General features: G+C 72.1%; 213 protein-coding genes, 4 tRNA genes and 8 pseudogenes (1 of these 225 running past the window's edge). 139 read left to right on the top strand and 86 right to left on the bottom strand.

Features of this window, described 5'->3' with window-relative positions; translation table 11 throughout:
• Nucleotides 1-1248: the 5' portion of a hypothetical protein gene (locus GA0070617_RS01695; RefSeq protein ID WP_229688536.1), read on the bottom strand. The gene continues 561 nt to the left of window position 1, outside the view; 1248 of the gene's 1809 nt are visible here — the first part of the coding sequence; it begins with the start codon at nt 1246-1248; its stop codon lies off the left edge, out of view.
• A gap of 198 nt (nt 1249-1446) precedes the next feature.
• Between GA0070617_RS01695 and GA0070617_RS01700 the strand changes: the two genes are divergently transcribed.
• The 5 genes from GA0070617_RS01700 (at nt 1447) to purB (ending at nt 5232) form a co-directional block, all read left to right on the top strand.
• Nucleotides 1447-2313 (top strand): TNT domain-containing protein, encoded by an 867-nt coding sequence (locus GA0070617_RS01700; RefSeq protein WP_091433020.1) that lies wholly within the window; start codon nt 1447-1449, stop codon nt 2311-2313.
• A 31-nt stretch (nt 2314-2344) separates the two neighbouring features.
• On the top strand, nt 2345-2584 hold the full coding sequence (locus GA0070617_RS01705; protein ID WP_091433024.1) for a hypothetical protein: 240 nt from the start codon (nt 2345-2347) through the stop codon (nt 2582-2584).
• 24 nt (nt 2585-2608) lie between these two features.
• Nucleotides 2609-3322 (top strand): DUF433 domain-containing protein, encoded by a 714-nt coding sequence (locus GA0070617_RS01710; RefSeq protein WP_091433027.1) that lies wholly within the window; start codon nt 2609-2611, stop codon nt 3320-3322.
• Complete coding sequence (locus GA0070617_RS01715; RefSeq protein WP_091433030.1) at nt 3312-3740, top strand: DUF5615 family PIN-like protein; 429 nt, start codon at nt 3312-3314, stop codon at nt 3738-3740. Before GA0070617_RS01710 ends, GA0070617_RS01715 begins: the two co-directional genes overlap by 11 nt.
• 67 nt (nt 3741-3807) lie before the next feature.
• Nucleotides 3808-5232 (top strand): adenylosuccinate lyase, encoded by a 1425-nt coding sequence (purB, locus tag GA0070617_RS01720; RefSeq protein WP_091433032.1) that lies wholly within the window; start codon nt 3808-3810, stop codon nt 5230-5232.
• A gap of 92 nt (nt 5233-5324) precedes the next feature.
• On the opposite strand, the gene GA0070617_RS01725 is transcribed toward purB, so the two are convergent.
• On the bottom strand, nt 5325-5888 hold the full coding sequence (locus GA0070617_RS01725) for a YbjQ family protein (RefSeq protein WP_175440716.1): 564 nt from the start codon (nt 5886-5888) through the stop codon (nt 5325-5327).
• 528 nt (nt 5889-6416) lie between these two features.
• Here GA0070617_RS01725 and purS point away from each other — a divergent pair.
• From purS to GA0070617_RS01745, 4 genes and pseudogenes are all read left to right on the top strand, one after another.
• Nucleotides 6417-6680 (top strand): phosphoribosylformylglycinamidine synthase subunit PurS, encoded by a 264-nt coding sequence (gene purS / locus GA0070617_RS01730; protein ID WP_091433035.1) that lies wholly within the window; start codon nt 6417-6419, stop codon nt 6678-6680.
• Nucleotides 6677-7360, top strand: coding sequence for a phosphoribosylformylglycinamidine synthase subunit PurQ (purQ, locus tag GA0070617_RS01735; RefSeq protein WP_091433038.1), 684 nt, complete (start codon nt 6677-6679; stop codon nt 7358-7360). Before purS ends, purQ begins: the two co-directional genes overlap by 4 nt.
• A gap of 70 nt (nt 7361-7430) precedes the next feature.
• Nucleotides 7431-10337 (top strand): annotated as a pseudogene (gene purL, locus GA0070617_RS01740) (phosphoribosylformylglycinamidine synthase subunit PurL); the annotation flags it as partial.
• A gap of 328 nt (nt 10338-10665) precedes the next feature.
• The gene (locus GA0070617_RS01745; protein WP_091433040.1) at nt 10666-11421 is read left to right on the top strand and encodes a 2-phosphosulfolactate phosphatase; all 756 of its coding nucleotides are present in this window, start codon (nt 10666-10668) and stop codon (nt 11419-11421) included.
• A gap of 131 nt (nt 11422-11552) precedes the next feature.
• On the opposite strand, the gene GA0070617_RS01750 is transcribed toward GA0070617_RS01745, so the two are convergent.
• Nucleotides 11553-13784, bottom strand: coding sequence for a carboxypeptidase-like regulatory domain-containing protein (locus GA0070617_RS01750; protein WP_175440408.1), 2232 nt, complete (start codon nt 13782-13784; stop codon nt 11553-11555).
• Nucleotides 13785-13943: 159 nt separating this feature from the next.
• Between GA0070617_RS01750 and GA0070617_RS30320 the strand changes: the two genes are divergently transcribed.
• From GA0070617_RS30320 to amcA, 5 genes are all read left to right on the top strand, one after another.
• Nucleotides 13944-14297, top strand: coding sequence for a sterol carrier family protein (locus GA0070617_RS30320; protein WP_175440409.1), 354 nt, complete (start codon nt 13944-13946; stop codon nt 14295-14297).
• A 177-nt stretch (nt 14298-14474) separates the two neighbouring features.
• Nucleotides 14475-16016, top strand: a complete 1542-nt coding sequence (purF, locus tag GA0070617_RS01755; RefSeq protein ID WP_091445741.1) for an amidophosphoribosyltransferase — start codon at nt 14475-14477, stop codon at nt 16014-16016.
• Between the two features lie 98 nt (nt 16017-16114).
• On the top strand, nt 16115-17266 hold the full coding sequence (gene purM / locus GA0070617_RS01760; RefSeq protein WP_091433046.1) for a phosphoribosylformylglycinamidine cyclo-ligase: 1152 nt from the start codon (nt 16115-16117) through the stop codon (nt 17264-17266).
• A 129-nt stretch (nt 17267-17395) separates the two neighbouring features.
• Nucleotides 17396-18556 (top strand): cyclophane-forming radical SAM peptide maturase AmcB, encoded by a 1161-nt coding sequence (amcB, locus tag GA0070617_RS01765; protein ID WP_305778285.1) that lies wholly within the window; start codon nt 17396-17398, stop codon nt 18554-18556.
• Nucleotides 18468-18704, top strand: a complete 237-nt coding sequence (gene amcA / locus GA0070617_RS01770) for a multiple cyclophane-containing RiPP AmcA (protein ID WP_091433049.1) — start codon at nt 18468-18470, stop codon at nt 18702-18704. Before amcB ends, amcA begins: the two co-directional genes overlap by 89 nt.
• Before the next feature lie 120 nt (nt 18705-18824).
• Here amcA and GA0070617_RS01775 read toward each other — a convergent pair whose 3' ends face one another.
• Together GA0070617_RS01775 and GA0070617_RS01780 are read right to left on the bottom strand one after the other, a co-directional pair.
• A complete protein-coding gene (locus GA0070617_RS01775) occupies nt 18825-19040 on the bottom strand; it encodes a DUF3073 domain-containing protein (protein ID WP_091433054.1) in 216 nt (71 codons plus the stop codon).
• 299 nt (nt 19041-19339) lie between these two features.
• A complete protein-coding gene (locus tag GA0070617_RS01780) occupies nt 19340-20422 on the bottom strand; it encodes a Glu/Leu/Phe/Val family dehydrogenase (RefSeq protein WP_091433058.1) in 1083 nt (360 codons plus the stop codon).
• 174 nt (nt 20423-20596) lie between these two features.
• On the opposite strand from GA0070617_RS01780, the gene GA0070617_RS01785 reads away from it, so the two are divergent.
• On the top strand, nt 20597-21436 hold the full coding sequence (locus tag GA0070617_RS01785) for a DUF8083 family protein (RefSeq protein WP_091433061.1): 840 nt from the start codon (nt 20597-20599) through the stop codon (nt 21434-21436).
• Nucleotides 21437-21687: 251 nt separating this feature from the next.
• On the top strand, nt 21688-21897 hold the full coding sequence (locus tag GA0070617_RS01790; RefSeq protein WP_007073996.1) for a BldC family transcriptional regulator: 210 nt from the start codon (nt 21688-21690) through the stop codon (nt 21895-21897).
• A gap of 130 nt (nt 21898-22027) precedes the next feature.
• On the opposite strand, the gene GA0070617_RS01795 is transcribed toward GA0070617_RS01790, so the two are convergent.
• Complete coding sequence (locus GA0070617_RS01795) at nt 22028-22408, bottom strand: PPOX class F420-dependent oxidoreductase (protein WP_091433064.1); 381 nt, start codon at nt 22406-22408, stop codon at nt 22028-22030.
• A gap of 69 nt (nt 22409-22477) precedes the next feature.
• On the opposite strand from GA0070617_RS01795, the gene GA0070617_RS01800 reads away from it, so the two are divergent.
• Nucleotides 22478-23257, top strand: coding sequence for a class I SAM-dependent methyltransferase (locus GA0070617_RS01800; protein WP_091445746.1), 780 nt, complete (start codon nt 22478-22480; stop codon nt 23255-23257).
• A gap of 272 nt (nt 23258-23529) precedes the next feature.
• On the opposite strand, the gene GA0070617_RS01805 is transcribed toward GA0070617_RS01800, so the two are convergent.
• Nucleotides 23530-23853: a hypothetical protein gene (locus tag GA0070617_RS01805; RefSeq protein WP_308472687.1), complete on the bottom strand. Its 324-nt coding sequence runs from the start codon at nt 23851-23853 to the stop codon at nt 23530-23532.
• A gap of 200 nt (nt 23854-24053) precedes the next feature.
• On the opposite strand from GA0070617_RS01805, the gene GA0070617_RS01810 reads away from it, so the two are divergent.
• Together GA0070617_RS01810 and GA0070617_RS01815 are read left to right on the top strand one after the other, a co-directional pair.
• The gene (locus tag GA0070617_RS01810) at nt 24054-24986 is read left to right on the top strand and encodes a 3-hydroxyacyl-CoA dehydrogenase family protein (RefSeq protein WP_091433067.1); all 933 of its coding nucleotides are present in this window, start codon (nt 24054-24056) and stop codon (nt 24984-24986) included.
• Nucleotides 24983-25741, top strand: coding sequence for an enoyl-CoA hydratase/isomerase family protein (locus GA0070617_RS01815; RefSeq protein ID WP_091433069.1), 759 nt, complete (start codon nt 24983-24985; stop codon nt 25739-25741). Before GA0070617_RS01810 ends, GA0070617_RS01815 begins: the two co-directional genes overlap by 4 nt.
• A gap of 53 nt (nt 25742-25794) precedes the next feature.
• On the opposite strand, the gene GA0070617_RS01820 is transcribed toward GA0070617_RS01815, so the two are convergent.
• Nucleotides 25795-27141 carry an ABC transporter substrate-binding protein gene (locus GA0070617_RS01820; RefSeq protein ID WP_091433072.1) on the bottom strand — a complete coding sequence of 449 codons (1347 nt, stop codon included), beginning with the start codon at nt 27139-27141 and terminating at the stop codon, nt 25795-25797.
• Between the two features lie 166 nt (nt 27142-27307).
• Between GA0070617_RS01820 and GA0070617_RS01825 the strand changes: the two genes are divergently transcribed.
• Nucleotides 27308-27697, top strand: coding sequence for a hypothetical protein (locus GA0070617_RS01825; protein ID WP_091433075.1), 390 nt, complete (start codon nt 27308-27310; stop codon nt 27695-27697).
• Here the strand turns inward: GA0070617_RS01825 and GA0070617_RS01830 are convergent.
• Nucleotides 27691-28152 carry a hypothetical protein gene (locus GA0070617_RS01830; RefSeq protein ID WP_091433078.1) on the bottom strand — a complete coding sequence of 154 codons (462 nt, stop codon included), beginning with the start codon at nt 28150-28152 and terminating at the stop codon, nt 27691-27693. The genes GA0070617_RS01825 and GA0070617_RS01830 overlap by 7 nt on opposite strands.
• A gap of 74 nt (nt 28153-28226) precedes the next feature.
• Here GA0070617_RS01830 and GA0070617_RS01835 point away from each other — a divergent pair, with 74 nt between their 5' ends.
• Entirely contained in the window at nt 28227-28934 is a 708-nt protein-coding gene (locus tag GA0070617_RS01835; RefSeq protein WP_091433080.1) for a DUF2786 domain-containing protein, read from the top strand.
• Nucleotides 28935-28960: 26 nt separating this feature from the next.
• Here GA0070617_RS01835 and GA0070617_RS01840 read toward each other — a convergent pair whose 3' ends face one another.
• From GA0070617_RS01840 to GA0070617_RS01880, 9 genes are all read right to left on the bottom strand, one after another.
• Nucleotides 28961-29455, bottom strand: a complete 495-nt coding sequence (locus GA0070617_RS01840) for an SRPBCC family protein (protein WP_091433083.1) — start codon at nt 29453-29455, stop codon at nt 28961-28963.
• A 309-nt stretch (nt 29456-29764) separates the two neighbouring features.
• Nucleotides 29765-29838, bottom strand: a tRNA-Phe gene (locus GA0070617_RS01845).
• Between the two features lie 82 nt (nt 29839-29920).
• Nucleotides 29921-29994: transfer RNA gene (locus tag GA0070617_RS01850), tRNA-Asp, on the bottom strand.
• A 31-nt stretch (nt 29995-30025) separates the two neighbouring features.
• Nucleotides 30026-30098 (bottom strand) — tRNA-Glu (locus tag GA0070617_RS01855).
• A gap of 143 nt (nt 30099-30241) precedes the next feature.
• Nucleotides 30242-31060: a polysaccharide deacetylase family protein gene (locus GA0070617_RS01860; RefSeq protein ID WP_091433087.1), complete on the bottom strand. Its 819-nt coding sequence runs from the start codon at nt 31058-31060 to the stop codon at nt 30242-30244.
• A 123-nt stretch (nt 31061-31183) separates the two neighbouring features.
• Nucleotides 31184-32122, bottom strand: coding sequence for a MerR family transcriptional regulator (locus GA0070617_RS01865; RefSeq protein ID WP_091433090.1), 939 nt, complete (start codon nt 32120-32122; stop codon nt 31184-31186).
• Nucleotides 32112-32666 carry an isopentenyl-diphosphate Delta-isomerase gene (gene idi / locus GA0070617_RS01870; protein ID WP_091433093.1) on the bottom strand — a complete coding sequence of 185 codons (555 nt, stop codon included), beginning with the start codon at nt 32664-32666 and terminating at the stop codon, nt 32112-32114. The genes GA0070617_RS01865 and idi overlap by 11 nt, the downstream gene beginning before the upstream one ends.
• A complete protein-coding gene (gene crtI / locus GA0070617_RS01875) occupies nt 32663-34144 on the bottom strand; it encodes a phytoene desaturase family protein (protein WP_091445749.1) in 1482 nt (493 codons plus the stop codon). Before crtI ends, idi begins: the two co-directional genes overlap by 4 nt.
• Nucleotides 34145-34172: 28 nt before the next feature.
• The gene (locus GA0070617_RS01880) at nt 34173-35327 is read right to left on the bottom strand and encodes a polyprenyl synthetase family protein (protein ID WP_091433097.1); all 1155 of its coding nucleotides are present in this window, start codon (nt 35325-35327) and stop codon (nt 34173-34175) included.
• Between the two features lie 67 nt (nt 35328-35394).
• Here GA0070617_RS01880 and GA0070617_RS01885 point away from each other — a divergent pair, with 67 nt between their 5' ends.
• The 6 genes from GA0070617_RS01885 (at nt 35395) to GA0070617_RS01905 (ending at nt 41503) form a co-directional block, all read left to right on the top strand.
• Nucleotides 35395-36357 (top strand): phytoene/squalene synthase family protein, encoded by a 963-nt coding sequence (locus GA0070617_RS01885; RefSeq protein ID WP_091433102.1) that lies wholly within the window; start codon nt 35395-35397, stop codon nt 36355-36357.
• Between the two features lie 5 nt (nt 36358-36362).
• Nucleotides 36363-37679: a cryptochrome/photolyase family protein gene (locus tag GA0070617_RS01890; RefSeq protein ID WP_091433106.1), complete on the top strand. Its 1317-nt coding sequence runs from the start codon at nt 36363-36365 to the stop codon at nt 37677-37679.
• A 135-nt stretch (nt 37680-37814) separates the two neighbouring features.
• The gene (locus tag GA0070617_RS29545; RefSeq protein ID WP_139135551.1) at nt 37815-38327 is read left to right on the top strand and encodes a hypothetical protein; all 513 of its coding nucleotides are present in this window, start codon (nt 37815-37817) and stop codon (nt 38325-38327) included.
• Between the two features lie 30 nt (nt 38328-38357).
• The gene (locus tag GA0070617_RS01895; RefSeq protein ID WP_091433110.1) at nt 38358-38915 is read left to right on the top strand and encodes a Uma2 family endonuclease; all 558 of its coding nucleotides are present in this window, start codon (nt 38358-38360) and stop codon (nt 38913-38915) included.
• 88 nt (nt 38916-39003) lie between these two features.
• Nucleotides 39004-40569, top strand: coding sequence for a dihydrolipoyl dehydrogenase family protein (locus tag GA0070617_RS01900; RefSeq protein ID WP_091433112.1), 1566 nt, complete (start codon nt 39004-39006; stop codon nt 40567-40569).
• Between the two features lie 82 nt (nt 40570-40651).
• Complete coding sequence (locus GA0070617_RS01905) at nt 40652-41503, top strand: Rieske (2Fe-2S) protein (RefSeq protein WP_091445751.1); 852 nt, start codon at nt 40652-40654, stop codon at nt 41501-41503.
• A 260-nt stretch (nt 41504-41763) separates the two neighbouring features.
• Here GA0070617_RS01905 and GA0070617_RS01910 read toward each other — a convergent pair whose 3' ends face one another.
• Genes GA0070617_RS01910 through GA0070617_RS01965 form a run of 12 tightly spaced genes read right to left on the bottom strand, consistent with a single transcriptional unit; the run spans nt 41764 to nt 50852 of the window.
• Nucleotides 41764-42900 carry a LysM peptidoglycan-binding domain-containing protein gene (locus GA0070617_RS01910; RefSeq protein WP_091433116.1) on the bottom strand — a complete coding sequence of 379 codons (1137 nt, stop codon included), beginning with the start codon at nt 42898-42900 and terminating at the stop codon, nt 41764-41766.
• A gap of 11 nt (nt 42901-42911) precedes the next feature.
• Nucleotides 42912-43364: a pilus assembly protein TadG-related protein gene (locus tag GA0070617_RS01915; RefSeq protein WP_091433119.1), complete on the bottom strand. Its 453-nt coding sequence runs from the start codon at nt 43362-43364 to the stop codon at nt 42912-42914.
• Complete coding sequence (locus GA0070617_RS01920) at nt 43361-43828, bottom strand: TadE/TadG family type IV pilus assembly protein (protein WP_091433122.1); 468 nt, start codon at nt 43826-43828, stop codon at nt 43361-43363. Before GA0070617_RS01920 ends, GA0070617_RS01915 begins: the two co-directional genes overlap by 4 nt.
• On the bottom strand, nt 43825-44352 hold the full coding sequence (locus GA0070617_RS01925) for a TadE family protein (RefSeq protein WP_091433125.1): 528 nt from the start codon (nt 44350-44352) through the stop codon (nt 43825-43827). Before GA0070617_RS01925 ends, GA0070617_RS01920 begins: the two co-directional genes overlap by 4 nt.
• A gap of 5 nt (nt 44353-44357) precedes the next feature.
• Nucleotides 44358-44558 (bottom strand): hypothetical protein, encoded by a 201-nt coding sequence (locus GA0070617_RS01930; protein ID WP_091433128.1) that lies wholly within the window; start codon nt 44556-44558, stop codon nt 44358-44360.
• Between the two features lie 27 nt (nt 44559-44585).
• Nucleotides 44586-45449, bottom strand: a complete 864-nt coding sequence (locus GA0070617_RS01935; protein ID WP_091445753.1) for a type II secretion system F family protein — start codon at nt 45447-45449, stop codon at nt 44586-44588.
• On the bottom strand, nt 45449-46345 hold the full coding sequence (locus tag GA0070617_RS01940) for a type II secretion system F family protein (RefSeq protein WP_091433131.1): 897 nt from the start codon (nt 46343-46345) through the stop codon (nt 45449-45451). Before GA0070617_RS01940 ends, GA0070617_RS01935 begins: the two co-directional genes overlap by 1 nt.
• Before the next feature lie 3 nt (nt 46346-46348).
• Nucleotides 46349-47887, bottom strand: a complete 1539-nt coding sequence (locus GA0070617_RS01945) for a TadA family conjugal transfer-associated ATPase (protein ID WP_091433134.1) — start codon at nt 47885-47887, stop codon at nt 46349-46351.
• The gene (locus tag GA0070617_RS01950; RefSeq protein WP_091433138.1) at nt 47877-48677 is read right to left on the bottom strand and encodes a CpaE/TadZ family protein; all 801 of its coding nucleotides are present in this window, start codon (nt 48675-48677) and stop codon (nt 47877-47879) included. Before GA0070617_RS01950 ends, GA0070617_RS01945 begins: the two co-directional genes overlap by 11 nt.
• A 2-nt stretch (nt 48678-48679) precedes the next feature.
• Complete coding sequence (locus GA0070617_RS01955; RefSeq protein WP_091433143.1) at nt 48680-49333, bottom strand: SAF domain-containing protein; 654 nt, start codon at nt 49331-49333, stop codon at nt 48680-48682.
• Nucleotides 49330-50265, bottom strand: coding sequence for a hypothetical protein (locus GA0070617_RS01960; protein ID WP_373868393.1), 936 nt, complete (start codon nt 50263-50265; stop codon nt 49330-49332). Before GA0070617_RS01960 ends, GA0070617_RS01955 begins: the two co-directional genes overlap by 4 nt.
• On the bottom strand, nt 50259-50852 hold the full coding sequence (locus GA0070617_RS01965) for a hypothetical protein (protein ID WP_091433146.1): 594 nt from the start codon (nt 50850-50852) through the stop codon (nt 50259-50261). Before GA0070617_RS01965 ends, GA0070617_RS01960 begins: the two co-directional genes overlap by 7 nt.
• Nucleotides 50853-51591: 739 nt before the next feature.
• Here GA0070617_RS01965 and GA0070617_RS01970 point away from each other — a divergent pair.
• Complete coding sequence (locus GA0070617_RS01970; protein ID WP_229688538.1) at nt 51592-52341, top strand: prepilin peptidase; 750 nt, start codon at nt 51592-51594, stop codon at nt 52339-52341.
• A gap of 224 nt (nt 52342-52565) precedes the next feature.
• Here the strand turns inward: GA0070617_RS01970 and GA0070617_RS01975 are convergent, their stop codons facing one another.
• Entirely contained in the window at nt 52566-53222 is a 657-nt protein-coding gene (locus tag GA0070617_RS01975; RefSeq protein ID WP_091433149.1) for a phosphatase PAP2 family protein, read from the bottom strand.
• Nucleotides 53223-53408: 186 nt separating this feature from the next.
• On the opposite strand from GA0070617_RS01975, the gene GA0070617_RS01980 reads away from it, so the two are divergent.
• Nucleotides 53409-55805, top strand: coding sequence for a glycoside hydrolase family 65 protein (locus tag GA0070617_RS01980; protein WP_091433152.1), 2397 nt, complete (start codon nt 53409-53411; stop codon nt 55803-55805).
• A gap of 116 nt (nt 55806-55921) precedes the next feature.
• Here GA0070617_RS01980 and GA0070617_RS01985 read toward each other — a convergent pair whose 3' ends face one another.
• A complete protein-coding gene (locus GA0070617_RS01985) occupies nt 55922-56392 on the bottom strand; it encodes a hypothetical protein (protein WP_091433155.1) in 471 nt (156 codons plus the stop codon).
• A gap of 198 nt (nt 56393-56590) precedes the next feature.
• On the opposite strand from GA0070617_RS01985, the gene GA0070617_RS01990 reads away from it, so the two are divergent.
• Together GA0070617_RS01990 and GA0070617_RS01995 are read left to right on the top strand one after the other, a co-directional pair.
• Nucleotides 56591-57394 carry an SAM-dependent methyltransferase gene (locus tag GA0070617_RS01990; RefSeq protein WP_268239731.1) on the top strand — a complete coding sequence of 268 codons (804 nt, stop codon included), beginning with the start codon at nt 56591-56593 and terminating at the stop codon, nt 57392-57394.
• Nucleotides 57395-57513: 119 nt separating this feature from the next.
• On the top strand, nt 57514-59526 hold the full coding sequence (locus GA0070617_RS01995; RefSeq protein ID WP_091433162.1) for a hypothetical protein: 2013 nt from the start codon (nt 57514-57516) through the stop codon (nt 59524-59526).
• Nucleotides 59527-59562: 36 nt separating this feature from the next.
• Here the strand turns inward: GA0070617_RS01995 and GA0070617_RS02000 are convergent, their stop codons facing one another.
• The gene (locus tag GA0070617_RS02000) at nt 59563-59946 is read right to left on the bottom strand and encodes a helix-turn-helix domain-containing protein (protein ID WP_175440410.1); all 384 of its coding nucleotides are present in this window, start codon (nt 59944-59946) and stop codon (nt 59563-59565) included.
• Between the two features lie 149 nt (nt 59947-60095).
• Between GA0070617_RS02000 and GA0070617_RS02005 the strand changes: the two genes are divergently transcribed.
• Nucleotides 60096-60305, top strand: coding sequence for a helix-turn-helix domain-containing protein (locus GA0070617_RS02005; RefSeq protein WP_139135552.1), 210 nt, complete (start codon nt 60096-60098; stop codon nt 60303-60305).
• A gap of 690 nt (nt 60306-60995) precedes the next feature.
• Here the strand turns inward: GA0070617_RS02005 and rox are convergent.
• The gene (gene rox, locus GA0070617_RS02010; protein ID WP_091433173.1) at nt 60996-62429 is read right to left on the bottom strand and encodes a rifampin monooxygenase; all 1434 of its coding nucleotides are present in this window, start codon (nt 62427-62429) and stop codon (nt 60996-60998) included.
• A 240-nt stretch (nt 62430-62669) separates the two neighbouring features.
• On the opposite strand from rox, the gene GA0070617_RS02015 reads away from it, so the two are divergent.
• Both GA0070617_RS02015 and GA0070617_RS02020 read left to right on the top strand, forming a co-directional pair.
• Complete coding sequence (locus tag GA0070617_RS02015; protein ID WP_091433176.1) at nt 62670-62927, top strand: type II toxin-antitoxin system Phd/YefM family antitoxin; 258 nt, start codon at nt 62670-62672, stop codon at nt 62925-62927.
• Nucleotides 62912-63310, top strand: a complete 399-nt coding sequence (locus GA0070617_RS02020; RefSeq protein ID WP_091433180.1) for a type II toxin-antitoxin system VapC family toxin — start codon at nt 62912-62914, stop codon at nt 63308-63310. Before GA0070617_RS02015 ends, GA0070617_RS02020 begins: the two co-directional genes overlap by 16 nt.
• A 28-nt stretch (nt 63311-63338) precedes the next feature.
• On the opposite strand, the gene GA0070617_RS02025 is transcribed toward GA0070617_RS02020, so the two are convergent.
• A tRNA-Lys gene (locus GA0070617_RS02025) sits at nt 63339-63411 on the bottom strand.
• A gap of 120 nt (nt 63412-63531) precedes the next feature.
• Here GA0070617_RS02025 and GA0070617_RS29550 point away from each other — a divergent pair.
• A pseudogene (locus tag GA0070617_RS29550) lies at nt 63532-63669 on the top strand (NAD-dependent epimerase/dehydratase family protein); the annotation flags it as partial.
• Nucleotides 63670-63691: 22 nt separating this feature from the next.
• Here GA0070617_RS29550 and GA0070617_RS02030 read toward each other — a convergent pair.
• From GA0070617_RS02030 to GA0070617_RS02045, 4 genes are all read right to left on the bottom strand, one after another.
• Nucleotides 63692-64441, bottom strand: coding sequence for a ZIP family metal transporter (locus GA0070617_RS02030; protein WP_091433183.1), 750 nt, complete (start codon nt 64439-64441; stop codon nt 63692-63694).
• Nucleotides 64442-64464: 23 nt separating this feature from the next.
• Nucleotides 64465-65661, bottom strand: coding sequence for a GNAT family N-acetyltransferase (locus GA0070617_RS02035; RefSeq protein ID WP_091433186.1), 1197 nt, complete (start codon nt 65659-65661; stop codon nt 64465-64467).
• Between the two features lie 54 nt (nt 65662-65715).
• The gene (locus tag GA0070617_RS02040) at nt 65716-66435 is read right to left on the bottom strand and encodes a PP2C family protein-serine/threonine phosphatase (RefSeq protein ID WP_091433188.1); all 720 of its coding nucleotides are present in this window, start codon (nt 66433-66435) and stop codon (nt 65716-65718) included.
• A 61-nt stretch (nt 66436-66496) separates the two neighbouring features.
• Nucleotides 66497-67063, bottom strand: a complete 567-nt coding sequence (locus tag GA0070617_RS02045; RefSeq protein ID WP_091433191.1) for a helix-turn-helix domain-containing protein — start codon at nt 67061-67063, stop codon at nt 66497-66499.
• Nucleotides 67064-67123: 60 nt separating this feature from the next.
• On the opposite strand from GA0070617_RS02045, the gene GA0070617_RS02050 reads away from it, so the two are divergent.
• The gene (locus GA0070617_RS02050) at nt 67124-68290 is read left to right on the top strand and encodes a benzoate/H(+) symporter BenE family transporter (protein ID WP_091445759.1); all 1167 of its coding nucleotides are present in this window, start codon (nt 67124-67126) and stop codon (nt 68288-68290) included.
• Nucleotides 68291-68380: 90 nt separating this feature from the next.
• Here GA0070617_RS02050 and GA0070617_RS02055 read toward each other — a convergent pair whose 3' ends face one another.
• From GA0070617_RS02055 to GA0070617_RS02070, 4 genes are all read right to left on the bottom strand, one after another.
• Nucleotides 68381-68758: a hypothetical protein gene (locus GA0070617_RS02055; protein WP_091433195.1), complete on the bottom strand. Its 378-nt coding sequence runs from the start codon at nt 68756-68758 to the stop codon at nt 68381-68383.
• A 101-nt stretch (nt 68759-68859) separates the two neighbouring features.
• A complete protein-coding gene (locus GA0070617_RS02060) occupies nt 68860-69105 on the bottom strand; it encodes an RNA-binding protein (RefSeq protein WP_091433198.1) in 246 nt (81 codons plus the stop codon).
• An 81-nt stretch (nt 69106-69186) separates the two neighbouring features.
• On the bottom strand, nt 69187-69660 hold the full coding sequence (gene mscL, locus GA0070617_RS02065) for a large conductance mechanosensitive channel protein MscL (RefSeq protein WP_091433201.1): 474 nt from the start codon (nt 69658-69660) through the stop codon (nt 69187-69189).
• 41 nt (nt 69661-69701) lie between these two features.
• Nucleotides 69702-70385 (bottom strand): FadR/GntR family transcriptional regulator, encoded by a 684-nt coding sequence (locus GA0070617_RS02070; RefSeq protein WP_091433205.1) that lies wholly within the window; start codon nt 70383-70385, stop codon nt 69702-69704.
• 50 nt (nt 70386-70435) lie between these two features.
• On the opposite strand from GA0070617_RS02070, the gene GA0070617_RS02075 reads away from it, so the two are divergent.
• A complete protein-coding gene (locus tag GA0070617_RS02075) occupies nt 70436-71779 on the top strand; it encodes an MFS transporter (RefSeq protein WP_091433208.1) in 1344 nt (447 codons plus the stop codon).
• Nucleotides 71780-71794: 15 nt separating this feature from the next.
• Here GA0070617_RS02075 and GA0070617_RS02080 read toward each other — a convergent pair whose 3' ends face one another.
• Entirely contained in the window at nt 71795-72151 is a 357-nt protein-coding gene (locus GA0070617_RS02080) for an STAS domain-containing protein (RefSeq protein WP_091433213.1), read from the bottom strand.
• A 158-nt stretch (nt 72152-72309) separates the two neighbouring features.
• On the opposite strand from GA0070617_RS02080, the gene GA0070617_RS02085 reads away from it, so the two are divergent.
• From GA0070617_RS02085 to GA0070617_RS02140, 12 genes are all read left to right on the top strand, one after another.
• Complete coding sequence (locus GA0070617_RS02085) at nt 72310-73176, top strand: STAS domain-containing protein (RefSeq protein ID WP_091433217.1); 867 nt, start codon at nt 72310-72312, stop codon at nt 73174-73176.
• A complete protein-coding gene (locus GA0070617_RS02090; protein ID WP_091433220.1) occupies nt 73176-73586 on the top strand; it encodes an STAS domain-containing protein in 411 nt (136 codons plus the stop codon). The genes GA0070617_RS02085 and GA0070617_RS02090 overlap by 1 nt, the downstream gene beginning before the upstream one ends.
• Nucleotides 73583-74002 (top strand): ATP-binding protein, encoded by a 420-nt coding sequence (locus GA0070617_RS02095; protein WP_091433225.1) that lies wholly within the window; start codon nt 73583-73585, stop codon nt 74000-74002. Before GA0070617_RS02090 ends, GA0070617_RS02095 begins: the two co-directional genes overlap by 4 nt.
• Nucleotides 73990-75012 carry a SpoIIE family protein phosphatase gene (locus GA0070617_RS02100; RefSeq protein ID WP_175440411.1) on the top strand — a complete coding sequence of 341 codons (1023 nt, stop codon included), beginning with the start codon at nt 73990-73992 and terminating at the stop codon, nt 75010-75012. The genes GA0070617_RS02095 and GA0070617_RS02100 overlap by 13 nt, the downstream gene beginning before the upstream one ends.
• An 8-nt stretch (nt 75013-75020) precedes the next feature.
• Complete coding sequence (locus GA0070617_RS02105) at nt 75021-76367, top strand: sensor histidine kinase (protein ID WP_091445762.1); 1347 nt, start codon at nt 75021-75023, stop codon at nt 76365-76367.
• Nucleotides 76368-76369: 2 nt separating this feature from the next.
• Nucleotides 76370-77908, top strand: a complete 1539-nt coding sequence (locus tag GA0070617_RS02110) for a SpoIIE family protein phosphatase (protein ID WP_091433228.1) — start codon at nt 76370-76372, stop codon at nt 77906-77908.
• A 173-nt stretch (nt 77909-78081) separates the two neighbouring features.
• Nucleotides 78082-78648, top strand: coding sequence for a TIGR03086 family metal-binding protein (locus GA0070617_RS02115; protein WP_091433231.1), 567 nt, complete (start codon nt 78082-78084; stop codon nt 78646-78648).
• Between the two features lie 128 nt (nt 78649-78776).
• The gene (locus tag GA0070617_RS02120; RefSeq protein ID WP_091433234.1) at nt 78777-79943 is read left to right on the top strand and encodes a hypothetical protein; all 1167 of its coding nucleotides are present in this window, start codon (nt 78777-78779) and stop codon (nt 79941-79943) included.
• Between the two features lie 55 nt (nt 79944-79998).
• Nucleotides 79999-80535 (top strand): PadR family transcriptional regulator, encoded by a 537-nt coding sequence (locus GA0070617_RS02125; protein WP_091445763.1) that lies wholly within the window; start codon nt 79999-80001, stop codon nt 80533-80535.
• Nucleotides 80532-81233: an ABC transporter ATP-binding protein gene (locus GA0070617_RS02130; RefSeq protein ID WP_091433236.1), complete on the top strand. Its 702-nt coding sequence runs from the start codon at nt 80532-80534 to the stop codon at nt 81231-81233. The genes GA0070617_RS02125 and GA0070617_RS02130 overlap by 4 nt, the downstream gene beginning before the upstream one ends.
• Nucleotides 81230-82765 (top strand): FtsX-like permease family protein, encoded by a 1536-nt coding sequence (locus tag GA0070617_RS02135; protein ID WP_091433240.1) that lies wholly within the window; start codon nt 81230-81232, stop codon nt 82763-82765. Before GA0070617_RS02130 ends, GA0070617_RS02135 begins: the two co-directional genes overlap by 4 nt.
• A gap of 149 nt (nt 82766-82914) precedes the next feature.
• Entirely contained in the window at nt 82915-83859 is a 945-nt protein-coding gene (locus tag GA0070617_RS02140) for a threonine ammonia-lyase (RefSeq protein ID WP_091433242.1), read from the top strand.
• A 155-nt stretch (nt 83860-84014) separates the two neighbouring features.
• Here the strand turns inward: GA0070617_RS02140 and GA0070617_RS02145 are convergent, their stop codons facing one another.
• Nucleotides 84015-86108: a S9 family peptidase gene (locus GA0070617_RS02145; RefSeq protein ID WP_091433245.1), complete on the bottom strand. Its 2094-nt coding sequence runs from the start codon at nt 86106-86108 to the stop codon at nt 84015-84017.
• 127 nt (nt 86109-86235) lie between these two features.
• On the opposite strand from GA0070617_RS02145, the gene GA0070617_RS02150 reads away from it, so the two are divergent.
• Nucleotides 86236-87792: an FAD-binding oxidoreductase gene (locus GA0070617_RS02150; RefSeq protein ID WP_091445765.1), complete on the top strand. Its 1557-nt coding sequence runs from the start codon at nt 86236-86238 to the stop codon at nt 87790-87792.
• A gap of 153 nt (nt 87793-87945) precedes the next feature.
• Here the strand turns inward: GA0070617_RS02150 and GA0070617_RS02155 are convergent, their stop codons facing one another.
• Complete coding sequence (locus tag GA0070617_RS02155) at nt 87946-90024, bottom strand: SpoIIE family protein phosphatase (protein WP_091433247.1); 2079 nt, start codon at nt 90022-90024, stop codon at nt 87946-87948.
• Nucleotides 90025-90224: 200 nt separating this feature from the next.
• On the opposite strand from GA0070617_RS02155, the gene GA0070617_RS02160 reads away from it, so the two are divergent.
• Both GA0070617_RS02160 and GA0070617_RS02165 read left to right on the top strand, forming a co-directional pair.
• On the top strand, nt 90225-94592 hold the full coding sequence (locus GA0070617_RS02160; RefSeq protein ID WP_091433251.1) for a hybrid sensor histidine kinase/response regulator: 4368 nt from the start codon (nt 90225-90227) through the stop codon (nt 94590-94592).
• The gene (locus GA0070617_RS02165) at nt 94589-95143 is read left to right on the top strand and encodes a response regulator (RefSeq protein WP_091433254.1); all 555 of its coding nucleotides are present in this window, start codon (nt 94589-94591) and stop codon (nt 95141-95143) included. Before GA0070617_RS02160 ends, GA0070617_RS02165 begins: the two co-directional genes overlap by 4 nt.
• A gap of 15 nt (nt 95144-95158) precedes the next feature.
• Here GA0070617_RS02165 and GA0070617_RS02170 read toward each other — a convergent pair whose 3' ends face one another.
• Nucleotides 95159-95494, bottom strand: coding sequence for an STAS domain-containing protein (locus tag GA0070617_RS02170; RefSeq protein WP_091433257.1), 336 nt, complete (start codon nt 95492-95494; stop codon nt 95159-95161).
• 247 nt (nt 95495-95741) lie between these two features.
• Between GA0070617_RS02170 and hemL the strand changes: the two genes are divergently transcribed.
• The 10 genes and pseudogenes from hemL (at nt 95742) to GA0070617_RS29565 (ending at nt 104656) form a co-directional block, all read left to right on the top strand.
• A complete protein-coding gene (gene hemL, locus GA0070617_RS02175; protein WP_091433260.1) occupies nt 95742-97082 on the top strand; it encodes a glutamate-1-semialdehyde 2,1-aminomutase in 1341 nt (446 codons plus the stop codon).
• A gap of 125 nt (nt 97083-97207) precedes the next feature.
• The gene (locus GA0070617_RS02180) at nt 97208-97855 is read left to right on the top strand and encodes a histidine phosphatase family protein (protein WP_091433263.1); all 648 of its coding nucleotides are present in this window, start codon (nt 97208-97210) and stop codon (nt 97853-97855) included.
• Complete coding sequence (locus GA0070617_RS02185; RefSeq protein ID WP_091433266.1) at nt 97855-98433, top strand: TlpA family protein disulfide reductase; 579 nt, start codon at nt 97855-97857, stop codon at nt 98431-98433. Before GA0070617_RS02180 ends, GA0070617_RS02185 begins: the two co-directional genes overlap by 1 nt.
• The gene (locus GA0070617_RS02190; RefSeq protein ID WP_091433269.1) at nt 98433-99428 is read left to right on the top strand and encodes a cytochrome c biogenesis CcdA family protein; all 996 of its coding nucleotides are present in this window, start codon (nt 98433-98435) and stop codon (nt 99426-99428) included. The genes GA0070617_RS02185 and GA0070617_RS02190 overlap by 1 nt, the downstream gene beginning before the upstream one ends.
• Entirely contained in the window at nt 99428-101128 is a 1701-nt protein-coding gene (gene resB, locus GA0070617_RS02195; RefSeq protein WP_091433271.1) for a cytochrome c biogenesis protein ResB, read from the top strand. The genes GA0070617_RS02190 and resB overlap by 1 nt, the downstream gene beginning before the upstream one ends.
• A pseudogene (locus GA0070617_RS32290) lies at nt 101128-101296 on the top strand (c-type cytochrome biogenesis protein CcsB); the annotation flags it as partial. The gene resB and the pseudogene GA0070617_RS32290, both read left to right, overlap by 1 nt.
• Nucleotides 101297-101361: 65 nt before the next feature.
• A pseudogene (gene ccsB / locus GA0070617_RS02200) lies at nt 101362-102117 on the top strand (c-type cytochrome biogenesis protein CcsB); the annotation flags it as partial.
• A gap of 770 nt (nt 102118-102887) precedes the next feature.
• The gene (locus GA0070617_RS29555) at nt 102888-103283 is read left to right on the top strand and encodes a hypothetical protein (RefSeq protein ID WP_139135553.1); all 396 of its coding nucleotides are present in this window, start codon (nt 102888-102890) and stop codon (nt 103281-103283) included.
• A gap of 93 nt (nt 103284-103376) precedes the next feature.
• Nucleotides 103377-104114 (top strand): helix-turn-helix transcriptional regulator, encoded by a 738-nt coding sequence (locus GA0070617_RS29560; protein WP_139135554.1) that lies wholly within the window; start codon nt 103377-103379, stop codon nt 104112-104114.
• Nucleotides 104111-104656 carry a hypothetical protein gene (locus tag GA0070617_RS29565; protein ID WP_139135555.1) on the top strand — a complete coding sequence of 182 codons (546 nt, stop codon included), beginning with the start codon at nt 104111-104113 and terminating at the stop codon, nt 104654-104656. Before GA0070617_RS29560 ends, GA0070617_RS29565 begins: the two co-directional genes overlap by 4 nt.
• Before the next feature lie 10 nt (nt 104657-104666).
• Here the strand turns inward: GA0070617_RS29565 and GA0070617_RS02215 are convergent, their stop codons facing one another.
• The 3 genes from GA0070617_RS02215 to GA0070617_RS02230 all read right to left on the bottom strand — a co-directional run bounded on the left by GA0070617_RS02215 (nt 104667) and on the right by GA0070617_RS02230 (nt 107078).
• The gene (locus tag GA0070617_RS02215) at nt 104667-106025 is read right to left on the bottom strand and encodes a CBM96 family carbohydrate-binding protein (RefSeq protein WP_217628759.1); all 1359 of its coding nucleotides are present in this window, start codon (nt 106023-106025) and stop codon (nt 104667-104669) included.
• A 516-nt stretch (nt 106026-106541) separates the two neighbouring features.
• Nucleotides 106542-106730: a hypothetical protein gene (locus GA0070617_RS02225; RefSeq protein ID WP_091433288.1), complete on the bottom strand. Its 189-nt coding sequence runs from the start codon at nt 106728-106730 to the stop codon at nt 106542-106544.
• Nucleotides 106731-106856: 126 nt separating this feature from the next.
• A complete protein-coding gene (locus tag GA0070617_RS02230; RefSeq protein ID WP_091433291.1) occupies nt 106857-107078 on the bottom strand; it encodes a helix-turn-helix transcriptional regulator in 222 nt (73 codons plus the stop codon).
• A 388-nt stretch (nt 107079-107466) separates the two neighbouring features.
• Between GA0070617_RS02230 and GA0070617_RS02235 the strand changes: the two genes are divergently transcribed.
• Nucleotides 107467-107799 carry a hypothetical protein gene (locus GA0070617_RS02235; protein WP_229688541.1) on the top strand — a complete coding sequence of 111 codons (333 nt, stop codon included), beginning with the start codon at nt 107467-107469 and terminating at the stop codon, nt 107797-107799.
• 23 nt (nt 107800-107822) lie between these two features.
• Here the strand turns inward: GA0070617_RS02235 and GA0070617_RS02240 are convergent, their stop codons facing one another.
• Nucleotides 107823-108695, bottom strand: a complete 873-nt coding sequence (locus GA0070617_RS02240) for an alpha/beta fold hydrolase (RefSeq protein WP_091433294.1) — start codon at nt 108693-108695, stop codon at nt 107823-107825.
• A 331-nt stretch (nt 108696-109026) separates the two neighbouring features.
• On the opposite strand from GA0070617_RS02240, the gene GA0070617_RS02245 reads away from it, so the two are divergent.
• Together GA0070617_RS02245 and mqnP are read left to right on the top strand one after the other, a co-directional pair.
• On the top strand, nt 109027-110487 hold the full coding sequence (locus tag GA0070617_RS02245) for a menaquinone biosynthesis decarboxylase (RefSeq protein WP_091433297.1): 1461 nt from the start codon (nt 109027-109029) through the stop codon (nt 110485-110487).
• A complete protein-coding gene (gene mqnP / locus GA0070617_RS02250) occupies nt 110487-111389 on the top strand; it encodes a menaquinone biosynthesis prenyltransferase MqnP (protein WP_091433300.1) in 903 nt (300 codons plus the stop codon). The genes GA0070617_RS02245 and mqnP overlap by 1 nt, the downstream gene beginning before the upstream one ends.
• An 82-nt stretch (nt 111390-111471) precedes the next feature.
• Here the strand turns inward: mqnP and GA0070617_RS02255 are convergent, their stop codons facing one another.
• Nucleotides 111472-112425, bottom strand: coding sequence for a terpene synthase family protein (locus GA0070617_RS02255; RefSeq protein WP_091433303.1), 954 nt, complete (start codon nt 112423-112425; stop codon nt 111472-111474).
• Nucleotides 112426-112582: 157 nt separating this feature from the next.
• On the opposite strand from GA0070617_RS02255, the gene GA0070617_RS02260 reads away from it, so the two are divergent.
• Nucleotides 112583-113248: a UbiX family flavin prenyltransferase gene (locus tag GA0070617_RS02260; protein WP_091433306.1), complete on the top strand. Its 666-nt coding sequence runs from the start codon at nt 112583-112585 to the stop codon at nt 113246-113248.
• An 87-nt stretch (nt 113249-113335) separates the two neighbouring features.
• Here GA0070617_RS02260 and GA0070617_RS02265 read toward each other — a convergent pair whose 3' ends face one another.
• The gene (locus tag GA0070617_RS02265) at nt 113336-113602 is read right to left on the bottom strand and encodes a BldC family transcriptional regulator (RefSeq protein WP_091433310.1); all 267 of its coding nucleotides are present in this window, start codon (nt 113600-113602) and stop codon (nt 113336-113338) included.
• 202 nt (nt 113603-113804) lie between these two features.
• Between GA0070617_RS02265 and GA0070617_RS02270 the strand changes: the two genes are divergently transcribed.
• On the top strand, nt 113805-114266 hold the full coding sequence (locus GA0070617_RS02270) for an Lrp/AsnC family transcriptional regulator (RefSeq protein ID WP_091433313.1): 462 nt from the start codon (nt 113805-113807) through the stop codon (nt 114264-114266).
• A gap of 29 nt (nt 114267-114295) precedes the next feature.
• The gene (gene cds1 / locus GA0070617_RS02275) at nt 114296-115387 is read left to right on the top strand and encodes an L-cysteine desulfhydrase Cds1 (RefSeq protein ID WP_091433316.1); all 1092 of its coding nucleotides are present in this window, start codon (nt 114296-114298) and stop codon (nt 115385-115387) included.
• 216 nt (nt 115388-115603) lie between these two features.
• Here cds1 and GA0070617_RS02280 read toward each other — a convergent pair whose 3' ends face one another.
• The 3 genes from GA0070617_RS02280 to GA0070617_RS31210 form a co-directional block, all read right to left on the bottom strand.
• The gene (locus GA0070617_RS02280) at nt 115604-116227 is read right to left on the bottom strand and encodes a putative glycolipid-binding domain-containing protein (RefSeq protein ID WP_091445769.1); all 624 of its coding nucleotides are present in this window, start codon (nt 116225-116227) and stop codon (nt 115604-115606) included.
• Between the two features lie 116 nt (nt 116228-116343).
• A complete protein-coding gene (locus GA0070617_RS02285; protein WP_229688553.1) occupies nt 116344-118179 on the bottom strand; it encodes a DEAD/DEAH box helicase in 1836 nt (611 codons plus the stop codon).
• A gap of 328 nt (nt 118180-118507) precedes the next feature.
• The gene (locus GA0070617_RS31210; protein WP_091433324.1) at nt 118508-119854 is read right to left on the bottom strand and encodes a hypothetical protein; all 1347 of its coding nucleotides are present in this window, start codon (nt 119852-119854) and stop codon (nt 118508-118510) included.
• 250 nt (nt 119855-120104) lie between these two features.
• On the opposite strand from GA0070617_RS31210, the gene GA0070617_RS02295 reads away from it, so the two are divergent.
• The gene (locus tag GA0070617_RS02295; protein ID WP_091433327.1) at nt 120105-120296 is read left to right on the top strand and encodes a helix-turn-helix transcriptional regulator; all 192 of its coding nucleotides are present in this window, start codon (nt 120105-120107) and stop codon (nt 120294-120296) included.
• Entirely contained in the window at nt 120286-120735 is a 450-nt protein-coding gene (locus tag GA0070617_RS02300) for a hypothetical protein (protein WP_217628760.1), read from the top strand. The genes GA0070617_RS02295 and GA0070617_RS02300 overlap by 11 nt, the downstream gene beginning before the upstream one ends.
• A 53-nt stretch (nt 120736-120788) precedes the next feature.
• Here GA0070617_RS02300 and GA0070617_RS02305 read toward each other — a convergent pair whose 3' ends face one another.
• On the bottom strand, nt 120789-122357 hold the full coding sequence (locus GA0070617_RS02305; protein ID WP_091433330.1) for a C40 family peptidase: 1569 nt from the start codon (nt 122355-122357) through the stop codon (nt 120789-120791).
• 252 nt (nt 122358-122609) lie between these two features.
• Here GA0070617_RS02305 and mqnE point away from each other — a divergent pair, with 252 nt between their 5' ends.
• The 7 genes and pseudogenes from mqnE (at nt 122610) to GA0070617_RS02340 (ending at nt 129681) form a co-directional block, all read left to right on the top strand.
• Nucleotides 122610-123779 carry an aminofutalosine synthase MqnE gene (gene mqnE, locus GA0070617_RS02310; protein ID WP_091433333.1) on the top strand — a complete coding sequence of 390 codons (1170 nt, stop codon included), beginning with the start codon at nt 122610-122612 and terminating at the stop codon, nt 123777-123779.
• Nucleotides 123780-123803: 24 nt separating this feature from the next.
• A complete protein-coding gene (locus tag GA0070617_RS02315) occupies nt 123804-124223 on the top strand; it encodes a hypothetical protein (protein WP_091433337.1) in 420 nt (139 codons plus the stop codon).
• Between the two features lie 106 nt (nt 124224-124329).
• Complete coding sequence (locus tag GA0070617_RS02320) at nt 124330-124704, top strand: DUF4229 domain-containing protein (RefSeq protein ID WP_091433341.1); 375 nt, start codon at nt 124330-124332, stop codon at nt 124702-124704.
• 149 nt (nt 124705-124853) lie between these two features.
• Nucleotides 124854-126176, top strand: a pseudogene (locus GA0070617_RS02325) (M14 family metallopeptidase); the annotation flags it as partial.
• Nucleotides 126177-126618: 442 nt separating this feature from the next.
• Nucleotides 126619-127554 carry an ABC transporter substrate-binding protein gene (locus tag GA0070617_RS02330; protein ID WP_091433348.1) on the top strand — a complete coding sequence of 312 codons (936 nt, stop codon included), beginning with the start codon at nt 126619-126621 and terminating at the stop codon, nt 127552-127554.
• Nucleotides 127555-127741: 187 nt separating this feature from the next.
• A complete protein-coding gene (locus tag GA0070617_RS02335; protein WP_091445773.1) occupies nt 127742-128827 on the top strand; it encodes a FecCD family ABC transporter permease in 1086 nt (361 codons plus the stop codon).
• Nucleotides 128828-128922: 95 nt separating this feature from the next.
• The gene (locus tag GA0070617_RS02340) at nt 128923-129681 is read left to right on the top strand and encodes an ABC transporter ATP-binding protein (protein ID WP_091445775.1); all 759 of its coding nucleotides are present in this window, start codon (nt 128923-128925) and stop codon (nt 129679-129681) included.
• An 83-nt stretch (nt 129682-129764) separates the two neighbouring features.
• Here the strand turns inward: GA0070617_RS02340 and GA0070617_RS02345 are convergent, their stop codons facing one another.
• From GA0070617_RS02345 to GA0070617_RS02370, 6 genes are all read right to left on the bottom strand, one after another.
• Entirely contained in the window at nt 129765-130574 is an 810-nt protein-coding gene (locus tag GA0070617_RS02345) for a VOC family protein (protein WP_175440412.1), read from the bottom strand.
• 227 nt (nt 130575-130801) lie between these two features.
• On the bottom strand, nt 130802-131539 hold the full coding sequence (locus GA0070617_RS02350; protein ID WP_091433354.1) for an ABC transporter permease: 738 nt from the start codon (nt 131537-131539) through the stop codon (nt 130802-130804).
• Between the two features lie 2 nt (nt 131540-131541).
• Nucleotides 131542-132426 carry an ABC transporter ATP-binding protein gene (locus tag GA0070617_RS02355; protein ID WP_091433357.1) on the bottom strand — a complete coding sequence of 295 codons (885 nt, stop codon included), beginning with the start codon at nt 132424-132426 and terminating at the stop codon, nt 131542-131544.
• Nucleotides 132423-132887, bottom strand: a complete 465-nt coding sequence (locus GA0070617_RS31960; RefSeq protein ID WP_091433360.1) for a transcriptional regulator — start codon at nt 132885-132887, stop codon at nt 132423-132425. The genes GA0070617_RS02355 and GA0070617_RS31960 overlap by 4 nt, the downstream gene beginning before the upstream one ends.
• The gene (locus GA0070617_RS02365; protein ID WP_091433363.1) at nt 132884-133522 is read right to left on the bottom strand and encodes a transporter; all 639 of its coding nucleotides are present in this window, start codon (nt 133520-133522) and stop codon (nt 132884-132886) included. Before GA0070617_RS02365 ends, GA0070617_RS31960 begins: the two co-directional genes overlap by 4 nt.
• A 77-nt stretch (nt 133523-133599) precedes the next feature.
• Nucleotides 133600-135669 carry a HelD family protein gene (locus tag GA0070617_RS02370; protein WP_091445777.1) on the bottom strand — a complete coding sequence of 690 codons (2070 nt, stop codon included), beginning with the start codon at nt 135667-135669 and terminating at the stop codon, nt 133600-133602.
• Nucleotides 135670-136079: 410 nt separating this feature from the next.
• Here GA0070617_RS02370 and GA0070617_RS02375 point away from each other — a divergent pair, with 410 nt between their 5' ends.
• Nucleotides 136080-136931 carry a menaquinone biosynthetic enzyme MqnA/MqnD family protein gene (locus GA0070617_RS02375; RefSeq protein WP_091433366.1) on the top strand — a complete coding sequence of 284 codons (852 nt, stop codon included), beginning with the start codon at nt 136080-136082 and terminating at the stop codon, nt 136929-136931.
• A gap of 118 nt (nt 136932-137049) precedes the next feature.
• Here the strand turns inward: GA0070617_RS02375 and GA0070617_RS02380 are convergent, their stop codons facing one another.
• Both GA0070617_RS02380 and GA0070617_RS02385 read right to left on the bottom strand, forming a co-directional pair.
• Nucleotides 137050-137997, bottom strand: a complete 948-nt coding sequence (locus GA0070617_RS02380; protein ID WP_091433369.1) for a serine hydrolase — start codon at nt 137995-137997, stop codon at nt 137050-137052.
• Nucleotides 137997-138956 (bottom strand): hypothetical protein, encoded by a 960-nt coding sequence (locus tag GA0070617_RS02385; protein ID WP_091433372.1) that lies wholly within the window; start codon nt 138954-138956, stop codon nt 137997-137999. Before GA0070617_RS02385 ends, GA0070617_RS02380 begins: the two co-directional genes overlap by 1 nt.
• Nucleotides 138957-139320: 364 nt before the next feature.
• On the opposite strand from GA0070617_RS02385, the gene paaA reads away from it, so the two are divergent.
• From paaA to GA0070617_RS02415, 7 genes and pseudogenes are all read left to right on the top strand, one after another.
• Complete coding sequence (paaA, locus tag GA0070617_RS02390) at nt 139321-140391, top strand: 1,2-phenylacetyl-CoA epoxidase subunit PaaA (protein ID WP_091433376.1); 1071 nt, start codon at nt 139321-139323, stop codon at nt 140389-140391.
• Nucleotides 140388-140672, top strand: coding sequence for a 1,2-phenylacetyl-CoA epoxidase subunit PaaB (gene paaB, locus GA0070617_RS02395; protein ID WP_091433379.1), 285 nt, complete (start codon nt 140388-140390; stop codon nt 140670-140672). Before paaA ends, paaB begins: the two co-directional genes overlap by 4 nt.
• Nucleotides 140669-141421: a 1,2-phenylacetyl-CoA epoxidase subunit PaaC gene (paaC, locus tag GA0070617_RS02400; RefSeq protein WP_091433382.1), complete on the top strand. Its 753-nt coding sequence runs from the start codon at nt 140669-140671 to the stop codon at nt 141419-141421. Before paaB ends, paaC begins: the two co-directional genes overlap by 4 nt.
• Nucleotides 141422-141455: 34 nt before the next feature.
• Nucleotides 141456-142022, top strand: coding sequence for a 1,2-phenylacetyl-CoA epoxidase subunit PaaD (gene paaD, locus GA0070617_RS02405; protein ID WP_091433386.1), 567 nt, complete (start codon nt 141456-141458; stop codon nt 142020-142022).
• Nucleotides 142019-142189 (top strand): annotated as a pseudogene (locus GA0070617_RS32295) (phenylacetic acid degradation protein); the annotation flags it as partial. The gene paaD and the pseudogene GA0070617_RS32295, both read left to right, overlap by 4 nt.
• Nucleotides 142190-142336: 147 nt before the next feature.
• Nucleotides 142337-143263 (top strand): annotated as a pseudogene (locus GA0070617_RS30975) (2Fe-2S iron-sulfur cluster-binding protein); the annotation flags it as partial.
• 134 nt (nt 143264-143397) lie between these two features.
• Complete coding sequence (locus GA0070617_RS02415; protein WP_091433389.1) at nt 143398-144198, top strand: SGNH/GDSL hydrolase family protein; 801 nt, start codon at nt 143398-143400, stop codon at nt 144196-144198.
• Between the two features lie 114 nt (nt 144199-144312).
• Here GA0070617_RS02415 and GA0070617_RS02420 read toward each other — a convergent pair whose 3' ends face one another.
• Complete coding sequence (locus GA0070617_RS02420; RefSeq protein WP_091433392.1) at nt 144313-144690, bottom strand: hypothetical protein; 378 nt, start codon at nt 144688-144690, stop codon at nt 144313-144315.
• A gap of 136 nt (nt 144691-144826) precedes the next feature.
• Here GA0070617_RS02420 and GA0070617_RS02425 point away from each other — a divergent pair, with 136 nt between their 5' ends.
• The 3 genes from GA0070617_RS02425 to GA0070617_RS02435 are packed head-to-tail and all read left to right on the top strand — an operon-like array spanning nt 144827 to nt 146092.
• A complete protein-coding gene (locus tag GA0070617_RS02425) occupies nt 144827-145675 on the top strand; it encodes a helix-turn-helix domain-containing protein (RefSeq protein ID WP_091433397.1) in 849 nt (282 codons plus the stop codon).
• Nucleotides 145676-145682: 7 nt separating this feature from the next.
• Complete coding sequence (locus GA0070617_RS02430; RefSeq protein WP_091433400.1) at nt 145683-145886, top strand: DUF397 domain-containing protein; 204 nt, start codon at nt 145683-145685, stop codon at nt 145884-145886.
• Between the two features lie 5 nt (nt 145887-145891).
• On the top strand, nt 145892-146092 hold the full coding sequence (locus GA0070617_RS02435) for a DUF397 domain-containing protein (protein WP_091433403.1): 201 nt from the start codon (nt 145892-145894) through the stop codon (nt 146090-146092).
• Nucleotides 146093-147147: 1055 nt separating this feature from the next.
• Here the strand turns inward: GA0070617_RS02435 and GA0070617_RS02440 are convergent.
• Nucleotides 147148-147861 (bottom strand): TetR/AcrR family transcriptional regulator, encoded by a 714-nt coding sequence (locus tag GA0070617_RS02440; RefSeq protein WP_091433406.1) that lies wholly within the window; start codon nt 147859-147861, stop codon nt 147148-147150.
• A gap of 113 nt (nt 147862-147974) precedes the next feature.
• Here GA0070617_RS02440 and GA0070617_RS02445 point away from each other — a divergent pair, with 113 nt between their 5' ends.
• Nucleotides 147975-148898: an NAD-dependent epimerase/dehydratase family protein gene (locus GA0070617_RS02445; protein WP_091433409.1), complete on the top strand. Its 924-nt coding sequence runs from the start codon at nt 147975-147977 to the stop codon at nt 148896-148898.
• Here the strand turns inward: GA0070617_RS02445 and GA0070617_RS02450 are convergent, their stop codons facing one another.
• Nucleotides 148899-150152 carry a hypothetical protein gene (locus tag GA0070617_RS02450; RefSeq protein ID WP_091433413.1) on the bottom strand — a complete coding sequence of 418 codons (1254 nt, stop codon included), beginning with the start codon at nt 150150-150152 and terminating at the stop codon, nt 148899-148901.
• Complete coding sequence (locus tag GA0070617_RS02455) at nt 150149-150490, bottom strand: PadR family transcriptional regulator (RefSeq protein WP_091433415.1); 342 nt, start codon at nt 150488-150490, stop codon at nt 150149-150151. Before GA0070617_RS02455 ends, GA0070617_RS02450 begins: the two co-directional genes overlap by 4 nt.
• 133 nt (nt 150491-150623) lie before the next feature.
• Here GA0070617_RS02455 and mqnC point away from each other — a divergent pair, with 133 nt between their 5' ends.
• From mqnC to GA0070617_RS02470, 3 genes are all read left to right on the top strand, one after another.
• The gene (gene mqnC / locus GA0070617_RS02460) at nt 150624-151814 is read left to right on the top strand and encodes a cyclic dehypoxanthinyl futalosine synthase (RefSeq protein ID WP_091433418.1); all 1191 of its coding nucleotides are present in this window, start codon (nt 150624-150626) and stop codon (nt 151812-151814) included.
• Nucleotides 151815-152094: 280 nt separating this feature from the next.
• Entirely contained in the window at nt 152095-153315 is a 1221-nt protein-coding gene (locus GA0070617_RS02465) for an LPXTG cell wall anchor domain-containing protein (protein ID WP_091433420.1), read from the top strand.
• A gap of 350 nt (nt 153316-153665) precedes the next feature.
• Nucleotides 153666-154367, top strand: coding sequence for a demethylmenaquinone methyltransferase (locus GA0070617_RS02470; protein ID WP_091433422.1), 702 nt, complete (start codon nt 153666-153668; stop codon nt 154365-154367).
• Nucleotides 154368-154450: 83 nt separating this feature from the next.
• On the opposite strand, the gene GA0070617_RS02475 is transcribed toward GA0070617_RS02470, so the two are convergent.
• Nucleotides 154451-155518, bottom strand: coding sequence for a LacI family DNA-binding transcriptional regulator (locus tag GA0070617_RS02475; protein ID WP_091433424.1), 1068 nt, complete (start codon nt 155516-155518; stop codon nt 154451-154453).
• A gap of 220 nt (nt 155519-155738) precedes the next feature.
• Between GA0070617_RS02475 and GA0070617_RS02480 the strand changes: the two genes are divergently transcribed.
• From GA0070617_RS02480 to GA0070617_RS02580, 21 genes and pseudogenes are all read left to right on the top strand, one after another.
• Complete coding sequence (locus GA0070617_RS02480; protein ID WP_091433426.1) at nt 155739-156668, top strand: carbohydrate ABC transporter permease; 930 nt, start codon at nt 155739-155741, stop codon at nt 156666-156668.
• On the top strand, nt 156661-157584 hold the full coding sequence (locus tag GA0070617_RS02485; RefSeq protein WP_091433428.1) for a carbohydrate ABC transporter permease: 924 nt from the start codon (nt 156661-156663) through the stop codon (nt 157582-157584). Before GA0070617_RS02480 ends, GA0070617_RS02485 begins: the two co-directional genes overlap by 8 nt.
• Nucleotides 157585-157622: 38 nt before the next feature.
• On the top strand, nt 157623-158939 hold the full coding sequence (locus GA0070617_RS02490) for an ABC transporter substrate-binding protein (protein WP_091433431.1): 1317 nt from the start codon (nt 157623-157625) through the stop codon (nt 158937-158939).
• A 4-nt stretch (nt 158940-158943) separates the two neighbouring features.
• On the top strand, nt 158944-160494 hold the full coding sequence (locus GA0070617_RS02495) for an FAD-dependent oxidoreductase (protein ID WP_091433433.1): 1551 nt from the start codon (nt 158944-158946) through the stop codon (nt 160492-160494).
• Nucleotides 160495-160692: 198 nt separating this feature from the next.
• Nucleotides 160693-160923: a DUF2267 domain-containing protein gene (locus GA0070617_RS02500; protein ID WP_091433436.1), complete on the top strand. Its 231-nt coding sequence runs from the start codon at nt 160693-160695 to the stop codon at nt 160921-160923.
• A gap of 258 nt (nt 160924-161181) precedes the next feature.
• Complete coding sequence (locus tag GA0070617_RS02505; RefSeq protein WP_091445781.1) at nt 161182-162456, top strand: geranylgeranyl reductase family protein; 1275 nt, start codon at nt 161182-161184, stop codon at nt 162454-162456.
• Nucleotides 162457-162585: 129 nt separating this feature from the next.
• Nucleotides 162586-162951, top strand: a complete 366-nt coding sequence (locus GA0070617_RS02510) for an NADH-quinone oxidoreductase subunit A (protein ID WP_091433438.1) — start codon at nt 162586-162588, stop codon at nt 162949-162951.
• 14 nt (nt 162952-162965) lie between these two features.
• Nucleotides 162966-163643 carry a NuoB/complex I 20 kDa subunit family protein gene (locus GA0070617_RS02515; RefSeq protein ID WP_091433440.1) on the top strand — a complete coding sequence of 226 codons (678 nt, stop codon included), beginning with the start codon at nt 162966-162968 and terminating at the stop codon, nt 163641-163643.
• Entirely contained in the window at nt 163644-164381 is a 738-nt protein-coding gene (locus GA0070617_RS02520; RefSeq protein ID WP_091433442.1) for an NADH-quinone oxidoreductase subunit C, read from the top strand.
• A gap of 37 nt (nt 164382-164418) precedes the next feature.
• A complete protein-coding gene (locus tag GA0070617_RS02525; RefSeq protein WP_091433444.1) occupies nt 164419-165744 on the top strand; it encodes an NADH-quinone oxidoreductase subunit D in 1326 nt (441 codons plus the stop codon).
• Nucleotides 165741-166467 (top strand): annotated as a pseudogene (gene nuoE / locus GA0070617_RS02530) (NADH-quinone oxidoreductase subunit NuoE); the annotation flags it as partial. The gene GA0070617_RS02525 and the pseudogene nuoE, both read left to right, overlap by 4 nt.
• Before the next feature lie 487 nt (nt 166468-166954).
• A complete protein-coding gene (gene nuoF, locus GA0070617_RS02535) occupies nt 166955-168271 on the top strand; it encodes an NADH-quinone oxidoreductase subunit NuoF (RefSeq protein WP_091433449.1) in 1317 nt (438 codons plus the stop codon).
• Nucleotides 168272-168311: 40 nt separating this feature from the next.
• Nucleotides 168312-170852, top strand: a complete 2541-nt coding sequence (locus GA0070617_RS02540) for an NADH-quinone oxidoreductase subunit G (protein ID WP_091433451.1) — start codon at nt 168312-168314, stop codon at nt 170850-170852.
• Nucleotides 170849-172201 carry an NADH-quinone oxidoreductase subunit NuoH gene (gene nuoH, locus GA0070617_RS02545; RefSeq protein WP_091433453.1) on the top strand — a complete coding sequence of 451 codons (1353 nt, stop codon included), beginning with the start codon at nt 170849-170851 and terminating at the stop codon, nt 172199-172201. The genes GA0070617_RS02540 and nuoH overlap by 4 nt, the downstream gene beginning before the upstream one ends.
• 1 nt (nt 172202) lies before the next feature.
• Nucleotides 172203-172844 carry an NADH-quinone oxidoreductase subunit NuoI gene (nuoI, locus tag GA0070617_RS02550; RefSeq protein WP_091433455.1) on the top strand — a complete coding sequence of 214 codons (642 nt, stop codon included), beginning with the start codon at nt 172203-172205 and terminating at the stop codon, nt 172842-172844.
• On the top strand, nt 172841-173605 hold the full coding sequence (locus GA0070617_RS02555) for an NADH-quinone oxidoreductase subunit J (RefSeq protein WP_091433457.1): 765 nt from the start codon (nt 172841-172843) through the stop codon (nt 173603-173605). The genes nuoI and GA0070617_RS02555 overlap by 4 nt, the downstream gene beginning before the upstream one ends.
• Before the next feature lie 40 nt (nt 173606-173645).
• Nucleotides 173646-173963: an NADH-quinone oxidoreductase subunit NuoK gene (gene nuoK, locus GA0070617_RS02560; RefSeq protein ID WP_091433459.1), complete on the top strand. Its 318-nt coding sequence runs from the start codon at nt 173646-173648 to the stop codon at nt 173961-173963.
• Between the two features lie 12 nt (nt 173964-173975).
• Nucleotides 173976-175937, top strand: a complete 1962-nt coding sequence (gene nuoL, locus GA0070617_RS02565) for an NADH-quinone oxidoreductase subunit L (protein ID WP_091433461.1) — start codon at nt 173976-173978, stop codon at nt 175935-175937.
• Nucleotides 175938-176001: 64 nt separating this feature from the next.
• Nucleotides 176002-177534, top strand: a complete 1533-nt coding sequence (locus tag GA0070617_RS02570) for an NADH-quinone oxidoreductase subunit M (protein WP_091433463.1) — start codon at nt 176002-176004, stop codon at nt 177532-177534.
• 52 nt (nt 177535-177586) lie between these two features.
• Nucleotides 177587-179164 (top strand): NADH-quinone oxidoreductase subunit NuoN, encoded by a 1578-nt coding sequence (gene nuoN, locus GA0070617_RS02575; protein ID WP_091433465.1) that lies wholly within the window; start codon nt 177587-177589, stop codon nt 179162-179164.
• 189 nt (nt 179165-179353) lie between these two features.
• The gene (locus GA0070617_RS02580) at nt 179354-180439 is read left to right on the top strand and encodes a polyprenyl synthetase family protein (RefSeq protein WP_091433467.1); all 1086 of its coding nucleotides are present in this window, start codon (nt 179354-179356) and stop codon (nt 180437-180439) included.
• A gap of 28 nt (nt 180440-180467) precedes the next feature.
• On the opposite strand, the gene GA0070617_RS02585 is transcribed toward GA0070617_RS02580, so the two are convergent.
• Nucleotides 180468-181661 carry an MFS transporter gene (locus tag GA0070617_RS02585; protein ID WP_091433469.1) on the bottom strand — a complete coding sequence of 398 codons (1194 nt, stop codon included), beginning with the start codon at nt 181659-181661 and terminating at the stop codon, nt 180468-180470.
• A 154-nt stretch (nt 181662-181815) separates the two neighbouring features.
• Here GA0070617_RS02585 and GA0070617_RS02590 point away from each other — a divergent pair, with 154 nt between their 5' ends.
• Nucleotides 181816-182598, top strand: a complete 783-nt coding sequence (locus GA0070617_RS02590; RefSeq protein ID WP_091433471.1) for an IclR family transcriptional regulator — start codon at nt 181816-181818, stop codon at nt 182596-182598.
• A 59-nt stretch (nt 182599-182657) separates the two neighbouring features.
• Here GA0070617_RS02590 and GA0070617_RS02595 read toward each other — a convergent pair whose 3' ends face one another.
• The gene (locus GA0070617_RS02595) at nt 182658-184793 is read right to left on the bottom strand and encodes a PhoX family protein (RefSeq protein WP_091433473.1); all 2136 of its coding nucleotides are present in this window, start codon (nt 184791-184793) and stop codon (nt 182658-182660) included.
• A 223-nt stretch (nt 184794-185016) separates the two neighbouring features.
• Between GA0070617_RS02595 and GA0070617_RS02600 the strand changes: the two genes are divergently transcribed.
• Together GA0070617_RS02600 and GA0070617_RS02605 are read left to right on the top strand one after the other, a co-directional pair.
• Entirely contained in the window at nt 185017-185532 is a 516-nt protein-coding gene (locus GA0070617_RS02600; protein WP_175440720.1) for a sigma-70 family RNA polymerase sigma factor, read from the top strand.
• A complete protein-coding gene (locus tag GA0070617_RS02605) occupies nt 185529-186215 on the top strand; it encodes an anti-sigma factor family protein (RefSeq protein WP_091433478.1) in 687 nt (228 codons plus the stop codon). The genes GA0070617_RS02600 and GA0070617_RS02605 overlap by 4 nt, the downstream gene beginning before the upstream one ends.
• Here the strand turns inward: GA0070617_RS02605 and rarD are convergent.
• The 4 genes from rarD to eccE form a co-directional block, all read right to left on the bottom strand.
• Nucleotides 186200-187180, bottom strand: coding sequence for an EamA family transporter RarD (gene rarD / locus GA0070617_RS02610; protein ID WP_091433480.1), 981 nt, complete (start codon nt 187178-187180; stop codon nt 186200-186202). The genes GA0070617_RS02605 and rarD overlap by 16 nt on opposite strands.
• 17 nt (nt 187181-187197) lie before the next feature.
• Nucleotides 187198-187665 carry a GNAT family N-acetyltransferase gene (locus tag GA0070617_RS02615; protein WP_091433483.1) on the bottom strand — a complete coding sequence of 156 codons (468 nt, stop codon included), beginning with the start codon at nt 187663-187665 and terminating at the stop codon, nt 187198-187200.
• A 126-nt stretch (nt 187666-187791) separates the two neighbouring features.
• The gene (locus GA0070617_RS02620) at nt 187792-188178 is read right to left on the bottom strand and encodes a phage holin family protein (RefSeq protein WP_091445782.1); all 387 of its coding nucleotides are present in this window, start codon (nt 188176-188178) and stop codon (nt 187792-187794) included.
• A gap of 68 nt (nt 188179-188246) precedes the next feature.
• Complete coding sequence (gene eccE, locus GA0070617_RS02625) at nt 188247-190124, bottom strand: type VII secretion protein EccE (protein ID WP_229688543.1); 1878 nt, start codon at nt 190122-190124, stop codon at nt 188247-188249.
• Nucleotides 190125-190366: 242 nt separating this feature from the next.
• Between eccE and GA0070617_RS02630 the strand changes: the two genes are divergently transcribed.
• Complete coding sequence (locus GA0070617_RS02630; RefSeq protein ID WP_091433487.1) at nt 190367-190687, top strand: WXG100 family type VII secretion target; 321 nt, start codon at nt 190367-190369, stop codon at nt 190685-190687.
• Nucleotides 190688-190711: 24 nt separating this feature from the next.
• Nucleotides 190712-191005, top strand: coding sequence for a WXG100 family type VII secretion target (locus GA0070617_RS02635; RefSeq protein ID WP_091433490.1), 294 nt, complete (start codon nt 190712-190714; stop codon nt 191003-191005).
• A gap of 187 nt (nt 191006-191192) precedes the next feature.
• On the opposite strand, the gene mycP is transcribed toward GA0070617_RS02635, so the two are convergent.
• Complete coding sequence (gene mycP / locus GA0070617_RS02640; protein WP_091433493.1) at nt 191193-192413, bottom strand: type VII secretion-associated serine protease mycosin; 1221 nt, start codon at nt 192411-192413, stop codon at nt 191193-191195.
• Between the two features lie 153 nt (nt 192414-192566).
• Here mycP and GA0070617_RS31965 point away from each other — a divergent pair, with 153 nt between their 5' ends.
• The 3 genes from GA0070617_RS31965 to GA0070617_RS02655 are packed head-to-tail and all read left to right on the top strand — an operon-like array spanning nt 192567 to nt 196715.
• Nucleotides 192567-195371, top strand: a complete 2805-nt coding sequence (locus GA0070617_RS31965; RefSeq protein ID WP_280519199.1) for an SseB family protein — start codon at nt 192567-192569, stop codon at nt 195369-195371.
• The gene (locus tag GA0070617_RS02650) at nt 195274-196353 is read left to right on the top strand and encodes an SseB family protein (RefSeq protein WP_425312146.1); all 1080 of its coding nucleotides are present in this window, start codon (nt 195274-195276) and stop codon (nt 196351-196353) included. Before GA0070617_RS31965 ends, GA0070617_RS02650 begins: the two co-directional genes overlap by 98 nt.
• Nucleotides 196350-196715: a hypothetical protein gene (locus tag GA0070617_RS02655; RefSeq protein ID WP_091433500.1), complete on the top strand. Its 366-nt coding sequence runs from the start codon at nt 196350-196352 to the stop codon at nt 196713-196715. The genes GA0070617_RS02650 and GA0070617_RS02655 overlap by 4 nt, the downstream gene beginning before the upstream one ends.
• Nucleotides 196716-196838: 123 nt before the next feature.
• On the opposite strand, the gene GA0070617_RS02660 is transcribed toward GA0070617_RS02655, so the two are convergent.
• The 3 genes from GA0070617_RS02660 to acs form a co-directional block, all read right to left on the bottom strand.
• Nucleotides 196839-197771, bottom strand: coding sequence for an alpha/beta fold hydrolase (locus GA0070617_RS02660; protein ID WP_091433503.1), 933 nt, complete (start codon nt 197769-197771; stop codon nt 196839-196841).
• Between the two features lie 173 nt (nt 197772-197944).
• Complete coding sequence (locus tag GA0070617_RS02665; protein WP_091433506.1) at nt 197945-200365, bottom strand: immune inhibitor A domain-containing protein; 2421 nt, start codon at nt 200363-200365, stop codon at nt 197945-197947.
• Between the two features lie 258 nt (nt 200366-200623).
• On the bottom strand, nt 200624-202615 hold the full coding sequence (acs, locus tag GA0070617_RS02670; RefSeq protein WP_091445787.1) for an acetate--CoA ligase: 1992 nt from the start codon (nt 202613-202615) through the stop codon (nt 200624-200626).
• A 311-nt stretch (nt 202616-202926) separates the two neighbouring features.
• On the opposite strand from acs, the gene GA0070617_RS02680 reads away from it, so the two are divergent.
• Nucleotides 202927-203673, top strand: a complete 747-nt coding sequence (locus tag GA0070617_RS02680) for a Fic family protein (RefSeq protein WP_091433515.1) — start codon at nt 202927-202929, stop codon at nt 203671-203673.
• Nucleotides 203674-203728: 55 nt separating this feature from the next.
• Here the strand turns inward: GA0070617_RS02680 and GA0070617_RS29575 are convergent, their stop codons facing one another.
• Together GA0070617_RS29575 and GA0070617_RS02685 are read right to left on the bottom strand one after the other, a co-directional pair.
• Nucleotides 203729-203938, bottom strand: coding sequence for a hypothetical protein (locus GA0070617_RS29575; protein ID WP_139135556.1), 210 nt, complete (start codon nt 203936-203938; stop codon nt 203729-203731).
• 112 nt (nt 203939-204050) lie between these two features.
• Nucleotides 204051-204851: an HAD family hydrolase gene (locus GA0070617_RS02685; RefSeq protein ID WP_091433518.1), complete on the bottom strand. Its 801-nt coding sequence runs from the start codon at nt 204849-204851 to the stop codon at nt 204051-204053.
• An 821-nt stretch (nt 204852-205672) separates the two neighbouring features.
• Between GA0070617_RS02685 and GA0070617_RS02695 the strand changes: the two genes are divergently transcribed.
• The 5 genes from GA0070617_RS02695 to GA0070617_RS02710 all read left to right on the top strand — a co-directional run bounded on the left by GA0070617_RS02695 (nt 205673) and on the right by GA0070617_RS02710 (nt 209584).
• A complete protein-coding gene (locus GA0070617_RS02695) occupies nt 205673-206437 on the top strand; it encodes a GNAT family N-acetyltransferase (RefSeq protein ID WP_091445790.1) in 765 nt (254 codons plus the stop codon).
• Nucleotides 206438-206680: 243 nt separating this feature from the next.
• Nucleotides 206681-207847, top strand: a complete 1167-nt coding sequence (locus GA0070617_RS02700; protein ID WP_091433522.1) for a helix-turn-helix domain-containing protein — start codon at nt 206681-206683, stop codon at nt 207845-207847.
• 186 nt (nt 207848-208033) lie between these two features.
• Entirely contained in the window at nt 208034-208198 is a 165-nt protein-coding gene (locus GA0070617_RS31225; RefSeq protein WP_229688545.1) for a hypothetical protein, read from the top strand.
• Nucleotides 208191-209378: a helix-turn-helix domain-containing protein gene (locus GA0070617_RS02705; RefSeq protein WP_229688546.1), complete on the top strand. Its 1188-nt coding sequence runs from the start codon at nt 208191-208193 to the stop codon at nt 209376-209378. The genes GA0070617_RS31225 and GA0070617_RS02705 overlap by 8 nt, the downstream gene beginning before the upstream one ends.
• The gene (locus tag GA0070617_RS02710) at nt 209378-209584 is read left to right on the top strand and encodes a hypothetical protein (protein ID WP_091433527.1); all 207 of its coding nucleotides are present in this window, start codon (nt 209378-209380) and stop codon (nt 209582-209584) included. The genes GA0070617_RS02705 and GA0070617_RS02710 overlap by 1 nt, the downstream gene beginning before the upstream one ends.
• 3 nt (nt 209585-209587) lie before the next feature.
• On the opposite strand, the gene GA0070617_RS30980 is transcribed toward GA0070617_RS02710, so the two are convergent.
• Complete coding sequence (locus GA0070617_RS30980; protein ID WP_229688547.1) at nt 209588-210316, bottom strand: VHL beta domain-containing protein; 729 nt, start codon at nt 210314-210316, stop codon at nt 209588-209590.
• 356 nt (nt 210317-210672) lie between these two features.
• Here GA0070617_RS30980 and ssd point away from each other — a divergent pair, with 356 nt between their 5' ends.
• The 7 genes from ssd to GA0070617_RS02750 are packed head-to-tail and all read left to right on the top strand — an operon-like array spanning nt 210673 to nt 215845.
• Entirely contained in the window at nt 210673-211773 is a 1101-nt protein-coding gene (gene ssd, locus GA0070617_RS02720; protein WP_091433531.1) for a septum site-determining protein Ssd, read from the top strand.
• Complete coding sequence (locus GA0070617_RS02725; protein ID WP_091433534.1) at nt 211770-212969, top strand: TadA family conjugal transfer-associated ATPase; 1200 nt, start codon at nt 211770-211772, stop codon at nt 212967-212969. The genes ssd and GA0070617_RS02725 overlap by 4 nt, the downstream gene beginning before the upstream one ends.
• On the top strand, nt 212966-214123 hold the full coding sequence (locus tag GA0070617_RS32120; RefSeq protein WP_308472688.1) for a hypothetical protein: 1158 nt from the start codon (nt 212966-212968) through the stop codon (nt 214121-214123). Before GA0070617_RS02725 ends, GA0070617_RS32120 begins: the two co-directional genes overlap by 4 nt.
• Nucleotides 214123-214911, top strand: coding sequence for a type II secretion system F family protein (locus GA0070617_RS02735; protein ID WP_091433538.1), 789 nt, complete (start codon nt 214123-214125; stop codon nt 214909-214911). The genes GA0070617_RS32120 and GA0070617_RS02735 overlap by 1 nt, the downstream gene beginning before the upstream one ends.
• A gap of 24 nt (nt 214912-214935) precedes the next feature.
• Nucleotides 214936-215127 carry a DUF4244 domain-containing protein gene (locus GA0070617_RS02740; RefSeq protein WP_091433542.1) on the top strand — a complete coding sequence of 64 codons (192 nt, stop codon included), beginning with the start codon at nt 214936-214938 and terminating at the stop codon, nt 215125-215127.
• The gene (locus tag GA0070617_RS02745; protein WP_091433544.1) at nt 215124-215492 is read left to right on the top strand and encodes a TadE family type IV pilus minor pilin; all 369 of its coding nucleotides are present in this window, start codon (nt 215124-215126) and stop codon (nt 215490-215492) included. Before GA0070617_RS02740 ends, GA0070617_RS02745 begins: the two co-directional genes overlap by 4 nt.
• On the top strand, nt 215489-215845 hold the full coding sequence (locus tag GA0070617_RS02750; protein ID WP_091433549.1) for an Rv3654c family TadE-like protein: 357 nt from the start codon (nt 215489-215491) through the stop codon (nt 215843-215845). The genes GA0070617_RS02745 and GA0070617_RS02750 overlap by 4 nt, the downstream gene beginning before the upstream one ends.
• A 92-nt stretch (nt 215846-215937) precedes the next feature.
• On the opposite strand, the gene GA0070617_RS02755 is transcribed toward GA0070617_RS02750, so the two are convergent.
• The 3 genes from GA0070617_RS02755 to GA0070617_RS02765 all read right to left on the bottom strand — a co-directional run bounded on the left by GA0070617_RS02755 (nt 215938) and on the right by GA0070617_RS02765 (nt 219477).
• A complete protein-coding gene (locus GA0070617_RS02755; protein WP_091433552.1) occupies nt 215938-216516 on the bottom strand; it encodes an LURP-one-related family protein in 579 nt (192 codons plus the stop codon).
• Between the two features lie 104 nt (nt 216517-216620).
• Nucleotides 216621-216827, bottom strand: a complete 207-nt coding sequence (locus GA0070617_RS02760; protein WP_091433555.1) for a hypothetical protein — start codon at nt 216825-216827, stop codon at nt 216621-216623.
• A 94-nt stretch (nt 216828-216921) separates the two neighbouring features.
• On the bottom strand, nt 216922-219477 hold the full coding sequence (locus GA0070617_RS02765) for a DEAD/DEAH box helicase (RefSeq protein ID WP_425312147.1): 2556 nt from the start codon (nt 219475-219477) through the stop codon (nt 216922-216924).
• Between the two features lie 133 nt (nt 219478-219610).
• On the opposite strand from GA0070617_RS02765, the gene GA0070617_RS02770 reads away from it, so the two are divergent.
• The 5 genes from GA0070617_RS02770 (at nt 219611) to GA0070617_RS02790 (ending at nt 224347) form a co-directional block, all read left to right on the top strand.
• Entirely contained in the window at nt 219611-219967 is a 357-nt protein-coding gene (locus GA0070617_RS02770; protein WP_091433558.1) for an STAS domain-containing protein, read from the top strand.
• Nucleotides 219964-220401 (top strand): ATP-binding protein, encoded by a 438-nt coding sequence (locus tag GA0070617_RS02775; protein WP_091433561.1) that lies wholly within the window; start codon nt 219964-219966, stop codon nt 220399-220401. Before GA0070617_RS02770 ends, GA0070617_RS02775 begins: the two co-directional genes overlap by 4 nt.
• A 296-nt stretch (nt 220402-220697) precedes the next feature.
• Complete coding sequence (locus GA0070617_RS02780) at nt 220698-223076, top strand: sodium-translocating pyrophosphatase (protein ID WP_091433564.1); 2379 nt, start codon at nt 220698-220700, stop codon at nt 223074-223076.
• Nucleotides 223077-223190: 114 nt separating this feature from the next.
• Nucleotides 223191-223730: a hypothetical protein gene (locus GA0070617_RS02785; RefSeq protein WP_091433566.1), complete on the top strand. Its 540-nt coding sequence runs from the start codon at nt 223191-223193 to the stop codon at nt 223728-223730.
• Nucleotides 223721-224347: a hypothetical protein gene (locus GA0070617_RS02790; RefSeq protein ID WP_229688408.1), complete on the top strand. Its 627-nt coding sequence runs from the start codon at nt 223721-223723 to the stop codon at nt 224345-224347. The genes GA0070617_RS02785 and GA0070617_RS02790 overlap by 10 nt, the downstream gene beginning before the upstream one ends.
• The last annotated feature ends 19 nt before the right edge of the window (nt 224348-224366 follow it).

Consider the following 224366-nt stretch of genomic DNA (forward strand, 5'->3'; position numbering starts at 1 on the left):
GTTGCTGACGCTGCCGCGCACAGTTACACCGAGGTCGACCAGGCTCCACAGGGCGTTCTTGCTCAACGCCGTACTGGGGTGGAAGGCCAGGTGCCGGTGCCGCCGGTGGGCGGCGGCGGTGGTGGCGAAGAAGCCTGTCGAGTCGTAGAGCGCCTGGCTCGGGTGGTCCAGGAAGAGCCACTGCGCGTCGGTACGGCGGGCGGCGTACCCGGCGGTGTCGGCGAACCAGTCGGCCAGGCTGGGAAAGAGTTCCTTGTTGGTGCCGAGCGCGTCGGAGACGGCGTGGTTGAAGACCGCGACGACCGGTCTGGCCGGGTCGAAGCCGAAGCGGGCGGCGACGTGGCTGCGCAGCCGGGCCCGTTCGGTCGGGTTGCTCAGGTCGACGGCGGCGGTGACCCCGCCCCGCCACCAGCTCGGCCGGCCCAGGTTGACCTTGGCCCGCCAGGCGATCAGTTCGGCGGCGGAGTGCAGCTCGGCGCGGCGGGGCCAGATCCGTTCGGCGAACACCTCGCCGATCTGCCGGGTCAGCTCGGCCCGGAAGGTGCCGGTGCCGCTGTCGTGCTCGGGGAAGAGCCCGTACGCCTTCAGGCAGCCGGTCTGCTGGGTGTGGATGACCGGTACCCGGGCGCGGCGGGCCGACTCCACCGCCAGGCCCCACTGGTCGTAGTCGACGTGACTGGTGACCAGCGCGGCCACCGGGCCGGCGTGGAACAGCGTCTCGTAGACCGTGGAGAGGCCGACACCGAGTTCCCGTCGACGTCGGTGGTCGGCGCGGGTGGCGTGGTCGGCGGGGAGCCGGGGCAGCTTGGCCAACCGGCAGTACGTCGCGTCCGCGTACCCGGTCAGGGTCGTCTCGTCCAACGGCGCGGCCATCGGCAGTCGCCGGCCGGCCACGGTCGGCGCGGTGGCGGGGTCCTTGCGGTGGCGTTCGACGAGGTCGTACACGTCGAGCACGTCACCGGCCCCGAAGGCCAGCGCGACCCGGCTGACCAGGTCGACGTCGAAGCCGCTCCAGAGCGTACGCCGCCAGTCCGGCTCGACCCCGGTGAGCACCACCAGGTGCGCCGGTCGGATCCGGCGGATCGCGTTGGCGAAGACCAGGTTACGCAGGGTGACCCGGATGTCCTGGTGGAAGGCCTCGACCACGATCGTCTCGTGGTGCTCCTGGGGTGGCAGGTGCTTCTCCCAGTACGTCGTCGCCGCATCGAGGAACCACTGCAACTCCGTGGGTTGGGCCTTCAGCCACACGCTGGCGCCGCCTTTCCGTCGAGGTGGTGACGGTAGCCACCCCAGGTGACCGGTCAGGAGCCGAAAGGTGACCGGTGCGGGAACGGGACGCAGCCCGCAGGTGAGGACCTCTTTCAGGTAGCAAAGCGGACAAATCTCTCATTTCTTCAGCGGCTCTCTCGATGATGAGGGCGGTTTGTCGACTTTGGGAGGTTTGTTATGAGAACTGGTCGAACGGTGTTGACCGTCCTGGCCGGTGCCACGCTGGTGCTGATCTCCACGGCCCCGGCGGCGTCATCGACCCCCGCCGACGCGGCCACCGCCGGCCGGTCGGCGACCGTCACCGCAGCCGACGGCCCGCAGGGGATCACCGCAGCCGGCCCGCGGATGGTCGCGGCGGCCGACGCGGGCCCGTCGGTGGGCCGGGCGGCCGACGCGGGGCCGCAACCCGCACCCGGCGGGAGCCTGTGCCGACCGGGCCGCCCGCCGAACGCCCCGCCCACCACCGAGTACTACGACGGCAACCCCCTGTTCGGCCCGGCCGAACTGCCCACCGCCGTCCCGGTCGGCCCGCTGCTCACCGGTTACCGGCGGTTCGGCGGGCTGACCGAGAACGAGTGGGCGGCGGCCTACCTGACCGACGACCGCACCGCGCTGCGGTACCCGCCGTCGAACGGCTTCGCCCTGGGCCCGGACGGGGTGCCGATCAAGGCCCGGCAGACCCTGCTGCCCGGCTACCGGCTCGACCGGTTCGGCTCGCCCGGCGGTGCCTTCCTCTCCCCGCTCGGCACCCCGTACAGCTCCCGGGCGCTGCCCCCGCTCAACCTGAACACGCCGGCCGCCGCACCGCTTGCCAACTACCACACGTACTGCGTGGTCAAGCCGTTCCCGGTCGACTCCGGCCCGATCGCACCGTGGTTCGCCCAGCCCGGGATGGGCACCCAGTTCCAGCTCAACCCGGCGTACCTGCCCCAGGCCGGGGCGACCCTGAACGTCACCTGGCTGCTCACCAACGGTTACCTCGTCGAGGAGAACCTCACCCCGTGCGTCCCGGCCGCCGCACCGAAGCAGCAGGCCGTCTGCTGAAATTCCCCGGGTACGCCGAGAGGAGGCCCCGGTGGACCGGTACGAGGTGCGCGACGCACTGTTGGCGGCCGGGCTCTCCCCGGACGCCTTCGAGATCGAGGGGGTGCACCGGCCGGACCCGCTCCCGCCCGACTACTGGTTCCTGCGCCGGGCCGGCTCGGAGGGCTGGGCGGTCGGCGTGTACGAACGCGGCGTGGACGACGTACGCCTGCGCACGCCGAGCGAGTCGACCGCCTGCGCCTTCCTCCACCGCGCCCTGACCGGCACCTGACCAACACGGACGAGAGGTGCGACCATGGCGGAGTTCGGCGGTTACTGTGGCAGCGTGACGCAAGCAGGGGTGACGGCTGACGAGCGCTTCACTGTGCCGTTGCTCACCGCTCATGCGGCCGGAGTTCATCTCGGGATTCCGCCCAGCACGGTCAAGCAGTGGATGAGGGACGGCGACGGTGGTCAGCCCGCTATGCACTCGGTGCCTTCCCCGTCGCCGCACGGTCCTCGCCTGCCCTTCGTTGCGTTGGCTGAGGCGCAGATCCTCCGCGAGTTGCGTAACACCGGTTTGTCGATGCATCACATCCGCGCCGGTGTGGCACGACTCAAACAGGAGACCGGCGAGGAGTATGTCTTGGCGACCAACACCATCGCCACTGACGGCGAAGCATTGCTTTACAACGCGGCGACAAAGGTCGCACCTGAATGGGTGCGTGCCCACGACGGTCAGATGACCTTCCGGCAGGTCGTCGAGGCCGCCATCAAGTATGTCTCGTACGCTCCGGACGGCTTCGCTGACCGCATCATTCTTCGGCCGTATGGTGCGGCTCAGGTCATCATCGATCCACGCTTCGGGTTCGGGCAGCCTGTCTTCAGTGGCAACAAAGTTCGGGTCGAGACGATCGCTGATCTTTTCTACGGTGGCAACGAGTCCGTCGAGGACATTGCCGACGAGTACGACCTGAGTACCGACGATGTCGAAGCCGTGCTCCGGGTGATGGCGCGGCGTGCGGCCTGAGTTTCTCGCTGATCGGAATCTCGGGAAACGGGTGGTGCAGGTGCTCCGTGCCGCAGGAGAGTCCGTGCACACACTGGCAGACGTGTTCGGTGAAGGGAACGCCCAGGGGGTCGAGGACGAGTCCTGGATCTCCTATGCCGGATCTCGAAACTGGGTGGCGCTGACCAAGGATCGACGTATTCGGCATGTCACCCGCGAACGCGAAGCGGTGCGAGAGCACGACGTGATGCTGTTTGCGCTCGCGAATGCCAATCTTGGTTTCGCTGACATGGCGGGAGCCTTTCTGCTGGCGATGCCACACATACACGGCATCTGCGCCGCGAAACCCGGCGGGTCGATCTGGGTGGTGCAGCGAAACGGCGCCGTGGAGAGGATCTGGCCCCAGCCCCGGGAGTGGGACCTTCGGGCGTGGCCGTGAGAATGTCCAGCCGTCCCGATCCCGGGGTGCTCGCGGACGCCTGGTCAGGGTGCCGGAGAATGTCGGCGTGACGACGATCCCGAACGTGCTCGCCAACCGGTACGCCTCACCCGAACTGGTCGCCCTCTGGTCCCCGCAGGAGAAGGTACGGATGGAGCGGCGGCTCTGGCTCGCCGTACTCCGGGCGCAGCGGGACCTCGGCGTGGCCGTGCCGGACGGCGTGGTCGAGGCGTACGAGCGGGTCCTCGATGATGTTGATCTTGCCTCGATCGCGGAGCGGGAGCGGGTCACCCGGCACGACGTGAAGGCGCGGATCGAGGAGTTCAGCGCGCTCGCCGGGCACGAGCACGTGCACAAGGGGATGACCTCGCGGGACCTCACCGAGAACGTCGAGCAGCTCCAGATCCGGGCGTCGCTGGAGCTGATCCGGGACCGGGTGGTGGCCACCCTCGCCCGGCTCGCCCGGCTCGCCGTGGAGCACTCCGAGCTGGTGCTGACCGGCCGCTCACACAACGTGGCCGCGCAGGCGACCACGCTCGGCAAGCGGTTCGCCTCCGCCGCCGAGGAGCTGCTGATCGCGTACGAGCGGCTCGACGACCTGATCAACTGGTACCCGCTGCGGGGGATCAAGGGTCCGGTCGGTACCGCCGCCGACCAGCTCGACCTCTTCGACGGTGACCCGGACAAGGTCGCCGAGCTGGAACGGCGGGTCGCCGAACACCTGGGCTTCTCCCGGGTGCTGGACAGCGTCGGCCAGGTCTACCCGCGCTCGATCGACCTGGCGGTGCTCGCTGCGCTGGCCCAGATCGCCGCCGCGCCCTCGTCGCTGGCCACCACCATCCGGCTGATGGTCGGCCAGGAGTTGGCCACCGAGGGCTTCAAGCCGGGGCAGGTCGGCTCCAGCGCGATGCCGCACAAGATGAACACCCGCTCCAGCGAGCGGGTCAACGGCTTCGCCGTGATCATCCGGGGGTACCTGTCGATGGTCGGCGAGCTGGCCGGCGACCAGTGGAACGAGGGGGACGTCTCCTGCTCGGTGGTCCGCCGGGTGGCCCTGCCGGACGCCTTCTTCGCCGCCGACGGGCTGTTCCAGACCTTCCTCACCGTGCTTGACGAGTTCGGCGCGTACCCGGCGGTGATCAACCGGGAGCTGGAGCGCTTCCTGCCCTTCCTGGCCACCACGAAGATCCTGGTGGCGGCGGTACGACGCGGGGTCGGCCGGGAGGTCGCCCACGAGACGATCAAGGAGCACGCGGTCTCGGTGGCGCTGGCCATGCGGGAGAAGGGCGCACCGGAGAACGACCTCTTCGACCGGCTCGCCGCCGACAGCCGGCTGGGCCTGACCCGGGCCGAGATCGACACCCTGGTCGCCGACCGCCGGGCCTTCACCGGCGCCGCCCCCGCCCAGGTCCAGGCGGTCGCCACCCGCATCGCCGCGGTGGTCGACGCCCACCCTGGCGCCGCCGCCTACACCCCACCCCCCATCCTCTAACCCCCTCCCGGGCGAAGGAAGGGCCCCTTGTTAACGCATTCGGTAGAGAGGGGAACCCCTCTCACGCCACCCCGTTAACAAGGGGCCCTTCCTTACCCTCGGGTGGGGGTGTCGGGGGCGGAGGTGAGGTTGGGGGCGCTGGCCGGCTCGGCGATGCCGCCGGGGGCCTCGGCGATCTCCGGGTCCTGGGCGGTCTCCGCCGCGATCAGCGGTTGGTCCGGCGGCATGACCTCGGGTGCCTTGTTGGCCACGATCACCGCCGTGCCGTAGGCGCAGATCTCCATCCAGAGTTCGCCACAGTCCCGGCTGTCGAAGCGCATCCCCACCACGGCGTTCGCGCCGATCCGCCGGGCCTCCTCGGCGAGGCGGGCCACCGAGTCGGTACGCCACCGGGTGAGGTTGTCCGGCGCCATCGGGTCGTACGCGCCGCCGCGCAGGTTCTTGACCCCCTCGCGGTACGGGTTACGGGTCCGGGCCATCGAGGACACCACTTCGCCGAGGATCTGGCGGATCTCGTAGCCGGGCAGTTGATCCGTCGTCACGACCAGCACGTCTCTGATGCTGGCAGAGCCGGAGCGGGGGGATCGTCGGCCGTGCCCGCCTGGCCGGATGCTGCAAAACGGCGCGGCGCGGACGACCGGCGATCGGTTGGCCAACCGCACCGCCACGGTGTGAACCGGCAGCGCACCGGTCGCAACCTCCCGACCGGCCCGACACCGCCCACCGGTGCCGACACCCCGACCGGCTCGCCCCGCCCCGGGCGCCGACATCCTCACCGGCTCGACAACCTCCGACCTGCCCCGCGACCGGGGCGTCAACCGCCGAACCACCCGGGTCGGGAAGGTGCTCCAGGTCGGTCGTACGACGAGCGCCGCCGGGTGGGCGAAGCCGCTTCCGATAGACGCACGTCGACTGGCTCCGGACGCTGCTGACGGCGTTGACGAGGGGTGGATCGAGGTCGGCGTATGTAACGATTCGGCGTACCGAATCGCCGGTAAAAGCCCTGCTCCGTCTGCGTGTCGTAGCTGTTGCGGTGAATCACCCGCACCCCGGACGTCGGTAATGTGGATCACTGTCCCGGCTGCCGCCGGCCAGTGCGTCCGAGGCCGTATCTGCCAGGTAGGCTAGCTCCGCTCGCCCGTAGTGGGCCGGCACCCAACTGCGTACACAGTCAGGAGTGCCCAGTGCCTCGCGTCGTCGTCGACGTCATGCTCAAGCCCGAGATCCTCGATCCGCAGGGCCAGGCCGTCGCAAACGCGCTGCCCCGGCTCGGCGTCAACGATGTCGCCTCGGTTCGGATCGGTAGGCGGATCGAGATCGAGTTCACCGGTGAGCCGGACCTGGACCGGGCCCGGGAGATCGCCGACAAGCTGCTCGCCAACCCGGTCATCGAGGACTTCACCATCCACGCGGTCGAGGCCGACGAGTCCGTGGACGCGCACCCGTGACCGCCCGTGTCGGTGTGGTGACGTTCCCTGGCTCGCTCGACGACGGGGACGCGGCCCGGGCCGTCCGGATCGCCGGCGCCGAGCCGGTCCGCCTCTGGCACGGCGAGGCGGACCTGCGCGGGGTCGACGCCGTCGTGCTGCCCGGTGGCTTCTCCTACGGCGACTACCTGCGCTGCGGGGCCATCGCCCGGTTCGCCCCGGTGATGGAGACGATCGTCGACGCCGCCCGGGGTGGCCTGCCGGTGCTCGGCATCTGCAACGGCTTCCAGATCCTCTGCGAGGCCCACCTGCTGCCCGGCGCGCTCACCCGCAACCAGCACCTGCACTTCCGCAACCGGGACCAGGTCCTGCGGATCGAGGCGACCGGCACGGCCTGGACGAACGCCTTCCAGCCCGGCCAGGAGGTGCTGATCCCGGTCAAGAACGGTGAGGGCTGCTTCGTCGCCGACACCGCGACCCTGGACCAGCTCGAAGCCGAGGGCCGGGTCGTCGCCCGGTACGTCGGGGGCAACCCGAACGGTTCGCAGCGGGACATCGCCGCGATCACCAACCAGGCCGGCAACGTCGTCGGCATCATGCCGCATCCCGAGCACGCGGTGGAGGCCCTCACCGGTCCGTCCCTGGACGGTCTGGGCTTCTTCACCTCGGCCCTCAAGCACCTGGTGGGAGCACCGGCGTGACCGGTCGTGTCGGGATCAACGGTCGGCTCTACCGCCCGCTGGGTGACCGCGGGCGTAGCGAGGAGATGTCATGACCACCCACCCGGACCCGGCGGTACGCCACAACCCGGGCGGATTCCCGGCGGAGCCGCCGACCGGCCCCGTCGCGCCCCAGGGCGGCCCGGCGTACCCGGCCGGCCCACCCGCCTCCGCCACGCCGGCACCTCAGGGCTCACCCGCTTTCGGTACCTCCGCGCCGGCCCCGCAGCCCGACGGCCAGGACGCCCCGGTCCCGCCGGCCCGCCCGGTCGGCTCCCCGGTCCCGCCGGCCGCTCCGGTCGGCTCCCCGGTCCCGCCGGCCGCTCCGGTCGGCTCCCCGGTCCCGCCGGCCGCTCCGGTCGCCGCGCCCGTGCCGTCGGCTGCCGGGCAGCCTGGTGACGTACCGTCCGGTTCCGCCGGCCAGCCGCCGGCGCCGCGTGGCCCGCAGGGCTCGACCACCCCGGGGCCGGCCGCCGGCCCCGTCGCGGCCGGGGACTGGTCCGACGGCGTGGACACCGTGCCGCGCGCCACCGACACCCCCGAAGAGCTGCAGCCGTACGCCGAACTCGGGCTCCGGGACGACGAGTACGACCGGATCCGGCAGATCCTCGGCCGGCGGCCCACCCAGGCCGAGCTGGCGATGTACTCGATCATGTGGAGCGAGCACTGCTCCTACAAGTCGAGCAAGGTGCACCTGCGCCAGTTCGGCGAGAAAGCCCCGCCCAGCGACCGGATGCTCGCCGGCATCGGTGAGAACGCCGGTGTGGTGCAGGTCTCCGAGAAGCTCGCGGTGACCTTCAAGGTCGAGTCGCACAACCACCCGAGCTTCGTCGAGCCGTACCAGGGTGCGGCGACCGGTGTCGGCGGCATCGTCCGGGACATCCTCGCGATGGGCGCCCGCCCGGTCGCGGTGATGGACCCGCTGCGCTTCGGTGCGGCCGACCACCCCGACACCGCCCGGGTGCTGCCCGGCGTGGTGGCCGGTGTCGGCGGCTACGGCAACTGCCTCGGCCTGCCCAACATCGGCGGAGAGGTCGTCTTCGACCCCTGCTACCAGGGCAACCCGCTGGTCAACGCGCTCTGCCTCGGTGTGCTGCCGGTCGACCGGCTGCAGAAGAAGGAGGCCGCCGGCCCCGGCAACGTCGTGGTGCTGATGGGCGCCCGGACCGGCCGGGACGGCATCGGCGGAGTCTCCGTGCTGGCCAGTGCCACCTTCGACGAGGGCAGCGAGCAGCGCCGCCCCTCCGTGCAGGTCGGCGACCCGTTCATGGAGAAGCTGCTCATCGAGGCCTGCCTGGAGCTGTACGACGCCGAGCTGGTCGTCGGCATCCAGGACCTCGGCGGCGCCGGGCTGACCTGCGCGCTCACCGAGACGGCCGCTTCCGCCGGCACCGGCATGCGGGTGTGGTTGGAGCGGGTGCCGCTGCGCGAGGCCTCGATGGAGCCGCAGGAGATCCTGGCCAGCGAGTCCCAGGAGCGGATGCTGCTGGTCGTGGCCCCGGACAAGCTGGAGGCGGTGCTCAAGACCGCCGAGAAGTGGGGCGTCTGGGCCACCGCCATCGGTGAGGTCACCGCACCGGCCGCCGACGGACAGCCGGGCCGGCTGCTGATCACCTGGCGGGACCACCTGGTCGTGGACGTGCCGCCGGGCTCGCTGGTCGACGACGGTCCGGTCTACGCCCGTCCGATGCGGGAGCCGGCCGACCTGATCCTGCTCCAGGCCGACCGCGCCGAGACGCTGCCGCGTCCGGCCGACCCGGACGCCCTGCGCGAGACCGTGCTGCGCATGATCGCCGCACCGAACCTGGCCGACAAGACCTGGATCACCGAGCAGTACGACCGGTACGTGCTGGGCAATACCGTGCTCGCCCAGCCGGAGGACTCCGGCGTGATCCGGATCGACGAGCAGAGCGGGCTGGGCGTCGCCCTGTCGCTGGACGGCAACGGCCGGTACGCCCGGCTCGATCCGTACCACGGCACCAGGCTGGCGCTCGCCGAGGCGTACCGGAACGTGGCGGTGACCGGCGCGAAGCCGATCGCCGTGACGAACTGCCTGAACTTCGGCTCGCCGGAGGACCCGGGCGTGATGTGGCAGTTCGCCGAGGCCGTCCGCGGCCTGGCGGACGGCTGCCTGGAGCTGGGCATCCCGGTGACCGGCGGCAACGTCAGCTTCTACAACCAGACCGGCGCGGCGGCGATCCACCCGACCCCGGTGGTCGGGGTGCTCGGCGTGCTGGACGACGTGGCCAACCGGGTGCCGATGGGCTTCGTGTCCCGGCCGGGCGGCGAGCACGACCAGATCTACCTGCTCGGTGAGACGCACGTGGAGCTCTCCGGTTCGGAGTGGGCCTGGGTGACCCACCAGCACCTGGGTGGCGTACCGCCGCAGGTCGACCTGGGCCGGGAGCGGGCGCTGGCCGAGCTGCTGGCCGAGGCGGCCCGGGTCGGTCACCTCAGCTCCGCGCACGACCTCTCCGACGGCGGGCTCGCCCAGAGCCTGGTGGAGTCCTGCCTGCGCAACGGCGTCGGTGCCCGGGTCGGGGTGCCGGAGCGGTTCGCCGGTGGCTCGATGCCGTTCGTCTTCCTGTTCAGCGAGTCCGCCGGTCGGGCCATGGTCTCGGTTCCGCGCGGACACGAGAAGGCCTTCACCGCGCTCTGCTCCGAGCGGGGAGTGCCGTGGGAGCTGATCGGGGTCACCGACGCGGGCTTCGGCGGCCTGGACGTGCACGGCCAGTTCCAGATCGGCCTGGATGAGCTGCACCGGGCGCACACCTCGACGTTGCCCCGGCTCTTCGGCGGCCCGGCGGCCGTCGAGGCCGCGCAGGCGGTCACCCCGGCCGGCCTGGCGACCGCACCGGTCGGCGCGGTCGCCGCGGCCCCGCCAGCGGGTGCTGGCTCTGCGGCTTCGCCGGCGGGTGCCCCGGCTTCGCCGGCCGACACCCGGGGTGAGTCGGGGTCGTCGGCTGGGACCGAGGCGGCCGGCGAAGCCGACGGAGGGGATGAGTCGGGTGCGCCGGCCGCCGGGGCGAGCGCTCCGGCGGGGCCCTTGGTAACCGGGGCGACCGCCCCGACCGCCGCGGCCACCCCGGACGAGGCTGCCGCGACCGGGCCCACCGAGGGCACGCCGGTACCGCCGGCAGCCCCGACGGCGCAGCCTGGCCCGGCGCAGCCTGGTCAGACGGTGCAGCCTGACCCGACGCAGTCCGGCCCGGCGCAGCCTGGCCCGACGACGCAGCCGGGGTCCGGAACGCAGTCTGGCCCGGCGGCCACCGACGAGCGCTGAGGCGGTGGACCCGGCCTTTCACGGCCAACCCGGATCCGGGGCCCGGTTCGACTGGGGACTGGCCGGGGCGGCCGAGCTGGGCCGGGTCTGCGCCGTGCTCGTGGTGGTGGACGTGCTCTCCTTCACCACCTCGGTGGAGATCGCGGTCGGTCGGGGCATGCGGGTGCACCCGTTCCCCTGGGGTGCCCAGGCTGCCGACTACGCCCGCCGGGTCGGCGCGGTGGCGGCGGTGGGCCGTAGCCGGACCACCCCGGACCACCCCTGGTCGCTCTCCCCAGCGGCGCTGAGCAGTGCGCCGGTCGTGGCCGACCTGGTGCTGCCGTCGGAGAACGGCTCGGCGATCAGCGCCGCCGCGAGCGCCACCGGCCGTCCGGTGGTCGCCGCCTGTCTCCGTAACGCAGCCGCCGTCGGACGCTGGCTGCACACCCAGGGGTACGGCTCCACGGATGCCCCGATCGGAGTCGTCGCCGCTGGTGAGCGGTGGCCGGACGGGTCACTGCGCCCCTCGGTGGAGGACCAGCTCGGGGCGGCCAGAGTGCTGGACGCCCTCTCCGACGTGCCGGGCGGGCTCTCCGTCGAGGCGGCCATGGCGCTGGCCGGTCTGGCGAGCACCCCGGACGTGCCGGCGGCCGTACGGGGCGGCGTCTCCGGCCGGGAACTCGCCGACCTCGGCTTCGCCGCCGACGTGACGGCCGCGGTGCAGCTCGACGTCTCGGAGGTGGTGCCGGTGCTGCGCCACGGGGTCTTCGTCCGCGTCTGAGCCGTCCCGCTCCGGTGCCTGGCGCCGTTCGCGCCTGGGTCGTCGCCCGCCGTACCGCGGTCGGTGCCGGAAAGCAGCGGGGGCTGCCCCGGCAACGCGGGACAGCCCCTGCTCAGATCACCTGCCGTCGGTCAGTCGTCCAGCCAGTCGAGCCGGCGACCACCACGCTCCGGCGGCGGTCCGTCCGGCCGCCCCCGGCCGGGCTGGTTCTGGTCACCGTAGTGGCCGCCGCCCTGCTGCTGGTCGTAGCTCTGCTGGTCGTACCCACCGTCGCGGGGCCGAGGCGGCTCCTGACCGTATCCGCCCTGCTGCTGGTACCCGCCACTCTGGTCGTACCCGCCCTGCTGGTAGCCACCGGACTGGTCGTAGCCGCCCTGTTGCTGGTACCCGCCGGACTGGCCGTAGCCGCCCTGTTGACCGTAGCCCCCGCCCTGCTGGTAGCCGCCGGACTGGTCGTAGCCGCCCTGTTGCTGGTACCCGCCGGGCTGGCCGTAGCCGCCCTGTTGGCCGTAGCCACCGGTGGCATCGCCCTGGTCGCCGTAGCCGCCGGGAGCCTCACCGCGCTGGTCGTAGCCGCCGCCTGCGTAACCGCCGGATGCCGGCGGCCCGCCGTGCTGCTGGTCGTACCCGCCGCGTCGGTCGTCGTAGCCCTCGTAGCCCGGCTGACCGCCGTAGCCGCCGCTGGCCGGCTGGCCGCCGGTCGACTCCGGGGACCGCCCGTACGGCGAGGCCCCCGACTGACCGTAGCCCGGATCAGGGTCGGTGGCGGGCTGGTAGAGGCCGGTGGCGTACGGGTCGGCCGGCGGCGGGTAGGACGTGGTGCCCTCACCCTGGTAGCGGCCGGTCGGCTCGTCGTACCGCTCGCCGTAGCCGGCTCCACCGGCCTGCGTCGGCGGGTACTCGGCGCCGCCGGGCGCCCCCGGATAGTCCCGACTCCCGTAACCCCCACCGGAGGCCGGCGCGTTGCCGTAACCGGCGCCGGAAGCGGGCGCGTTGCCGTAACCGGCGCCCGAGCCTGACGCGTTGCCGTAGCCGGCGCCGGAGGCCGGTGCGTTGCCGTAGCCGGCTCCGGAGGCCGGCGCGTTGCCGTAGCCGCCCTGACCCGGCGACTCGTCGCCGTAACCGCCGGCACCGGACCAACCCTGCTGGCCGGCGGTGTTGAAGGGCTGCGGCGGTGCGCCGTACGGGTCCGGCGGGACGTCGTCGACCACCGGCTGGTGCATCATCGTCGGAGCGTCACTGAGGGCAGCGCCGCCGACCATGGTCGGGTCGGGGCCGGCGTCGATCCGGTTCACCACCCGGGTCTGGTCGTCCGCGCCCCGGAACGTGCCCCGGGCGTTGGGGGTGGCACCGGCGGCGGCCGGCGCGTCCTCGTCGACCTCGGGCTCGTCGGCGTTCTCCCGACGCTTCATCCAGAGCAGCACGATGGTGCCCACCCCGATCGCGACGAACAGACCCCCCAGCAGGATCAGCAACCAGGAGCCCATGCCACCGGAGTCGTCCGCGGAGGACGCCGCCGGCTCCTGCTCGACCCCCTCGGCGCCCTCGGTGGGCTCCTCGTCGGGCTCCTCGGCCTCCACGGTCGGGGCCGGCTCCGCGGTTGGTGACGGGGTGGGGCTGGGGCTCTCCTCGACCCTGATCGGCAGGCTGATCCGCTGACCGGTGAGGCTCTGCCCGGCCCGGGCGCTGATCGTCTTGCGGGCGATCGCGGTCTCCCGGCTGGCGCCGAGCTGGAGCTGGCCGGGGGCGATCGGGTTCTGGGTGGAGCCGCTGAACCGGAAGTTGCCGTTGCCGTCGCTGGTGGTCTCGTGCCGCCGCCCGTTCGAGTCGAGCAGCAGGACGTTGGCGTTCGCCACCGCGTCGCCGTTGGCCTCCACGGTGACCTTGCCGGAGACCGCCCGGACGGTCTGTACCTCTTCCTGCGTGGGCTCCGGCTCCGGCGGTGGCGGCGTCTCCGTCTCCGGTCGGCCCTGCACCCGGACCTGGACGCGACCCTGACCACCACCGGTTTCGCTGCCCTGCGCGGCGACGGTCGCGTTGGCGTTGCCGTTCGGCGCGTTGCCAGCGGCCCGGAGCACCACCTGCTGGGTGGCCGCACCGCCGCCGAGGGTCACCTCGCCGCAGCCGTTGGCGCAGCTCACGCCGTTGGGTAGCCCGTTGACACTGATCGTGGCGGTCTCGCCGTCGTCACCACTGAGCTGCACGGTCAGGGTGGCCTGGCCGCCGGCCTGGAGGTTGACCGAGCCGGGTGACACGCTGACGTCGACCGCCATCGCCGGTGTGGCGGGGACGGCGACAAGGGCGCCGGTCACCAGCGCTACGACCACACCGGCCCGCTTCCAGGCACGTCGGTGTGTGGACACGTCCACCGCCTTCCGGTCTGACCTCCCCGGCCAGGGTGCCGGGGGCCGAGGATCATCACGGTACGAAATACGCCGTCGGCAACTATGCCTTGTCTGACCGGATCGGCGCGACCCAGGGCCAGCGTCGGGCCTTGGGTCGGGAGGCCGTATCGTCCCGTCGTGTCCTCTCCGAACCGTGGGTCTGACGCGCTGAGCAGCGCACTTGCCGCGCTCGATGCCGGTCGTACGCCCGAACGGCCGGTGTACCGTGAGGCGGTCCGTACCTTGTTGACCGCATTGGCGGATCGGGTGCCTGGCCGATCGGTGGAGGTGCGGGTCCCACCTTACGGTGCAGTTCAGTGCGTTTCCGGCCCACGACACACTCGTGGTGCGCCGCCGAACGTGGTGGAAATGGATCCGGCGACCTGGCTCGCGGTGGCCACCGGGCGACTGCCGTGGGCGGAGGCGGTGGCGCAGGGGCGGGTACGGATGAGCGGGGCGCGGGCGGACCTGTCCGGACATCTCCCGCTCTGACCAGGGGGCGCCACCCGAAAAGGGTGACTCCCCGCATCGGAATCATGACTTTCTGTATCGACTGTTGCTCGCGTACACTGTCAGGCGACGACAGTGGTCCCGGCCTCGGCGTGCGGAGTGCGGCAGGCCCGCAACCGCCTCGCCAGGCCAGTCCAGACCAGCATGAGGGAGCGGCAGGTGCCCCGAGGCGACGGCCGGCTGAGCCACGACCTTGACCCCCAGCGACCCGGCCCCCAGGACGCCTGTGGCGTCTTCGGAGTCTGGGCGCCCGGGGAAGAGGTGGCCAATCTCACCTATTTCGGGCTTTACGCATTGCAGCACCGTGGTCAGGAGGCCGCCGGCATAGCGGTCAGTGACGGCTCCGGTGTGGTGGTCTACAAGGATCTCGGTCTGGTCGCCCAGGTCTTCGACGAGCCCACCCTGGCCAGTCTGCGCGGACACGTGGCGATCGGGCACGCCCGCTACTCGACCACCGGCGCCTCCACCTGGGAGAACGCCCAACCGACGCTTCGGTCGACCAAGGCCGGCACCACCATCGCACTGGCCCACAACGGCAACCTGGTCAACACCGCCGAGCTGCAGCGCGACGTGCTGGAGCGGGGGATCGACTCGGACGGTGCCACCAACGACACCTCGTTGGTGACCATGCTGTTGGCCGGCCGTCCCGACCTCTCCGTCGAGGCCGCCGCGCTGGAGGTGCTGCCGCAGCTACGCGGCGCGTTCAGTTTCGTCTTCATGGACGAGTCGACCCTCTACGCCGCCCGCGACCCGCACGGGGTGCGCCCCCTGGTGCTCGGCCGGCTGGAGCGCGGCTGGGTGGTGGCGAGCGAGACCGCCGCCCTGGACATCGTCGGCGCGAGCGTGGTCCGGGAGGTGGAGCCGGGTGAGCTGATCGCGATCGACGCCGACGGCCTGCGCTCCGCGCGGTTCGCCGCCCCCGAGCCCAAGGGCTGTCTCTTCGAGTACGTCTACATCGCCCGCCCGGACGCCCACATCGCCGGGCGCAACGTGCACGCGGCCCGGGTGCAGATCGGTCGGCAGCTGGCCAAGGAGCACCCGGTCGAGGCCGACCTGGTCATCCCGGTGCCGGAGTCGGGCACCCCCGCGGCCATCGGGTACGCCGAGGCCTCCGGCATCACCTACGGTGCCGGCCTGGTGAAGAACCCGTACGTGGGGCGGACCTTCATCCAACCGTCGCAGACCCTGCGCCAGCTCGGCATCCGGCTCAAGCTCAACCCGCTGCGGGAGAACGTCCGCGGCAAGCGCCTGGTCGTGGTGGACGACTCGATCGTGCGCGGCAACACCCAGCGGGCGATCGTGCGGATGCTGCGCGAGGCCGGTGCGCTGGAGGTGCACGTCCGGATCTCCTCGCCGCCGGTCTCCTGGCCCTGCTTCTACGGCATCGACTTCGCCACCCGCGCCGAGTTGCTGGCCAACGGGCTGGACAACGACGGCATCCGGCGCTCCATCGGCGCCGACACGCTGGGTTACGTATCGCTACCCGGTCTGATCGCGGCGACCGAGCAGCCGAAGACCCGGCTCTGCCGGGCGTGTTTCGATGGTGAGTACCCGATCGAGCTGCCGGCAGGGAACCAGATCGGCAAGCACCTGCTCGAAGGCATTGGGCGGCGGGTCGCGACCGCGCCACCGGACGCCCCGCACCACGCCACCGAAGAACTCGTCGCCACTCCCGGCGGCGCGACCGTACACCGCCCATAGCACCACCCGGCGCGACGCCGCGACGGCGACGGTGACCTCGGCCCGACCCGGCCGGACCGCCACCAGCCCGGCACGCGAGAACCAAAAAGGGGAGAACCGTGACGCACGTGTCCGAGCGCAGCGGCGCAGGAAGCAGCCCGACCGGCGCTGGCGGCGACCGGCCCTGGACGGCAGGAAACGGCCGGTCCGGCCGCAAACGCACGGTCTCCTACGCGGATGCCGGGGTGTCCATCGAGGCGGGCGACCGGGCGGTCGAGTTGCTCAAGTCGAAGGTGCGCCAGACCCGGCGGCCCGAGGTGATGGGTGACCTGGGTGGCTTCGCCGGCCTGTTCCGGCTGGACACGTCGAAGTACCGGAACCCGATCCTGGCCTCCTCCACCGACGGGGTGGGCACCAAGCTGGTGATCGCCCAGCAGCTCGACATCCACGACACCGTCGGCATCGACCTGGTGGCGATGGTCGTGGACGACCTGGTGGCCTGCGGGGCCGAGCCGCTGTTCCTGCTCGACTACATCGCCACCGGTGAGGTGGTCCCGGACCGGGTCGCCGAGATCGGGGCCGGTATCGCCGACGGTTGCCGGTACGCCGGTTGTGCGCTGCTCGGTGGCGAGACCGCCGAGCACCCGGGTGTGCTGCGCCCGGACGAGTACGACATCTCCGCCACCGGCGTCGGGGTGGTGGAGGAGAGCGACATCCTCAGCCCGGAGCGGGTCGAGGTGGGCGACGTGGTGATCGCCATGCGCTCCTCGGGCCTGCACTCCAACGGGTACTCCCTGGTCCGGCACGTGCTGCTCGGCGCCGGCCGGATGCGGCTGGACGTGGTGATCGAGGACTTCGGTCGGCAGCGCACCCTCGGCGAGGAGCTGCTCACCCCGACCAAGATCTACGCCCAGGACTGCCTCAAGCTCATCGCCGAGGCCGAGGTGCGGGCCCTGGCCCACGTCACCGGCGGCGGCATCCCGGGCAACCTGGTCCGGGTCCTGCCGGAGCACGTGGACGCGGTCGTGCACCGCCCCACCTGGAAGCCCCAGCCCATCTTCGACCTGATCCAGACCAAGGGGCGGATCGAGGACCCGGAGATGGAGGCCACCTTCAACATGGGTGTCGGCATGTTCGCGATCGTCTCGGCCGAGGACGCGGACCGCGCGTTGGCCACCCTGACCGGTCGGGGCGTCGACGCCTGGCAGGCCGGCGAGATCATCGAGGGCACCGGCGCCGTGCAGATGGTCGGCCATCACACCCGGGGATGATCCGCTCGCGGTGATCGTACGAGCACCTGATCGGGGGTTCACCCGAGTGGCCATCGCCGCCTAGCCTGAAGGGCACCCTCAGGTGCTCCGGAGGTGACGATGGCTGCTCGGGGACGCTCGTTCGACGGCATGCGTGGGCTGGCCACGGTGCCGTCCTACGTCGTGATGCAGCCCACCACGCTCTGCAACCTCGACTGCGCCTACTGCTACCTTCCGTTGCGGGCGGCGGAGCGGCGGATGCCGGTGTCGGTGGCCGAGGCGGTGGCCGGGTCGGTCAACCCGTGGGCGGCGGACGGGCGCTTCTCCGTGGTGTGGCACGGTGGCGAGCCGCTGGCCGCCGGCCGGGAGCAGCTCGCCGCGCTGATCGCACCCTTCGGCGCGGCCGTCGAGCACCACGTGCAGACCAACGCCACGCTGATCGACGACGCCTGGTGCGAGTTCTTCGCCGAGCGGCAGATCCGGGTGAGCGTGAGCGTGGACGGGCCCCGGGAGCACAACGGGGAGCGGACGACCAGGGGCGGGCGGCCCGCGTACGACCGGATCCTGCGGGGGGTGGCGGCACTGCGCCGGCACGGGCTGCCGTTCTCGGCCCTGGCGGTGGTCAGCCGCCCCGCGCCCGGCCTCGCCACCGAGCTGTACGAGTACTTCCTCTCCCTCGGCTGTGACGTGCTCGGCATCAACATCGAGGAGACGGAGGGGGTCAACACCCGGACCAACGCCCACGATCCGGCGACGGTGACGTCGTTCTGGGCCGAGCTGGTCGCGGCCTGGCGGCGTGACCCCCGGATCCACCTGCGGGAGGTCGAGTGGTCGCTGCGGTACGTCGCGGCGACGCTGGACGGCGAGGCCGACGCGGTGCTGCCCCGCCGGCTCGACCCGATCCCCACGGTCGGCTACGACGGCTCGGTGACGGTGCTCTCGCCGGAGCTGGCCGGGTTCACCGACGCGAGGTACGGCGACTTCAGCAGCGGCAACGTGTTGCGTACCCCGTTGGTGGAGATCCTGGCGGCGGCCGAGCGGACGTCCTGGGTGGGTGAGTTCCTCACCGGGGTCGAGGCCTGCCGTTCGTCCTGCGCCTACTTCGGGTTCTGCGGTGGTGGCCACGCGGCCAACCGCTACTTCGAGCACGGGCGGTTCGACGGTACGGAGACCGAACACTGCCGCAACAGCAAGATCCGCCTACTGGATGGAGTGTTGGAGCATGCCCGAGACCACCAGGGACCGGCAGCCGGAACGCACCGGAGTCGAGCTGACGGGTCCGATCGCCGAGCGGGTCAGGGACGCCGCTGACGGCCTCACCGCACTGCTGCACGAGGCCGAGGCCGCGCGTCGACGCCGAGCGGAGGTGGCGGGTGACGACGGTGCCAGCGCGGTCTGTGCCTGGAACCACTTCGAGAACATCCCGACGTTCTACAACTGGAACAACCGCCCTCGCTGAGCGGTGCCGCCCCGGTGCCGGGGCCTGCTGGTCGAGCAGGCCCCCGCATCGGCGTCGGGTGTCTCACCGGCACATGCGTGAGCACGCGGGGCTCACCGCGTGCTCAGATGCGACCGGAGGTCAGCGGGGCGAACGGGCCCAAGGATCGGGGTCCTCGCCCGTGTGGTCTTCGTCATCGTCGTCGACATACTCTTTGTAGTCGTCGTCGAAGGTGTGATCCGACTTACCAGCACCCGCCAGTTCGCGCTGCAAGGCGGTGAGGTCGGTGTTCGGGGAGTGGTACTTCAACTCCCGGGCCACCTTCGTCTGCTTGGCCTTAGCACGGCCGCGCCCCATGGCTCGACCCCCTCGCACAGAATTCGGGGCAGCCCGAAGGCGGGCCCCGATGACGTTAGGCATCTCTCGTGGCTCTTACGGTACATGGGGATGCCAGTGTTCGGCACCTCGGGTCACCGGCGGCCGGATCAGCGCGTCGTAGTCGCCCGGCCGTCACCAACTGTACCCGGTAAGGAGCCCTCTCCTGGCCTGGCCGTGACACCGGGCGATCAGCACGATAAGGGTCGTACAGGCACGAAACGCCACGGCGCGGTTCGCCCGGGGAGCAGCCACGGTTCTTCCGAGGGCCGACCCCTGTCTCAGCGCAGGTGGATGCTGCGCAGTCGCCCCACCTCGGCCATCCGGCGCTCGGCGAGCCGGTCGGCCGCCACCGCCGGCGGCACACCCTCGGCGTCGGCGAGCCGCAGGATCTCCCGGGTGGTGTCGTAGATGCGGGTGGCGCGGAGCTTGGCCCGGTCGAAGTTGAAGCCCTCGATCTCGTCCGCCACCTGGATCACCCCGCCGGCGTTGACCACGTAGTCGGGCGCGTAGAGGATGCCCCGCTCGGCGAGGAGCTTCTCGATCCCCGGGTGGGCGAGCTGGTTGTTCGCCGCACCGGCGATCACCTTCGCCCGCAGCGCCGGGACGGTGTCGTCGTCCAGGGCGCCGCCCAGCGCGCAGGGGGCGTACACGTCGATGTCGGCGGCGACCAGCGCGGCGGCGTCGTCGACCAGCGTCACCTGCGGATGGGTGCGACGCGCCCAGTCGAGGGCACGCGGGCTGACGTCGGTGGCCACCACCTCGGCCCCGTCGTCGAGCAGGTGGCCGGTGAGGTGCCGGCCGACCTTGCCCAGCCCGGCCACCCCGACCCGCCGCCCGCGCAGCGTCGGATCGCCCCAGACGTGCTCGGCGGCGGCCCGCATGCCCTGGAACACCCCCCAGGCGGTGAGGACCGAGGAGTCGCCGGCGCCGCCGTGCTCCACGCTGCGGCCGGTGACGTACCGGGTCTCCCGGGCGACCACGTCCATGTCGGCGACGTACGTGCCGACGTCGCAGGCGGTGTAGTAGCGCCCGGCCAACGACTCGACGAACCGACCGTAGGCGCGCAGCAGCGCCTCGCTCTTGACCCGATCCGGATCACCCCAGATAACCGCTTTGCCGCCGCCCAGGTCCAGGCCGGCAAGAGCGTTCTTGTACGCCATGCCGCGCGAGAGGTCGAGCACGTCGGCCAGCGCGGCCTGCTCGCTGGCGTACGGGTAGAAGCGGGTGCCGCCCAGCGCGGGACCCAGCGCGGTGGAGTAGATCCCGATGATCGCCCGCAGTCCGCTCTGCGTGTCCTGGCAGAACACGACCTGCTCGTGACCGGTGGATCCGGGGTCGTCGGTGCTCGCGAATACGCCCATGGCTTGCTCCTGGTGTCACTGTTGCGTCCTCGTGGGACGCGGACCTGGTGGACACCGGCGGGGGTGCTGCCGGTGCTGACGAGCCTAATATCGGCCGACGACGTCGTGCCGTCCGTGTCACCGGTGATCCGGGCGCTGACGTCGGCCAGAACCGTTTCGTGGGAGGATCGCGCCGTGCCGTCGCTCTTCGCTTCGTACCTGCGGGTGTACGAGCCGCTGACCGCCTTCGACCGGGACCGTCAGTCGTTCTGGCGGCGTTACGTCTCCGAGGGGCGGGCGGTCGCCCCGCTGGACGGACCGGTCCGGCAGCGGACGGCGGTGATCGAGGCGCTCGGCGCGGGCTGGACCCGGCTGCCCGACCTGCCGGACGAGGCGTACGTGCTGGAGACCGACGAGACGCTGTTGGTCTGTCCCTGGAACCTGCGGATCCGGGTCGCTGAGGCGGCCCTGAGCGCCCGGGACGGCGTGCCCCCGGTGCTCGCCGACGCCTTCGTGCCGCCGGTGCTGGCCGGTCAGGCCAAGGCGGTGGTCGAGGACTGGCGCAGCGGCGCCCGGGTGCTGGAGCACGGGGTGCCCCGGGTGCACGAGCAGATCGCCACCTGGGGGGTGCCACTTCGGTGGTTCGTCCTCTTCGACGCGGCGGAGCGCAGGCAGGTGACGGCGCCGGACCGGCGGGCCCTGCGGTACCGGACCGACATCGCCAAGTCCCGCCGCCGGGCGTCCCGGGCGCTGGCGGTGCTGCGCAAGACGGTGGGGGACGTGCCGATCACCGAGGCGGTCGAGGAGGCCGCCCGGTGGCTGGAGGAGTTCCACCCGCGTTCGGTGGTCGAGCTGGACTACGGCGGCCTGGTGGACCTGCTCTCGGACGAGACGCTGACCGCCGACGACTCCGCCGAACTGGTCGCGGCGGGCCTCACCGGGCTCTCCAACGGCGAGGCCGAGGAGGCGTCGGCGGCGTACGACCAGTTGGTTGCCCGGTGGCGGGCGGTGCAGCTGCTGGAAAGGTGCAATTAGCCCAAAACGGTGTCGGGAGCGCTCCCAAGATGAGGGAAGCTCGTAGCTGACGCATCACGAACCGTGATTATGAGTCCGAATAAGATACTTTCTGCCGTGTAAAAGTCGTATAAATCGGGCATGGTTCATCCGTCCGTCTAGGGACCTTCGGCCGTTCGGCCCATGTCGGACATCGGGGACTAGCCGGACCATGGGAGACGCGTCGACCGGCGGGACCCCGGCCGATGTCTATACACGTGGAGGAGTGACCGATGGCATCGCGAACGCATGAACCAGAGCCGCTGCTCACACCGGCCGAGGTGGCGTCGATGTTCCGTGTCGACCCGAAGACGGTGACCCGGTGGGCCAAGGCAGGCAAGCTCAGTGCCATCCGGACACTCGGAGGCCACCGCCGCTACCGTGAGTCGGAGGTTCGAGCCCTGTTGCAGGGGCAGATCCCCCAGCAGCGGCAGGGCGACTGAACGGGGTAGTTCCACGAGAGTTCTGCTCAGGGGCAGCGGATGACGATCCGCCGCCCCTGATCCGTGTCCGGCCCGGACTGGCCCGGACCAGTTCGGGCCGCTCTCGCCTCGGGCCGGGCCGTGACTATCGTCACTCGGCGAGCGTGATCCGGATGCCCACCGTGCCGTTCTCCCCCCGCCGTAGCCGGCTGCCGAGCAGGGTGAGCCGGCCGAGCAGCTGGTACTTCCGCTTGAGCAGTTGCCGTACCCGTCGGGTGTCGGCGGGGTCGCAGAGGCTGGCCCGACCGGGCGTCTCGGGCCCGTGCGGGCGGCCCCGGACGTCGCAGGGCGCGACGGTGACCGCGCCGCTGCGCCGGATCCGCTTCACCTTGCCCGAGTCGGCCACCGTCCAGACCGCCAACGTGTCGCCGTCCTGGACCGCCCAGACCGGCGTCGGCACCGCCCGGCCGTCCTTGCGAAACGTGGTCAGCAGCACGTACTTCTCCGCCGCCAGGCGGTCCAGGTCGGTCATGCCGCCAGGGTACGGCCCCGTCGGGCGCTCCGAAGCCCGGTTAACAGGAAGGTGGACCGCGTGATTCCGGTGACCGAACAGCCACGGGCCGGCGACGCGTACGGCGAACTGCTGCGGGACGCCCTCGCGGTGGCCACCGGGATCGGGCCCCGGCCGTTGGTGGGTGGTCGACTGCCCCGCCCGGTCATCGAGATCATCGAACGGGACGACGGGCTGATCAACGGCGCACCCGCCGCGCACTACCTGGACGAGCCGGCGGACTGGCAGCCGTACGACCACCGGGCGGTGGACCGGGTAGTCGGTGCGACCCTGGACATCGGCACCGGCGCCGGCCGGATCGCCCTGCTGCTGCAGGAGCGGGGCGTGCCGGTGACCGGGCTGGACACCTCGTTGGGCGCGCTGCGGGTCAGCCGCCGGCGCGGGGTGCGCGACCTGGTCCACGCGACGGTGGACGAGCACGTCGCCGACGGTCGGCGGTACGACACGTTCCTGCTGCTCGGCAACAACCTGGGGCTGATCGAGGGGCGGGACCGGGCCCCCGCCTTCCTGGCCGCGCTCGCCGCGCTGGCCCGGCCCGGCGCGCAGGTCATCGCGCACGGCACCGACCCGTACGGGACCCGGGACCCGGTGCACACCGGCTACCACGAGCGCAACCGGCGCCGGGGTCGGCTCGGCGGGCAGCTCCGGCTCCGGCTGCGCTACCGCGAGCTGGCCACCGACTGGTTCGACTACCTGTGCTGCTCGACCGAGGAGCTGGCCGAGCTGGTGCACGGCTCACCCTGGCAGCTGGTGGACGTCGACGACCGGGACGCCCCCTACTACCTGGCCACCCTCCGACTGACCGGCTGAGCACCGCCGACCCGGCCGCTGACCCCCGGCCCGCCGGGCGACCCGATCGGATGCCGGCCACGAGGACCGCGACGGCCGGAGTGGCCGGGATGGCCGGGGGACGGCCGTGAATGCCGCAACGACCGGCCTCAGCGGTCGCCCACCGGGCCCGGGTGCCCGGGAGGTTCCCGGGGGTGCCGGAGCCCGGCGGGGTCGTCCTGACGGCGGTGCTCAGCGCTCCACGGCGGTGCTCAGCACTCGACGGTGGTGCCTCAGAGCTCGACGGTGGTGCCTCAGAGCTCGACGGTGGGCGGAAGCTGCTCCGGCGGGAGACCGCCGTCGCCGTCGACCACCTCGTCCGGGGTGCCGTCCTCGTCGAGGTCCACCATGGTCACGTCGACCTTGCCGTCACCGTCGGTGTCGAACTGGAACAGGTCGGCCTTGCCGTCACCGTCGGTGTCCACCACCCAGACGTCGGTCTGCCCGTCGTTGTTGGTGTCCGCGCGCAGCAGCTCGATGCGCTCGTCGCCACGGGTCTCCACGGTCTCGGTGCTCCCCGTGGCCACCGCGGCCTCCGTGTCCGGCGTGCTCGGCAGAATCTCCGGTGCCTGGCTCATCGACTTGTTCCTTCCCTTGGTTGACCGCCGTCTGTACCCGATCCGGTCCGTCCCCACGCCTGCCGGGCCCGTCATCATGCCCGACCGGGACCGTCGGCAGGTCCGCCGGGCTCACCGGCTGTGTCCGTCGGCCGTACCCGTCAGCCCTGCCCGTCGGCCCCGGGCATGCCGGGCCGGTCGGCGCTGCATAGGGTCGCGGCATGAGCGAGTGGAGCGAGCGGCCGGACCCGGGTGACCCCCGTGGTGGCACCGGCGATCGTTGTGTCGTGGTCGGGGCCGGCACGATGGGCCTCGGCATCGCGTACGTGGCGGCTGGGGCCGGCTACCTGGTCGAACTGGTCGAGGTGGACCCCGACCGGGCCCAGGCGGCCGGGAAGCGACTGGCCGACCTCTGGGACCGGGCGGTGGGGCGCGGCCGGCTGACCGCCGAGGAGGCCGCCGCGAACCGGCGACGGCTCACCCTGGTCGGCGGGTTGGCCGAGGTAGCCGCCGAACCGGCCGTGGTCGTCGAGGCCGTACCGGAGCGGTTGGAGCTCAAACGGGCCGTACTGCGCCAGGCCGCCACGCTGCGCCCGGCGCTGCTGGGCAGCAACACCTCCAGCATCCCGATCGCCGAGCTGGCGGCCGGGCTGGACCGCCCGGAGCGCTTCCTCGGGCTGCACTTCTTCAACCCGGTCTGGGCGATGGCGCTGCTGGAGGTCGTGGTCGGCCCGGCCACCGCCGAGCAGACCACCGCGGCGGGTGTCGCGCTCGCCCGTCGGCTCGGCAAGGACCCCGTCGTGGTACGCGACCTGCCCGGCTTCGCCACCTCACGGCTGGGCGTGACGCTCGGCCTGGAGGCGATCCGTATGCTCGCCGACGGGGTGGCCAGCGCGGCCGACATCGACAAGGCGATGGTGCTGGGCTACCGGCATCCCGTCGGTCCGCTGGAGCTCACCGACCTGGTCGGACTGGACGTCCGGCTGGACATCGCCCACACGCTCCAGGCCGCGTACGGCGACCGGTTCGCCCCGCCGCCGCTGCTGGAGGAGTTGGTGGCCGCGGGCCGGCTGGGCAAGAAGTCGGGGCACGGCTTCTACCGCTGGGTCGACGGGTCGAAGGTGGACTCCCCGGACGGGGAGCCGACCCGATGAGCGGTGGACTGCGGGTCACCGAACACCCGGACCGGTTGGTGGTGACGCTGGACCGGCCGGAGAAGCGCAACGCCATCGACGCCGACCTGATCGCCGCGCTGCACGAGGTCTGCGCCGAGTTGGAGGCCCGCCCGCGGCTGCTGCTGCTCACCGGGGGTACCGAGGGCATCTTCGCCGGCGGGGCGGACATCGGCCAGCTGCGGGACCGGGGTCGGCTGGACGCGCTCGCGGCGATCAACTCCGCGGCCTTCGCCCGGGTCCGGGCCCTGCCCATGCCGACCGTGGCGGCCGTGGACGGGCCGGCGCTGGGCGGCGGCGCCGAACTGGCGTACTCGTGTGATCTTCGAGTGTGCACGGACCGGGCGGTCTTCGGTCAGCCGGAGGTCCGACTGGGGATCCTGGCCGGTGCCGGCGCGACCCACCGGTTGCCGGCGTTGATCGGCGAGGCCCGGGCCAAGGAACTGCTCTTCACCGGCCGGCGGGTGGACGCCGCCGAGGCGCTGCGGATCGGCCTGGTCAACCGGGTGGTGGTCGAGCCCGGCGAGCTGCTGGACGTCGCCCACGGGCTGCTCGACGAGATAGCCAAGGGATCGCCCCTGGCGCTGCGGCTGACCAAGCTGGCGGTGGACGCCCCACCGGCCGCCCATCCGCACCTGGACCTGGTCAGTCAGGCGGTCCTTTTCTCCGACGAGGAGAAGCACCGCCGGATGACCGAGTTCCTGGAGCGGGGCCGCACCCGCCGCCCGGCGGACTGACCCCGGCGGTTCAGCGACGGCGCGCCGCACCCGGTGGGGTGCGGCGCGGCGGGTCAGCGGTGCAGCCGCACCCCGGCGTCGTCGAGGGCCCGGATCAGCGGGGCCGACTCACCGAAGCCGATGATCAGCACGGCCTCCGCCTGGTAGTCCCTGATCTCCTGGGCGGCGGAGCCGAAGTCGACAGGCGGGGCCTCGGGGCTGTCCGGCGGCTGATAGGTGATCAGCTTGACCCGGTCGTCACCGATGCCGGCCCGCTCCAGCTCGGCCTGGACGTACCCCTGCAGGCCCTCGCCGTAGGAGTCCTTGCGGGCCAGCAGCACGATCCGGCGCGGGCCGTCGCGCAGGATCACGTCGGCCAGCGCCCGACCCTGGAGGCTGTCCGGTGGGGCGGTACGGAAGTAGAGCCCCTGATCGTCCACCTTGCTCAGGCTGGCGTCGGTGTTGGAGGGGGAGAAGAGGATCCGGCCGGCGGCGACCACGTCCGGCAGCACCTCCCGGGAGATCCCCGAGGCGCCGGCGCCGATGATGACGTGCACCCCCGCGGCGACGTGCGACGCCACGGTGGCCTTGGCCACGGTCGGGTTGGTGCCGTCGTCGCCGTCGATCCACACCATCGGCTCGCCGAGCACCCCGCCGGCCTGGTTGATCTCCCTGAGCGCCAGCGCGGAACCCGCGGCCAGCGGCGGGTACGCCAGAGCCAGGTCACCGGTACGCGGCAGCAGGCCGCCCAGGACCAGCGGGGCACCGGAGTCCCGGAGCACCGCCGGAGTCTGCTTGCGCGCCCGCGGCGGTGCCTTGGTGCTCGCGTTCGACTCGTCACCGGCACCGACGAACTCGGTCTTGCCGTCGTCGATCTTCTGGTCGTCGAAGTGCAGCGTGGCGTAGCTGGCGGTGGCCGGCTCACCGGTGTCGGTGAAACCGGCCCGGTTCAGCGACACGCCCCGGTACTCGATGTCCTGACCGTCGCGGGCCAACTCCAGGCACTTCGCGACGTCCTCGCAGCGTTGCCCGCCGTTGGTGACGCCGACGATCTGCTTGGCGATCGCGGCCGGTTCGGTGCTGCCGGCGAGCTGGGCGGCCAACGCGCTGATCACCACGGCGTCGTACGACTCCGCGGCGTACAGGAAGTCGGTGAGCTTCGGGTCGACCGCGCGGAGCCGGTTGGTGAAGCTCTCCGGCAGCCGGGTCAGCGGGGTCGTGCCCTTCATGCCGTCGACCAGGTCGGCCCGGTCCTTCAACTCCGCGGCGAAGGAGTTCTGCATGTTGCCGTCGCTCCCGTAGAGGCGCACCGGTCGGGTGTCCGCCTCTTCGGGCTCGTCCGTCCCGCACGCGCTGGTGGCGAGCAGGAGCGCCGCGGTCACCGCCAGTGCGGCGGCGCGCGGGACTCGGGTACCGAGCATGGTCGTCCTTCCTGCGGGAAAGGTCCGCTGCGCACCTTAGCGTGCTGTCGGAGCAGGTGGGTGTCAGGAGCCGGATCAATTGACCGCCACGCACCGCCGGGCACCGAACGTCACCGGGTCACTGTGCAGCGTGAGCGACTTGACCTATCCTCCTACTGTGCGGCGAGTGACGGACCTATCACAGCAGCTGGTCGACGATGCCACCGCCATTCTCGACTCGGCGCTGGACGGCGACGGGGTCGGGGTGGCGCAGGCGTTCGACACGGTCGTCGACCGATCCGGGCTGGCCGGTGCCTACGAGGTGGCCTGGTGCCTGGCCGCCACGATGGTCGGGGACGGCCCGCGCGGCTCGGGTGCCGCGCTCGACTTCCCCGGCATCGACCAGGCCGGGTACGACACCCGCTGGGTCGCCCGGTTCGTCAGTGCGTACGCCAACCACGACCAGGACGCCGGCGAGGCCCTGTTCGGCGCGGCGGTGGCCGACGGTCAGCTGCCGGACTGCCTGGCCACCCTGGCCGGGTCGACGGTGGCCACGCTGCGCAGCCGCGCTCAGTAGGCGTGGTGGGCGGTCAGCGGCTCGTACTCGTAGCGTTGGGTCACGAAACGGACCTTGAAGTTGACCCCGTCGCGCACGTTGGTGGCCACCACCACCCAGCCGGACTTGGCGGGCAGGTAGGTCCAGTAGTTGCACTTGCCGGTCTGGTCGATGAAGATCACGCAGGCGTCGACCGCGAACGGGCTGGCGTTGCGGACGTTGATGTCCCGGCAACGGGTGCTGGTCCGGTACGGCCCGGCGTCGCCTCCCGAGCCGGCGCGTTCGAAGTACGACCGGACTGAGCCGCCGTAGCAGCTGGCCGTGGTGCCGAACTGGTTCTGCGGCGCGGCTTCGGCCGGGGTGCCGAGGGCGGCCACCGACACCGCGACCGTCGTGGCCAGCACCCGGGCGATCTTGACTGACATACCCACCTCCAACTGCTCGATCCGACCGTCCGCAATGGACGGATGATGCATCGCGATGATGGTACGCGTCGATGGATGCCCTGTCGCCCCCAGCCGTCCCCGGCCGGTGTGGTAGCTCTGTTCACATGCCGGAGGCCATGCTCAGCAAGATCCGCAAGCTGTTGGCCAAGGCCGAGGACCCGGCCTGCACCGCCGCCGAGTCCGCCGCGTTCACCGCCAAGGCCACCGAACTGATCGCCCGGTACGGCGTCGATCAGGCCCTGCTCGCTGCCCGTGACCCGGGCGTCGACCCGGTCGGTGACCGGGTGGTGGACGTCCCGGCCCCGTACGCCCGGGACAAGGCCGGCCTGTTGGCCGCGGTCGCCGATCCGCTGCGCTGCCGCTGCGTACGTCGCCGGGACGGCGCCGGGTACCAGCTGCACCTGTTCGGCTTCGCCAGCGACCTGGCGCGGGTCGATCTGCTCTTCACCTCGCTGCTGGTGCAGGCCGCACACGGCCTGGCCGGGGCGATCGTGCCGGCAGGCGAACAGCCGGCCGCGTTCCGCCGGTCCTGGCTGGCCGGCTTCGCCCAGGTGATCGGTGAGCGGCTACGCCAGGCCGAAGCGGGGGCGGCCACCCGCATCGACGGCCCCTCGTACGCCCTGGTGCTTGCCGACCGGTCGGACCGGGTGCAGCGGCGGGTCGCCGAGGTCTATCCCCGGCTCCGGACCGCGCCACCCCGACGGCTGGTCGGCCGGGGGTTCGGCTCCGGAGTCGAGGCCGGTCACCGGGCCGACCTGGGCGGCACCGCCATCCCCACCCCGTCGCCACCGAACCCCGCTCTGCCCGCCTGAGCCGCCCTGGTGGGCGCGGGGCGGGGTCAGGCGAGCGAGGCGCGGTAACGGGTGAGCAGCTCGTGCCAGCCGGCGGTGAGGGCCTCCCGGTAGCCCTCGGCCGCCGCGCCGTGCCTGTCGAAGTGCCGGTGCTCCACCGTCACCCGGGTCTGCCCCGGGCCGTCCGGCTGGAACCACACCTCCACCTCGCTGGCCGTGGCCGGATCGGGCAGCGGTGCCCGGTCCGGCCCGATCTGCCAGGTGAAGACCAGCCGGTGTGGTGGATCCCAGGTGAGAACTCGTCCCCAGTCGGCCCGGAAACCGTGCGGGCCGATCTCGTAGAGCATGCCGCCGGCCCGGGGCTCGACGCCCAGCTCGACCAGGGCCACCGGGCCGGACCAGGTGTACTCCCGGACCCACCAGCCGGCCAGGCCGCCGGTGAAGCCCGCGAATGCCTCCTCCGGGGGGACCGGGACCACGAGACTGCTGCGTAGCGAGAACCGCGCGCTCTCCTGCCGGACGTTTGTGCTCCCCTGTCCCATAGGCCCGGACCATACCCCCTGGTAACACCCCCCGCAGCCCGCCGAAGTGTGTCGTCGGCGCATTGGTCCAGTGAGGTGGTGCTGGCCGGGGCGGGCCGAGAATCGCCGGCTACCTCAGCCCTTGAGGAGGCCCAAGGTCGCGCCAGCCACTCTGAGGCCGATCTGCGTCCGGGTTGCCCAACGGCTCATGTCCGGGCGGGTTCGAGAAGCCGGGGCCGACCGCACCGGCGCTGCGTGTGTCCGGGAAAAGGAAAATCCTCACCGGCGTTTCCGCAGGTGAGGATTCCTGTAGCCCGGCGAAAGGCTATGTGGCCAGGGGCGGGGTCGAACCGCCGACCTTCCGATTTTCAGTCGGACGCTCGTACCAACTGAGCTACCTGGCCGTATCTTCGGCTCATCGTACCCGTAGTGGGGCACCTGGGCCGATACGCAGAACGCCGCGCGAAGAGCGCGGCGTCGGCGCTGCGGTCCTGACGGGACTTGAACCCGCGACCTCCGCCTTGACAGGGCGGCGAGCACTCCAACTGCTCCACAGGACCTCATGTGTTGCCTCCGGCCGGAGCCGGATCGTGCCCCCAACGGGATTCGAACCCGTGCTACCGCCTTGAAAGGGCGGCGTCCTGGGCCGCTAGACGATGAGGGCGGCCCCGCCATCATTGCACACTCGCAACTTCAAGCGGACTTGCTCCCATCCGGCCCCGCCGGAGGCTTCGAAAGCATACGTGATGCTCGGCCGCTCGACCAAACCGGTAGGGCGCTGGGCGCTGTGTCCCGGGAAGTGCCAGGTCAGCGCGCCTTCGTGATGCCGTACCGGTCTTTGATCTCGGTGATCAGCCGGGGGCAGGCGGTGACGGTGGCGGTGCGGTCCCCGCCTCCGTCGTGCAGCAGGACGACCGCGCCGGGGCGGACCGCCTTGTGGACCCGCTTGGTGAGGGTGGCGGCGGTGGGCTTGGCCCAGTCCTGCGGGTCGACGGTCCAGTGCAGCGACCGCATGTCGAGCTGCTTGGCGACCGCCACCACCTCGGCGGTCCACCGGCCGCCCGGCTGGCGGTAGAACGGGATCTTCGCGTCCGGCACGGCCGCCCTGATCGCCTTGTTCGTCCGCTTCAGGTCGGCCCGGATGGCGGCCAGCGGGCGGCGTCCCAGGTCCATGTCGTGCTGCCAACTGTGGTTGCAGAGCTGGTGGCCCTCGCGGGCGATCCGGGCCACCAGCTCCGGGTGGCGGCGGGCCCGGGTGCCGACCACGCAGAAGGTGGCCTTCACCTTGGCCTCGCGCAGCTGGTCCAGGATCCGGGGGGTGTAGACCGGGTCCGGCCCGTCGTCGAAGGTCAGCGCGACACCGCGTACCCCGGTGGTCTTGCGCAGGCCGGCGGGGAGCGCGGTGGGACGGGGCCGTACCGGTGGCGGTGGTGGCGGTGAGGTGCGGGTCGGGCTCGGGGTGGCGGCGGGTGTGGGGACGGGCCCGGTGGTGGCTTCGGGAGTGGGCGACGGTGCGGACGACCAGGCGGGCGCGGCACCGGGTTCGGTTCTGCTGTCGGGCTCGCCGCAGCCGGTGACGAGCAGCAGCAGGCCGAGGCCGACGGCGAGAGGGATGCGGGCGTTCAACGTTCGCTCCCGGGGATGGCGGGGGTGGCGGACGCTCAGACGCTAGTCGAGGCCGCCAACCTCCGGCACCGCCGGTCGGTAGGCCCTGGCGGTGACCGTTCCGGGCGCTGCCCGCACCGCTGGTCAGTCCGCCGTCGACTGTTCCAGGGAGTCCCGTACGGCGCTGGCGAGCGAGACCGCCTCGGCCAGGTCGATCGGGCGGACCACCCCGGCGGGCAGCGTGTCGGCCCGCCAACCCGGCCCGGCGGCCAGCACCAGCAACGGTCGGCGGGGCACCGCGAGCAGGGCGGTGAGCTGGCGCGGGTCGGCGGTGGCCCGGGTGTGCGACCAGACCACCACGCCGGCCGGGCCGGTGCGGTTGACCGCCTCCACCAGCGCCGCCGGGGGCACCCGGGCACCGAGCATCCGGTACGCCACCCCGGCCTCGCTGAGCGCGGCGGCCAGCGCCTCCAGTGGCAGGGTGTGCTGTTCCTCGTCGGCGCAGGAGAGCAGGATCCGGGCCGGCCCGGTGACCGTGCCGGCCCGGACGACCGTGGCGAAGGACTCCGAGACGCAGCGGGAGACCAGGTGTTCCACGTCGATCAACCCGGCGGTGGCGGCGTGCCGCTCACCGATGCCGGCCAGTACCGGTCGCAGCAGCCCCTCCCAGGTGGCGATCACCCCGTTGGCGGCCAGCGACTGGGTGATCGCCAGACTGATCGCCACCGGGTCCAGCCGCATGGCGGCGCGGGCCAGGCCCCGGGCGGCCGGCCCGGCCCGGCCGACCGGGATCGCGGTGCCACCACCGTCGCGGCGCAGGCGCGGCTGGCCACCGTTGACGTGCTGGCCCGGCTCGGGTGCCTGCCGGGCCCAGCGGGCCGCCTCGGCCGGACTGACCCCCTCGGTGGTCAGCCGGCGCATGATCTCCAGACGGGCCAGGTCGTCCGGGGTGTACCGGCGGTGGTGCCCCGGCACGTGGTGGCTGGGCCCGAGCCCGTACCGCTGGTGCCAGGTGCGCAACGTGGTGACCGCGACCCCCAGCCGACGGGCCACCGCGCCCGCGCTCAGCGCCTCATCGGCCACCCGACGGCTCCGTGGGCCGGAGCAGCCGGTCGAGCACGCCGCCCAGCCAGGGCGCGTACGACCGGGGGTCGACGTCCAGGTCGGCCGCGACGGTTGCCGGGTCCGCCCAGCGCAGCTCGGCCACCTCGGCCGGGTCCGGTCGGGGCGTCACCCCCGCCGGCAGGCTGCCCCGCAGCACGTGGTCGTACTCGAACTCGACCCGGCCGGTGAGCGGGTCCTCGGCGTAGTAGACGTACACGCCGATCTCGGTCAGCTCGACCGGCTCGACGCCCAGCTCCTCGCCGAGCCGGCGGTTGGCGGCCTCGACAAGTGACTCACCCGGCAGTGGGTGGCCGCAGCAGGAGTTCGCCCAGCGCAACGGAAAACGGGTCTTGACCTCGGCGCGGCGTTGCAGCAGCACCTGTCCGGCCGGATCGGTCAGCAGCACCGAGAAGGCCCGGTGCAGCCGGCCCGGCGGCTCGTGGGCGGTCGACACGGTCTCCTCGCCGATCGCCTGGCCGGCGTCGTCGACCAGCTCGACCAGGTGTCCCTCCCGGGACGTCATGAGGCACCTCCGGTGACGCGGGCGGCAGCCAGTTTGCCGGAGATGAGCACCATCGGCACACCGACACCGGGCTGGGTACCCGATCCTACGAAGACCACGTTGGACAGTGTGCGGTGCAGGTTGGACGGGCGGAACGGCCCGGTCTGGAAGAGGCTGTGCGCGGCGGCGAACGGGGTGCCGGCGGCCATGCCCTGCTCCGCCCACTGGGCCGGGGTGATCGCCCGGAGCACCTCGACGCCGTCACCGAAGCCGACGTACCCGCGCTGTTCCAGGGTGTCGATCAGCTGGTCGGAGTAGCGGCGGGTGAGGTCGCCGGGCCAGTCGAAGGGGGCCTTCTCCAGGTTCGGCACCGGGGCGAGCACGTAGTAGGTGTGCCCGCCGGCCGGTGCGACCGACGGGTCGGTCCGGCTCGGGTTGGTGACCAGCAGGGACGGGTCGCTCATCAGCTCGCCGCGCCGGATCACCTCGTCGAAGGTGCCCTTCCAGGGCCGACCGAAGTGGATGTTGTGGTGGGCGATCTTCCGGTAGCCCTGTCGGGAGCCGACGTGCAGCACCACGCAGGAGGGCGAGTAGGTGAGCCGGCGGGTGCGGGTCGGCGGTAGCAGGTCGCGGTAGGCCACCGGCAGGTCGGGGTTGAGCACCACCACGTCGGCCGGGATGAACTCGCCGTCGGCGGTGGTCACGCCGGTGGCCCGGCCGTGGGCGGTCTCCACCCGGGTCACCGTGGTGTCGTACCGGAACTGGACGCCGTGCTTCTCGGCGGCGCCGGCCATGCCCCGGGAGACCGCGTGGATGCCGCCGCGCGGGAAGTAGACCCCGGCCACCGAGTCCAGGTACGCGATGACCGTGTAGATGGCCAGCGCGTCGTGTGGTGCCAGTCCGGCGTACATCGCCTGGAAGGAGAAGATCCGCTGGGTACGGGGGTCCCGGAAGAACTGGTTGATCTTGGTCTGGAGTCGGCGGAACGCGCCCGAGGCGAGCAGCTTCAGCAGGTTGCCGGTGAGCAGGTCGGTCGGGGCGTCCAGGTTGCGCTCGATGAAGTCGGCCCGCTCCAACTGCCACAGCCGCCGGGCGTAGTCGACGAACCGCAGGTAGCCGTCGGCCTCCCGGGGACCACACACCCGGGAGATCTCGGCGGCCATCCGGGTGGTGTCGGTGATCACGTCCAGCGTGGAGCCGTCCGGGTAGTACGCCCGGTACGCCGGGTCCAGCGGCATCAGCTCGACCCAGTCGGAGAGCTGCTCACCCACCGCGTCGAGGGCCTCGGCTATCAGGTCCGGCATGGTGAGCACGGTCGGACCGGTGTCGAACTCGTACCCGTCGACGCTGAGCCGCCCGGCCCGCCCGCCCGGCACCGGTTCCCGCTCGACCACGGTCACCTGCCGGCCGCTGCCGGCCAGGTGCAGCGCACAGGCCAACCCACCCAGACCGGCGCCGACGACCACCACCCGGTCTGTCCGTCCGTTCACCGTCCGCACGCCGCCCACCTCCTGGAAAGACTGCTCATCATGCCTGCCGCCGGGTGGCGGCCGTGGCCAGACCGACAAGCGCGGTACGCGCCGTCTCGTCGATCGGTGCGAGGTCCAGCGCGGCCAGCGCCTCGGACACCCGGTCGGCGATCATCTGCTCGATCCGGTCCACCGCCCCGGTGGTGGCCACCACCTCGGCGAGGTCGGCGATCTCCCGCTCGTCGGTGGCACCACCGGCGCGGTCCAGGGCCCGCCGCTGCGCCGGATCGGCGGCCTGGCGGGCCAACATCAGCAGCGCGGTGGGCTTACCGGTGCGCAGGTCGTCACCGGCCGGCTTGCCGGTCCGCGCCGGGTCACCGTAGACGCCGAGCAGGTCGTCGCGGAGCTGGAACGCCTCGCCCACGGCCAGGCCGTAGCGGGTGTACGCGACACCCAGCGGCTCGTCCGGGCCGACACCGGCCAGGCAGGCCCCGAAGAGCATCGGCCGTTGCACGGTGTAGCTGGCGGTCTTGTACCGGGCCACCCGCAGCGCCCGGTCCACCGACCAGTTCGCCGCGTCGCTCTCACCGAGCACGTCGAGGTACTGCCCCGCGATCGTCTCGACCCGCATCTGGTCGTAGCAGCGTCGCACGTCGAGCAGCCGGTCCGCGCCGACGGCGGCCCGCGCGAGCAACCGGTCGGCCCAGACCAGGCAGAGGTCACCGACGAGCACCGCGACCGAGTCGCCGAACCGGTCGGGGTCGCCGCGCCGACCGGCGGCGACGTGCTGCGCGGCCAGCGCCCGGTGGGCGGTCGGCCGCCCCCGGCGGGTCGCCGAGGCGTCCATCACGTCGTCGTGGACCAGGGCGAAGGTGTGCAGCAGCTCCAGGGCGGCCAGCGCGGGCAGCACCGCCGGCAGCGGAGTGTCCCCGCCGGCCACGCCGCGCCAGCCCCAGTAGGCGAAGGTCGGACGGACCCGCTTGCCGCCGGAGAGCACGCACTCCCGCGCGGTCGCCGCGAAGCCGCCCATGGCTGCGTCGATAGCCCGCAGCGATTCGACCTCGTCGGAGAGGAAGGCGGCCAGGGTGTGGTCCACCGCCTCGACCAGGTCCCGCGTGTACGCGGCGAGCACCGCGCCCACCGGATCGTCGCCCTCGGTCGGCCGGTCCGCCGTCAGGCGGAGGTCATTTTCCGCTACTGCGTCGTTGGCCATGTGGACGAGCGTACCCTAGGGTTACGAGTTGCGTCGATTGGTGCGTCGAATTCGAGGGAGGGCCACGGTGGACATCGACCTCACCGCTGCCTATGACCGCTGTCGTGAGCTGCACAGACGGCATGGCCGCACCTACTATCTCGCCACCCGCCTGCTGCCCGCATGGAAACGGCGGCATGTGCACGCCCTGTACGGCTTCACCAGGTACGCCGACGAGATCGTCGACCGCACCGAGGACCTGCCCCCGGCCGAGCGGGCCGCCCGCCTCGACGACTGGGCCGGCCGGTTCCTCGCCGGACTGCACGGCGAGCCGGTCGACGACCCGCTGCTGCCCGCCGTGCTGCACACCATCGCCGTCTTCGACCTGGACCGGGACGACTTTGCGTCGTTTCTCAAGAGCATGGCGATGGACCTGACCGTCACCTCGTACCGCACCTACGACGCCCTGCTCGACTACATGGAGGGCTCGGCGGCGGTGATCGGCACCATGATGCTGCCGATCCTGGGCAGCTCCGATCCGGCGGCGGCCCGCGAGCCGGCCCGCCAGCTCGGCTTCGCCTTCCAGCTCACCAACTTCATCCGGGACGTCGGCGAGGACCTGGACCGGGGGCGCACCTACCTGCCCGACGAGGACCTGGCCGCCTTCGGCGTCACCCGCGACGACCTGCTCGCCGCCCGCGACCGGGGTGCCGGCACCGAGGCGATCCGCGAACTGATCCGGTACGAGGTACGCCGGGCCCAGGCGCACTACGTGGCCGCCGCTGACGGGATCACCCTGCTCGACCCCGCCTCACAGGCCTGCATGCGCACCGCCTACGCCCTCTACGGCGGCATCCTCGACGAGGTGGCCGGCCAGGACCACGACGTCTTCGTCCGGCGGGCCACCGTGCCGCAGCGTCGCCGGATGTCGGTGGCCGCCCGTTCCCTGCTCACCCCCACCGGCACCCCCGTGGTGGTCCCCGGCCCCGACCTGGCCGGGCCGCTGGCCGAGGCGGACGCCGTGCCGGCACCCCGACCGGTGGGCGGCTGACCTCGGTGCGTACCGCGATCGTGTTGTTCACCCGCGACCTGCGGGTGCACGACCACCCGGCGCTGGCCACCAGCTGCGCGGCCTTCGACCGGGTGGTGCCGACCTTCGTGCTGGACCCGGCGTTGGCCGACCGGTCACCGAACCGGACCCGCTTCCTGCGCCAGAGCCTCGCCGACCTCCGCGAGAACCTGCGCGGACTCGGCGGTGACCTGGTGCTGCGGCAGGGCGACCCGGTGACCGAGACGATCAGGCTGGCCGGTGAGGTGGGCGCCGAGGCGATCGCGGTCTCCGCCGACGTCAGCCGGTACGCCCGCCGCCGCGAACGCCGGCTGCGCGCCGAGTGCGAACGGCACCGCCTGCACCTGCGTCTCTTCCCCGGGCTGACCGTGGTCGACCCGGGCGCGCTGCGCCCCGGCGGTGGCGAACACTACAAGGTGTTCAGCCCGTACTTCCGGGCCTGGCAGGGCGCGCAGTGGCGGACCGCGCTCGCCCGGCCGGAGCGGATCGAGCTGCCGACCGGGGTGCCGGTGGGGCGGCTGCCCGCCCTGCCCGCCGGTGCGTCACCGGACGCCGCCGCCGGGGGCGAGACCGTCGCCCGCCGCCGGCTGCGCGACTGGCTGCCCAACCTCGGCGGGTACGGCGACCAGCACGACGACCTGGCCGCCGACGACACCTCCCGGCTCAGCCCGTACCTGCGGTTCGGGTGTCTGTCCCCCCTGGAGGTGGTCGAGCGGGTGGCCGACCGCGCCGACCCGTTCGTCCGGCAGGTCTGCTGGCGGGACTTCTACTACCAGGCCGCCGCCGCCTTCCCCGACCTGGACCGCACCGCCTTCCGCGCCGGCGTCACCGAGGACTGGCGGTACGACACCGACGCGCTGGACGCCTGGACCGAGGGCCGGACCGGAGTGCCGATCGTGGACGCCGGGATGCGGCAGCTGCACGCCGAAGGATGGATGCACAATCGGGCCCGGCTGATCACCGCCGGCCACCTGACCAAGCAGCTCCGGCTGGACTGGCGGGCCGGGTTGGCGGTCTTCGGGCATTGGCTGCTCGACGGCGACGTGCCCAACAACTCAGGCAACTGGCAGTGGGTGGCCGGCACCGGCCACGACACCCGCCCGTACCGGGGGTTCAACCCGATCCGCCAGGCGCACCGGTACGACCCCGACGGCGCGTACGTCCGACGCTGGCTGCCGGAGCTGGCGGCGATCGAGGGGGGTGCCGTGCACGAGCCGTGGCGGCTGCCCGACGCGGTACGCCGTACCCTCGACTACCCGCCGCCGCTGCCCCCACCGGGGCCACCCCCACCCTGGCTGCGTTGAACCACGACGGCCTCCCGTCCGTAGCACCTCCGACCCGTGACCCCACCGGAAGGAGGCAGACCAGTGCCGAGAACAGGTTCAGGCGGCGGCTCGTCCGCATCGAGTCAGTCAACCAGTCAGCGCCACACAGGGGAGTTGACAGCCTGGCTCGACGACTCCACGAAGGCTGATTTCGACACATTCATCGCCGGTCTGGAACCAGACTTCGCCTCGCAGCCGCTGACGCGTGCGTACGTCAAAGAGCTGCAAAAGCTTGGTAAGCAGTACCGACTACTGCGCGACGCCGCCGAGCGGAATCCAGCCTCTGTGGACCAGCAGAGCCTGGTCAGGGCTTACCAACCCATCGCGCAGAAGAAAGAAGAACTCAACGAGTACGTGCGGGATTTCATCTACACGCCGGAGAGTTCACCGGAGCCCGCTCCGGTGAATCCGCAGGCCTCCACCGGGATGCCCGCTCCGCCACAGCCACAGGCCGGCGCCGAGCAGCGTGCCCGTCCGGCGATTCCGGTGTTCAACCCCGCGTCGCAGGACTGGGCCGCCGCCACCGGCCCGGGTTGGCCCGGGGGCACGAGCGGTGCCGCACAGAGCAGCACCCCGGCCGGCCGGGCACCCGATCAGCCCCGAAGCCGGGGCGGAAGGAACCGCTGATGACGTGGACGATCGTCTAGGATGAGGCCCATGAGCGCGGAGACCGTGGGCCGGTACATGCCTGCCGTCGTGACGCTCGGTGACCTCGCGGCGATGAACGCCGCCGACCCGAACGGCCACCGGTACGAGACCAGCCCTGAGGGAGTCCTCTCGGTCATGCCGCCGCCCGACTCCGAGCACGCCATGATCGCCAGTCGGGTCTTCGCCTGGCTGATCATGGCGGGTTGGCCGGCAGAGCAGGTGCTCCAGGCTGCCGGCATCCGCATCACCGGGCCCGCAGGTGACGGCGGCCGCATTCCTGACCTCACCGTGTGGCGCAAGCCGCCACCGCGTGGAGTCTGGTCGGCGACGGACGGTCTGTTGGCGGTGGTCGAGATCGTCTCGCCCGGTTCTGAGGCGATGTACTCGGTCACCAAGGTCCGGGAGTACGCCTCGGCCGGCATCGGACAGTACTGGGTGGTGGAGCGGGACAGCCGACAGACCGTCACCCTGCACCGGCTGGTCGGTGACGCTTACCAGGAGCAGGCCCGGATGCCACTGTCCTGGCTGCTCCAGACGGCACCCGGCGAACACCTCGACACTCCCTGACCGCCTCCCTGGTGGTGTGGGTGCCGATCGGGTCGGTCGGAACGTGAGCGGGGTGGCCGCAGGACGGTCGATGGGTGATGCTGTCGGGATGGCTGAGCCGGAACTTGTGGACGTGGTCGTGGTCGGGCTGGGCGTGGGCGGCGACGAGGTCGCCGGCAAGCTCGCCGAGGCTGGCCTGAGCGTCGTCGGCATCGAACGCGATCTGGTCGGCGGGGAGTGCCCGTATTGGGGCTGCGTGCCGAGCAAGATGATGATCAGGGCGGCCAACGCGCTCGCCGAGGCCCGCCGGGTGGACGGGCTGGCCGGCACGGCGCAGGTGCGCCCGGACTGGTCCCCGGTGGCGAAGCGGATCCGCGAGGAGGCCACCGACACCTGGGACGACCGGGTCGCGGTGGACCGCTTCGTCGGCAGGGGCGGGACGTTCGTCCGGGGCAGTGGACGGCTCGACGGCCCCGGCCGGGTCCGGGTGGGCGACCGGGTGTTCCAGGCCCGGTACGGCGTCGTGCTCGGCACCGGCACCCGCCCCTCGATCCCGCCGCTTCCCGGGCTGGCCGACACCCCGTACTGGACGAACCACCAGGCGATCGAGGTCGAGGAGCTGCCGGCGAGCCTGCTCAGCCTCGGCGGTGGCGCGATCGGTCTGGAGCTGGCGCAGGTCTTCGCCCGGTTCGGCGTACAGGTGACGGTGCTGGAGCGGTCCGAGCGGGTGCTCGCGGTCGAGGAGCCGGAGTCCTCCGAGGTGGCCGCGGCGGCCCTGCGCGCCGACGGCGTGACGATCGAGACCGGGGTCGGGGCCGAACGGGTCAGCCACGACGGTCAGCACTTCACCGTGCACGCCGCCGGTGGCGCGGAGTTCACCGCCGAGCGGCTGCTGGTGGTCACCGGGCGGCGGGCCCACCTGGCGGAGTTGGGCCTGGACACCGTCGGGATGGACCCCGACCAGCGGTACCTGCCGGTCGACGACCGGATGCGCGCCGGGGACGGGATCTGGGCCGTCGGTGACCTGACCGGCGAGGGCGCGTTCACCCACATCGCCATGTACCAGGCGGCCATCGTCGTCGCCGACCTGCTCGACCACGCCCGCCGGGCCACCGCCGGCCCCGACCCCAGCGGTACGGCCAGCGTGGTCGGCGGCGCGGTCGGCGCGGCCAGCGGGGTCCCGGCCGCCGGTGGGCCGGCCTCAGCCGGGTCGGGTACGGCCGGGTCGGGTACGGCCGCGTCGGGTGCGGTCGGGTCGGGTGTGGCCGGGTCGGGTGCGGTCGGGGCGGGGGTCGGCGGGCCGCAGGGCGTGGCGCGGGCCGACTACCGGGCGCTGCCCCGGGTCACCTTCACCGACCCGGAGATCGGCGCGGTCGGGCTCACCGAACGGCAGGCCCGCGAACGCGGCCTCAACGTGCAGGTCGGCTTCGCCGAGTTGGCCTCGTCGACCCGGGGCTGGATCCACCGGGGCGATGGCTTCATCAAGCTGGTCGCCGACGCCGACCGGGGCGTGCTGGTCGGGGCCACCTCGGCCGGTCCGGCCGGCGGCGAGGTGCTCGCCGGGTTGGTCGTGGCGGTGCACGCGGCCGTCCCGATCAGCCAACTCCGGCACATGATCTACGCGTACCCGACCTTCCACCGGGCCATCGAGACCGCCCTGCACGACCTGAGGTGATCCCGTGCCGGCGCCGATCGGCCCGGCCGAATTGGGCCGGGGTGGGGGGTTTGGGGTGGAAGGTGGCGGGGAGTTGGTGTGGGTGCGAGCATTCCTGACGAAGATCGAGCAGGCCAGGGCGTTGGACCGGGTGGGCGACCGGGTGCAGCGTGTCGTCGAGTCCACCCTGCGCCCGCAGCGGGTCCGTGACCTGCTGCACGGCGTCTGGCTGGGTCATCCGCTGCATCCGGCGATGGTGCAGGTGCCGGTGGGGGCCTGGATCAGCGCCGCCGTGGTCGACCTGCTGCCGGGGCAGCGCCGCGCAGCCACCGCGCTGGTCGGCCTGGGCACCGTCAGTGCGGTGCCGGCGGCGGTCGCCGGCTTCAACGACTGGGCGGCCCTCTCCCGCGACCAGCGTCGGGTGGGCCTGGTGCACGCCGCCGCCAATGTGGTCGGCCTGGCCCTCTACTCGGGGTCGTTGGCCGCCCGGCTGACCGGCCGGCACGGTACCGGCCGGGCCCTGAGCTACCTGGGGTTGGGCGCGGTCAGCGCCGGGGCGTACCTCGGTGGGCACCTGGCCTACACGCAGGGCGCACAGGTCAACCAGAGCGTCTCGGAGCTGCACCGGATCAGCGAGGGGTGGCACCCACTGGGCGAGCTGGCCGCGCTGCCGGACCGCGAGCTGCTCACCCGGGAGGTCGACGACGTCTCGGTGATCCTCTACCGGCACGGCGACGAGGTCACCGTCATGCTGGAGCGCTGTCCGCACCAGAGCGGCCCGCTCGGTGAGGGTGAGGTCCAGCAGATCGACGGGCATGCCTGCGTCGTCTGTCCCTGGCACGGCAGCGCCTTCCGGCTCAACGGCGGCGAGGTGGTGCACGGCCCGTCCGGCAACGACCAGCAGACCCTGCCGACCCGGGTGGTCGAGGGCGTCCTGGAGACCCGCCTGCCCTGACGGTCCTCGCTCGCCCCGACGGTCCCGCCTGCGACGGTCCCGCCTGCGACGGTCCCGCCCTGAGGAGTCTCGGCCCGCCTCTGCGATGGCCGGCAGTGTCCCGTCGTCCGCTGGCGACTCGCCGTCGGGTCGCACGGCCGGGGGCCGCTGGCGACCGCGGGCACCCGGCCCGCCGCCACCCGGAGCTGGTGCACATGTCGCGCCGTGAGCGGGGTACCCCGCTATACCAAAAGCGTTAAGAGGGGGCCCTTCCTTACACCTCAGTCGCGGCGGTGGCGGCCGCTGGGGTTGGTGAGGCCGGGGTGGGGCGCGGGTGGTCGGGGTGCCGCCGGCCGGCGGCGCAGGCCGAGTACGGCACCGATCTGCGCGCCGACGATGCTGGCCACGGCGAGGACCGCGGAGACCGCTAGCGGCCGGTTCACCCCGTCGCCGTCGGACGCGCGGGACGCCCCGACCGCCATCACCGGCGAGCCGGAGGTGTGGTCGGTCGACGGCGGGACCACCGGCGCGGGCTGCTCGGCCGACGGTGGGGAGGCCTCCGCACCGGGGGCGGTCGAGGCCGGGCCGCCGGGGGCGGTGGGTGGCTGCGCCGGGGCGTCGTGACCGGGCGGGGCCGCCTCGGCCGGCCGGGCCACCAGCCGGCCACTCGCGTGCGCCCGGGAGCCCTGGTCGTCGGCGGTGGTGGGCAGCTTCAGCAACTGGCCGGGCCGGATCCGGTCCGGGTCGCGCAGCCGGTTCAGCTTCGCCACCTCGCGGTAGTCGCCGAAGTCGTCCAGGTACCGCTCGGCCACCGTGCCCAGGTAGTCGCCCCTGGCCACCCGGTACACCGGCGCGTCGACCTCGGCCGTGCGGTCCGCGCCGGCCAACTGCGCCGTGCGGTCCAGGCCGGCCAGTCGGACCGACCCGCCCACGCCGGAGTCCGGGTACCCCGCACGTTCCGGCCCGACCTGCGTGACGCTGGCGGGCGAGCTGGCCGCCGGGTACGGACCGGCCAGGGTGGTCGCCGCGGTCGCTGCCGGGCTGGCCGCGATGATCAGGGCGATCGAGCCGACCAGCGCGGCGGCGGCCTTCTGCTGGCGGCGCATCCCGGGCAGCTTGGGCGCCGGCCGGCGGAAGGTCTGCGCCACCAGCTCCACCAGTACGGAGAAGGCGAACGTCGCCCAGCCGAACCAGCCCACCAGGGCCAACGCCCGCAGGAAGAGCTGCCCGTCGTCACGGCTGGTGAGGGTGCTGCCGACCTCGGCGAGGGTGGGCAGGTGGTCGGGGAGGGGATTGCCGGCCAGGGCGACGAGCGCCAACGGCCCGCCGACCAGCACCGCGCCGAGCACGGTCAGCGCGCCGAGTCCGGTGAGGACCTGTCCCGTTCGTCGTACGGCGGTGCCACGCGGAGCTGTCATCGGAATCCTTCCTACGGACCCTCGGTGAGGGTGCGTGCGGTGGCCTCACCGGAGACGGTGACGCTGTCGCCGAAGCCGAAGAGGCCGAGCAGTAGCCGGTCGTAGGCGACGTCGACCCGTACCCGGATGTGCTTTTCGCCCTCGATCACCGGAAAGCTGACCGAGTGGCTGGCCACCCCGGCGGCGGCCAGGTAGCTGCGGACGGCCGCGCGGGCGTCGTCCTCGTCGATCTCCTTGCTGCCACCGGCGATGGCGCGGGCCCGGTCGATGGACTGGCCGCCGGTCCGGGCCGCCTCGGCGGCCAGGTTCTCCGCCCGCTGCATCGACCGGAGCTGGCCGGAGCCGTCGAAGGCCAACCCGATGACGACGAGGACGCCGGCCATGGCGACGGCCAGGAAGAGGCTTACCCGTCCGGCGTCGCCCGTCGGCTCCGCCGCACCGACCGACCACCGGCGGCGGTTCACGGTCGGCTCCGGTAGCGGTCGAGGGGCGAGGTGAAGGCGGCCGTGACCGTGCGCCTGGTCGGCATGCCGGGTATCGCCGGCAGGTTGAGGTCGGTGAAGGAGACCGTGCAGGTGACCCGTACGGTCACCGCGCTGGACTCGCCCACCGCGCTGTCGAAGGCGTCGTCGAAGGTGGCCGGCCGACCCTCCACCGATCCGGTGAAGGTCACCGCCGGCGCGCCCGTGCAGCTCAACCCGGACCAGTCCAGCTGCTCACGGGCCGCTCTGCGGGCCGCCGCCTCGGCGCTGTCGGCGTCCCGGGAGATCGACGCGGCGCGGGCGGCGTGGTGGGCGGCCGAGTCGATCGCCTCGGCCGCGATCGCGGTCCGACCGGCGACGCCGGCCAGCACGATCAACGACAGGAAGGCCGGGGCCAGGATCGTCACCTCGACGGAGACCGACCCCCGGTCGGACCGGCCGCTCACTGCGGATCCCCGGTGGTCCACCGCTCCACCGTCCCGTGGGCCGTCTGCCGGACCGGGAAGCTGACGCCCGGGACCAGCGACAGGGAACGACCGGTGACCGTGCAGGTCACCTCGGTCTCGGTGGTGACGCACCGCGGGCCGGCCCGCTCCCAGCCGACCAGCCAGTCGCCGGCGGCGGTCAGGAACCCGGTCGCCCGTGCCTCGCCGGCCCCGGCCGGGGCCTGGTGGACCCGTTGCGCGTTGACCCCGCTCTGGGCGGCGTTCAGCGCGGTGGCCCGCGCGACGAACCAGGCCGCCGCCTGGATCGAGGCGAAGAGCAGCAGCAGGATCAGCGGCATCACCACCGCCAACTCCACCGGGCTGGCCCCCCGGTCCGCCCCGGAGGCCACCGCGGCGGTGACCGACGCCGGCCGGACCCGGGTCGGCCCACCAGGCGGACCCGGCACCGGGGTGGCGACGGGCGTGCGGTGGCACCGGGCGGCCGGGGCCGCCCGGTCGTGGGCCGTCGGTGGCGTACGCGGCATCGTCGTTACGGGGCGGCCGGGCCGGGGATGGCGTCCATCCAGCTCTTGGCCTTCGTGCTGACCAGGGCGGTGACCGCGATCGCGGCGGCCACCAGGCCGAAGATGATCACGGCGGTGGGGACCGGGCTGTCCCCCCGGTCACCGGCCCGGCGCAGCTCGGCGAGCCGGTCGAGGAACACGATGTGCAGGTAGGCGACGAGGCGCATGGGAGTTCTCCTGGGATGGGGAGGGGATCACAGACGGGCGACGAACGGATAGACGGCGAAGCCGAGCAGGACGAAGACCAGCAGCGCGCCCGGAATGTCGAGCCGGCTGGTGATCCCCTCCGCCCGGGCCAGGTTGTCGGTACGGATCTGGTCGCGCAGCGAGTCGGCGCGGCTGCGCAACGTCTCGTGCACCTGGGCGCCCTCGCTGCCGGACGAACGCATGATCGCCCCGACGTCGCCCAGCTCGGGGATGCCCAGCTTCTCGGCCAGGTCGCGCAGCTCGTCCCAGGGTGAGTGCATCTGCATCTGGGCGATCCGCAGCGACTCCCGCAGCCGGTCGAAGACCCAGCCGTCGCAGACCATCGCCGCCCGTTCCAGCGACTGCACCGGCCCGTGCGCGGCGGACAGTTGCAGCGCCACCAGATCCAGGTACGCGGAGACGGCCTGGCGGAACTCGGCCCGCGCCGCCTCCGCCCGGACCAGCACGTCCCGGTGGGCGATCAGGGCGCAGACCGCCGCCGCCCCCACCGAACCGAGCACCGGTACGACCACCGGCAGCTCCGTCCCGGCCAGGAAGAGGACGCCACTGAGCAGCGTCGGCGCGGCCAACCCGATCAGGGTGGAGAGCAGCAACGAGAGGGTGTACTGCTCGGGCGTCCGGTCGATCAGCGCCAACTCCCGGTGCGGCGGCCGTACCCAGCGGGCCAGCCCACCGAGCCAGTCCAGGTGCCGGCCGGTACCCGGTCGCGTGGCACCCGGTGGCTGGTGCAGCCGACGCAGCGCCGGCCCGAGCGCCGGGGTGGCCGGCAGGGCCTCCTGGACGACGAGGAACAGGCCGAGCCCGACCAGCCCGCCGCCGACCACGGCCAGGGTGAGCTGCCAACTGAGGATCACCGCAACGCCTCCTCCGGATCGGGGGCGGGCAGGAAACGGGCCGGCTGCGGTGGCTGGCTCATCGCGCGAACCCAGACCAGCAGGCCAACGAAGCAGGTGCCGAGCACGACCATCACCAGTTGCCCGGTCGGGGTGCCGTACGGTCGCATGTACTCGGTGTTGAGCAGCCCGTACGCCAGGGTCGCCAGGGTCATCCCGGTGAGGAACCGGACCGCGAACCGGGGCTGGGTGCGTTTGGCCTCGATCTCCCGCCGGGTGGCGACCTCGGCCGCCGCCGCCCCGGCGATCGAGCCGAGCACGTCACCGAGGCGCTCGCCCCGGTCGGTGAGGTGCAGGATCAACGCGGCCACCACCTGGTCGCAGACCGGGTCACCGATCTCGTCGGCGAAGGCCAGCAGGGCGGCCCGCGCCGACCAGCCGGCCTGCAACCGGGCGGCGAGCACCCGGACCTCCTCCTCGATCTCCTCCGGCACGGTGGTGACCGTGCTGGCGATCGCCTGTTGGAGGCCCTGACCGACGGCGGAGACGTCCTTGAGCCGGCGGGTCCACTCGCCGACCGCCTCGATCCGGGCGATGGCCCGCTGCTCCTCCCGGCCGACGGCGAACAGCCACGGCACCCCGGGCACCGCGAGGGCGACCAGCAGACCCACCACCGGCAAGCCGGTCAGCAGGAACGCCAACGCCCCGGCGACCACTGCGCCGACCAGCAGGGACCGGCGGCGACGCTGCTGCCGGCGGCTGGTGTCCGTGCCGAGCAAGAACCGACGCAGGTCGTTGCCCGCGCCGGGGCGGGTCCGGCGCGGGCGGCGGGTGCCGACCACCGCGACGACGGCCAGCACCATCCCGGCCACGCAGGCCGCCCCGGAAACCACCGCGACCAGTTCGACGTTCATGTCTTACCGCCTGGCCAGTTGGCTGTGGCGGGGGCGACGCCAGGCACCGGCGCCGGCCTCGATCCAGCGGCTGAGCAGGCGGGCGTCGTAGCCGACCCGCATCAGCTGCTCGCGGACCCGTTCCGGCAGGTGCCGGGGGACCGCGCGGCCGTCCGGGCCCGGGCCGAAGACGGCGGTGGTGACGATCCGGTTGCCGTCGCCGACGCCGATCACCTCCTCGACGTGCGAGACGAAGCGGTGCTTGCGTCCGCCGATCGCGGTCTCGTCCTCGACGGTGACGTAGACGATCAGGTCGAGGGCGTTGCCGGCCATCCGCCGGGCCTGGTCGACGGTCATCTCCCGGCCGTGGGCCAGCGCCAGCTCGATGATCCGCTCGCTCACCCCCGCCGGGGTACGGGCGTGGATGGTGCACATCGAGCCCCGGCTGGTGGTCATCGCCTGCAACATCGGGACGATCTCCCGGGACCGGACCTCGCCGACGATGATCCGCAGCACGCCCATCCGCAGCGAGACCGGGATCAGGTCGGCGATGCTCACCTCACCGGCGGGCCGGCCGTCCAACCCGCGTTCGCCGTGGCCCTCGCGGGCCTCGAAGCTCATCACCGCCCGGTGCCGGCCACCGTGGCGGGCCGGCAGCAGCTCGCGGCTCTCCTCCAGCAGCACGAACGGCTCGTCGGGCGGGATCTCGCTCATCAGCGCCCGGATCACCGTGGTCTTGCCCGCCCCGGCCAGGCCGGCGACCATGATGTTCAGCCCGGCACGCATCGAGGCGCGCAGGAAGTCGCGCAGCAGCGGGTCGATCATCTCGTCCAGGTCACCCCGGGCGCCGGCCAGGTCGTCCAGGCTGACGTCGAGAGTGTTGTGCTTGCGGATCACCGCGTACGGGCGGTGGCTGACCAGGAACACCGCCGCGAGGCGGCTGCCGTCGGGCAGTTGCAGGTCCAGGGTGGGCTTGGAGGTCGACAGGGAACGCTCGGTCGCCCCGGCCCGGCGGGCCGCCGCCTGGAGGATCTCCACCAGCTCCGCGTCGCTGTCGGCGATCGGTGCGCCCCAGTCCACGCCACCGCCGTGCCGGGTGATCCGTACCTGGTCGCAGCCGAGGATGTGCACCTCCTCGATGCTGTCGTCGACCAGCAGCGTCTGGAGCCGGCCCAGCCCGACCAGCTCGGCGGTCACCTGGTCGAGCAGGCTCCGTTCCTCACCGGCCGGCATCGGGGTGCCCGCCCGGCGGACCGAGTCGGCGTACTCGGCGACCACGGTCACCGCGAGCCGGGCCCGCTCGACGTCCTCCTCCTCGACGGTGAACTCCCGGCCGCGCTGCCAGAGGGTGAGCCGTTCGCTGAGTTCCCGGCGCAGCTCCCGGACCACGGCGAAGTCGGCCCGCCGGGGCGGGGGCGTCGGCTGCGGCGCGGGGGCCACCGCCGGCAGCTCCGCCGGTGGCGGCGGCTGTGGGTGCCCGTTCGCCACGGCCAGCGGCGGGACCGTGGAGGTGACCCCGGGCTGGGGGCCGCGCGGGTCGTGGGAGACCGGCTCAAACCGCATCCGGTACCTCCTGGTCGACCGGCCAGGCCAGGCGGGCCCGGCGGCGTTCCAGCAGCGCCCGGACCGGCACCTCCAGGCCACCGGCCGCGCGCATCAACGGCCGACCGGCCCGTACGGTGCCACCGAGGCTGAGCACCTCGGCGGTACGCGGATCGTGTGGCAGCCGGGCGATCACCGGCACCCGCAGGGCCTTGCTGATCTCGGCGCTGCCGTGGCCGGGGCCGACCAGCAGCAGGCGCAGGGTGCCCGAGGGCACCCGGTGCTCGGCGAAGTCCCGTTCGATGGTGCCGACCATCGACCGGGTGCCGGAGAGGTCGGGCAGGTTGGCCCGGCTGACCAGCAGCACCACGGTGGCCGCCCGCAGGACCGGCCAGGGTGGACCGGTCACCTGCAACCGGCCACAGTCGACGAGCACGTCGTACGGGGGGTTGCCCTGCTCCAGGCCGGTGAAGAAGTCGGTGAACCGTTGCCACAGCGGGGTGACGCTGCCGGCCTGGGCGGGGTCGACCACCCCGGGCAGCAGCAGGCGTTCCCGTTTCGGCGCGTCCAGGTCGACGAGTTGCGACCAGAACGCCTGCTCCAGGTTGCCGTCGCGCAGCTCGCCGACGGCCAGCTCACCGATGCCCCGGGGGCCGTCCAGCACCCCGCCCAGGTAGCCGGCCATGATCGTGCCGCCGGCCGGGTCGCACTCGGCCAGCACCAGCCGCCGGTGCCAGCTCAACGCGCAGGCCAACGCCGTCGTGGTGACGCCCGGCGAGCCCTTGGCCGAGACCAGCGCGATGATCGCCATGTTCAGGCGGCCTTGGTCAGCACGAGCGCGATCCGTTTCTGCGCGGCGAGCACCACCACCGCCGGCACGTCCCGGTTGGGCAGGGCCAGGTAGACCACCACGTTGTTGGTCTCCGGGGTGGCCATCTCGATAACGGTGGCCTCGAACCGGGTGCCGGGGCTGCGGCTGTCGGAGTTGCGGTCCGGGGTGGTGACCAGCAGCACCTTGTCGCCGGGGTGGAGCTGTTTCGCCGGTACCTCGCTGGGGGTGAGGCCCAGCGCGATCTGCTGCTGACCGGGGCCGAGCAGCGGGTCGTCGGTGAGCTGGGCCATGCTCAGCAGGGTGCCCGGGGTCAGCCCCACCGCGGCCCGCATGCCGACCACCTCGTCGAGCCGGTCGGCGGCCACCGGGTCGAGCCCCTGGCCCCCGGCGACCTGCACGCTCACCAGGTCGTCCGCGTCGATCTGCCGGCCCACCTCGACCGTGCGGGCCACCGCCAGGTACGTGCCGGTGGCCCGGACCGAGGTGACCGCGAAGGCCGCGCCCAGCCCGCCGAGGGCGATCAGCAGCACCGCCAGGCCGAGCAGCCCGGGACGCATCCGGCGTTGCCGGACCACCCGGGGCGGTACGACCGGCGCGTCCACCGGACCGGTACCGCTGCGCGTCACCACACTCACCTGGTCACCACCTGAAGTTCGTCGATCTCGATCGGGGCCCCGCCGCTCGTGCGGTTGAGGGAGAAGGAGTCACCGGCCCCGCCGCTGCTGGCCGACCACTCGACGGTCCAGAAGGTGGTGGCGCTGATCCGGTAGCTGCCGGCCCGGGCGTACCCGTCGTCGTAGCCGCAGTCGGGCGAGGGCTGGCCGGCGTACGGGCCGTCGACCCGGTACGGGGTGCCGGGGCCGGTGCAGGTGACCCGGTCGCCGTTGCCCATGTCCCAGACGATCCGGTCGACCCGGGCGGTGATCGTGACGGTCAGTCCCCGGTCGGAGGCGGACGCGGTCAGCGGGCCGAAGTAGTTCGCCCCCGGGCTGGCCCACATCCAGACCGGCAGCCCGACCAGTCCGGGACCGGTGCCCCGGCGGGGTGCGACGGAGATCCGGGGTGCCTTCAGGGTGATCGAGGCGAGCGCCCGGCGGGCCAGCTCCTCCGGGTCCGGCGGCGCGCCGAACCCGGGCGGCGGCGCGTCGAACAACTCCTCGCGGGAGGAGCCGAGGCCGCCGTTGCAGGTGACCAGGTACCACTGCTTGCCCTCGACGATGGTGGGCTGCGGCTCAAGGAGCTTGTGGTAGCAGCCGGTGCTGTTGTCGAAGTAGCCCAGGAACTCGTCGTAGCAGGGGATCACCCGCCCCTCCCACTGGCACCGGGCCGCCGGGCCACCGCCGCCGTCGTCCCCGTCGCCGGGGTCGCCGGGGTTGCCCGGGTTGCCGGGCGTGGGCGGGTCGTCGTCCCAGACGTTGCAGTCGTCCTGCCCCGGCGGGCAGTTGGCCCCCGGGTCGGCCCGGCCGGCGGCCCCCGCCGGGACCGCCGTCAGCAGCGGCCCCAGGGCGCCGACCAGCAGCAGCGCCGCCGTCAACGCCAGCAGCCGGACGGGTCGGCGGGTCAGCACGGCTGGTCCTGGTGCGCTTCGCCGGCGCGAATCAGCCAGCGCCCGTCCGGATAGCGGGAGGCGGTGGCGGTGGCCAGGTGCCGGCTCCCGCCGGAACCGGGCACCACCTTGTTGTTCCGGGTGTAGACCAACCGGTACCCGGTGGTGTCCAGGCAGTCCTGGATCTCCACGGTGGGTGGTTCCGAGATCAGGTCCACGCTGGTCACGGTGGGGTCGGAGACAATTTTCCCGGTACGCATCGCGCCGCGCTCCTTCGTCTCACGAATTGTCACCCGGACCCGGGTCAACAACGGATCACCCAGGTACCTGGTCAACTGCGGATGGTGTGGATCACTGTTTCGACTGGCCGCCCGGGTAGCGGCGAGATAACCGGCGTAGGCGGCGAGGGCGGCCTTCCGGGCGACCTGCTCGTCGGCGGTGGAGACGGTGGCGGTGGGGGTGGGTCCTCGGCGGGCGGGCCGGTCACCGGTCTCCGCCGTCGGGCCGCCGCACCCGACGCCGGAGGTGAGCCCCAGCACGGCGATCACGAGCAGTCCGGTGACCCGACGTACGACGGGTGCCCGACGATCTGACTGCCTCGCGCGCAACGCCGTGCCTCCTCGATGGCGACCGGGGGGATGCCGGCATCCGGTGCCCTTCGGACGTGCGGAAACGTGCCTCGGACCGGTAGTTCCGGAGCCGCGGCGACGGTTTCCGCATTCGCCTGTGTGGATCATTTTTGAACGGGGACGTTTGTCCTGGTTGGCCCGACGCCGGTTGCTCTTCGGGGGTTGCGTCGTACCCAAGGGGCGAGCATAAGCTGACCCACGCCGCTACAACAGAGGCAATTCGCCCGAATACGCTCGGTGATGAATGGGGGTGTCGGCAGATGATCGCTGGCGATGCGTCCAGCTTGCGCGGCCGGCCCCGTATGGTAACCCCGGTCGGTACCGGTGCGGGACTGCCTCCGGGTGCTCCGGCACCGATCGGCCGCCGCGCGGTATTGCGGAATGAGACCGGCTCTGCCCGGATTCATTCCCCCGGTGTCGATGGCCTGGTCGGGGCGGATCGCTGCGAGGTCGGTCGGTCGAAGGCATCCGCACGCGGCGGTCTGCCGCTGCCGTCCCGGGTCGGTTCTCGCGCCATCCGCTACACGAGAACCCCGGAACGACTACTGTCCGTGCCGTCCGCCGTTGCCCTGACCAGCGGTCGAGGGACGGTGACGCGTCCAGCTCGCCCCCTCGCCAAGAGATCTTGGAAAAAAACGGCCCGCACAGGGGCCATCAGCTTCCAAGATCGGCCAGGATCTGCCGCAACGTCGCCAGCGGTGCTTCTTCGGGCTGGGGCGTGACCGCCACCCGGCCCCGGCGGTCGGCCGCGCCGGTGCTGGGGGCGCTCGCCGTCGTACCCCTGCTGCGGCTGGCGGTGGTGCGGCACGCCGTACCGGCGGGGGTGGGTTGGCGGGTCGGGTGTGACGGCTGCGGCGCGCCGGTCGGCCTGGACCGGCCGCTGCCGGCGCTCGGGCCGGCGGCGCGCTGCGGCGGGTGCGCGGCCCGGGTCGGCGCGCCACCCGGGATGGTCGAGGCCGGCCTGGTCGCGGCGCTGGCGGTGGCCGCGCTGGTCGGCGGTTCGGTGCCGGAGACCCTCGCGCTGCTCTGGTGGCTCGGCTGGGTGCTGCCCGCCGTCCTGGTCGACGTGGCCGTGCACCGGCTTCCCGACCGGCTCACGTATCCGGCGGCGGCCGGCACCTGGGCGTTGCTCGGGCTGGCCGCGTGGAGCGGGGCGGGCGGGCAGGCGTGGTTGCGGGCCACCGCCGCCGGCCTCGTCCTCGGCCTTTTCTTCGCCGCCACCACGCTGCTGCTCGGCCGACGCGGCTTCGGCCTGGGCGACGCGAAGCTGGCGCTCGGTGTCGGACTGCTGCTCGGCTGGTACGGCTGGGCGACGATGCTCGGCGGGCTGCTGCTGGCGTTCCTGCTCTCCGCCACGGTCAGCCTGGCCCTGCTGCTGGCCCGCCGGGTCCGCTGGTCCAGTCACCTGCCCTTCGGCCCGTTCCTGGTGCTCGGCACGGTCGGCGCGTTACTGCTCACCGCCACCTGACCGCCGCCGCCGGCCCGCCTGTGCCGGCCCGGCCCGCCTGTGCCGGCCCGGCCCGCCTGTGCCGGCCCGGCCCGCCTGTGCCGGCCCGGCCCGCCTGTGCCGGCCCGGCCCGCCTGTGCCGGCCCGGCCCGCCTGTGCCGGCCCGGCCCGCCTGTGCCGGCCCGGCCCGCCTGTGCCGGCCCGGCCCGGTTTTGGCAGTCGGGCCGGGACGGCAGGGCCGGTGATCAGTGCCGGTCGACCGGGATCGGGTCCTCGGCGCGGCGGCTGCGGCGGCGGAGCACCTCGCTGACCGGCCGGGCCAGCAGCGGCGCGACCACCGCGACGACAAGCGTGCCGAGCAGCACCCCGGCGACCACGTCGTGCGGGTAGTGGACGCCGACGTAGACCCGGGAGAAGGCAGCCAACGCCGCCAACGGCACCGCCGCGTACCAGCCGATCCGACGGTGCAGCAGGACGACGGCGGTGGCCAACGCGCCGGCGATGGTGGAGTGGTTGCTCGGGAACGACCAGTCGCCCACCGGCGGGCACTGCTCGGCGACGATGGCCAGGTCGGTCAACGCCCGGCAGGGGCGGTCCTGGTCGACCAGCACCTTCAGGCCCTCGCTGCACCCGTACGCGAGGACCACCGCGACCGGGGTGACCAGGGCGAGCGCCCGGTCCCGGGGGCCGCCGCCCAGGCGCGGCCAGGCGGCCAACAGGAAGAGCAGCCCGAGCAGGATGATCGACGCCTCGGTGAAGTGGCCCATGAACCACTGCACCGGCTCCGGGTTGGCGTCGGCGAACTCGACCACGTCCCGGTACCAGTCCCCGCTGACCTCCGGAACGTCCGACGGCGCCTCCGACGGCGCCTCCGCCGCACCGACCAGACCTGAGCCGATCATGTCCCACCTCACCATGCCGTTACCCCACCAAGCGTTCAGAAACCGTTTACGAACGAGCACCGTAGGAAACCATGTCGGTTCACCGCAGCGTTCATTGGTTGATCCGAAACCCTCACTTTCGTCTCAGCGGCCTCTCAGCCGGGTCCGGTTGACTGGCCGGTGAGGTCCCGCAGCCTTGGAGGCGATGTGCACACCACCGGAACCGCCGACGGGCGGGAAGGCCCGCAGTCGACGGCGAAGGACGCGACCTGGCGGGTCCGGCGTACCGGGTCCGACCTGGACCGGCTCGCCGAGACCGAGTCGATCTTCGCGTTGAGCAACGGCTGGATCGGGTGGCGGGGCACCCTCGACGAGGGGCAGCCGTGCGGGATGCCCGGCACCTACCTCAGCGGGCTGCACGAGCGGCGGGAGCTGACCTACCCCGAGGACGGGTACGCCTTCCCCCAGCTCAGCGACACCGTGATCAGCGCGCCGAACGCCGCGCTGATCCGGCTCTTCGTCGCCGGCGAGCCGCTGGACGTGACCACCGGCACCCTGCGCGAACACGAGCAGACGCTGGACCTGCGGGCCGGCGTCGTCGAACGGCACACCGAGTGGGTCTCGCCCGCCGGGCACCGGGTACACGTCCGCAGCACCCGGCTGGTCTCGCTCTCCCGGCACCCGATCGCCGCCGTCCGGTACACCGTCGAGGCCCCGGACGCGCCAGTGGAGCTGCGGGTCTGCTCCGACCTGCAGGCCAACGAGCGGGTGCCGAACCGCTCCGACGACCCCCGGGCCGCCTCGGTGATCCCCGACCCGCTGACCGCCGAGACCCACCGGCGGCACGGCACCGGCGGCGCGCTGGTGCACCGCACCGAGCGCAGCGAGCAGCGGGTCGCCGTCGGGGTCGGGCACACCGTCGAGACCCCGGAAGCCGACGACTGGGCCACCGAGACCGACCTGACCGACGACCGGCTGCGGGTCACCGTGGTCGGCACCCTGGAGCCCGGCCAGCGGCTCACGCTCACCAAGTTCGCCGCGTACGAGTGGGCGGCACTGGACGGCACCGACGCCGAGGAGATGGCCGAGCACGTCAGCCGGGCGGTCGAGGAGGCCCGCACCGAGGGGTTCGACGCGCTGCTGGCCGACCAGCGGGCCGCCCTCGACGTGGCCTGGCGGACCGCCGACGTGGTCGTCGACGGCGACGAGAAGTTGCAGCAGGCCATCCGCTTCGCCGTCTTCCACCTGCTGCAGGCCGGCCGGCCCGACGTCGACCGGACGATCCCCGCCAAGGGGCTCACCGGCAACGGCTACGACGGACACGTGCTCTGGGACACCGAGGGTTACGTGCTGCCGGTGCTTACCTACCTGGCCCCGGCGATGGTCCGCTCGGCGTTGCGCTGGCGGCACGCGCACCTGCCGGAGGCCCGGGAACGGGCGGCGGAGCTGCGGCTGTCCGGGGCCACCTTCCCGTGGCGGACGATCGGCGGCCGGGAGTGCTCCGGTTACTGGCCGGCCGGCACCGCCGGGATGCACGTCAACGCCGACATCGCCGACGCGGTGCTGCGCTACGCCGCCGCCACCGACGACCCGGACTTCCTCGCCGGCCCGGGGCTGGAGCTGCTGGTGGAGACCGCCCGGCTCTGGCACGGTTTCGGGCACTTCGCCGACGACGGCACCTTCCACGTCACCGGGATCACCGGCCCCGACGAGTACGCCGCCCTGGTCGACGACAACCTCTTCACCAACCTGATGGTCCGGCGCAACCTGCGTGGCGCCGCCGACGCCGTCGAGCGCCACCCCGAGCAGGCCGGGCGGCTCGGCGTACGCCCCGACGAGGTGGCCGGCTGGCGGGCCGCCGCCGACGCCGTGCACCTGCCGTACGACCGCAAACGCGGGGTGCACCAGCAGGCGGCCGGCTTCACCGAGCAACCCGAGTGGGACTTCGAGTCCACCGACGAGGACGACTACCCGCTGCTGCTGAACTTCCCGTACCTGGAGCTGTACCGCAAGCAGGTGGTCAAGCAGGCCGACCTGGTGCTGGCCATGCAGCGTTTCCCCGGTGACTTCACCGCCGAGGAGAAGGCCCGCAACTTCGCCTACTACGAGGCGCGGACCGTCCGGGACTCGTCCCTGTCGGCCTCCGCGCAGGCGGTGCTCGCCGCCGAGGTAGGCCACCTCGACCTGGCGTACGACTACTTCGCCGAGACGGTGCTGCAGGACCTGGCCGACCTGGGTGACAAGACCGGCGACGGGCTGCACCTGGCCTCGCTGGCCGGGGCCTGGCTGACCGTGGTGCAGGGCTTCGGCGGGATGCGCGACGACCAGGGGGTGCTCTCCTTCGACCCCCGGCTGCCCGAGCGGATCGGGCGACTGGTCTTCAGTCTGCGCTGGCACTCGCACCGCCTCCAGGTGACGCTCACGTCCGACGGGGCCCGCTACGAGCTGCCCGACGCCGAGCCGGGCACCGAGATCGAGATCCGGCACTGCGGCGAGCGGCTCCGGATCACCCCGACCGGGCCGGTGACCCGCCCGCTGCCCGCCGTGCCCGACCCCGGCCCCGAGCCCACCGCCCCACCCACCCGCCGCCCCACCCGCCGGTAAGGAAGGGCCCCCTGTTAACGCATTCGGTATAGCGGGGTACCCCTTTCACACCGCCCCGGCACCAGTGGCGCCTCGGTGCCGGGGTCAGACGGTGCCGGGGCCAGACGGTGCCGGGTTCAGAGCTGGGTGGGCGGGGGTGGGCCGGCCATCCGGGCGTGCACCGCCTCCAGCGCCTCGAAGGCGTACGCCCAGTTGTGGCACTTGAAACTCCGCAGCCCGGTGATCGGGGTACGGCAGTCGAGGCAGTGCAACCCGGCGATCGCCGCCGGGATCTCGGTGTTGACGTACTTGCGTTCACCGAGGATCACGGTGGCGATCATCATCCGGTCGTGCACCCCGGAGAGCGCCGACGAGACGATGTCGAGCCAGCTGACCCGGCGGCGGCACTTCGGGCAGTCCGGTTCGTCGCCGCTGAGCCAGAGCGGCGCGCCGATACTGCGCGCGGGCATGCCGAGCAGCTTCTCGATCCGGCGTACGTCCGACTCCGGCGTGGTCCACCGATGCCGACCGGGCAGGCTGGCGGGCGAGTCGTACACCGCGCGGAACAGGCTCGGATCCACCTCGACCGTCCTTCGTGCACCGGTCACGGCATACCTCCTCGGTCGGTGGCGGGTCGCCCGACAGGCGCGGACACTCGGCTCAACGACACGACGGGTTAGCGGGATGTCGCATTCGGTGATAGACATCAGGGCGGATTCCGCTCGGCGCGAGTGGAGCCACGCGAGGGAGGAGTCCCGGTGAGCCCTGATCCGGCATCCGCGGGCGGTCCGCCCGTACCATCCGGTCTGTCGTCGGCAGCGGCTCAGGCGGAGGCTCAGGCAGAGGCTCAGGGCCGCCCGAACGTCGCCCGGATGTACGACTACTTCCTGGGCGGCTGCCACAACTTCGCCCCGGACCGGGCCGCCGCCGACCGGGTGCTGGAGATCCTCCCGGAGACCCGGGTCGCCGCCCAGGCCAACCGGCACTTCCTGCACCGGGCCGTGCGCCACGCGGCGCAGCGGGGCATCCGCCAGTTCCTCGACATCGGTGCCGGCCTGCCCACCCAGGGCAACGTGCACGAGATCGTCCGCGCCGTCGACCCCGGGGCCCGGGTGGTCTACGTGGACAACGACGAGGTCGCCGTCGCGTACGCCGGTGAGTTGCTGACGGAGACCGACGGCGTCGTGGTGGTCCGGGGCGACCTGCGCCGCCCGGACGAACTGCTGGCCCACCCCGCGGTACGCGCCACCCTCGACCTGACCGCGCCGGTGGCGGTGCTGCTCGCCGCCGTGCTGCACTTCGTGCCGGACACCGACGACCCGTATGGCGCGGTGGCCGGGCTGCGCGACGCCTGCGCCCCCGGCAGCCACCTGGTGTTGTCCCACCTGACCGTGGACGACGTCCCGCCGGACATGGTCCAGCAGGGCGAGGCGATCTACCGCAGCAGCTCGGCCCCGCTGGTGCCCCGCACGCACGCCGACACCCTGCGCTTCTTCACCGGGTACGACCTGGTCGAGCCCGGGTTGGTCTGGCTGGCCGACTGGCGTCCCGACCACGGCGCGCACCCGGTCGTCTCGCACTCCTACGGCGCCGTCGGCATCCGCCGCTGACTCGGTACGCAGGCGGTCGCTGATCCGACAGTGCGCGCGAGCGGACTCCCGACCGATGTCCACAGTGGCATGATGAGGGCTCGCGTTCGGGATCATGCGAACTCCTGAGGAGACCAGCTGTGGGCAGTCGCCTGCGGAATCTCGTTCGCCGGAGCCTGCTGGCACCGGAGGTCGACGGCGAGGCGCCCCCGGGCCAGGAGCCTTCCGTCCGGGACACGCAGAGCCTGGAGACGCTCCTGCTCGACTACGAGATGGTGCGCGAGGACGAGCGCAACTACCTCAACGTGCAGGCCGGTCTCTACGGCGTGGCCATCGCCCTGATCGCGCTGATGATCGGGGCGCTGACCCAGGAGTGCGGGCTCGGCATGCGGGAGCCGCCGGACTGCACCGACGCACCCGATGCCGTGCTCGCGGCGGCGCCGATCCTGCCCCTCGGGCTGATCGCCTTCATCCAGGGCATGGGTTCGATCGCCAGCATCCGCAGCTACTACCTGCGGGGGCTGGAGCGGGAGTTGGGGCGGTACGTCCCGCAGCCGATCGCGGCGCTGGGTGATCTCCGGCCGATCAGCTACGTCGGCCTGACCACCGAGTTGATCAGCTTGCGGCGGGGGTTCCTGACCTACCGGATTCTCTTCAACACCATCCTGCTGGCGATCTTCGTCGTCTTCGGCGGCATGACGTTCTACATCGGTACCGCGGTGACCCGCCCGTACCAGGTGGCCATGGCGGTGTTGTACGGCACGGTGGTGCTGATCCTGCTCACCCAGACCCTGCAGGCGACCGTCGGCGGCGCGAGACTGTTCGCCCTGGTGGCGCGGCGGTTCGTCCAGGGGCCCCGGTACAGCCACCTGCCGAAGGTGCACGCGGCCACGGAAGGCGGGGTGGCCACCACGTTCGGCGCCACCCGGCAGCGGAGCTTCCTCTCGTACCTGCTGCTGCCCCGTCCCGAAGACATGATCAAGTGGTCGATCGCGCCGCTGACGTACGCGGCGTTCGCGGTGGGGCCCGGCGGGTGGGCGGACGTCCGCGGTTTCGTCGTGCTGTGGTTGGTCCTCGAATACCTGGTGTACATGGCCCGGTACCAGTGGAACGACGTCCGGGGCGTGACGGACGACTGGGAGCACAGCGAGAGTGCCGCCCGGGGCCGGCTGCCGATCGGCCGCGACTTCGCCGAGACCAGGTCGAACATCCTGGGCAGCGTCTTCGTGGCGGCGCTCCGGTTGGTCCTGGCGATGCTCGTCGCCTGGCTGGCCGGGCTGGTGGCGCAGACCGGGTGGACCATCGCGGTGGTCTTCGGCGTGGCGGTCCTCTACGAGGTGTTCCGCTCACCCGCCCTGGCCCGGGTGCCCGGGACCGTGCCGGTCGTCTGGCTGCTGGTCGGCGCCGGGTACGCCATCCGGGGCGCCGTCGGCATCCAGGGCGCGGGTGTCCCGCTGCGGTCCGGCCCCGCGCTGGTGGGCCTCGGCTTCTTCGTCTCCTTCGGCATCATGTTCGTGTTGCTGACCTGGGTGCTCGACGCCACCTCGTACGGACGGACCGGGCCGGACGGGAGCTGGGCCTTCCGGCCGGCGTTGCGGCGTAAGCCGCACCTGGCGCGACTGCTGTCCCACACCTCGTTGCGGCGGCACCTGGTGACCGGCCAGCGCGACGAGGAACCGGAGGGGGAGTACGGCGGTGACGTTCGCCTGCTGCGCGACGACCCGCAACGACCCCGGCCGGGTGCCCCGTGGAACGTCGCGCAGGTGGTCGCCGCCGGGTTGGGCGCGGTACTCGGGCTGGAGCTCGCGGTGCCGGCGGATCGACTGCCGGCGGCCCACCTGACGGTGCTGGCCGGTGGGGTGGCGCTCGCGCTGCTGGTCCAGCAGATCCGGAAGACCTGGGTGAACGTGCTCACGGTCGTCGCCGGGGTCGGCGCGCCGGTGGCTGTCGCCCTGGTCGCGGGCGCTGCCTACCCGGTGTTGGCTCCGCTGCCGTGGCTTGTCGTGGCGCTCACCTATGTCAGCTTCCGAGGATCGTCGTACCAGGAACTCAAGTCCTTCGGTCCGATGGTCGTCGGGCACCTGCGGCGACTGCCGCGGCTGCTGATGCGCGGCATCGTCGGCTCGGCCACCTGGGACCGGCTGGTCCGGTGACCGCCCCGGGCCTGCGGCACGCCACCGCGGCCACCCTCAGACCCGGCGGTTGGCCTGCTCGAAGATGTCCAGCAGGCTCAGCATCAGCGTGCGCTGTTGCGCGGTGTAGGCCGGGTCCCGCCGGATCGCCTCGCGGACGCTGATCTCGGACGCGCGGGCGGCGTCGGGCCCGGTCGGCGGGGCGGGGGCCCGGCCGGCGAGGCGGTGCGCCTCGGCCGGGTCGATCTCCAGGGCGTCGGCCAGGGCGTTGACCACCCGGGCGGTGGGTGGCCGCTTGCCGACCTTCATCCGGCCGACGGTGGTGCGGGCGACGCCGGTTCGGGCGCGCAGTTCGTCGTCGGTCCAGCCGCGACTGTCCTGCTCGGTGCGCACCCGCCACCAGAAGTCGTACGCCACGCCATGTGCAGACCCCTGAGCCACGTGCATGTTGTAGCACGAATGCACGATCCGGACATAGGGCCAGGGTGGCTGATCCCGACTCGCCGGATCGGTCTTGCATCGTCTTGTAGCGTCGGCTAGCGTCCGGTGAGCGCGCTGAAACGCTACGAGTCGATACAAGGTGGGTGTGGGTGTCGGGGCTGGAGATGGAGCGCCTGCTGACCGTTCAGGAGGTCGCCGACGTGCTGCGGGTCTCCCGCTGGTCCGTCGGTCGGTACATCGAGGCCGGCGCGCTGGAGGCGATCAAGGGTGACGGGCCGAACGGCACCGTCCGCATTCCGCTGCGTAGCCTCTCCGCCTACATCGAGGCACACACCGTCGGGCCGGGAGATCAACCGTGACGACCGCGCCGATCCGCTGCCACCTGCGCGAACATCGATCGTTCGCGGTCGGGGGCGGCTCGGCCGCAGGGCGGGCCGCGCATCGTTCCGGCACCGATCTCGTTGATTCCAGAGAACGGTGCGGGGCCGGCGTCACGCCGGCCCCGCACCGGAGTGGGGCTACCGCTGATCGTTCGATCTGCCAAGTACGGCGATCAGGCGGAGCAGGAGAGCGGTGGTTCTGGCGGCATGAGCCAGGCCGCCGCTTTCTGCTTCCAGCAGTTCTGCTGCAAGCTCAAGAGCGGCGGCCAGGGCCGATGCTGCGTTTCTGACTCTTCCCGGGCCCGCTGGCGGCGACCCGGTTCTTGGGGGTTGGGCCTGCTCTGAGCCCTCGGGCTCCTTGTGATCATCTGCCACCGGTGAGCAGAAGATCCGGTGCTGCACCCTCTCCAACGGAGCCGGGCGCACCGGGTGACGGGGAAAACAAGAATCTTCCTGAGGTGCATCTTCGCCTGCCGTGCCGGTCGCACAAGCTGTCTGTCGCCGTAACGAAGAAGTGTGCTGAGCGACCGGCTCGGCGAAATGACAAATCCGGCTAAATGTTCAAAGGTGGCAAATCGTCGTGAGTTTGTTGCGATATGCAATTGCATCGGCCAACCCCCGACACGCAAGATCGGCTGTCAGATGCTGGACACCTGTCGACCCGGCCGCTCAGCCGGTGGCAGTCCCGAACCATCGGGGCAGCTGGTCGAGCAGCTCCTGCTGGTCGTCGCCGACCCAGGCCACGTGCCCGTCCGGCCGGAGCAGCAGGGCGGGCACGTCCAGCTCCTCGCTGGCGTCGACGACATGGTCGACCCGGTCCGCCCAGCCGGTCACCGAGAGCCGCCCCGTCTGGTCCAGCAGCAGCCCACGCCCCCGGTGCGTCAGCCCGTACAGGCGTCCCCGCCGCAGCCCCACGTCCCGCAACCGGCGGCCGAGCAGCCGGTGACCCGGGCCGAAGTCGTACCGGACGGAGATCGCGGTGATCTTCTCGATGAGGTGCCGGTTCACCTCCTCGAAGTCCATCAGCTCCGCCATCAGCCGTCGGACGGCCTGCGGACCCGACTCCAGCTTCATCAGCTCGGTCTGCGCCCGGGTGTTGTCCAGCACGTCCGACGCGACCGGCCGCCGCTCGGCCTGGTACGTGTCCAACAGATCCGCCGGTGCCCACCCGGCGACCTGCGCGGCCAACTTCCAGCCCAGGTTGAACGCGTCCTGCAGGCCGAGGTTGAGCCCCTGCCCGCCCAGCGGCGGGTGCACGTGCGCCGCGTCCCCGGCCAACAGCACCCGGTCGACCCGGTACCGCTCGGCGAGGCGGGTGGCGTCGCCGAACCGGGAGAGCCAGCGGGGCGAGTGCACCCCGAAGTCGGTGCCGGCGGTGGCCCGCAGCTGCTGCCGGAACTCGTCGAGGGTCGGTGCGACCGCGCGGTCCTCCGCCACCTGGGCCGCCGGCACGACCACCCGGTACAACCCCTCCCCGTCCCCGACCGGTCCGACCCCGAACCGCAGCTGGGTCTTGCGTACCTCGGTCATCACCGCGAGCACCTCGTCCGGTGCGGCGGTCAACTCCATCACGCCCAGCAGCGTCTCGGCCCTGCTGGGCTCACCGGGAAAATCGATGCCCAGCAGCTTGCGCACCGTACTGCGCCCGCCGTCGCAACCGACGAGGTAGCGCGCGCGCAACCGGGTACCGTCGGCCAGCTCGGCGGTCACCGCCTCCTCGTCCTGGCTCAACCCGACAAGTTCGACGCCGCGCCGCAGCTCGGCGCCGACCTCGGTGGCGTGCGCGGCCAGCAGCCGTTCGGTGACCGGCTGCGGGATGCCGAGGATGTAGTCGTGCGCGGTGTCCATCCCGGTGGGCCACGCCTTGACGATCCCGGCGAAGTACCCCCCGAGCTGGAACTTCTTGCCCGCCGTCAGGAAACGCTCCAGCAGGCCGCGCTGGTCCAGCACCTCGATGCTGCGCACGTGCATGCCGAGCGAGCGGACCACCCGGGTCGGCTCCGCGTCCCGCTCCAGCACGACCACGCGTACGCCGTGCAGCCGCAACTCGGCGGCCAGCATGAGACCGGTCGGCCCGCCGCCCACGATGATCACATCGATCATGGAAATCCCCGTTCTGTCGCTTGCCCAGCCGTCGTCCACGTCGACGACGACGCGGGAGGTCGCGGAGCCCGGATGACACCGGTTCCGGCTTCGGCTGGAGATTTTGCAGCAGAACCGGGGTCTTGCCGCAAGACCCCCGGTGCGGTATACGTTAAGAGTGGCAGGGAGCGGTCGACTCCCTGCCTTTTCTTGTCCGGGCAAATGGAGCAGCTCGGTCTGATTATCAGATACGCTGGTCGCATGCGAACCATCTCGGCCACCGAAGCCTCACGAAGGTTCTCCGATCTCCTTGACGCCATCGAGCGCGGCGAGAGCGTCACCGTCACGCGTGGAAACCGACCGATCGCCGAGATTCATCCGGCCCACCGTCGCACCGGCCGGGACCTACGAGCCGCGCTCGCCGACCTACCCGCACCCGATGACCACTTCGAAGCCGATCTCACCGACGCCCTCCGCTACGTGACGACCGAACGGACGGATCCGTGGGCCGACGTCTGATCCTCGACACCAACGTCCTCATCGCCTACGAGCGCGGCACGCTCGATCGCGCCCTCCTCGACGAGGACGAGCTGGCGATCGCCGCCGTGACCGTCGCCGAGTATCGGGTCGGCATCGAGCTGGCAGATACCGTCAGTCGTGCGGCAGATCGGGCCCGAGCGCTGGCCGCGATTGTCTCCGCGGTCGATGTCCTCGACTACACCGACGCGACGGCCGCCCACCACGCCCGACTCATCGCACAGGCGCGACGTGCCGGAACACCGCGTGGTGCGCACGACCTGATCATTGCCGCCCACGCAGCCGAGACCGGGCGAATCATCCTCAGCCGAGACGCGAAAGCTCGCTTCGGTGACCTGCCCAACGTCCTGGCGACGCACCCCTGACCGGTCACATCGAGATCACGGCACGCGGTGGGCCGCCTGGGACTCGAACCCAGAACCTAAGGATTAAAAGTCCTCAGCTCTGCCAATTGAGCTAACGGCCCGCTGGGCCACAGGTTACCCGAATCCCGCCCGCGCCCGGCGTCCGCCCGAGGCCCCCCGCGGCGGCAGGCCAACCGGACGGCGACGGGTTGGCGGCCGGATCCGTGGGTACCGGAGCCGGCATGCGGATCGTGGTGGTGGGGGCGAGCGGGAACGCCGGTACCGCGCTGTTGCGGCGGCTGCGGCGGGAGTCCGACCTGGAGCTGGTGGGGGTGGCCCGGCGGTTGCCGGGGCCGGACGCCGGTCAGACCGACCCCTACTGACTGCGGGTGTCGTCCCTGGTCAGGTGTGGGAGAGGGCGAAGGCGGTCAGGAAGCCGGCCACGGTGATCAGCCCGACCAGCAGGTGGGCGTCCTCGAAGGCCTCCGGGACCATGGTGTCGGTGATCATCGCCAGGATGGCGCCGGCGGCCAGCGCGGTGATGGCGGCCGTCACCTGCACCGGAGCGTCACCGAGCAGGGTGTAGCCGGCCACCGCCGCCACCCCGCTGACCAGCGCGATCGCCGTCCAGAGCAGGAAGACGTACCGTCGGGACCGGCCCGCCCGGCGCATGCCGGCGGCGCTGGAGAGCCCCTCCGGCACGTTGCTCAGGAAGACCGCGACCACGGTGACCAGGCTGACCGGGCCGCCGGCCAGCAGGCTCGCCCCGATCACCACCGACTCGGGTACGCCGTCGAGCAGCGCACCCACCGCGATCGCCGAACCGGAGCCGGGACGTTCCTGTTCGGAGGGCTGCGCTCCGCTGGATCGTTTGCGGTGCTGGGCACCCCGTCGGGCGAGGAGCAGGTTCGCCCCGGTGTACGCCAACGCGCCGCCGGCCGCCCCGATCGTGGTGGCCAGCAGCCCACCCTGTCGGTGCGCCTCCTCGATCAGGTCGAAGGAGACGGCGGAGAGCAGCACCCCCGCCCCGAAGGCCATGACCGACGCGAGCACCCGGCGGGGGACCGGCACGAACCAGCCCACCGCCGCCCCGATCAGCAGAGCGGAACCGGCCAGCAGCCCCCAGCCACCCGCTTGCAACCACTGCGGCACGCCGACGAACCTACTCCCGCCGGTCAGAAGTCGGCGAAGAGGTACGGCACCTGACGCGGGAAGATCCGGCGCAGCTCGGCCGCCGCGTCGGCGGGCACCGAGCCCAGCTCACGCAGGTGCACCTCCACCGGGTCGAGCACCCCGTACGCCAGCGCGGAGAGCCCGGCGGCGGTGAGCGTGGCGGTCGGGGTCGAGGAACCGGCAGCCACGGCAGAGGTCACCTCCAGCTGACCGCTGCCCCCGTCGAGCAGATGCGTGCCGGCCAGCCAGCGGTCCCCGGTCAGCTCGACGCGGACCCGCCCCGTCCCGGCGGGTCGGCCGGTCAGCGCGTCCAGGGAGAGCAGCCGGGCCATCGGGGCGGCCGCCTCCGGGCTGTTCACCCTGGCCTCCACCTGCACGTCGAAGTCGGTGAGCCAGAGTTCGGGCAGCTCGTCGGGGGGAATCTGGACGGTGATCCGGGTTACCTGGTCGATGTGCCGGGCGAAGAACCCCAACAGCAACGCCCGCCCGTACGGGTCCTCGGCCAGTAGTTCGTCGGCGACGAGGTGCCCGCCGTGGCCGTCGATCCGGTAGGTCACCGCGCCGACCGTCCGGCCGTCGAGGCGCGCGGTGACCAGCCAGCGGTTGTCGTCGTCGCGGACGGCGACCGCCCGTTGCGCGTCGAAGACCGCGAAGCCGTGCCGCCGGCGCAGGCACTCCTCGGTGAACGCCCGGTAGGCCGGATAACCGGCGCCGATCCGCTCCCAGGCCAGCTCGCCGGGAAGGTCCGCGCGCAACAACGGACCGAGGTCGGCCGGGGAGAACGAGACGGTACGCGCCTTGGGCAGCCCGACGAAGCCGAACCGGGCGTAGAACGACGGCCGGAACGGGTAGAGCGCGCTGAGCGGGTGTCCCTCGTCGCGCATCTCGTCGAGCAGTTGGTGCAGCAGGGCCCGGATGTGGCCCTGCCGTCGGGCCAGCGGATGGGTGGCCACCGAGGCGACCCCGGCCATCGGCAGGACGGTGCCCCGCAGGTTCTGCCGCATCGGGATCGCGCTGACGCAGGCCACGGTGCTGCCGTCCGCCTCGGCCACCAGGGTCCGGGTCTCCGCCCAGTACGGCAGGCGGTCCCGCCAGCCCTCGATCTGCGCCGCCGGCAGCGGCGAGCGGTCGAAGGCGTACGCCTGGAGCGGATAGCTGGTGGTCAGACGTTCCTCGGCGGTCACCCGGCGGATCTCCATCACCCCATCCCAGCCAGCGCCGACCTGGTACGCAACCGAATTGGGCGGCCGGGGTCAGTCGGTCGTGATGTCGGTGACCACCACCGTCACGTTGTCCGGCGCGCCGGCCTGGTGGGCCAGCTTCACCAGCTGCTCGCCACAGTGCTGGCGCTCGGCGTAGGAGTTCAGGGTGCCGGCGATCGCCCCGTCGGCGACGTAGTCGGAGAGCCCGTCGCTGCAGAGCAGCAGCCGGTCACCGGCGTAGACGGTGAGGGTGCCGATCGCCGGTGGGGCGTCCGCGCCCTGCACCGCCCGGGTCACCAGCGAGCGCTGGGGATGTTGCCGGGCCTGGGCGGGGGTGAGCGCACCCTGGTCCACCAGGGCCTGGACGAAGGTGTCGTCCCGCGTCAACTGGGTCAGCTCACCGTCGCGCAGCAGGTAGCAGCGGGAGTCCCCGACCTGGGCCAGCACCAGGGTCTCCCCGGCCAGCAGGGCCGCCGTCAGGGTGGTACCCATGCCGTCGCGCGCCGGGTCGGCGGTGATGGCCGCCCGGATCCGCTGGTTGGCGGTGCTCACCACGGCCAGCAGCGCGTCGGTGGCCTCGGTGACTCCGGTCGGCGGGGTCAGCTCGTCCAGGATCCGGATGACGATCTCACTGGCCAGCTCCCCGGCGGGCAGTCCGCCCATGCCGTCGGCCACCGCCACCAGGCGGTCTCCGGCGAGGGCGGAGTCCTCGTTGTTGGTCCGGACCAGGCCGACGTCGTTGATGATGGCCGAGCGGAGGATCAGCGTCATGGGACAAGCTTGCCAAGAACAACCCGTCGGCGTCTCGACACACTGACGCCGCGTTGTGAAATTACCTTTTCGGGCGGGGATAGCGCAGTAGGAGACTCGCGGTCACCTCCTCGTCGCCGAGGGCGGCGTAGCCGTGCGGCACGTCCGAGGTCCAGCGCAGGTGACCACCGGCCACGGCGGTCAGCGGCGCGTCCACCGGCCCGGCCCGCAGCACGCCACTGAAGACGGTGACGTGCTCGGTCACCCCGTACTGGTGGGCCGGGGAGACCTGGCCCGACCCGGGAGCGACCCGCAGCCGGTACAGCTCGTACGTCGCGTCGGTGTCGGTGAACACCTCCAGTACGGTCGCGGTGACCGCCGCGCCGCGTACCACCGGTTCGGTCGCCGTCGCGGAGAGTACCGCGCTGAGCGGCACGCCGAGTTGCGCGGTGATCGCGTAGAGCGTCTCCAGAGTGGGGTTGCGCAGGCCGTTCTCCAGCCCGGACAGGGTGGCCTTGCCCACGTTCGCCTGCCGGGCCAGCCGGGACAGCGACAGGCCCCGCTCCTCGCGCAGGGTGCGGACCCGGCGACCCACCTCACCGGCCTCGGCGTCGAGGGGGCGACGGGGCTCTGGTGGTGGCTGGTCCATCCCGCTATGGTGCTACACGGCCAGCGTTCCGTAAACGGAACAGTCGGGGAGGAGGTGGCCGTGGCCGGACGTACCCAGCCGTTGTTGGCCGGGGTGGTGACCGCGCTTGTCGGCTTCGCCAGCTCGTTCACCGTTGTGCTGGCCGGATTGCGGGCGGTCGGTGCCACCGACGCCCAGGCCGCCTCGGGGCTGCTCGTGCTCTGCCTCACCGCCGGCCTGGCCGCCGCCTGGCTGGGGCTGCGCCACCGGATACCGATGAGCGTGGCGTGGTCCACCCCGGGTGCCGCGCTGCTGGTGGCGACCGGACCGCTGCCCGGCGGCTGGCCGACGGCCGTCGGGGCGTTCCTCGTCTCCGGCGTGCTGATCGTGGCCGCCGGACTCTTCCCGCCGCTGGGCCGGGCCGTCGCGGCCATCCCCCGACCGGTCGCCGGCGCGATGCTCGCCGGGGTGCTGCTGCCGCTCTGCACCGCCCCGGTCCGGGCCCTGGTCGAGGTGCCGCTGCTCGCCGCGCCGGTGGTGGTGACCTGGGTGCTGCTGCACCGGTACGCCCGCCGCTGGGCGGTCCCCGCCGCGCTGGCAGTCGCGGTGGTGGCGATCACCCTGACCGCCTCCGGACTCGGCGGGGTGGGTGCGGCGGGGCTGCTCCCGGTCGTCGAGTTGACCGCGCCGGCCTGGAGCCTCTCCGCCACGATCGGCCTCGCCGTGCCGCTGTTCCTGGTCACCATGGCCGCGCAGAACGTACCCGGGATGGCGGTACTGGTCGGCTACGGCTACCGCCCGCCGTTCGGCGCCGCGTTGCGGGCCACCGGCCTGGCCAGCCTGGCCGCCGCGCCCGCCGGCGGACACGCGGTGAACCTCGCCGCGATCAGCGCCGCCCTCGCCGCCGGCCCGGACGCCCACCCCGACCCGGACCGCCGGTGGATCGCCTCGGTCACCGCCGGTGTCGGTCTCGCCCTGCTCGGGCTGGGTGCCGGACTCGCCACCGCGCTCGTCGCGCTGGCACCCCCGGTGCTGATCGAGGCGGTCGCCGGCCTGGCCCTGCTCGGGGCGTTGGCCACCGCGATCGCGGCGGCGGTGACCGAGCCGGACGCCCGGGAGGCAGCCGTGGTCGCCTTCGTCGTCACCGCCTCCGGGGTGACCCTGCTGGGGGTGGGCGGCGCGTTCTGGGGACTGCTCGCCGGCTGGCTCATGCTCCTCCTCTTCCGCGAAGGAAGGGCCCCCTCTTAACGCCTACGGTAGAGAAGGGTTCCCCTCTCACATCGCATCGAGGACGTACACCTCACGCCGGGGGCGCGCACCAGGGGGCAGGGTGCCGGGTTACTGCTCCGGCGGGAGGTCGGCGGCGGGGACGGCCAGCCGTACCCCGTCGGCGGTGACGGTGGCGATGCGGTCGGCAAGCACGTACACCGCGCCGGTGGGGACCAGGTCGGTGGAGACCTTGAGGTAACCGCTGTGCAGCAGCCGGGCGGCCAGGTCGGCCGGCACGTCGGGCTCCTCGACGGTGGTCGACTCGATCAGCTCGTCGAGGCTGCTGCCGGGGTCGGCGTTCGGGGTGCCCTGCACGGTCACCGCGTTCGGGTCGCCCCGCTGGACCAGATCGACGGTGCCGATCTCGGTGCCTGTCGAGTCGATCACCCGCATGCCGGTGGTGACCCGGGAGATGGTCGCCTGCTGCTCGGTGTCCTGCTGGCTCATCCTGGCGCGGTTCCCGGACCGGCCCGACGCTAAACGCGCGACGGCGTGCCGCCCACCGCGACCACGTGAGGGCGAGGACCGCGTGAGGGCTGCGGGGTGGCTCAGTGGGACGGGGTCCAGCCGCCCGGCGGGCGGGGGGAGAGCTCCCGCCAGTCTGCCCCGTCGAGCAGGGCGCGGACGGTCTCCTCCGCCGCGTCGGCGCTGTCGTACTCGTAGAACCGGGAGACTCCCTCGGCGCCGCCGGCGCGCTGTTCGACGTGCCAGCGGTCGGCGTCCACCCGGAGGAAGACGTCCCGCCGGGCGAGTCGCCCCCACTTGCCGTTCCACCAGTGTTTCCGCTGCTCCATGGGGTGGACTCTATCGAACACACGTACGAAAAAGGTTGGCCCCTGCGGGATTCCCACAGGGGCCGATGTGCGGGTGCCGGCTCAGCGCGGGGCGGGCGGCTCCTGGCGGCGACCCAGTACGTCGTCGAGCGCGCCGCGCTGCTGCCCCGGGCCGGCCTGGCCGGCGGCGACCAGCGCGTCCCGGATCTCGGTGAGCAGTTGGATCTCCTCGCTGGGCGTCTTCGGCGGCGGCTCCTCACCCCGCTGCCGCCGCTCGGCCAGCTTGTTCATCGGGAACACCACCAGGAAGTACAGTGCCGCCGCGGTGAGCACGAAGGTGATCAGCGCGTTGACGAAGCTGATCCAGTCGAACTCGACGTTGCGTACCGTCCAGACCGCGCCGTCCAGGCCCTCCTCGCTGCCGGTGATCAGCACGGTGATCAGCGCGATCAGCGGCTTGAGGAACGAGGTGGTCAACTGGGTGACCACCGCCGTGAACGCGGCCCCGATGACCACGCCGACCGCCAGGTCGATGACGTTGCCGCGCATGATGAACTCTTTGAAGCCCTTGAGCATCCCTACTCCTGTGGCTGGCCCGTGTTTCGATCGGGGACAACCTAAGCCCCCGGGGCGGGCTCCAGGAAAGCGCCGGCCTCCCGGGCGGCCCGTGCCGGGTCACCGGCCCGGATCGCCTCGACGAGTCGACCATGGTCGACGTACCGCTCGGGGAGCAGTTCGTCGCCCATGGTCCGGGCTATGGTGCTGCGTAGCGCGGTGCCGACCGAGGCGTACAGCTCGGCGAGCATGCCGTTGTGTGCGGCGGCGACCACCGCGGTGTGCAGCGCCGCGTCGGCCTCCACGAAGTCGGCGACCCGGCCGCCGCGCCACGCGGCCTCCCGGGCGGCCAGCGCGTCGTCGAGCGCCGCCAGGTCTGCCGGGGTACGCCGAAGCGCGGCGAGCCGGGCCGCCTCCACCTCGAAGGCGCGCCGGACCTCCACCACCTCGGTCGTCCGGTCGTCGGTGATCCGGCGGGCCACCACCGGGGCCAGTTCGTCGGTGGAGACCACGTACGTCCCGGAGCCCTGCCGGCACTGCAGCACCCCGGCGTGCACCAGTGCGCGGACCGCCTCGCGGACGGTGTTGCGTCCCACTCCGAGCGTGGCGACCAGCTGTGGCTCGGTCGGGATCCGGTCGCCCACCGGCCAGTCGCCGCGCAGGATCCGCTCCCGCAGCGAGGCGATGGTCTGCTGCACCCGCCGGCCGCGCGGCGGCACGGTGGCGGAATCAACCGATGGTGGCACTGGTTACATCACCCGCCCAGAATTCATCCCATGATTGTAGGTTGAAGGTCATGACCCCGCCACCGACCGCCCTCGCCTCAGCCCGCACCCGCATCCCCGAGGCGCCGCCGGATACCCGGCCGGCACCGGCCGAAGCGCCGCTGCCGGACTCCGGTCCCCAGCCGACCGCCCCGCCGCCGGTGGCACCCCCACCCGCTGCCGGCCGACCGGCCGCTGGTCCGGTGGTGATCCTGGTCGGGATCCTGCTGGTCGCCCTGAACCTGCGCGCCGCGATCACCAGCCTCGGCGCGCTGCTCGACGAGGTACGCACCGGCCTGGCGCTCTCCGGAGCGGTGGCCGGCTTCGTCACCACCCTGCCCGCCCTGGCGTTCGCCCTGTTCGGGTCGCTGACCCCGCGCCTGGTCCGCCGGTACTCGGCCGCCCGGGTGCTGGTCGCGGCGATGCTCGCCCTCGCCGCCGGGCAACTGCTGCGGGTGGCCACCGACTCGACGGTGGTCTTCCTGGTCACTAGCGCGCTGGCGCTGGGCGGGATCGCGGTGGCCAACATCCTGCTGCCGATGCTGGTCCGGCAGTACTTCCCGCACCGGGTCGGGCTGGTCACCGGGGCGTACTCGATGACCATGACGGTGGGTGCGACGGTGGCCGCCGCGGCGGCGGTACCGGTCGGGCACGCGCTCGGGTCGTGGCGGGCCGGGCTGGCCGTCTGGGCGCTGCTGGCGGCGGTCGCCGTACTCCCGTGGGTGCCGGCGGCGCTGCGGGCGCACGCCGCCGCCCGGCGGCCGAGCGCGACGCCGGTCGCGTCGGTCCCGCTCCGGATCCGGCCTGGTCGGACCCGGCTCGGCTGGGCCATGGGGCTCTACTTCGGCACCCAGGCGCTCGGCGCGTACGCGTTGATGGGCTGGCTGGCCCAGCTCTTCCGGGACGCCGGTTACACCGCCGGGGACGCCGGCCTGCTGCTGGCGGCGGTGACCGCGGTCGGGGTGCCGATCGCCCTGCTGATGCCGACCCTGGCCGGTCGGATGCGCACGCTGCACCCGCTGATCCTGGTGCTCTCCGCGGCGATGCTCCTGGCCTACCTGGGCCTGGCCGTGGCGCCGTACCGGGGGGCGTTGGTCTGGGCGGTGCTGCTCGCGGTCGGGCAGAGCGCCTTCCCGATGCTGCTGGCGACCATCGGGCTGCGGGCCCGGACCACCGAGGGGACCGTGGCGCTCTCCGCGTTCGCCCAGAGCGTCGGGTACCTGATCGCGGCGCTGGGGCCGCTGCTGGTCGGCGTCCTGTACGACGTCACCGGCGGGTGGGTCGCACCGATCGGTTTCCTGCTGGTCGCCCTGGTGGTGCAGACGGCGGCGGGCATGGTGATCGCCCGTCCCCGGTTCATCGAGGACGAGCGCTGAGTGGTGCGGGTCGGGTCAGGAGGAGGTCGGCGTGGGCTCGCCGGCCACCGCCTCGTCCACCGTCGGATAGGTCTGCAGCACCTCGACCAGCCCGCTGACCTCCAGGATGCGGAGCACCCCACGCTGCGGGGCGGCGAGCCGGACCACGCCGCCGGCCTCGTCGCAGCTGTTCTTGGCCCGGACGAAGACGGACAACCCGGTCGAGTCGCAGAACGACACCTCGGCCAGGTCGAAGACCAGGCGGTTGCGGCCCTTGTCGAGCAGGTCGGTGATCTGGTCCTGCAGCTGCGGTGCCGTCGCCATGTCCAGCTCACCCGCGACCGATACGACGACCACGTCGCCACGCTGTTCCGTGTGCACCGTCAAGGACATTCGTACCTCCTGTTATCCGGGGGAACGGTATCCCACCGAACCGGGGTACGCCGACCGGGAGCCGAACCCGGTGGCAGCGGTCATTCCTTTGCCACGGGGCAACTAGTTGACCGGGGTGCGGTGATAGAGTCCGGCCGGTTCGGGTCGAGGAGGTAAGCATGGCGTTGACCGCCGAGGAGAACGGCCGACTCACCGGTCTGTTGAACGAGCACGCCGAGCGGATCACGCAGCGGTGGACCGAGCTCGTGGCGGTGACGTTGCGCGGTCGGCTGAGCCAGGCCGAGCTGCGCCGCCAGCTCGGTGACCTGCACCGCAGCCTGGTCGCCGTGGGCGAGCAGGGGATCATCGACGTGGAGGCCGAGCAGGCCGCCGAGCTGCGCGCCGAGCTGTCCGAGCTGTCCCGGGGACGGGCCCGGCAGGGCTTCTCGGCCCGCGAGACCGCGGTGAGCATCTTCGCCCTCAAGGACGTCCTGCTGGAGCTGATGGACGCCGAGGCCGGTGCGGGCACGCTGCGCGACTACGTCGCCTTCGCCGCCCTGATCGACCAGCTGGGCCTCTTCACCGTGGAGAGCTACGTCCGGACCCGGGAGAGCCTGATCGCCGACCAGGCCGAGCAGCTGCTCGAACTCTCCACCCCGGTGGTCAAGCTCTGGGAGGGCGTCGTCGCCGTGCCGCTGGTCGGCACGCTGGACTCGGCGCGGGCGCAGGTCGTCATGGAACGGCTGCTGCAGACCCTGGTCGACACCGGCTCGCCGTACGCGATCATCGACATCACCGGTGTGCCGGCGGTGGACACCCAGGTCGCCCAGCACGTGCTGAAGACCGTGGTGGCCGCCCGGCTGATGGGCGCCGAGTGCATCATCTCCGGCATCCGGCCGCAGATCGCCCAGACCATCGTCGCCCTCGGCATCGAGTTCGGTGACATCGCCACCAAGGCGAGCCTCGCCGACGCGCTGCGGCACGTCCTGCGGATCACCGGCGTGGAGAACGCGCGCCGACAGGCGCAGGCGCGCCGGGAGGCCTGATGGAACGGGTACCCATCCTGAAGATCGGCGACATCCTGCTGGTCTCCATCCAGCTCGACATGTCCGACCAGACCGCCGTGCAACTGCAGGAGGACCTGGCCGAGCGGATCGTCGCCACCGGTTGCCACGGCGTGATCATCGACATCACCGCGCTCGACATCGTGGACTCCTTCGTCGGGCGGATGCTCTCCACCATCGCCTCCATCTCCAAGGTGCTCGACGCCGAGACGGTGGTGGTCGGGATGCGCCCCGCCGTGGCCATCACCCTGGTCGAGCTGGGGCTCTCGCTCAACGGCATCCGGACCGCGCTCAACGTCGAGCGGGGCATGGAGCTGGTCGCCGCGGCCCGCGCCGACGAGTTCGGTTACGACTTCGACGAGCCGGACGCCGAGACGACGGCGACAGCATGATCACCGGCGTCGACCTGGGGCAGCCGCAGACCCAGGCGGTCCGCGCCGACGAGGACGTGGTCCGGGTCCGCCAGTTGGTGCGTACCGTCGCGGTGCAGGTCAAGCTCTCCCTGGTCGACCAGACCAAGCTGGTCACGGCCGCGAGTGAGCTGGCCCGCAACACCCTGGTGTACGGCGGCGGCGGCACCGTCGAGGTGATGACCGCGGACAACGGCCGGCGGCGCGGCGTACGGATCGTCTTCGCCGACTCCGGTCCGGGCATCGCCGACCTGGACCTGGCGCTCACCGACGGCTACACCACCGGCGGCGGGCTCGGGCTGGGGCTCAGTGGCGCCCGCCGGCTGGTCGACGAGTTCGAGATCGACACCGGCGTGGGCCGGGGCACCCGGATCACCATCACCAAGTGGTCCCGTTGACCTCCGACGTGGTTCCGGACCAGGGAATCTGGTTCCGGGTGGAGAGCAGCAGCGCGGCCAGCGCGGTCCGGCGGGCCGCCGAGCGCCTCGGCAGCCAGCTCGAACTCGGTGCCGAGCGCACCGCCGACCTGGCCATCGTCGCCGCCGAGCTGACCAGCAACCTGGTCAAGCACGCCGACGAGGGCGCGTTGCTGCTGCGGCCGGTACGCGGCACCCGGGAGGCCGGGGTGGAGCTGATCGCCCTCGACTCCGGGCCCGGCATGGCCGACCTGGCCCACTCCGCCCAGGACGGGCACTCCACCGCCGGCACCCTCGGCATCGGCCTCGGCGCGATCCTGCGGCAGGCGAGCTGGTCCGACGGGTACTCGCGCCCCGGCCGGGGCACCGCCTTCGTCGTGCAGGTCTGGCCGGTGGCGGCCCCGGAGCCGAGCTGGGCGGCCGGACTGACCCGACCGTTGACCGGCGAGTCGGTGAGCGGCGACGGGTACGCCGTCCGGGTCGTCGAGGGCCGGTACCAGGTGCTGGTCAGCGACGGGCTCGGACACGGACCGCTGGCCTCGGCCGCCAGCGACGCCGCGCTGACCGCGTTCCGGGCCGCGCCGGCCGCACCGCCCGGCGCGGTGGTGCAGCACCTGCACCGGTCGATGTCGCACACCCGGGGCGCCGCGCTGGCCGTCGCCGAACTCGATCCGGCCGCCGGACTGCTCCGGTACGCCGGGCTGGGCAACATCTCCGCCATGATCACTGTCGAGGGCGAGCGCCGCCGAGGGCTGGTCTCGTTGCCCGGGATCGCCGGCCACCAGCGGCCCACGGTGCGCGAGTACGACTACCCGTTCGCCGCCGGGGCCCTGCTGACCATGCACAGCGACGGGGTGGTCGACCGCTGGTCGATGGACGACTATCCCGGGCTGGCCGACCGGTCGCCGCTGGTGGTGGCCACCACGTTGCTGCGCGACGCCGGCATCCGGCGCGACGACGCCTGCGTGCTGGTCGCCCGGGCCTGGTCGTGACCGGCCGGATGGACGAGCCGCTGCTGCAGCTGGCCCTGCGGGTGGAACACGACATCTTCGTGGTCCGCCAGCGGGGCCGGGAGGTGGCCGCAGCGGCCGGCCTGGAGCACCAGGACCAGGTCCGGGTCGCCACCGCGCTCAGCGAGGTGGCCCGGGACCTGCTGACCATCACCGGTGGGGCGAACGTCACCTTCGCCGTGACCGGCCGGGTCGACGGGCGCTTCGGCCTGCGAATCGACCTCGCGCCGCTGCGCCCGTTGCCCGACGACGACTACCAGCCGCAGTCCGGCGCGGTGGCACGTCTGGTCGACACGTTGGGCGTGGTACGCGTCGAGGGGGATACGGTCGTGAGGATGTCCCGACGCGCCCCCTCCCATGTGCCTGAGCCGACCCCGCAGCGGCTCGCGGAGCTGCGCGCCGAGCTGGAACGGGTCGCCCCCGGCAGTGCCGTGGACGAGCTGGCCAGCCAGAACCAGCAGTTGATCGCCGCCCTCGACGAGGTACGCAGCCAGCGCGACGAGCTGGCCGTGCTCAACGCGGAGCTGCAGGAGACCAACCACGGGGTGATGGCGCTCTACAACCAGCTCACCGAGGAGTTGGAGGCGACCAACCAGGGGGTGGTGGCCCTCTACGCCGAGCTGGACGAGAAGTCCGCCCAGCTGCGGGCGGCCAGTGAGTCCAAGAGTCGCTTCCTGGCCAACGTCTCGCACGAACTGCGGGCCCCGGTCACCGCGATCATCGGGTTGGGGCGGCTGCTCACCGACGGCGGCTCCGACCCGCTCACCACCGAGCAGAGCCGCCAGGTGGAGCTGATCCGCTCCTCCGCGACCGACCTGCTCAGCCTGGTCAACGAGCTGCTCGACCTGGCCAAGGCGGAGTCCGGGCGGATCGAGCCGGCCTGGGCCGAGGTGGACCTGCGTCTCCTCTTCGGGCAGTTGCGCGGCACCCTGCGGGCGCTGGCCTCCCGGGACGAGGTGGAGCTGGTCGTCGAGGATCCGCCGCACCCGGCAGTCATCCGAACGGACGAGGTGCTGCTGGCCCAGGTGCTGCGTAACCTCCTGCACAACGCGCTGAAGTTCACCGAGCGGGGCGAGGTGCGCATGCGGGCTGAGCAGCGGGCCGACCGGTGGCAGCTGACGGTGACCGACACCGGCGTCGGCATCGCCCCGGAGCTGCACGAACGCGTCTTCGAGGAGTTCTACCAGGTGCCGGGGAGCACCCGGGTCGGCGGCACCGGCCTCGGGCTGCCGTACGCCCGGCGGTTGGTGACCCTGCTCGGCGGCACGATGCAGCTGACCAGTACGCCGGGGCAGGGCAGCAGCTTCACCGTGGCCCTGCCGGTCGGTGGGGGCTGACGGTGGACGGCAGCCCCGCGACAGTGCTCGTCGTCGACGACAGCCAGACCAAGCGGTACCTGCTGGTGAGCTGGCTGACCCGGGCCGGCTTCCGGGTGGTCGAGGCGGAGAACGGCGCCGAGGCGCTGGCCCGGGTCGACGCGGACCCGATCGACCTGGTGGTGCTCGACGTACGCCTGCCCGACCTGAGTGGCTTCGAGGTCTGTGAGCGGATCAAGGACGCCCATCCGGCGATCCCGGTGATCCACGTCTCGGCACACGCGGTCGACGTGGTGGACCGGGCGCAGGGGCTGACCCGGGGCGCGGACGCGTACCTGGCCGAGCCGATCGAGCCGGAGGAACTCGTCGCGACCGCGCACGCGGTACTGCGCTACTACCAGGCGCGGCAGCGCGCCGAGCTGCTCGCCGAACGGCTCACCGGGCTGGCCGACACCACCGTGGCGGTGCACGCGGCACCGAACTTCGCCCGCCTGCTGGAGGCGGCGGCGACCGGCGCGGCGCAGATCTTCAAGTGCCCGGCGGCGGTGGTGGCCGAGACCTTCGACGGCGACTGCATCGCCGGGGTGTCGGCCGGCCCGGACGCCGGGGCGGAGGTGGTGCCCTGGATCGTCGACGACACCGGGGTGCCCACCGGCTCCACCGTCCGAATCGACGAGCCGGAACACTGGGGCCTGGTCGACTGGCCGGCCGGGGACACCGTCACGGTCGCCGCGGCCAGGCTCCGGGAGGACCGGGCCCCGCTCTACGTGGTGGTGCCGACCCACACCCAGACCGCGCGGACCCCGGTGCTGGTGCAGCTCGCCCAGGCCGTGGCGGCGGCGGTCGAGGGGCAACGCTCCTTCGACGAGGAGCACCGGATCGCGGTCACCCTGCAGCGCAGCCTGCTGCCCCGGCGGATCCCGGAGATCGCCGGGCTGGACCTCGCCGTCCGGTACGAGCCGGCCAGCGCCCAGACCGAGGTCGGCGGGGACTTCTACGAGCTGGTGATGCTCGACGGTCACCTGCTGATGGCGATCGGTGACGTCGCCGGCCACTCGCTGCACGCCGCGACGGTGATGGCCGAGCTGCGGCACGCCGTCCGGGCGTACGCCGTGGAGGGGCACCAGCCGGGGCAGATCCTGCACCGGGTGAACGAGTTGATGCGTACCCTGCTCCCGGCCGAGCTGGCGACGATCTGCGTGCTGCTGCTGCACCCGCCCACCGGGCGGGTCCGGCTGGCCAGCGCCGGGCACCTGCCGGCGCTGCTCAGCCTGGACGGCAAGGTCGACTACATCGAGCACCCGGCCCCGCTGCTCGGGGTCCGCGCCCGACGCCCCGACGACCTGGAGTTCGTCCTGCCGGCCGGGGCGACCCTGGTGCTCTACACCGACGGGCTGATCGAGCGGCGGGACGTCACCATCGACGACGGGCTGGCCGCGCTGGCCGCCGTCGCCGCCCGGGTCGACGACGACCTGGACGCCTTCTGCGAGCGTCTGGTGGTCGAGCTGGCCCCGTCGGAGATCAACGACGACGTAGCCGTGGTAGCCCTCCGCCGCCGCTGAGGGTGTAAGGAAGGGCCCCCTGTTAACGCTTTCTGATGTAAAGGGGCCCCTTCCTAACGCCGTGCCTGCGGCGTGCGCGGCGTGCGCGGCGTGCGCGCCGTGCCTGTGGCGTGCGCGGCGTGCCGTCGGTCCGGGGCGGCGGGGACGGCCCGGTGGGACCTACGCTGGGCGTCATGACGACGGAGATCGGTCGGTTGTTGGGCGCTGCCGGGCCGGGGACGGTCGCGGTGGTCCGGGGTACCGCTGACGGGCAGTTCGACCTACCCACCCCCTGTGCCGAGTTCCGGGTCCGTGACCTGGTCAACCACCTCTTCGAGGTGGTGGTCAACTTCCAGGCGCTGGCGGTCCGGCAGCCGGTCGACTGGGCGGAAAAGCCGGACTTCCTGACCGGGGACTGGCGGGAGCGGTTCGAGGTCGAGACCGACCGGGTGGTGCGGGCCTGGTCGGATCCGGCCGCGCTGGAGGGCACCTCGCCGATGATGGGCATGCCCCAGCAGGTGGTCGGCGGCATGATCCTGATGGATCTGATCGTGCACGGTTGGGATCTGGCGGCGGCGACCGGCCAGCCCTACGATCCGGCCCCCGAGACGTTGCCCCCGTCGGTCGCGCTGATCGCGCAGCTGGCGCCGCAGGGCCGGCAGTACGGCGTCTTCGGCGCGGAGGTGGCGACCGGCCCGGATGCCCCGGAGCTGGACCGGCTGCTCGGTCTCGCCGGCCGAAACCCGGCCTGGGGCCGCTGACCGCATCGCCCGGGAAACCGGGGGTGACTGCCGATCGAGAGATTTGCAGCATTTAGGAAATTCTGTGAACCGGGTCTGTTGGCCTTCCGTAGTTGTTCCGTCACGGTCGCCGGTTGTCAGGAGCCTGCATGCCCACCTATTACCAAGAGCCCGAGGAGATGGGAGAGCCGTCGACTCCCCGCCGGGCGGACACCCAGGTGTTTCCGGCGTCCTCGACGGAGAGCTCGGACGACGAGTACATGACGGCGAGCATGCCGAACATACCGATCGGGTCGTACCCCAGCGGGCTGGTCGGGCCCGTCGGGCCCGCCGCCGGGCAGCCTCTCGGCGGGCCGGCGGTGAACGCGGCGGTGGCTGGCGTGGCGTCGATGTCCTATGCCCCGCCAGCGCAGAGCCCGCTCGAGGCCCGGGAGCCGGTCCCCGGTGTGCTGACGCGGCGCAACGGCTTCTACGCCAGGACCTCGCAGGACCAGTCCGCGCTGTACGAGGTCCCCAACCCGGGAGCGCTGACCCGGGTGGCCACCGAGCTCAGCGCCCTCACCTCGGACGGTGGGCCGGTCCGGCGGGGCAGCGTCGAGCTCGACCTGTCGCCGAGTCGACGGCTCACCCCCCAGGAGCGGGAGATCAGCGCGCAGAACGCCGGTTTCTACAACTACGACCAGCTCAAGAGCGTGCTGGAGAAGGCGTGGGAGTACGTTCCGCCGAAGGTGGAGACCGGGGGGAACTTCATCAGCGTCATCGGGGCGCTCGTCGAGAACAAGCCGACGGAGATCGCCGGCGCGGCGCTGACCACGGCCACCGCCTTCGCGGGATTGATCAACGCGACGCGCGAAAGGGACTACGAGCGGGCCGCCCTGCACCTGGGCAACCTGGGGGTCGGGGGATCAACGCCTACAACGTGCACGCCCAGCTCAAGCCGTTGGCTGCGGTGTCGGGATTCGCCGCCATCGGGCTCAACAGCTGGGAGGGGCACATCGACGGGCGGCAGCAGGCCCGTCAGGAAGCCCTGCGGCGTGACCTGGAGCGTCGAGGTTCCGGCACCGTCGAACCCTCCGGGTCCCAGTCACAACCCGACGCCTCGTCGAGCGCGTTCCAGCACCGTCTGCACCGGACGGACACCAGGGCGACGCGGCGGGGCGGTCGCTCCTAGCCCCGCTCCGGCCGGGCCGGCTGCCGCCGTTCGCAGCGACGGCGGCAGCCGGCCCAGGTCGAGCGCCCAGCCGGTGATGGTGGCCGGCCGTCGCCGCGGGGCGGCCGCCGGCAACGCGTTCGAGTGCATCAGGCCCGCCCGGTGAATCGCCGGGCGGGCCCCCTTGACAGTGGCTATTCGCTGAGTGAATAGTTGTGGTCGTGTCCACTCCACACGTGCTGCTCGGTCTGCTCGCCGCCGGCACCCGCCACGGCTACGAGCTGAAACGGGCGCACGACCAGCGGCTGCCCCGGGCCCGTCCGCTGGCCTTCGGGCAGGTCTACGCGACCCTCGGCCGGCTCCAGCGGGACGGCCTGGTGGTGGCCGCCGGGCAGGACCGCGACGGCGGGCCGGACCGGACGGCGTACGCGCTCACCGCCGACGGCCGCGCCGCGCTGGACCAGTGGCTGACCACCGTCGAGCCGCCGATGCCGTACGTCGCCAGCACCCTCTTCGCCAAGGTGGTGGTCGCCCTGGTCGCCGCCGACGTGGAACGGGCCCGGGCCTACCTGATCGACCAGCGGCAGGCGCACACCCAGCGGCTCCGCGAGCTGACCACGGTGAAGACGGCCGCCACGGCCAGTCTCGACGACGTCGTCGCGGCCGACTTCGCCATCGCCCACCTCGACGCCGACCTGCGCTGGTTGCAGACCACGCTGGACCGGGTCGTCGACTGGCACCGGGAGGTGCACTCGTGACGCAGCTACAGGCCCGCGCGGTGGTCAAGGCGTACGGCGCGACACCCGCTCTGCGCGGGATCACCCTCGACGTCGCCGAGGGGGAGATCGTCGCTGTCACGGGCCCGAGCGGCTGCGGCAAGTCGACCCTGCTGCACTGCCTCGCCGGGATCCTGCGACCGGACGCCGGCGAGGTGCACTACCGGGGCCGACGGATCGACAACACCTCCGAGGCGGCCCGGTCCCGGCTGCGGCGTACCGAGTTCGGGGTGTTGTTCCAGTTCGGCCAGCTCGTCGCGGAGTTGACCGCGGCGGAGAACGTCGCCCTTCCGCTGCTGCTCGCCGGCACGCGGCGGCGAGCGGCGCGGACGGTGGCGCTGAGCTGGCTGGACCGGCTCGGCGTGGCCGAGGTCGCCGACGTCCGTCCAGGGGAGATGTCCGGCGGTCAGCAGCAGCGCTGCGCCACCGCGCGGGCGCTGGTCACCGAGCCCCGGGTGCTCTTCGCCGACGAACCGACCGGCGCGTTGGACACGCTCAGCGGCGAGCAGGTGCTCACCCAGGTGGTGCGGCTGGCCCGGGAGCAACGCACCACGGTCGTCCTGGTCACCCACGAGCCGAGGATCGCCGGGTACGCCGACCGCGAGATCGTCCTGCGCGACGGCACGGTCGACCACACCGGACTCGGCTTGGACGCCGCGCTGCCCGGTGGCCGCCGGTGAAACCCGCCACCCTGGTACGCCTCGCCCTGGCCGGCACCCGCACCGACTCGGCCCGGGTGATCCTGACCGCGCTCAGTGCCGCCCTGGCCGTTCTCACCGGGTTGGCCGCCGCGACCGTCCTGGCCATCCCCACCCCGCCGTTCAGCGACCCGGAGAACTTCCTGAGCAACCACTCCGAGCAGTACGCCAGCGGCCTGCTCCGGGAGCCGGGGCTCCGGCCGGGGGTGGCCTTCGCCCTGCTCCTGCTCACCGTTCCGGTGCTGGCGTTGGCCGGGCAGTGCGCCCGGCTCGGTGCCCCGGCCCGGGACCGTCGGCTGGCCGCGCTACGGCTGGCCGGTGCCACCCCCGGTCAGGTGACCCTGGTCGCCGCGCTGGAAACCGGGGTGGCCAGCCTGCTCGGCGCGCTGGTCGCGCTCGGGGCGTACCTGGCCGGGCGGGAGGTGTTCGACCGGCCCGACCAGCGGGGGCAGCTGGCCCTGCCCACCGACGTGCTGCCGCATCCCGGGGTGCTGGCCGCCGTGGTGCTGGGGCTGCCCCTGGTCGCCACGGTGGCCACCGTGCTGCTGCTGCGCGCCGTGGTGACCGGGCCGCTGGGCGTGACCCGACGGGCCACCCGGTCGGGGGCACCCCGACCCTGGGCGGGGCTCCTGATCGGCGTCGGCCTGCTCGCCTTCGCCTCGATCCGACCCGTGCTGGAGGTCTACGCCCGCACCGGCGTCGAGGCGCCGACCTGGCTGGTGCCGACGTTGCTGATGACCGGTGGGCTGCTGGCGATGACCGGGGTGGTGACCGGGGCCGGCTGGTTCTCGTACACCGCGGGCCGGCTGCTGCGCCGGTACAGCCGGGGGCCGGCCGCGTTGCTGGCCGCCGGCCGGTTGACCGCCGACCCGTGGGCCGGTAGCCGTACCCTCGCCGCACTGCTGGCCGCGCTGGTCTTCGGTGGCGGTGCCGCCGGGCTGCGGGCCTACTTCGTCGCCGACGACGCCAGGCTCCGGGAGGAGAACCGCCTGGTCGGCGTCGACGCAGGCGCCGACCCGTTCTACCTCGCCAGCATGGACCTGGTCGACCTGGCGGTCCAGGTGGCCGTGGCGATCGCCGCCGCCGGCATGCTCGTCGCCCTGGTCGAGGGCGTCGTCGGACGCCGCCGGGCGTACGCCTCGCTGGCGGCGACCGGGGTGCCCCGGGCCACCCTGAGCCGGTCGATCCTGTGGCAGGTGCTGGCCCCCGCAGTGCCGGCGGTGCTACTCGCCCTCACCGTCGGGTTCTTCCTGGCCCGGGGACTGTTCGGCGACGTGACCCGGGACAACCGCGTCTACGTCTGCGACGCCGGCACCCAGCTCTGCTCGGATCCGGCGACCCGGGAGCGCTACACCCGTACCGTCGGCGAGCTGGTCCGGTCGGCTCCGGACGTACCGGTGGAGCAGTTGGGTTGGCTCGCCGCCGGCACCCTGGTCGCGGTGCTGGCCGTTACCGGCCTCGGCCTGCTCCTGCTCCGCACCAGCACCGCCCCCGAAGAACTCCGCACCCCCTGAGGTGTAAGGAAGGGCCCCCTGTTAACGCTTCCGGTAGAGAAGGGAACCCCTTTCGACAGCCGAGGGCGGAGCCGAACTCGGCAGGCGCGATCGCGCGTCGTCGGGGGCTGCCCCGTCCGCGGTACGGGCCGGGGCGCGAAGATGGCCGGATGGACCTCGTCTCGCTGGCCGACGTGCGGGCCGCCGCCACCGACATCGCCCCGACCGTGCTGCGTACCCCGTTGCTTCCGGCGACCTGGGACGACCGGCTCTGGCTCAAGCCGGAGAGCCTGCAACCGGTGGGGTCCTTCAAACTGCGCGGGGCGACCCACGCGCTCGCCCGGCTGGCGGCCGACCGCCGGGAGCGGGGCGTGGTCACCCACTCTTCCGGAAACCACGGGCAGGCCCTGGCGTACGCCGCCCGCGCAGCCGGCGTCCGGTGCACGGTGGTGGTGCCGGAGGGTGCGCCGGCGGTGAAGATCGACCGGATGCGTGCCCTCGGCGCCACGGTGCTGCTGGTGCCCCCGGCCCAGCGGCAGACCGAGGCCGAACGGGTCGCCGCCGAGACCGGCGCCACGCTGGTACCGCCCTTCGACGACCGACGGATCATCGCCGGCCAGGGCACCGTCGGCCTGGAGATCGTCGCCGACCTGCCCGACGTCGACGTGGTGCTGGTCCCGGTGGGCGGCGGCGGGCTGGCCTCGGGGGTGAGCACGGCGGTACGGGAGCTGCGGCCGTCGGCCACGGTCATCGGGGTCGAGCCGGCGCTGGCCGCCGACGCCCACGAGTCGCTTACCAGCGGAACACTGACGAGTTGGGAGCCGGAGCGGACCTACCGGACGGCGGCCGACGGATTACGGACGAACCTCTCCGAACTCACCTTCGCCCACCTGACCGAGCGCCTCGACCGGGTGGTGACGGTGAGTGAGGAGGAGATCATGGCGGCGACCGTCCGGCTGGTCCGCGAGGCCCGCCTGGTGGTCGAGCCGAGCGGCGCGGTGGCGCTCGCCGCCCGGCTCTTCCACGCCGCCGAACTACCCCCCGGCCGTACGGTCGCCGTCGTCACCGGCGGCAACATCGACCCGGCCCGGCTGGCTGCCCTGCTGAACCCCTGAGCCGCCCCGGCCGGCTGGCAGGCCCTACCCCGTCCGGGCGTGGCATGCCCGGACGGGGTCCCGGTGCCGTGCGCGCCCAGGCAGCCTGGGTGCCCTCGCGGCGGGTGTGAGAAGGGGACCTTTCTATACCGGAAGCGTTAACAGGGGGCCCTTCCTTACCGGGGGAAGCGGTCCAGGGTCCAGGCGTTGACGAAGGCCTCTTCCTTCCAGGCGTCGTACCGGCCGCTGGGGCCACCGTGTCCGGCACCCATCTCGGTTTTGAGTAGGTAGTCGCCCTGCGGTGCCACCGCCCGCAGTCGGGCGATCCACTTCGCCGGCTCGTGGTAGAAGACCCGGGTGTCGTTGAGACTGGTCACGGCGAGGATCGGCGGATAGTCGACCGGGGCCACGTTCTCGTACGGGGTGTACGACTTCATGTACGCGTACACCTCGGGGTCGGCCAGCGGGTTGCCCCATTCCTCCCACTCGGTGACGGTCAGCGGCAGTGAGGGGTCGAGGATGGTGTTCAGCGCGTCCACGAACGGCACCTGGGCGACGATCCCGGCGAAGGCGTCCGGGGCGAGGTTGGCCACCGCGCCCATCAGCAGCCCGCCCGCCGAGCCGCCCCGGGCCACCAGTCGGTCCCGGGCCGTCCAGCCGGCCTTGACCAGGTGCCGGGCGCAGGCGACGAAGTCGGTGAAGGTGTTCTTCTTGGCCAGCAGCTTGCCTTCTTCGTACCAGCGTCGGCCCAGTTCGCCACCGCCGCGGATGTGCGCCACCGCGAAGATGACCCCCCGGTCGAGCAGGGAGAGCCGGCTGACCGAGAACCACGGGTCCATGCTCGCCTCGTACGAGCCGTAGCCGTAGATGACGCAGGGCGCGGAGCCGTCGCGTGCCGTGCCGGCGCGCAGGACCAGCGAGATCGGGATCCGGGTGCCGTCGTCGGCGAGCGCCCAGTCGCGGTGCTGCTCGTAGTCGGCCGGGTCGAACTCGCGCCCGTCCGGGCCGGGGCGTACCGGGCTGCGCCGGCGCAGCACCAGGGCCCGGGTGACCAGGTCGAAGTCGTACACCGAACCGGGGGTGACCAGCGACGAGTAGCGCAGCCGGATGCTGTTGGTGTGGTACTCCGGGTTGGCGTCCAGCCCGACGCTGTAGATCGGTTCCGGGAAGTCGATGTCGTACGAGTCGGAGGTGCCGACCGGGAGCACCCGCAGCCCGGTCAGGCCGTTGCTGCGCAGCGAGACGACCAGGTGGTTGTCGAAGGCGTCGACCGCCTCCAGCCGGGTGCCGGGGGCGTGGTCGATCAGCGGCACCCAGTCGCCGGGCGCGTCCGCCGAGGTGTACGCCAGCGCGAAGTCCTCCGCGCCGTCGTTGTGCAGGATCAGGAAGCGGTGCCCGTGGTGCTCGACGGCGTACTCGACGCCCTGCCGGCGCTCGGCGATCACCGCCGGTTCGCCGGTCGGGTTGTCCGCCGGGATGACCCGTACCTCGCTGGTGATCTTGCTGTGGATGTCGACCAGGACGAAGCGTTCCGACCGGGTCAGCTCGACGCCCACCCAGAACCGCTCGTCGTCCTCCTGGTGCACCACCTGGTCGTCGGCGGCCGGGGTGCCGACGGTGTGCCGCCAGACCCGGTGGGGCCGCCACGCGTCGTCCACGGTGACGTAGAAGAGCACCGAGGCGTCGGCGGACCAGGCGGTGCCGTAGAAGGTGCCGGGGATCTCGTCGGCCAGCACCTCGCCGGTGTCGAGGTCCTTCACCCGCAGGGTGAACCGCTCGTCACCGGAGAAGTCCGTCGAGTACGCCAGCCAGCGCCCGTCCGGGCTGACGTCGAACGCCCCGAGGGAGAAGAAGTCGTGCCCCTCGGCGAGCAGGTTGCCGTCGAGCAGCACCTCCTCGCCGTCCAGGGGTGCGCCGTCCACGCTGACCGGCGGTTCGGTCTCGCCGTCGCGGACCGCGCGTCGGCACTGCACGCCGTACTGCTGGCCCTCGACCGTGCGGGTGTAGTACCAGTGCGCGCCCTTGCGGGCCGGCACCGACAGGTCGGTCTCCTGGGTGCGCTGGCGGATCTCCTCGAACAGTTCGGTACGCAGGTCGGCCAGGTGCGCGGTGCGCGACTCGGTCCAGGCGTTCTCGGCCTTCAGGTACGCGATGGTGTCCGGGTCGTCCTTGGCGGTGAGCCAGGCGTACTCGTCGACGACGGTGTCGTCGTGGTGGATGCGCTCGGTGGGGACCCGCTTGGCGACGGGCACGGGGGTCTCGGTGGTCACCGGTGTCACGTTACCGGCCGGGCGGGTCGGGGTCGGCCCGCGCGGCACCGCTCGGCGTCGCGCGCCGAGCCCCGACCCCACGTGGTACGGGACTGCGTGCGCTTTCGTACACCTGTACGATCTGGCCATGGCGGCAACAGCGAGTTCCTCGATGGACCGACCCGGAGCCTCCGACATCGTCCGCCGGCTGGTGGAGATCTGCGGCCCGCCCTTCGCCCGCCTGGCCGGCCCGGCCGACGAGGTGGCGGGGTGCCCGGCGCGGTGGGTGGCGGTGCCGGGCGACGCGCGGGCCGCGGCCCGGGTGCTCCGGCTGGCCGCCCAACACGACCTGGCAGTGGTGCCCCGGGGCGCGGGCACCAAGATCGACTGGGGTGCGGCCCCGGCCCGGGTCGACATCGTGCTCGACACCGGCCGGCTGGCCGGCATCGACCGGCCGGCCGGCGAACCCACCGAGGTCGAGGTCGGCGCGGGTACGCCACTGCGCGCGATCCAGGCCACCCTCGGGCGCAGCGGGCACCGGTTGCCGCTGGATCCGCCCTCGCCCGGGGCCACCATCGGCGGGGTGCTCGCGGCCGACGAGTCCGGCCCGCTGCGACTGTGCCACGGTGGCCCCGGGGACCAGCTGCTCCGGCTGCGCTACCTCGACGCCGGGGGAGAGCTGGTCACCGTCCGGCTCGACCCCGCCGACCTGCCCGCCGGGAACGGCGTCGACCTGACCGGGACGGGAGTCAACCCCGACCTGACCGGGACGGGCGTCAACCCCGACCTGGCCGTGACGGGCGTCAACCCCGACCTGACCGTGACGGGAGCCGACCCCGACCTGGCCGCGACGGGAGTCGACCCCGACTTCTGGGCGGCCGGGGCCACCGGGTTCGACGTCGAGCTGCCGGCCACCGGCGGGTTCCACGGGGGCGCTGGAGTGGCGCTGGCCCGGCTGCTCTGCGGCTCCCAGGGTGGGCTCGGCCTGCTGGTCTCGGCGACGCTGCGGGTGCGGGAGGTGCCCGCCGGGCGGCGCTGGGTGATCCGGCCGGTACGGGACCCGGCCGAGGCACGCACCCTGGTGTTGGAGGTGCTCGACGCCGACCTCGACCCGGCGGCGATCGAGCTGCACCTGCCCGCCGACGTCGGCCCCCGGGCGTTCGTCCATCCCGACCACCCCTCGGTGGCCGGTCGTTCCGGGCTGGCCGGCAGCGTCGCGGTGCTGCTGGAGGGTGGGCTGCCCGAGGTCGACGAGCAGGCCGCCCGCCTGGTCGGGATGCTCGGTGCGGAGACCACGGTGACCCGGTCGGCCCCGGACTGGTGGGGGCGGTACCCGTTCGGCCCCGCCGACGTGGCGCTGCGCATCGAGGCCGCCCCGGAGCACCTCTACTCCGCCCTGTACGCGTTGCGCGACTCGGCCGGCGGCCCGGTGTCGGTGCGCGGGTCCTTCGGCTCCGGCGTGCTCCACGCGGCCCTCACCGGCCGGCTCGCCACCGTGGAGCGTGCGGTCCGGATCGTCGCCGCCGCCCGTGCGGTGCTCCAGCCCCGGCAGGGGCGGTGCGTCGTGGTCGCCGCGCCGGCACCGGTGCGTGACGCGGTCGACATCTGGGGCGGCCCGCCGGGCCTACCCGGCCTGCGCGACGCCAAGGACCGGCTGGACCCGCACCGCCGGCTGGCCCCGGGTCGCCTTCCCGGCGGCCTCTGAGCACCGTTCGCCGGCCCCGCGCGGGCCCGGTCGTGCCCGCCCGGACGTGCCGCGCCGCTCGGACGTGCCGCGTCGCTCGGACGTGCCGCGTCGCTCGGACGTGCCGGGCGGACGCGCCGCGCCGCTGCCCGAGTGCCGCTGGACCGGGCACCGTCAGAGCGCGTCGTTGCGGAGCACCAGGATGGCGATGTCGTCGCGGGGCGGCTCCGGCGAGAAGTTGATCGCGGCTGCGCGCAGCCGGGCGGCGACCACGTCGGCGGAGTAACCGCGCAGCGGGGCGGCGGCGTCCCGCAGCCGGGCGGTGCCGTAGAGCTCCCGCCCGCGTCGCCGCTCGGTGACCCCGTCGGTGTAGAAGATCAGCGAGTCTCCGGGGTCGAGCGTGATCTCGGCGGTCGGCGAGGTGATCGAGTCGAGCAGGCCGAGCGCGGTGCCGCTGGTGCCCACGAAGGTGGCACCGCCGCTGCCGTGCAGCAACACCGGGCGGTCGTGCCCGGCCAGGTGCAGGGAGACGTCCAGTTGGTCGCCCTCGCCGGCGCCGACCGCTGCCAGCGCGAGCGTGCAGTACCGCCCGCCGCCCCGGTCGACGAGCGTCTCGTTGAGCCGGGACAACGCCTCCGGCAGCGGCTTGCCGTCGCCGACCAGCACCCGGATGACGTCCCGGACCAGTCCGGTGACCGCCGCCGCCTGCACGCCCTTGCCGGAGACGTCGCCGATCACCACCAGCCAGCGGCCGTCCGGCAGCGGCAGCACGTCGTAGAAGTCCCCGCCGACGTCGGCGTCGTCGCCGGTGGGGACGTACTCGGCGGCGAAGCCGATGCCGTCGACCACCGGCAGCACCGGCGGTAGCAGCGACTGCTGCAGGGTCTGCGCCACCCGGCGGCGTTCGGCGTGGATGCGGGCGTTCTCGATGGCCAGCGCGGCCCGGCGGGCGACGTCCTCCAACACGGCGACCTCGTCGGGGTCGTGCCGGTGCCGTTGGTGCCGACCCACCGCCAGGGTGCCCAGGCGCTGGCCCCGGGCGATCAGCGGGACCGCGAAGCCCTCCGTCGGCGGCCCCAACGGCACCTGGGAGCCGTGCCGGGAGGCCTCGCGCAGCCGGGCCTGGATCGAGTCGGGTCCGGTCTCCCGCAGCACCTGGTGCAACTGTGGCAGCACCGACTCGTCGGCGTGGCTGGCGGCGGCGAGCCGCAACCGGCCCCACTCGTCGGTGGTGTGCACCGCGCACCACTGCCCGAGGCGCGGCACCACGAGCTGCGGGACGAGCGCCATGGTCAGCTCGACGTCGAGGGACTGGGCGAGCAGCTCACTGGCCTCGGCGAGGAAGGTCAACCAGGCCTGCCGGCGGACGTCGGCGCGGCGCAGCCGGTCGTTCTCCAGGTGCAGGGAGAGCCGTTCGGCGGTCAGACCCGCCAACGGCCAGGCGTACCCGCTGGGGGCGGCGTCCAGCTCCAGCTCACCGGAGTACGGGCGGTGCACGGCCAGCGGCACCCGGAGCAGTTCGTGGCCGGGGCGGGGGTGCCGGCCGTACCGGGCGAGCACCTGGGGGCCCTGACCGTCACCCCGGTCCAGCCGGATCACCCCGCCGGCGGCGCCGATCATCTCGCCGAGCCGGGTCAGCAGGCTGGCGGCGAACTCCGGCAGCGGGTCGTCGGCGTACGGGTCGGGGGTGGTCTGCATCAGTTCGCTCATGGCGGCCGCGCTCGGGGTCGAGGACTGCCCGGAGTCGCCGCTGTCCGCCGAGGCGGCCGGCAGGTCCCGCCGGGTCGGCAGCCCCCGGTCGGCGGGGCGGTCGCGGTGCCGTTCCAGCCGGAACCAGACGCCCTTGCCGGTGGGCAGGTACGTGGTGCCCCAGCGGCTGGCGAAGTGGTCGACCAGGAGCAGCCCCCGGCCCCGCTCGGAGACCTCGGTGATCTCGGCGGTGTCGTTGCGGACCCCGACGATCAACTCGTCGACCGGGCCGGAGGCGAAGTCCGACACGGTGACGGTGAGCCCGACCTCGTCGGCGACGACCTCGATGTCCAGTTCGGTGCCGGCGTGTTCGACCGCGTTCGTGGAGAGCTCGGTGGTCAGCAGCAGCGCCTCGTTGACCAGCTCGTCGAGGTCCGCCTCGGCCAGCACGGAACGGACCACGGCACGGGCGGCGGCGGGGGTGCGCCGATCGGCGGGCAGGCGCACCCGCCGTACGTGCTCGTCCAGGCCACCCGTGCTGGCGGCCCCCGCCTGCGCTGACATCCCTCGTATCCTCCACCGCCGGAGGCCGGGTGCCAAGCCGATCTCCACGGTCGGGTCGGGATCCGCTTTCCGGCTCAGCGTCGGCACCCCGTCCAGCGTGGCGATCGGCACGTCAGATGGTGTGCGGCGGCCGGCGGGCACAATGATGGGACGGCCGGCACGTCGGCAGCGGCCCGAAGCCCCGAGCTCTGCGAGGAATCATGACCACGGCGAAACAGTCCGTCGCCACGGACCCCTCCGCTCCGGATCGCGACGCGGTGCTCGACGAGTTGGCGGAGGCCCTCCGCCGGGTCCGCCGGGGTGACCTGAAGGTCCGGTTGTCCCGCCGCTCGGGTTCGGCCGGTGAGGTCGCCGAGGCGTTCAACGAGGTGGTGGCGTTGCAGGAACGCCAGCACCTGGACCTGCGCAAGATCAGTCGGATCGTCGGTCGGGACGGTCGGCTCACCGAGCGCCTCGACGAGGAGGGGATGGAGGGCTCCTGGGCCGAGGGGCAGCGGGCGGTCAACTCGCTCATCGACGACCTGGGCCGACCGACCACGGAGATCGCCCGGGTGATCGTGGCGGTCGCCGACGGCGACCTGTCCCAGCACATGGCGCTGGAGATGGACGGTCGGCCGCTGCGGGGTGAGTACCTGCGGATCGGGCGGACCGTCAACACGATGGTCGACCAGCTCTCCTCGTTCTCCTCCGAGGTGACCCGGGTGGCCCGGGAGGTGGGCACCGAGGGTGAGCTGGGCGGTCAGGCCGATGTCCGGGGTGCGGCCGGCACCTGGAAGGACCTCACCGACTCGGTGAACACGATGGCCTCGAACCTGACCCACCAGGTGCGGTCGATCTCGCAGGTGGCCACGGCGGTGGCCAAGGGCGACCTGTCGCAGAAGATCACCGTCTCGGCCCGGGGCGAGGTCGCCGAGCTGGCCGGCACGATGAACTCACTCACCGACACCCTGCGGCTCTTCGCCGAGCAGGTGACCCGGGTGGCCCGGGAGGTCGGCACCGAGGGCAAGCTCGGTGGCCAGGCGGAGGTGCCCAACGTCGCCGGCACCTGGAAGGACCTGACCGACAGCGTCAACTCGATGGCGTCGAACCTGACCAGTCAGGTGCGCAACATCGCCCAGGTCTCCACGGCGGTCGCCCGGGGTGACCTGAGCCAGAAGATCACCGTGGCGGCGCAGGGCGAGATCCTGGAGCTCAAGGACACCGTCAACACGATGGTGGATCAGCTGTCGTCGTTCGCCGACGAGGTGACCCGGGTGGCCCGCGAGGTGGGCACCGAGGGCAAGTTGGGCGGCCAGGCCCAGGTGCGCGGGGTCTCCGGCACCTGGCGGGACCTTACCGAGAACGTCAACCAGCTCGCCGGCAACCTGACCAGCCAGGTCCGCAACATCTCCCAGGTCTCCACGGCGGTGGCCAAGGGCGACCTGAGCCAGAAGATCACGGTGGACGCCCGGGGCGAGATGTTGGAGCTGAAGAACACCGTCAACACGATGGTGGATCAGCTGTCGTCGTTCGCCGACGAGGTGACCCGGGTGGCCCGGGAGGTGGGTACCGAGGGCAAGTTGGGTGGTCAGGCCCAGGTCAAGGGCGTCTCGGGTACGTGGCGGGACCTGACCGACAACGTGAACTCGATGGCGTCGAACCTGACCAGTCAGGTGCGCAACATCGCCTCGGTCACCACGGCGGTTGCCAAGGGCGACCTGTCGCAGAAGATCACGGTGGATGCCCGGGGCGAGATCCTGGAGCTGAAGTCGACCGTCAACACGATGGTGGATCAGTTGTCCTCGTTCGCCGACGAGGTGACCCGGGTGGCCCGGGAGGTGGGCACCGAGGGCAAGTTGGGTGGTCAGGCCCAGGTGAAGGGGGTTGCCGGCACCTGGCGGGACCTGACCGACAACGTGAACTCGATGGCCTCGAACCTGACCGCCCAGGTCCGCAACATCGCCCAGGTCTCCACCGCGGTCGCCCGGGGCGACCTGTCGCAGAAGATCACGGTGGACGCCCGGGGCGAGATCCTGGAGCTCAAGGACACCGTCAACACGATGGTGGATCAGCTGTCGTCGTTCGCCGACGAGGTGACCCGGGTGGCCCGGGAGGTGGGTACCGAGGGCAAGTTGGGTGGTCAGGCCCAGGTCAAGGGCGTCTCGGGTACGTGGCGGGACCTGACCGACAACGTGAACTCGATGGCGTCGAACCTGACCAGTCAGGTGCGCAACATCGCCTCGGTGACCACCGCTGTCGCCAAGGGCGACCTGAGCCAGAAGATCACCGTCGACGCACAGGGCGAGATCCTGGAGCTGAAGAACACCGTCAACACGATGGTGGACCAGCTCTCGTCGTTCGCCGACGAGGTGACCCGGGTGGCCCGCGAGGTCGGCATCGAGGGCAAGCTCGGCGGACAGGCCCAGGTGAAGGGGGTCTCCGGCACCTGGCGGGACCTCACCGAGAACGTCAACCAGCTCGCCTCCACCCTGACCACCCAGCTGCGGGCGATCGCCCGGGTGTCGACCTCGGTCACCCGGGGTGACCTGACCCAGCGGATCGCGGTGAAGGCCCAGGGCGAGGTCGCCGAGCTGAAGGACAACATCAACCAGATGATCGTCACCCTCCGGGAGACGACGCACAAGAACGCCGAGCAGGGCTGGCTCGACTCGAACCTGGCCCGCATCGGTGGCCTGTTGCAGGGCCAACGGGATCTCGGCGAGGTCTGCCGCATGATCATGCAGGAGGTCACGCCGCTGGTGAACGCGCAGCTCGGCGCATTCTTCCTGGCCGACAACTCCGAGGGGGTGATGCGGCTACGGCTGACCGCCTCGTACGGCTACGTCTCCCGGGGCCACGACGTCACCTTCGGCCCCGGCGAGGGACTGGTCGGGCAGACCGCGCTCTCCCGCCGGACGATCCGGGTCGGCGCGGTGCCCGACGGTCGGATCACCCTGCGCTCCGGGCTGGCCGACACCCCACCGGCCGATCTGGTCGTGCTCCCGGTGCTCTTCGAGGGCGAACTGCTCGGGGTGATCGAGTTCGCCACCGTCACGCCCTTCTCCGAGCTGCACCTGGCGTTCCTGGAGCGGCTGGTGCTCACCATCGGGGTCGCGGTCAACACCATCCAGGCCAACCGGCGTACCGAGGAGTTGCTGTCCCAGTCGCAGCGGCTGGCACACGAGTTGCAGGAGCAGTCGGCGGAGTTGCAGCGCACCAACGCCGAGCTGGAGGAGAAGGCCAAGCTGCTCAGTGAGCAGAAGGCGAACATCGAGACCCAGAACCGGGAGATCGAGCTGGCCCGGCTCGGCCTGGAGGACAAGGCGCAGCAGCTCACCCGGGCCTCGGCGTACAAGTCGGAGTTCCTGGCCAACATGAGCCACGAGCTGCGTACCCCGCTGAACTCGTTGCTGCTGCTGGCCCGGCTGCTGGTGGAGAACTCGGAGCAGAACCTCACCCCCAAGCAGATCGAGTTCGCCCGGACCATCCACGGCTCCGGGTCGGACCTGCTGCGCCTGATCGACGACATCCTCGACCTGTCCAAGATCGAAGCGGGCCGGATGGACATCGAGCCGACCGAGATCCGGTTCGCCGAGATCCGCGGCTACGTCGAGCAGGCCTTCGCGCCGCAGGCCGAGGAGAAGGGCCTGGACTTCCAGGTACGGGTGGCCAAGGACCTGCCCCCGGCGCTGGTCACCGACGCCCAGCGGTTGCAGCAGATCCTGCGCAACCTGCTCTCCAACGCGGTCAAGTTCACCGACAACGGCGCGGTGACGCTGCGGATCGCCCCGGCGGCGGAGAACGTGGTCTTCGACGTGCCGGCGCTCACCAACGCCCGTCAGGTGATCGCCTTCACGGTGATCGACACCGGGATAGGAGTCTCCGACGACAAGCTGTCGCTGATCTTCGAGGCGTTCCAGCAGGCCGACGGCACCACCAGTCGCCGGTACGGCGGCACCGGGCTCGGGCTGTCGATCAGCCGGGACCTGGCCCGACTGCTCGGTGGCACGATCACGGTCACCTCGGCACCCGGGCAGGGCTCGACGTTCACGCTCTTCGTACCCGACGTGCTGGCCCCGGACGCGGTGGTCGCGCCGCTGCCGCCCTCACCGGCGCGGGCCGGGCTGCCGTCGTCGCTGCTGATGCCCCCGCTGGAGCTGCCCCAGGCGCCGCAGACCCCGGCCACCCGGCGGCTGGAGGGGGCCACCGTGCTGATCGTCGACGACGACGTACGGAACGTCTTCGCCCTGACCAGCGCGCTGGAACTGCACGGGATGACCGTGCTGTACTCGGACAACGGGGTGGACGGGGTCCGGGTGCTGGCTGAGCACCCGGAGGTGGACATCGTCCTGATGGATGCCATGATGCCCGACCAGGACGGTTACGAGACGACCCAGCAGATCCGACGCAACCACCGGTTCGCCGACCTGCCGGTGGTCTTCCTGACCGCGAAGGCGATGCCGGGGGACCGGGAGTCGGCGCTCGCGGCGGGCGGTAGCGACTACATCACCAAACCGGTCGACCTCGACCAGTTGATCGAGCTGATGTCCGGCTGGATCAGCCGCAGCCACGGCAAGGAGAGTTCGTGACCCAGATGGCCAAGGCGTTGCTGGTCGACGACCGCCGGGAGAACCTGATGGCCCTGGAGGCGATCCTCCAGGGCCTGCCGGTCCAGTCGGTGGCCGTGGAGAGCGGTGAGGCGGCGCTGAAGCAGCTGCTGGTCGACGACTTCGCGGTGATCCTGCTGGACGCCCAGATGCCGGACATGGACGGGTTCGAGACCGCCGGGCACATCAAGCGGCGGGAGCGGACCCGGCACGTACCGATCATCTTCCTCACCGCCGCGGACCGGGACGCCCAGCTCGCCCTGCGCGGCTACGCGGCCGGCGCGGTCGACTACCTGACCAAGCCCTTCGACCCGTGGGTGCTGCGGGCCAAGGTGTCCGTCTTCGTCGAGCTGTGGGTCAAGTCCCGTCAGCTCGCCGCCCAGTCCGACCTGGTACGGGAGCGGGAGACCCAGTGGCGCACGTTGGCCGAGGCGGTCGACGAGGCCACCGCGCTGCTGCGCACCGACACCCCGGACGCCCGGAGCCGGGCCGTGGAACTCCTCGAACAGGCCCGCTGGGGCCCGACCGGCTGAGCCGCCGCCGGAGGGTCAGCCGGTGGCCTGGTTGTTGCGGATCATCAGGGCCGAGCGCAGGCCGGTGATGTCCAGGACGCGGAGCAGGAAGTCGCCCACGTTGGTGAGGATCAGCAGGCTCTGCGCGTGGCTGGCCTTGCGGCTGAGCACGACCAGGGTGCCCAGCCCTTGCGAGTCGCAGAAGGTCACCCCGCCCAGGTCCAGCACGATCCGCGGCGGTGCGTCGGCGAGGGCCTCGTTGACGACTGTCGACAGCTGGGCGGCCGTGAGCATGTCGATCTCACCGGCGAGGCGAAGCACCACTTCGTCCCCCGACCGGTGTACCGTGATGGACAGTTCGGCACGATCCACCCGGTCAGCCTAGCGCGATCCGTCCGGCCCGGCCCGTCGAGGCGGATCCGGGCGTGCCGGGCGGGTGTGATTCTCCCCGTGGACGGGCCCGCCCAGCCGCCCCGCCACCCCGCCGAGCAACCGGTTCCGGGCACCGCCGCGACACCGCCCGCAGCGCGTCGGCGGGTGGTCGCCGTCGGGTGAGCCCGGTAACGCTGAGCGGGGTGCCTGCCGATTCGGCTTCCGGCGCTGACACAATGGCTCCATCGTGACCGAAATGTTTCCCGCCGGACCCGGCCGCTATCCGGCCGCCGCGCCGGCCTCCGAGGCCCTGTTCGACCGCGCCCGTGCCCTGGTGCCGGGCGGGGTGAACTCCCCCGTGCGCGCCTTCCACTCGGTCGGCGGCACCCCGCGTTTCATGGTCCGGGGGGAGGGGCCCTGGCTGTACGACGCCGACGATCGGCGCTACGTCGACCTGGTCTGCTCCTGGGGTCCGTTGATTCTCGGTCACGCCCATCCCGAGGTGGTGGCCGCCGTGCAGGCCGCCGCGGCGAAGGGCACCAGCTTCGGCACCCCCACCCCGGGTGAGGTGGAGTTGGCCGCCGAGATCGTCGAGCGGACCCCGGTCGAGCAGGTCCGGCTGGTCAACTCCGGCACCGAGGCCACCATGTCGGCGATCCGGCTGGCGCGCGGATTCACCGGCCGCTCCAAGATCATCAAGTTCTCCGGTTGCTACCACGGGCACTCCGACGGCCTGCTCGCCGCCGCCGGCTCCGGCGTGGCCACCCTCGGGCTGCCCGACTCGCCGGGCGTCACCGGCGCGGCGGCCGGCGACACCATCGTGCTGCCGTACAACGACGTGGCCTCGGTCGAGGCGGTCTTCGCCGCCGAGGGGCCGCAGATCGCCGCGATCATCACCGAGGCCGCCGCCGGCAACATGGGCGTGGTGGCCCCCCGCGACGGCTTCAACCAGGCGCTGGCCCGGATCGCCCACGCGCACGGTGCGCTGCTCATCGTGGACGAGGTGATGACCGGGTTCCGGGTCTCCCGCGCCGGCTGGCACGGCGTCGACCCCTGCGACGCGGACCTGTGGACGTACGGGAAGGTGATGGGGGGCGGGCTGCCCGCCGCGGCGTTCGGCGGACGCGCGGAGATCATGGCCCGACTCGCGCCGGCCGGCCCGGTCTACCAGGCCGGCACGCTCTCCGGTAACCCGCTGGCCTGCGCCGCCGGCCTGGCCACCCTGCGGCTGGCCGACGAGGCGCTCTACCGCCGGCTGGACGAGACCGCCGCCGTCGTGGGCCGGCTCGCCAGCGACGCGCTCACCGCCGCCGGTGTCGCCCACCGCCTGTCGTACGCGGGCAGCATGTTCTCGATCTTCTTCACCGACGCCGAGGTGGTCGACTACGACACCGCCCGCACCCAGCAGGTGCCGGCGTTCCGGGCGTTCTTCCACGCCATGCTCGCCGCCGGGGTGTACCTTCCCCCGAGCGCGTTCGAGGCGTGGTTCGTGTCGGCGGCGTTGGACGACGCCGCCCTGGACCAGGTCGCCGGGGCCCTCCCGGCGGCGGCGACAGCAGCGGCAGCAGCGGCAGGCACCGGGGGGTAGCTGGTGAGCGCGAGGAGTGAGCCGGTTTTGCGAGCCCCGCAGTCGCGAACGAAGGGGGCAGTGGTGAGCGCGAGGAGTGAGCCGGTTTTGCGAGCCCCGCAGTCGCGAACGAAGGGGACAGAGCGGTGAGCAGTACGGTCGTCCACGTGCTCCGGCACGGCGAGGTCTACAACCCTGGCCAGATCCTCTACGGCCGGTTGCCCGGTTTCGCCCTCTCCGAGCTGGGCGTACAGATGGCCAAGGCCGCCGCCCAGGGCCTGGCCGAACGCGAGGTCGTGCACGTGGTGGCCAGCCCGCTGGAACGCGCCCAGCAGACCGCCGAGCCGATCGCCGCCCAGTTCGGCCTGCCGGTCGGGGTGGACGAGCGGCTGATCGAGAGCGCGAACTGGTTCGAGGGCAAGCGGGTCTCGCCCGGCGACGGCTCGTTCCGGGACCCGCGTAACTGGTGGGTGCTGCGGGACCCGGTCACCCCGTCCTGGGGCGAGGCGTACGTGGCCATCGCGGAGCGGATGTTCGCCGCCCTGCACGCGGCCCGGATCGCCGCCGAGGGGCGGGAGGCGGTGCTCGTCTCCCACCAGCTGCCGATCTGGACCCTGCGCCGGTACGTCGAGCGCAAGCGGCTCTGGCACGACCCGCGTCGCCGGCAGTGCGGGCTGGCCAGCCTCACCTCGTTCCACTTCGACGGGGCCAAGGTGGCCGGTATCGGGTACAGCGAGCCGGCCGCGCACCTGATCGCGATGTCGCCGACCGCCCGGACGGCCAAGGGGGCCTGATGAGAGCCCGCAGGTGGATCACCGGTGCGCTGGCCGCCACGGCGGTCGCGGCGGGTCTGGTCGGCTGCTCGGCCGACGACGGCGAGCAGCGCTGCACCAACACCGAGGGCATCATCGAGTGCGCCCCCGACGAGCGGTCCACGGTGCCCGAGGTGACCGGTGAACTGCTCGACGGCACCCCGTACGACCTGACCGACGCCCGGGGACAGGTGGTCGTGGTCAACTTCTGGGGCTCCTGGTGCAACCCCTGCCGGGCCGAGGCCGACGACCTGGAGAACACCTACCAGGCGACCAAGGGCTCCGGGGTCACCTTCCTCGGCATCAACGTGCAGGACGACCGGGACAAGGCGGTCGCCTTCGAGGAGAGCTTCAAGGTCACCTACCCGAGCATCTTCGACCCGGCCAGCCGGCTGGCCCTGCGCTTCGACATCGCCCCGAACAGCGTCCCGGCCACCTTCGTGCTGGACCGGGAGGGCCGGATCGCCACCGTGATCCGGTCGGCGGTCACCCAGCAGCAGCTGCAGCCCGCCGTGGAGAGGGTCGCCGCCGAACAGGCCGCCATGGCCGGACCGGGCTGATGGGCGAGACGTTCCGGGAGTTGGCCCAGAGCGGTCCGCTGCTGCTCGCCATCGGCGCGGCGGCGCTGGCCGGGCTGGTCAGCTTTCTCTCCCCGTGCGTCCTGCCGCTGGTCCCCGGCTACCTCTCCTACGTAACCGGCCTAGCCGGCACCGACCTCGAGGTAAGGAAGGGCCCCCGCTTAACGCCTACGGTAGAGAAGGGTTCCCCGCTCACCACCCCGAGCGGCGGGACGGCCGTCGGCAGCGGGGCGCCCGGGGACGGTACGACGTCCGACGCGGGAGCCGTCGGAGTGCGGGAGCGGATCGGGAAGCAGGCCGGGGAAGACGCCGCCGGCCGCGGGGAGCAGGCCGGGGAGCACGCCGCCGGGCGCGGGGAGCAGGCCGGGGAGCAGGCCGGTGGACGTCGGGCGGCGGCGGTCAAGGGCCGGGTGCTCGCCGGGACGTTGCTGTTCATCGCCGGCTTCACCGTCGTCTTCGTCTCCACCGCGGTCGTCGTCTCGCAGCTCGGCCAGCTTCTCTTCGCGTACGACCGGATCGTGGAGATCGCCGTCGGCTCGCTGATCGTCCTGCTCGGCCTCGGGTACCTGGGCCTGGTCCCGGGGTTGCAACGCGAGTTCAGAATCAGCCGGCTGCCCTCGGCCGGCCTGCTCGGCGCGCCGGTCTTCGGCGCGGTCTTCGCGCTGAGCTGGGTGCCCTGCGTCGGCCCGACCCTCGGCGCGGTGCTCGGGATGGGCGCTGTCGGCGGTCAGACCGACCGGGCCGTGGTGCTGGCCGTGGCGTACTGCGTGGGGCTGGGGTTGCCGTTCGTGATCTTCGGGTTGGGCTTCCAGCGCCTGCTCGGGGTCTTCAAGGCGGTCCGGCGCAACAGCCGCTGGGTCACCCGGGTCGGCGGCGCGCTGCTGATCCTGATCGGGTTGGCGCTGGTCACCGGGGGTTGGCAGAACTTCGTGATCTGGTTGCAGACCACCGTGGGGGTCGGCGAGGTGAGCATCTGATGACCACCGTGCAGCAGGGGCAGCCGGGCGCCGCCGGTGACGACCGCGGCCGGGACGCCACCACGGACGACCCGGGCCGCCGGGACGCCACCACGCCGCCGCGTCGGCGGCGTACCAACTGGTTGTTGGCCCTGCTGCGTAACTCATGGCGGCAGCTGACCAGCATGCGTACCGCGTTGATCCTGCTCTTCCTGCTCGCGGTGGCCGCCATCCCGGGGTCGGTGCTGCCGCAGCGCGGGGTCAACCCGGAGGACGTGCGCGACTACTTCGTCCGGTATCCGGATCTGGCGCCGGTGCTGGACCGGCTCGGCGCGTTCGAAGCGTTCGGGTCGGTCTGGTTCTCCGCGATCTACCTGCTGCTCTTCACCTCGCTGGTCGGCTGCATCGTGCCCCGGCTGCGCGACCACGTGCGGGCCCTGCGGATGCGCCCGCCGGCCGCGCCGAAACGGCTGGACCGGCTGCCGCAGCACGCGACGCTGCCGGCCCCCGCCGGCGGCGTCGAGGCCGTGGCCGAGGCGCTGCGCAGGCGCCGCTGGCGGGTCGCGGTCCGGGGCGACGAGGTCTCCGCCGAGAAGGGGTACCTGAAGGAGAGCGGCAACCTGCTCTTCCACTTCTCCCTGATCGCCGTGCTGGTCGGGGTGGCCTTCGGCTCCTGGTACGGCTGGCAGGGCAACCGCCTGCTGGTGGCCGGCGAGGACAAGGCGTTCTGCAACACCCGTCAGCAGTACGCCGAGACGAGCTTCGGCCCTCGGGTGGACGACGCCGCGCTGCCCGGCTTCTGCCTGACCCTGGACGACTTCGAGGCCCGGTTCCTGGACTCCGGCCAGCCCGAGTTCTTCAACGCCACGGTGACCGTGGAGGAGCCCGGCCGGGCGGCCCGCAGCGCCGAGTTCTCGGTCAACTCGCCGCTGCGGCTGGACGACGCCAACGTCTACCTGCTCGGCCACGGGTACGCCCCGGTCATCCGGTACACCGACCGTAACGGGCGCAGCCAGTCCAGCGTGGTGCCCTTCCTGACCACCGGCGACATGGGCCTGACCAGCGAGGGGTTGGCCGCGTTCCCGGACGTCAACGTCGACCCGGCGACCGGCGAGCGCAACCCCGAGCTGCAGGTCGCCTTCGAGGGGCTGTACCTGCCGACCGCGCCGCAGCAGCCACCGTACGTGCGCTCGGAGTACCCGAACGAGCGCAACCCGGCGGTGTTCCTGATCGGCTACCGGGGCAACCTGGGCCTGGACGCCGGCATCCCGGGCTCGATCTACCAGCTCGACCAGCGTCAGGTGAGCAACGGCAGGCTGACCCAGCTCGGTGACGGCAAGCTGCTGCGTCCCGGTGAGAAGTGGGTGCTCGACGACGGCACCGCTGTCGAGTTCCTCGGCACCCGGCGCTACGTCACCCTCTCCGTCCGGCACGACCCCGGTTCGACGATCCTGCTGGTCAGCTGCGCGACGTTGATCATCGGACTGATGGGTTCGCTGTTCGGCCGCCGACGGCGGGTGTTCTTCCGGGTCACCGACCCGGGAAGTGGATCTCCGACAGGCCGTAGTAGCTTGATGGAGGCCGGTGGCCTGCCCCGCACCGACCAACCCGGCTTCGCCGACGAGTTCAGTCAGCTCGTCACGGCGGTCAGCGGGGACGTCCGGGCCGGCGACGATCGGGTCGAGGACGGTCGGGGTCGGCCGCGAGAAGGGACCGAGTGATGTCCGCGCTCTCCGATCAGCTGGTGTCGATCGCGATCCTGGTGTACCTGGCCGCGATGATCTCCCACGCGGTCGAGTACGCGCTCGGCAACGCCCGTACCCCCGCCCGCCCCGCGACCCCGGCCCGCGAGCTGGTCGGCGCGGGCGTCGGGGCCGGCGGCTCCGGTGCCACGCCGCCCGACGGTACGACCGCCACGCCCGACGGCCTGACGCCCGGCGGCCCGCCCGTCGACCGGTCGCGGCTGGCCGGCCTGATCGCGGTCGTGGCCACCGCGATCGCCGCCGTGGTGCACCTGGCCGCGCTGGTCACCCGGGGTGTCGCCGCCGAGCGGATGCCCTGGGGCAACATGTACGAGTTCGTGCTGACGGTCTCGTTCATCGGCGTCGTCGGTTGGCTGGCGGTGCTCTGGAAGCGGCCCTCACTGCGTCGCCTCGGGCTCTTCCTCACCCTGGTCATGGTGCTGCTGCTGGCCGTCGCCGAGCTGGTGCTCTACGTGCCGATCGTGCCGCTGGTGCCGGCGCTGCAGTCGTACTGGTTCATCGTGCACGTCTCCACGGTGGTCTTCGCCTCCGGTATCTTCCTGCTCGGCTCGGTGCCGGCGGTGGCGTTCCTGCTGCGCAACGGCTACGAGCAGGGGCGACGCAGCTTCCCGTACACCCTGGCCAAGCGGCTGCCGGCGGCGGCCAGCCTGGAACGGCTCACCTTCGGCCTGCACGCCTTCGCCTTCCCGGTCTTCACCTTCGCGGTGATCGCCGGGGCGATCTGGGCCGAGGCCTCCTGGGGTCGGGCCTGGGGCTGGGACCCCAAGGAGGTCTGGTCCTTCATCTCCTGGGTGATCTACGCCGGTTACCTGCACGCCCGCGCCACCCCGAGCGTCAAGCGCAACGTGGCGACCTGGCTCGCCGTACTCGGTTTCCTGACCGTGCTGATGAACCTCTTCGGCGTGAACATCTTCTTCGAGGGCCTGCACTCCTACGGCGGCCTCTGACCGGGCTGCCGCCACAAGGCCTACCCGCCGACCCGTTAAACCGACCGTTTGCCGTCCTCCCGGTCATACCCTGTGACCCAGGATGGCTTCTCGGCTCGAAATGTCGAGGTAATGGCGACACGCCTTTCGTTGCGAGACGTGCGAAGATAAAGCGGCATTGATCGAGATTCTTGATATCGGCTCGGCCGTCGAGGAAGTGATGGCTGGTTGCTTTCTGCGACAACCGGGACGATTGATTTCGCTGTCACCCGGTCCTTGCCGGGTAGCCTTGCGGCGGATCTCGCAGCGCACGACTCTGGGCGAGTGGATCGGATCCCAGACGTCAATCCTAAGCGGATCAATCACCCATATAGCGCTAATGCGCCTCATTCTGCCCTTTGGCGGCTGCGGCCCCTGTGTGGCAAACTCACCTAGAGTGGTGAGTGGGTGACGGCCGGGCTGCAGGTTCGCTAGGGGGGCACATGGCAGGAAGCGGACCTACCTGGTACGCGCCTACCGATCAATGGCCCCGACATGACTCCACGTGGTTCCGAAATGCGCTAGGCAAGGCGAGATCGGCTGGTTGGTGGTATCGAGGCGCGGCAACTTCAAGCCATATCCACGGGACTGTCTACTGTCAGGGGCCCGAGGATCGGGCTGAGGCGTGCAAGTTTGTCGTATTCTCGACAGGTAGGGGCGGGGAAACGGCAGCGGGGGAGCTGGATCGGCTGGTTCGACGTTGCCCGCATGGCAACGCAAACATCGGAGTAGTTGCCGAAGCCTACGTCCGAATGGAAAAGATCGAACTACTCTGTGCTGGAGCGGAGGCCCTGCTTGATCGGGACGACTATGGCCAGGAGAGCGCCAGTCTCCTGGATCGTGCCGATCAACTGTTGGTAGAGGCCGGCCGTGGGGCTGAGGAGGTCGATGAACTCCTCCAGGCGGCGCTCGGCCGCGAGCAGGAGGCGAGTGCTGCCGACTCCAAGGCCGAGCGGGTGCTGAGTCTCGCCGAGACTGATCTGCGGGACCCGGCGCAGGTGCTCGACGTCGCAGATGCCACAAACCGCCAGGTGCGGGCGGTGCTGGTGGACGAGCAGTCGTCGGTCGAAGTTCGCCACCTGAAGCTTCGGGTAAGGGCCGCCCGTGACAAGATTCAGTCTCTTCGGTCCCGTTTGCCCCAGAGTTGACACAGTGAAACGGTTGGTTGACCTAGAGTGTTGGCAAGTGCCAACACTGGCACTATGCTGGAGTCTCAGATGGCGTACGGGTGGGAGAGGCCTATGATCCGGATCCCCCTTCGTGTCAGTGGCGTGGACCTTGACGATGATGTCAGCCTGGATCTGCTGGCCGAACACCTGTCCGACCTAACATGGACCGAGTGGCATGGGGATGTGTTGGCCACCCTGCACACGTCCTCGCAGAACCCTGTGGCTAAAGCCTTGGAGGCCGCACGGCGGATCTGTCACATCTTCCCCGATGCCGAAGTAGGCGATGTTGATCCGGAATTGGTTTCGATTTCGGATATTGCGCACCGTCTGGGCTTGTCTCGCGAGGCTGTGAGGCTATGGGTGGAGGGGCGTCGAGGCCCTGGTGACTTTCCTCGACCACTGGGTGCTGTAAGCGGTGGGAAATCAAAGGTGTGGGAGTGGTCTCGGGTCCATGATTGGGTCCGCGACAACTTCGACATAGGGGACAATGAGACGCATTTGTCGTACGCACAGATCGTCGAGCTGAACGGTTTCTTGGCTCGGATCAAGCATCCAATTGACGATGAGTGGGAAATCGTCTCATCGTATGAGCAGCGCGTTCGGTCACCGAACAACGGTGCCGAGAACGTTCACGATCTCATTCTTCTGTTGAATGAAAGTGTCCTCGCTGGCAAGGCGAAAAGTCACATGGTGTGGGCGCTAAACCTGGTGGAGGATGGAGCGTCTTGGGTGGCGCGCTACGGGAACCACTATCCGGGTGGGATGATTGAGGTATCCGCTGAGGCGGCTCAAGTCGAGGAACTAACGTGAACGATTCGGTCGAGGACGGCGTGGGGGAGCAGAAAGCTGCTGCAGCGAGAGATCAGGCGTTGAAAGATCTCGTTGCCCAGTCCGATCTCACCGATATTCGCGTGACGAAATGGCATGCGGAGCTTCTGTCGGACGGTCCGGAGGAGGTTGGCGAGCTGGACCTCAAGCTGTCAAGCGCCTTCAGGTATCGCAACGGCGGGTTCGATATTCGCTTCAGTGTTGACGCGCCTTTGGTGTCACCTGGAGGTGAGGAGAAAGTGGCGAGCATTCAGGTCGCCGTTGTGGCTTCTTTCTCATTGGATGCGGGGGAGCGTCCGCCGCGAGATTTGATGAAGTCCTTCATGGATCAGGTGGCGTTTTTTGTAGCGATGCCATTTATTCGCGAAGGGCTTCATTCTCTTTCAATGAGAATTGGGCTTGAGCCAATCACCATAGGGCTTCTGCACAAGGGTAAGGTGGCTCCCCAGACTGCCTGGACCAGTCGACGGCAGTTCAACGGGATATCGACTGATCAGGAGAGTTTGGGGCCTGGTGGGAGATAGATATTAGTCGCTAGTGGCAGGTGCCGGTGCCGGAGTCGGTGAACGTCGCGCCGGTCACCGGGAGGAACTGCCAGGTGTAGCTCTGCGGCGAGAGCACCAGCTTCAGCACACCGAAGGTACGACCGTTGCGGACCTCGCTGTTGGCCGCCGGCTCCGGGAAGGTGGCCATCAGGGACCGGCCGCCGGTGCCCACCACGAACTCCCGGATCCCCCGGGCCGGGTCGGCGACCCCGCTCGGGTTCTGCGGTGCGAACCGTTCGTACTGGTGGTTGTGGCCGTTGACGACGATCTCGGCACCGGCGTCGTAGAGCGCCTGGAAGAGCGGCCGGACGTTCGACGACTCCCGGCCGCCGGAGCTGAACAGCGGATGGTGGTACTGCGCCAGGGTGCAGCGGGTCGGGTGGGCGGCGAGATCCGCGCGCAGCCACTGCTCCTGCGGTGAGCCGGCCTGACAGCCGCCCACCTGGCTGCAGTTGGTGTTCAACACGATGATGTGCCAACCGGCCTGGTCGAACGAGTAGTAGCCCTTGCCGCGCGGCAGCACCGGGCCGAAGTAGTCGAAGGTGGGCACGGCCCCGGCGGTGAGATAGTCGTGGTTGCCGAGGATCGGCTTGGTGCGGTCCTTGAACCGGCCCCAGGTCGGGCCGTAGCAGTTGGCGAGTTGAGCCGCCGTGCCGCTGTCGGTCAGGTCACCGCCGGCCAGCACGGTGCCGGCCTCCCGACTGATGATCTGTGCGGTCTGCGCCGCGCCTGTGGTGGCGCACGCCGAGATGTCCCCGGCGTTGAGCAGGACGTTTCCGCCGGTGTCGGTGCCGGTGCCGACCACCAGCCGGGGCGCGAAGGCGCTGGTCTCCCGACTGTCGTAGTAGGCGCCGTCCGGGTTGGTCGACGACAGCGAGAAGGCGTACGTGCCGTTGCCGGTGACCACGGCGGCGACGTCCAGCTCGTACCAGGTGTTGCGCAGCACCTTGCCCAGCGAGCCGAGCGGGCTGCCGATCGCGGCCGGCCGGTTGGCGTAGGTGAGCGTGCCCTCCGACCAGCCGGTGCCGGCCCGCTGGGCGGTGCCGCCGAACGGGCTGGTGGCGGTGGGGGTGTCCTGGGTGTGCACCTGCAACCGGGCGTTGAGCACCGGCTGGGTCAGCCCGGTGACCGCGAACTGCAGGTACGAGATCCGGGTGGGCGTGCCGGCGACCGCGAGGGTGTTCGTCGCGTCGTAGTTCGTGCCGGGGCTGGCGGCGTTGACATAGCTGTCCTGGTTGGCGAGGAAGGTGGTGGTCGTGCTGGCTGCCGTCGCCGGCGGCCCGCCGCCCAGCAACCCCACCCCCAGAATCAACATCAGCGGTACGACCCGAGCTGTCTGCCGTCTCATCCGAACCTCTGTTCCAGCGGAGATCACTGTGACGGCTCCGCCCTGTCCTGGGCGGCAGTGCACACCAGCACCCGTCAACGCCGGGTCACCACTCTCCGGGGTCCGGTGACGCGGAGGATTCGCCAGGCGTGATCGCAACGGCCCGCAGAACTAAAGGTCTCTTGTAGTTTCCGAGGGTCAGTGCGCATCAAACTAAAGAGAATCTTTAGTTTGATGCGCACTGACCCGGCTGTACGAGACGGGAGAGTCGACCCGGGTCAGGGGCCTGGTCGACCTGGTGTTGCTGGTGGAGGACGGCGTGCCAGCGGATGCCCACCTCGTTCGCCGGGTCGGCCACGTCTTCGGCATCCGGCAGACCCATTCCGTGCCAGATGAGCTACCGACGCCACCCCGAGCATGGGCTGAGCGGTACGCCCTGCTGGCCGAAGAGATCGGTCTTGCGGTTGCGTCAGCGGACGAGGCCCACAAGATCGTGTGCCGGCACTGGCAGCAGGCCAGAGCCGCCCGGGACGTGGACTAATCGCCGGTGAGGGTCTGCTCGACCTGGCGGGTGATCTGGTAGGCGATCTCCGGCACGTCGGCCAGCTCGATCCGTTCGGCCCGGAGCGCGAGTTGGGCGTGTAGCTCCCGGGCCACCGCGTCACGGATCTTGACCAGCAGCGGCGAGAGACCGTCCGGATCTCCACAGACGTACGCGTCCGACATGACTCCACCGTCCCGGCTCGACGGCTGCCCCGCAAGCACCGGTGAACTTTGTCGCCACCAGCCCGATGCCCGTCCACTCGCCGTACCGGCCCATCCGCCGGCCTCGTCGGGGTCGGCCTGGGCGGGTCAGCCCGGCTCGTCCTCGTCCGCCGCTGGGCGGGGTTGGCGGTAGGCGGCGATGTACGCCTCCACATCCGACCGCAACCACACCGAGCCGACCGAAAGCGTCTGGAACGGTCGAGGAAAGTTGGGATGCATCGCGATCGCGCGGAACCGAGACCGGCTGACACCCAGCATCTTCAGGATCTCGCCAGCGGCGACGAGCGGGCCCGGCACCTCATCGGTCATAGCCAGAAGGTAGAACAGTGCTTTCGCGTCGCGGTTGACACGTTGACTAAAACACGCTAATGAGAGCGCGACTTCATGGGCGTGCTTATGGAAACGCGTAGATAAGGACGCGTCAACGTTGACACGTCAGTATCTGAGGGTGTTGGCTTGGTTGCGCGGTGCCCCCGGTTCGGTGGAGCGGAGCTCGGCGGGCCGGGGTGCCGTGACGCGTCCCGCCCAGCTTCGGAGGCAGACCCGCGATGACCGGCAGGGAACCCGTGCTGATCCGATGCTCGTGGCTCGTGTTGACGTACCACCGGCACCGGCGGTGTGGGTCGTGCCGTGACGGCCGGTGTCCCCGCGTCGAGCTGGCCCGGCGGCGGATCCGGGCCTGGCGGCGGTACGGCTCGTGACCGCCGGACCGGTGCGGGTCGGGGTAGGTGCGCAGTTCCGGGCCGGCGACGTGCTGCACGTGACCCGGGCGGCGAGCATCCAGTTCAGCCAGCGGCCGATCATGTTCCGGCTGATCCGGGTGAAGACCGACTGGATCACGTACGACGGCTGGACCTGGCTCGACGGGTACCAGCTGGACGAGCAGGGGAACGCGACCGCCCGGCGCAGCATCTTCGTCCAGTGGGCCGGTCTCCGCCTGATGGCACAGCCGGCACCACCCGCCGCCGGTGACGGCCGGAACCGCCACCCGAACCAGCGCCGGCCGCCCGTGCCCCGTCGAACCGGATAGCCGACGAGGGCGGGCTGGCCGGCTCAGGCCTGGAGGAAGGGGAGCAGGAGGGCGAGCAGCTCGTCCGGCTGCTCCTCGAAGAGCCAGTGGCCGCTGTCGGTGACGGTCTCGCCGGTCACCGAGTCGGCGTACCGGCGGACCTGCTCGGCGACCTGGTCGCCGAGGCTGGCCTGCGCGCCGATCGCGAGCACCGGCATGGCCAGCTTGGTCTTGCGGTAACCGGCGTTGTCCGCGACGTCCTGCCCGAACGCGCGGAAGCACTCGAAGCTCGCCCGCAGGTGGGCCTCGTCGCGCAGGTGCCGGGCGTACTCCTCGATGTCCGCCGCGTCCAGGCTGCCCTTACGGATCATGATCGAATCGGTGAACCTGTCGATCCAGAGTGCCTCGCGGCCGGCGACGAGCTGCTCCGGCAGCCCGTTGGTCAGGCTGAAGAAGCCGAAGTTCCACACCCCCGGGCCGGCGGCGGTCAACGCCGGGAACGCGTAGATGCTCTCGTCGGGGATCGGCGCCTCGCTGAGCACCAGCCGGCTCACCCGGTCCGGATGGGCCGCCGCGTACGCGTACGCGACCATCGTCCCGATGTCGTGACCGACCACCCGTAGGTCACGGTCCAGACCCAACCCAGAAAGCAACCCGTGTACGTCCCCAGCCAGCGTCTTCTTGTCGTAACCGGCCGACGGGGCGTCGCTGTCGCCGTAGCCACGCAGGTCCGGGGCGATCACCTCGAACGAGCGGGCCAGCTCCGGCAGCACGTGCCGCCACATGTACCAGGACTGCGGGTACCCGTGCAGCAGGACCAGGGTGGGGCCGCTGCCGCCCCGGACATAGTTGATCGCGACCTCGCCGACCTGCGTCCGCTGCTCGGCGAACCCCGCCGGAACCCGTCCGTCGCCCATGACGTCCTCCTGCTCCTCCGCCTCACCGGGCCGCCGGTCTACCCACCCGACTCCCGACCATGCCGCTCTGCGTCGTTCTGTGCCGTTACCACCCTGCCGCCGCGCCGCGCCGCGCCGCGCCGCGCCGTGCCGTGCCGTGCCGTGCCGCGTGCCGTGCCGTGCCGTGCCGTGCCGTGCCGCGCGCCGTGCCGTGCGCCGTGCCGTGCCGTGCCGCGCGCCGCGCCGTGCCGCGCCGTGCCGCGCCGGCCCGCAAGAAGGGGACCCTTCTCTACCGGAAGCGTTAACAAGGGGCCCTTCCTTGCACCTGAGGGGGGTGGGGGAGACTGGGGGGATGGCGGCTCGCAAGTTTCCGTACGACGATCTGAAGGACTTCCTCGCGGCGCTGGAGAAGGCGGGGGAGCTGCGGCGCGTCAGCGTGCCGGTGGACCCCACGCTGGAGATCAGCGAGGTGGTGACCCGGACGGTACGGGCCGACGGGCCGGCGTTGCTCTTCGAGCGGCCGACCCGGGGTGAGATGCCGGTGGCGATCAACCTGTTCGGTACCGAGAAGCGGATGGCGATGGCGCTCGGTGTGGAGAGCCTCGACGAGATCGGCGCGCGGCTCGGCGAGATGCTCAAGCCGGAGCTGCCGGTGGGGCTCTCCGGGATGATGGACGGCCTGGGCAAGGTACGCCAGCTCACCTCGATGCCGCCGAAGAAGGTCAGGACCGCCCCCTGCCAGCAGGTGGTGTACCGGGGCGACGACGTCGATCTGGACCGGCTGCCGGGGTTGCAGGTCTGGCCGGGCGACGGCGGGATCTTCCACAACTTCGGGCTGACCCACACCAAGCACCCGGAGACCGGCAAGCGCAACCTCGGGCTCTACCGGTTGCAGCAGCACTCGTCGACCTCGATCGGGATGCACTGGCAGATCCACAAGAACTCCACCGCCCACCACGCGGTCGCCGAGCGGCTCGGCCAGCGGCTGCCGGTGGCGATCGCGATCGGCTGCGACCCGGCCGTGGCGTACTCGGCGAGCGCGCCGCTGCCGGCCGACATCGACGAGTACCTGTTCGCCGGGTACCTGCGCGGTGCCCGGGTCGAGATGGTCGACTGCCTGACCGTGCCGTTGCAGGTGCCGGCGCACGCCCAGATCGTGCTGGAGGGGTACATCGAGCCGGGCGAGCGGATGCCGGAGGGGCCGTTCGGCGACCACACCGGCTTCTACACCCCGGTCGAGCCCTTCCCGGTGATGCACGTGGAGTGCATGACCATGCAGCGCGACCCGGTGTACCACTCGATCGTCACCTCCCAGCCGCCGCAGGAGGACCACGGTCTCGGCAAGGCCACCGAGCGGATCTTCGCCCCGCTGCTGCGCTTCCTGATCCCGGACATCGTCGACTACGACCTGCCCGCCGCCGGGGTCTTCCACAACTGTGCGATCGTGTCGATCCGCAAGCGGTACCCGAAGCACGCCCAGAAGGTGATGAACGCGATCTGGGGCGCGCACATGATGTCGCTTACCAAGCTGATCGTGATCGTCGACGAGGACTGCGACGTGCACGACTACAACGAGGTCGCCTTCCGCGCCTTCGGCAACGTCGACTACGCCCGGGACCTGCTGCTCACCGAGGGGCCGGTGGACCACCTCGACCACGCGTCGTACCAGCAGTTCTGGGGTGGCAAGGCGGGCGTCGACGCGACCCGCAAGCTGCCCGAGGAGGGCTACCACCGGGGTTGGCCCGAGGAGATGCGGATGGCCCCCGAGGTGGTCAGCCTGGTCGACAAGCGTTGGAAGGAGTACGGCATCTGATGACCGCCACCGCCGAGGCGCCCGGCCGGGTCCGCGCCTTCCTGAACCTGGTGGCGATCGAACACTCGGTCTTCGCGTTGCCCTTCGCGTACCTGTCGGCGTTGACCGCGATGCAGGTCAACGGGGGGCGGGTCCGCTGGCTCGACCTGCTGTTGATCACCGTGGCGATGGTCGGCGCGCGTACCTTCGCGATGGCGGCCAACCGGATCCTCGACCGGCGGATCGACGCGCGGAATCCGCGTACCGCGAATCGGGAACTGGTCACCGGGGCGGTGAGCGTGCGGACGGCCTGGACCGGCGCGGGCGTCGCGCTGGTGGTCTTCCTGGCCGCCGCCGCCCTGCTCAACCCGCTGGTCCTGGTGCTCGCGCCGCTGGCGGTGGTCCCGCTGGTCGTCTACCCGTATGGCAAACGCTTCACCGACTGGCCGCACGCGATCCTGGCGGTGGCCCAGGCGGTCGGGCCGGTCGGGGCCTGGCTCGCGGTCACCGGCACCTTCGCCGGCTCCTGGCCGGCGTGGCTGCTCGGCGCGGCCGTCGGGCTCTGGATCGGCGGCTTCGACCTGATCTACGCCTGCCAGGACGCCGAGGTGGACCGCGAGATCGGGGTACGCAGCGTGCCCGCCCGGTACGGCAAACGGTTCGCGCTGCACGCCTCCACGGTGGCGCACGTGGTGACGTTCGGGCTCTTCGTCTGGTTCGGGGTGCTTGTCGGCTTCGGCTGGCCGTGGTGGCTGGGGCTGCTGCTGACCGCGGTGGCGTTCGGGTACCAGCACGTGGTGGTCACCCCGACCGACCTGAGCCGGGTCAACCGGGCGTTCTTCACCGCCAACGGGTTTGTCGGCATCGCGCTCTTCGTCTTCGCCCTGCTCGACCTGGTGCTCCGCCTCGGCCTACGCCCCTGACCGTGCGCCCGGCCCGCCACCGGCGCCGGCGGTGTAAGAAGGGGACCCTTCTCTACCGGATGCGTTAAGAAGGGGCCCTTCCTTACCCGTAGCGGGCGCTTTCCAGGGTCCAGTCGATGGTGCCGCGGACGGCGTCGGCGACCCCGTCGAGGTGGGTGGTGACGGCCTCGTCCAGCGCCGGTCCGAACGACGGCACCGTCGCGCGGAGGGTCACGAAGCGGGCCATCGCGGCCCGCCACCGCTCGGCGACCAGCTCCACGGCGGCGTCGACCGGCACACCCCGCTCGGCGGCCACCGCCAGCACCAGGTTGTGCCCGCCGGAGGTCGCCCGGTCCCTCTCCAGCGAGGCCAGGTCGTTGTACCAGGAGAGCAGGTCGTTGCCGACCTCGCCGACCCGGCGCAGCGCCGGATGGTGGTACACCGCGTCGGGCAGCGGCCGGCCGGTGACGAACTCGATCAACGGGTACGACACGTACGCCGCCGAGGTGGCCCGGCGCAGCACCACGTACTCGTCGACGCCGGGCCGTCGACCGGTGGCCCGGTTCATCCGCTCCCGCCAGGTGCCGTCGAGGTGCTCGGCGACCGCGTCGGCGAACCTGGTCCGCCACCGGTCCGGCATCCGGTGCCGGGGTTCCCGCCAGGCCCGCAGCAGCAGCCGGCGCAGCGGACCGGTCAGGCCGGGATGCGCCGGCCGGGGCCCGTACCGCAGCAGGTAGAGCGTGCCCTCCCGCAACGCGCTGATCCGCTCCGGTGACAGTGCCTGCGGTCCGTCGCAGGCGTCGTCGACCAGGAAGAACCAGGTGAACAGGGCGGTGAGCACGCGCAGGTCGGCTTCGTCGGCGTGCGGATAGAGCCGGGCCGCGTACCCGGCGAAGCGGGCCTGGTGCAGCCGGTGCCGGGCCGGGCCGTCCAGCGGCAGACCCGACTCGGTAAGCAGGGCGGCCAGCCAGTCCTGCACCTCGTCGACCATGGGCGCCGGTCGGCGGGCGGGCAACGGGCAGGCCGACGCCAACGCCCGGAGGGTGCGATCGACCATGGCCCGTCCTCCCCGTACGGCTGCTGGCCCGCAGCATGCCAGGCGGGCCCGGCACGGGGATATCCGGGCACACTTCGCCCATCCCCACCTGGGCTTTCCCGTCCGGATACCGGGGCCGCCCAGCGGGTTCCCAGGCGTACCAGGCAGGCTGGACGGTATGCGTGAGCCATGGGTGGTCGGGGTCTCCGGGGCGTCCGGCACCCCGTACGCGGCGGCCGTTGTCCGGGCTCTGCTCGATGCCGGCGCGGCGGTCGACCTGATCGTCTCCCGGGCGGCCCGGTTGACCGTGCTGGACGAGACCGGCCGGCCGTTCCGGGACGGGCACTGGGCCGACGACCTGGCGGCCTGGCTCGGCCGGGACCTGACCGACGCCGACGTCCGGCACTGGCCCGCCGGTGACCTGGCCGCCGGGCCGAGCAGCGGCTCCTACCGGGTACGCGGCATGGTGGTGGTGCCGGCCAGCACCGCCGCCTGTGCCGGTATCGCCATCGGCCTGTCGAAGGACCTGTTGCAGCGGGCCGCCGAGGTCAACCTCAAGGAACGTCGCCCGGTGGTGCTGGTGCCCCGGGAGACGCCGGTGACCCGCAGCCACCTGGAGCACCTGATCGCACTGCACGACGCCGGTGCGGTGGTGCTGCCCGCCAGCCCCGGCTTCTACGGTGCCGGGGCGTCCGCCTCCGCGGCGCAGCTGGTCGACTTCGTGGCCGGGAAGGTGCTGGACGCGCTCGGCGTACCGCACACCCTGTTCCGGCGCTGGTCCGGTGAGCTGGCAGCGGACCGTTCCCGGTCCGGGCCGGCCGGACCGGGGGTGGACCGGACCTGAGGTCCGGTCCGGCCCCACGGCGCCACCCGGTCAGTAACGGCGCACCCGGTCAGTAACGTTGCCACCGGTCAGTAACGGTGCCACCGGTCAGTACATGCCGGCATTTGCCGGCCCGGGGCCGGTCGACGCCGCCGGGCCCACGTTGCGTGGTCTGCCGACGTCTTCCGCCTCGTCCAGCATGCCCTCCCCTTCAAGCAGGGCCCGCACCTCGGATTCCCGAAACCGGCGATGCCCGCCTGGAGTCCGGATACTGCCGATCCGGCCGGCCGCCGCCCATCTCGTCACAGTCTTCGGGTCCACCCGAAACAGCGCGGCGACCTCACCCGGTGTCAGCAGGCGATCTCCAGTGTCCACAGCCCCCTCCTCGCGTCGACGAAGCCCTCGGCTGAACACACTGCCCCCGGCTGGTGCGAGCCCAGAGCCGTCATGAGGGACGTATGGCAATTACAGCACCAGCGAACAGGCCTGTCCGCCAAACGTGAGAAACGCACGGAGTGGGAAGTTGGTCTATGGGATTTGGTGGTCGACCCTTGCCGACCGCTAGGGTCTACAGTCCGTGGACGCCATCGACCTGAGCCTCGTGGAGCTGTTGCGCGGTAACGCCCGTCTGTCCTACGCCGAGCTGGCCCGCCAAGTCGGTCTCTCCGCCCCGGCGGTACACGAGCGGGTGGGCAAGCTGGAGTCCAGCGGTGTGGTCCGGGGCTACCGGGCGGAGGTGTCGCCCGAGGCGATCGGGCTGGGCGTCACCGCGCTGATCGGGATCGTCGAGGGCTCCGGGGGCGACACCGACGACGTGCTGGAGGCGTTCCGGGCGATGCCCGAGATCGAGTCCTGCTACTTCATGGCCGGGGTGGAGTCCTTCCTGCTCAAGGCCAGGGTGGGCACCATAGCGGAGCTGGAGCAGCTGATCATGCGGCTGAACCGGACGCCGGGGGTGGCCTCGACCCGTACCGCGGTCGCCCTCTCCACCAAGTGGGAGAACCGCCCGCAGCCCGTCCCCACCCCGCCCGCCGGTTGACGAATACTTTTCGCTGTTACCGTTCCGGGGTGACACATCTGGACCGGTGCGACGAGGCCAGCCGGACGTGGGTCACCGAGGCGATCGCCACGGTCGAAGCCGACGCCAACCGCTCCGCCGACACCCACCTGCTCCCCTTCCCGCTGCCCCGCGCGTGGGGGATCGACCTGTATCTCAAGGACGAGTCGGTGCACCCGACCGGGTCGCTCAAACACCGGCTGGCCCGCTCCCTCTTCCTGTACGGCCTCTGCAACGGCTGGATCGGTCCGGACACCACGATCGTCGAGGCCTCCTCCGGCTCGACCGCGGTCAGCGAGGCGTACTTCGCCCGGATGCTGGGGTTGCCGTTCATCGCGGTGATGCCGGCCAGCACCTCGCCGGAGAAGATCGCCCAGATCGAGTTCCAGGGCGGTCGCTGCCACCTGATCCGGGACCCGGCCCAGGTCGTCGTGGAGGCCCGCTGGCTGGCCGAGGACTCCGGCGGCCACTACATGGACCAGTTCACCTACGCCGAACGAGCCACCGACTGGCGGGGCAACAACAACATCGCGGAGTCGATCTACGCGCAGCTGGCCCTGGAACGCCATCCCGTCCCGGACTGGATCGTGGTGGGCGCGGGCACCGGCGGGACCAGCGCCACCATCGGTCGGTACGCCCGCTACCGCCGGCTGCCCACCAAGCTCTGCGTGGTCGACCCGGAGAACTCGGCCTTCTACCCGGCCTGGCAGGCCGGCGACTGGTCGCTGCGTACCGGCCGGGGCTCCCGGATCGAGGGGATCGGCCGCCCCTGCGTGGAAGCGTCGTTCCTGCCCTCGGTGGTGGACCGGATGATCCAGGTACCCGACGCGGCCTCGCTGGCGGCGATGCGGGCCGGTTCGACCGTGCTCGGCCGCCGGGTCGGCGGTTCGACCGGCACCAACCTCTGGGGAGCCTTCGGACTGATCGCCGGAATGCTGGCGGCCGGCCGGACCGGCTCGGTGGTCACCCTCATCTGCGACGCCGGCGACCGGTACGCCGACAGCTACTACGCCGACACCTGGGTCGCCGACCAGGGCATCGACCTCACCCCCCACCTCACCACCATCGACCACTTCCTCACCACCGGCACCTGGCCCCCGTGAAAGGAAGGGCCCCTTCTTAACGCATCTGGTCGAGAGGGGTACCCCGCTAACACCGCCGCCGGGCGCCCGACCCCGCCGCGTCGGATGCCCGCCGCGTGGGGTGCCCGCCGGGTGGGGTGCCCGCCGGGTGGGGTGCCCGCCGGGTGGGGTGCCCGCCGGGCGTCGGGTGCCCGCTGCGTCGATGGGCGCCGGGGTCGGGGTACGAGGCGCGGCGGGTCAGGCTGGGGCGTCGTGGCGTACCGCCAGGCCCGGGTAGCGCAGCAGGTAGCCAGCGGGGTCGAGGGTCAGGTCGGCGGTGAAGGTGTCGCTGGTGAACCGGACCTGCCCGGCACCGAGCGCGGTGTAGACCTGCTCGGCCGGTACGACCAGCAGACTCGGCACCAGCACCCAGGCGACCGTGATGCGGTGCTCGGTCCCGGCCGGGGCGGCGGTCAGCCCCAGCCGGCGTACCGGCAGGGTGTTGAAGAGCGGGGAGCCGCCCAGGTCGACGTCGGACGCGTCGACCAACCCGTCCGGGTCGTCGGTACCGGGCAGGCCTGCGGTGGGCTGCCCGGCGGCGGTCAGCGCCCGGTCCAGGTCACCCTGCTCGGTGGTGGTCACCCGCCATCCGTCGGTGCCATGTTCCAGGTGTACGCCGCGCAGCCAGCCGGCCCCCTCGGCCTCCACCTCCAGCCGGCTGGTCGCCCAGTCCGGCCCGGTGACCAGGGTGTACCGGCAGGTGTACGGGATCGGGTCGACGGCGACCTGGGTACCCCGCGCGGTCAGACCCCGCTCGTCGGTGACCAGGGCGTGCTCCGCCCCGGTGGTGTCGATGCGGCTCCAGAACAGCGACTGTCCCATGAACCGGACGTTACCCGCCATTGCTCGCTGCCGGGCCGAGACTTCGGGGAGGCGGTGGTACCAGTGCGGACTGGACACCACCACCTCCCCGAGGCGGCGCTGAGGGTGCGGGTCGGTCAGTGGGTACGTGCGGGAGCCCGGCCGCCCTGGCCCCGGCGGTCGTCATGGCCGCGGCCGTCCGGCCGGAAACCGCTGCGGCGCTCGCCGCGCGGGTCACCCGTCCGGTCGCCCCGGTCGGCGAAGCGCTGCTCGCCCTGCGGCCGGTCGCCGAACCGGCGCTCGCCCGTGGGGCGGTCCCGGAAGCCTCGCTCACCACCGGGCCGGTCGCCGAAACGCTGCTCGCCCCGGGGGCGGTCACCGAAATCGCGTCCGCCGGCCGGGCGGTCCCGGAAACCCCGTCCGTCGGCCGGGCGGTCCCGGAAGCCGCGGTCACCGGCCGGGCGGTCGCCGAAGGAGCGATCGTCGCGGTCACCGAACCGCCGCGCCGGCCGGTCGCCGAAGCGCTGCTCACGCCGGTCACCGAAGCCGCGGTCGCCGGAGCCGCCCTCGCGCCGGTCACCGAAGCTCCGGTCACCGAAGCCCCGGTCGTCCCGGCCACCGAAGCGCTGCTCGCGCCGGTCACCGAAGCCGCGCTCGTCCCGGCTACCGAAACCGCGCTCGCCGCGGTCACCGAAGCGGCGCGGACCGGCCGACCGGCTGTCGTGGCGACGGGCCGGCGCGGGCTCCTCGCGGACCGGTACGCCACTGGGCTCGCGGGCACCGACCAGCTCGACCAGCGCGGTGTCACCGGCCCGTACCCGGGCTTCGGCCGGTGCCACGCCGGCCTTCTCCAGCATGGCGAGGGTGGTCCGGCGCTGCTTGGGCAGGACCAGGGTGGCCACCGCGCCCGACTCGCCGGCACGGGCGGTACGCCCGGCCCGGTGCAGGTAGTCCTTCGGGTCCTTCGGCGGGTCGACGTGCAGGACCAGGGTGACCCCGTCCACGTGGATGCCCCGGGCGGCCACGTCGGTGGCGACCAGCACGTTCATCCGGCCCTCACGGAACTCGGCGAGCGTGCGGGTACGCATCCGCTGGGTCTTGCCGCCGTGCAGTCCACCGGCGCGGACGCCGACCGCCGCGAACTGCTCCACCAGCCGGTCCACGCCCAACTGGGTACGGGCGAAGACCATGGTCCGGCCGTCCCGGGCCACGATCGACGCCGCCACCGCGAACTTGTCGTGTGGCGGGATCAGCAGCATGTGGTGGTCCATGGTGGACACGGCGGCGGTGGCCGGCGCGGTGGAGTGCGTGACCGGATCGGTCATGAACCGCTTGACCAGCGCGTCGACGTCACCGTCCAGGGTGGCCGAGAAGAGCAGCCGCTGGGCCCGCGCCGGGGTCTTCGCCAGCAGCTCGGTGACCTCGGGAAGGAAGCCCATGTCGGCCATCTGGTCGGCCTCGTCGAGCACGGTCACCTCGACGTCGTCCAGCCGGCAGACCCCTCGGGCGATCAGGTCACCGAGCCGACCCGGGGTGGCGACGATGATCTCCACGCCCCGACGCAGCGCGTCGATCTGGCGGTCGTACGGCACCCCCCCGACAGCGGTCTTGAGGAACACGCCTACCGACTTGCCGAGCGGTACCAGGGCGTCGTTCACCTGCATGGCGAGTTCCCGGGTGGGCACCAGGACCAGGGCCCGGGGGTGCAGCGGCCGGGCCCGGCCGCCGTCGGCGACCCGGGCCAGCAGGGGCAGGCCGAAGGCGAGGGTCTTGCCGGAGCCGGTCTGGCCCCGGCCGAGGACGTCGCGGCCGGCGAGGGCGTCCGGCACGGTGGCCCGCTGGATCTCGAAGGGCGTGTCGATGCCCTGGCGGGCCAACGCCCGGACCAGCGCCGGGGGCAGGCCCAGCGCGGCGAAGTCCGGCGCGGCCGTGACCGACACCTCGGCGTCGGCCGGCACGGCGCTGACCGGCACGGCGTCGCTCTGGTCGGCGCTCACCGGAACGGTGCTCACCGGAACGGTGCCGGGCTGGTCGGTACTGGCCGGAGTGGTCTCCGGCTGGTCGAGAGCGGTCGGGGACGTGCTGGGAACAGCAATGGTGGTCAAGAAGAGCCTTTCGAGCGGGGCGCATCTTCGCGATGGCCCCGTCGCAGCTCGAAGCGCCGCCGGATCGCCCGCAAGATCGCCCAGGGGCGCGGTCGTCCGCGCCGGGTCAGTGATCCCCACCAGTGTACGGGGAGCCGGCGAGGTCGCCACCGGCCGTACGGGGGTAGTGGGCGGACTCACCCGCGCGCCGGCCCCGTCAGCCCGCGGCGGCACCGCCCAGCAGGTTGTCCATCAGATCGCTGCCGATCAGTACCACCAGCACGCTGATCGCCACCAGCAGGGTCAGCGCGACGGCGAGCACGATCACCACCCGGGTGTTGCTGGACCGTTGGTTGGACGGCTCCGACCAGCCCTGCGCCAGGATGTGCCCGGTCAGCGAGCCGGAGTTCTCCACCGCCGGATTGCCCGGCGGTAACGAGACCGTGTTGAACCCCGGTCCGTCGGTGCCGCTGCCGTACACCGTGCTGGCCAGGTCCGGGCCGCCGTCGTACCGGCCGGTGGTGTTCGGGGGTGACCAGGTGGAACGGGGCTGGGCCGGCGTCACCGGCGGGGTGGAGACCGGTCGGTTCGGGTTCGCGGACCCGGTTGCGCTGGCGCGGGCGTACGCCGGGGAGGTGGCGGGCGGCGGCGGGAAGGGCGGCGCCGGCATCGGACCGGGCGGTGCCGGCGGCGGGGGGATCCGCGGACCGGGGGGTGGGACCGGCGGGCCGGGCGGCGTCGGCACCGGCGGGGACGGCGCCGGTGCGGGGGGTACGGGCCCGGGGCCGGGGGGTACCGGCGTCGGGACCGGCTCCGGCTCCGGCATGGGCGGGGTAGGTGGCCCGACCGGCTCCGGGGTGGGCTCGGGGGTCGGCGGCCCGACCGGCTCCGGCTCCGGGGTGGGGACGGGCTCGGGGGTGGGGGCGGGTTCGGGCGTGTGCGCGGGCCACGGACTGGGTGCCGGCTCGGGAGTCGAGGCCGGTGGCCGGGCCGGGTCGGCGGAGGCCTGCTCGGTGGAGGCCTGTTCGGCCGGCGCGTGGCCGGTCGGGGTCGACCGGTACACCTTCGGGCTGCTGGCCGGCGTGGCCGACGCGGCGACGGCGTCCGCGGCGTCGGCGGCCGAGATCCGGACCAGCCCGGGTACGGCGGCGCTGGCCCGCGCCGGTCCCGGCTCGGAGCCACCGGTGCGCTGGGCCGGCACCTGGGGTCCGGCCGGCCGGGTGCCCTGGGCCGGGTGGGGTGGCGGGATCGCTCCGGCGGAGGCCGGCGTGGTGCCGCTCGCCACCTGCGGGGCGTCGTCCGACGCGGGGGCGGCGGCCGGTTTCGGGGCTCCGCTGGCCGGCGGTCGTTCCTGCGTGGAGGACCTGGCCCGGTACATGGTGCCGCCGGTGGGGCGGGTCCACCCGGCGTCCTGCGGCGGTGCCGTCCGGTTGGCGACGCTTACCTGCGCCCGGCCGGTGCCGGCGGCGGGTGCCGCGGCCTCCGACGGGCCAGGCTCCCGTCCCGCCGGGTCGGGCGTGGGACCGGGGTCCGCCGTCTCCACCGGAACCTGCTGCTCGCCCATGCTCGTCCTCCGCGCCGACGCCCGCGCCCGGACCCGTGAGGTGAGGCCGGGAGTGCTTGGTGTCACGGTGCCATACTCCGGCCGCGCAGCACAGCCGGAGTGAGCCGTTCCGCCGGCCGGTCGCCGGAGTCGACGACCGCCGAGCCACCGCGCGATCGGGTACGCCATCTCGGGTGACAAGTGACCTTGACATGGACGCCCGCGTCAAGCAGTCTTGACTAGACAAGGTTGCTTGACACATTGGGCGGGCATGAGAAACGACCTTCGAGAGTTACGGCTGGCAGCCGGGCTGTCCCAGCGGGAGTTGGGCCAGGTGCTGAACGTCTCGCGGCAGACCGTCAACTCGATCGAGACCGGCCGTTACGACCCGTCACTTCCGCTGGCGATCGCCATCGCCCGGCACTTCCAGCGCACCGTGGAGGAGATCTTTCATGTCGACTGAGCGGCACGTATCCGAGACCCGGGAGCGGGGCGGCAGGCAGCCGGTCATCTTCCTCGGGCTTCTGCTGGTGATCCTGGCGGTGGTGGTGCCCACCGGTCTGTTGCTGCGCGAACACGGCCCCGGGAACATGGGCTCGGGCTTCCTGATGGGGGCGGCCGTCGGGCTGGTCGGCGTCGCGGTGGGGTTCTGGCGACTGACCAGGCGGCCGGACCGGGCGACCACCTTCGAGCGGGCCTGGACCCAGACCGGCGACGAACGGGACGACGCGGTGCTCACCCGCTCCCTGGCGGTCCTCGGCCTGCTCGCCGTCCCGCTCACCGGCGTCGCCGCGATCGCGATCGGGCTCGGCGCCCCGGTGGAGATGATGCTCGCCCTGCTGCTCCTGGCCCAGGCCGCGGTGGGGGCGACCGCCTTCACCGTGATCAACCGCCGTAGCTAGCGGCACCCCACCGCCGTAGCTGGCGGGGCCCCACCGCCGTGGCTGGCCCAGGGTCAGTCGGCCCGGCTGGTGCCCGGTGCCGGCGTCGGGGTCTCGGCAGCCGACTCGCCGCTGCCCTGCGGGGTGGGCGTGCTGCTGGCCGAGACCGACGGCGACGGCGACTCCGACTCGGTGGGCGTCGGCGTCGGGGCCGGCGTGGTCGGCGTGGTTGACGGCGACGGGGTCACCGGTGGCTTCGTGGTCGGCGGCGTGGTCGGCGTCGGCGTCGGCTTGGTGGTCGGCGTCGGGATCGGCTTCGGCGGCGTACTCGGCTCGGGGGTGGGCTTCGGCGCCGGCGGCTTCGGGGGCTTCGGCGCGGGCGGCACCGGTGCCGGCGTGGGCTTGCCGGGCACCGCGCCGATCACCCGGGTCGCCGCGTACAGCCGCGACCAGCCGACGGGGGAGATCTTCACCACGTCGCCGGTGGTGGGCGCGTGCACCATCCGGCCGTCGCCGATGTACATCCCCATGTGGTGGATCGACTGCCAGCTGCTGCCCGAGGCGAAGAAGACCAGGTCACCCGGGAGCAGGTCGCTGCGGCCCACCGTCCGGGAACGGGTGGCGTTGTACTGGTCCCGGGCCACCCGGGGAAGGTCGAAGTAGTCGGCGCCCTTCGACCGGTACGCGGCCCAGACCAGGCCGGAGCAGTCGAACGTGTCCGGCCCCTCGGCACCCCAGACGTACGGGTCGCCGCGCTGGGCCAGCGCGTACCGCACCGCCGCCATCGCCCGGGGGTGCGCGGTCGCTCCGTCGCCGCTGCCCGCGTTGACGTACTCGGTGCCGAGCCGCTGCTCGGCGGCGTCCTGCTGGCGCTCGATCTGGACCAGCTGGGCGGCGTTGTCCTTGCGCAGCTTGAGCAGCTGCGTCTCCTGGGTACGGCGTTGCTGCTCGACCGTGGCGAACTGGGTCTGCGCGCCCTTGGCCCGGGACTCGGCGGCGGTGAAGGCCTCCACGGCCACCCGCTCGCCGTTGCGGGCCCGGGTCAGCTCGCCACTGGTGGCCGTGCTGGCCCCGGTCACCTTGTCGCCGCGGGCGATCCGTTGGAGCTGGCCGAGCTCGTGCAGGTCCTGCCCGAACTCGCCGGACGGCAGCGCGGCGGCGGCCTTGAGGGTGTCCGCCGCGGCGACGTCGACCTTCCGCTGGGCCTCGGTGAGGGCCTGGCGGGCCAGCTCCAGGTTCTGCGTGGCGGTGGCCAGCTGGGACTGCGCCTCGGTCCGCTGCTGTTCGAGGGTGAGCAGTTGGTCACCGAGCAGCCCGAGCTGGGTCTGGGCGGTGTTGATCTGCATCGCCAACGGGCCGGTGGCGAGGTTGACGACCGGCGTGGCCGGTGCGCCCGGGGCCCCCGGCAGGACCGGGGTGCCGGCGCCCGGCTGTCCGCCCGGCAGCTGCAGTCCGCCGGCGGCGACCGGGCGGGACCCGGAGTCGGGCACCGTGGTCGGCAGGGCCGGCTCGGCGTACGCCGGTGCGCTCAACACGGCTGCGGCGACGGCACCGAGTAGGGCAGCCCAGAGCCTCGGCCGCAGCACCGGCGAGATCACCGGGCTGCTCCGTCGCCGTCGTCGCCCGTGCCCGCTGTCGACCATTCCGCTCCTCGTCCCGCGCTGGTCGCGCCGGTGGGCGCGCCGATCGGGGGCGCTGCGGCCGGTGTGCGCAGCCAGTGTGTGTCGCCCCCCTAGTTTTCCTACCGCACCACGCTGCCGATGTCGATGCGTGCGGGGGTAACAGGATCCTGAGAGTGCGGTGAACTGCGTCGCTGATGGCCGACCGTACTGCCGGCTACTCGTCCGTTCGACGTAGGCTCGACCCGGACCGCAGTGGAAGGGACGTGGCTTTCGATGGACGCCGGACTCAAGCGTGAGCTCGAAGCGAAGGTGTACGCGGGCGAGCGGCTGACCCGCGAGGACGGGATCGCCCTCTACGACAGCGACGACCTCGCCTGGCTGGGACGGTTGGCCCACCACCGGCGCACCGAGCTCAACGGCGACCGGGTGATGTTCAACGTCAACCGGCACCTCAACCTGACCAACGTGTGCAGCGCGAGCTGCGCGTACTGCTCGTTCCAGCGCAAGCCGGGCGAGAAGGACGCGTACACGATGCGCATCGACGAGGCGGTCCGCAAGGCCAAGGAGATGGAGGACGAGCAGCTCACCGAGCTGCACATCGTCAACGGCCTGCACCCCACCCTGCCCTGGCGCTACTACCCCAAGGTGCTGCGGGAGCTGAAGGCCGCGCTGCCGAACGTCAAGCTCAAGTGCTTCACCGCGACCGAGGTGCAGTGGTTCGAGAAGATCAGCGGGCTGACCGCGGACGAGATCCTCGACGAGCTGATGGACGCCGGCCTGGAGTCGTTGACCGGCGGCGGCGCGGAGATCTTCGACTGGGAGGTCCGGCAGCACATCGTCGACCACGCCTGCCACTGGGAGGACTGGTCGCGGATCCACGCGCTGGCCCACGCCAAGGGGATGCAGACCCCGGCGACGATGCTCTACGGCCACATCGAGGAGCCCCGGCACCGGGTCGACCACGTGCTCCGGCTGCGTGAGCTGCAGGACGAGACCGGCGGCTTCGCGGTCTTCATCCCGCTGCGCTACCAGCACGACTTCGTCGACTCCGCGGACGGCAAGATCCGTAACCGGATCCAGGCCCGCACCACGATGGCCGCGCCGGCCGAGTCGCTGAAGACCTTCGCCGTCTCCCGGCTGCTCTTCGACAACGTCCCGCACCTGAAGAACTTCTGGGTGATGCACGGGCTGTCGGTGGCCCAGTTGTCGCTGAACTTCGGCGTCGACGACCTGGACGGCTCGGTGGTCGAATACAAGATCACCCACGACGCCGACTCGTACGGCACGCCGAACACCATGCACCGCGACGACCTGCTGCACCTGATCTGGGACGCCGGTTTCCGGCCGGTCGAGCGCAACACCCGCTACGAGGTGGTCCGGGAGTACGACCCCGCCCCGTCAATGGCCGAGCGCCGCGCCGAGCCGCAACAGGTCTGGGCCTGACCGCACCCGTACGCTGACCACGACATGAGTGAAGCTGGCGGGTTTCCCCGACGTGACGCCGACGGGCGCATCCTCACCCTGGGCGACCTGCTCGGGGTGAGCCTCGCCGGGGTGGTCATCGGGGTGCTGGCGCTGGTGCTGTTCGACGCCGCCTTCGCGTCCTTCGGCGCGGGCGACTTCGGCAGCGCCAACGGCTGGCTGGCGATCATCCTGCCGGCCTGGCTGTTCTGGGACGACTTCCGGGCCTGGGAGTTCGGCGCGGCCCGGGTGGTCGCGGCGCTGGTGGCCGCGGTGACCGGGGTGCTGGCCGGGCTGCTGGTGGCCGGGCTGGCCGCCGGGCTGCCCGCGTTGGCCTCCGGCGCGCTCGCGGCGGCGGCCTTCGCCGTGGCGTACGCGACCATCTGGTTCCCCGGCGTCCGCTGGCTGGCCCGCCGGACCGGTTGACCTTCGCGCCGGGCCCGCCCGGTTGACCTTCGCGCCGGGCCCGCCCGGTTGACCTTCGCGCCGGGCCTGCCCGGTGGACCTGGAAAGTGGGAGAGGGAGTGGCGACGTGAGCGCGGCGCTGAAGTACACACTGGGCCGGATCGGGCTGTTCGTCGTGGTGCTGGGGGCGCTCTGGCTGGTCGACATGAGCGTCTTCCTGCGGTTGCTGCTGGCGTTGGTCTTCTCCGCCGCGCTCTCCTTCTTCCTGCTCGGCAGCTGGCGCAACGAGATGGCCGAGGAGATGGCCGGCGCGGCGACCCGCCGCCGGACCGAGAAGGAGCGGCTCCGTTCCGCCCTGGCCGGCGAGGACCAGCCCGCCACTGAGGACCGACCCGGCGGAAACCGGCCCACCGAGGGGTACCGGCCCACCGCCGGGGACCGGCCCACCACTGGGGACCAGCCCGCCGACGAGCGGCCCGGCCCGTCCGGCGGGCGGGACTGACGTGCGGGTTCCGGTCGACGGGGGCAGGATACCGCCGGGATGATGACGTGCTCGGGATGAGAGCCGCAGCGAAGGACATTGATATGACCATGTGAGTGGGTGCCGAAGGTCGCCGCAGAACGCGGCGCGCCGCACCCGAGGAGGCTCGCATGATCCGTACCCCCCTCCGTCGCCGGCTGGCGTTGGCTGTGGTCACCGGCTTGGCCCTGGTGACCGCCGTCAGCGCACCGGTCGCCGCCCGGCCCGCCCCGGAACGCGCCGCCGAGCCGGCCGCCACCGGCTACCGGGTGCTCGGTCCGCGTACCGTCGCCGACCGCACCGCGGTCGCCGGCACCGGTGCTGCCATCGACTACGTCGAGCACGGCGTGCTGCACGTCTCGGCCACCCGGGCCGAGGCCGCCGCGATCACCCGGCTCGGCTTCCGGCTGGAGGCGGTCCCCGCGCCCCCGGTCCACGAGCACGACCACGCCACCGACGGGGTCGGCACCACGGCCTTCCCGCCGGCCGACAGCAACTACCACGACTACGCGGAGCTGACCGCCGTGGTGAACAAGGTCGTCGCGGACCACCCGAGCATCGCCCGCAAGATCAGCATCGGTCGGTCGTACGAGGGACGCGACCTGATGGCGGTGAAGATCTCCGACAACGTCGGCACCGACGAGAACGAGCCGGAGATCCTCTTCAACTCACAGCAGCACGCCCGCGAGCACCTCACCGTCGAGATGGCGATCTACCTGCTGAACCTCTTCACCGACTCGTACGGCACCGACTCCCGGGTGACCAACATCGTCAACACCCGGGAACTCTGGATCGTGCCGACGGTCAACCCCGACGGCAGCGAGTACGACATCGCCACCGGCTCGTACCGCTCCTGGCGCAAGAACCGGCAGCCGAACAGCGGTACGACGGCGGTCGGCACCGACCTGAACCGCAACTGGTCCTACCAGTGGGGCTGCTGCGGCGGCTCGTCGGGCGTGAAGTCGTCGGAGACCTACCGGGGCCCGTCGGCCTTCTCCGCACCGGAGACCACCGCGCTGCGCAACTTCGTCAACGGCCGGGTCGTCGGCGGGGTGCAGCAGATCAAGGCGAACATCGACTTCCACACCTACTCCCAGCTGGTGCTCTGGCCGTTCGGCTACACGTACAACAACACCGCCACCGGCATGACGGCCGACCAGTACAACACCTTCGCCACGCTCGGCCAGCAGATGGCGGCCACCAACGGCTACACCCCGCAGCAGTCCAGCGACCTGTACATCACCGACGGCGACAGCATCGACTGGATGTGGGGGCAGCACAAGATCTGGGCGTACACCTTCGAGATGTACCCCGGCTCGGCCTCCGGGGGCGGCTTCTACCCGCCCGACGAGGTGATCCCGGCGCAGACCTCCCGTAACAAGGAGGCGGTGCTGCTGCTCAGCGAGTACGCCGACTGCCCCTACCGCGCCATCAACAAACAATCCCAATACTGCTAACCCCTGGTAAGGAAGGGCCCCTTGTTAACGCTTTCTGTATAGGAAGGGGCCCTTCCAAACACCTGGGCCGGGCACCCGGCGGGCTTCGGCGGTGGTGTCCAGGTCACCCCGCGCCACCTGCGGGAAAGAGCATCCTGCGCAGGTGCGCTACGGTGCTACCGATCGTCCGCAGCGAAGCCGGTGCGAAACCGGCGCTGTCCCGCAACTGTGATGCCCCAGCCGCGGCGCCCGGCCCCTCCGGCCGGCGCCGTTCGGCGTGCCCGGCCGTCCGGCCGGGGTCGATCGGATCGGCCCACCGGCCGGACCGGTACGGGGATGAGCCAGGTCGCCTGCGGCGCGGTCGCGACACGCGCTCTCGAGGAAGGGCGCCTCGCCCATGGGCGGCCCCGGTCCCCTGTCGGCGAAGCACCAGACTCCTCGACCGACAGGAGGCACCAGCATGTCCAGACGTACCCCCAGGTTGTTCACCGCGGCGATCGCGGTGGCCGCGCTCGCGCTCGGCGGCTGCGCCCAGGGCGGCTCCGACGAGCCCGCCGCCGGCCCCACCCCGGGCGGCGCCGCCTACCCGGTGACGGTCGGCGAGCTGACCCTCGACAAGCGGCCCGAGCGGATCGTCTCGCTCTCGGCCACCGCCACCGAGATGCTCTTCGCCATCGGTGCGGGCAGCCAGGTCACCGCAGTCGACGACCAGTCGAACTTCCCGGCGGACGCCCCGAAGAGCGACCTGTCCGGCTTCCAGCCGAACGCCGAGGCGATCACCGCGAAGGACCCCGACCTGGTGGTCCTCTCCAACGACATGAACAAGATCGTCGACCAGCTGACCAAGCTGAAGATCCCGGTCTTCCTGGCCCCGGCGGCGACCACGCTTGACGACTCGTACCGGCAGATCACCGAGCTGGGCGCGCTCACCGGCAACGTCGACGCCGCCGCCGACCTGACCACCCGGATGCGCGACGAGATCACCAAACTGGTCGCGGACCTGCCGCAACGGGCGGAGAAGCTGACGTACTACCACGAGCTGGGGCCGGAGCTGTACAGCGCGACCAGCAAGACCTTCATCGGCTCGCTCTACGCCCAGGTCGGACTGACCAACATCGCCGACGCCGCGGACGCCGACGGCAAGCAGGGCGGCTACCCGCAGCTCTCCCAGGAGTCCATCATCAAGGCGGACCCGGACTTCGTCTTCCTCGCCGACACCAAGTGCTGCCAGCAGTCGGCGGAGACGGTCAAGGCGCGCAGCGGCTGGTCCGGCCTGACCGCGGTCAAGAACAACCAGGTAGTCGCCCTCGACGACGACATCGCCTCCCGGTGGGGTCCGCGCGTGGTCGACCTGCTCCGGTCGATCGTCGACGCGGTCGCCAAGGTGCCGGCGTGACCTGGTCCGCCGTCGGTTACCGCAGGTCGACCCGGCCTTGATCCGACCGCGAGCCGCCCGACCGGCGGTGCCGGCCGGTCCGGGCAAGTCGGCCGGTCCGGGTCCGTCGGCCGGTCCGGGCAAGTCGGCCGGTCCGGGTCCGTCGGCCGGCGCGGGCAGATCGGCGGGTCCGGGCCCGGCTGCGGGTTTGGGCAAAACGGCGGGGCCGGCCCGGTCGGCCGGTTCGGCCAGCGCGCCCGCCGGACTGCGGGCGCGCTGGCTGGTCGCCGGTATCGCCGCCGTCGGGCTCGCGCTCGTCGCCGGTGTCTCGTTCGGCCCGGTCAGCCTTCCGCCGGGCAGCGTCGCGGTCGAGCTGCTCAACCTCATTCCCGGGGTACGCCTGGAGAGCGGCCTGACCGAGCGCGAGATCGCCATCATCACCGAGCTACGGCTGCCCCGGGCCGTACTCGGTCTGCTCGTCGGTGGACTGCTCGCCCTGGCCGGCGGCTGCTACCAGGGTGTCTTCCGCAACCCGCTGGCCGACCCGTACCTGCTGGGGGTGGCGGCCGGGGCCGGCCTGGCGGTCACCGCGGCGATCGCCCTGCGCGGCGGCGGGGACGGGTCGGGCAGCATGCCGGTGACGATCCCGCTGGCCGCGTTCGTCGGCGCGCTCGGCGCGGTGCTGATGACCTACCTGCTGGGCGCGGCCGGCGACCGGGGCCGCTCCCCGGCGACGCTGATCCTGGCCGGGGTCGCCGTCTCCGCGTTCCTCTCCGCCGGGCAGACCTACCTGCTGCAACGCAACGCCGACAGCATTCAGCTGGTCTACTCCTGGCTGCTCGGGCGGCTGGCCACCGCCGGTTGGGCCGACGTCCGGTTGGTGCTGCCGTACTTCCTGGTCACCGTGGTCGTGGTGCTGCTGCACCGGCGGGAACTGGACGTGCTCTCCCTCGGCGACGACGAGGCCAGCAGCCTGGGCCTGCACCCGCAACGTTCCCGGTACCTGCTGGTCGCCGCCGCCTCGCTCGGCACCGCCGCGGCGGTCTCCGCCACCGGCCTGATCGGGTTCGTCGGGATCATCGTGCCGCACGCGGTACGGCTGCTCGCCGGCTCGAGCTACCGGGTGATCCTGCCGCTGTCCCTGCTCTTCGGGGGTGCCTTCCTGGCGCTGACCGACGTGATCGCCCGGACCGCCGCCGCCCCGGCCGAGGTACCGATCGGCGTGGTCACCGCACTGCTCGGCGGGCCGTTCTTCGTCCTGGTCCTGCGCACCACCCGCCGGATGCTCTCGTGACCCCGGATCCCGCCGGTCCCGCCGACCCCGCCGGCACTGTCGACCCCGCCGGCACTGTCGGCCCCGCCGACCCCGCCGGGGCGGCGGCCGTCGAGGTGCGGCGGTTGCGGGTGGAGTTGGGCGGGGTGCCGGTGCTGACCGGGGTCGACCTCACCGTCGCCCCCGGCGAGTGGGTCACCGTGATCGGCCCGAACGGCGCCGGCAAGTCGACCCTGCTGCGGGCCGTCGGCGGCCTGCTGCCCGCGCCGGACGCCATCTGGCTCTTCGGTACGCCGAGCGCCCGCCTGCGCCGTCGCGACCGGGCCCGGGTGGTGGCCACTGTCCCGCAGTCGCCGGTCGTGCCGCCCGGAATGGCGGTGCTGGACTACGTCCTGCTCGGGCGTACCCCGTACATCCCCCCGCTGGGGCGGGAGTCAGCGGCCGACCTGGCCGTGGTGCACGAGGTCCTCCGCCGGCTCGACCTGCTCGGCTTCGAACGTCGTGAGCTGGCCACCCTCTCCGGTGGGGAACGGCAGCGGGTCTTCCTGGCCCGGGCGCTGGCCCAGGGCGCCACCCTGCTGCTGCTCGACGAGCCGACCAGCGCGCTGGACATCGGCCACCAGCAGGAGGTGCTGGAGCTGGTCGACCAGCTCCGCCGGGAGCACGGGCTTACCGTGCTGGCCACCATGCACGACCTCTCGGTCGCCGGGGAGTACGCCGACCGGCTGGTGCTGCTCTCCGCCGGTCAGGTGGCCGCCGTCGGCCCGCCCCGGGAGGTGCTCACCGAAGACCTCCTGGGCACCCACTACCGGGCCACCGTCCGGGTGATCCAGGGCGAACACGGCCCCCTGGTAGTCCCCGTCCGCCCCCGCTGAGGTGTAAGGAAGGGCCCCCTGTTAACGCTTTCGGTAGAGAGGGGTTCCCTTCTCACGATCGGGTGTTAAGAAGGGGCCCTTCCTTACCGCTGGGGGTGCAGGGTGATGACGGAGAAGAGGGCGCCGTGGGGATCGCGGAGCGCGGCGATCCGGCCGACCGGGAGGTCCCAGGGTGGCACCAGGATCTCGCCGCCCAGCTCCACGGCCTGCTCGGCGGCGGCGTCGGTGTCGGTGACCGCGAAGTACACCGACCAGTACGCCGGCAGGTCGGCGGGGTAGCCGTCACCCAGCGGCGGCATCATCCCGGCGACGATCCGGCTGCCGCACCGCCAACCGGTGTAGGGGACCGGGTCCATCGGTTGCTCCTCCGGCTGCCAGCCGAAGACCAGCTCGTAGAAGGCCTTCGCCCCCTCGGGGTCGGGGGTGACCAACTCGGTCCAGCTCAACGCCCCGGGCACGTTGAACACCTCGGCTCCGCCCATCGCCATCGGCTGCCACACGCTGAACGCCGCGCCGGCCGGATCGGCGAAGACGGCCATCCGCCCCTGGTCGAAGATCTCCAACGGGGGTACCACGACCTGTCCGCCGGCTTTGGCGACCCGGGTGGCGACCAGGTCGGCGTCGTCCGTGGCCACGTACGTCGACCAGATCGGCACCTGGTCCGGGGTGGCCGGCGGGCCGACCCCGGCGGCGGCCTGCCCGTCCAGCAGGAACGTGGTGTAACCGCCCGCTTCGGGCTGGGGCGAGACCCGGCCGGTCCAGCCGAACAGCCCACCGTAGAACCGTTTGGCCTCCGCCAGGTCCGCGGTGGCCAGGTCGGCCCAGCAGGGGATGCCCGGTGCGACGGCGTTCACGCTGACCCCTCTCGGCCGGTGACGGCTCCCTGCCGGCATCGTGGCACCGCCGCGCCGGCCGGCGCAGCCGAACCGGCCAGAAGCCCCCGCACACCCGGCGCCGACAGATCCGCGCCGCGCCGCCTCGCGCCGCGCCGCCTCGCGCCGCCTCGCGCCGCGCTACCCCGCGTCACGCCGGACCGCCCGGACCAGACCGGACCGCCCGGGCCGGCCCGCCCCCGTTGCGTTCCGGGCCGGCCCAGGGGCTACCTCACCTCGGTGCCTGGTCAGGTGAACCGACGGCCCTCGTCCCGTCGGTACGCCCAACCGGCGAGCGCGGCCAGCACCGCGACCCAGACCGCGAGCATGCCGACCGAGAGCGGATCGGGGCGGAAGTCGCCGACCGACGCCCACATCAGTTCGACCGCGCCCCGGGTGGGCAGGTACGGGGCGATCACCTCGATGAAGCCGGGGGCCTGACCGGGTGCGGAGAGCAGCCCACCACCGAAGGCGAGCGGGAAGAACAGCACCTGGGCGACCACGATCGCCGCCTTGCTCGGCAGGGCGTACCCGATGGTCAGCCCCATCAGGGTGAACGGTACCGAGATCACCGCGACCGTGCCGGCGGCCAGCGCGAACCCGGGCAGGCTGATCCAGGCCTCGGTCAGGGTCGCCGCGATCAGCAAAACCGGGATCAGCGAGAAGTAGCTGAGCAGCAGCCCGGCCAGCACCCGACCGGCGAAGCGGGGCGCGGAGCCGACCGGCAGGGTCCGCAGGTACGGGTCCCAGGGCTGGGCGCGGTCCTCGGCGACGCCCACGCCGTACTGGAAGATGTTGGCGCTGAGCACGGAGAAGGTGACCATGGCGGCGGTGGCGAAGGTGGCGGGGGTGGGGTCGTCGCCGGCGAACGGCACCACGAAGAAGAGCATCGCGGCGGCCGGGAAGAACGCGCTGCCCACCACCGCGATCGGGATGCGGACGGTCTCCAACAGTTGGTAACGGGCATGGACCAGGGTGAGCTTCATGGTCAACGACTTCCGGTCGGTTGTTCGTCGGCGGTGATGGCGAGGAACGCCTTCTCCAGGCTGGTGGGGCGGACCTCCAGGTCCCGGAACGGCACCCCGCCGGTGACCAGGTCCCGGACCAGCCGGTCGGCGTCGGTGGTGAAGAGGTGGGTACGCCCCTCGGCCCGTTCGACCCGGGTCACGCCGGGCAGTTCCGGCAGGTCGTCGGCGGTCAGGCTGACCCGGCGTACGCCGACCACGTCGCGTACCGCCGCCACCGTGTCGTCGGCGAGCACCCGGCCCCGCCCGATGACCACGACCCGCCGGGCCAGCGCCTCCACCTCTTCGAGGTAGTGGCTGGTCAGCAGCACCGTGCCGCCGTCGGCGTGGAAGGCCCGGACGGCGTCCCAGAGGGTGTGCCGGGCCTCGACGTCCAGTCCGGTGGTCGGCTCGTCGAGCAGTACCAGCCGGGGTCGGCCGACGAAGGCCAACGCCACCGCCAGCCGGCGGCGCTGACCGCCGGAGAGCCCGCCGGTCTGCCGGCGTACCAGGTCGGTGAGGCCGAACCGGTCGAGCAGTTCGCCCCGGGGCACCGGGTCGGGGTAGTGGGCGGAGACGAAGTCGACGACCTCGCCGACCCGCAGCGTGCCGGGTAGGCCGGTCTCCTGCGGGGTGACCCCGACCGACCTGCGGTGGGCCGGGTCGCGGGGATCACCGCCGAAGAGCTGCACCCGGCCGGCGGTGGGTCGGCGCAGCCCGACGAGGAGGTTCATCAGGGTGCTCTTGCCGGCACCGTTCGGGCCGAGCAGCCCGACCAGTTCGCCGGCGGAGACGTCGAGGTCGACGGAGTCGAGGGCGAGCACGTCGCCGTACCGTCGGGTGGCCTGTTCGGCCCGGGCGAGGATCATGTGGTGTCCTTCCGGCCGGCGGTCCCGGCGGGGTCGGTGCGGACGGCGACGCCGGTCGGGCCGGCAACGTCGGCGGTCCCGGCGACACCGGTCGGGCCGGCAACGTCGGCGGTCCCGGCGGTACCGGTCGGGCCGGCAATGTCGGCGGTCCCGGCGGTATCGGCGGGGCCGCCCGGGGTGAGCAGGGCGCGGATGGCGTCGGTGTACTCCTCGAAGGCCAACCGGCCCCGCCGGGTCAGGGCGATCAGGGTGGCCGGGGTCCGGCCCCGGTAGGTCTTGGTGACCTCGACGTAGCCGGCGTCCTCCAGCTTGCGCAGGTGTACCGAGAGGTTGCCGGGGGTCATGGCGAGGATCTCCTGCAACCGGGGGAAGGCGATCAGGTCGCCCTGGCCGAGGGTGGCGAGGGTGGCGACCACCCGCAGCCGGGCCTGGGCGTGGATCACCGGGTCGAGTTCGGTCACCGGCGGTCCCGCTGGCGCAGCCAGCCGAGCAACCCGGCGAGGATCATCCCGCCACCGCCGGCGACCGCGACCACCAGCGCGTGCCAGCCGGGACCGGCGATCGAACCGAGCACGTTGAGCACGGTGATCCAGACGCCGAGCAGGAAGAGCCGGCGGTCCAGCCAGACCGCGCCACCGGCCATGTGCAGCACCCCGGTCAGGCCGACCGACAGGGCCGACCAGAGCAGCCCGGTCAGCTCCGGCGGAAGGCTGTCGGAGACCCGCCCGGCGACCGCGAAGACGGTGAGGAAGCCCAGGAACCAGGACCAGCCGTACCAGGTGCCGCGTCGGGCGGAGTCCCCGGTGACGTCCCCGTAGGCCCGTGCGCTGGCCACCCCGGAGACGATCCCGGCCGCGCCGAGCAGCACGAAGAGCACGGTCAGCGGCAGCCAGGTGGGCAGGTCGACCAGGACCCGTCCGTTCGGTGAGAAGCGCAGGAAGAAGAGGCCGAACCCGATCAGCCAGGCCAGGCCCCAGGGCCAGTAGTAGGCGCGGGGGTCGGGTTCGAGGCGGCGGGTGGCGGTGGCCTGCTGCTCACGGATCAGGCGCAGGGCGGCGGCCGGGTCAGCCGGCGGAAGCTCGTCTTCGACGTTCACGCAAAGAACTTTAAAACACAAAGTCAAGGGCCTGGGTGCCGGGCGCGGGGGTCGGGTCGGGGCGAGCGGTTCGGTGTTCAGCCCCCGGCGAGTGGGGTGGGCAGGGGCGCGGTGTGCAGCACGGTCAGCCGGGACACCGCCCGGGTCAGCACCACGTAGAGCCGGTGCAGGCCACGCGGCTCGGCGGCCACGATCGCGGCCGGCTCGACGACCACCACGTGGTCGTACTCCAGGCCCTTGACGTCCGTCGCGGCGACCACGGTGACCCGCTCGGCGGCCTCGACGTCGTCGGCGGTCGAGGTCGCGACCCCGGCGTCGGTCAGCGCCGCGCGGAGCCCGGCCACCGCGTCGTCGGCGGCGATCACCCCCACCGAGCCGTCGTGCCCGAGCGCCGCGCGCACCTCGGCCACCGTCGCCCCCGGAAGATCGGTCACGGTACGCACATCGAGCGCGCCGTCGCGGCGCAACGACTCGGCCGGGGGTACGTCGACGGCGAGCGCTGGCAGCAGCCGGTTGGCGAACTCCACCACCACGGCGGGTACCCGGAACCCGACGGTCAGCGGCACCACGGCCGCGTCCGGCTTGCCCAGGTGGGCCAGGGACTCCCGCCAGTCGGCGGCGGCCCACGGCGCGGTGCCCTGGGCCAGGTCACCGAGGAGGGTGACCGACCCGTGCTCGCTGCGGCGGGCGATGGCCCGACACTGCATCGGGGAGAGATCCTGCGCCTCGTCGACCACCACGTGCCCGAACCCGGCCGGCCGCTCCAACAACCCGGCGACCTCGTCGATCAGTACCGCGTCCGCCGCGCTCCACCGGGTCGCCTTCGGCGTCCGGCCGACCCGCCCGGACCGCAGCAGCTCCTGCTCGTCCGGGCTGAGCAGCCCGTCGGCGGCGCTGGCCAGCACGGCCGGGTCGGTACGCAGCAGGTGCCACAGCCCCTCGGCGGTCAGCGCCGGCCAGACCGCGTCCAGGAAGGCGGTGACCGGCGTGGCCCGCCCCATCCGGCGCAGCCAGGCGTCCCCGGGCGACTCGGCCCGCCGGGCCTCCGCCTGCCGTTGCAACAGCCCGACCACCCGGGCCCGGACCCGCTCCCGGCCGGTGGCGTACGGCAGCCCCTCGCGGCGGGTCTCCTCGACGATCCGGTGCAGCGGGTCCAGACCGATCCGCCACCGGAACGAACCGTCGGAGACCATCACCGGTTCGGTGGGCTCGGCGATGTGCCCGTCGACCGCCCGCCGCAGCACCTCGGCCAGCCGTACGTCATGTTTGAGCGCGGCGACCGCCGGGGCGTCCACGGCACGGACCGGAACCCGGGTCAGCAGCCCCTCGACGGTGGCCTGCGCGACCTCGACCTCACCGAGGGCGGGCAGCACCGCCGCGATGTAGGCCAGGAAGGCCCGGTTCGGCCCGACCACCAGCACCCCCGTGCGACGCAGCCGCTCCCGGTGCAGATAGAGCAGGTACGCGGCCCGGTGCAGCCCGACCGCCGTCTTGCCGGTGCCCGGCGCGCCCTGCACACAGATCGACACCGCCAGGTCGGCCCGGACCAGCTCGTCCTGCTCGGGCTGGATGGTGGCCACGATGTCCCGCATCGGACCCACCCGGGGGCGCTCGATCTCGGCGGTCAGGATCCGGCTGGCCGTACCCAACTCCTCACCCAGGGCCAGGTGCTCGTCCTCGAAGCTGGTCAGCTCGCCACCGTTGAACCCGAACCGCCGCCGGACCACGACCCCCTGCCGGTCGCGGACACTTGCCCGGTAGAACAACCGGGACAGCGGCGCCCGCCAGTCCAGCACCAGCGGCTCACCCCGCTCGTCGGCGACGTGCCGCCGACCGACGTGGTACACCTGCCCGCCGTGTTCTGCCGGCCCGCCGGGCTCTGCCGGCCCGCCGGGCTCTGCCGGCCCGCCGGGCTCTGCCGGCCCGCCGGGCTCTGCCGGGTCGAGGGTGAGGCGGCCGAAGAAAAGCGGCGCGTCCGGCCGGTCGGCCAGCTCGGTCACCCGCCGGGAGAGATGCCGCCCGAGCTGCTCTGCGGTGTACGCGTCCCCGGCGACCCGGTCACCGGTGGCGTACAGCGCCTCGGCGCGTTCCCGCATCCGCCGCAGGGCGGCCCGGGAGCGGGCCAGATGGGCCTGCTCGGCGGCCAGGTGCCGTTGTCCGGCGGCCGGCTGGTCTCGTCCGGCGGCCGGGTGGTCTCGTCCGGTGGCGAGGTGATCGGCGGGGCCGGTGGCGGCGACGTCTGCTGCGGGCACGGTGCACTCCGGGCGTATCGTCCTGTTTGCTCGCGTCTCCGGAGGCGGATGGCCGGCGTCCGGCGCGGGGACGTCCGCTTCGGTGCGTGTCACCTCGGCCGTCAAGCGAGCAACCATGCTAAGCCGGCCCGGGTCACCCCGCCACCGCATTACCGCCCCGTTGAGCCCGGTCAGGCGGCGAAGCGTTACCCGCCTGGGGTTCTCGTCGTTGCTTGTTAGTTCACTGGCCGTCGCGGGATGCGGGGTTGGCCACTCCGGGGGCCACCGGCGGGGGCGTATGACACCGGCGGGGCTACCGTCGGGGGATGGCTGAGCGCATCGCCCGCCCCCGGGTCGGACACATCCAGTTCCTGAACTGCCTGCCGATCTACTGGGGGCTGATGCGCTCCGGCGCGTTGATCGACGTCGACCTGCACAAGGACTCGCCCGACCGCCTCAGCGCCGCGCTGGTCGCCGGTGACCTGGACATCGGGCCGATCTCGCACGTCGAGTACCTGCGGCACGCCGACGAGCTGCTGCTCCTGCCGGACCTCGCGGTGGGCAGCGACGGGCCGGTGCTCTCGGTCAACATCGTCTCCACCCGGCCGCTGGCCGAGCTGGACGGCGGCAAGGTCGCCCTCGGCTCCACCTCACGGACCGGGGTGCTGCTGGCCCAACTGCTGCTCGGTGAGCGGTACGGCGTACGCCCGGAGTACTTCCGCTGCCCGCCCGACCTGACCCAGATGCTGCTGGAGGCCGACGCCGGGGTGCTGATCGGCGACGTGGCGCTGCGGGCGCACTACGAGGCACCCCGCCGGGGGTTGGAGGTCACCGACCTGGGGCAGGCCTGGCGGGAGTGGACCGGGCTGCCGATGGTCTTCGCCGTCTGGGCGGTACGCCGGGACTTCGCCGCCGCCCATCCCGGCCTGGTCAAGGAGGTGCACGAGGCGTTCCTGCGCTCGCGCGACCTCTGCCTGGCCGAGCTGGACCAGGTCGCCGAGGGCGCGGCCCGCTGGGAATCGTTCGACGCGGAGACCCTGGCGTCGTACTTCCGGGTGTTGGACTTCTCGCTCGGCGAGCGTCAGGTGGCCGGGTTGCGGGAGTTCGCGCGCCGGGCCGCGGCGTTGGGTGAGGCTCCGGCGCTGCCGCCGGACGGCCCGGCCTTCTTCACCGGCTGACGCAGTCGCACCCGCTGCCTTGCCTGCTCTGCTCACCCGCCCGGCTGCTGCTTACTGCGGATCCGGGGTGTGAGAGGGGTGCCCCGCTCTACCGAAAGCGTTAACAGGGGGCCCTTCCTTACACGCGGAGGAGGGCTTTGGTGATCTTTTCGCAGTTGTCCATGCCGTACTCGTAGCCCTTGCCGATGGGGTAGCGGACCATCACGCCCATGGTCCAGTCGTCGGCGATGGCCAGGCAGTTGACGTGGATCTCCTGCTCCCGGGTGCGGTCGACCCAGCCGTTCTTGATGGCGATCTGCTTGCGTTCGGCGGCCGGGAAGGCCTTGCGGATGCCGAAGTCGCCGGCGCCCCGGACCTGGCGCATCTCCTTGAGCAGCCAGTCGGTCCACTTCGGGCCGGCGGCGCGCCCGTCGGCGATGCAGGCGCCGAGCCGGGTGGTGTCGCGGGGGGAGAGGTTGGTCCGGCTCCAGCCCCGGTCGGCGGCCGGGCTGCTGTCGGTCATCTCGCAGCGGGAGACCATCCGCTTGATCGAGGCGGACCGGCCGACCTCGGTGTAGAACTGCTCGGCCCGGGTGTTGTCGCTGTCCCGGATGATCAGCGTGGCGTCGGCCAGCTTGCCGTCGCTCGGGGTGCGGTCGTCCTCGTCGGCCTGGCGGAGGTAGTCGGCCACGATCCAGGCCTTGATCAGCGACGCGGTGGTGCTGGTCTCGGACATGTTATCCGAGCCGGTGATCTTGCCGGTCCGGGTGTCCATGACGCTCCAGCTGTACCAGCCGTCGATGTCCAGGTCCACCTCGGTGCTGGTGAGGTCGAAGGGCAGCGGTGGTGGCGCCGGCGGACTGGGCTTGGCGGTGGGCCGGGAGCTGCGGTCGGTGGGGTTGCCGTCGCGGGTTGCCTGCCCGGGGGCGTCCCCCCAACGGGCGGCGGCGGTCGACTCCAGCGGCGAGCCGGGCAGCAGCCGGAGCGAGACCAGGACCAACCCGACAAGTACGGCGGCGATGGCGATCAGCCGCAGTGCGGAGTTGTCCCCACCGGTGCGGCGTCGGGCCCGTCTCCTGCTGGCCATCAGAGCTTGCCGACCTGGTGCTGCGGGACCTTGAGGGCAGCGCCTGGTTGCGGGGTGACCAGCTGACTGGCGACGGTGGCGCAGGTCTGGGCTCCGTAGTTGAGCCCTCGTTTCTGCGGGTAGCGCAGCAACACGGCAAGACTCCACTTCTCGGTGACGGCAAGACAGTTCACGTGCCAGTTGCCGTCATAGTTCAATGGCGTCCAACCGTTCTTCATGCTGACCGGGCCCTGGTCGAGGATCGAATCGGGTAGCCCGTCGATGATGCCCCACCGTCCGCCGCCCTCGCGCGCCTTCTGGTCCTTCGCGGCGGTGCTGCCGCGCACCTTCGCCATCTCCGCCAGCAGGAACTCGGTGTGCTTCGGCCCGGCGGCCGTGCCGTCGGCGAGGCAGTCGCCGAGGCGGACCGCGTCCCGCGCCGACATCTCGGTGAAGCTCCACCAGCCGACGTACCCGGGCACCTTGCCCGGCTTGGTGTCGGTGAGCTTGCAGGTCTGGACCATCCGTCGGATGGTGCCCGCTCCGCCGACCTCGTTGTAGAGCGTGTTGGCCGCGTCGTCGTTGCTGTCCCGGATCGCCTCGACGATGTGCCGGCGGAAGTTGGCCGGGACCGGCTTGTCACCGAGGTCTTTGAGGTAGGCGGCGGCGAACCACGCCTTGATCATCGACTCGGTGGAGCTGGTCGAGGCCTTGTTCTTCGCGCCGGCGATCTCTCCGGTCTCCCGGTCGAGCAGGGCCCAGGAGAAGAAGTCGCCCTTGAAGCTCACGGTGACCGGGCCGGCCGCCAGGGTCGGTGGCGGCGGTGCGGTGGGCTCGGGGGTGGCCACGCTCTGCGTGCCACCACCGCTGCCTTCGGTGTCGTCGTCACCGGCCAGTTTCGCGTACGCGGTCGGCACCAGCATGACGCCGCCGAGCAGGATCGCCGCGACGGCGAGCACCATGATCACGCGAGGTCGCATGAGTGGGTGAGCTCCAGATGTCAGGGGCCGGGGGGCCGGCCTGGTTGCCGAGTGGCGGGCGAGCCGCCGAGGCCGGGGGAGGGCCTGGTCGTCGGCGGCCTTCGATGGCCGCCCGGGGTGACCGGCAAAGTTTACGTCCGGGCGGCCCGGACGGCACGACCCGACACCGCTCGATGCGCCGACAAGCCGAGGAATCGGACCACTATGCGGCTGTTGAGAGGATTCATCTTGCTTTCGTGACCTAATTCATAGCTATTCCGAGCGAGCCTCACCGGGCGAATCGGGCGCGGCGTAACGGAAGGAGCATTCCGAAGTCTGTTACACCCTCTGGTGCTTCTCGTGCTGAGCTGTAACACTTGTCGGTATGTATGGCAACGACTTCTCCGGTCCTGAGGAAGCGCCCGGCGGCGGCCTGCTCGGCGAGGTCGAGGCGGCCGAGACGGCGCTGCGCGAGGCCGCCGCCCGCCAGCGGAGCAGCCCCGCAGCCGAGCCCGGCGTGGACCTCGCGGCCTACTTCACCGACGTGATCGCGGCGGACCAGAAGATCGAGCCACGGGACTGGATGCCGGAGGCGTACCGGCGGACGCTGATCCGCCAGATCGCCCAGCACGCCCACTCCGAGATCATCGGCATGCAGCCCGAGGGGAACTGGATCAGCCGCGCCCCCTCGCTCAAGCGCAAGGCGATCCTGCTGGCCAAGGTCCAGGACGAGGCCGGCCACGGGCTCTACCTGTACGCGGCGGCGGAGACCCTCGGCATCAGCCGGGACGAGCTGGTCGAGCTGCTTCTCGCCGGCCGGCAGAAGTACAGCTCGATCTTCAACTACCCCACCCTGACCTGGGCCGACGTCGGTGCGATCGGCTGGCTGGTGGACGGGGCGGCGATCGTCAACCAGGTCCCGCTCTGCCGCTGCTCCTACGGGCCGTACGCGCGGGCGATGATCCGGGTCTGCAAGGAGGAGTCGTTCCACCAGCGCCAGGGCTACGAGATCCTGCACACCCTCAGCCACGGCACCGAGGCGCAGCGGGCGATGGCCCAGGACGCGATCGACCGCTGGTGGTACCCGTCGCTGGCGATGTTCGGCCCGCCCGACGGCGACTCCACCCACTCCGAGCAGTCCATGGCCTGGAAGATCAAGCGGTTCTCCAACGACGAGCTGCGGCAGCGCTTCGTGGACATGTGCGTGCAGCAGGCCGAGATCCTCGGCGTCCGCATCCCCGACCCCGACCTGCGCTGGAACGACGAGCGGCAGGCGTACGACTTCACCCAGCCCGACTACGACGAGCTGCTGCGGGTGATCAAGGGCAACGGCCCCTGCAACCGGGAGCGGATCGCGCACCGTCGCCGCGCCCACGCCGACGGTGCCTGGGTCCGCGACGCCGCCACGGCGTACGCGGCCAAGCGGGCCGACCAGAAGGAGAAGGTGGCCGCATGACCGAGTCCTCGCCGCTCTGGGAGGTCTTCGTGCGGGCCCGGCGCGGGTTGTCGCACACCCACGTGGGCAGCCTGCACGCCCCCGACGCCGAGCTGGCCCTGCGCAACGCCCGCGACCTCTACACCCGCCGTCAGGAGGGGGTGTCGATCTGGGTGGTGCCGGCCGGCGCGATCACCGCCTCCAGCCCCGACGAGAAGGACGCCTTCTTCGACCCGGCCGCCGACAAGGTCTACCGGCACCCCACCTTCTACGAGGTACCGGACGGGGTGGCCCACCTGTGAGCGGCGACCTGTTCGAGTTCACCCTCCGGCTCGGCGACGACGCCCTCGTCGCCGCGCAGCGGCTGGCCGAGTGGACCACCCGCGCGCCGGAGATGGAGGAGGACGTCGCGCTTGCCAACATCGCCCTCGACCAGCTCGGCGCGGCCCGGTTGCTGCTGAGCTACGCCGGTGAGCTGGAGGGCGCCGGCCGGGACGAGGACGCGCTGGCGTACCTGCGCTCCGACCGGGAGTTCCGCAACTGCCTGCTGGTGGAGCTGCCCAACGGTGACTTCGCGGTCACCATGGCGAAGCTGTTCTTCCTCGCCGCCCACCAGCGGCTGCACTACGACTGGCTGGTCGCCTCGACCGACGAGCGGATCGCCGCGATCGCGGCCAAGGCCCGCAAGGAGTCGGCCTACCACCTCGACCACTCGTCGCTCTGGGTGAAGCGGCTCGGCGACGGCACCGAGGAGTCGCACCGGCGGATGCAGGCGGCGGTGGACGAGATCTGGCCGTACACGCACGAGCTGTTCGCCGCCGACGAGCTGACCGCCAGGCTGGACGCGCAGGGGGTGGGGGCCGCCCCGGCGACCCTGCGTGACCAGTGGCTGAGCACCGTCGAGCCGGTGCTCGCCGAGGCCACGCTCACCCGACCGGCGGACGGCTGGGCACCCGGCGGTGGCCGCGACGGACTGCACACCGAACACCTGTCGTACCTGTTGGCCGAGTTGCAGGTGCTGCACCGCGCACACCCGGGGGCCCGCTGGTGAGCCGCGCGGCAGCAGCCCCCAGCCGGAGGCGGCGGTGGTAGACCTGCGGGCGGCCGTGGCGGCGGTGGTGGACCCGGAGATCCGGGCGATCACCATCGACGAGCTGGGCATCCTGCGGGCGGTCGACGAGGAGCCGGGCACCGGCCGGGTCACCGTGACCATCACCCCCACCTACACCGGCTGCCCGGCGATGGACGTGATCCGGGCCGACATCCGCCGGGCGCTCGCCGCCGTCGGCCGCCCCGACGCCGAGGTGCGCACCGTCTACAGCCCACCGTGGAGCACCGACTGGATCTCGACGACCGGCCGGACGAAACTCGCCGCCGCCGGCATCGCCCCACCGGCCCCGGCCGGCTCATCGGCCCAGGCCGGCTCATCGGCCCAGGCCGGCTCATCGGCCCAGGCCGGCTCATCGGCCCAGGCCGGGCCATCGGCCCAGGCCGGCCCTCGGGGTCCGGTGCCGCTGACCCTGGCCGTACGCTGCCCGCGCTGCGGCTCGCCGGAGACCGAGCAGGTCAGCCGCTTCGGCTCCACCGCGTGCAAGGCCCTGTGGCGCTGCCGATCCTGCGCCGAACCCTTCGACCACCTGAAGGCGCTGTGACTGTCACCATCAACCGCCCGGTCCGTCGCCGGCCGGTCTTCCACCCGCTGCCCGTGGTCGCCGTCGACCGGCTCACCGCCGACGCCGTGTCGGTCACCTTCGCCGTGCCGCCGGAGCTACGGGAGACCTTCGCGTTCTCCGCCGGCCAACACCTGACGGTACGCCGGCCCGTTGCCCCCGACGACACAGCTGGAGTGGCTGGTGCCGTCGGTGCGGTCGGGGCCGACGGCGGTGCCGTTGGTGCGGCTGGTGCCGGCGACGGTGCCGTTGGTGCGGCTGGTGCCGGCGGCGACACCGCTGGCGCGGCGGGTGCGGGTGCGGACGTACGTCGGTCGTACTCGATCTGTTCGACCCCGGCGGAGCTGGCCGGGCACGGTCGGCTGCGGATCGGCGTGCGGGAGGTCCCCGGCGGGGCGTTCTCCGCGTTCGCCTGCGGGGTGCTGCGCAGCGGCGACACCGTCGAGGTGCTGCCCCCGCTGGGCCACTTCACCTCGGCGTTCACGCCGGACCGGGTGCGCCGCTACGGCGCGGTGGTCGCCGGCTCCGGCATCACCCCGGTGCTCGGCCTGGTCGGCACGGCCCTGGCCGTCGAGCCGGCCAGCACCTTCACCCTGGTGTACGGCAACCGCACGGCCAACAGCGTGATGTTCGCCGAGGAGCTGGCCGACCTGAAGGACCGCTACCCGACCCGGCTGCACCTGGTGCACGTGCTCTCCCGGGAGCTGGGCGAGTCGCCGCTACTCTCCGGCCGGATCGACGCCGAGCGGCTGACCCGGCTGCTGGACACGGTGGTCCCCGCCGAGGCGATCGAGGAGTGGTTCCTCTGCGGCCCGTACGGGCTGGTCGTGGACGCGCGGGCGGTGCTGGCCGCCCGGGGGGTGCCCGACGCGGCGGTGCACACCGAGCTGTTCCACGTCGACGCCCCGCCCGAGCCGGTCCGCCGTGCGAGCGAGGAGCCGACCGGGGGCGCGGAGGTGACGATCGTGCTGGACGGGCGCTCGTCCCGGTTCACCATGGGCGCCGGTGAGCGGGTGCTGGACGCCGCGCTGAAGGTCCGTGGCGAGTTGCCGTACGCCTGCAAGGGCGGGGTCTGCTCGACCTGCCGGGCGAAGGTGGTCGACGGCGCGGTGACGATGGCCCGCAACTACGCGCTGGAGCCGGACGAGGTGGCCGCCGGGTACGTCCTGACCTGCCAGTCCACCCCCACCACCGACACCCTCACCGTCGACTACGACGCCTGACCGCCCGGACCGCCCGGACCGCCCGGACCGCCCGACACGGAGCGTGTCCATATCGTTCCACTATGTTCCACAATGGAATCTATGCTGCTAATGTCGCCGACGATCGATCCAGGCTTCACAGTCGAAAGGAAGCCATGCGTAAACTGACGTCGGCGGTGCTCGCTGCCGCTATGACGATCGTCGCGATGCAGACCCTGGCCAGCGCCCCCGCCCAAGCGGCGGCCGCCCAGGAGTACGTCGCGCTCGGTGACTCCTACGCCTCCGGGGTGGGGGCGGCACCGTACGACTCGGCCAGCGGTGCCTGTCTGCGCAGCCCGAAGAGCTACCCGAAGGTGTGGGCGTCGTTCCACCCGGCGTACTCGGCGAAGGACGTGACCTGCAGCGGGGCCACCATCGCGGACGTGCGGAGCAAGCAGCTCTCCGCGCTGAGCAGCCGGACCACCCTGGTCAGCATCACCGTCGGGGGCAACGACGCCCAGTTCTCCCCGGTCGCCACGGCCTGCCTGACCGAGAGTGAGTCGTACTGCGAGGCGGCCACCATGTATGCCTCGTACTACGCCCGTAACCAGATGGTCGGCGAGCTGGCCGGCCTCTACACCGACATCAAGAAGCGGGCCCCGGGGGCCAAGGTGGTCGTCCTCGGCTACCCGAGGCTGCTCGCCCCGACGGGTTCCTGCGGGGCGATCAGCCCCAGCGCCGCCAAGCGCGCCTACATGAACGCCAACGCCGACGCGGTGGCCGAGGGCACCCGGGCGGCGGCCAGCCGGGCCGGCGTGACCTTCGTCGACATGCGGCCGGTCTTCGCCGGCCACGAGGCGTGCAGCGCCAAGCCGGCCATCAACGGCGTCAACCTGGCCCGCCTGACCGAGACCTTCCACCCCAACGCCACCGGGTACGAGTACTACGTCTACCTGCTGGCCGCCAACCGCACCTGATCCGCGTACCCCTCGACGGTAACCTCGGGGCCGCTCGACCGTCCGCCCCCGGACGGCCGGGCGGCCCCGTCCTCGTCGGGCTCCCGGCGCTGTCGAGCTGATGTCGCGGACGGCTCAGCGGCCGGCCAGCTCGGTGGGCCGGAGGCTGGCGGTCCAGTAGGTCAGGTCGGAGTGGTGCTCGGTCAGCACGACCGGCTCGCCGCAGGCCTCCTCGATCAGCTTGACCGCATCGTCCAGGTGCGCCGGGCAGCCGTCCCAGTCCTCGTCGCAGAAGAGCTGCAACCCGGCCTCACCCCGGTCGTCGCCGAGCGCCTGCGCTCCCTCGGGCGACACCAACACCACCGTGTACCGGCCAGCCTCCCGCTCGGCCTCGCTCGGCGGCTCCGGCTCGTCCCGCCCGCGCCGCCGGAACCGCTCGACCACCGACGGGATCGGACCGGGCGAGTCCGCCGGATCGTACGGCCGCAACCAGGCGGGCTGGGGAATCTGCATGGTGGCCTCCTTGATTCGAATGACTGAAAGCAACATTGCGATCCATGGTTGCGTGTTGCCGACTCGGAGTCAATACTCAACGCAACGACTCGTGTTCTCGATGTGACGGCGGGTCCTGGAGATCGGGAGGATCGGGATGGCCAAGACGAGTCAGCCCACGGTGGTCGGTCGAGGGCTCGGGGGTGAGCTGCGCGAACTCCGGACGGGACGGGGGCTGCCGCAACGCCGGGTGGCCATCCGGCTCGGCTGGCAGCCGTCCAAGTTGTCCCGGATCGAGAACGGGATCCAGGGCGTCTCGGCCGCCGACGTCGCCTCCCTGCTGGTGATCTACGGCATCACCGGTGACGAGCGCAAGCGGCTGCTCGGGATGGCCGAGCGGTCGGCCGAGACCGGTTGGTGGGAAACGATCGGGGGGCTCTCCGAGGAGTCGCGCACCCTGATCCGCCTGGAATCCGAGGCGACCAGCATCGTCAACTGGGAGCCGATGCTGGTGCCCGGGCTGTTGCAGACGCCGGACTACGCCCAGGCGGTGATGGTCGGGTGCGGGGTGCCGGCGGACGATTCGCAGGGTCGGGTGGCCGCCCGACTCGGTCGGCAGGCGATCCTGACCCGGCCCAACGCTGCGGCGTTGCGGGTGTTGCTCGACGAGATGGTGTTGCGCCGGGCGCTCGGTGGTCCCCAGGTGATGGCCCGGCAACTTCGGCACCTGATCGAGGCCGCCGAACGGCCGACGGTGACCCTGCGGGTGGTTCCGCTGGCGGTCGGCGGGCACACCGGCCTGGACGGGTCGTTCGCGCTCTTCGACTTTCCGCGCAACCGGTCGGTGGTCTTCATCGACCACAAGTTGACCGGGCTGTTCCTGGAGGAGGCCCCGCAGGTGGCGCACTTCCGGCGGGAGGCGGATAGGCTTAGCGAGGTGGCGCTCAGCCCCGTCGATTCGGTGGAACTCGTTGCGCGATACGCAACGGAGCACGAGCGAGAGTGAGCCTCGGATGATCAGCCCTGAGCTGTCCGGCGTTACCTGGCGTAAGTCGACCCGCAGCGGTTCCAACGCCAACTGTGTCGAGGTTGCCGAGACGGCACATGTGGTGGGGGTGCGGGATTCCAAGGATCGGTCGGGGCCGGTATTGGCCTTCGACCGGCCGGCCTGGTCGGCCTTCGTCGCTGGCCTGTCGACGCGTCCCTCGTCGTGGTGATCTGAATGACCATCCCCGGGTTGTCCGAGGCTTCCTGGCGCAAGTCGACCCGCAGTGGCTCCGACACCGACTGTGTCGAGGTTGCCGAGACGGCACATGTGGTGGGGGTGCGGGATTCCAAGGATCGGTCGGGGCCGGTGTTGGCCTTCGACCGGCTGGCCTGGTCGGCCTTCGTCGCTGGCCTGTCGGAGCGACTGCCCGGGTGACAGGTGCCGCCCCGGGCAGGCGGATGTCCAGGTGCAGCAGCTGATCGTCCCGGTCGATTGATGCCTTTTGCCCGTTGGGGCTGCCTTGATCGACTCGGTTGGGCTGATCTGGCTGGGTCGAACGCCCCCGGATACCGCCATTTCGGCCCAACCGAGTCGATCAACGCCGGAGACGGGTTCTGCCGCGGGCGATAGTCCCTCGGGCCCGGCCCCTCCGTACGGTGGTGGCGACGGTCAGGTGGCGGGCGTCCCGTCGAGCGTCTCTTTGGCCGGCGTCGTAACTTGCGTGGAAGGTCTTGGAGTCCGCGGCCCTCCCAGTCGCGCTCCGTCTTCCGAACCACCCGGCCCGTCGCCGACGTCCCGCAGTGAAGAATCGGAACAATCGCTCCAAGGCGGCTAATTTCCGCTCGGGACAACCACCCCGCCCCGCCGACCCCCCAACTCCCAAAGGCGCCGGGCCCTCCCCGTACCCGGTTGCGTGTAGATCTTGGACACTTACCGTCGTATTTGGACGGTAAGTGTCCAAGATTCACTTCGGAGCCCGCATTCGCAGTGAGGGGGCGGGTGAATCGCCGGGTTTCGGGGGTTTTCTGGCGCGGCAGAATCCGGCAGTGGGTCCGCTTGGGCCACCCGATTGGCCGTGGACGCGACCAGGTGAATATCTCTGGAACCGGGGGGCGGGTTTTTGGGGAGATTTGCGTGACCCTTCCCAGGAAGGGTCACGCAAAACTGAGGAGAAACCGAGACCGGGACCCATCGACCCACGCCGACGGGGACCCGCTCCGCTGAGTCGACCTGGTGGCGGCTGTTTCCTGGATCCGGTGGCCTCCCAGGCACCGCAGGCCACCGGATCCAGGATCGAGCGGGGTCGGGCCGGGCGGGGCCGGGACGGGCCGAGACGGGCCGGGACGGAGCGGGCCGGGCCGGGACGGAGCGGGACGGGCCGGGACGGAGCGGGACGGAGCGGCACGGTACGGGACGGAGCGGGCCGAGACGGGACGGGGCGGGGCGGGATCGAGCGGGGGCGGGACGGGGGCGTGGTGGGGGTGGGGGTGTCAGGGGAGGGCGAGTAGGGCGGCCATCTGGCGCATCTGGTGGTCGAAGTGCTGGTCGCGGGCCTCGATGACGTTGTTGAACTGGCCGAAGAGTTCGAAGCTGATGGTGCCGAAGCAGTGGATCCAGCCGGTCATGCCCCGGGCCAGCAGTGTCTCGGGGAGGTCGGCGAAGCTCTCGTCGCCGAGGCTGGCGAGGGTGTCGCGTACCGGGGTGAGGTCGGCCCGGACCGCCCCGGGCAACTCGTCGGGGTCGGGGGCGGTCAGGGTGCCGGCGGTGAAGCCGTCGACGAGGATCCGGATCAGGGTGACCGGGGTGCGGGCGGCCGCCACGACGGTGTCTGGCGGGGCGGCGTAGCCGGGGACCGGGCTGCCGAAGAGCAGGGCGTACTCGGCGGGGTGGGCCAGCGCCCAGTGGCGTACCGCATGGCAGGTGGCCAGCCAACGGCCGCGCAGGTCGGTGCGGTCGGTGACCTGGGCGTCGCCGGTCTCGGCGGCCTCGCCGACGGCGTGGTAGGCGTCGACGATCAGGGCGGTGAGCAGTTCGTCGCGGCTGGGGAAGTAGCGGTAGATCGCCGAGGAGACCATGCCCATCTCCCGGGCGACGGCGCGTAGCGACAGGTTCGCCCCCTCCGCGGCGAGGTGGCGGCGGGCGATCGCCTTGATTTCGTTGATCATCTCGGCGCGGGCCTTGGCCCGGATGCTGGCGGCAGGCATGCCGGTGAGTGTTGCACACATCCGAGAGCACTGCTCTTGACAAGGCCGGTGGTGATGAGTGAGCATTGGTCTCACAAGAGAGCGATGCTCTCGCTTCTGAGGGAGGAACCCCCATGGCTCTACACCTTGTCGTCGGCGCCGGACTGGTCGGCTCGACCACCGCGCGACAGCTCGCCGAGCGCGGCGAGCAGGTCCGGATCGTCAGCCGCTCCGGGCGGGGCCCGACCCACGAGCTGATCGAGCGGATCGCCGCCGACGCCACCGACGGCGGCCGGCTCGGCGACCTCGCCGAGGGCAGCGCCGCGATCTACAACTGCCTCAACCCGGCGTACGACCGCTGGCTCACCGACTGGCCGCCGATGGCCGCCGCGCTGCTCAGTGCCGCCGAGCGCTCCGGCGCGCCGCTGGTGATCGCCGGCTGCCTCTACGGGTACGGCGAGGTCACCGGCCCGATGACCGAGCAGAACCCGCTCGCCGCTACCCACCCCAAGCTGAAACTGCGCGCCGACATCTGGCGCGACGCCCTCGCCGCCCAGCGCGCCGGCCGGATCCGGGCCGTCACCGAGGTACGCGGCAGCGACTACCTCCAGGCGCAGTCGATCTTCAGCTTCTTCCTGGGCAAGCCGCTGCTGGCCGGGCGACGCGCCTTCGTCCCCGCCCCGCTCGACGTGCCGCACACCTGGACCTCGACCAACGACATGGCGGCCATGCTGGTCACCGCCGCCACCGACCAGCGGGCGTGGAACCGGGCCTGGCACACGCCGAGCGCGGCACCGGCGACCATCCGCGAACTCGCCACCCGCTTCACCGAGGTGGCCGGAGCGCCCGCGCCGAAGCTCACCAGCATCCCCGGCCCGGTCTTCCGCGCCGCCGGCCTCGTCGCCCCGGCGGTCCGCGAGTTCCAGACCACGGCGTACCAGTTCAACCGGCCCTTCGTGATGGACAGTACGGCGGCCACCACCACCTTCGGCCTGCGCCACCAGCCACTGGACGAGGCACTGCGCGAGGCGGTCGCTCGGCACCGGTCGGCTAGCTGATCAGCCTGGTTGATCGTCCGGGAGGCCGGAGCCCTGGCCGCGGGTGAGCGGTGGTGCGGCGGTCGGCCCGTTCCTCGCCAGGTGCATCTTCAACACGATCGCCATGACCAGGGCGGCGACGAACAGGTTGCAGCCGAGGTATCCCATCCCGGTGCAGGTAGTGATCACCGCCAGGCCGAACGCGACGGACACCGCCGTCCAGCCGACGCGGGGCGGGACGGACCTGGGGGCAGGTTGCCCTCCGGTGGTGTCGCGAGGCCGACGGCAGAGCGCGAGGACGACCGCTGCCACGACGACAGCCAAGATCGTCGGGGTGAGGATGAGGAGACCTTCGTCACCGAAGACGGTCCACGACCAGAGCGGGCCCTCGTTGCCGGAGAAACCCTGGTCGGCGACGGTGAGGTAGTCCCGCACGACGTAACTGATCAAGAATGCGGCGTTGCCGGTGGCCAGCAGGGCCAGCAGGGCCAGGATGCCGCTCGCCGTCGGATGGCGCTCGGATCGGCGGCTCGCCCAGCCGGTGAGGAACCAGCCGGACACCATCCCGAGCAGTGCGCCGGCCGCGAAGCCGACCGGCATCCCGGCCGGCTCGATCCGGCGTACGGAGACCTCGAACCAGCCGCCCGAGGTCGGCTCGGAGGAGTGGTGGTTGTTGTCGAAGGTCAGCACCCAGCCGTCCCTGGTGGCGGTCAGGGTCTCGCGCGTCGGCCGATCCACGTCGCCGGAGTAGGAGGTCGGGCCGAGCCGCCAACCGGCAGCGGCCAGCTTCTCGGACACCTCGGCGTCGTACGCGCGCAGGTCGGGTATCGCGGCGGGATGGTCGACCTGGTACCGGACCTGACTGAACTGTGCCTCGCCGTTGCCGTTGACGAAGACCCGGTCGTGCCGTTCCAGTGGCGGGAGCACGGCACCCGGCGTGACCAGCTCGGCGATGCCGGCCATCTCCGCCGCGGTCGGCAGTGGCCGGTCGGTCTCGCCGAAAAGGCGGGCGGTCAGCGACGCGGTGACGAATCCACAGAGGACGGCGACGGCGACGGCAACGGCGACCACCATCCGGTTTCCTGGTCGCCCCAGCCGGGCCCGGGGTGCGTGGCGGAGCACGTCGACGATCTCCCGGGCGGTCGGTCCGCGACGGCCCGCGTCCTGGGCGGCCATGAGCATCGTGTCGAGGAGTTCGGCCCGGCGGGGCCCCGCCGGGTAGGTCCGGGCGAGCAGCCGGAAACGCCGGTACGGCGCAGGTCGGCCCGGGCTCATCCGAACGTCGCCGTGGCCGGTCCGGCGGGTGGGCGCAGGGCGTCCAGCAGGCGGCTCGCGGCCTGGACGTTGCGGCTGAGCCGCTGCGTCTCGGCGGTCAGCGCGGTGCTCCCCTCGTCGGTCAGCCGGTAGTAGCGGCGTAGCCGCCCGTCGACCGCCTCCTCCCGGTCGACCTCGACCAGCCCTTCGGCGGCGAGCCGGTCCAGGGCGGCGTAGAGCGTCGCGGGAAGCAGCCGCGTCTCGCCGTCGGAGAGCTTCGTGACCTGCTGCATCACCCCGTATCCGTGTCGGGGTTGGTCCACCAGGGCGGTCAGGATCCAGAACGTGGGTTCGCGCATCGGACGTGTCACGCGGATGAATATACAAATGATCTGACTATCTGGCCAGCGCCGAGGGCGTACCCGGGAAGTGGGTTCGAGATTGCTCACAGGGTGGGCCGGGCCGAACCGGCGGCGGCGTACCCTCGCAGGTGTGACGAGGAGCCGGGAGATCGACGACATCCTGCAGCGCGGCGCGGACGGCGGGCGGATCACGCCCGAGGAGGCGCTGCTGCTGTACACCGAGGCACCGTTCCACGCCCTGGGCGAGGCCGCCGACGCGGTCCGGCGGCGGCGGTACCCGGACAACATCGTCACGTACCTGATCGATCGCAACATCAACTACACGAACGTCTGCGTGACGGCCTGCAAGTTCTGCGCCTTCTACCGGGCGCCGAAGCACGCCGAGGGGTGGACCCACCCGACCGAGGAGATCCTGCGTCGCTGCGGTGAGGCGGTCGAGCTGGGGGCCACCCAGGTCATGCTCCAGGGCGGGCACCACCCGGACTACGGCGTGGAGTACTACGAGGAGCTGTTCTCCTCGGTCAAGCAGGCGTACCCGCAGCTTGCCATCCACTCCATCGGGCCGAGCGAGATCCTGCACATGGCCAAGGTCTCGCAGGTGAGCCTGGACGAGGCGATCGCCCGGATCAAGGCCGCCGGGCTGGACTCGATCGCCGGAGCCGGTGCGGAGATGCTGCCCGAGCGTCCCCGAAAGGCGATCGCCCCGCTCAAGGAGTCCGGCGAGCGCTGGCTGGAGGTCATGGAGCTGGCCCACCGCCAGGGCCTGGAGTCCACCGCCACGATGATGATGGGCACCGGCGAGACCAACGCCGAACGGATCGAGCACCTGCGGATGATCCGCGACGTGCAGGACCGTACGGGCGGTTTCCGGGCGTTCATCCCGTGGACGTACCAGCCGGAGAACAACCACCTCAAGGGCCGTACCCAGGCGACCAGCCTGGAGTACCTGCGCCTGGTCGCGGTGGCCCGGCTCTTCTTCGAGACCGTGCCGCACCTGCAGGCGTCCTGGCTGACCACCGGCAAGGACGTCGGGCAGCTCGCCCTGCACATGGGGGTGGACGACCTGGGCTCGATCATGCTGGAGGAGAACGTCATCTCCTCGGCCGGCGCCCGGCACCGCTCCAACCTGCACGAGCTGATCGGCATGATCCGGTCGGCCGGGCGGATCCCGGCCCAGCGGGACACCCTCTACCACCGGCTGGCGGTGCACCACACCCCGGCGGAGGACCCGGTCGACGAGCGGGTGGTGTCGCACTTCTCCTCGATCGCCATGCCCGGTGGCGGGGCCGGCAGGTCGCTGCCGTTGGTCGAGGTGAACTGAGCCCACCGAGATCGGTGCATCACCATCCGTGCCTGTCCGGAACGGTTGGATGATCATCTTCCCGGGCAGTGGTTGGTTGCCGAAGGCCGCGATCTCGGTAGCCGTTCGGTGGACCGGATCGACGTGGTCGACGCAACAAGAGCCATCAATCCGGACAATCCTTAAGTGACCCTTAGCCGGGCAGGTGGTGAAGGGCGAACGTACGGGGTGGCGGGGCTGATCGTGGCCCGATAGCGTGCCCGCTCGTACGTTCCTCTTACCCCACGGGGGGGCACTTTCCATGATCTTCCGTAACCGTCCGTTGGCCCGGTTCGGCGCTGCCGCGCTGCTCGCCTCCGGCGTGTTCACCGGGCTCGGCGCGCCCGCGTACGCCTCGGGCACCGAGACCGACCTCGCGATCGACGTGGTCGGCACCCGGGTGGCCAGCGGCACCGAGGGCAAGCTCGCCTTCGCCAAGGTCACCAACAAGGGCAAGAACACCCCCAGCGAGCTCGCCATCCGGATGGACGTGTCGAAGGTCGACTTCGACAAGGTCTTCGCTCTGCCGCTGACCGACGGCGAGTGCGAGATCGAGGGGGAGGGCGAGCAGCCGACCCTCTGGACCTGTGGCGTGGACAAGGAGGTCCTGCCCGGCCCCGGCGAGACCATCGAGGTGCCGATCGGCCTGCTCAAGGTGGCCGACCTGAAGGGCGCGTACCGCGCGCCGATCAAGGTCACGCTGATCTCCGCCGACGACACCGACAAGTCGAACAACAGCAAGTCGGCGCAGGTCGAGTTCACCACCGAGAGCGGCCCCGACCTGACCGTGCTGGCCCCCGACGTCAAGAACGCCGTCACGGTCAAGAACGGCCAGATCGAGATCGGTGGTGACCTGCACGCCGGGGACACCGCCATGCTGGTCTTCATGGCCATCAACCAGGGCGACGCCCCGGCGGCCGGCCTGAAGGTCGAGGTGAAGCTGCCCAAGGGCGTCACCTTCACCGACACCGAGAAGGACTGCGAGTACAACCCGGCCAACACCCTGGCCAGCTGCACCTACGACAACCTCCCGCTGGTGCCGATCCAGGAAGACGACGGCGAGGACGACAAGGTCTTCTCCGGCGGAAGCTTCTACCACCTGCTCTCCGTCGACGCCGACGTCAAGGCCGGCGCGCTCACCGGCGGCGTGGTCACCGTCGACCCGATCCTGCCGACCAGGGCGCTGTCCCGCAGCGCACTGCAGGTCCGGTCGCTGCCGGCCAACGTCACCGGGATCGACGGCGGCGACATCGACGCCAGCGACAACTCCGACGGGTACGCCGTCGTGGTGGCCGCCAAGGGTGGCTCCGGCGGTGGCGGCAAGGACGACGACCAGGGCGGCCTGCCCGTCACCGGCCCGCAGGCCGGCATGATCGGCGGCATCGGCGCGGCGGTACTGCTCGCCGGCGGGGCGATGTTCCTGGTCGCCCGCCGCCGTCGGGTGGTCCTGGTGGCACCGGCCGACGAGAAGACCAACAACTGAGGTACGTCCTCCATCGGCCCGCGCGGGCCGTTCACATAACGCACGGCAGGGCGGGCGGGATGGGCAACCATCCCGCCCGCCCTGTGTCGTAAGGAAGGGCCCCCTGTTAACGCTTTCTGTATAGCGGGGTTCCCCTCTCACCAGCGCGCCGCCCGGCGCGAGCCGACGCGGCCCGGATGTCGGCGGCCCGGCCTGGTCCGCGCCCGGCTTGGCGGCTGAGTGGCGCGGCGGGCCGGTGGTTCGGTGGCGCGGTGGTCGGACGGTACGGTCGCGTGGGCCGGTGGTCCGGTGGGCGTGGACCCAGCGGTGGGGGGCGGGTGGTGGGCTGGCAGAGTGGAGGGGTGAGTCGTATGCCGCAGGGTCAGCGTGCCCACCTGGACAAGCAGCCGCACGAGGTCGCCGCGATGTTCGACGGGGTGGCCGCCCGGTACGACCTGACCAACACCGTGCTCTCCTTCGGGCAGGACCGCTTCTGGCGTCGCGCCACCCGGGCCGCCCTCGGGTTGCGCCCCGGTGAGCGGGTGCTGGACGTGGGCGCCGGCACCGGCGTCTCCACGGAGGAGTTGGCGCAGTCCGGGGCGTACCCGGTCGGGGTTGATCTTTCGCTCGGGATGTTGGCGGCCGGGCGGCGGACCCGGCCGGCGCTGCCGTTGTTGGCCGGGGACGCGCTGCGGTTGCCCTTCGCCGACGCCAGCTTCGACGCGGTGACCATCTCGTTCGCGCTGCGCAACGTTACCGACACGGATGCCGCGCTGCGGGAGTTGGCCCGGGTGACCCGGCCCGGTGGCCGGCTGGTGGTCTGCGAGTTCAGTACCCCGGTCAATGCGGCGTTCCGCACGGTCTACCTGTCGTACCTGATGCGTTCCCTGCCGGCGGTGGCGCGGGCGGTGGCCAGCAACCCGGACGCCTACGTCTACCTGGCCGAGTCGATCCGGGCCTGGCCGGACCAGGCCGGGCTGGCCGCGAAGGTCGCCGATGCCGGTTGGCAGCGGGTGGCCTGGCGGAACCTGACCGGTGGCGTGGTCGCCCTGCACCGGGCCACCCGCCTCTGACCGGGCCACCCGCCCCTGACCGGGGCGCGACGGCGGTGGGCGGGGACGACCGGGTCGCAGGTGGACGATCTAAGAAACCGATTTCATGATCCGGTACCGGCGGACCGGGCGGGCGGGACGGGGCGGCGGGACGACGGTGCGTGCCGTACCGCGACGGGACGGGGGCCGGTGGAGCTTTCCCTTACCTCCAGTCGGGTGGGCAGGACCACCCGCTGTGGTTCGAGGGTCGGCTCAGCCCGCCGCCTGAGCAGCAACTCCGCCGCGGCCCGGCCGACCTCGTAGGCCGGTTGGTGGACGGTGGTCAGGGCCGGCTGGACGAGGTGGGACCAGAAGGCGTCGCCGAAGCTGACCAGCCCGACGTCGGGCGGGCTGATGCCACGTTCGTGCATCGCCTCCAGCGCGCCGGCGGCCATCAGGTTGTTGGTGACCAGCACCGCGTCCGGCGGGTCGCGCAGGTCGAGCAGCTCGACCATGGCCTGGTGGCCGCCGCGGACCCGGAAGTCGGCGTACCGCACGAGCGGGCGGCGGCGGGGCGGGTCGTTCTCGCGGCAGGCCCGCAGGAAGCCCCGGAGCCGTTCCACCGCAGCCCAGGAGACCCGGGGGCCGGTGATGCAGGCGATCCGACGGTACCCCTGGCCGAGCAGGTGGCGGGTGGCCTCGTACGCGCCCTCCTCCTCGGCGGCGCCTACCGAGTCGATTGTCGACGACTCGGGGGAGCGGTCGATCGCCACCACCGGCACGTCGCGGTCGAGCAGCACGCCGAGGTCGGTCTCGGTGAGCGAGGCCGGTGAGATGACCACGCCGGCCATGTGCTCGGCGACGGCCACCTCCAGGTAGTCGGCTTCCTTCTGCGGGTCGTCGTCGGCGTTGCAGAGCACCACGGAGAGGTTGCCGCTGCGGGCCACGTCCTCGACGCCCCGGGCCAGCGCGGTGAAGAACGGGTTCTCGATGTCCGCGATGATCAGGGCGAGCACCTCGCTGCTGCGGCGGCGCAGACCCCGGGCGACCCGGTTGGGGCGGAAGCCGAGGTCCGCGCAGGCGGCCAGCACCCGGGCGACGCGTTCCGGGGAGACCCGAGCCCCGTTGAGCACCCGCGAGACGGTGGCCGGTGAGACCTCCGCGGCCTTGGCCACGTCGTAGATGTTCGGCATCGCTCGCCTTTCCGGACCTGGTCAGCCGGTTGGCCGGGATCCGCCGCAGGGTCTTGACACGTGATTGTGGGCCGTCGTTAACTTCCTGAAACCCGCGTGAAATCGATTTCAGATCTAACCACAGCCCGGTTCCAGGAGGAAACCCTATGGCCACCACCTCCCTGACCCCGTACCGCAGGGGCCGGCGACCCGACGCCGCCGAGGTCCGGGGCGGCCGACGGTGAGTCCGACATCCACCGTCGAGCCGCCGGCCCGGCTCGACCGACCGCCGACCCCGCCGGCGGGTCCGGCCGCCGGGGGGACGGTACGCCGCCGTCGGCTCGGGCGGATCGCCCTGTACCTGCCCGCGCTGGTCCTGGTCGCCCTGGTCTCGGTGGTACCGATCGGCTACGCGTTGCAGATCAGCCTGTACCGCACCCGTGGGCTGCGGATGGTCGAGTTCGTCGGCTGGGACAACTTCGCCACCGTGCTGGGCCCGGAGGGCTGGGCCGACATCGGGCGGACCTTCGCCTACGTGATCGTCTCGCTGCTGCTGGCCGTGCCGCTCGGCCTTGGCCTGGCGGTGCTGCTGAACAAGCCGATCCGGTACGTGCGGGTGTTCCGGGTGGTCATCCTGCTGCCCTGGGTGGTGTCCCAGACGGTCGCCGCACTGCTGTGGAAGTGGCTGCTCAACGGCCAGTACGGCCCGTTGCAGGGACTCTTCGGCGGCAGCGAGCCACTGGCCTCGCCGACCGGGTCGATGGCGGCGCTGATCATCGTCAACGTCTGGTTGAGCTACCCCCTGGCCACCATCCTCTGCCTGGCGGCGTTGCAGACCGTGCCGCAGGAGCAGATCGAGGCGTCCCGGGTCGACGGCTGCACCCCCCGGCAGTCGTTCTTCCGGATCGTGGTGCCGACCATCCGGTCCACCCTGCTGATCCTCGTGATCATGTTGACCCTGCTCTATTTCAACATGGTCACCCTGGTCTACACGCTCACCGGCGGCGGGCCCTTCTCCGGGACCCAGGTGCTGAGTCTCCAGGCGTTCCTCCAGTCCTTCCAGTTCTTCAAGATCGGCATCGGGGCCGCGTACAGCGTCGTGCTCTTCGTGCTGAACATCGTCTTCGGCGTGGCGTACATCCGGGTCCTCAAGGGGAGCAACGATGGCTGACACCCTGACCGGCCGCACGGCCGGAACCACCGGCGGCCCGGTTGCCACCGGCGCGTCCGGCGGGCGGCGGCCGGCCGATCCGGTGAAGCGACCCAGCGCACCCCGGCAGGCGGGCATCTACCTGGGGCTGGTCGCCGCCTCGCTGTTCGCGGTCTTCCCGTTGCTATGGGGGCTGAGCACCTCGCTCAAACCGGAGTCGACAGTGCTCTCCACGCCGGTGCGCTGGATCCCGGAGACGCTCACCCTGGAGAACTACCGGGTGGTGCTCTTCGACTCGCAGATCCCGCTCAACCTGCTCAGCAGCGTGCTGGTAAGCGTCACCACGGTCGGCGTCACCCTGCTGATCGCGGTGCCGGCGGCGTACTCGGCGGCCCGCTTCCGGTTCCGGGGCAAGGCCGGACTGCTCTTCTTCATCCTGATGACCTCGATGGTGCCGGGGATCGCGATCCTGGTGCCGCTCTACTACCTGGCGGTGCGGTTCGGCCTCTACGACACGTACCTGGTAATGATCATTATCTACTCGGCCTGGCAGGTGCCGACAATCGTCTGGATCCTGCGCGGCTTCTTCGAGTCCATTCCGGTGGATATCGAGGAGGCCGGCCGGGTCGACGGGACCAGCGCCTTCGGTGCCTTCTTCCGGTTGGTCCTGCCGCTGGCCAAGCCCGGTCTGGGCGCGGCGGCGATCATCACCTTCGTCTACGTCTGGAACGACTACCTGATCGCCAGCACCTTCGTCAGCGATCCGGACCTGCGACTGATCTCGGTCGGCCTCTACACCTACCTCACCCAGTACGGCACGGTCTGGGGCCAGTTGACCGCCGCGGTCATGGTCACCCTGCTGCCGATGGTCATCGCCTTCGTCCTCTTCGAACGTCGTCTGGTCGCCGGTCTCTCCGCCGGTGCCAGCAAGGGCTGAATCCCCCCCACCACCCCCACCACCCCCTGGAGATCACCATGACCATTCGTCTCGACCGGCGTCGGCTGCTGATGCTCGGCGTCGCCTCGCTCACCGTTGCCGGCACCAACGCCCTGGCCGGCTGCGGTTCCTCGGACGCCGCCGGCGACGGGCCGGCGGAGCTCAACCTCTGGACCTTCCTCGACCCGACCGGCACCGACCCCCGGGGCAAGGCGCTGAAGGAGATCGTCGACGGCTTCAACAGCAGCCAGAGCGCCGCCCGGGTCACCGTCACCAGCATGAACTACGCCAAGATCGACGGTGAGGTGATCCGCGCGGCGAACACCGGTGGCGGCCCCGACATCGTCAACGTCTACACCCCGCAGCTGGCCCAGCACGTCGAGGGCGGCAGCATCCAGCCGATCGACGAGTACGCCACCGACTGGCTGGCCGAGACCGGCTCCGACTACCTGTTCCCGATCGACAGCGCCAAGGTCGACGGCAAGCTGATGGCCCTGCCCTGGGAGTCGCGGGTCTGGCTGTTCTGGTACCGCAAGGACCTCCTGGACAAGTACGGCATCACCCCGCCGACCACCCTCGACGAGGCGGTCACCGCCGGGGCCGCCATCCGCAAGGCCTCCGGCAACAAGGTCACCGGCTTCGCCGTCGGCCTCTCCGAGCAGTCCCTCGGCGCGGACTTCATGGAGAAGTTCGACCCGTTCACCGCCGCCCTCGGTGGCACGGTCATCGGCCCCGACGGCAAGGCGGCCTTCGCCAGCGAGGCCGGCGCGCAGGCGCTGGAGCTGATCAAGAAGTTCGCCGACGCCGGGGCGATGGGCCGGGAGGTGCTCACCATGGGCGCCGACGAGGTGGTCAACGGGGTCAAGGCCGGCACCGTGGCGATGGCCATCGAGGGCAGCTTCCGGGTCGCCTCCACCCGGGCCGCCGACGGTGTCGGCGAGAACCTGGTCACCATGCCCGCCCCGGGTACGACGGCCGGCAGCCGGCTGCCCACCGCGGTGGCCGGGCAGACCCTCGCCATGGGAGCCAACACCGAGCACCCCGAGCAGGTGTGGGACTTCATGAAGTACTACCTCAGCGGCGAGTCGCAGGCGAAGTTCGCCGCCGCCGGGGTGCTGCCGGTGCTCGGCAGCGTCTACGACGCCCCGGCGGTCACCTCGGCCGCCAACGCCGACGAGCTGCTCCAGTGGCGGGACTACCTGGCCGCCGACGGCAAGGTGTCGCGCTACCCGTCGGACTACAGCGAACTCAGCACCAACCTGGTCAAGTCCGCCCAGAAGATGATCTTCGACGGGCTGGCCGTCCCGGCTGGGCTGAGCGACGTCCAGAACCAGTACAACCAGAACAGGAAGTGAGTCCGTGGCCTTCCCCACGCCCCAACCCGAACCGAACCGCTGCTACGACGTCATCGTCGTGGGTGGTGGCCCCTCGGGGTTCATCGCCGCCATCGCGGCGGCCCGTCAGGGAGCCCGCACCCTCCTGGTCGAGAAGTACGGCTTCCTCGGCGGCATGGCCACCAGCGCGGCCCTCGGCCCGATCTCCCCCTTCCACTTCGGCGACGAGCAGGTCATCCAGGGCATCCCGCAGGAGTTCGTGGACCGGATGGTGTCGCTCGGCGGCAGCACCGGACACCTGCGCACCACCAACCCCCACGGCAGTGGCGCGTACCTGTGCTTCTACGACCGGGAGACGTACAAGTGGGCGGCGCTGACCCTCGCCCTGGAGGCCGGGGTCACCCCGCTGTTCCACTCCTTCGTCAGCGGGGCGACCGTGGACGGCGACACCCTCACCGGGATCCGGGTGACCAACAAGTCCGGCACCCTGGCGTACCGGGCCAAGGTCGTGGTCGACGCCACCGGCGACGGTGACGTCGCCGCCCTGGCTGGGGCGGAGTTCGTGCTGGGACGCGGCGGCGACGACCGGGCCGCCCAGCCCAGCACCATGATGTTCGACATGGCCGGGGTGGACACCCGGGCGGTGAAGGAGTACATGGACACCCACCCGGAGGAGTTCGAGTGGGCCTCGGAGCTGGTGGCGGTCCGGCCCTACGCGGCCCACCTGCCCCAGCGGCACTTCGTCGGGCAGGGGTTGAAGTCCCTGGTCCAGCGCGGTTTGGACAGTGGTGAGCTGTACCTCGGCCGGGACAGCGTGCTCTTCCTGACCACCACCCATCCCGGGGTGCTGCACTTCAACAGCACCCGGATCCAGGGCATCGACGGCACCGACGCGGACAGCCTGACCCGGGGCGAGGTGGACGGCCGCCGCCAGGTGATGTCGCTGTCGGAGTACCTGGTCCGGCACATGCCGGGCTTCGCCGACGCCCGCCTCATCGCGACCGGCACCCAGATCGGCATCCGGGAGAGCCGGCACATCCTGGGTGAGCACGTGCTCACCGGCGAGGAGGTGGTCCGGGGCACGAAGGTGGCCGACGTGGTTTCCCGGGGCTACTTCCCGATCGACATCCACAACCTCAAGGGCAAGCAGGGGTACGGCGACGACCCCGACGTGGGCACCTGGGGGGACCTGGACGACTCGTACGACATCCCGTACCGCTGCCTGGTGCCGCGCCGGCTGGACGGCCTGGTCATCGCGGGACGGACCATCTCCGCCACGCACGAGGCGCACGGCTCGTTCCGGACCCAGGGCGGCGTGATGGGCATCGGCCAGGCGGCCGGTACGGCGGCGGCGGTGGCCGCCCTCGACGGGGTGCAGCCGCGCAAGGTCGACGTGCCCCGGCTCCAGGCGGCCCTGACGGCCCAGGGTGCCTCCCTGTGCCGGGACCCGGAGCAGGTACGCGCCCAGCGGGAGGCGGCGGTGGCGGCGGTCCGCCGGGAGTTGGCGGCCGGACGGATCTCCACCCGGTATCTGGCCGACGCCGGCACCTTCACCGGCGCGGTGCCCCGCCTCTGACACCGACCGACACCCACCGGCCGGTGGTGCCGCCCGGGGCTGCTGGCCGGCGACGCCGGCCGGTGGATGCCGGCTGCCACCGTTCGGGCTCCGCACGGTGGTGCAGAGTCTGCGGGGCACCCTGGCGACATTCCTGGGCCATTCGAGATTCTTGGGCCATTCGAGGACTTTGTCCATATTGCCCGTTAGGCTCGTGGAGTGACCGGAGTAGACCCGTCGAGCGGCGAGCCGCCCACCGAGGACGACGCCGCCGAGTTGGTGGCCCAGCTCAGGGAGTTGGCCGGGGCGGATCCGGCGGACGCCCGGCAGGTGGTCTCCGAGGTGTTGGCGGCGCTGGACCGTGCCGCCGGGGGCGGTCTGCGTGCGCATCTTCCCGAGGCGATCCGCCGGGACGTCGACGCGGGCATCGTCACCGGCGGTCACCACTGACTCTCCGGCCCCGTGGTCGGCCAGGGTATCGCCGATGATCATTGTCCGGCACCCCTGGCACCGGAAATCGGTCGGAAACCGAAGAGAAACCGTCGTGGCCGGCGCGGGGCGCCGGTCTCTGCGGCTCGCCGAACCCGGTGACCGGCCGTCACCTCGGGAACTTAGGATGTCCTAACCAAATCGGCGGGTCGCGCCGGTCCTAGACTTTCCCCCGTCTGGCTTGTGAAGCATTTCACGAGCGTGCGGGAGGAGGCGCGGATGACCGCGGTGGAGAACGACGCCGATGTGATCGTCGTGGGCGCCGGCCCCGGCGGCTCGGCGACCGCTTACCACCTGGCCCGACACGGCGTACGCGTGTTGTTGCTGGAGAAGACCGAGTTTCCCCGGGAGAAGGTCTGCGGCGACGGGTTGACGCCCCGCGCGGTGCGGCAGCTGATCCGGATGGGCGTGGACACCTCCACCGAGGCCGGCTGGCTGCAGAACCGTGGCCTGCGGGTGATCGGCGGCGGCGTACGGCTCGAACTCGACTGGCCCGACCTCGCCAGCTTCCCGAACTACGGCCTGGTCCGGACCCGGCTCGACTTCGACGATCTGCTCGCCCAGCGGGCCGTCGCGGCCGGGGCCAAGCTGCGCACCAGCGTCAACGTCATGGGTCCGGTGCTCGACGCCGACGACCGGGTGATCGGGGTCGAGGCCGAGGTGGGCCCGGACAAGGCACCCGCGGTCTTCCACGCTCCCGTGGTGGTGGCCGCCGACGGGGTCTCCGGCCGCTTCCCGCTCGCCCTCGGCATGACCAAGCGGGAGGACCGTCCGATCGGCGTGGCGGTGCGCCGCTACTACCGCTCGCCGGCCCGGCACGACGACAACTACCTGGAGTCCTGGCTGGAGCTGCGGGCCAAGGGCAGCGACACCCTGCTGCCCGGGTACGGCTGGATCTTCGGCCTCGGGGACGGCCGGGTCAACGTCGGCCTGGGCATCCTCAACTCCTCCAAGGCCTTCGGTAAGACCAACTACCGGCGGCTGCTCACCGACTGGCTGGCCAACACCCCCGAGGACTGGGGGATGACCGACGAGGCCAACGCCGAGGGCCCGATCCTCGGCGCGGCGCTGCCGATGGGCTTCAACCGGGTCCCGCACTACAGCCGGGGTGTCCTGCTGGTCGGCGACTCCGGCGGCATGGTCAACCCCTTCAACGGCGAGGGCATCGCGTACGCGATGGAGTCCGGCGAGTTGGCTGCGGAGATCGCGGTGCAGGCGCTGGCCCGGCCGGCCGGCGCCGAGCGGGAGCGCGCCCTGCTGGCGTACCCGCAGGAGCTGAAGGCCCGGTTCGGCGGCTACTACCGGCTCGGCGGCATCTTCGTGAAGCTGATCGGCAAGCCGGAGATCATGCGGTTGGCCACCAAGCACGGCATGCCGCACCCGCTGCTTATGCGCTTCGTGCTCAAGTTGCTGGCCAACCTGACCGACCCCCGGGGTGGGGACGCGATGGACCGGGTCATCAATGCGATGACGAAGGCGGCCCCCGCCGTGTGAGCCCCTGACCAGCGGGTCAGCCCCGCACCGGGCCGAAAGGTCGACCCCCGGCGACGGTCGCCGAGCGGGACGTGAATAGTGTGATTTCGCCAACCATCGAGGGCAGGGAAGGACGAGCAGGAGAAAATCATGTCGCTCTCGCCTTACGCACCCATCATCGGGCTGTTTGCCCTCGCCGCGGCGTTCGCGCTGTTTTCCGTGGCCGCCGCCCGTCTCACCGGCCCCCGTCGGCTCAACAAGGCAAAGCTCGAAGCGTACGAATGTGGCATCGAGCCCAGCCCGCAGCCGGTCGGCGGCAGCCGGTTCCCGATCAAGTTCTACCTGACCGCGATGCTCTTCATCGTCTTCGACGTGGAGATGATCTTCCTTTACCCGTGGGCGGTCTCGTTCGACGCGCTGCCGATGTTCGGGTTCACGGCGATGCTCATCTTCATCGGTGCGATCTTCGTCGCGTACGCCTACGAATGGCGTCGCGGCGGCCTGGACTGGGACTGAGGGAGGACCGCTAGATGGGTATCGAGGAGAAACTTCCCGCTGGTGTCCTGCTCACCTCGGTGGAGAAGCTGGTCAACTGGTCCCGCAAGTCGTCGGTCTGGGGGGCCACCTTCGGCCTGGCCTGCTGCGCCATCGAGATGATGGCCGCCGGTGGCCCGCACTACGACATGGGCCGGTGGGGCATGGAGGTCTTCCGCGCCTCGCCCCGGCAGGCCGACCTGATGATCGTCGCCGGCCGGGTCAGCCAGAAGATGGCCCCGGTGCTGCGCCAGATCTACGACCAGATGGCCGAGCCCCGCTGGGTGCTGTCGATGGGCGTCTGCGCCAGCAGCGGCGGCATGTTCAACAACTACGCCATCGTGCAGGGCGTCGACCACGTCGTACCGGTCGACATGTACCTGCCGGGCTGCCCGCCCCGGCCGGAGATGCTCATCGACGCGGTGCTCAAGCTGCGCGAGAAGATCGGCCACGAGCCGCTCGGCCCGAACGGCCGCAAGATGCTGGAGGCCCGTCAGGCCCGCGGTGACGTGCCGGTCGTGCCGTACGGCTCGATGCCCTCGTCGTACCGCAACGACAAGGCCCGCCGCGCCGAGTGGACCAAGGCGGTCCGCGAGGGGCGCGAGGAGCAGCTGCGGATCGAGAACTGGATGAAGGCCCAGAACCACCTCCAGCCGCATCGGGGGATCAAATAAATGAGTGCCGCTGACGAGAAGCGTGGTCCGGCGAACGTGCCGGTGCCGGTGACGCCGGCCGGGACGAGCAGCACCGCGCCGGCCGACTACCCGCCGGCCAGCCCGGCCGGTCGGGGCATGTTCGGCATCCAGGGCTCCGGCGACACCTCCGGCTTCGGCGGCCTGGTCCGCCCTAAGCAGCCGATCGAGGAGTCGCCCCGGCCGTACGGCGGTTACTTCGACGAGGTCCGCGACGCGCTGGAGGAGGCGTACCCGGCCTTCGCCGACGCCATCGAGAAGGTCGTGGTCGACCGGGGCGAGCTGACCCTGCACGTCCGCGCCGAGCGGATCGCCGAGGTCTGCCAGGTGATGCGGGACGACGCCGCGCTGCGCTTCGAGCTCTGCGCCTCGGTCTCCGGGGTGGACTACCTCGGTGCCGACGAGCGCCGGCTGCACGTGGTCTACCAGCTCACCTCGATGACGTACCGGCGGACGGTCCGGCTGGAGGTGGCGGTCAGCGCCGAGCAGCCGCACGTACCGTCGGTCACCGCCGTCTACCCGACGGCGGACTGGCAGGAGCGCGAGGCGTACGACATGTTCGGGGTGGTCTTCGACGGCCACCCGGGCCTGACCCGCATCCTCATGCCGGACGACTGGGAGGGTCACCCGCAGCGCAAGGACTACCCGCTCGGCGGCGTGCCCGTCGAGTACAAGGGCGCCGAGATCCCCCCGCCGGACAAGCGGAGGTCGTACCAGTGAGCGCCTACCGCGTAGCCGTGAACGGAGGGCAGGCACTGTGAGCACGTCCAACTACGCCACCGAGCGGGAGACCACCGAGGGGCGGGTCTTCACCGTCACCGGTGGGGACTGGGACGAGGTCGTCTCCGGTGTCGACCCGATCAGCGAGGGCCGGATCGTCGTCAACATGGGTCCGCAGCACCCGTCGACGCACGGCGTGCTCCGGCTCATCCTGGAGCTGGAGGGCGAGACGGTCCGGGAGGCCCGCTCGGTCGTCGGCTACCTGCACACCGGCATCGAGAAGAACCTCGAGTACCGCAACTGGGTGCAGGGTTCGACCTTCGTGACCCGGATGGACTACCTCGCGCCGATCTTCAACGAGACGGCGTACAGCCTGGCGGTGGAGAAGCTGCTCGGCATCACCGACGACATCACCGAGCGCGCCAACACCATCCGCGTGCTGATGATGGAGCTGAACCGGATCTCCTCGCACCTGGTCTGGCTGGCCACCACCGGCATGGAGTTGGGCGCGATCTCGATCATGCTGTACGGCTTCCGCGAGCGGGAGTACATCCTCGACATCTTCGAGAGCATCACCGGCCTGCGGATGAACCACGCGTACGTCCGGCCGGGCGGGGTGGCCCAGGACGTGCCGGACGAGGCGATCGTCAAGATCCGCGAGTTCCTCAAGATGATGCCGAAGAAGCTCAAGGAGTACGAGGACCTCCTCTCCGGGCAGCCGATCTGGCTGGAGCGGACCAAGAACGTCGCGGTGCTGGACGTCACCGGCTGCCTGGCGCTGGGCGTCACCGGCCCGGTGCTGCGCTCCGCCGGGCTCGCCTGGGACCTGCGCAAGACCATGCCGTACTGCGGCTACGAGACGTACGAGTTCGACGTGCCGACCCACCCGGACGGCGACGTCTGGGGCCGCTACCTGGTCCGGATGGCCGAGATGCGGGAGTCGCTGAAGCTGGTCGAGCAGGCCCTGGACCGGTTGAAGCCGGGCCCGGTGATGGTGGCCGACCGCAAGATCGCCTGGCCGGCGCAGCTGGCCATCGGCGTCGACGGCATGGGCAACTCGCTGGAGCACGTCGCCAAGATCATGGGCCAGTCGATGGAGTCCCTGATCCATCACTTCAAGCTGGTCACCGAGGGTTTCCGGGTGCCGCCCGGCCAGGTCTACGTCGGCATCGAGGCACCCCGGGGCGAGTTGGGCGTGCACGCGGTCTCCGACGGCGGCACCCGGCCGTACCGGGTGCACTACCGCGAGCCGAGCTTCGTCAACCTGCAGGCCCTCCCGGCGATGGCCGAGGGCGGCCTGATCGCCGACGTGATCGCCGGTGGCGCTTCGCTGGACCCCGTGATGGGCGGTTGTGACCGATGAGTGCTTTCACCGAAACTACGCGGGTACGGGCGCGGGAGATCATCGCACGCTACCCGGCCGACCGGTCGCGGTCGGCGCTGCTGCCGCTGCTGCACCTGGTCCAGTCCGAGGAGGGGTACGTCTCCCCGGCCGGGGTGGCGTTCTGCGCCGAGGTGCTCGGGCTGAACAAGGCGCAGGTCGGCGCGGTGGCCACCTTCTACACCATGTACAAGCGCCGGCCCACCGGTGACTACCTGGTGAGCGTCTGCACCAACACGATGTGCAACGTGCTGGGCGGCCAGGAGGTCTACGACACCCTGACCGAGCACCTCGGGGTCGGGCACGACGAGACCACCGCCGACGGGAAGATCACCCTGGAGCACGCCGAGTGCCTGGCGGCGTGCGACTACGGGCCGGTGATGACCGTCAACTACGACTTCTTCGACGGCGTGGACCCGCAGTCCGCCGTCGGGCTGGTCGAGGAGCTGCGCGGCGGGGGTCGTCCGGCGCCGTCGCGGGGCGCCCGGCTCTGCACGCTCAAGGAGATGTCGGTGCAGCTCGCCGGCTTCGCCGACGAGCGGGACGGCGCGGTCGCCGACGGCGTACCCGGGGAGCCGACCCTGCGTGGGCTGCGGCTGGCGGCTCAGCACGGCATCTCGGTGCCGGACTTCGATCCGAACACCCCGATCCGCAGCAAGGCCGAGGCGGACCGCGAGGCGGCTGCGGCCAAGGCCGCCGCCGAGGCGAAGGCCAAGGCGGAGGCGAAGCCCGAGCCGGCCCCCGCGCCCGCCGAGCCCAAGCCCGCCGCGAAGCCCGAGCCGGCCGTGAAGCCCGAGCCCGCCGCGAAGGCGGAGCCGGAGTCGGGCAAGCCGGGCTTCTCGACCGGCAACGTCGGGGTGGCCGAGGCGGCCCGGACGGCCGGTTCGACCGACAGCACCGCACCCGACGTGAAGGCCCCCGACGACAAGTCGCCGCAGATCCGGGCCGCCGAGACCCGCCAGCCGGACGCGCGGACCGCCGCTCCGGACGCGCCGGGCACCAGTGTTCCGGTCGACGGGGCACCCCCGGCGTCCCGGGACGCCCAGCAGGCGGAGGCCGCCGGCGCGGCGGCGAACACCCCGGCCAGCGACGGCAAGCCGGCCGGCGACGACGCCGAGGCGCAGGACCGCAACCTCAGGGAGGCGGAGGCGGCCGAGGGCTCCGCCGCCACCAGCGACAGGGGGGCCCAGAAATGACTTCTCCTCGACCGGAGACACTGGCCAAGCTGACCCCGGTGCTCACCAAGCGCTGGCTCTCGCCGGACGCCTGGCGGATCGGCACCTACGAGCAGTTGGACGGCTACGCCGCGCTGCGCAAGGCGCTCAAGGCCCACCCGGACGACCTGATCCAGCTGATCAAGGACTCCGGCCTGCGCGGCCGGGGCGGCGCGGGCTTCCCGACCGGCCTGAAGTGGGGCTTCATCCCGCAGGGCGACGGCAAGCCGCACTACCTGGTGGTCAACGCCGACGAGGGCGAGCCGGGCACCTGCAAGGACCTGCCGCTGATGACCCACGACCCGCACGCGCTGGTCGAGGGGGTCATCATCGCCTCGTACGCGATCCGGGCCAGCCGCGCCTACATCTACATCCGGGGCGAGGCGGTGCACGCCGCCCGGCGGCTGCGCAACGCCGTGCAGGAGGCGTACGCCAAGGGTTACCTGGGCCGCGACATCCTGCGCTCCGGGTTCGACCTGGACCTGGTGGTGCACTCCGGGGCCGGGGCGTACATCTGCGGTGAGGAGACCGCGCTGCTGGACTCGCTGGAGGGTTTCCGGGGTCAGCCCCGGCTGCGCCCGCCGTTCCCGGCGACCCACGGCCTGTACGCCAGCCCGACCGTGGTCAACAACGTGGGCACCATCGCCAGCGTCCCGCCGATCGTGCTCGGCGGCCCGGCCTGGTGGAAGTCGATGGGCACGGAGAAGTCCGCCGGCCCGATGATCTACTCGCTCTCCGGCCGGATCGTCAACCCCGGCCAGTACGAGTGCGGGCTCGGCATCACGTTGCGCGAGCTGATCGAGCTGGCCGGCGGGATGCAGCCCGGCCACAACCTGAGGTTCTGGACCCCGGGTGGCTCGTCGACCCCGCTGCTCACCGCCGAGCACCTGGACGTGCCGCTGGACTTCGAGGGGGTCTCGGCGGCCGGCTCGATCCTGGGCACCACGGCCACCCAGATCTTCTCCGACCAGGACTGCCCGGTCTACGCGACGTACCGGTGGCTGGAGTTCTACCACCACGAGTCGTGCGGCAAGTGCACCCCGTGCCGGGAGGGCAACTACTGGATGGTCCGGGTGTACCGGCGGATCCTCGCCGGCCAGGGCACCCCCGAGGACCTGGACACCCTGCTGGACACCTGCGACAACGTCCTCGGCCGCTCGTTCTGCGGCCTGGGCGACGGCGCGACCAGCCCGGTGACCTCCTCGTTGAAGCACTTCAAGCAGGACTACCTCGACTACATCGAGGGCCGGACCGCACCGAGGCTGTCCGACAAGGCGCTTGTGGGGGCCCACTGATGAGCGCGCGGAACGAGCTTGCGAGTGGGAGGCCAGCCCGATGACCGACGTAGCGAAGCAGGTCGAGACCGTCACGCTCACCATCGACGGGGTCGAGGTCACCGCGCCCAAGGGCGCGCTGCTGATCCGGGTCGCCGAGCAGATGGGCATCGCGATCCCCCGGTTCTGCGACCACCCGCTGCTGGCCCCGGCCGGCGCGTGCCGGCAGTGCCTGGTCGACGTGGAGGGTCAGCGCAAGCCGGTGGCCTCCTGCACCCAGACGGTGGCCGAGGGCATGGTGGTCAAGACCCAGCTCACCTCCCCGGTGGCCAAGAAGGCGCAGGAGGGGGTGATGGAGCTGCTGCTGATGAACCACCCGCTGGACTGCCCGATGTGCGACAAGGGTGGCGAGTGCCCCCTGCAGAACCAGGCGATGTCCACCGGCCGCACCGACTCCCGCTTCCACGAGCACAAGCGGGAGTACCCGAAGCCGCTGCCGATCAGCACCCAGGTGCTGCTCGACCGGGAGCGGTGCGTGCTCTGCCAGCGCTGCACCCGGTTCTCCGAGGAGATCGCCGGCGACAAGTTCATCGACCTGATGGGCCGGTCGTCCGCCGAGGAGATCAACATCTACCGCGACGAGGAGTACGGGGTCGACCCGGACGAATCCGAGGGCAGTGCCGACCGCACCGGCTTGGCCTCCGCTGGCGCTCCGGCTGGCGCCGGTGATGTCCCGTTCAACTCCTACTTCTCCGGCAACACCGTGCAGATCTGCCCGGTGGGTGCGCTGACCGGCGCCCAGTACCGCTTCCGGGCCCGCCCGTTCGACCTGGTCTCCAGCCCGAGCGTGTGCGAGCACTGCTCGGCCGGCTGCGCGCAGCGCACCGACTGGCGGCGGGGCAAGGTGCTGCGCCGGCTGGCCGGCGACGACGCGCAGGTGAACGAGGAGTGGAACTGCGACAAGGGGCGCTGGGGCTTCCAGTACACCCGCGCCGCCGACCGGCTGACCACCCCGCTGGTGCGCGACCGGGAGACCGGTGAGCTGCGCGAGGCGTCCTGGAGCGAGGCCTTCGCGGTCGCCGCCGAGGGGCTGCGCGAGGCCCGGGACTCCGCCCGGGGCACGGCGGTGCTGACCGGTGGCCGGCTCACCGTCGAGGACGCCTACGCGTACGCCAAGTTCGCCCGGGTGGCCCTGCACACCAACGACATCGACTTCCGGGCCCGGCCGGTCTCCCGCGAGGAGGCCGACTTCCTGGCCAGCAGCGTCGCCGGGGTCACCGACGTCACCTACGCCGACGTGGAGAACGCCCCGGCGGTGGTGCTGGTCGGCCTGGAGCCGGAGGAGGAGTGCCCGATCCTCTTCCTGCGGCTGCGCAAGGCGTACCTGAAGAAGAAGCTCAAGGTGTACGCGATCGCGCCGTTCGCCACCCGCGGCCTGGAGAAGCTCGGGGCCAAGCTGGCCCGGGTGGTGCCGGGCGAGGAGGCCACCGTGCTCGCCGAGCACGCCACGGTCGCCGAGGCGCTGGGCACCCCGGGTGCGGTCCTGATCGTCGGCGAGCGGCTGGCCGGGGTGCCCGGTGGGCTCTCCGCCGCCGCGGACGTGGCCCGGCGCACCGGGGCGAAGCTGGCCTGGGTGCCGCGGCGCGCGGGTGACCGGGGCGCGGTCGACGCCGGCTGCCTGCCGAACCTGCTCCCCGGTGGCCGGCTGGTCACCGAGCCGGGGGCCCGTGCCGAGCTGGGCGAGGCGTGGGACATCCCGGCCGGGGTGATCCCCAGCCAGGCCGGCCGGGACACCGACGGCATCCTGTCCGCCGTGCTCTCGGAGCGGGTCGGCGCGCTGGTGGTGGCCGGGGTCGACCCGGCCGACCTGGCCGACCCGCGGCTGGCCGAGCAGGCCCTGGACGCGGTGCCCTTCCTGGTCAGCCTGGAGCAGCGGCTCACCGCCGTGGCCCGCCGGGCGGACGTGGTCTTCCCGGTCGCCCCGGTGGTGGAGAAGGCCGGCAGCTTCCTGGACTGGGAGGGTCGGCTGCGGCCCTTCGACGCGGTGCTGCAGACCACCGCGATGACCGACGGCCGGGTGCTGGACGCGCTCGCCGCGCAGCTCGATGTCCGGCTCGGCACCGCCGACGTGCTCAGCGTCCGCCGGGAACTGGGCGGCCTGCCGGCCACCCGGACCGAACGGCCGAGCCCGCCGGCGGTGGAGCCCGGTCGACTGCCGCAGCCCGGTGCCGGCGAGGCCGTCCTGGCCACCTGGCACCAGCTGCTCGACCTGGGCAGCCTGGTCGACGGCGACGAGCACCTCGGTGGCACCGCCCGACCACCGGTGGTCCGGCTGGGCAAGGGCACCGCGGAGGCGCTCGGCGTCGCCGACGGTGACGCGGTCACGGTGGGTACCGACCGGGGGGCGCTGACCCTGCCGGCGGCGATCACCGAGATGCCCGACGGGGTGGTCTGGCTGCCTACCAACTCACCCGGTTCGACCGTCCGGCGCAGCCTCGGTGCGACGTCCGGCACGGTGGTACGGATCTCCGTCCCGGCCGTGGCCGCCGACCTGACCGACCGCCCGGGTCCGCTCCTCAACACCGGGGGTGTTTCCCAGTGAACGCGCTCTACCTGGCGCAGGACCCGTCGCTTGCCGACTTCGGCAACGACCCGTGGTGGCTGGTCCTGATCAAGATCCTCTTTGCCTTCGTCCTCGCGGTGCTGGCCACCCTGCTCGGGGTCTGGTTCGAGCGCCGCGTGGTCGGCTACATGCAGGTCCGGCCCGGCCCCAACCAGGTGGGTCCGTTCGGTCTGCTGCAGACCCTCGCCGACGGTCTGAAGCTGGCCTTCAAGGAGGACATCCTCCCCAAGGCGGCGGACAAGGTCGTCTACTTCTTCGCCCCGGTCATCTCGGTGATCTGTGCGGTCACCGCGCTGTCGGTGATGCCGTTCGGCCCGATGGTGAGCATCTTCGGCCACCAGACGCCGTTGCAGGTCACCGACGTGCCGGTGGCGGTCCTGGTGGTGCTGGCGCTCTCCTCGCTTGCCGTGTACGGCATCGTGCTCGGCGGCTGGGCCTCCGGCTCGACCTACCCGGTGCTGGGCGGCCTGCGCTCCACCGCCCAGCTGATCTCGTACGAGGTGTCGCTGGGCCTGTCCATCGTGGCCGTGTTCATGCTCTCCGGCACGATGTCCACCAGCGAGATCGTCTCCGCCCAGGGCAGTGGCCCGGAGGTGGAGTTCTTCGGTCTGACGGTGCCGATGCCCGGCTGGTACGCGCTGCTGCTCTTCCCCAGCTTCGTGGTCTTCTTCATCTCCATCGTCGGGGAGACCAACCGCGCCCCGTTCGACCTGCCCGAGGCGGAGTCGGAGCTGGTCGCGGGCTTCCAGACCGAGTACAGCTCGCTGAAGTTCGCGCTCTTCATGCTCAGCGAGTACGTCGCGATGGTGGCCATGTCGGCGTTCACCGTGACGCTCTTCCTCGGCGGCTGGCACGCCCCGTGGCCGATCACCATCTGGTCCGGCGCCAACTCCGGCTGGTGGCCGATGCTGTGGTTCTTCGGCAAGGTCGTCGCGCTGGTCTTCGTCTTCGTCTGGCTGCGGGGCACCCTGCCCCGGATGCGCTACGACCAGTTCATGCGGCTGGGCTGGAAGGTGCTCATCCCGGTCAGCCTGGTCTGGATCGTCGGCCTGGCCGCCTTCCTGAAGACCCAGGGCTGGGAGCGTACCGACAAGCTGGTCGCCTACGGCGTGGTCGCCGGGGTGCTGATGCTCGCCGCCATCTTCTGGCCGAGCCGCCGGCCCGAGCCGAAGCCGACCGTGCAGGAGCAGGTCGACAACCGGCCGTACGGCAGCTTCCCGCTGCCCCCGATGGACCTGCAGGTACCACCGAGCCCGCGCACCAAGCGCGTGGTCGCCGAACGGGAGCCGGCCAACGTCTCCGCCGGCCCGGACTCTCAGGAGGTGTGACGTGGGCGCGATTACCGGAACGTTCAAGGGCTTCGGGGTCACCTTCTCGCACATGTTCAGGAAGGTCGTCACCACCGACTACCCCTTCAAGCCGCCGACCCCGGCGCCGCGCTACCACGGGCGGCACATCCTGAACCGGCACCCGGACGGCCTGGAAAAGTGCATCGGCTGCGAGCTGTGCGCCTGGGCCTGCCCGGCGGACGCGATCTACGTCGAGGGTGGCGACAACACCGACGAGCAGCGCTTCTCGCCCGGTGAGCGGTACGCCAGCATCTACCAGATCAACTACGCCCGGTGCATCTTCTGCGGGCTCTGCATCGAGGCCTGCCCGACCCGTTCGCTGACGATGAGCAACGAGTACGAGCTGGCCCGGGACAACCGGCAGGATCTGATCTTCACCAAGGAGCAGCTGCTCGCACCCCTGCTGGAGGGGATGGAGCAGCCGCCGCACCCGATGCGCCTCGGTGACAGCGAGAAGGACTACTACGTCGGCGCGCTCACCAACCCGGGCACCTCGGCCGGCGCGGAGACCTCGCCGATGGGCCCGGGACGGTACCGGGTCGAGGAGCACCCGGGAGTCACCTTCCCCGGTGCCGAGCAGGCCGCCGACCGCGCCCAGGCGGCAAAGGGAGAGAAGGCATGACCGCACAGACGGCGCTCGCCGCGTCGGTCTCCGGCGGCGAGGCGGTGACCTTCTGGATCCTCGCCCCGCTGGCGCTGCTCGGCGCGTTCGGCATGGTGCTCGCCCGCAACGCGGTGCACTCCGCGCTCTGGCTGGTGCTGACCATGCTCTGCCTGGGCATCTTCTACGTGCTCCAGGCCGGCCCGTTCATCGGGATGACGCAGATCATCGTCTACACCGGCGCGATCATGATGCTCTTCCTCTTCGTGCTGATGCTTGTCGGTCGGGAGTCCTCCGACTCGCTGATCGAGGTGCTGCGCGGCCAGCGGGTCGCCGCGATCGGGCTGGGCCTCGGGTTCGCGCTGCTGCTCGGCAGCGGGGTGTACCGGGCCACCGAGGGCGGCACCCCGGTCGGGCTGGAGGAGGCCAACGCCGGTGGCAACGTGCAGGCCATCGCCCGGCTGCTCTACACCGACTACGTCTTCGCCTTCGAGCTGACGGCCGCGCTGCTGATCACCGCCACCATCGGCGGGATGCTCCTGGCCCACCTGGAACGGCGCAAGGAGGACCGGCGCGACCAGGTGGCCACCATGAAGTCCCGCTTCGCGCCGGGCAACTACCCCGGCCCGAAGCCCGGCCCGGGCGTCTTCGCCACCTCGTCCTCGGTGGCCACCCCGGCCCGCCTGCCGGACGGCCGGCTGAGCGACCGGAGCACCCCGGACATCCTCCCGGTGCGCGAACTGACCGCCGAGGAGACCACGCTGAAGGGGACCGAGAAGTGAGCGTGCGCCCCGCACTCGCCAACGGAAGGGCTGTCCGGTAATGGAAGGCTTCTTTTCGGTCGAGCCGAACTACTACCTGGTGCTCTCCGCGGTGCTGTTCACCATCGGCGCGGTCGGGGTGCTCATCCGGCGCAACGCGATCGTGCTGTTCATGTGCGTCGAACTGATGCTGAACGCCGCCAACCTCGCACTGGTCACCTTCAGCCGGATCAACGGTGACCTGAACGGCCAGATCATGGCGTTCTTCGTGATGGTGGTGGCGGCGGCCGAGGTCGTGATCGGTCTCGCGATCATCATGGCGATCTTCCGGACCCGTCGCTCGGCCAGCGTCGACGATGCCAACCTGCTCAAGTACTAAGAGGGGCCAGCGGTGGAGCAAATTCTGACGTACGCCCAGGCCGCGCCGGCCGGGACCGTCGCCTACGCTCCGGCGGACGGACTGCTCGGCAGCGTCTGGCTGCTGGTGGCGATTCCGCTGGTCAGCGCGGCGATCCTGCTGCTGCTCGGCCGGCGGGCCGATCGCTGGGGACACTGGCTCGGGGTGGCGGCCATCGGTGCCGCGTTCGTGCTCGGGCTCACCGCCTTCCTCCAGCTGCGGGGCCTGGAGAACAAGTCGGTCGAGCTGAGCCTCTGGGAGTTCCTGGCGGTCGGCGAGTTCCGGGTGGACTTCGGTCTGCTCTTCGACCCGCTCGCCGCGGTCTTCGTCCTCCTGATCACCGGCGTCGGCTTCCTGATCCACCTGTACGCGGTGGAGTACATGGCGCACGACGAGGGCCGGCGACGGTTCTTCGCGTACTTCAACCTGTTCGTCGCCGCCATGCTGCTGCTGGTGCTCGGCAACAACTACGTGATGCTCTACTTCGGCTGGGAGGGCGTCGGTCTGGCGTCGTACCTGCTGATCTCCTTCTGGACCGAGCGGCCCGCCGCCGCGACGGCCGGCAAGAAGGCGTTCCTGATGAACCGGGTGGGCGACGCCGGTCTGGCCATCGCCATCTTCATCATGTTCGCCACCCTCGGCACCACGCAGTACGACGAGGTCTTCAACGGCGTCGGCAGCCTGACCGCCACCACCGTGCTGGTGATGGGTCTGCTGCTGCTGCTCGGCGCGGCCGGCAAGTCCGGTCAGTTCCCGCTGCAGGCCTGGCTGCCGGACGCGATGGAGGGCCCGACCCCGGTCTCCGCCCTGATCCACGCGGCCACCATGGTCACCGCCGGCGTCTACCTGATCGCCCGCTCCAACCCGGTCTTCTCGGCCAACTCGACGCTGCAGCTCGTGGTGGTGAGCGTCGGCGCGCTGACCCTGCTGATCGGCTGTGTGATCGGCGCGGCCAAGGACGACATCAAGCGGGTGCTTGCCTGGTCCACGGTCAGCCAGATCGGCTACATGTTCCTCGGCGTCGGGCTCGGCGGTGGGGCGTACGCGCTGGCCATCGTGCACCTGCTGGCGCACGGCTTCTTCAAGGCCAACATGTTCCTCGGTGCCGGCTCGGTCATGCACGGCATGAACGACCAGGTCGACATCCGCCGCTTCGGCGGTCTGTCGAAGTACATGAAGGTCACCTGGCTGACCTTCATGATGGGCTGGCTGGCCATCATCGGCATGTTCCCGTTCTCCGGCTACTTCTCCAAGGAGCCGATCATCGCGGCGGCCTTCGAGCGGGAGGGCTGGACGGCCTGGCTCTTCGGCGGGGCGGCGGTGCTCGGTGCCGGGCTGACGGCGTTCTACATGACCCGGCTCTTCGTGCTCACCTTCCACGGCCCCAAGCGGTGGACCGAGGACATCGAGCACCCGCACGAGTCGCCGAAGCTGATGACCATCCCGCTGATCCTGCTGGCGGTCGGCTCGGTAGGCGCCGGTTTCCTGCTCGCCACCTCGGTACCGGACTGGCTGACCGCCACCGCCGGACTGGGTGCCGTCGAGGAGGAGGCGCACAGCGCGGTCCTCTCGCACACCGCGGTCACGGTGATCTCGCTGCTGGTCACCGCGCTCGGTGCCGGGCTGGCCTGGTTCCTGTTCCGCGCCGGCACGGCCACCACGCCGCAGCCGGCCGGGGTCCTGGTCACCGCCGCCCGGCGGAACCTCTACACCGACACGGTCAACGAGGCGGTCTTCGAGAAGCCGGGCATCTTCCTCACCCGGGCGCTTGTCTACCTCGACAACCGGGGCATCGACGGGCTGGTCAACGGGCTCGCGGCCGGTGTCGGTGGCACCTCGGCCCGACTGCGGCGACTGCAGACCGGCTTCGTCCGGTCGTACGCGACGTCCATCCTCGCCGGTGCGCTGCTGGTGGTGGCGGCGTTCCTGGCCGTGCAGGCGGGGTGGTTGGCGTGATCGACCTGAACACGACCGGCCCCGCCGGCGGACCACGCATCCACGACGGAGGTAAGGCCGCATAATGTCCAACTTCCCGTTCCTCTCGGTGCTGACCGTGGCGCCGCTGGTGGGTGCCCTGGTCGTGGCGCTGCTGCCGCGCAGCCGGCCGGTCCTGGCCAAGCAGGTGGCGCTGGGCTGGTCGCTGCTGGTGCTGGTGCTCTCGGTGGTCATGTGGGTCACCTTCCAGGTCGACGGCGACCGGTTCCAGTTCCGCGAGTCGTACCCGTGGATCCCGAACTGGGGGGTCAGCTTCACCTTCGCCGCCGACGGCATCGCGCTGGTGATGCTGATGCTGATCGCGATCCTGGTGCCGCTGGTGATCCTCGCCTCCTGGCACGACGCCGAGGCGTCGAAGCGCTCGATCCCGGTCTACTTCGCCCTGCTGCTGGTCCTGGAAAGCACCATGATCGGCGTCTTCGCCGCCGCCGACGTGTTCCTGTTCTACGTGTTCTTCGAGGTCATGCTGGTGCCGATGTACTTCCTGATCGGCAGCTACGGCGGCCACCAGCGGCAGTACGCGGCGGTGAAGTTCTTCCTCTACTCGCTGGTCGGCGGCCTCTTCATGCTGGCCGCGGTGATCGGCCTCTGGGTGGTCGGCGGCAAGACCTTCGACTGGCAAACGCTGAGCCAGGTGGACATCTCCACCGGCACCGAGCGCTGGCTCTTCCTGGGCTTCTTCGTCGCGTTCGCGATCAAGGCACCGTTCTTCCCGTTCCACACCTGGCTGCCCGACGCCGGTGGGGCCGCCCCGGCCGGGGCCGCCGCGCTGCTGGTGGGGGTCCTGGACAAGGTGGGCACCTTCGGCATCCTGCGGTACTGCCTGCCGCTCTTCCCGGACGCGGCCAAGTGGTTCGCCCCGTACGCGCTGGCGCTGGGCGTGATCGGCATCATCTACGCCGCGCTGCTGGCGATCGGACAGAACGACCTCAAGCGGCTGGTGGCGTACACCTCGATCGCGCACTTCGGGTTCATCGGGGTCGGCATCTTCGCCTTCACCACCCAGGCCGGCACCGGTGCGGTGCTGTACATGCTCAACCACGGGCTCGCCACCGGCCTGCTCTTCCTGGTGGTGGGGATGCTGGTGACCCGGCGCGGCTCGGCCCTGATCACCGACTTCGGTGGGGCCGGCAAGCTGGTGCCGCTGCTGGCCGGGGTGCTCTTCTTCGCCGGTCTGGCCTCGCTCGCGCTGCCCGGCACCGCGCCGTTCGTCTCCGAGTTCCTGGTGCTGATCGGCACCTTCACGGTGAACAAGCCGGTCGCGGTGATCGCCACGCTGGGCATCATCCTGGCCGCCGCGTACGTGCTCTGGATGGTGCAGCGCACCACGCAGGGCACCCTCAACCCGGCGCTGACCGAGGTCGAGGGGATGCGCAAGGACCTCAACCTGCGGGAGAAGGTAGTCGTCGCCCCGCTGATCGCGCTGATCATCGTGCTCGGGTTCTACCCGAAGCCGGTGACCGACGTGATCAACCCCGCCGTCCAGGCGACCATGAACGACATCGGCAGGACCGACCCCGCACCGACGGTCGGCGGCGTCCAGGAGGCCTCCCGGTGAGCGTGCGGACCGAGCTGGCGAGCTCCGCAGTCGCGGATGAAAGGACTGCCCGATGAACGAGCTCACGCTGCCGTCGATCGACTACACGGCGCTGGCTCCGATCCTGATCCTGCTGGGCGCTGCCGTGCTCGGCGTACTGGTCGAGGCCTTCGTGCCCCGGCGGGCCCGGCACACCACCCAGCTGGTGCTGGCGCTGCTGTCGGTGCTGGCCGCGCTGGTGATGGTGGTCCGCAACGCCGACCTGCGGATCATCGGTAACGCCGACGACCGGGTCATCACCATCGGCGGCGTGATCGCCGTGGACGGGCCGACCCTCTTCCTCCAGGGCACCATCCTGGTGTTGGCGGCGATGGCGCTGCTGCTGATCGGCGAGCGCGCGGTGGAGCGGGGCGGTGCCTTCGTCGCCCAGGCCGCCATCACCGCCGAGTCGCCCGAGGACCGGCAGCAGGCGGAGCGCAGCAACGGGGCCACCGAGGTGTACCCGCTGACCACGTTCGCCATCGCCGGCATGATGATCTTCGTGGCCGCGAACGACCTGCTGACCATGTTCATCGCGCTGGAGGTCTTCTCGCTGCCGCTCTACCTGCTCTGCGCGCTGGCCCGTCGCCGGCGCCTGCTGAGCCAGGAAGCGGCGATGAAGTACTTCCTGCTCGGCGCGTACGCCTCGGCGTTCTTCCTGTTCGGTCTCGCCCTGGTGTACGGCTTCACCGCCGGCATCCCCGGCCGGCCGGCCGGCGTCGACTTCGCCACCATCAACGCGGCGGTCAGCGAGTCGCCGGCCAGCGACGTGCTGCTCTTCGCCGGGATGGCGCTGGTCTCGATCGGCCTGCTGTTCAAGGCGGCGGCGGCCCCGTTCCACGTCTGGACGCCGGACGTCTACCAGGGCGCGCCGACGCCGGTCACCGGCTTCATGGCCGCCTGCACCAAGGTCGCCGCGTTCGGGGCCCTGCTGCGGGTCTTCCACGTGGCCTTCGCCGACGCCGCCTGGGACTTCACCCCGGTCATCGGGGCCATCGCGGTGCTGACCATGCTGGTCGGCGCGGTGCTGGCGGTCACCCAGACCGACATCAAGCGGCTGCTGGCGTACTCGTCGATCGCCAACGCCGGATACCTGCTGGTCGGGGTGCTCGCCCCGAGCCGGGAGGGGCTCTCCGGCACGATGTTCTACCTGGCCGCGTACGGCTTCTCGGTGCTGGCCGCGTTCGCCGTGGTGACCCTGGTCCGGGACGCCGACGGGGAGGCCACCCACCTGTCCCGCTGGGCCGGGTTGGGCCGTCGTTCGCCGTTCTACGCGTCGATCTTCACCTTCATCCTGCTGGCCTTCGCCGGTATCCCGCTCACCAGCGGCTTCACCAGCAAGTTCGCGGTCTTCGGCCCGGCGCTGGAGGCCGACCAGGCCTGGCTGGTGATCGCCGGTGTGCTGACCAGCATGGTGCTGGCCTTCCCGTACCTGCGGGTCGTGGTGATGATGTGGCTCTCCGAGCCGGGTGAGTCCACCCCCACGGTGACCGTGCCGGGCGGCCTGACCTCGGCGGCGCTCGCGATCGGCGTGGTCGCCACCCTGGTCCTCGGGGTGGCCCCCGGGCCGCTGCTCGACCTGGCCACCGGGGCGGCCGAGTTCGTCAGGTAGCCGACGACCGCACGACGGCGGGGTCGCCTGCGCTTCGGCGCGGCGGCCCCGCCGCTGTGTTGCGGCTTGTCGCGGCGGCGGGGCCGCTGCGCGTGCGCGGGCTGTCGCGGCGGCCCCGCCGCTGCGTCGGGGCTGCGTCGCGGGCCACGGTGGGGCTCCCCCGACCAGAGCAGGTGGCCCGGGTGTGGCATGGTTGGACACGTGGTGAATCCGGCTGGCGAGCGTTCAGGTGCCACCGGCTCCGGCGGTCGTCGGAGCCGGTCGAGCACGAGTCAGTTCGGCACGCTCGGCCTGCACATCGCCGATCCCCGCGTCGAGAGCTCCGTGCTGGGGCTGCTCGACTCCGTCGAGGCCGACCTGCGCTCCAGCGTGGCCAGCGCCGACCCGTTCGTCACCGAGGCCGCCCGGCATCTGGTGGAGGCCGGGGGCAAGCGGTTCCGGCCGCTACTGGTGGCCCTGGGCGCGCAGTTCGGTGACCCGGCGGGCCCCCAGGTGGTGCCGGCGGCCGTGGTGATGGAGCTCACCCACCTGGCCACGCTCTACCACGACGACGTGATGGACGAGGCCGCCGTGCGGCGGGGCGCGCCCAGCGCCAACTCCCGCTGGACCAACTCGGTGGCCATCCTCGTCGGTGACTACCTCTTCGCCCGGGCCGCCGACATCGCCGCCGACCTCGGCCCCGAGGCGGTACGCCTGCAGGCGCGCACCTTCGCCCGGCTGGTGCAGGGTCAGATCGCCGAGACCGTGGGGCCCCGGGCCGGTGACGACCCGGTGGAGCACTACCTGCGGGTCATCGCCGACAAGACGGGTTCCCTGATCGCCACCTCCGCGCGCTTCGGCGGCATGTTCGGCGGCGCGGCCCAGGAGCACGTCGAGGCCCTGGCCGGGTACGGCGAGACCGTCGGGGTGGCCTTCCAGCTCTCCGACGACCTGCTGGACATCGCCAGCGAGTCCACCCAGTCGGGCAAGACCCCCGGCACCGACCTGCGCGAGGGGGTCCCCACGCTGCCGGTGCTCTACGCGCTGGCGGCCGACGACTCCGACGCCGCCTCGGTGCGGCTGCGGGAGATCCTGGCCACCGGTGCGCTGAGCGACGACGCCCTGCACGCCGAGGCGCTCGGCCTGCTCCGGGAGAGCCCGGCGTTGAAGCGGGCCCGGGAGACGGTCCGCAGCTACGCCGAGGACGCCCGGGCCCGGTTGGCCCCGTTGCCGCAGTCGCCGGCCCGGCACGCGCTGGAGTCCCTCTGCGACTTCGTCGCCGACCGCACCAGCTGAGCCCGGCACGGCTCAGCGGGCTGGCAGTTCAGCGGGCTGGCGGAGGGCCCGTGGCCGGGGTGCGTAGCAGGCGGTGGGCGGCGAGCATGAGGGCGGCGGCCAGCAGCATGGTCAACGCGGCACCGGTCCACATGGCCGGATAGTCGATCCGGCTGGCCAGGGCGCCCAGCGCCAGCGGGCCGAGGCAGCCGCCCGCGTACACGCCGGTCTGGGTTATCGAGGTGGCGGCGGCCGGGGCCGTCGGGTGCAGCCGGACCACCGCGAAGTTCATCAGCCCCGGCCAGGCCCAGCCCAGGCCGAAGCCGAGCACCACGCCCACCACCAGCGGCACCGGGCCGTCCACCGTGAGCAGGCCCAGCCCAACCCCGCCGACCAGCAACATCCCGGCGATCACCGCGAGCTGGCCGTTGGCCCGCCGGTCGGCGAGCCAGCCCGCCCCGACCCGGGCGGCCACGCAGACCGCGCTGCCCAACGTCAGGGTCAGCCCGGCCAGCCCCGGGGCGAGGCCCCGGGACACCGAGGCGTCGACGACGAAGGTGCCCAGCGAGTTGGCCGCCCCGGCGGCCAGGGTGGCGGCCACCCCGACGACGACCAGCCCGGCGGTGGCCCGGCCGGCCCGACTCGCGGCCGGGCGCCGGTCCGGTGCGCCCTCCGACGCGCCGACGGCGGGCAGCACGGTCAGCGCCGCGGTGGCGGCGACCACGAACGCCCAACGCCAACCGGCGGTCAACGCGATCGTCGGCACCGCCGCGCCGGCCAGCAGGGTGGAGAGCGGAATGGCGGCCTGCTTCACCCCGAAGGAGAGCCCCTGCCGGTGGCCGGGCACGTGCCGGGCCAGGGTGGCGTTGCTGGCGATCTGGCCGAGGGCGTTCGCGGCGGCGCTGAGCCCGAGCAGGGCGACCAGCACCGGGTACGACCGGGCGAGCAGCGCGATGGCCAGCAGCGCGGCGGCGGAGAGCAGGATGCCGCAGCGGGCCACCACGGCCGGACCGTACCGTCCGACCAGCGCGCCGGACGGTACCGAGGCCAGCGCGCTGATGCCGAAGTACACCGACACGGCCAGGCCCAGGCCGGCAGGGGAGAAGCCGAGTTCGTCGCCCATCTGCACGGCGAGACCACCGACCAGGAAGACCGGGAGTACGCAGGCGATCGTGACGGAGACGGCGACGGCGTTGGCCCGGACCGGGTGGGTGGGCGTGGGGCGGAGGGCGGTGTCGGACATGATCCGCTCAACCTACGCGAACGACTCTCACGACACGGATCGTCGTGGGCGGAGTACGCGCTGTGGAGCATGATCTGGCATCCTCGACCCGTACAGGCGTTTCGCAGCGAGCCGGTTTTTCATATGGTGTAAGTCCCCGGCGACGGAGGTGGTTGTGCGCGACCCCCTGGCGGAGCCTTCGGACCTCATCCGGAGTGTGTCCCGCGCGCTACGAGTGCTCGAAGCGGTCGGCCGTGCCCCGCGCGGGTTGACCGTCAAGCAGATCGCCCGGCGCTGCGAGCTGACCGTGGCGACCACGTACCACCTTGTCCGCACCCTCGCCTACGAGGGGTACGTGATCCGCCGCGAGGACGGCACGTACATCGTCGGGTTGGAGATCGCCGACCGGTACCGCGAGCTGGTGACCGCGTTCCGGGGCCCGCCGGCGGTGGGCGAGTGCCTGCGCCGCGCCGCCGTGGACAGCGGGTACAGCCACTACCTGGGACGGTTCGTGGGCGGCCAGGTGGCGATCACCGCGGTCGCCGAGGGACACCGCTCGCCGTACCTGGAGGACCTGGTCCCCGGGTTCGACGAGGGGGCGCACGCCACCGCGCTCGGCAAGGCGCTGCTGGCCACCCTCACCACCGAGCAGCGCCAGCGTTACCTGCGGGAGTACGGCATGCGCCCGTTCACCACCGCCACCCTGACCAGCCCGGAGGCGTTCGAGTCCGACGTGGCCGCCGGTGACCGGCGGGGCATGCAGCTGGAGTTGGGACAGTTCCGTCAGGGGGTGGCCTGCGCCGCGGTGCTGGTCGCCCCGGACAAGGACATGGAACGCCGGGTGGTGCTGGCCTGCGCGCTGCCGGCGAGCGAGATGATGACCTCCGCCCGGGTGGTACGGGCCAAGCTGCTGACCGTGGCCCGCACCATCGCCGACGGCCTGATCCTCGAACCCTAGGTGTAAGGAAGGGCCCCCTGTTATCGCTTTCTGTTGTACAGGGGACCCTTCCTTACACCTCAGGTGCCGATCGGGGCGCCGTCGAGCCGCCAGGCGACCACCACGCCCGGCTTGGCGATGTCGCCGTCCGGCCAGTTCGACGCCGGGTTCTCGACCGACGCGCCGGTCAGCTCGCCCGGGTGCTGGACGGCGACGAAGACCGAGCGGTTGTCGGCGGTGATGAACGGGCCACAGGTCTCCGCGCCGACCGGCACGGTCAGGAACTGCTTGAGGTGACCCCGCTCCGGGCCCTCCACCGGCGTGGCGAAGAGGCCGTCGTTGCTGCCCAGCGCGTTGCCGTCGGTGGAGATCCAGAGATTGCCGGCGGCGTCGAAGGCGACGTTGTCCGGGCAGGAGACCGGTGACACCTTGGTCTTGTCGTACCCGGCGAAGTAGGTCGACGGGTCGGCCGGGTCGCCGCAGACGATCGGCAGCGACCAGGCGAAGGCCTCGGCGGTGTTGTCACCCGAGTCCTCGACCAGCTCCAGGATCTGGCCGTGCCGGTTGGCGTTGCGCGGGTTGGCCTCGTCCGCCGCCGGCCTACCCGCCGCGCCCCGCTCGCTGTTGTTGGTAAGTGCGACGTACACCTTGCCGGTACGCAGACTCGGCTCGACGTCCTCCGGCCGGTCCATCTTGGTCGCACCCACCTGGTCACCGGCGAACCGGGTGAAGGTGAGCACCTCGGCGGCGGTCATCCCGGGCACGTACGAGCGGTCGCCGCTTACCAGCTTGATCCAGCTGCCCCGGCCGTCGAACGCCCCGTCGGCGGGGAGCCTGCCGGAGCCGTCGATCTCGGCGGCGCTGGTCTGGTCCAGTTTGGCCACGTAGAGGGTGCCGGACTCCAGCAGCGACAGGTTGTGCTGGCGGGCCGCCCACGAGTCGCCCGTGCGGTACTTCTTCTCGCTGACGAACTTGTAGAGGTAGTCGAAGCGCTCGTCGTCACCCAGGTACGCCACCACGTGCCCGTCGCGGGCGACGATCACGTTCGCGCCCTCGTGCTTGAACCGGCCCAGCGCGGTGTGCTTTCGCGGCCGGCGCTCCGGGTCGAACGGGTCGATCTCGACGATCCAGCCGAACCGGTTCGCCTCGTTCGGGTGTTTGGCCAGGTCGAAGCGCTCGTCTGCCCGTTCCCACCGGCGGCTGCCGCTGGGGTACCGGGCGGTGGTGGAGATGCCGTACCGGGCCAGCTTGGGCTTCACCTCGTCGGCCACCGCGTCGCCGCCGACGAAGTACTGGTTGAAGTTCTCCTCGCCGGAGAGCACGGTGCCCCACGGGGTGACGCCCCCGGCGCAGTTGTTCAGGGTGCCGATCACCACCCGGCCCCGTGGGTCGGCGGCGGTCTTCAGGAAGGCGGAGCCGGCGGCCGGTCCGGTCAGGTCGAACCTGGTGCCGTGCGCGGTGACCCGCCGGTTGTACGGCCGCCGGCCGGTGCGTACCACCTGCCACTGCCCGGTCCCGTCGACCCGCTCGATCTCCACCACGGACATGCCGTGCGCGGCCATCGCCACCCGCACCTGCTCCACCGAGAGGGCGTCCTGGCTGGTGAAGCCGGGGAACATCAGGTCCTCGTTGGTGTACTCGTGGTTGACCACGAGCAGGGCCCGCCGGCCCTGCCGGTCCAGCGGGAGCACCCCGACGTAGTCGTTGTTGTAGCCGAACTGCTTGGCCTGCCGGGCGGCGGTCTGCCGGTGCAGGTCGAACCCGGGGCCGTCGGGGACCACCGGGTCACCCCAGCGGATCACCACCGAGTGGTCGTACCCGTTCGGCACGACCAGGGTGTCCAGCTTGTTCGGCGGGATCGCCTTGAAGGTCAGCGCACCGCTGCCGGTGCCGCGCTGCGGGGCGGCGAAGTCGCTGATCTCCGGTACGGCCGGCACCGTCGGCGGGCCGGCCGCATCCGGCGCGGCGGCGGCCGGGGCCGCGCCGGATGCGACGGCACCACCGAAACCGAGGACCAGCGCGCCGACCGCACCGGCCCGGACCACGCCCCGCCGGGAGACCTCGGCATCGACCAGATCACCGAAGTACGGGTTGTCGGACCGGTTGGGCACCGGGTGGTCACAGGCGTTGCCGCAGCGGTACAGGCAGGTCATCGGGGACCGGCTGCCGTGGCGGTGGGTGGTCAACAGTGGGAGCAGCCGGGGGCGGTCGCTCATGGGAGAAGCCTCCTGGTCAGGGGGGAGAGGCGCGGCGGAGCACCGTCCGGCGCGTACCGGCGGGACGTTTCCAGCCGGTGGTGAGCGCCCGTCGGCCTCGACGTGAATCAGATGTGAACACCTTTGTCACGCCATCGGGCTGAGCTGGGCTGAACCGATCGCGGTGCCGGGACGTACTTCCCGGAGAACGCACCGCCGGACGCGCCGGAGCGAGGAGACCGCCATCAGCGACCACGAAGCACATCTGCTCCGCGCGCTGCACGACGAACACGCGGAGGCACTCTTCGCGCACTCGCTGCGACTGGTCAACGGAGACCGGCAGCGGGCCGAGGACCTCGTCCAGGAGACCCTGCTCCGGGCCTGGCGGCATCCGGAGTCACTGGACCCCAGGCGGGGATCGGTGCGCGCCTGGCTGTTCACCACCGCCCGGAACCTGGCAATCGATGCCTGGCGGCGGCGCTCCAGCCGGGTCGGCGAGGTCTACCCGGACGAACTGCCCGAACCGCCACCGGCGGTCGACGAGACGGAGCGTGCGGTGGAGGCCTGGACGGTCGCCGAGGCGCTGAACCGGCTCAGCCCGACCCACCGTGAGGTGCTGGTCGAGTGCTTCTACCAGGGGCGGTCGGTGACCGAGGCCGCCTCCCGGCTGGGGGTGCCACCGGGGACGGTGAAGTCCCGCACCCACTACGCGCTTCGTTCACTGCGGTTGGTCCTGGCCGAGATGGGGGTGACCGGATGACCGGTTGCGAGTTCGCGTTCGACGACGGCGCGTACGTGCTGGGTGCCCTGCCGCCGGGCGAACGCGCGACCTACGAGCGGCACCTGTCGACCTGCCCGGCCTGCCGGGAGTCGGTGGCCGAGATCGCCGTCCTGCCGGGCCTGCTCAGCCGGCTCGACCCGAACGCCCTGGACCAGTTCCTGCCCCCGCCGACGGAGCCCTCCCGGGTGCCTTCGCTGCTGGACACCGCGAGTCGGCGACGGCGCGGCGAGCGCCGCCGCAACCGCTGGCGGTACGCCGGCGTCGGGCTGGCCGCCGCGGCCCTGGCCCTGGTGGTCGGCGTCGGGGCGGCGAACGTGCTGTCGGAGCCTGCCGGGCCGCCGGAGGTCCGGATGGTGGCGATGCAGCCGGTGGCGGGCACGGTGCCGGTCTCCGCCGAGGTCGGGCTGACCGCCAAGGGCTGGGGCACCGAGGTCGCCATGCGGTGCGGGTACGACCAGAACGCCGGCCACGGCAAGGCGTTCACCTTCCGGCTGGTGGCGTACGGCCCGGACGGCGCGAAGGAGCAGATCGGCTCCTGGCTCGCCGCTCCCGGCGACGACCTGCGGCTGACCGGCGCCACCCGGTTCACCGGGGCGGAGCTGGTCCGACTGGAGCTGCTCCGCGCCGACGGGACCCCGGTGCTGGGCTACGACATCCGCTGAGGCTGCCCGACGGTGACGTCCACCGGCCCGTCGACGGTCACCACGGGCTGGTCGCCGGCGGTGGACCGGTCGGCGACGGGCCCGCTGGGCCGACGTCGGGCGTGCCGTACCGCGTCCACGGTGAAGGCGATCAGCGCCACCCAGACCAGCACGAAACCGGCCAGCCGGGCCGGTGGCATCGGCTCGTGGAAGATCAGCACCCCGACGCCGAGCTGCAGGATCGGGGCGAGGTACTGCAGCAGGCCGAGGGTGGTCATCGGCAGCCGGTTGGCCGCGCCGGCGAAGAGCAGCAGCGGGATGGCGGTGATCACGCCGGCCAGCACCAGCAGCGTGGTGTGCCCGACGGAGACCTGCCCCAGGGTCAGCTGCCCGCCCCAGGCCAGCCAGCCCAGGTAGGCCAGCGCGGGCAGGGTCAGCGCCGCCGACTCGACAAGCAGCCCCTCTGCGGCCGGCAGGCCGAGCCGCTTCTTGACCAGGCCGTACCCGGCGAAGCTGCCGGCCAGCAGCAGTGCCAGGTAGGGCAGCCGGCCGTAGTCGACGGTGAGCACCACCACGGCCAGCGTGCCGAGACCGAGCGCCACCCACTGGGCGAGCCGCAGCCGCTCGCCGAGCGAGGTGACCCCGAGCAGCACCGCCACCAGCGGGGTGATGAAGTACCCCAGGGCGGTCTCCACCACCCGCTCGGTGTCGACACCGTAGATGTAGGTGCCCCAGTTGACCGCGATCAGCACCGCCGCCAGGAAGATCCCGGCCAGGGTACGCGGCCGGTGCAGCAGCGACCGGAGGAAGCCGAGGTTGCGCAGGGCGGCCAGCAGGAGCGCGACGAAGAGCGTCGACCAGACGATCCGGTGGGCGAGGACCTCCAGCGGCCCGGTCGGGCGCAGTAGTCGCCAGTAGAGCGGGAAGAAACCCCAGCAGAAGTACGCGGCGACACCGTACAGGTAGCCCAGGCGGAGCTCGGTCACCTCGTCACCGTAAGGGGTCAGGCCGGCTTTTGCGCCTTTCCGGTGACCGGCTTCACCCGCTGGTCGTACTCCATCCAGTGCGCGGGGTTCACCGGGTCGAAGCCCAGCTTGGCGTACACCCCGTGGGCGTCGAGGGTGGCCAGCACGATCCGGCGTACGCCGAGGTCGGACAGGTGGTCGCGAACCGCGCCGGCCAGCCAGCTGCCCAGCCCGCGACCCCGCTCGGCCCGGTCCACGTAGACGTCGCAGAGCCAGGCGAAGGTGGCGTGGTCGGTGACCACCCGGGCCACCGCGACCTGGCGGTGGTCCCCCGGGCGGTACACGCCGAACCCCAGCGAGCCGGCGAACGCCCGCTCGACGAGGTCCCGGTCCCGCCCGAGGGCCCAGTACGCGTCGGTGCTGAGCCACCGGTGCACCAGATCCAGATCGATGCGCTGCGGATCGGCGCTGAACAGGTAGCCGTCGGCTCGACTCGACTCGATCACCCAGGCACGCTAACCGACCTAGTCCTTACCGGTCGCGTTATTTCCCGGCCGGCTGCGGTCGAGGACCGCGGACCAGCCGCCGTCGACGCGCGGGGGATCAGTCGCGATCGAGGATCGCGCGGGGGATCAGTCGCGGTCGAGGATCGCGCCCAGGATCCAGGTCACGACGCCGACGAAGAGCGCGCCCAGTACCGACGCGGGCCAGAAGTTCGCCACCTCGAAGGGCAGTCCGGCCTGGCCGGCGAGCCAGCCGGTCAGCAGGAAGAGCAGGCCGTTGACCACGATGGCGATCAGGCCGAGAGTCAACAGGTAGAACCCGCAGCCGACCACCTTGATGATCGGTTGGAGCACCGCGTTGACCACACCGAAGATGACCGAAACGAGCAGTACGGTGACGACCGTCTCGGTGGTCGAGGCCGACTCCAGCTCGATGCCCGGGATCAGCAGGGTCGCCAACCAGAACGCCAGCGCCGTGGACGCCAGCCGGATCAGAAGACCTTTCAGGGAATCCATGGCCGCGATGGTGCCACGGAGCTGCGAGTTTGCCGAGTCGCGCGCACCGTCGGGCGGTTGGGCCGCGGTCACCGTCGGGCGGGTGGTCCGATCAGCTGGGCCTCGATCGGGGTCGGGGAGAGCAGCGCCCAGCGCAGGGCGCGCCGGTTCACCACCGCCACCATGTCGTGGCGGATCCGGGTCAGCCAGTCCGCCGATCCGCCGAGCCCCAGCGCGGTGCCGGCCAGGGTCGCCTCGCCGGGGCCCAGTGGTTGCAGGACGGCCAGGTCGGCCCGACCGAGCAGATCCGCGTCGGCCGGGGTCAGCTCGTCGCGTACCACCAGGGTGGTCTGCCAGGCCGGTGCGGGCGTGCGGTCGACCGGTACCGGCCCGGCGTCGATCACCACCAGCGACGGACGCAGCGGTGAGCCGGCCACCCCGTCAACCGACCGGCCGGGCGGCAGCAGGGGGATCGTGCCACCCGGCGAGCCCACCGCCCGGACGAACGGCTCCCACAACCGGGGGCGGGCCGTCCGCACCACCACCCGGGCACCGAGCGCCATCGCCCGCAGCACCACCAGCTGCGCGCCCCGGATCCCACCGACCAGCACGATGCGGGTGTGTTCGGCCCGGAAGACGCGTACCGTCACCGCGCCGCCGTGCCGGTTGGCGCCCACCATCAGGCCCGCGTCGTCGAGAGTCGGCGCCAACCGGCCGGCGTCGGGCCCGCCGCTGGCCGCGCTGCCATGGTTCCGGCCGCTGGCCGTCCCGCCGTCGGTCCGGTGGTTGGCCGTCCTGACGCCGGGCAGCGCCAGCGGGAGCGTCCCGGCCAGCCCGGTCAGGTGCTCGCCGTCGAGCCGGTCGACCGCACCGCCGAGCGCGTCGACCAGGCGTCGCAGCGCCTGCGCGGCCACCGTGAGCTCGGCCGGCGTCCACCCGGCCAGGCGTACGGTCAGCTCGGTCGATGCCGTGGTGACCCCGGGGTGCGGGCCGGCGCAGAGCGACACGGTGCACGCCGTGGCGGGCAGCGCGAGCAACCGGGGCACCAGGTGGCCGCCGCCGTCGGCGGGCGGGTCCGGCCACCGGCGCAACCGGAAGGTGGCCTGCGTCAGCGGTCCGGTGTGCACCGCCGACCAGCTCTCCCGCGTCGACAGCTCACCCTCGTGGTGGGCGTACTCCCCGAGCAACCGCAGCGTGGCCTGCGGGCCGAGCGGACGGGCGGTCACCGGCTGGAACCGACGGACGAGCCGGCGGACCACCCCGGACAGTGCCCGCCGTAGCTGCTGGTCGGACCAGCCGTCGGTCCGCAGCACCCGGACCACCAGCACCGCCCGTGCCTGCGCCGGCAGCCGCCCGTCGGTGAGCTGCCGGTACGAGGTGGCCACCGTGCCCCCGCCCGCGTCGGTGGCCGGCGCGGGCACGCCGGTGAGCAGGAGCTGGATCCGTACCGGAGGGTTGTCGGCGGTGGCCGGGGGCAGCAGGTCCGGCGGTACGGGCAGCGGTCGGGGACCGTCGGCGAACAGGTCCGTCGGATCGCCCAGTTCGAGCAGGGTGGCCAGGCCGGTGGCGTCGTCCACCACGGCCGCCGGGCCCCCGGCCAGCTCGGCCGGCCGGACCGTGGCGCCGGGGGAGACCAGGTCCAGCAGGGCGGTCGGGCCCGCCGTCGGGTTCAGGGCGCGGCGGCGGCCCAGGTAGCTCAGCCCCACACCCAGCCACTCGAAGAGCCACCGGCCGCGCAGCCGCCACCAGGTGCCGGGCAGCAGCGCCGCGGTCAGCGTCAACGCGACCGCCATCGGCAGGGTCCCCCGGCCCAGGGCGGCGACCGGCAGGGCCACCGCCAGTTGGGTGGCGACGAGCTGACCGGCGCGTACCCCGGCCGGGCGACGCGGGCCGGTGGAGATCCACTGTGGTGGTAGGGGCTGTCTGGCGGCTGTCCGGGCGGGCGGGCCGGTCGTGGTGGTCGTCACCGGGTCGCCTCCTCCGCCGATCGTCTCGTCTCCGGTGGTGCGGTCATCGTAGGGGCCGGAACCCGGCTTCGTTGTCCACAGGGGAGAAGCTCGGGGTAGCACAACCGGGATCGGCCGGCTACCGTCAGCGACGACAACTCCACTGACCCGCGCACCCGCCACCGATGGCGCGGTGCGACCGGCCCGACCGCCCCGGACGGGCCGCCGGTCAGCCAGGACCGAGGAAACGAGGTGACCTCCGGGTGTCCCAGACCCAGGCAGAAGCCGCGGTGATGCAGACGACCGCCACGAAGTTCGAGCAGGCGGACCAGTCGTTGCAGACGATGCTGAGTGGCCTGCTGGCCGAGCTGGAAGTGTTGCAGCAGGCCTGGCGTGGGGCCGGTGGCCGCTCCTTCGAGCAGGTCAAGCAGCAGTGGTCGCAGGACCAGGCGGCGTTGCAGCGGGCGCTGCGGGAGACCGCCCAGGCGATCCGCACCGCCGGCCAGCAGTACGACGTCTCCGACACCGAGGCGTCCAGCCGGGTCGCCGGCACCAACCGCGGCGGCATCAAGCTCCCGCTCTAGCCCGGACCGAAAGGGGAACATCCGATGGACCATGGTGTGCTGGTCGTCAACTTCGCCGCGTTGCAGCAGGCCAGTATGGACATCCAGAAGGCGTTGAACACCCTCGACTCGCAGCTCGGCCAGTTGGAGAAGGACGCCGCACCGCTGGTCGCCACCTGGAGCGGTGACGCGCAGCAGGCCTACCAGGTGCGCCAGTCCCGCTGGCGGTCGGCCTCGCAGGACCTCCAGGGCATGCTGCGCGACATCAGGCTCGCGGTGGACGACTCCGCCACCGACTACCTCAACACCGAGAAGCGCAACGTCGGCCTCTTCCAGTGACGGTCGGCCGTGCCCGGTGCCGAACGGCGTTTCGCGCCTGACGGCGGTGGGCCTGTCGGCTGAGCGCGCCTGACGACGGTGGTGCCGGTCCGGACCAGGGCCGGCACCACCGGTGCGGCTGTGTTCCGTTGCCGGTGAGGGCGGTGGCCGCTGCCGACGAGGGTGCGGTGGCCACTGCCGGCGGGGGTCAGGTCGGGTCCGCCGGTCGCCAGCGCCGCCGCCGGCCCCGCGGCAGGACCAGCACCACCAGAACCACCACGAGTACGACACCCGTGGTGGCCGCGGCGACCAGCACGGCCCGTTCCCGCGCCTGCGCCCGGCGGGCCCGCTGCGCCAGCTGCGCCGGCTCGGGTCGGGCGTCGGCCAGGGCCGGCACCGGTGCGGGCTGCCCCACCGGTACGCCGCCGGTGTCGGCGACGGCCCGGTAGGGGTTCAGTACCCCCGCGCCGTAACCGCCGTCCGGGTCGCCGCCCGGCGCCGGATCAGCGGTGGCGACGATCCGCTGGCGTACCTCGGCGGCGGTCAACCGGGGACGGTACTGCCGCACCAGGGCCGCCGTGGCGGCGACGAAGGGCGTGGCGTAGCTGGTCCCCTCGGCCCGATGATGGCCCCGGACGGGGGCCGCCAGCAGCACGTCGCCGCCCGGCGCGACCAGGTCGACGTACGGGCCGGTCTGGGAGAAGTCGGCACGCCTTCCGGTCGCCCCGATGGCCCCGACCCCGAGCACGCCGTCGTAGCCCGCCGGATAGGGCAGCGGGTCGCCACTGTCGTGCAGGTTCCCGGCGGCGGCCACCACGACCACGTCCCGGTCCACGGCGTGCGCGACCGCCGACCGGACCGCCGGCTCGTCGGCGTACAGCACCACGGAGAGGTTGAGCACCTCGGCTCCCCGGTCCACCGCCCACCGGATCGCCTGGGCGAAATCGGTCGCGCTGACCGTACGCCCCGTCTCCCGTCCGTCGATCACCTGCTGCTCGCTGACGCGTACCGGCAGGATCCGGGCGTCCGGTGCCAGGCCACGGAAGGCGACGTCGGGGTGCGGGGCGGCGGCGATGATGCTCGCCACCGCCGTGCCGTGACCGGCGCAGTCGTGCGTACCGTCGCCGCCGGGATCGAGGAAGTCGCTGCCGTCGAGCACCTGACCGGCCAACTGCGGGTGTCGCCGGTCCACCCCGGAGTCGACCACCGCCACGGTGACCCCGACTCCGGTGGCCAGCGCCGACAGCCGGTCGTGGGCGTACCGCTGCTGCGGCCAGGGTGCCTCGGCGACCGGCCGGGCCGGCGCCAACGGCGAGGCACAGGCCGGCGCCGCCCGACCCGTCGCCGGCCCGGCGGCGACGGGCGTCGGAGGTGCTGCGAGGGTCACCGCCAGAGCCACCACCCCCACCCGGGCAACGGACCGGGACATCGATCGCCTCCGCATCGTGTCGGCTCCGGAACAGGATGTTAACGGCTGGCCGTTCGGCGTACCGACCCCTGCCGGCCTTGCCATTGTGATCTTGTTACTACCTTGTAGGTTGTAGGCGATGCCTATGGCCTGTACGCGGGAGGAGAGGTGGCCGTGACCGGATGGGAACCGGCCACTGAGGCCGAGGTGGCGATGCGGGACGCGTTGCGCGCCAACGACCAGGAGTTGTACTTCCGGGTCCTGGCCCGCACCGAGCTGCTGTTGCCGGTCTCGACCCAGTCGCCCGCCGGTCAGGCACCGGTAGGCTGGGGCACCTGGACCACCGGTGGGCGTACCCACGTGCTGGCGTTCACCTCCGCCGCCGCGATGCGCGCCTGCCTCTCCGACGACGCCGGCTCCGGGCGGCGTACGCCCTATGCCGACCTGGCCAACGGTTGGCCCAACCATGAGTGGTGGCTGGCGGTCAACCCCGGTCTGCCCATCGAGGGCTACCTGCCGGCCTGGTTCGTCGCCCAGCTCTCCCGGGGAGACGTCCGGCTGCCCGGCCGCACGATGGGTGCGCGGGCCCGGCTGGAACGGGTGGAGTCCCTGTCCCGGGCCCGAGCCGGCGCGGCCTGGGCGGGCACGGCCTCGGCGGGTGGTGGACCGTCCGGCGGCGGCACCCCGTTCTCCGGAGCCTCGCCGGGCACCGAGCCGGTTCCTCCGGTGCCGTCGGCGGCCGAGCCCACGACGCGGTTCTCTCCGCCGGGTGCCCCGTTCGACGACGGGGCGACGCACCGGCCGGCAGCCGGCTTCGAGCCGTACCCGGAGGACAGTCGAAGCCCGGCGGAGAACGGGCACGGGCCGCTGCCGACCCGGACCCCGCCACCGCGCCCCGACCAGCCGTCCCCACCACCGCGTTACTCGCCCACCGGCCAGTCGGGCGGAGCCGGCCCGTCCGGCGGTCAAGCTCAGTTCGGCGGCCGTGACCAGCTTGGCGGGCGTGACCAGCTTGGCGGTCGTGACCAGTTCGGCGGGCGTGATCAGCTTGGTGGGCGTCCGCACCGGCCGGGCACGGAGGCTGGCGAGCCGGCCGGGACCGTCGGTGCACCATCGCTCTTCACTCCCGCTGCCGACGTGCACCGCCCCGCAGCGACACCCCCACCCGCGAACGGTTGGTTGACCAGACCCTCCGCGCCAGCGGCCGACCGTGTTGCGGCTGCGCCGGCGGATGCGGGTTCCGGTGGGCCGGGGCCCGACGGGCTGGGCACCGGTGGGCCGGGGTCAGGCAGGCTGGGTGCCGGTGGGTTGGGGTCAGGCAGGCCGGGCGCGGGTGGCTCGGGATCCGAGGTCCCGAGGCCCGAGGGGCAGCGCTCCGGCGCCGAGCCGTCGCTCTTCGAGCCGACCAACCGGCGGGTGCCGGCCGCTGACCCGCCGCAGCGGTCGACGATGGCCGACGCCCTGCGCCGGACACCGGCGGCTGATCCGCCCCGCCCGGGTAAGCGGCCGATCCCGCCGGCCCGTACCGGCCTCGGTAGTCAACCGTTCCCGCGTCGCCGGCCGGCCGGCCCGACCGCCGCCGGTGATGCCAGCCGGGCTTTCCAGTTCGGTCCGGCGGACGAGGAGGCCACCCGGGCGCTCCCCACCGACTCGTCGCAGGAGGCCACCCGGGCCTTCCAGGCGGGCCCGCCGGAGCCCTTCCGGGCTGGTCCGGCAACCTTCCCGCGCTCGCCCGATGCCGTCCGGGCCGGTGACACGGGCGAGGAGGCGACGCGGGCGCTGCCACTGCCGTCGCGGCGTCCGACGGAGGAGGCCACCCAGGCCATCCCGACGGGCAGCCTTGCCGAGGAGGCCACCCGACCGTTCTCAGCGCTGCACCACCCCGAGGCTGCGCCCCGCCCGGAGGGAGCGCTGCGCCCCGAGGCTGCGCCGGGTCCGGAAGGAGCGCTGCGCCCCGGGGCGGCGGCCCGCCCGGAAGGAGTGCTGCATCCCGAGGCTGCGCTGCGTCCGGAAGGATTGCTGCGCCCCGAGGCTGCGCTGCGTCCGGAAGGGGCGCTGCGTCCGGAAGGGGCCCTGCGGCCGGCGGTGTCGGCCGGGCCGGAAACGCCGGCCGAGGCGGGGCTGCGGCCCGGCCCGGCCGGTTGGCAGCCGCCGGTGACCTCGACCGATCAGGCCGCAGGACGTACGCGCTGGGCGGGAGGGCAGGCCACGGCACATTCGGTGCCGACTCCGACGGCGGACCCGGAGCCGGCCCGACCGGTCGAGGCGGACCCGACCGAGCCGGTCGGCGTGATGCCGATCTCACAGGTAGGTGCACAACCGGATCTTTCGACCGGCCCGGCGCTTCCACCGGTGGGTATGCGGCAACCCGGCCCCCGGGAAACAGCCGTGGACCCGGGTACGTCGATCGCGGAGCCGGTGTCCGGGCCGCCCGCGTCCCGCCAGGGTTTCACCCCGATCGTGATCGAGGGCACGATCATCGCGGCCCGGGAGTTCCCGGTCGACGAGCGGGCACCGGCTGCCGATCCGCCGTCGCCCGCGTCGGCCCTGGCCGACCCCGACCTGACGTTGTCCCCGGCAGACTTCGCCGATCCCGAGCTGAAGTTGTCCGCGGCGGACTTCGCGCCCCCACCGCCCTTCGCGCCCGCACCGCCCTTCGCGCCCGCACCGCCCTTCGCGCCCGCACCGCCCTTCGCGCCCGCACCGCCCTTCGCGCCCGCACCGCCCTTCGCGCCCGCACCGCCTCGCGCCCGCACCGCCCTTCGCGCCCGCTGCGGACGCCGCCGTCGGCCCGGACGCCGCTGTGGGCTCGGACGGCACCGTGGGTTCGGACGCCGCTGTGGGCCCCGTCGGCACCGTCGGCCCGGGCGGCACCGAGCCGGTGGTCCACCACGACCACGCGGGACACGACGACACCGGGCAGAACGGCACCGAGCCGGCCGAGCGGGAGGGCGGAACCGACCGGGTCGACGCCGGTGACGTACCGGTCGCGGTCGAGTTTCAGCCCGCCAACGAGGTCGAGCAGGACCTACTCGCCGCCACCAGCACCGGCAGCACCGACACCTTCCTGTCCACCCTGCTCCTGGCCCGGGTGCTGCTCCCGGTCGCGGTGGACTCGGCCCCCGGCAGCCGTCCCGGCGAGCCCGGATTCGTCTGGCGGACCGAGCGCCTCGACGGTGAGCGGTACGTGGTGGTGCACACCTCGCCGGAGCGGCTGACCGATCACCACACGGTGACCGTGGAGACGGTGCTGGTCAAGTTCGTGCAGCTGATCCGGTGCTGGCCCGAAGAGGACTGGTCGTTCGCGGTCAACCCCGGTACCCCGATCGGGGCGAAACTGCCCGGTGAGCAGATCGTCGGGCTGGCCAACTGGGCCGCCGAGGTGGGTCTCGGTGACGACGCCGGGGCCGAGGAGCCCGTCGCCGTCGAGGAGCCGGCCAGCCGGCCACGCAACGCGGCACCGCCGGTCGACCCCAACGCGCCGGTCGTCATGCAGAAGGCGGTCGCCCCGAGCCAGCTCGCCTACTACCTGGAGCGCGGCTACGACCGGGTGTCCGGCTTCGTGCACCGGGCCCCCGAGCTGGCCCACCTGACCACTCCCGCCCAACTCCACGGTGGCCTCGGGCTGGGCTACCCCGACTCGCCCTTCGCCCGGGACGCCGACGAGATCTACGTACTGCGCTGGCCGGCGCACCGGCCGAGCCTCTACCGCATCCCGTACGGCGGGCAGAACGAGGACGCCATGCGGGCGATGGAGGGCTGGGTCATCGAACGTTTCCCGTTCCGGGGCAACGGCTTCGCCCCCGGGGAGAGCAGCGACGTGATCGCCGAGTTCAAGGTGGACAGTGCCCGGCTGCCGCACGGCTCGCAGCTCCTGCGGATCAGCGCCGACGGCACCGAACGGGTGATCGCCACGCTGGACACCGACGCCCTGGTCTGGCGTCAGGTCGGTGGGTCCTGATGCGGGACGGCTACGTCGCCCGGTGGCGTGGACGGGAGTACCAGGCCAGCCCGGACGGTAACGACATCCGGCTGTACCAGCCCGAGCCCGGCGACGGGTTCACCGAGGTCCGGCCGGGGCGGTACGTCCGGGTGCTGCCGGCCCACGAGGTGGACGACCTGGCGTACGTGCGGACCACCTGCACCTGGCAGGGACAGCCGTTCATCGTGCTGGCCGAGCACGACGGCTGGCTGCGGGTCGAGTACACCGGCGGGCGGTGGCCGGTCGCCCGGGCGCTCGGCCTGGAGGTGTTCGACTTCGGCGTCTACCAGGGCTGGGCACCCACCAACGAAGTCGCCGACCTGCGCGAGCAGCGGCTCTGAGCCGACGCGCGGGCAGTGGGCCTGAGCCGACGCGCGGCTAGTGGGCCTGAGCGCGCGTGCGGGCAGTAAGGTCGGAGCCCGTGCGAGGACAGCCGGGCAGCGCATCCGGGGCCGGGCAGCCGGTCAGGACTTCGCCCAGCGCAGGATCTCGCCGAGTACCAGGTCGGCTGCCTCCAGGTGGGGGAAGTGGCCGACCTCGTCGAGCAGCCGCCACTCGTACGGTGCGGTCACGTACCGGCCGGAACCCTGGGCGGTCCGGGGCAGGGAGGCGGCGTCCAGCGCGCCGTGCAGTTGCAGGGTCGGGGTGACCAGGGGCTTCTGCATCAGCCGGACGAACCGGTACCCGTGCAGACGCAGCACCGAGCGGAACGCCCACCGGTAGCCCTCCAGCGCACAGAACGCGGCCTGGGGGATCTGCATGGCGTCTCGGCAGTGTCGGGCGTACGCCGGGAAGTCCGGGCCGTCGGCCCAGCGTGGGCCGCTCCACCGGTGCAGCACCTCCCCGACGGCGGCGGCGTCGTCGCGGGTCAGCACGTGCTCGTACCGTGGGATCTGGAAGCGCAACGCGGGCGTGGAGGCGGCGAACTGCCCCCGCGGGTCGGCGAAAATCGCCGCGCGTAGCCGCAGCGGATGCGGTGCGCCGAGCACCACCAGCCGCCGGACCAGCGACGGGTGGAACGACGCCACCGTCCAGCCGATCATGCCACCGGCCCCGGTGCCGACCACCGTCGCCGAGCGTTCACCCATGCCCCGGATCAGGCCGGCGATGTCGGCGGCGAGCGTGTAACCGTCGTACCCCCGGGGTGGTTTGTCGCTGGCGCCATAGCCGCGCAGATCGACGGCGACCGCGCGGAAGCCGGCGTCGGCGACGGCCGGCAGGATGTCGTGCCACGCCCACCAGTACTCGGGGAAGCCGTGCAGGAAGAGCACCATCGGCCCGGTGCCGGCCTCGACGACGTGGAACCGGCTGCCGTTGGCACCGACGAAGCGGTGGGTCCACGGCCCTTCGGTAAGCACGCAGGACTCGTCGAAGGGGCCGCCACGCTGCTCGGTCATGGTTGACAGCCTAGGCCCCGCCGTCCGCCCTCCCCCTCCCGGCGAAAGGAAGGGCCCCCTGTTATCGCTTTCTGTTGTATAGGGGGCCCTTCCTTACACCCTCAGAGGGGGAAAGGGGGCCGCCCGGGCAGGTGGACTGCCCGGGCGGCGGGTGGTGCGGGATCAGCGGTCGGTCAGGAGAAGCGGACCTTCAGCGAGGTGCCGTTCTCCTCGACGACCCGGATCTTCGTACCGGTCGCGGGGAGCTTGACGCCGTGGTTCGGCAGCTCGGCGAACCAGTACTTCTTGGTGTCGTCGAAGAGCGGCTTCGCCGCCTTGCCCCGGATGTACTGCGGCTGGCTGTTCACGTGCAGCGTGAACGAGTCGGCCTTGCGCAGGCTGAACGGTGCGTCGTACACCTGCACCCGGGCCCGCCACGGCTGGCCGGTCAGGTTGTAGATCGGCTCCGGCCGGGAGTCGATGATCATGTTCCGGCCCTCGCCCGGGTGGGCGAAGGTGTCGTTGTCGGCCCACCTGGTGTTCCAGTAGGAGATGAGCAGACCCTCCTGGTACGCGTAGTGGTCCACCCAGTCCGGCTTCGTGTTGGCGTAGCCGAAGAAGTACGGGCCGGTCTGCAGGTACTTGTCGTACGAGACGTACGACCGGTGACCCGCGATGTAGTAGTTGTCGAAGAGCCGGGTGTACGTCTCCTCGGCGATGGTCCAGCCGTCGAGCGTCCACTCGCCGGGGCCGTCCTCGGCACCGTCGGTGGCCAGCACCGCCCCGTCGGCGGTCACCGTGACGGCGTCACCGTAGAAGCCGCCCTCGGAGACCCCACCGTCGGTCTGGTACCGGAGCCGGAACTGGGCGACCTTGCCGGCGGCGAAGTCCAGCGGGATGTTGATGTCGACCCACTCGCCGCCGCTGCTGCCGTCCAGCGCCGGACGCGGGTCGTCGGGCGAGATCGGCGGGATCGGCTCACCGTCGACGGTGCCCGGCAGCATCGTCCAGGTCGCACCGCCGTCGACCGAGCCCTCGAAGAAGAGGTAGTCGTAGTCTTCCTCGATGCTGTAGCGGCCCTTGAGCGACACCGCCGCCGTCGACTTCCCGGTCAGGTCGATCGTCCGGGTCATCGTGTTGTTCAGGTCGTCGGCGTTGCCGGAGAAGAACTGCTTGTCGCCCTCGAACGGCTTGCCGTTGTCGAATTCGTACTCCCGCTGGGGGAGTACCACCACGGCGGCCTGCGGCTTGTCGGAGTTGTACTCCTGTGGACCGAGGTTCAGCGTCTTCTTCTGCCCCGCGACGACCACCTCGTAGTCGAGCCAGCCGAGCTGGAGCTTGTTCCACGCGCCCAGGTCGCCACCGCGCTCACCGATGCCGCCGTCGTTCTTGCCGCCGAGGCGGCTCTGGGCCATCAGCGTCCAGTGCTCGTTGTTGTTGTCCCCGCCGCTGATGACGTTGTAGTCGTCCGGCAGGCCCAGGTCGTGGCCGTACTCGTGGTAGAAGACGCTGCGGCCACCGTTCTCCGGCTGGATGGTGTAGTCACCGATCCAGACCCCGGTGTTGCCGATCTGGGTGCCGCCGGCCGGGAAGTTCGGCGGGCCGGTCAACCCCTGCTGGGTGGCGTAGGCGTACCAGCGGTGGCTCCAGATGGCGTCCTCACCCTGGATCGGGTCGCCGTCGGCCATGTCGCCGCCTGCGTGCACGATCTGGAAGTGGTCGATGTAGCCGTCCGGCTCGTTGAAGTTGCCGTCGCCGTCGTGGTCGTACCGGTCCCACTTGTCCATCGCCTTGACGTCGGCGGCGATCTCGGCGTCGCTGCGGCCCTGGGCCTTCTGGTCGGCGACCCACTGGTTGGCGGCGTCGCGCACCAGCGCCCAGACGTTGTTGCAGACGTTCGAGGCGCAGACGTTCGGGTCGGTGTCGGCCTCGTCGAGCGAGCGGCCGTAGCGGGCCTCGTTGAACGGGACCTTCACCCAGTTGGTGACCTGTCCGTCCACGCTGTAACGACCCGAGGACTGGGCCTCGTAGTACTGCTTGAGCGACTCGTCGCCCCGGCCGGTGCCGAAGTACAGCTGGCGGAAGTACTCCGGGCTGTAGTCGGCCTGCCAGACGGTGGAGTTGTCCACCGAGCGGTTCGGCTCCGGGATCTCGTTGTGCTGCGGACCGTCGAACCTGGTCGGGCCGGGCCAGTCCGGGTTGAGGTCCTTGTCCGGGTAGTCCGGGTGTCGCTCGTTGCCGAACTCGGCCAGGATCACGAAGATCTGGTCGGTCTTCTCCCGGGACAACTCGACGTACTGGTCCGTTTTGGTGGCGCCGCCGACCCGGGCGGAACGGGCGTTGGCCCCGGCCGGGCCGCCGGCGGTCTCGCCGACCTTGACTACCGTGCTGCCGTTGATCCGCTGAGGCTTGGTCCGGCCGGAGAGGACGTCGGTGAGCCCCTCCTGACGCATCGCGCGCCGCTTGTCCTCCAGCGGGTTGGGCAGGTCGTGCTCGGCATGAGCGGGTTCGGCGACCGACGGGGCGGCTGCCGGCGGGTCCGCCTGCGGCGCGGCGCTGGCGGACGACGCCGCCACGAATCCCGTCGCCGTCAGGGAGAGCCCGAGCAGACCCACTGCGACTTTGCGCACGTGGTACCTCCGGTGTTGGGGAACCGGCCCACGGGGACAAGGGCCGGTAGTAGTGATCCCACGCGTGGGACCACTGGTGAACATAGACACTGGTGGGACGGGTGGGAAGATGCGTGCGCCGATTCGTGGCAAGAATTTGTGTCGGCTGTCCGTCGCCGTCACACGCCCGTGTCACATCCGGGCAACAGAAAGGGTGGCGGTCCGTCCGGACCGCCACCCTTCGATCTGGGGTACGTCGTCGCGTCAGTCCTCGTCCGACTTCCCACCCTGCATTCCGGAGGAGATCAGCTCCATCACCGAGGAGTCCTGCAGCGTGGTGACGTCACCGAGGGACCGGTTCTCCGCCACGTCCCGCAGCAACCGCCGCATGATCTTGCCGGACCGGGTCTTCGGCAGCTCCGGTACCAGCATGATCTGCCGGGGCTTGGCGATCGGGCCGAGCGACTTCGCCACGTGGTTGCGCAGCTCGGCGATGAGCCGCTCGCCGGCCTCCCCGGCGACGTCGGTGCTGCCCCGGGGGATGGCGAACGCGACGATCGCCTGCCCGGTGGTCGGGTCGGTCGCGCCGACCACCGCCGCCTCGGCCACCGACGGGTGGCTGACCAGCGCGGACTCCACCTCCGTGGTGGAGATGTTGTGCCCGGAGACCAGCATCACGTCGTCCACCCGGCCGAGCAGCCAGATGTGCCCGTCGGCGTCCTTCTTGGCACCGTCGCCGGCGAAGTAGACCCACTCGTCGCCGCTGCCGGCCCCCGCGCCGAACCGGGACCAGTACGTCTCCAGGAACCGGTTGTCGTCGCCCCAGATGGTGCGCAGCATCGACGGCCACGGCTCGCGCAGCACCAGGTAACCGCCGCCGCCGTCGGGCACCGACTGGCCCTGGTCGTCCACCACGTCGGCGACCACCCCCGGCAGCGGGGTCATCGCGCTGCCCGGCTTCGCCTCGGTCACCCCCGGCAGCGGGGAGATCATCATCGCTCCGGTCTCGGTCTGCCACCAGGTGTCGACGATCGGCAGCTCACCGTGGCCGACGTGCTGCCGGTACCACATCCAGGCCTCGGGGTTGATCGGCTCGCCGACGCTGCCGAGCAGGCGCAGCGAGGAGAGGTCGTACCCGGCGGGGATCTCCTCGCCCCACTTCATCATGGTCCGGATCAGCGTCGGCGCGGTGTACAGGATGCTCACCCGGTACCGGTCGACGATCTCCCAGAACCGGCCCTTGTGCGGGGTGTCCGGGGTGCCCTCGTACATCACCTGGGTGGCGCCGTTGGCCAGCGGGCCGTACACGATGTAGGAGTGCCCGGTGACCCAGCCGATGTCGGCGGTGCACCAGTAGACGTCGGTTTCCGGCTTCAGGTCGAAGACCGCGTGCGTGGTGTACGCCGCCTGGGTCAGGTACCCCCCTGTGGTGTGCAGGATGCCCTTCGGCCGGGCGGTCGTACCGCTGGTGTAGAGGATGAACAGCGGGTGCTCGGCGTCGAACGGCTGCGCGACGTGCTCGGCCGGGGCGGTCTCGACCGTCTCGTGCCACCAGTGGTCCTTACCGGTCCAGGCGACCTCCTCGCCGGTGCGCCGGACCACCAGCACGTGCTCCACCGACGGGCAGGCCGCCACCGCCTCGTCCACGGTCGGCTTCAACGCCGACGGCTTGCCCCGCCGGTAACCACCGTCGGCGGTGATCACCACCTTGGCGGTGGCGTCCTGGATCCGGTTGCTCAGCGAGTCGGCGGAGAACCCGCCGAAGACCACGCTGTGGGTGGCCCCGATCCGGGCGCAGGCCAGCATCGCCACCGCCGCCTCCGGCACCATCGGCAGGTAGATCGCCACCCGGTCGCCGGCGACCACCCCCAGGTCGGTGAGCGCGTTCGCCGCCTGGCAGGTCAGCCGGTGCAGCTCGGCGTAGGTGATGGTCCGGGTGTCACCCGGCTCACCCTCCCAGTGGATGGCCACCTTCTCGCCGTGGCCGGCCTCGACGTGCCGGTCCAGACAGTTGTACGCCACGTTCAGCTGCCCGCCGACGAACCACTTCGCGAACGGCGGGTTCGACCAGTCCAGCACCTCGTCCCACGGCTTCGCCCAGGCCAACCGCCCGGCCTGGCGGGCCCAGAAGTCCAGCCGGTCGGCGCCGGCCTGCGCGTACGCCTCGGCGGTCACGTTCGCGTTCGCGGCGAGTTCGGCCGGGGGCGGGAACTGCCTCGTCTCGTTCAGCAGGTTGGCCAGTGCCTCACCACTCATGCCGGACTCCTTCTCCACTCACGTGACCTGCATCTCGATGAGCCGAGGCTAGTCGGGTACCCCGCCCGCGGCGACCGCAGTCGCCCGGATCGCGCCCAACGGCCCCCACCACGCGCCCAGCTGTAAGGAAGGGCCCCCTGTTAACGCTTTCGGTAGAGAAGGGCACCCCTCTCACCGCCCCGGGCGGCGGGGGCGGTCCGCGGGGCGGCGCCACGGGCGGGGGCGGTCCGGGCGGCGCCGTGGGCGGCGGGGGTGGTGCGGGCACCGCCACGGGCGGCGGGGGCGGTCGGCGGGTTCGCTAGCGTGGCGGGGTGACCGACGATCCGCTCGCCCCGCTGCTCGGGCTCGCCGACATCGCACCCGCCGTCGACCGGGCCCGCGAGCGGTTCGACCAGGCGTTGGGCCACCGCGCGCTACGCCGGCACGGCGGCCAGGTCGCGGCCGAGGTCAGCCTCCGGTCCGCGGTGGCCAGCGCCGCCCTGCAGGGGTACGCCCACGAGCGCGAGGCGGTCCGCGCCGGTACGGTCACCGACCCGGTGCTGCAGGGCGCGCTCCGGGTGGCCGGGGCGCTGCCTACGCTGAGCGAGCGCTGGTCGACGGCGCCCCGACAGGTGCTGGCCAGGCTGCACGTGCTTGCCGCCCGGGACGTCGTACCCGAGCAGGAGCTGGGGCGGCCGGTGGCGGATGCGGCGCTCGGGGCGCGACTGGACGCGTTGGCCGGCCTGGTCGCCGGCGGTACGAAGGTGTCGCCGTTGGTCCTGGCCGCGGTGGTGCACGGGGAGCTGCTGGCGCTGCGGCCGTTCGCCGGGCCGTCGTCGGTGGTGGCCCGGGGCGCGGCCCGGCTGGTCCTGCTGGCCAGCGGTTTCGACCCGCGCGGCCTGCTCGCGGTGGATGTCGGCCATCACGACCGGGAACCCGAGTACGTCGGCGCGGCCGGCGCCTTCGCCACCGGTACCCCGGACGGGCTGCGGTCCTGGCTGCGGCACTACCTGACGGCCGTCGAGGTGGGGGCCGACCAGCTCACCGCGATCGGCGACGAGATCCTCGCCGCCGCCTGACCGCTGCTGCCTGACCGTCGATGCCCGAGCTGACACCTGACCGCTGGTGCCCGAGCTACATTCGGCCGCGGCGGCGGCCGTAGGGCACCCCGACCAGTACGACGGCCAGGCCGACGAGGCCGACGGTGAGCAGCAGCCCCTGATCGGTTTTGGACACCATCGCGAAGAGCACCATCACCATGCTGAACATCGCGGTCACCCCGGCCAGCATCCACATGACCGGCGGCGGATAGTGCCCCTGGCTCTGATTCTCCCGAGTCGCCATCGGTTCTCCCTCCCGCGCCCTGAATCTGCCGCGTCGTGAAGACTTGTACCTGATGTTCCCGGTGTCGTATTCGGTAAACCGATCGTCGAGTTGTTCGCCCGACGTCGGTCGCTCAGGTCGCCGCGACCCGGGTCCGCCGGTGCCGGCCGTACCAGGCGATGCCGATCGCCACGCCCACCCCGACGCTGAGCGCGGCGGCGGCCACCGGCACGGCGGGGCGCTCGCGCAGCCGCCGGCCCAGCGGCACCGGGTGCCGGAACTCCAACACCGGCCAGGCGTTCTCGGTGGCCAGCTTGCGCAGCGCCCGGTCCGGGTTGACCACCGAGGGGTGACCGACACACTCCAACAACGGCCGATCACTGTACGAGTCGGAGTACGCGTACGACTCGGCCAGGTCGTACCCGCGTTCGGCGGCCAGCTCACGGACCCCGTCGACCTTGCTCGGCCCGGCCGCGTAGAACTCGACCTCACCGCTGTACCGGCCGTCCACCACCGCCATCCGGGTGGCGATCACGTCGGTGATCCCGAGCAGCTCGCCGATCGGCCGGACCATCTCGTCACCGGAGGCGGAGACCAGCACCACGTCCCGGCCGTCGGCGCGATGCTGCTCGATAAGCGCGGCGGCCTCGGCGTACACGTAGGGGTTGATCAGCTCGTGCAGGGTCTCCGCCACGATCTGGCGGACCTGCTCCACCGGCCACCCCTTGCAGAGCGCGGCGAGGTAGTCCCGGGTCCGGGCCATGGTCTGCTCGTCGGTGCCGCCCAGCCGGAACATCAGCTGCGCGTACGCCGACTTGACCACGTCCCGCCGGGTGATCAGACCGTCCCGGTAGAACGGCCGTCCGAACGCCAGGGCGCTCGACTTGGCGATGACGGTCTTGTCCAGATCGAAAAAAGCGGCACTTCGGCCCACGGCGCGAAAGTCTAGCCCGATCGTCTATCGTCGGCGGGTGCCCGGGGGCGGCAGTACCTCCCCACCTGCGCACCGCGTCACGATATCACTCCTACCAGTGATCGTGGTCACACTCCGCGAGCGGGATTTTGCAGTGAGTGGAGGTAACGCCACTCGACGTGCACACGGTCCCTCAGGCATGCTTGTCCTCACGGCAAGTATTCGCACCTTGTGCCGCACACAGGCCCCTGGCGGTCGCACCCCCCCGTGACCGCCGGGTGGGTTCGGCTCAATCCCCCCGGAGCCGGACCATCGACGACCCCCGTCTCCCCCCGACGGGGGTCGTCTCTTACCCCTGGGAGCGCGACCGTACGGGGCACAGGGCCTCGTCCACGCCATCGGGGCGTTCCGGGTCGGGCCCCTGAGCTTCCCCGGTAGCCCGGAGGACGATCTGCGCGGCGGCTTGGGCAGGAGTCAGGTGCGTGGTGTCGATGACCTCGGCCTCGGCATGCAGCCACGTGCGGGCCGCCTCGGCGTAGGGCTTGAGGTGCGTCTCAGCCGGTTGTGACGCATATGTGCCGCCACGGTGAGCTGCCGTCATAGATGCTCGCAACTTCCAGGATCTTGTCTCCAAGACCCCATCCCGGGAGCACCACAACAAGGAAGTTGTCGCCTGCCGGTCGGTTGCTCGGGGCGGGATGTGGTGGCGTGCCCCGTAGGCAACCGAGCATCGGGGCGGACTTTGTCGGGGCCCTGTGCTCGTGGCCCCATAACCCACTGCGCGTTTTCGGCCGGCCACCAATTCGGTGGTGGTCGGGGCCGACGGCGGGGAGGATGCGTCAATGGCTCGATCGGCTGTGTCACAACGCGTCGAGGAACTCTGGGTCAGCCTCGCCGGTGTCACGACCAGCTTCCCGGCCGACGGCGTACAGGTGGTTGTCGCGGCCGGGTCGCGGCTGTGCCCACCGGCGTGGGTCGGCATCGTGGTGTTGGAAAGCTCCGGCCTCGCCACCGCGCCGGACGCGGTCACCGCCCGGTTCCTGCGTGAGTCGCTGGCCGGTAGACCGCTCCGGTCGGCTGTCGGGGCTGGGCGGTGGAGCGGGGAGCCGGGCGTGGTGGACGTGCTCGGCCCCGCCTCGTTGGCGTACCTCGACGAGCAGGAGTTCCGGCCAGCGGCGGAGGCCCCCGGCGTGGTCCATCTGCCGCCGGGGCACCTGGACCTTGCCCGGCTGGTAGCAGAGGTGTCCGGGGAGGACATGGCGGAAAGTGGGATCGGCGAGATCTCGTCACCGGCGTTCGTCGTCCGGGATCGCGCACGGGTGGTAGCTGCGGCAGGCTACCGCGAGTGGCCAGGCGCGGTCGCGCACATCAGCGTGCTGACCAGTGCCCGCTTTCGGGGTCGTGGACTGGCCCGTGCGGTGGCTTCCGCTGCGGTGGCGGAGGCACTGGGAAACAATCTGCTGCCGCAGTGGCGCGCCCGGAACGAGCCCTCCCGAAGGGTCGCCCGCCGACTCGGCTTCCGCGAACTCGGCGGCCAGGTGAGCATCAGATTCGCGAGCTACCAGGTACAGCGCAACGGTGACAGGAGACCACCACCCCGTCAGTAGGGTGACATCGTGCGGAACGGCTGAGCTCCCGATTGATCTTCGGTGACCGCTCGATCTGGCGGGGTCGGCACTTTGGGGGCGGTGCTTCATCTCGTTGCCGGGTTGTCGCAGCGACCATCGAATTCCGGCCAGCCCGGGCAGTGATGGCGGTTACCGCCGATCAGTCCTCGTTGTACCGTCGGTAACGGTGGTTGTGGACGGGATCCGGGGCTGGCTGCTCCTTCCTGCGGCGGGAGTGTCGTTGTGTCGTACGCCGATTCGCGTTTCGGGGCTCAGTTGCGGGCTCTGCGTACCGCTCGGGGTTTGTCGTTGCGGGCGCTCGGGCAGCTCGCGCACCGGGGGAAGAGCCACCTGCACGACCTGGAGACGGGGGTCAAGGCTCCCGCGCTGGAAACGGCGCGGCACCTCGACGAGGTGCTCGAAGCCGGTGGTGCGCTGGCGCGGCTCGTGGGGCAGCCGGTCGATCACGACGCCGAAGCCGACGAGTTGCTTGCGCGGGTACGCGCCAGCGATGTGAGCGCCGAGACGCTCACCCGCATCGAGGCGAGCGTCGATGATCTGGCCAGCGCGTACGCGACCAGCCGGCCGGTGGATCTGCTGCCGCTGGTGCGTAGGCGGTTGGCGTACGTGGGTCGACTGCTCGACGGGCGGGGGACGCTGGCGCAGCGGCGCCGGTTGATCGTCGCCGGTGGCTGGTTGACCGTGCTGCGGGCGACGGTACACATCGATCTGTTGCAGCGTTCGGCGGGCAGCGCTCATCTGGTCGCCGCTGCCAGGCTTGCCGAGCATGCCGAACACCGGGAGATCCAGGCGTGGTGTCTGGAGACCCAGGCGTGGGACCGGCTGACCCAGGGCGGGTACCGGCAGGCGATCGACCTGTCCCAGCAGGCGCAGCGGGTGGCACCTCGGGGAAGCTCGGCGCACCTCCAGGCGACTGCTCAGGAGGCGCGGGGGTGGGCGCGGGTGGGTGACGTGCGGCGGACCCGTGCCGTGCTGGACCGCCTGGAACAGTTGACCTCTAACCTGCCGATGCCGGAGCGGGCTGAGCACCATTACCGGTACGACCCGACGAAGGCCCTGGCGTACACGGCCACGACGCTGTCCTGGGCGGGCGATCCGGCTGCGGTGCAGGTGGCCCGGGTCGCGCTGGCGGAGCTGGATCCGCGCGGTGACGGGGGTGAGCGGCCCCGGCGGTCCGCCTCTGCCCGCCTGGACCTGGCCTTGGCGTTGGTGGCCGCCGGCCAACCCGACGAAGCCAGCACGGTCGCCGCTGAGGCGATCCGGTCCGGACGGGTGGTCTCGTCGAACTGGTGGCGGGCCCGCGAGGTGCTGGAACGGGTCGAGCAGATCGACGCGGCGGAGGCGTCGGTGCTGCGTGCGGCCTACCAGGTCTACCGGCCGGTCGACTGACAGCGGACAACCGACACGACCAGCGGACACCCAACTTCTTTGGGTAGCCGTGTGCTCGCTCAATGCTGTGACCAGGGCGGGTGTGTCACGGTCACCGCGACCGGACGCGACCCGCGCACAGCCGGGCGCGGCGGTGGCGGTCCTCCCACGAGCACGCCGCCGCGCCCCCTTCGAGCGGGAGTGGCGATGGGTGACGACAAACCGCAGCAGAGCCTGGGCGAGCAGCTCCAGTCCGCCGAGCACGAGGCGGCCCGCCAGCGGATTCTGGATCTGGCGGAGGCGGAGCGGATTCCGGTCGAGGAGACCACCCGCGTCGTCCCGGACCGCCGTAGGCGGCGTGGTCGTGGGTGAGCTGCCGGTGGGCCGGCGGGTGGCGTACTGGCGGGCTCGCCGCCGCCTGTCGCAGCAGGTCTTCGCCGACCGGCTCGGCAAGTCCAAGAGCTGGGTCGACAAGGTGGAGCGTGGCGTCCGTGCCCTGGACAAGCTCTCCACCCTCCAGGCCATCGCCACCGTCCTGCGGATCGACACCGCAATCCTGCTCGGCCGCGACACCCGGCCCGTCGAGGTGGCCACCCGGGCCGATGAACTGGAACGTGTCCGGGCGGCCCTGTCCCGCTACGAGATCCCGTTCGGTCGGCCGCCGGGTGCCCGGCCGGTGTTGCCGGCCGACCGGATGGCCCGGCAGGTCGCGCACGCGTGGACCACCTTCCAGTACGCCCGCTATCCCCACCTGGTCGGCCTGTTGCCCGGCCTGTTGGCCGACGCGCACCACTGCCACGCCGCCGATCCGGTCGGTGGGCGGGTGCCGTTGGTGCAGGCGTACCGGGTCACCGCGGCCGTACTGGTCAAGCTTGGTGATCCGGATCTGGGTTGGTTGGCCGTGGACCGGGCGATGAACGTCGCCAGCGGTGACCGGTACCTCGTCGCGGCGGCTGCTGTGCAGCTCGGGCAGGTGTTACGTGCCGCCGGGCGGGCCCGGGTGGCGAAGTCGGCGATGCTCGCCGCCGCGTACCGCATCGCCCCGGCCGAGCACGGCGACGGGCCGCAACTCTCGCTCTGTGGCACCCTGCTGGTCCAGGCGGCCCTGGCCGCCGCGCGGGACGGTGACGACAGCGCGGTGGCCGACCTCCTCGACGAGGCCGGGGCCATGGCCGCCCAGGTCGGCGACGGCCTGGACCACCAGTACACCGGGTTCGGGCCGACCGCCGTCACCCTGGCCCGTGCGGCGGCGGCGGTCGACCTCGGTGATGTCGGCCAGGCCATCGCCTGGCATCAGAGCGGCGTCCGCCGCGACGGCTGGCGCTGGCTGCCTGCCGAACACCGCGCCGCGCACCTGGTCGACACCGCCCGCGCCCACCTGCACGCCACCGACCCGCGTACCGCCGGGCGCATCCTCACCGAGGCGGACCGGATCGCGCCCGCCGAGGTACGCCGCCGACCTGCCGGCCGTGACCTGCTGGCCCGGATCGCCCACGACCCTGACGCGCCGGCCACCATCACCCACCTCGCGACCTGCCTTGGCGTCGGCTGATGACCGGCCCGTTCCTGAGCCTGGCCCAGATCCACAACCGGCTGGTCCTCACCGCCCGCCAGGTCCTCCGTCAGCACCGACCCGGCACCGACGGCCGCTGCCCGGTGTGCCGCACGGCAGGCTGTCCGGTCGCCGACGCCGCCCGCGACATCATCCGGACGGTCAGCCAGGTCCGCCTCTGGCGGGTCACCGGGCAGGACCGGTGAGGGTCAGCCGATGACGGCGGTGGCGGTGCGGGCCTCCGGCTGGAAGCAGGCCAGCGCGTACCCCCGGACCGTGGTGACCACCCACGGGTGCCCCACGTAGGTGTGCTGGCGGCGGGTCTGGCCCGGGTCCAGCACCGCGTACTGGCGTCGGCGGCCGTCGTAGCCGATCCAGTGGATCACCACCGGGTGCGCGCGGGTGTTCCGGAACTCCACGTACGTCTGCGCACCGCCGCCGACCGAGCGGAGCCGCCGCTCGGCCGAGGCGGGCAGCGGCGTGAGTTCCGCCGGCCGTGGTGAGCTGGACGGTTTCGGTGGTGCGGTCGACGGACGGGGCGAAGGCGGTGCCGTGCTGGGGCGTACCGACGGGGTGTTGGCGGGCTTCGGGGCCGGCGGTCGGGTCGAGGGCCGGGAGGTGCTGGGCGTCGCAGTGGGGGTGGCCGTGGAGGTGGGCGGGGGCGGGCTCGTCGCGGTCGCACGGGCCGACAGCGAGCCCGACGAGGTCGCGCCGGTGCCGGTCGGCGGCGGGGCCGGCTGAAGGCTGTCCGCCCCGACGATCGCGATCGGCGTCTCGTCCATCGGCTGGTATTCCGACCGCTGCGGCCCGGTGAGGTAGGGCAGCAACCCGATCGCCAGGGCCGCGAGCAGCCCGACGGCGACCAGACCCGGCACGACCGCCGCCCCGCCCCGGCCGGTCGTCCGCCGTCGCGGCCCGTCGTGCTCCGACAGACCCACGAGGGGTACGCCGGGAGTATCCGTCCCGGTCGGGTAGGTGCTGAGTGTGATGCGCGGCTCGCCGCGAGTGTGGTCCGGTGCGTCCGCCATGAACCCCTGATCCCGAGTACGCGGGTGCCACCGGCGTTGTCGCCAGTGGCACGGCCACGATTATGCGGTCAGGACCGGTGGATTCGTCAATGGTGCGCTCGATTGATCTTCATCCGGGGGTGCTTCGGACATAGCAGATCCACCGCGTTCGCGGGCGTTATCCACAGTCCACAGAGTTATCCACAGGCGACGGTTGGTGAGCGGCCGGGTGCGTACCGGTGACGGCAGGGTGGGGCCTCAGTCATCCCGTACCCCTGGAGGCCGCGATGCCGCCCCGTACCTCCGTTCCGACCGGCCGACGACGGCCGCTGATCGTCACCGCCGACGGTGAACTGCTCGACGACCTGCTCCGGCTCGCCGCGGCCGGGGGCGTCGAGGTCGACGTGGCGGCCGATCCGGCCGCCGCGCGGGCCCGCTGGCTGCCCGCACCCCTGGTACTGGTCGGCAGCGACCAGGCTCAGGCCTGTCTGCGGGCCCGGTTGCCGCGCCGGCCACGGCTGGTCATCGTGGGCCGCTCCGGTCAGCTCGACCCCGGCTGGGAGATCGCCGAGCTGGTCGGGGCCGAGCACGTCGCCACGCTGCCGGCCGCCGAGCCGTGGTTGGTCGACCGGTTCGTGGAGTGTGCCCCGGACCAGCCGACCTCGACCGCCCGGATGGTCGCGGTGCTCGGTGGGCGGGGTGGTGCCGGGGCCAGCGTGCTCGCCGGTGGGCTCGCGGTCACCGCCGCCCGGTCCCGGCTGCGTACCCTGCTCGTCGACGCCGATCCGCTCGGCGGTGGTCTCGACCTGGTGCTCGGTTGGGAGCAACTGGAAGGGTTGCGCTGGCCGGCGCTCAGCGACACCGACGGCCGGATGGACCCGCCGGCCCTGGTGCGCGCCCTGCCCAGCCGGGGCGACCTGGTGGTGCTCTCCTGGGACCGGGGTGAGCTGCTCAACCTGCCGGCTCCGGCGATGGCCGCCACGATGGACGCGGCGCGGCGCGGCCGGGACTTCGTGGTCGTCGACCTGCCCCGACAGCTCGACGACGCGGCCGTGATCGCGTTGCAGAGCACCGACCAGGCCTACCTGGTGGTGCCCGCCGAGCTGCGCGCCACCGCGGCGGCGGCCCGGGTGGTCGCCACCGCCGCCGCGCACTGCGCGCAGCTGTCGGTGATCGTCCGCGGCCCGGCGCCGGGCCGGTTGAAGGCGGCCGAGATCGCCCGCTCCCTCGGGTTGCCGCTGGTCGGCACGCTGCGCCCGGAGCCGGGTCTCTGCCGGGGCCTGGAACGGGGCGAGGCACCGGCCGCCGCCGGGCGGGGGCCGCTCGCGGTGCTCTGCCAGCGGCTCGTCGCCGAGGTGACCGGCCGGTCGACGGCGGGTGCGGCGTGACCGCCCGCGCGGACACCGAGGCGCTTTCCGCCCGGGTCCGGCAGCGCTTCGCCACCGCGGCCACCCCGGTCACCGCCGCCGCCATCGTCTCCGCCGTACGCGCCGAGCCGGCCGCCGCGGTGCTCGGCGACACGGCGCTGCTGCGGATGGCCGACCGGGTGCACGACGACCTGGTGGGCGCGGGACCGCTCGCTCCGCTGCTCGCCGACGAGCAGGTGACCGACATCCTGGTCAACGGCACCCGGGTCTGGGTCGACCGGGGCCGGGGCCTGCACCAGGTGGCGGTCCCGATGGGCACCGTCGAGGACGTCCGGCGGTTGGCGGTGCGGCTGGCGGCCGGTGCCGGGCGACGCCTCGACGACGGTGTGCCGTACGCCGACGCCCGGCTGCCCGACGGGACCCGGCTGCACGCGGTCCTGCCGCCGGTGGCGACCACCGGCCCGTACCTGTCGCTGCGGACCTTCCGGCAGCGGCCGTTCACCCTCGACGAGCTGGTCCGCCAGGGGACCGTGCCGGCGGCGGTGGCCCCGGTGCTCGCCGCCGTCGTGGCGGGTCGGCTGGCGTACCTGGTCACCGGTGGTACGGGCTCGGGCAAGACCACGCTGCTCAACACGCTGCTCGGCCTGGTGCCGCCGACCGAGCGGATCGTGCTGGTGGAGGACGCGGCCGAGCTGTACCCGGTGCACCCGCACGTGGTCGGCCTACAGGCGCGCACCTCCAACGTGGAGGGCTCCGGCGCGGTCGGGCTGAGCGACCTGGTCCGGCAGGCGCTGCGGATGCGTCCCGACCGGCTGGTGGTGGGGGAGTGTCGGGGCGCGGAGATCGTCGACCTGCTGGCCGCCCTGAACACCGGCCACGACGGTGGCGCGGGCACCCTGCACGCCAACGCCCCGGTCGACGTGCCGGCCCGGTTGGAGGCGCTCGGGCTGCTCGGTGGGCTGCCCCGGGCGGCCCTGCACGCCCAGGTGACCGCCGCCCTCCAGGTGATCCTCCAGGTCCGCCGGGGTGCCCGGGGCCGGCTGCTGGAGTCCATCTGCCTGCTACTGCCCGAAGGGCCGGAACGCCTGGTCGGCGTGGTTCCCGCCTGGACCCGGGGGCAGGGGCCCGGCCCGGCCGCCGGTGCCCTGGCCGCGTTGCTGCACACCCGCGAGGTGCCGCCACCGGCGGTGCTGGCCTCGACCGGGGAGCGGAGATGACCGCCCTGGTCTGGTCGCTGGTCGTGGCGGTCCTGGTGGTCGCCGGGCTGCTCGGGGCGATGGCCCGACGGCAGGCCCGTCGCGTCGTGCCGTCCCGACCGGATCCGCTGGTCACCTGGGTTACCGAGCTGAGCCGTACGCCGGAGCACGACGCACCCCGTCCCGGCCGGTCCGGCACCGGGTCGGTGCCGCCGGGTGCCGGGGCGGGGCGACCCGAGATCGGTGGGTATCACCGCCAGGTCCGGCCGCTGCCGTCCCGGCCGCCCAGCCGCCGGGAGTCCCTCCGACCGCCGACGGTAGCGACGCTGGCGCCCCCGGCGCTCGACGAGCACCCCGATGCTCTCCCCGACCCGCACGACGACCCACCGGACGCGGCCCACGCCGGCTGGCGGGTGCGGATCGCGCGGCTACCGGGCCGGATCGCCGACGTGCCCCGGCGGGCCCTGTTCCTGAGCGGCCTCGCCGCAGCCGTGGCCGGTGGTGTGTCGGCCGGTCCGGTGGCGGCGGTGGCCTGCGCCGGGTACGCCCTGCTGGGCAGCGGTGCGCTGATACGACGGCAGAGCACCCGGCGGGCGCAGCGCGCCCGGCGGCGGCGCCTCGACCAGCTCTGCGCCCTCGCCGCCGACCTGCGGGCCGGGCTACCGGCACCGACGACGATGCGGCTGACCGGATCGGGCCCGACCGCCGCCCGGATCGACAGGCCGGATCGGATCGACAGGCCGGATCGGATCGACAGGCCGGACCGGATCGACAGGCCGGACCGGATCGACGTGCCGGAGCGGGGCGACGTGCCGGACCGGGGCGACGTGCCGGATCGGATCGAGCAGCTGACCGTGGCCGCCGTACGCCTGGCCGAACGTACCGGTGCACCCCTGGCCGAGCTGCTGGAGCGGATCGAGGCGGACCACCGCGCCGGTGACCGGGGGCTGGCCGCGGCGGCAGCGCAGGCCGCCGGCGCCAGGGCGACCGCCTGGTTGCTCGCCGCGCTGCCGCTCGGCGGGATCGGACTCGGCTACGGCATCGGCGTCGACCCGATCGGCATCCTGCTGCACACCCCCATCGGGGCCGCCTGCACCCTCGCCGCCGTCGCCCTGCAGGCCGTCGGGCTGGCCTGGGCCGACAAGCTCACCAGCGGGCCGGGAGGAGTCGGCTGATGTCCCAGGCATCCCTGCTACTCGCCGGTCTGGGCACCGTGGCGGTGGCCGCGCTGGTCGCCCTTGCCACCCGCCGTCCGCTGCGTCGCCTGCGCCGGCTGCCGGCCGCCCCGGCCGGGACGTCGAGGCCGCGACGCACCGGGCCGGTCGACTCCGCCGGGCCGCAGGCCGGTGTCCGTCCCCGGCCGGGCTGGCGGCCGGACCGGATCCGCTGGGCGGCGGCGTTTGGCGGGCTGGCCGTGGCGGTCGTGGTCGGCGGCTGGGCCGGGGCGATCGGCGCGCTGCCCACGGCGGTGCTCGCCGACCGGCTGCTCCGACGGATCGAGCCCCCGGCGGAACGTCGGCGCAGGCTGCGGGAGGCCACCGACCTGCCGCTGGCCGCCGACCTGTTGGCGGCGGCCCTGCGGGCGGGTGCCCCGGTGGACCGTTCGGTGCTGGCCGTGGCCGAGACGCTCGACGGTCCACTGGGTGCGCGACTCGGTCAGGTCGGCCGGACGCTGCTGCTCGGTGGTGAGCCCGGCGAGGCGTGGGCGTACCTGACCCCGGTGTCCGGGGCGGACCGGCTGGTGGCCGCCGCCATCCGGTCGTCGGCCAGCGGCGCGGCGCTGACCGGTGCGTTGACCCGGCTCGCCGACGACCTGCGGGCCGACCGGTCGGTGGCCGTGGAGGCCTCGGCCCGTCGGGCCGGCGTGCTCATCGTGCTGCCGCTGGGGCTCTGCTTCCTGCCGGCCTTCATTCTCGCCGGCCTGGTGCCGGTGATCGTCGCCGTCCTCGGCGACGTGCTCTGACAACTCCTTCGAGAAGGGAACGACATGCGCACACTCCTCACCCGGCTACGAACCCGGCTACGCAGCCGCCTGCGCGGCGACGCCGGGATGAACACCGCCGAATACGCGGTGGGCACCCTGGCCGCCGTGGCCTTCGCCGGCCTGCTGCTCAAGGTGCTGACCTCCGACAGCGTGCAGGCGGCGCTGGCCGGGGTCGTCGACCGGGCCCTGCAGTGACCCGGCGCCGGTGGGCCGGTGACGACCGGGGCTCGTTCACCGCCGAGTTGGCGGCCGGCCTACCGGCGCTCCTGCTGCTCCTGCTCACCGGGTTGACCGCCGTCGACTCGGTGAGCACGAAGGCCAGTTGTCTGAACGCGGCCCGGGAGGCGGCCCTGGCCGCCTCCCGGGGCGACGACGGCGAGGCGGCGGCCGTCGGTGTCGCGCCGGTCGGTGCCCAGGTCACCGTCGGCGTCGATGCCGGCCGGGTCACCGCGACGGTGCGGGCTCCGGTCCGGGCCCTCGGTGCTCGGTTGCCCCGGCTCAACGTCTCCGCCACCGTCGTCGCCGCCGTGGAACCGGGCCTACCGGAGCCGTCCCGGTGAAAAGTGCGCCCGGGGACCGGGGTGGGGCCACCGTCTGTGTGTTCGCCGCGGGATTGGTGCTGCTCACGTTCGCGACCTTCGCCGCGGCGGTCGCCGCTGCCGGGGTGGCCCGACAGCGGGCCGGCGTCGCGGCGGACTTCGCGGCGCTCGCCGGCGCCGGTGCGGTGGCCCAGGGCGACGAGGCGGCCTGCCGCTCCGCCGCGACCCTCGCCGAGGCCAACGGCGGGCGGCTTACCGGTTGCCGGGTCGACGGCCTCGACGTGCAGGTGACGGCGGCGGTCACCGTGACCGCCCTGCCCGGCCTCACCCGGACCGTCACCGCCACCGCCCGCGCCGGCCCGGTACGCGCGTGACGGGGGTGGTGAGCGTGCTGTCGTGGACGGTCCAGCCCGGCCGGGGCGGTGGAGGGAGGTGCCGACCTTCGGCGGTCGGCACCTCCGGCGGGTCACCGGCCCTGGAGCGCGTCCAGGGCGATCGACATGGCGATGACCAGCCGCCGGTCGATCTGCGGGTTGGGGATCTCGACGACGTACCGGTCGCGCAGGCCCCACTTCTTGATCACCGAGAAGACCGGCTGACCGTTGGCGACGAAGTCGAAGTGGTACGGCAGCCAGGAGAGCGAGTCGACGAAGCGCCGCAGGATCGCCACCGGCATGCTGCGTTCCTGGCCGACGACCGCCGGCAGGCCGGGCTGCTCGACGTGCCAGGTCGAGCGGAGCAGGGACTGGCCGAAGTCCTTACGGAACAGGCCGATCGGGTTGCCGGCCGCGTCGGTCACGTCGTACGTGGCGGCGAGGTCGAGCCGTTGCCGGGCCTTGAAACCGAGCAGCGGCTGCTGCTTGGTGTCGTCGGTGTAGATGGTCACCTGCTCCTTGAAGGCGAGCCGCTTCTGCTGCGCGAACGCGAGCAGCCCGGCCTCACCACCGTCGGGCCCGACGGCGTGCACCTCGTACTGGTTGACCATCAGCCGGATGCGCTGGCGGATGTGGAACTGCTGCTGGCCCTGCAGAACGTCTGGCTGCATGAATATCTCCTTGGAAGGGTGCGCCGGAGTGTTGCACAATCCGGCAACCCGCTGGTGCCTGCTCCCGCCCGGACGACCGGCACCGCGCCGCCCGGGTCAGCGGGTCAGCGTCCGCCGTCCACCGGTACCCGCATCACCAAGGTGTTGAGCACCTGGTGGATGCTGCGCAGCCGCTCACTTATCTGGTCCAGTCGTTCGGCCTGGGCCAGCGCGGCGAGCGCCGAGCCCAGGGCGATCTGCTGGTCGGGGGTGAGGTGCTCCTGGTTGATCGTGTACAGCAGGTCGACAGTTTCGGCGATGGTGTCGGCCACGACTCCTCCTCCGGCGGAAGGGCAACGAGCTAAGGGCTGCGCCAACGTCGATGGAAGCGCTCCCACGCCCCCCATTTCCCAGACTGACCGCGATCTATTCCTGCCGCCGGCCAGCCAGCTCGGCCAGCACCACGTCGAGGACCCGGACCGCCTCCGGCTTGGCCAGCGGGTTGTTGCCGTTGCCGCACTTCGGGGACTGGACGCAGGACGGGCAGCCGGACTCGCAGCCGCACTGGTCGATCGCCTCCCGGGTGGCCCGCAGCCACTCGGTGGCCGTCCGGTACGCCCGTTCGGCGAAGCCGGCCCCGCCGGGGTGCCCGTCGTAGACGAAGACGGTCGGGGCCTCGGTGTCCGGGTGCAGCGCGGTGGAGAGTCCGCCGATGTCCCACCGGTCGCAGGTGGCGATCAGCGGCAGCAACCCGATCGCGGCGTGTTCGGCGGCGTGCAGGGCGCCCGGGACGTCGGCCGGCTCCACCCCGGCCAGCGCCAGCGCCTGCGGCGACACGGTGAACCAGACCGCGACGGTGCGCAGCTCACGGGCGGGCAGGTCCAGCGGGCGGGTGTCGATGACCTCGCCGGAGGCGATCCGTCGCCGCTGGTACGAGACCACCTGGCTGGTCACGTCCACCTCGCCGAGGAAGAGCCCGACCGGGCCGGCGTCCACGTACGACCTTACGGAGACCACCGACAGCGAGGTGACGTCCCGGGCGTGGGTGGACCAGTCCGGCTCCTCCGGGTGCACCAGCGCGCAGCCGTCGGCGAGGTCCAACTCGTCCACCACGTACGACACGCCCTGGTGCAGGTAGACCGCGCCGGGGTGGATCAGGAAGTGCGACGAGCCGCCGTCGACGGTGCCGAGCAGCCGACCGGTGGCCGACTCGACCACGCAGACCGGTGCGCCGCCGGAGCCCCGCAGGTCCACCTCGGGGCGTTCCCGGTGCCGCCAGTACCAGCCGGTCGGCCGGGCCCGCAGCGCGCCGGCGGCGACCAGCGAGTCCACCGCCTCCTTCGCCCCGTCGCCGAAGAGCTCCAGGTCGGCGGGGGTGAGCGGGGACTCGGCCGCCGCGCAGGCCAACTGTGGGGCGAGCACGTACGGGTTGGCCGGGTCGAGCACGGTCGCCTCGACCGGGCGGCCGAACAGCGCCTCCGGGTGGTGCACCAGGTAGGTGTCCAGCGGGTCGTCCCGGGCCACCAGCACCGCCAGCGCCTCCTGCCCCGAGCGTCCGGCCCGGCCGGCCTGCTGCCACAGCGACGCCCGGGTGCCCGGCCAACCGCAGATCAGCACGGCGTCCAGCCCGACCAGGTCGACGCCGAGTTCCAGCGCGTTGGTGGAGGCGAGCCCGAGCAGGTCGCCGTCGAGCAGCGCCCGTTCCAACTCCCGGCGTTCCTCCCGCAGGTAGCCGGCCCGGTAGGCGGCGACCCGGTCACCCAGCCCGGCGACGGCCTCGTCGAGGGCCCGTCGGGCGTTGGCGGCGACCACCTCGGCACCCCGGCGGGACCGGACGAAGGCGAGCGTGCGTACCCCCTCGGCGACCGTGTCGGCGAGCAGGTCGGCGGTCTCCCGCAGCGCCGACCGGCGGACCTGGGTCAGCTCCGCGACGGCGGCGTCCACGGCGGAGTCCGGCGGGAGCAGCGGCGGCTCCCAGAGGGCGAAGGTGACCCCGCCGCGCGGCGAGGCGTCCTCGGTGACGGCGGTTACCGGCACCCCCGTGAGTCGTCCGGCGGTCGTCGCCGGGTCACCGGAGGTGGCCGACGCGAGCAGGAAGACCGGCCCACCGGCCGCCCCCGCCCCCACCTGCCGGGGAATCCGACCATCACCCGCGCCCGCCGAGCCCGCGCCCGCCGAGCCCGCGCCCGCCGAGCCCGCGCCCGCCGAGCCCGCGCCCGCCGAGCCCGAGCCCGAGCCCGCGGCCGCCGAGCCCGCGCCCGCCGCGCCCGAGCGGCCCGGGACGCCGGCCGAACCCCGGCCGGACGGCGCGCAGCGGCGGCGGAGCCGGCGGAGCACGTGTGCGACGTGGGAGCCGAAGACGCCCCGGTAGGTGTGGCACTCGTCGACGATCACGTACGTCAACCGGCGCAGGAACCCGGACCACTGGGCGTGTCCGGGCAGGATGCCGTGGTGCAGCATGTCGGGGTTGGTCAGCACGAACCGGGAGTGCCGCCGGATCCACTCCCGTTCGGTGCGCGGGGTGTCGCCGTCGTAGCAGGCGGGGCGTACCCCGGGTAGTTCCAGGGCGGCGACGGCGCGCAACTGGTCGGCGGCGAGGGCCTTGGTCGGGGCCAGGTACAGCACCGTGGCGCGCGGGTCGGCGAGCAGGGTGGCCAGGGCGGGCAGCAGGTAGGCCAGGGACTTGCCGCTGGCGGTGCCGGTGGCGACCACCACGTGCCGGCCGGCGTACGCCAGGTCGGCCGCCTCGGCCTGGTGCCGCCAGGGCGCGTCCACGCCGCGCCCGGCCAGCGCCGCCCGTAGCTCCTCGGGGACCCAGTCGGGCCAGGGCGCCGGTACGCCGGTGCGGGCCGGCACCTGCTCGACGTGGGTGACCGGGTCACCGGCGGTCCGGGCGCGCAGCCGGCGTAGCAGGTCGGCGGGCGCCGCCACCGGCGTCCGCTCGCGGCCGGCTCGGGTGGCTGCGGAGGTCACGTCCTGCACTCTCGCACTGGTGTTCGGAGATGAAAACCGGGGGTGCTGGGTATGGGGTGGAGCGGTCGACGCTCCACCGGGGGCTTCGACCGGGGATGGTTAGATGCCCCAGAAGAGTTTACGGCTCTTGCGAGGAGGACCGATGGAGCTGTCGCTGGCGACCCACACGGTGGGGGAGCACACGGTGCTCTCCGTCGGCGGCGAGGTGGACGTCTACACCGCCCCCCGGCTGAGGGAACGGCTGCTGGAGTTGATCGACGGCGGGGACCGGCGGATCGTGGTGGATCTCGGTCGGGTGGACTTCCTCGACTCCACCGGCCTGGGTGTGCTGGTCGGGGCGCTCAAGCGGCTGCGGGCCGCCGGTGGTTCGTTCGCGCTGGTCTGCGACAAGGAGCCGCTGCTCAAGATCTTCCGGATCACCGCGCTGGACCAGGTCTTCCCGTTGCACCCCACGGTCGACGCGGCGGTCGAGGCGGACCCGACCGGCTCCGGCGCGTGATGGCGACCGTCAAGCTCTCCTTCTCGCCCGCTCCGGTGCACGTGCGCACCGCCCGCCTGGTCGGCGTCGCGGTGGCCCGTCGGGCCGGGGTCCGCGAGGACCTGCTCGACGAGGTACGCCTGGCCATCGGCGAGGCCTGCACCCGGGCGGTCGCCCTGCACCGGCAGTACGGGGTGCCCGATCCGGTGCTGGTGGAGATGTCCGACGGCGGGACGTACGCGGTCCGGGTGGTGGACCGGGCCCCGATCGAGGCGAGCATCGGCCTGGCCGCGTTGCCGCCGGACGCGCTGGCCAACGAGTCGCTCACCGATGAGGCGCTGACCACCGGCGTGGGCTTCGCCCTGCTCGCCGGGTTCGTCGAGGACCTGCAGGTGCGCCCGGTCGACGAGGGCGTCGGCACCGAGGTCCGGATGGTCTGGCCGGTGTCCCGCTGACCCCGCAGCGGCGGCGACAGGTGCTCCGCTAAAGCGGAGTCGACGACTGCCTATATCAGATTTTTCCTCGTAACACAGCGACGAAGATCATCAGCCGTGGGTGCACCCTCCGTGTGACCTCCAACACGACCGGCGGCTACAGTACCCGGGTTGTCAGCAAGTGATCCGCCCCGCAGCCAGCGGGTACGTTCGGCGCTGGTCTGCCCCGACGGGCCGGCGCACTTGCTTTTCCGCATCCGGGCGCCGGTCGGTGCGTCTCCACCGTCGGCGCGAGTGCACGGTTCAGGAGGACATAGATGTCCGGGACTCTGGCCGCCCAGGGTGGCGAGCTCTCCCTCACCGGTGCCAATCTGACGTATGTCGTCATCGCGGCGGTCGTCGCGCTGGTGGCCCTCGTCTTCGCCGCCACCCTCACCAAGACGGTCCTGGCGGCCGGTACGGGCACCGAGAAGATGCAGGAGATCTCCGGAGCTGTCCAGGAGGGTGCCTCGGCGTACTTGACCCGGCAGTTCCGGACCCTGGCGATCTTCGTGGTCATCGCGGTGGTGCTGCTCTTCCTGCTGCCGGTGCACGACACCGACGGCAGTGAGCTGCTGGTCAAGATCGGCCGTTCGGCGTTCTTCGTGGTCGGCGCGCTGTTCAGCGCGTTCATCGGTGGCGCCGGCATGTGGCTGGCCACCCGCGCCAACCTGCGGGTCGCCGCCGCCGCCCGGGAACGTGAAGGTGGCCGCGAGGCGGCCATGAAGATCGCCTTCCGGACCGGTGGCGTGGTCGGCTTCCTCACCGTCGGCCTCGGCCTGGTAGGTGCGGCGGCGGTCGTGCTGCTGTACCGGGGTGACGCGCCGACCGTGCTGGAGGGCTTCGGCTTCGGTGCCGCCCTGCTCGCCATGTTCATGCGGGTCGGCGGTGGCATCTTCACCAAGGCCGCCGACGTCGGCGCGGACCTGGTCGGCAAGGTCGAGCAGGGCATTCCCGAGGACGACCCGCGGAACGCGGCCACCATCGCCGACAACGTGGGCGACAACGTCGGTGACTGCGCCGGCATGGCCGCCGACCTCTTCGAGTCGTACGCGGTCACCCTGGTCGCCGCGCTGATCCTCGGTCGGGCCGCGTTCGGCAACGAGGGCCTGGTCCTGCCGCTGATCATCTCGACCATCGGCGTACTGGTGGCGATCATCGGTGTCTTCATCACCCGGCTGCGCGCCTCCGACCGCAACGGGCTGACCGCGATCAACCGGGCCTTCTACCTCTCCGCGGTGATCTCCGCCGCGCTGGTGGCTGTCGCCTCCTTCGGCTACCTCCAGCCCAGCTGGGCCGACCAGCTCGGCGACCAGTGGCGGCAGGGGCTGGGTGTCGACGGCGGCGACCCGCCGTTCGGCCCGCGCGGCACCGTCATCGCCGCGGTGGTCATCGGTATCGTGCTGGCCGCCGCGATCCAGGCGCTGACCGGCTACTTCACCGAGACCAACCGGCGGCCGGTGCAGGACATCGGCAAGAGCTCGCAGACCGGGCCGGCCACCGTCATCCTCGCCGGCATCAGCATCGGCCTGGAGTCGGCGGTCTACTCCGCGCTGCTGATCGGCGCGGGTGTCTTCGGCGCGTTCCTGCTCGGCGGCGGGTCGATCACGCTGTCGCTGTTCGCCGTGGCGCTGGCCGGTACCGGCCTGCTCACCACCGTCGGCGTGATCGTCGCGATGGACACCTTCGGCCCGATCTCCGACAACGCCCAGGGCGTGGCGGAGATGTCCGGCGACATCGACGAGCACGGCGCGCAGACGCTCACCGAGCTCGACGCGGTAGGCAACACCACCAAGGCGATCACCAAGGGCATCGCGATCGCCACCGCCGTGCTCGCCGCGACCGCGCTGTTCGGCTCGTACACCGACACGCTGCGCACCGCGTACGCCGACGCGGGTGTCGGTGACGTCGGCGCGGAGATCCTCAACGCGCTGAACGTGGCCAACCCGCAGAACCTGGTCGGCCTGATCATCGGGGCGGCGGTGGTCTTCCTCTTCTCCGGGCTGGCCATCAACGCGGTCTCCCGCTCGGCAGGTGCCGTGGTGATGGAGGTGCGCCGGCAGTTCCGCGAGCTGCCCGGGATCATGGACGGCACCCAGCGCCCCGAGTACGGCAAGGTGGTCGACATCTGCACCCGGGACGCGCAGCGGGAGCTACTCACCCCGGGGCTGCTCGCCATCCTCGCCCCGATCGCGGTCGGTTTCGGTCTCGGTCCGGGCGCGTTGGCGGCGTACCTGGCCGGCGCGATCGGTGCCGGCACGTTGATGGCGGTCTTCCTGTCCAACTCCGGCGGGGCCTGGGACAACGCCAAGAAGCTGGTCGAGGACGGCGCGTACGGCGGCAAGGGCTCCGAGTCGCACTCCGCCACCGTCATCGGCGACACCGTCGGTGACCCGTTCAAGGACACCGCCGGCCCGGCGATCAACCCGCTGCTCAAGGTGATGAACCTGGTGTCGCTGCTGATCGCCCCGGCCGTGGTGGCGTTCAGCGTCGGCGACGACCGCAACGCGCCGCTGCGCATCGGCATCGCCGTGGTGGCGACGCTGATCGTCGTCGCGGCGGTGGTGTTCAGCAAGCGCAAGGGCGTGGCGATGTCCGACGCCGACGACGGTGACGCCGGGCGCTCGGACCAGCGTCCGGAGACGGTGAACGCCTGAGTCGTACCGGATGACGGGACCCCGACCGATCACCTTCGGTCGGGGTCCCCGCCGGGGTCCGGTCGGCAAACCTGACCGGTGGCATGCGTGGCCTGAGGCCGTACCCTGCAACGCATGCGTACCTGCCGGGCGAGCGCCGCCGGAAAGCTGACGGTCGTCCTGGCCACGCTCCTGCTCGTCGCCGGTTGTGCCAGCGGGCCCAGCCCCCGGGCCTGGGCCGCCTCGGTCTGCGAGGCGCTCACCCCGTGGCGGGCCGAGATCAGCAAGCTGACCAGCAGCACGCAGCAGCAGATGACCGCCAAGACCACCCCGCCCCAGGCGAAGGAGAATCTGGTGCGTCTGTTCGCCGGGGCGGAACAGGCGAGCGAGACCGCCCGCCGGACGGTCGAGGAGGCCGGAGTGCCCCAGGCCGACCAGGGCGAGCAGGTTGCTGCCGGCTTCCTCGCCGCGCTGGGCAAGGTGCGGGACGCGTACGGCCGGGCCCGCGACACCATCGACGGACTGGGCACCGGCGAACCCGCCGCCTTCTACGACGGGGTCCGGGCCGCCGTGACGAAACTGAACGAGGAGTACGACGCCGGCGCGCTGGACACCAGCCGGCTGCATTCGGAAGAGCTCAAACAGGCCTTCGACGAGGTCCCGGAGTGTCGCTGACGCCACCCGACCCGACCACCGGCCCACCCGGGGCGGCGGTCCGGCAGCTCTCGCTGTTCGGCGCGGAGGTGGCCGAGCCGTCGGTCGCCGACCTGGCCGGGTTGCTCGCCGGGCCGGGCGAGGTGGTCCGGATGGGCGGCACGGCCCGCCTGAGCATCGTCGTGGACGCCGCCTGGCGGGTACACGCCCTGGTGCGTGAGCTGGCCCGCCGGGGACTGGCCGCGGCCTGGGAGCCCACCGCCGACCAGCGGCACACCGTGCGTACCTCGTACGCCAGCACGCTGGCTCCGCTGGCGGTGGCCTGGCTGCGCGGCGACGTCCAGTGCCCACCCGCCCGCTTCCACCTCGACGGCCGCCGGTTGCGGCTCTGGCTGATGGCCGCCGGTACCGCCGACCCGTCCGGTTTCCGGTTCGGGCTGGGCGGGCACGAGGCCGGTTGGGAGCCGGTCGGTGCCGCGCTGGCCGCCGTCGGCCTGCCCGGGATCCTGCTGGACCCGGCGGCGGGCGGCCCGGCGTACCGGATCACCGGCCGCCGTCGGCTGGCCCGCCTGGCCGAACTGGTGGGCGATCCGCCGCCGACGGTGCCCGGGACGCACTGGCCGGCCCGGGACCCCTGACGCGGTGACGTCCGTCGCT

It is taken from the genome of Micromonospora yangpuensis (assembly GCF_900091615.1).
Classification (GTDB): Bacteria; Actinomycetota; Actinomycetes; order Mycobacteriales; family Micromonosporaceae; genus Micromonospora; species Micromonospora yangpuensis.

What these genes read in the sequence shown, in the direction of transcription:
- GA0070617_RS01950 (WP_091433138.1), bottom strand. Translation starts at nt 48,677, where the DNA reads ATGGCGATCATCGCGCTGGTCTCGGCCAAGGGCTCGCCGGGCGTCACC.
- GA0070617_RS02440 (WP_091433406.1), bottom strand. Translation starts at nt 147,861, where the DNA reads ATGCCTGCCGCCAGCATCCGGGCCAAGGCCCGCGCCGAGATGATCAAC.
- GA0070617_RS02300 (WP_217628760.1), top strand. Translation starts at nt 120,286, where the DNA reads ATGTCGACTGAGCGGCACGTATCCGAGACCCGGGAGCGGGGCGGCAGG.
- GA0070617_RS01780 (WP_091433058.1), bottom strand. Translation starts at nt 20,422, where the DNA reads ATGGGCGTATTCGCGAGCACCGACGACCCCGGATCCACCGGTCACGAG.
- GA0070617_RS01820 (WP_091433072.1), bottom strand. Translation starts at nt 27,141, where the DNA reads ATGCTCGGTACCCGAGTCCCGCGCGCCGCCGCACTGGCGGTGACCGCG.
- GA0070617_RS02095 (WP_091433225.1), top strand. Translation starts at nt 73,583, where the DNA reads ATGATCACCGGCGTCGACCTGGGGCAGCCGCAGACCCAGGCGGTCCGC.
- GA0070617_RS02780 (WP_091433564.1), top strand. Translation starts at nt 220,698, where the DNA reads ATGTCCGGGACTCTGGCCGCCCAGGGTGGCGAGCTCTCCCTCACCGGT.
- GA0070617_RS02150 (WP_091445765.1), top strand. Translation starts at nt 86,236, where the DNA reads ATGGCGGCAACAGCGAGTTCCTCGATGGACCGACCCGGAGCCTCCGAC.
- GA0070617_RS02540 (WP_091433451.1), top strand. Translation starts at nt 168,312, where the DNA reads ATGACCGACGTAGCGAAGCAGGTCGAGACCGTCACGCTCACCATCGAC.
- GA0070617_RS02470 (WP_091433422.1), top strand. Translation starts at nt 153,666, where the DNA reads ATGCCGCAGGGTCAGCGTGCCCACCTGGACAAGCAGCCGCACGAGGTC.
- GA0070617_RS02215 (WP_217628759.1), bottom strand. Translation starts at nt 106,025, where the DNA reads ATGAGACGGCAGACAGCTCGGGTCGTACCGCTGATGTTGATTCTGGGG.
- GA0070617_RS01710 (WP_091433027.1), top strand. Translation starts at nt 2,609, where the DNA reads ATGGCGGAGTTCGGCGGTTACTGTGGCAGCGTGACGCAAGCAGGGGTG.
- GA0070617_RS02435 (WP_091433403.1), top strand. Translation starts at nt 145,892, where the DNA reads ATGACCATCCCCGGGTTGTCCGAGGCTTCCTGGCGCAAGTCGACCCGC.
- GA0070617_RS02770 (WP_091433558.1), top strand. Translation starts at nt 219,611, where the DNA reads ATGGAGCTGTCGCTGGCGACCCACACGGTGGGGGAGCACACGGTGCTC.
- GA0070617_RS02475 (WP_091433424.1), bottom strand. Translation starts at nt 155,518, where the DNA reads ATGCCGAACATCTACGACGTGGCCAAGGCCGCGGAGGTCTCACCGGCC.
- GA0070617_RS02375 (WP_091433366.1), top strand. Translation starts at nt 136,080, where the DNA reads ATGGCTGAGCGCATCGCCCGCCCCCGGGTCGGACACATCCAGTTCCTG.
- GA0070617_RS02585 (WP_091433469.1), bottom strand. Translation starts at nt 181,661, where the DNA reads ATGTCCGACACCGCCCTCCGCCCCACGCCCACCCACCCGGTCCGGGCC.
- GA0070617_RS01810 (WP_091433067.1), top strand. Translation starts at nt 24,054, where the DNA reads ATGAGCGAGTGGAGCGAGCGGCCGGACCCGGGTGACCCCCGTGGTGGC.
- GA0070617_RS01900 (WP_091433112.1), top strand. Translation starts at nt 39,004, where the DNA reads ATGGCTGAGCCGGAACTTGTGGACGTGGTCGTGGTCGGGCTGGGCGTG.
- GA0070617_RS02355 (WP_091433357.1), bottom strand. Translation starts at nt 132,426, where the DNA reads ATGATCCTCGCCCGGGCCGAACAGGCCACCCGACGGTACGGCGACGTG.
- GA0070617_RS02140 (WP_091433242.1), top strand. Translation starts at nt 82,915, where the DNA reads ATGGACCTCGTCTCGCTGGCCGACGTGCGGGCCGCCGCCACCGACATC.
- GA0070617_RS02255 (WP_091433303.1), bottom strand. Translation starts at nt 112,425, where the DNA reads ATGGTCGATCGCACCCTCCGGGCGTTGGCGTCGGCCTGCCCGTTGCCC.
- GA0070617_RS02190 (WP_091433269.1), top strand. Translation starts at nt 98,433, where the DNA reads ATGGGCGAGACGTTCCGGGAGTTGGCCCAGAGCGGTCCGCTGCTGCTC.
- GA0070617_RS02090 (WP_091433220.1), top strand. Translation starts at nt 73,176, where the DNA reads ATGGAACGGGTACCCATCCTGAAGATCGGCGACATCCTGCTGGTCTCC.
- GA0070617_RS02295 (WP_091433327.1), top strand. Translation starts at nt 120,105, where the DNA reads ATGAGAAACGACCTTCGAGAGTTACGGCTGGCAGCCGGGCTGTCCCAG.
- GA0070617_RS02455 (WP_091433415.1), bottom strand. Translation starts at nt 150,490, where the DNA reads ATGCGCGAACCCACGTTCTGGATCCTGACCGCCCTGGTGGACCAACCC.
- GA0070617_RS01880 (WP_091433097.1), bottom strand. Translation starts at nt 35,327, where the DNA reads ATGGCCAACGACGCAGTAGCGGAAAATGACCTCCGCCTGACGGCGGAC.
- GA0070617_RS02345 (WP_175440412.1), bottom strand. Translation starts at nt 130,574, where the DNA reads ATGCCGGCAGGGAGCCGTCACCGGCCGAGAGGGGTCAGCGTGAACGCC.
- GA0070617_RS02120 (WP_091433234.1), top strand. Translation starts at nt 78,777, where the DNA reads ATGCCCACCTATTACCAAGAGCCCGAGGAGATGGGAGAGCCGTCGACT.
- GA0070617_RS02660 (WP_091433503.1), bottom strand. Translation starts at nt 197,771, where the DNA reads ATGACCGAGCAGCGTGGCGGCCCCTTCGACGAGTCCTGCGTGCTTACC.
- GA0070617_RS02555 (WP_091433457.1), top strand. Translation starts at nt 172,841, where the DNA reads ATGACCGCACAGACGGCGCTCGCCGCGTCGGTCTCCGGCGGCGAGGCG.
- GA0070617_RS02695 (WP_091445790.1), top strand. Translation starts at nt 205,673, where the DNA reads ATGGCTCGATCGGCTGTGTCACAACGCGTCGAGGAACTCTGGGTCAGC.
- amcB (WP_305778285.1), top strand. Translation starts at nt 17,396, where the DNA reads ATGCGTGGGCTGGCCACGGTGCCGTCCTACGTCGTGATGCAGCCCACC.
- paaA (WP_091433376.1), top strand. Translation starts at nt 139,321, where the DNA reads ATGTATGGCAACGACTTCTCCGGTCCTGAGGAAGCGCCCGGCGGCGGC.
- paaB (WP_091433379.1), top strand. Translation starts at nt 140,388, where the DNA reads ATGACCGAGTCCTCGCCGCTCTGGGAGGTCTTCGTGCGGGCCCGGCGC.
- GA0070617_RS02040 (WP_091433188.1), bottom strand. Translation starts at nt 66,435, where the DNA reads ATGACGCTGATCCTCCGCTCGGCCATCATCAACGACGTCGGCCTGGTC.
- GA0070617_RS01790 (WP_007073996.1), top strand. Translation starts at nt 21,688, where the DNA reads ATGGCATCGCGAACGCATGAACCAGAGCCGCTGCTCACACCGGCCGAG.
- GA0070617_RS01775 (WP_091433054.1), bottom strand. Translation starts at nt 19,040, where the DNA reads ATGGGGCGCGGCCGTGCTAAGGCCAAGCAGACGAAGGTGGCCCGGGAG.
- GA0070617_RS02755 (WP_091433552.1), bottom strand. Translation starts at nt 216,516, where the DNA reads ATGCAGCCAGACGTTCTGCAGGGCCAGCAGCAGTTCCACATCCGCCAG.
- GA0070617_RS02465 (WP_091433420.1), top strand. Translation starts at nt 152,095, where the DNA reads ATGATCTTCCGTAACCGTCCGTTGGCCCGGTTCGGCGCTGCCGCGCTG.
- GA0070617_RS02490 (WP_091433431.1), top strand. Translation starts at nt 157,623, where the DNA reads ATGACCATTCGTCTCGACCGGCGTCGGCTGCTGATGCTCGGCGTCGCC.
- GA0070617_RS02185 (WP_091433266.1), top strand. Translation starts at nt 97,855, where the DNA reads ATGAGAGCCCGCAGGTGGATCACCGGTGCGCTGGCCGCCACGGCGGTC.
- mscL (WP_091433201.1), bottom strand. Translation starts at nt 69,660, where the DNA reads ATGCTCAAGGGCTTCAAAGAGTTCATCATGCGCGGCAACGTCATCGAC.
- mqnE (WP_091433333.1), top strand. Translation starts at nt 122,610, where the DNA reads ATGGACGCCGGACTCAAGCGTGAGCTCGAAGCGAAGGTGTACGCGGGC.
- GA0070617_RS02245 (WP_091433297.1), top strand. Translation starts at nt 109,027, where the DNA reads ATGGCGGCTCGCAAGTTTCCGTACGACGATCTGAAGGACTTCCTCGCG.
- GA0070617_RS01895 (WP_091433110.1), top strand. Translation starts at nt 38,358, where the DNA reads ATGAGCGCGGAGACCGTGGGCCGGTACATGCCTGCCGTCGTGACGCTC.
- GA0070617_RS01815 (WP_091433069.1), top strand. Translation starts at nt 24,983, where the DNA reads ATGAGCGGTGGACTGCGGGTCACCGAACACCCGGACCGGTTGGTGGTG.
- GA0070617_RS02420 (WP_091433392.1), bottom strand. Translation starts at nt 144,690, where the DNA reads ATGCAGATTCCCCAGCCCGCCTGGTTGCGGCCGTACGATCCGGCGGAC.
- GA0070617_RS02505 (WP_091445781.1), top strand. Translation starts at nt 161,182, where the DNA reads ATGACCGCGGTGGAGAACGACGCCGATGTGATCGTCGTGGGCGCCGGC.
- GA0070617_RS02230 (WP_091433291.1), bottom strand. Translation starts at nt 107,078, where the DNA reads ATGACCGATGAGGTGCCGGGCCCGCTCGTCGCCGCTGGCGAGATCCTG.
- GA0070617_RS01805 (WP_308472687.1), bottom strand. Translation starts at nt 23,853, where the DNA reads ATGAGCCAGGCACCGGAGATTCTGCCGAGCACGCCGGACACGGAGGCC.
- GA0070617_RS02595 (WP_091433473.1), bottom strand. Translation starts at nt 184,793, where the DNA reads ATGAGCGACCGCCCCCGGCTGCTCCCACTGTTGACCACCCACCGCCAC.
- GA0070617_RS01795 (WP_091433064.1), bottom strand. Translation starts at nt 22,408, where the DNA reads ATGACCGACCTGGACCGCCTGGCGGCGGAGAAGTACGTGCTGCTGACC.
- GA0070617_RS02105 (WP_091445762.1), top strand. Translation starts at nt 75,021, where the DNA reads ATGGACGAGCCGCTGCTGCAGCTGGCCCTGCGGGTGGAACACGACATC.
- GA0070617_RS02415 (WP_091433389.1), top strand. Translation starts at nt 143,398, where the DNA reads ATGCGTAAACTGACGTCGGCGGTGCTCGCTGCCGCTATGACGATCGTC.
- resB (WP_091433271.1), top strand. Translation starts at nt 99,428, where the DNA reads ATGACCACCGTGCAGCAGGGGCAGCCGGGCGCCGCCGGTGACGACCGC.
- GA0070617_RS01840 (WP_091433083.1), bottom strand. Translation starts at nt 29,455, where the DNA reads ATGGGACAGGGGAGCACAAACGTCCGGCAGGAGAGCGCGCGGTTCTCG.
- GA0070617_RS01975 (WP_091433149.1), bottom strand. Translation starts at nt 53,222, where the DNA reads ATGATCGGCTCAGGTCTGGTCGGTGCGGCGGAGGCGCCGTCGGAGGCG.
- GA0070617_RS29560 (WP_139135554.1), top strand. Translation starts at nt 103,377, where the DNA reads ATGATCCGGATCCCCCTTCGTGTCAGTGGCGTGGACCTTGACGATGAT.
- GA0070617_RS02380 (WP_091433369.1), bottom strand. Translation starts at nt 137,997, where the DNA reads ATGGCCAGCAGGAGACGGGCCCGACGCCGCACCGGTGGGGACAACTCC.
- GA0070617_RS02155 (WP_091433247.1), bottom strand. Translation starts at nt 90,024, where the DNA reads ATGTCAGCGCAGGCGGGGGCCGCCAGCACGGGTGGCCTGGACGAGCAC.
- GA0070617_RS02240 (WP_091433294.1), bottom strand. Translation starts at nt 108,695, where the DNA reads ATGGGCGACGGACGGGTTCCGGCGGGGTTCGCCGAGCAGCGGACGCAG.
- GA0070617_RS29555 (WP_139135553.1), top strand. Translation starts at nt 102,888, where the DNA reads ATGGAAAAGATCGAACTACTCTGTGCTGGAGCGGAGGCCCTGCTTGAT.
- GA0070617_RS02160 (WP_091433251.1), top strand. Translation starts at nt 90,225, where the DNA reads ATGACCACGGCGAAACAGTCCGTCGCCACGGACCCCTCCGCTCCGGAT.
- ssd (WP_091433531.1), top strand. Translation starts at nt 210,673, where the DNA reads ATGCCGCCCCGTACCTCCGTTCCGACCGGCCGACGACGGCCGCTGATC.
- GA0070617_RS01925 (WP_091433125.1), bottom strand. Translation starts at nt 44,352, where the DNA reads ATGCCGCGTACGCCACCGACGGCCCACGACCGGGCGGCCCCGGCCGCC.
- GA0070617_RS02075 (WP_091433208.1), top strand. Translation starts at nt 70,436, where the DNA reads ATGACCCCGCCACCGACCGCCCTCGCCTCAGCCCGCACCCGCATCCCC.
- acs (WP_091445787.1), bottom strand. Translation starts at nt 202,615, where the DNA reads ATGAGTGGTGAGGCACTGGCCAACCTGCTGAACGAGACGAGGCAGTTC.
- GA0070617_RS02330 (WP_091433348.1), top strand. Translation starts at nt 126,619, where the DNA reads ATGTCCAGACGTACCCCCAGGTTGTTCACCGCGGCGATCGCGGTGGCC.
- GA0070617_RS02055 (WP_091433195.1), bottom strand. Translation starts at nt 68,758, where the DNA reads ATGAGCCAGCAGGACACCGAGCAGCAGGCGACCATCTCCCGGGTCACC.
- GA0070617_RS02045 (WP_091433191.1), bottom strand. Translation starts at nt 67,063, where the DNA reads ATGGACCAGCCACCACCAGAGCCCCGTCGCCCCCTCGACGCCGAGGCC.
- GA0070617_RS02570 (WP_091433463.1), top strand. Translation starts at nt 176,002, where the DNA reads ATGTCCAACTTCCCGTTCCTCTCGGTGCTGACCGTGGCGCCGCTGGTG.
- GA0070617_RS02520 (WP_091433442.1), top strand. Translation starts at nt 163,644, where the DNA reads ATGAGTGCCGCTGACGAGAAGCGTGGTCCGGCGAACGTGCCGGTGCCG.
- GA0070617_RS32120 (WP_308472688.1), top strand. Translation starts at nt 212,966, where the DNA reads ATGACCGCCCTGGTCTGGTCGCTGGTCGTGGCGGTCCTGGTGGTCGCC.
- GA0070617_RS29575 (WP_139135556.1), bottom strand. Translation starts at nt 203,938, where the DNA reads ATGGCGACTCGGGAGAATCAGAGCCAGGGGCACTATCCGCCGCCGGTC.
- GA0070617_RS02060 (WP_091433198.1), bottom strand. Translation starts at nt 69,105, where the DNA reads ATGGAGCAGCGGAAACACTGGTGGAACGGCAAGTGGGGGCGACTCGCC.
- GA0070617_RS02425 (WP_091433397.1), top strand. Translation starts at nt 144,827, where the DNA reads ATGGCCAAGACGAGTCAGCCCACGGTGGTCGGTCGAGGGCTCGGGGGT.
- GA0070617_RS02430 (WP_091433400.1), top strand. Translation starts at nt 145,683, where the DNA reads ATGATCAGCCCTGAGCTGTCCGGCGTTACCTGGCGTAAGTCGACCCGC.
- GA0070617_RS01910 (WP_091433116.1), bottom strand. Translation starts at nt 42,900, where the DNA reads ATGACAGCTCCGCGTGGCACCGCCGTACGACGAACGGGACAGGTCCTC.
- GA0070617_RS02350 (WP_091433354.1), bottom strand. Translation starts at nt 131,539, where the DNA reads ATGAAGCTCACCCTGGTCCATGCCCGTTACCAACTGTTGGAGACCGTC.
- GA0070617_RS01830 (WP_091433078.1), bottom strand. Translation starts at nt 28,152, where the DNA reads ATGCATCATCCGTCCATTGCGGACGGTCGGATCGAGCAGTTGGAGGTG.
- GA0070617_RS01945 (WP_091433134.1), bottom strand. Translation starts at nt 47,887, where the DNA reads ATGCGGTTTGAGCCGGTCTCCCACGACCCGCGCGGCCCCCAGCCCGGG.
- GA0070617_RS02785 (WP_091433566.1), top strand. Translation starts at nt 223,191, where the DNA reads ATGCGTACCTGCCGGGCGAGCGCCGCCGGAAAGCTGACGGTCGTCCTG.
- GA0070617_RS02515 (WP_091433440.1), top strand. Translation starts at nt 162,966, where the DNA reads ATGGGTATCGAGGAGAAACTTCCCGCTGGTGTCCTGCTCACCTCGGTG.
- mqnP (WP_091433300.1), top strand. Translation starts at nt 110,487, where the DNA reads ATGACCGCCACCGCCGAGGCGCCCGGCCGGGTCCGCGCCTTCCTGAAC.
- GA0070617_RS01930 (WP_091433128.1), bottom strand. Translation starts at nt 44,558, where the DNA reads ATGCGCCTCGTCGCCTACCTGCACATCGTGTTCCTCGACCGGCTCGCC.
- GA0070617_RS02635 (WP_091433490.1), top strand. Translation starts at nt 190,712, where the DNA reads ATGGACCATGGTGTGCTGGTCGTCAACTTCGCCGCGTTGCAGCAGGCC.
- GA0070617_RS02015 (WP_091433176.1), top strand. Translation starts at nt 62,670, where the DNA reads ATGCGAACCATCTCGGCCACCGAAGCCTCACGAAGGTTCTCCGATCTC.
- GA0070617_RS02580 (WP_091433467.1), top strand. Translation starts at nt 179,354, where the DNA reads ATGGTTGGACACGTGGTGAATCCGGCTGGCGAGCGTTCAGGTGCCACC.
- nuoN (WP_091433465.1), top strand. Translation starts at nt 177,587, where the DNA reads ATGAACGAGCTCACGCTGCCGTCGATCGACTACACGGCGCTGGCTCCG.
- amcA (WP_091433049.1), top strand. Translation starts at nt 18,468, where the DNA reads ATGCCCGAGACCACCAGGGACCGGCAGCCGGAACGCACCGGAGTCGAG.
- GA0070617_RS01940 (WP_091433131.1), bottom strand. Translation starts at nt 46,345, where the DNA reads ATGAACGTCGAACTGGTCGCGGTGGTTTCCGGGGCGGCCTGCGTGGCC.
- GA0070617_RS02450 (WP_091433413.1), bottom strand. Translation starts at nt 150,152, where the DNA reads ATGAGCCCGGGCCGACCTGCGCCGTACCGGCGTTTCCGGCTGCTCGCC.
- GA0070617_RS02035 (WP_091433186.1), bottom strand. Translation starts at nt 65,661, where the DNA reads ATGGAGATCCGCCGGGTGACCGCCGAGGAACGTCTGACCACCAGCTAT.
- GA0070617_RS02305 (WP_091433330.1), bottom strand. Translation starts at nt 122,357, where the DNA reads ATGGTCGACAGCGGGCACGGGCGACGACGGCGACGGAGCAGCCCGGTG.
- idi (WP_091433093.1), bottom strand. Translation starts at nt 32,666, where the DNA reads ATGACGTCCCGGGAGGGACACCTGGTCGAGCTGGTCGACGACGCCGGC.
- GA0070617_RS02735 (WP_091433538.1), top strand. Translation starts at nt 214,123, where the DNA reads ATGTCCCAGGCATCCCTGCTACTCGCCGGTCTGGGCACCGTGGCGGTG.
- GA0070617_RS01835 (WP_091433080.1), top strand. Translation starts at nt 28,227, where the DNA reads ATGCCGGAGGCCATGCTCAGCAAGATCCGCAAGCTGTTGGCCAAGGCC.
- GA0070617_RS02620 (WP_091445782.1), bottom strand. Translation starts at nt 188,178, where the DNA reads ATGGATTCCCTGAAAGGTCTTCTGATCCGGCTGGCGTCCACGGCGCTG.
- GA0070617_RS02085 (WP_091433217.1), top strand. Translation starts at nt 72,310, where the DNA reads ATGGCGTTGACCGCCGAGGAGAACGGCCGACTCACCGGTCTGTTGAAC.
- GA0070617_RS31210 (WP_091433324.1), bottom strand. Translation starts at nt 119,854, where the DNA reads ATGGGCGAGCAGCAGGTTCCGGTGGAGACGGCGGACCCCGGTCCCACG.
- GA0070617_RS31225 (WP_229688545.1), top strand. Translation starts at nt 208,034, where the DNA reads ATGGGTGACGACAAACCGCAGCAGAGCCTGGGCGAGCAGCTCCAGTCC.
- nuoK (WP_091433459.1), top strand. Translation starts at nt 173,646, where the DNA reads ATGGAAGGCTTCTTTTCGGTCGAGCCGAACTACTACCTGGTGCTCTCC.
- GA0070617_RS02115 (WP_091433231.1), top strand. Translation starts at nt 78,082, where the DNA reads ATGACGACGGAGATCGGTCGGTTGTTGGGCGCTGCCGGGCCGGGGACG.
- GA0070617_RS02315 (WP_091433337.1), top strand. Translation starts at nt 123,804, where the DNA reads ATGAGTGAAGCTGGCGGGTTTCCCCGACGTGACGCCGACGGGCGCATC.
- GA0070617_RS02280 (WP_091445769.1), bottom strand. Translation starts at nt 116,227, where the DNA reads ATGGGACAGTCGCTGTTCTGGAGCCGCATCGACACCACCGGGGCGGAG.
- GA0070617_RS02385 (WP_091433372.1), bottom strand. Translation starts at nt 138,956, where the DNA reads ATGCGACCTCGCGTGATCATGGTGCTCGCCGTCGCGGCGATCCTGCTC.
- GA0070617_RS02710 (WP_091433527.1), top strand. Translation starts at nt 209,378, where the DNA reads ATGACCGGCCCGTTCCTGAGCCTGGCCCAGATCCACAACCGGCTGGTC.
- nuoF (WP_091433449.1), top strand. Translation starts at nt 166,955, where the DNA reads ATGACTTCTCCTCGACCGGAGACACTGGCCAAGCTGACCCCGGTGCTC.
- GA0070617_RS02260 (WP_091433306.1), top strand. Translation starts at nt 112,583, where the DNA reads ATGCGTGAGCCATGGGTGGTCGGGGTCTCCGGGGCGTCCGGCACCCCG.
- GA0070617_RS02605 (WP_091433478.1), top strand. Translation starts at nt 185,529, where the DNA reads ATGACCGGTTGCGAGTTCGCGTTCGACGACGGCGCGTACGTGCTGGGT.
- GA0070617_RS02740 (WP_091433542.1), top strand. Translation starts at nt 214,936, where the DNA reads ATGCGCACACTCCTCACCCGGCTACGAACCCGGCTACGCAGCCGCCTG.
- rox (WP_091433173.1), bottom strand. Translation starts at nt 62,429, where the DNA reads ATGATCGATGTGATCATCGTGGGCGGCGGGCCGACCGGTCTCATGCTG.
- GA0070617_RS01700 (WP_091433020.1), top strand. Translation starts at nt 1,447, where the DNA reads ATGAGAACTGGTCGAACGGTGTTGACCGTCCTGGCCGGTGCCACGCTG.
- GA0070617_RS02485 (WP_091433428.1), top strand. Translation starts at nt 156,661, where the DNA reads ATGGCTGACACCCTGACCGGCCGCACGGCCGGAACCACCGGCGGCCCG.
- GA0070617_RS02080 (WP_091433213.1), bottom strand. Translation starts at nt 72,151, where the DNA reads ATGTCCTTGACGGTGCACACGGAACAGCGTGGCGACGTGGTCGTCGTA.
- GA0070617_RS02510 (WP_091433438.1), top strand. Translation starts at nt 162,586, where the DNA reads ATGTCGCTCTCGCCTTACGCACCCATCATCGGGCTGTTTGCCCTCGCC.
- GA0070617_RS02225 (WP_091433288.1), bottom strand. Translation starts at nt 106,730, where the DNA reads ATGTCGGACGCGTACGTCTGTGGAGATCCGGACGGTCTCTCGCCGCTG.
- mycP (WP_091433493.1), bottom strand. Translation starts at nt 192,413, where the DNA reads ATGTCCCGGTCCGTTGCCCGGGTGGGGGTGGTGGCTCTGGCGGTGACC.
- GA0070617_RS02445 (WP_091433409.1), top strand. Translation starts at nt 147,975, where the DNA reads ATGGCTCTACACCTTGTCGTCGGCGCCGGACTGGTCGGCTCGACCACC.